Genomic DNA, 226906 nt, shown 5'->3' with positions numbered 1-226906 from the left:
CCGATCACCGACATCGTCGATGCCAAGCCGCTGGCGATCCTCGGCGATTCGGTCACCACCGATCACATCTCGCCCGCCGGTTCGATCAAGGAAGACAGCCCGGGCGGCAAGTTCCTGATGGCCAACCAGGTCGCCAAGAAGGACTTCAACTCCTACGGCTCGCGCCGCGGCCACCACGAAGTGATGATGCGCGGCACCTTTGCCAACATCCGCATCAAGAACGAGATGGTGCCGGGCGTCGAAGGCGGCTTCTCGACCTATGGCGGCGAAACCATGGCGATCTACGATGCTGCCATGCGCCACAAGGAAGACGGCACCCCGCTGGTGGTGATCGGCGGCAAGGAATACGGCACCGGCTCGTCGCGCGACTGGGCGGCAAAGGGCACGATCCTGCTCGGCGTGCGCATGGTGATCGTCGAAAGCTTCGAGCGCATCCACCGCTCGAACCTCGTCGGGATGGGCGTGCTGCCGCTGCAGTTCAAGGAAGGCGACACCCGCCAGACCCTTGGCCTTACGGCAGACGACACCTTCTCGATCCGTGGCCTCGCTGAACTGACCCCCGGTCAGGACGTCACTGTCGAAGTGACCCGCGCCGACGGCAGCAGCTTCAGCTTCACCGCCCTGTGTCGCATAGATACCGCAAATGAAATGGAATATTACCGCCACGGCGGGATTCTCCATTACGTTCTGCGCAAGCTTGCGGCATAAGGAGAGGCATGACGCCGAACCGCCTCGCCCTGCTGCTGCCCCCGGCTCTGCCGCTCGCGCCGCTGTTGCTGGCGCTGGCGGCTTGCGGGGAGACGCAGGACGCAGGCGGCAAACGCGATGCACCTTCTGCCCCGCTCGGCTTCGAACTCGCGATGGCGGGTGCAGGGGCAGTGGGTGGCGAAGCAGCCGGAACCACCAGCGCCGCAACGCTGGTGGAACTCACGCCGGAACAACTCGCGGAGCAGATCAAGGCGGGCAATGTCCGACTGATCGACGTGCGCACGGCCGAAGAAGTGGCGCAGGGCGCTATTGCGGGCGCTGAGAACATCCCGCTCGACCAGTTCGATCCGGCCAAGCTCGGTCCCTCCGATGGCCGCAAGGTCGTGCTCTATTGCCGTTCGGGCAAGCGCTCGGCGATCGCGGGCGAAAAACTCGCCGCCGCCACGGGCGAACCGGTCGATGTGCTGGCCGGCGGGATCCTCGCCTGGGAAGCCGCGGGGCAGGCGGTCGAAAAGCGCTGACCAGCCGTTAACCGCTGCCTGCTTTGGCAGGCGGCATGACGGCGCAGGCGACAACGTCCTTCGATCCCAATGCCGATCCGCGCAAGCTCGCGTGGTTCGGTGAAATCGTGCGCCGCCGGTTGATCGCCCATCCGGCGGTCGAGCAAGTGTGCAGCGAAGGGGCCGAAATCTTCCTCGTGAAGGGCTTTCTGAAGCGCCGCGACTGCAAGGATCTGGTCGAAGCCATCAACCGGCAGGCTGCCCCCTCGACGCTCTATATCGGGACCGAGCGCGAGAACTTCCGCACCAGCTACACCCATCACTTCGCCAATGACGATCCGCTGCCGAAAAGCTGCGAGCAGTATATCGCCGACCTGCTGGGGATCGATCCGATCTATTCCGAAAGGATGCAGGGCTAGCGCTACACGGCGGGGCAGGAATTCAAGCACCACTTCGACTATATGGAGACGGGCACCCGCTACTGGGACCAGGAAGGCCCGCGTGGCGGCCAGCGCACCTGGACGGCGATGGTGTGCCTCAACCAGCCGACTGAGGGCGGCGAGACCGATTTCTGCGAACTGGGACTGCGCTTCCGCCTGCCGACCGGCGCGATGCTGGTGTGGAACAACATGACCCCCGTGGGCCATCCAAACCTGCTCACCCGCCACGCCGGACTGCCTGTCCGGCGGGGGGGTGAAGCATGTCATCACCAAGTGGTTCCGGCAGGAGCCCTGCCGCTTGTTGTTCTAACCCGCGCTCAGTCCGCCTGAGCCGCAGCCTTCCGGCGGCGGGTGAGGATCGCCGCAGCCGCAAGGCCGAACAGCGCCATCATCGGCGGTGCGGGGACATCATGGCCGCCGCTGGTGCTCGAGGACGAACCCGAGGACGAGGACGACGACGAGGACGAAGAGCTGCTGCTGCTGCTCGAGCTCGACGAACCCGAGGAACCCGAGGACGAACCGCTGCTGCCCGACGAGCCGCTCGATCCGGTCGACGTGCCGGTCGAGGAGGAGCTCGACGAGGACGAGGAGCTCGACGAAGACGAAGACGAGCTGCTGGTGCTGCTGGTCATGTCGCCCGAGGTGCTGCCGCCGCTGGTCGCGCCGCCCGATGAGGAGGACGAGGACGAACTGCCGCTCGACGAGGAGGACGACGAACTGCCGCCCGACGAACCGCCCGAGGTGGTGGTGCCGGGGTGGCCGCTCGATCCGCCGCTGCCGCCCGAGGAGCTCGAAGACGAGCTACTGGAGCTGGACGAGGACGAGGAAGAACTGCTCGACGAACTCGAGGACGAAGAACTCGAGACATTCCCGCTCGACGAACTGACATTGCCCGACGAGCTTGAGACGTTGCCCGAGCTGCTCGACACGTTACCCGAAGAGCTGGACACATTGCCGGAGCTACTGGAGACATTGCCGGAGCTGCTGGAGACATTGCCCGAGGAACTCGACACCGAACCGGTCGAGCTGGACACTGCACCGGTCGAGCTCGAAACAGAACCGGTGGAGCTGGAGACCGCGCCGGTGCTGCTCGAAACCGCGCCCGTGGACGAGGACACGTTGCCCGAGGTGCTGGTGCTCGACACCGCGCCGGTCGAAGAGGACACGGCCCCGGTCGAGGTCGAAGTCGATACCTGACCGGTCGAGGAACTGATCTGACCCGAAGACGAAGTGGTAGTGGAGGTGATCGTCCCTGAGGAAGAGGTGGTCGACGTCGAGTTGTCGATATCAATGTCGATCACGATCCCGCTGGAGCCCGAGGTCGAGCCGCCCGAGGACGTCGAGGAACTGACATCACCAGACGACGAACCACCGCTGGTCGACGTCGTGGTAGAGACCGAAACATCGCCCGACGACGAGCCGCCGCCACCGAAGAAGCCGCCGAAGAAGCCGCCACCAAAGCCCATGCCACCGCCAAAGCCGCCGCCGAAGCCACCGCCCCAGCCGCCGCCCATGCCGCCGCCGCCCGAAACCGGCGGAAGCGGGGGAAGCGGCGCGGGCATATAGGCCACCTGCGCCAGCGGCGGGCATTCCGCATCATTGACATAGGTCTGCACCGCGCCGGCCGGCATCGAGGCGCCCACCGGCTGGCACTCGATCGTGCGCTCGACAATGCGGCGGCGACGCTCTTCCGGAATGATCCGCTCGGCGCCCTTGATGTAGCGCATGCCGGTTTCCGGATCGACTGCGATGAGCTTGCCGTCGATATTGGTCGAGAAATCCGGAGCGGCGGTGTTGAGCGGTTCGGCCACACGCACCGCGCCGCCCTGCAACAACGCCACCCCTGCGGCAGCGGCAGAAAGCTTCGCGATGGCCAGTTTGAGCGACATAGTCGTTAACCCTGTTTGCCTGTGGCAACTCCCGCGGACTGTCCGCAGGCGTCACCTGATCCAGTCAACCTTTTGATGGGTGGAAGGCCGAAGGGGCAATCGGGTTAACCGTCGATCAGCCCCGCGCAGCGCCGGAATCGCCCGGATTCCGCTTGATTTGAAAGGCGCTGTCCCGAACTGGCACCGAAAAAGGGGCGCCGGTTAGCCCAAAGGTTAACGATCATCCTCAAACAGGCCGGCCTGACGCAAGAGAGAATCGGGCGACTCATTCTGGGGCGGCGTCATTTCCATATGCGCCCAGCCGGCATCATTCAGCACGCGCCCGCGCGCGGTGCGGGCCACCAGACCCAATTGGATGAGGAAGGGTTCGACCACTTCTTCGATCGTGTCACGCGGCTCGGCAAGGCCCGCCGCGAGCGTCTCGATCCCCACCGGGCCGCCCTTGTAGGTGGTGGCAATCATGGCGAGGTAGCGGCGGTCCATCAGGTCAAGCCCGAGCCGGTCGATCTCCAGCCGGGTGAGCGCCTGGTCCGCCACCGCGCGGGTGACGGTGGCCGCGCCCGCGACATCGGCAAAGTCGCGCACGCGGCGCAGCAGGCGCCCCGCCACACGCGGCGTCCCGCGCGATCGCCGCGCGATCTCGCGCGCGCCCTCGGGATCGATAGCGAGGCCGAGCAGCCCCGCCGCGCGGGTCACCACGCGGTCAAGCTCGTCATGGGTGTAGAAATTGAGCCGCACCGGAATGCCGAAGCGGTCGCGCAAAGGCGTGGTCAGCAGGCCCTGCCGCGTGGTCGCGCCGATCAGGGTGAAGGGCGGCAGGTCGATGCGGACCGAGCGCGCCGAAGGCCCCTCGCCAATGATGAGATCGAGCGCGCGGTCTTCCATCGCAGGATAGAGCACCTCTTCCACCATCGGCGAGAGGCGGTGGATCTCGTCGATGAACAGCACATCATGCGGTTCGAGATTGGTGAGCAGCGCGGCGAGATCACCCGCCTTGGCGATCACCGGGCCGGAAGTGGCGCGAAACCCCACGCCCAGCTCGCCCGCAATGATCTGCGCCAGCGTGGTCTTGCCGAGGCCCGGGGGGCCGAAGAACAGCGTATGGTCCATCGCCTCGCCCCGCGCGCGGGCGGCCGCGATGAAGACCGCAAGGTTCCCCTTGGCCGCCTCCTGCCCGACGAATTCGGCCAAGCGGCGCGGGCGCAGGGCTGCGTCCGGGTCGCCGGGCTGGCGGGTGGGGGTGTGGAGGGGGGTGTCGTCAGTCACGCCGCATCACCCAGCCGCCTTCTTCAGCGCCACGCGGATCAGGTCGCCCTCGCTCGCGCCCTCGCCCAGTTCTTCCAGCGCCCGCGCGACGGCCTGTGCGGCGACGGCAGGCTTGAAGCCGAGGTTCTCCAAAGCGCTCGCCGCATCCGCGCCCTTGCTGCCTGCGGGGGCGGAAGCGGCGCTCACCGCAAACCCGCCCGAGCCGCCCGGCATCGCGCCGGCCTTGTCCTTCAGCTCGTTGACGATCCGGCCCGCCAGCTTCGGTCCCACGCCCTGCGCGCGGGCCACCATCGCCGCGTCGCCCTTCCCGCAGGCGTCGCGCAACTCTCCGGTCGAGAGCGCGGAGAGGATCGCGAGGCCGACCTTGCTCCCCACGCCCTGCACGCCGGTCAGCAGGCGGAACCAGTCGCGCTCGGCCTGCTCGGCGAACCCGAGGAGGCGCATGTCGTTCTCGCTCACCTGCAATTCGGTGTGGACGGTGCAGCCCTCGCCCACCTCGCCCAAGGCGGCGAGCGTGCGGCTGGAGCAGTGGACGAGGTAGCCCACCCCGCCGACATCGACGATCGCCCAGTCCTCGCCGGTCGCATCAAGCCTGCCTGAGAGCTTTGCAATCATGGTTTGTTCTTGCCTCACTCGGGCTCGCTTGGCCAGAGCGAACCCGTCCACAATCCCCGTTCGCCTCGAGCGCAGTCGAGAGGCAAGGGCGCAGGTGTCTCGACTACGCTCGACACGAACGGGAGTTTGGGTAAAGGAACGGCCCCATGAGCTGGAACACCTTCGGGCGCGTGCTGCGCTTTACCACCTGGGGAGAGAGCCACGGGCCCGCACTGGGCGCGGTCGTTGACGGGTGCCCGCCGGGGCTCGCCATCAGCGAGGAGTTCATCCAGCCCTTCATGGACGCGCGCAAGCCCGGGACCAGCCGCTTCACAACCCAGCGGCGCGAGGATGATCTGGTGCGGATCCTGTCCGGCACCTTCGAGGGCAAGACCACCGGCACGCCGATCAGCCTGATGATCGAGAACACCGATCAGCGGTCTAAGGACTATAGCGCCATCGCCCAGCAATATCGGCCGGGCCATGCCGACTACGCCTACGACGCGAAATACGGCGTCCGCGACTATCGCGGCGGCGGGCGCTCCTCGGCCCGCGAGACAGCGGCGCGGGTGGCAGCGGGCGCCGTGGCGCGGCTGGTGATCCCGGAAGTCACCATCACCGCCTATGTCTGCGAGCTGGGCGGCGACAAGATCGATCCGGCGAACATCGACTATGCCGAGATCGCCAAGAACCCCTTCTTCTGCCCCGACCCCGAAGCCGCCAAGCGCTGGGAAGAAAAGGTCGATGCCGCGCGCAAGGCGGGATCATCACTCGGCGCGATTGTCGAATGTGTCGCGACCGGCGTCCCCGCAGGCTGGGGCGCGCCGATCTATGCGAAGCTCGACAGCGATCTCGCGAGCGCGATGATGAGCATCAACGCGGTCAAGGGCGTCGAGATCGGCGACGGGTTCGAGGCCGCGCGCCTCTCGGGCGAAGAGAATGCCGACCGGATGCGCCCCGGCGCGGATGGCTCGCCCGAATTCCTCGCCAACCACGCAGGCGGCACGGCAGGCGGCATTTCGACCGGACAGCCGGTGGTGTGCCGCGTGGCGTTCAAGCCGACCTCCTCGATCCTCACCCCGGTGGAATCGATCAACAGCGCGGGCGAGGCGGTGGAAGTCGTCACCAAGGGCCGCCACGACCCTTGTGTGGGCATCCGCGGCACGCCTGTCGTGGAAGCGATGATGGCGCTGGTGCTGGCGGACCACAAGCTGCTGCATCGCGGGCAGGTGGGATGAGGTTCAATCCTCCTCGCCAAGCGCTGCCGCATAGGCCGGCGTCATCCACGCCTTGGCAATATTGGTGATCTGAACCATCAGCCCGAGGATAAACACCCCCGCGGCCTGCCATTCCTCCGAGCGGTCTGGATACCACATCCCCTGATCGGCGAAAGAGCCCAGCAGCATCGCCCAGAGTCCCACAAGCACACAAGACACAAAGGCGCCGATCGCCATCGCCTTCCAGAAGACAGCCCACTCGCGCTCGTCGCGCGGGGCCATGCCGCGCTGCTGGTATTCGAGGACCCCCGAATAACTGCCCGCAGCGACCATGGCGACGAACACCAGCCAAAAGCCGTTCTGTCCTTGTACGGTGAGGACGAGGCCTGCGAGGCCGGCCGCGATGAACAGCAGGTTGGCTAGGATCGAAACGCGCCGGGCCATTCCAGTCCCGGCATCCTGGCCCGTCACCACAATCGCGATCCGATCCATCCGCGTGATCACTCCGTTCTTCCTATAATCCATCATTCGCGTCCCTTCTGCAAAGCCTGCGAGAGTGAGGGGAACGGCTGGAACGAAAACAGCAACTCCACCGACACGCCGAACACCTCGGCAATCGACAGCGCCAGTTCCAGGCTCGGCTTGTAGTCACCGCGTTCGAGGAAGCCGATGGTCTGGGGGTTAACCCCGACGGCATCGGCCAGCTCGCGGCGGGTCAATCCCGCATCAGCCCGGAACATGGCGATTCGATTGTGAATTTCCCTCGTCATGCGATCCTGATACGCGATTCGTTGTGTTAACGCAACAATTATTGCAAATTACCAATGGAGGACAGGCCGAAGCCGGGCACCACCAGACGGCCAGCGGGCCACCGCATCCCGTCTTCCAACAACAAATCCGATTGGTTCCCGCCTCTACGATTGGAAAAAGCGATTTGTGCAATCGCAACAATCAACTTTTGTGCAGCGCAATAATCCCTATTTGGGCAGCACAAGTTTCCACCCTCTCCCCCTCAACCCAACATAAGGACAAACTCCCATGGGTATCATCGGTTCGACCATCCAGCCTTTCACCGCCACCGCCTTCCAGAAGGGCAAGGACTTCTTCACCGTCACCGACGCGGACCTCGCTGGCAAGTGGTCGGTGTTCTTCTTCTACCCGGCCGACTTCACCTTCGTGTGCCCGACCGAGCTGGAAGACATGGGCGAGAAGTACGCCACCCTCCAGTCGATGGGCGTCGAAGTCTACGCCGTCTCGACCGACACGCACTTCAGCCACAAGGCCTGGAGCGACACCTCGGACAAGATCGGCAAGCTGACCTTCCCGTTCCTGGGCGACCAGAACCACGTGCTGTCGAACAACTTCGGCGTGCTGCGCGAAGGCGTGGGCCTCGCTGACCGTGCGACCTTCGTGGTCGATCCGGAGGGCGTGATCCAGATCATGGAAATCACCTGCGAAGGCGTCGGCCGCAATGCCAACGAACTGACCCGCAAGATCAAGGCCGCGCAGTATGTGCGCGCCAACCCCGGTCAGGTCTGCCCGGCAGCGTGGGAAGAAGGCAGCGACACGCTGGCCCCCTCGCTCGATCTCGTCGGCAAGATCTAACCCGACCGGCGGGCGCGCCGCCCTCCCCCCCCAAGGCGCGCCCGCTGTAAAATCCCGAGAGCACCAAGCCCTCGGGTCGTAGCCGGGACCGGATGTCCCTGCCCCTTGCCCACTCCCCCCCCCTTTGTGGGGCGAGCGGCGGGCGGCGTCCGGTCCCGCGTTACCCTTCCCCAGATTTGACCCAGCGCTCACCCGCGCCCGGAGGACACCCATGCTCGACGCCGCCATGCAGGCCCAGCTCAAGACCTATCTCGGCAACCTTCGCGAAGGCATCGAACTGGTCGCCTCGCTGGATGACAGCGAGAAGTCGCGCCAGACGCGTGCATTGATCGAACAGATCGCAGGCCTGCATGATCTCGTCACCGCGCGGTTCGACGGCACGGACGCCCGCAAGCCCAGCTTCGTGATCCGCCGCGCGTCTGACGCGAACAAGTGGGTGCGCTTTGCCGGCCTGCCGATGGGCCACGAATTCACCTCGCTGGTGCTCGCGCTGCTGTGGGCCGGTGGCCACCCGCCCAAGGTTGACGCCGACCTGATCGAGCAGGTCCGCGCGCTGGAGGGCGACTACAATTTCGAGATGTTCTTCTCGCTCTCGTGCCACAACTGCCCCGACGTCGTGCAGGCGCTGACGCTGATGGCGCTGGAGAACCCGCGCATCCACGCGACCCTGATCGAGGGCGGCACCTTCCAGAGCGAAGTCGAAGCGCGCGACATCATGGCCGTGCCCGCGACCTTCCTCAACGGCGAGCCCTTCTACAACGGCAAGATGGAGCTGGCGGAAATCCTGTCGAAGCTCGACAAGAACGCCGACGCCAAGCAGGCCGAGAAGCTCGCCGCCAAGGCGCCGTTCGAGGTGCTGGTGGTCGGTGGCGGTCCGGCGGGCGCTGCGGCGGCGGTCTATACCGCGCGCAAGGGCTTCCGCACCGGCATCGCGGCCGAGCGCTTCGGCGGGCAGTTGATGGACACCCTCGGGATCGAGAACCTCCCCGGCACGCCCTACACCGAAGGGCCGAAGCTCACTGACAGCCTCAAAAAGCACGTCGGCGAATACGAGATCGACCTGATGGACCTCGCCCGCGCGGTGGAACTGCGCGCGGCCAAGGACGTGGGCGGCTATCACGAGGTGGTGATGGCCAACGGCGCGACCCTCAAGGCGCGCTCGCTGATCCTTTCGACCGGCGCGCGCTGGCGCAATCTCGGCGTGCCGGGCGAGGCGGAGTATCGCAACAAGGGCGTTGCCTACTGCCCGCACTGCGACGGCCCGCTGTTCAAGGGCAAGCGCATCGCAGTGATCGGCGGCGGCAATTCGGGCGTCGAAGCCGCGATCGACCTTGCCATGATCGTCGGCCACGTCACGCTGATCGAGTTCGACACCAAGCTGCGCGCCGACGAGGTGCTCCAGCGCAAGCTGCGCTCGATGGCCAATGTCGAGATCATCACCAACGGCCAGACCACCGAGGTGCTGGGTGACGGCACCCGTGTGAACGGCCTCGTGGTCAAGGACCGCGCCAGCGGTGACGAGCGCCGCATCGACCTCGAAGGCGTGTTCGTGCAGATCGGCCTCGTCCCCAACACCGAATGGCTGCGGGACATCGGTCTGGAACTCAGCAAGTTCGGCGAGATCGTGATCGACGATCACGGCGCGACCAGCATCCCCGGCATCTATGCCGCGGGCGATTGCACCACCGTGCCGCACAAGCAGATCGTCGTCGCCATGGGCGAAGGCGCGAAGGCAGGTCTGGGCGCGTTCGACTTCCTGATCCGCAACGAGCCGGTGGAGACCATCGCGCAGGCGGCGTGATTTCTTGGGGCGCGCGCGCCTCCGCGAGCGCGCTTCCTCGCTCATGCGACCTGAAGGTCGGGTGGCTCGCCTTTGGCGATCCAGCTTCGCTTCCGCTGCGGGCGGCCGCCAGTTTCATTTGGCGCCCTTGCGGGCTCCCATTCTGGGAGCCCGTTTTCGTTTGCGGTCCGAGCGGCCCGGATTAATCGCCCCACTCAATCAAAACGCGCGCATTAATCGATTGGACGCGCCATCCTGAAAGCGTAATCTTCTTCTCATAGCCTCCCCATCAAGGGCGAGTCTGACACAAGCACACGCGAGGAGAGAGAAACATGGACGCGAAAACCGGAGAGATGAGCGGCGGCTGTCCGTTCCACGGATCGAGCGAAATGCGCAATCTGCTGGGCCGCACCAACCGCGACTGGTGGCCCGAGGCGCTGCAGCTCGACATCCTGACCGAAGGCGGCCGGAGCGCGAACCCCTATGGCGAGGAGTTCGACTATGCCGAGGCGTTCAACACGCTCGATTACGCCGCATTGAAGGCCGATCTCACGGCGCTGATGACCGACGATCAGCCGTGGTGGCCGGCGGATTATGGCCATTACGGCCCCTTCTTCATCCGCATGGCGTGGCACGCGGCAGGCACCTATCGCACCGGTGACGGGCGCGGCGGGGCGAACTCCGGCCAGCAGCGGTTCGCTCCGCTCAATTCCTGGCCCGATAACGGCAACCTCGACAAGGCGCGCCGCCTGCTGTGGCCGATCAAGCAGAAGTACGGGAAGAACATCAGCTGGGCGGACCTGTTCATCCTCGCCGGCAATGTCGCGATTGAATCGATGGGCGGGCCGGTGTTCGGCTTCGGCGGCGGCCGCGCGGACGTCTATGAGCCCGAAAGCGTCTACTGGGGCACCGAAGAGCAGTGGGTCAACGAAGGCGTTGCCACCCGCATCCGTCCCACAGACAATGCCGCGCTCGAAAACCCGCTCGCTGCGATCCAGATGGGCCTCATCTACGTCAACCCCGAAGGCCCACAGGGCAACCCGCATGATCCCGAGGGCATGGCCCGCGACATGCGCGAAACCTTCGGCCGCATGGCGATGAACGACGAGGAAACCGTGGCGCTGGTCGCCGGCGGCCACGCTTTCGGCAAGGCCCATGGCGCGGCCCCGTCGGACACCTTCGGCGGTTCGCCCGAAAGCGAGGAACTGCACCTGCAGGGCTTCGGCTGGCTGGTCGATCAGGACGAGATCACCACCGGCAACATCACCACTTCGGGGATCGAGGGAGCGTGGTCGAACAACCCGACCCAGTGGGGCGGCGACTATTTCCGCATCCTGTTCAAGTACGATTTCCAGCTGGTGCAGTCGCCCGCAGGCGCGAACCAGTGGACGCCGATCAACCCCGATCCGGCCGACATGGCGCCCGACGCGCGTGACCCCAACAAGCGCGTTCCGACGATGATGACCACCGCCGACATGGCGCTCAAGAACGATCCGGAATATCGCAAGATCTCCGAGAAGTTCCTGAACGATCAGGCGGCACTGGACGATGCCTTCGCCCGCGCGTGGTTCAAGCTGTGCCACCGCGACATAGGTCCGCGCGTGCGTTACCTCGGGCCGGAAGTCCCGTCCGAAACCCTGATCTGGCAGGATCCGGTGCCCGCCGGCACCACCCCTGCCGATGCCGAAGTCGCCCGCTTCAAGGCAGCGATCCTCGGCTCGGGCCTCTCGGTCTCCGAACTGGTGAAGGCAGCGTGGGCCTCGGCTTCGACCTACCGCAATTCGGACCATCGCGGCGGCGCCAATGGCGCGCGTGTGCGACTGGCTCCGCAGAGCGGCTGGGCGGTGAACGATCCGGAGGAACTGTCCAAGGTGCTGGGTGTGCTCGAAGCCCATCGCGGCAGCCTCTCCATGGCCGATGCGATCGTGCTGGCCGGTAGTGCGGCGGTCGAGAAGGCAGCCAAGGATGCCGGTTTCGACGTCACCGTGCCCTTCACCGGCGGGCGCGGCGATGCCTCGGCCGAACAGACCGATGCGGCCAGCTTCGAGCCGATGGAGCCCTTTGCCGATGGCTTCCGCAACTACCTCAAGACCAAGTCGGTCGTACGCACCGAGGAAATGCTGATCGACAAGGCGCATCTCCTCGGCCTGTCGATCCCCGAGATGGCGGTGCTGGTGGCGGGCATGCGTGTGCTCGGCGCGAACAGCGGCAACACCTCGCACGGGGTGTTCACCGACAGCGTCGGCACGCTCACCCCGGACTTCTTCCGCAACCTGCTCGACATGAACACCAAGTGGGCACCGGTCGAAGGTTCGGGCGACGAGGAATATGTCGGCACCTGCCGCAAGACGGGGGCGGAGAAGTATCGCGCCACCCGCGCTGATCTCGTGTTCGGCTCGAACTCGATGTTGCGCGCTCAGGCAGAGGTCTATGCCGAAGCCGGAAACGAGGGCAAGTTCGTGTGCGACTTCATCTCGGCGTGGAACAAGGTGATGAACGCCGATCGCTTCGATGTGACCTGGGCCAAATATCACGCCTGAGCCGCAGCGACGCGCTGACAGACAAGAGGCCTCCGGTGGCGACACCGGGGGCCTTTTTTGTGCTTGATCAAATCCGCTTGACGGCGCTGCGATCTGATATAAATATGATATCATAATTATATCGCAAATGGAGATTCGTCATGTCCTCTTCTGAACCGATTGCCCTCAATCGCAGCCGCGAAGTCGCGGCGACGACGCAGAGCGGTTATGTGATGCTTCTGGTCAGCCTCGCACTGGTCGCGGCGGCCGCATGGCTGTTTCTCGGGGCGATTGCGCCTGATCCCCAGGTGGATGGAACCCTGATGATCGGCGCGATCATCACGGGCTTCATCGGCCTGTTCATCCTCACCGGGTTCTACATGATCAACCCCAACGAAGCCGCAGCGATCCAGCTGTTCGGCGCTTACAAGGGCACCGATCGCAACGAGGGCCTGCGCTGGGTGCTGCCGTGGCTCGGCCGCAAGAAGATCGCGGTGCGCGCCAACAACGTCATTTCGCAGACCATCAAGGTTAATGACGCGCGCGGCAACCCGATCGAGATGGCCGCGCAGGTGGTGTGGCGCGTGACCGACACCGCCCAGGCGCTGTTCGACGTCGATGACTACCGCGAATTCGTCACCGCCCAGATCGAGGCGGCGGTGCGTTCGATCGGCTCGCGCTACCCCTATGACGACATCGAGCACCTCGAAGTCACCTTGCGCGGCAACCACGAGGAAGTCGGCGTGGAGCTGCGCGCGGCGCTGATCGAGCGGTTGGCGGTGGCGGGGATCACGGTCGACGAATGCGGCCTTACCCACCTTGCCTATGCCCCCGAAATCGCCGGCGCGATGCTGCGCCGCCAGCAGGCCGAGGCGGTCATCTCGGCGCGCAAGAAGCTGGTCGAAGGCGCGGTGACGATGGTCGAGATGGCGCTCACCCAGCTCAGCGAGAAGGACGTCGTCCACCTCGACGATGAACGCAAGGCGGCGATGGTCTCGAACCTGATGGTGGTGCTGTGCGGCGAGCGCGACACCCAGCCGGTGGTCAATGCAGGGTCGCTCTACTGACGAACCTGTGATGAGTACCAAGAAAGCCTTTCCCCTGCGCCTCGATCCGGCGCTTCACGATGCGGTCCAGCGGCTCGCCGATGCCGAGCTGCGCAGCGTGAACGCCGAGATCGAGGTGCTGCTGCGCGAAGCACTGACGCGGCGCGGGGTGAAAGCGGCGGTCAGCAAGGCCGCCAAGCGCGGTCGCCCGGCGGGCGGATCGCAGGAAGGAGCCGAGGATGCGTGACGAAGACAAGCCCTTTATCCTGACCCGTTACGGCCGGTGGAGCTTCAAGATCGCCCCGCGCAATGCCAAGGGGTGGCGCCAGACGCTGATCTGGATGGCGCTGCTGGCGCCGATCACCGGCGGCTTTGTCTGGTTTGCTTCCAATACGCCCGAAGGCCCGGCCTTCAACCTCCGCCTTGCGCTCTATCTGGTGGCGATGGTGGCGTGGGGCACGGGCGGCACCATGTGGATGAAGGCCCGCGCCGAAATCGTCGACATCGAGGAACTGCTGAAGCTCAAGCGCGAGGCCGACGCCAAGCGCCGCGGGGGACGCTAGGCGCGGGTGATCGCGTAGCTGCGGCGCGGGCGGTGGCCTTCGTCGCCCTCCACCATCCGGCAGGTGCAATCGTCTGCCACCAGCTGGCTGTAGAGCCGGGTGAAGACCGCCGCGTACCATAGGAACAGGCTGTCAGGCGGCACCATCGGATCGCCCGCCTTGCTGCGATCAATTGCGAAGCGCCATGCGCCGTCCGGCACAAACACCCCCGCCCCGATGAAGGTCCAGGCATGCTTCCCGATCGCTGCCATCAGCAGCGGCGCGGCAAGCATCGCGGGCAGGCGGCGCAACAGCCATGCGGCAGCGCGCGGGATGCGGTTGGCGATGATGTAATCCGCCGTCCGCGCGCCTGCTTCCTCGGCGATGTGGAGACAGCCCATCGGCTCGTGCAGCGCCAGCCAGCGGTGGAGCCGCAGCGCCTGCACCTCCGGGATCATCGCCTCCCCCGAAGGCAGGGCGTGGATCTGCGCATCGAGCAGGATCGCGCGCGTCTCGGCAGCCCCCAGCAGGTCTTCCATCACCGCCACGGCCTGCAACACCGCATTGGGCCCGATCAGCGCGCCTGATCTGCGGCGCGGGAGGATGCGCGCCTCAGTCGACATCGATCCGGTCTCGCCGGCGATCTTCACCCCGCTGCTTCATCTGCTCGCGCACGGCCTCGCGGCGCTCGGCAGCCTGCGCGGCGCGGTCAGCCGCGGTTTCCCAGTCGCTCGCCGCATCGATCGCGGCGGCGCGGCTCTCGTCGAAGTGGAACTCCACTTTCTTGGCGGTCTGCGGACCCCAGTAGCCCGCCTTGCCGAGATCGTAGAAGGTGCGCTTGAAGCCCGCGCGCAGGAAGGCCCACAGGCACCCCAGCAGATAGCGCCGCCGGAAGCCGGTGCCGCGCCACGGATAGTGGAACAGCGCCTTCCTCATGTAGAACCGCCGGTAGTTCTTCATCACCCCGTTGAGCAGCTCCCCGCGCTCCATCGCGGCGGGTTTCATGATCGGCGTGACGAAGTTGTACTTGCTGAAATCGTGGACCTCGACCTGGTCCTTCAGCGTCTCGAACAGCGGAGTGTAGGGCCAGGGCGTGTACATCGCCCAGTTGGCCAGATCGGGCTGCCAGTCCCACGCCATCTGGAAGGTATCCTCCAGCGTCTCGGGGGTTTCGTTGTCGAGCCCGACGATGAACTGCGCCTCGACGAAGATGTCGGCATCGCGCAGCAGCTTGATCGCCTGCTTGTTCTCCTCGACCTTGGTTTCCTTGTTGAACCGGTCGAGCTTCATCTGCGCCGCCGCTTCGGTGCCGAGGCTCACATGGACGAGGCCGGCCTTGCGGTAGAAGGGCAGCAATTCCTTGTCGCGGTAGATATCGGTGACGCGGGTGTTGATCCCCCACTTCACCTTGTCGGGCAGGCCGCGATCAATCAGCTCCTGACAGAACTTGATGAAGGTCTTGCGGTTGATGGTCGGTTCCTCGTCCGCAAGGATGAAGAAGCCGACGCCGTGCTTCTCGTGCAGCTCCTCGATCTCGTCGACCACGTCCTTGGGATCGCGCACGCGGTAATCGCGCCAGAACTTCCATTGCGAGCAGAAGGAACAGGTGAAGGGGCAGCCGCGCGCGAGATTGGGGATGGCAACGCGGGTGCCAAGCGGGATGTAGGTGTACTGGTTCCAGTCGAGCACGTCCCAGTCGGGCTTGATCGATGCCATGTCCTTGATCGTGTCGGCGGCCTCGGTGGCGACCACCGTTTCGCCCTCGCGGAAGGCGAGGCCCTTGATCGCGCGGGCTTCGGCGGGGAAGCGGCCCTCGCTGATGGCCGTGAACAGCTCGACTGCGATCTCCTCGCCCTCGCCGCGCACGATCACGTCGATATGCGGGGCTTCGGCCAGCACCTGAGCATACATGAAGGTCGCATGGATCCCGCCCAGCACCCGCACCGCGCGCGGCACGGTCAGCGCGGCGACTTCCAGCACGCGCTCGGCAGCGTAGATCGACGGGGTGATGGCCGTGGTGCCGACCACATCGGGCTGGAGCGCGGCCATCCGCTCGGCCAGTTCCTCGTCCGACAGCCCCTCGGTCATCGCGTCGATGAAGGTGATGTCGGTAAAGCCCGCGCGCTTCAGCGGCCCGGAGAGATAGGCGACCCATGCGGGCGGCCATGTCCCGGCAATCTCGGCCCCGCCGGAACGGTAATTGGGATGAACGAACAGAATGCGCATGGGCCGACTCCCCCTCTTGGATGGCCCAAGGTGGGGGAGTCGCGCCTCAGGCGCTTTGCGTCAGATCAAAAAGCCGGCCTCAAGCCTTGGCCGCGTGTTCTGCCCGCGCAATCTCGTGCAGCCAATCGGCATGACGCGGGGCGGTTTTGGTCTGCGACCATTCCTCCAGCATCACCGGGGCGACGCGGGCAAGCTCGGCATATTGATCGGGCGTGCCGATATCGGCGGCCAGTTCCACGCGGTGGCCATTGGGATCGAAGAAGTAGATCGACTTGAAGATGCCGTGATGCGTCGGGCCGAGCACGTCGATGCCTTGCGCCTCGATATGCGCCTTGGCCGCCAGCAGCGCCTCCTCGGAGGGCACCTTCAGCGCGAGGTGCTGCACCCATGCGGGGGTGTTGGGATCCTTGCCCATCTCCGGCTGGTTCGGCAGCTCGAAGAAGGCAAGGATGTTGCCGTTCCCCGCGTCGAGGAAGATGTGCATGTAGGGATCATACTCGCCCGTCGAGGGCACGTGATCCTCGGCAAAGGCGGTGGTGTAGGTCATGCCCAGCACGCGGGCGTACCATTCCACCGTCTCCTTGGCGTCCTTGCAGCGGTAGGCGGCGTGGTGGATTCCGGACAGGGATACGGGGTGGGTCATTGTGCCGGTTCCTCGACATTGAGCACACCGCGGATGATCTGGTCGCGCTCCATGCTTTCGAACAGGGCCTTGAAGTTGCCCTCGCCAAAGCCCTCGTCACCCTTGCGCTGGATGAATTCGAAGAACACCGGGCCGACCTGCGCCTGCGCGAAGATCTGGAGCAGGAGGCGGGGGCTGCCGCCCTCCGTCGTCCCGTCCAGCAGGATGCCGCGCATCTTGAGGCTGTCCACATCCTCGCCGTGGCCGGGCAGGCGATCCGCCAGCATCTCGTAATAGGTCGCGGGCGGCGCGGTCATGAAGGGCACGCCGAGCTTCTGGAGGCGGTCCCAGCAGGCCACCAGATCATCGCAGATCAGCGCGATGTGCTGGATGCCCTCGCCGTTGAAGGCGCGCAGGAATTCCTCGATCTGGCCCTTGCCGCCCTCGCCTTCTTCATTGAGCGGGATGCGGATCTTGCCGTCGGGCGCGGTCAGCGCCTTCGACGTCAGCCCGGTGTACTCGCCCTTGATGTCGAAGAAGCGGATCTCGCGGAAGTTGAACAGCGTCTCGTAATAGTCCGCCCAGTACTTCATGCGGCCGGTGTAGACGTTGTGGGTGAGGTGATCGATCGTGTGGAAGCCCGCGCCCACCGGGTGCTTGTCGACGCCGGGCAGATATTCGAAATCGATGTCGTAGATGGTGAGGCCGTTCGCCTTGTCCGCGCCTTCGTAGCGATCGACCAGATAGAGGATCGCCCCGCCGATCCCGCGGATCGCGGGGATGCGCAGTTCCATGACGCCGGTCTGCACCGCGACTGGCTCTGCGCCCTTGGCGATGAGGTGGTCATAGGCCTTGGCCGCATCGCGCACGCGGAAGGCCATGCCGCAGGCCGATGCGCCATGCTCGCGCGCGAAGTACCACGCGGCCGAACGCGGCTCGTAATTGGCGATGAGGTTGATGCCGCCCTGCCGCCACAGGTGCACATCCTTCGAGCGGTGCTGCGCCACGCGGGTGAAGCCCATCGCTTCGAACACGGGTTCGAGCATGCCCTTCTCGGGCGCGCAGAACTCGACGAATTCGAACCCGTCGAGGCCGACAGGGTTGTCGAAGAGGTCTTTGGTAGGCGCGTTCATGGCGGATAATCCCCTCGGCATTCGAGATAGTTTCAATTGAAACCATCTAGCCGAAATCGCCGATTCGCGCAAGCAATTGCCAGCGCCGCGCGATCAGGGCAGGTTCCTGCGCGAGAGGGAGAGAGGCGATGATACGCACGACAGGGATCAACCATATCGCGCTGGTGTGCCGCGACATGGCCGAAACGACGCGGTTCTATACCGAGGTGCTGGGCATGCCGCTGTTCAAGACCGTGCAGCTGCCCGATGGCGGCCAGCACTTCTTCTTCGATTGCGGCGGGGGCAATGCGGTGGCCTTTTTCTGGTGGAAGGACGCGCCGCCCGCCGCGCCGGGGATCGCGTCGGTGAAGAAGTTCCCCTTCGACGCCAAGACCGCCGTCGGCTCGATGAACCACCTCGCCTTCAACATGGAGGAGAGCGAGCTGGAGGCGGCGCTGGACCGGCTGCAAGCGGCAGGCGTGCCGCACACCCACATGGTGTTCAACCACGATGACAGCCCCGCAGGGTACGCGAAGGAAACCCACGAGGGCGTGTTTGTGCGCTCGGTCTATTTCACCGATCCCAACGGCATCATGCTCGAATTCGCCGCGACCACCCGCGCCTTCACCCCCGAGGATGTGCGCCACGTACCTGCATCGCTGGCGGAGGACGCCTGATGCCGCGCCTCAGGCAAGTGCCGCGCGGCGAGGCGGACGAGACCGTCGCCCTGCCGCTCTACAACCAGCTATTCGGCAGCCGCGATCCGGTCACCGAACCCGGCACCGCCACCGGCACCCGCGGCGACTGGTGGAGCGTGTTCGCCAATTCGCCCGATACGCTCAAGCACGCCGCGCAGGGCTTTGCCTATTACCGCTCGCCGAAGCGCAAGCTCGATCCGGTGCTGCGCGAGTTGGGGCAGACCTGGGCGGGTTGGGCCACCGGCAGCCAGTTCGTCTTCTCGCAGCATTGCAAGAGCCTGCGGGGGCTGGGCGTGAGCGAGGCCAAGATCGCGGCCCTGCCCGTGTGGCAGACGGCAGACGTCTTCGACGCGAAGGAGCGGCTCGTCCTCGCCTATGCCGACCGGCTCGTGTGCCACGCAGGCCGTGTGCCCGATGCGCTATTTGCCGAGCTGAAGGCGCAGTTCTCCGACGAGGAAATCCTCGAGCTGACCTACATCACCTGCCTCTATCACATGCACGCCATCATGAGCCGCGCGCTGCGCACGGAGTTCGATGATCGCGACGATCCGATTGTAGAGGTCGCCGCGCCCGAGGGCTTCGACGCGCTCGATTTTATGGGCGGGGCTAGGCGCTAGGCCACCCGCCCCAAAGTCCGCCCGCGCTCGTCCTGCGTCAGCGTCAGGCGCTTGCCGAAGGGCTCGCCGCTCTCGAAGGCCTCGGCAGTGGCGGGATCAGTGAGGTCGGCATTGCCCACCACGCGCTCGCCCGCGTCCGAACGCCCGATGAAGATCGCCTCGGCGCCCTTGGGGCCGCGGTTGATGGTGTAGGTTTCGACCGTCGCGGCCTCCACCGGTTCGCGCGCGACGGGCACCTTGTCGGTTGCCTTGGGCAGGACGGCGAAGCGGTCATTGCCGCTCCAGTCGGCCGGATCGGTCGAGTAGATGCCGGTCGCGTATTTGCTCATCCACCCGCCATTCGCGCCGACGAGGGCATAGCTCCCGCGATCCCCCCGCACGCGCTGCACGGCTTCCGCGATGGCGTGGGCCGAGTAGTTGTTCCCCGCCCCGCCGAAGAACGGCAGGCCACCCGTCAGCGTCAGCCCGCGCGGATCATCGACGCTGAGGCCGAAATGGTCGCACTGGTTGAACACGGGGATCGCGAAGCAGGAATAGAAGTCGATGTAGCGCATCGCATCGATGCCCTTGCCTGCCCGCGCCAGCGCCGCGTCGACAGAGCCAAGCGAGGCCGGGTTGCCCGCCAGATCAGGCCGCTGCGAGAGCTTCAGCTCGGTCGCGGCGGTGACGGCGTGGATGTGGACCCACTTGTCCTCAGGCACGCCCAATGCGCGCGCGAGGCCCGCCGAGGCGACGATCACCGCCGCCGCCTGGTTCACCTGATCGCGGGCAACCGTCATACGCGGATAGGGTTCGGCGACGATGCGGTTGCGATCGGTGACTGTCGCCAGTTCCTCCGCGCTGCGCTCAACCGGCGCGGCCGAATGGGGGTTCGCCGCCGCAACCCGCGTGAAGGGCGCGAACAGCTTGCCGATTTCGAGCCGGTATTCCTCCAGCCCCATGCCCAGCCTGTGCCGCCGCGCGTTCTCCGCCAGCGCATAAAGCGGGATCGCCCCGCTCGCGCCGTGCATGAACAGCACCGGCTCCATCAGTTCCTCGACCCCGAAGCCCTGATCCTCGAAATCGCCTTCGATTGCCTCCGACCAGTCGGGGATCTCGCCCTTGCCGGTGAGGGCCAGCACGGTCGAGATCGCCTCGGAGCCGACGATCACCGCGCAACTGCTATCGCCCGCCGCAATGGCCGACGCGAACTCGCCCACCAGCTGCTGGTTGGTCTGCCCGCCGGTGGTGGTGAGGATCGCGCGGGCGGGGTTCGCCCCCACCCGCTGCGCAATCGCGCGCGGCACATTGCTTGCCGCACCAAAAGGCGGCTTGCGGTCCGGCCGCGACATTTCAAAGGCGCGGATCGCGGCGAGGGTGTCGATCGCGCCCGCGACCGACCCCGAAGCCCCGCTATCCGCAATCGCCGCCCCCAGCGCCCGTCCGGCGAGGTCCATATAGGACAGCGCTTCGTAGCCGGGCTCTCCGACCCGTTCCGAATACTGCCCGACCCCGATGATGACGGGCGTGTTGTCAGCGATCATGCGTGGCTGCTCCTCAGTCGACGAAGCCGTCAACGCGCTCGACGATGATCGCCGGGGCCATGCCGCCCGCCGCGCACATCGTCACGAGGCCATAGCGCCCGCCGCGACGCTCGAGCTCGTCGACCACGGTGCCGATCAGGATCGAACCGGTCGCACCGATCGGGTGGCCCAGCGCAATCGAGCCGCCGTTGACGTTGACCCGGTCCCAATCCAGCCCGAGATCGCGCATGAACTTGGCCGTGACCACCGCGAAGGCCTCGTTGATCTCGAACAGATCAATGTCATCGAGCGTCAGCCCCGCCTTCTCCAGCACCTTCCTGGCCGCAGGCACAGGCGCGTTGAGCATCAAGGTCGGGCAATCGCCCATATTCGCGGTGGCGACGATCCGCGCGCGCGGCTTCAACCCGTTGGCCTCGGCATATTCGCGTGAGCACACCAGCACCGCTGCCGCGCCATCGACCACGCCCGAGGAATTGCCCGGCCCGTGGAAGTGCTTGATATCGACATCGGGATATTTCTGATTGACCATCTGGCGGAAGGTCGGCTGGCCTTCGCCCAGCGACAGGTCAGCCAGCTTCTCGAACGACGCCGGCAGCGAGCCGAGCACCTCCATGGTGGTGCCGGGCTTCGGGAATTCTTCCTTGTCGAGCACGACATTGCCGGCATCATCGAGCACCGGGATGACCGACTTGTCGAACCGGCCTTCGGCAATCGCCTGGGCGGCGTTTTTCTGGCTCATGAAGGCAACCATGTCGAGCTCTTCGCGGGTGAAGCCCTCGATCGTCGCGATCGCATCGCCGCAGACGCCCTGCTGCGATTGCGGGTGGACCTTGGCGAGGCGTTCGTTGTGGCTGCCCATGATGCGCGGCGGCAGGCCATGCTGCGCGCGCTCCTTCGCCATTTCGGCGGTCAGGCTCATCATCTCGGTCCCGCCGGCCACGACGCAGTCCTCCATCCCGCTCATCACCAGCGCCGCTGCAAGATTGACCGCGGTGATCCCGCCGCCGCAGAACCGGTCCAGCGTCATGCCGCTCGACCGCACGTCATAGCCCGCATCCAGCGCCGCCATCCGCCCCAGATCACCGCCCTGCGCGCCTTCCTGGCTCGATGTCGACCACACCACATCGCCGACGGTGGCGGTGTCGAGATGGTTGCGCTCGGCAATCGCCTTGAGCACGGCGGCGGCGAGGTGCTGCGGATGCATGTGCGCCAGCGCGCCCTTGCCGACCTTGCCGATCCCGCGCGGGGTGCGAACTGCGTCGATGATGTAAGCTTCGGCCATGGGTTTCCTCTCCGTCTCTAGCGAAAATGCGGTTGACGCGTCCGTAAACCCACTGCACCACTCGCACAAGAATTGCGTTTCAAATCGCAATCACATTTTCGATAGGAGAGAGAGCTGTGAGCGAGACCGCTGCCCCTGAAGTGCTGACCGAAGTTGTCGATGGTGTCCTCATCGTCACCATCAACCGTCCCGATGCCAAGAACGCCATGACCCGCGCTGCGGCCGAGGGGATTGCGGCGGCGATGGACCGGCTGGATGCCGAGGACGATCTGCGCGTCGGCATCCTCACCGGCGCGGGCGGGACCTTCTGTTCGGGCATGGACCTGAAGGGCTTCCTGCGCGGCGAGCGTCCGACGGTGGAAGGCCGCGGCTTTGGCGGCGTGGTCGAAGCTCCGCCGAAGAAGCCGCTCATCGCCGCTGTCGAAGGCTATGCGCTGGCCGGCGGGCTTGAACTGATGATCGCCTGCGATCTGGTGGTCGCCCATGCGGGCGCGAAGTTCGGCATTCCGGAAGTGAAGCGCGGTCTTGTGGCGGCGGCTGGCGGCGTGATGATGCTGCCCGACCAGATCCCGCAGCGCGTGGCGATGGAACTGGCGCTGACCGGCGATTTCATCGATGCGAACCGCGCGCTCCAGCTCGGCCTCATCAACGAGGTGACCGAAGGCTCGGCGCTCGATGCAGCCAAGGCGCTGGCCGCCCGGATCGCGGCGAACGGCCCGCTCGCAGTGCGCATCTCCAAGCAGATCGTGAAGGAATCGCGCGGCTGGACGATGGATGAACGCTATGCCAAGCAGGGCCAGCTCATCGGCCCGGTCTTCGTCAGCCATGACGCCCGCGAAGGCGCGGCCGCCTTTGCCGAGAAGCGCAAGCCGAACTGGACCGGCAAGTAAGGCCCAGAAGCGCGGCAGGGCATGAAAACCTGCCGCGCATGACCCCGAGTTAGCATCCACTTGGCACCGCTTTGACCCCGACATGGCAAATGTTTCACGTGAAACATTCTGCCCCTCGGGTGGGCCGCCAGACCCTTGGAGAGAGTAAAATGTCCGTCCTCAACGTGCCGCAGCCCGCCTTCATGGAAGAAGAGGAAATCGCCATTTTCGCCGACGCGGTCGGCAAGTTCTACCAGCAGCACGCGCCCCAGAAGCGCGTCGACAAATGGCGCGAGGACGGTCAGGTCGAACGCGAATTCTGGCGCGAGGCCGGGGCCGCCGGCCTGCTCGGCGTGTCAGTCCCGGCCGAATATGGCGGCCACGGCGGCGACTTCCGCCATGACCTCGTCGTGATCGACCAGCAGTCCAAGCACGGCGTCGACGGCTTTGCCGCCTCGCTCCACAACACCGTGATCCTGCCCTACCTCGTGCGCCACGGCACCGAGGAGCAGAAGCAGAAATACCTCCCCCGCCTTGTCTCCGGCGATCTCGTCAGCGCCATCGCCATGACCGAGCCGGGCGTGGGGTCGGACCTGCAATCGATCACCACCAGTGCGATGAAGGACGGCAACGGCTATCGCATCAGCGGGGCCAAGACCTATATCTCGAGCGGCCAGATCGCCGACTTCATCATCGTCGTCGCCAAGACCGACCCCAACGAGCGGGCCAAGGGCATTTCGCTGATGCTGCTCGAAACCGAGGGTGCCGAAGGCTTCCAGCGCGGCAAGAAGCTCGACAAGATCGGGCTCGACGCGGCTGACACCTCCGAGCTGTTCTTCGATGATGTTTTCGTCCCGGCCGAGAACGTGCTGGGCGGGGTCGAAGGGCGCGGGTTCTACCAGCTGATGGGCGAGCTGCCGCAGGAACGGCTGATCATCGCTGTGGGCGCGATCAACGGGATCGAGAAGGCGCTCGAGACGACGATGGAATACGTCAAGAGCCGCAAGGCCTTCGGCCAGACGATCTGGGATTTCCAGAACACCCAGTTCGTGATGGCCGATCTCAAGGCACGCAGCACCGCAGCGCGCATTTTCGTCAATGACTGCATCGCCCGCCACCTCAAGGGCGAACTCGACGTCGCCACGGCCTGCATGGCCAAGTACTGGGTGACCGAGTTGCAGGGCGAAGTCGTCGACAAGTGCCTGCAGTTCCACGGCGGGGCCGGCTTCATCAACGACTACCCGATCGCCCGCATGTATCGCGACAGCCGCATCACCCGCATCTTCGGCGGCTCGAACGAGGTGATGAAGATGGTGATCGCAAGAGGTATGTGATTGTCCGTTCGGCCCTGCGGTCACTGACGCGACCGGGCCAGCGCGATACGAGAAAACGAAAGGCGGCTCGGGCAACCGGGCCGCTTTTTTTGTTGGGCACGCGTGCGCTCGCGGTCGATGCGCGACGGAGCCACCGCTCCCCTCCATCATGGCATTTGACGCCGATCGGCACCCGAGGGGCCGCAAGGCCGAGCGGCCGCCCGCAGCGGGTCCGTAGCGGAGCGGAGTAAACGCACCGAGGACGTGTCTGCGGAGGCAGGCACGGAAATCAAAAAAGAAAGAGGCGGCTCGCATGCCGCGAGCCGCCTCTCCTCTCCCGCTCCTGTGATCGGAGCTAACTTTTGTCGCGTGCCCTTAGAACTTGGCGCGCAGGGTGATGCCGTACTGGCGCGGCGGCAGGGTGAAGGCCGAACGCGAGTTGGCCGCGCCCGAACCGCGCAGGGTGGTGTTGAAGGTCACGCCGCGCACCACTTCGTCGGTCAGGTTGTTGACCCAGCCTTCGAGCGAGTAGGCACCGTCGCCAAAGCGCAGGCCGGCCCGCAGGTTCACGAAGGCCTTGCCGTCCTGAACGTCGGCGATGATCAGCGGTGCCGCGTCAACCGCAGCCTGCACCTGAGCGGCCGTCGAACCGGCAGCCACAGTCGGCGGCACGATCGCCTGGGTCGAGGTGCGCTGGTCGCCTTCCATGCGGACCTGGCCCGAGACGAAGAACTCCATCGAATCGTTCAGCGGCTTCTCCCACATCCCGCCGAGCAGAGCGACGACCTTGGGCGCGTTGGTCAGCGTATTGCCGCACAGCGAGGCGACCGTGACCACGGTTTCCTGACCGACATCGCAATCCTCGGGGTAGCTGGCATCGAGGATGGTCGCCCCGATGTTGAAGGTCAGCTCGTTGTTCGGACGGATCAGGCCTTCGATTTCGACGCCCTTGGTTTCGGCGACCGGAACGTTGAAGGTGGTGAAGGCCGTGCCGGTGAATTCGAGCACCTGGAAGTTGCTGAACTCTTCGTAGAACGCCGCGACATTGAGGGTCACGGCATCGTCGAGCATCTTCGCCTTCAGGCCGATTTCATAGGCATCGACCTCTTCCGAGAGGAAGCGCGGATCGGCACCGCCGACGGCTGCGGTGGTGTCGAGGTTGATCCCGCCCGCCTTGTAGCCGTGGGTGAAGCTGGCGTAGGTGTTCACCGCCGGGCTGATTTCGTAACCGAGCTTGACGGTGTAGATCAGCTCTTCGTCATCGAAATCGGACTGGAAGGTGCGCACCAGCGGCAGGGCTGCGGCCTGCGGCAGGTTGGCCGGCGCGGTGAAGCCGAAGCAGCCCAGCGCCACGAAGGTCGGCCGCAGCGCCGCGGGCACCACCGCCGGATTGCCGGCCGCCCCGATCGCATTGAGCGTCGCCGGGCAGATCTGGTTGTTGACCGCCGTCTGGCTGAACCCGCCCGACTTTTCTTCCCACGAATAGCGCGCGCCCAGCGTCAGTTCGAGACCATCGGTGATCTCGAAGCTGTTGTGGGTGAAGATGGCGTAGCTCTGGGCGCTCTGCTGGAAGCGGTTGGTGTTGGTGGTGCCGGCCGGATCGCGACCGGTGAACACGGTCAGCGGGTTGGCGCCGAGTGCCCCGGCGGTAGCCGGGAACAACAGTGCGCCGACGTTTTCGCCGTAATCCGCACCGAGAGCAAAGCTGGCCGACTGGTCGATCTGCTCGTCCGAATAGAAGCCGCCGAACATGTAGTTCAGCTTGCCGTCCATCCCTTCGCCCTGCAGCCGCAGTTCGGCAGTCCAGGTCTCGAGATCGAGGTTGAGGGCACTGACATTGAAAATGTCGAGCGCGGTGAAATCGGAATCGTAGCGCTCGAAGCTTTCATACTTGCGGTAGGAACCGATGAAGATGAGGTCGGCATTTTCCGAGATCGGGAATTCGATTTCACCGGTGACCCCGTAGTTGTCGATGTCTGCCACCGGCGCTGCGTTGAGCGAGACGGTGCGGTTGTCCATCGCGCGCTCGAAGCCGGCCTGGTCGAAGGCGGTCGTGGCAACAAACGGCTGGCCGTTGCCGCCATTGGCGCCAAGGCCGACGGCGGCATAGGCACCGGCCGTCACCAGCGGCGTCTGGTAGAGTTCGATCGCACCGCAGCAGCTCGACTTGCTCTTCGAGTAGTCGACGATGATGCGCCCGCGCATCCCGCTGTCGGTGTCCCAGCCCAGCTGGCCGCGGACCAGCCACTGGTCGGCATCATTGGTTTCGCCGATCTTGGCGCCGGTGCGGTTGACCACGTCGAGGAAGCCGTCGCGCTGGCGATAGGCACCCGTCACGCGCAGGGCGAGGTTGTCCTGCACGATCGGCACGTTGATCGCGCCCTGCAGGCTGACTTCGTTGAAGGCACCGTATTCCGCATTCACGAAACCGCCGAACTCGGTGACATCGGGACGGACGTTGGTGATGTTGAGCGCGCCGGCCGAGGTGTTGCGGCCGAACAGCGTGCCCTGCGGGCCGCGCAGCACTTCGACGCGTTCCACGTCGACGAATTCGCTTAGCGCAACGCCCGGACGCGACTGGTAGGCGCCGTCAACGAAGATGCCGACCGCGCTTTCGAAGCCGATATTGTTCGAGGTGGTGCCGATACCGCGCACGCGCAGCACGACCGAGCCCGAAGCGAGCTGCGCCTGGCTGGCGGTGAAGCTGGGCGCGAGGGCCGAGATCTGCTGGATGTTGACCACGCGCTGGGCTTCGAGCTGCTGCGGGGCGATCGCGGTCACCGCGAGCGGAATATCCTGCACGTCCTGTGCGCGACGGGTCGCGGTCACGATGATGACGCTGTCATCGCGTGCGGCGGGCGCATCGCTTTCAGCATCCTGGGCATAGGCGGGGGCGGTAAGCGCGCTGCAGGCCATCAGGCCGCAAGCAAAAGCTGCGAACTTGCGAGTCATGTTTTGCCTCTCTCAACAATCCAGCCGGCTTCAGGCCGATCTTGGTGTGGGCGGGAACCTATCAGGGCTTCGCGGCCTAACAAGAGTCATAGTCAAGTTCTGGCTGACAGTAGCAAAAATGCCACATTTCATGCTGCGGCGCAGCATGTTGCTGTCCGCATCGGAGTTCGGGCAAGATTGTTTCGCGGCGGGTGCTGGGGCCTCCCACCGGCTCAGAAACCGACCCTTACCCCCAGCCACAATGTGCGCGGTACGCCGAGATCGATCGATCCGGCCTGATTGCGGGTGATGATCGTCTCGCCGCTGAGATTCTCGCCCCGCAGCACCAGCGACAGCGTGCCGGCGAGCGGCGCTGCGAGGAAGGCGTCGAGCGTGGTGGCAGGGGCCAGCCGGTCGGTCTCAAGATCATCCTCGAACTGCGCGGACACATGGCGCAGCGTGGCGGCAAGGTGCCAGCCCTCGGCCGGCTTCCAGCCGAGCGTTAGCGTGCCGGCAAAGGCCGGGGTCTGCGCCGGACGCTTGCCATCGAGCGCCAGCGAAGGCCCGCGCCCGCGCACCTCGGCATCGGTCCAGGCGAGCGCGCCGTCCAAACTGACTTCGCCCAGCTTCACCGCCAGATTGGCCTCGATCCCCTGCGCGGCAATCGCCGGCAGGTTCTGGCGCTCGCGCAGATTAGGGGCGATGGTGACATTGGCGATGGCATTCTCGACCCGGTTGTCAAAGGCGGTCACAGCCAGCACCACTTCATTGACCGGCTGCCAGTCGAAGCCGAGTTCGAAGCCCTCCAACCGCTCGTTTTCGAGGCCCGCATTGGCCTGCGTCACCACCGGGAACACCACGAAGGGGCGGTAGAGCTCGTTGAGGGTCGGCAGGCGCAGCCCGGTATAGGCCGCTGCGCGCAGGCCCAGACGGCGGGTCGCGTTGAACGAAGCCCCCGCCCGCCAGCTGACCGACCAGTCGCTGCGATCGGGCGCGATGAGGGTGCTGACCGGCGCGCCGGCCGCATTGACCGCGCGGTAGAACCCGCCGGTGATGCTGGAGCGGTCCGCACGCAACCCGCCATTGATGACGAGCGGGCCGATTTGCCAGTCATCCTCGATGAACAGGCCGAGATTGCCGGTCACCCCGCCCGCGCGGCGACGCTCGGTGATCGCGCCGGTCACAGCGTTCAGCGCCTCTTCCTGCAATTCCCCGTCGGCGCGGCGATAATCGGCGCCGATACGGATATCGTGCCCCTCGGCAATCGGGGGGCGCAGTTCGAACTTGCCGCCGATGCCGGTGGACGGCGTGCGCCGCTGGTCGAGCGTCGGAGTGAAGCGGGTGGCGCTGATGACGATGTTCGAGAAATCGCGGGTCTGGACATAGGCCAGCAGATCGAACTGCCAGCGCCCGCGCCCGACAAGGCGGATCGAGGCATCCTCGCCCTCGCTGGTCGAATCCGCACCCCGGAACCGGAGCGTGCGCGCATCGCGGAAGGCGCCGACGCGGGCCTGCAATTCGATGCTGTCGGTGAGCGGGGCGACGGCGCGCAGGGCGGCGTTCCAGCTGTCGAAGGCGGCGCGGGCAGAGGCGGGCACCCGTTGGCTGTCAGGCGTGGTGAAGAACCCCTGCCCCCGGTCCCACCGCCCGCTGGCCACGGCAAAACCGCGCCCGAGCCGCGCGGTCAGCACGCCGCTTGCCTCGGTTTCGGCGCGGTTGTTGATCGCGGCGCTGCCCATGAACGGGTTGCTTGCGGAGGGATCGGCGCTGTCGAGTTCAATCGTCCCCGCCAGCGCCCCTGCGCCGAACGGCCCCGAACCGCCGCCGCGGGTCACGCGGATCTCGCCCAGCGTCTCGGGCGCGATGGCCGAGAGCGGGATATAGCCGAAGAACGGGTCAGCCAGCGGCACCCCGTCTAGCAGCACGAGCGCGCGGCTCGTCGCATTGCCGCCCAGCGCGCGCAGCGTCACGCCTTGGGCGCTGGGGTTGGACGAGCGGCTGTCCGAGCGGCGGAACTGCTGGAACCCCGCAACGCCCCGCAGCACATCCTCGATCCGGCCCGATGGGCTCGCCACGATCGTCTCGCGATCGAGAGTGGTGGTGGCATAGATCCCGGTCGAGAGCGCGGGTTCGAGGCCGCGCCCGGTGACGATGATTTCCTCTGCCAGCGCATCCTCGTCCACCACTTCGCTGTCATCCTGCGCGGCCAGCGGCGCGGCAAGAGGCAGGAGCAAAACGCAGGCGAGCAGGCGGGCACGAAGTCTCATGGGAGCGGGCCATAAAGCGCGGACCACGCCGCGTCACCTCAAAGTCAGTTGCAGATTGCTATTCAAGACTCGCTTTTGCGCAAAGGCTGTGGTTACATCCGTGTCAACAAGGGAGAGAGAGGCCCCGTCATGCTTGCCACACCGCCTGATTTCGACGTGCTGATCGTGGGTGCCGGGATTTCCGGCATCGGCATGGCCGCGCACATGGAAATGAAAGCGCCGCACCACAGCTATGCCATCGTCGAGCGCCGCGACAACCTCGGCGGGACGTGGGATCTGTTCCGCTATCCCGGCATCCGCTCGGACAGCGACATGCACACCCTCGGCTTCGATTTCGAGCCGTGGCGGCATGAAAAGTCGATCGCCGATGCGCCTGCGATCCTCGAATATCTCGACCGTATCGTCGACGAGCGCGGCATCCGCCAGCACATCCGCTTCGGCCACAAGGTGATCAGCGCCGACTTCCACCATGATGACGCGCGCTGGCATGTCGAGATGGAGAAGGCCGATGGCAGCCGCACCCACCTCACCGCCAACTTCGTCTATCTCGGCGCAGGCTATTACGATTACGACGAGCCTTATGACGCCGGGTTCGACTTCGGTGAATTCGACGGACAGGTGCTCCACCCGCAGTTCTGGCCCGAAAACCTCGATTACAAGGGCAAGAATGTCGTCGTGATCGGCTCGGGCGCGACTGCGGTGACGATCGTTCCGTCGATGGCGCGCGAGGCGGCGCATGTGACGATGCTCCAGCGCACCCCCACATGGATGTTCACCCGCCCCGCCAAGGACGCGATTGCCAATTTCCTGCGCAAGGTGCTGCCGGAAAAGCTCGCCTACCGGATCACCCGGTTCAAGAACATCAAGATGCAGGACTTCAGCTTCAAGCTGGCGCGCGACAATCCGCAAAAGGTGAAGGACGCGCTCTACAAGAAGATCGAGAAGGCGCTGGGGCCGGATTACGACAAGGACGCCTTCACCCCGCCTTACAACCCTTGGGAACAGCGCTTGTGCCTGGTGCCCGACGAGGATCTGTTCACCGCGATGAAGGCGGGCAAAGCCGATGTCGTTACGGGCCATATCGCCAAGTTCGAAAAGGGCGGCGTGCGCCTCGCCGACGGGACGTTCCTCGCCGCCGATATCGTGGTGACGGCCACCGGCCTCAAGCTGGCGGTTGCCGGCAAGATCGACGTGCGCGTCGAAGGCCAGCCGGTGAAGTTCAACGAACGCTTCTACTACAAGGGCTGCATGTTCTCGAACCTGCCCAACCTTGCGGTGGTGTTCGGCTACCTCAATGCCAGCTGGACGCTGCGGGCCGACATCAATTCCGACTATGTGTGCCGCGTGCTCGAACATATGCGCGCCACAGGCACGACCATCGCCACCCCGGTGCTGACCGCGGCGGAAGAGGCGAAGATCGTCGAGGACGACGTGTTCGATTTCTCCTCGGGCTACATCCAGCGCGGAAAGCACATCATGCCGCGCAATTCGGTGAGCTATCCGTGGCGGCTCAATCAGGAATATGTGATCGACCGCAAGCGGATGAAGGAAGACGCGCTGACCGACGGCTTCCTGACCTTTACCCGCGCTGGAGCCAATGCGCGCGGTGCTGAGGAACAGCTCGAAGCCGCTGAATAAGGCCACCCTTGTCACCCCTGCGAGGGCAGGGGTCCATTCACCCTCTCGCGTGATCGCAAGGGCAGATGGATCCCCGCCTGCGCGGGGATGACGAAAGGGGCTTGGGATCGGAAGATTTCTCTCCTAACCAATCCCCCATGACCTCTCCCGAAAAGATCTGGACCGCCGGACTCATCGTCATCGGCGACGAAATCCTCTCCGGCCGCACGCAGGATAAGAACATCGCGCAGGTCGCCTCGTGGCTACAGGTGCAGGGCATCCGCCTGGCCGAGGTGCGGGTGGTGCCGGACGTGGAAAGCCGCATCGTCGAGGCGGTCAACGCGCTGATGGCGGATTATGACTATCTCTTCACCACCGGCGGGATCGGGCCGACCCATGACGACATCACGGTCGATGCGGTCGCCAAGGCGCTGGGCGTGCCGGTGGTCATCCACCCCGATGCACGCGCGCTGCTGGAACGCTATTACGAAACCCGCGGGGGGCTCAACGAAGGGCGGCTGCGCATGGCGCGCGTGCCCGAAGGCTCCGAACTGATCCCCAACCGCATGTCGGGCGCGCCCGGTATCCGGCGCGGCAACCTGTTCGTGATGGCGGGCGTGCCGCATATCACCGCCGGGATGCTCGACGCGCTCACCGGCCAGCTTGAAGGCGGCGCGCCGCTGTTGTCGGAAACCATCGGCTGCTGGTGCGCCGAGAGCGAGGTGGCCGAGCTGCTGCGGAGCGTCGAGGCCGCCCACGAGACCTGCCAGATCGGCTCCTACCCCTTCTTCCGCGAAGGCCGGGTGGGTGCCAATTTCGTGGTCCGTTCCACCAGCGCCGATGATCTGGCGCAGTGCAGCGCCGCGCTGGTCGAAGGGCTGGCGGGGCTCGGCTACCCCACCACGGCGGGCGGAATCTGAACCCTCCGGCAGGGGACGACAGCGTCCTCACGCCGTCTTAACCCTCGCGCGCTATCACGGGGGTCATGATGACCCGCGTGTTCATCACGATCGACACCGAGTATTCCTCGGGCCTCTATACCGGGCCGCATGCGGCTGACCGGGCGGAGAACTTTACCCGCTCGATCGCCTGCATCACCCCGCAAGGTCCGGCAGGCATCGGTCACAAGCTCGAAATGCTGGCGCGATACGGGCAAAAGGCGGCGTTCTTCGTCGATCCCATGCCCGCGCTGGTGTGGGGCCTTGCCGCGATCGAGGACATTGTCGCACCCATCGTCGCCGCCGGACAGGATGTGCAGCTGCATTGCCATACCGAATGGCTGGAGCACGCCGGCAGCGCCAATCCGCTCGCATCGGGCCGCACAGGGCGCAACCTTGCGGACTTCCCGCTGGAAGACCAGTGCGAACTCCTTGCCTACGCCCGCGACACGCTGATGGCCGCCGGTGCGCCTGCGCCGGTCGCTTTCCGCGCAGGCAATTACGGCGCGAATGACGATACGCTGCGGGCGCTGGCGATGCTGGGCATTGCCTATGATTCAAGCCATTGCCCGGCGCTCACAGGCGGCGCCTGCCGCATCAGCCTTGGCGCGGATGTGCGCGATCCGGTGCACCACCTTGGCGTGATCGAGGTGCCCGCGGGCAGCATCGGCACGCTCGGCGGCGGGCAGCGCCATGCCCAGATCACCGCGCTCTCGCTTGGCGAGATGCTCGCCGCGATTGCCCATGCGCGCGATTGCGAGCGCGAGAGCTTCACGCTCGTCAGCCATTCCTTCGAGCTCATCAACCGCCGCAAGCTGGCGATGAACCCGATCGTGCGGGGGCGCTTTGCCGGGCTGTTGCAGGCGCTGGCCAGGATGCCGGGGGTGGAAACGGGCAATTACCGCGACACCCCGCCGATGATCCGCGCCTACGGGTCCGCGAACGAGCCTCTGCCCGCGAGCGCGATCCGCACCGGACGGCGGCTGGCCGAGCAGTTCGTCTCCAACACTGTCTATGGCGCGCTTTAAGGCCATGGCGAGTTCTCCGGCACACGCCATTCCGGTCGACTTCACCATCGGCGCGCGCCGCCTCTGGGCCGTGCCGCGCCAGCTCACCACATGGAGCTTCTCGCTCGAACAGGTGCTGGGCGGGGCCTTGCCCGATGCGCCCGAGGCCGGCCCCGATGGCCTGCGCATCCTGTCTGCCCCCGCCAGCCGGATGGCCGCCATCGCAGGCCGCTATCCCGGCTTTGTCGCGGGCGGGCGGCAGGATTATCCACGCCACTACATCGATATGGCGGACGGCTTCGATGCCTATATGGCGCGCTTCTCGGGCAAGACCCGCTCGACCTTGCGGCGCAAGGCCAAGAAGCTGGCGGAGGAGACCGGCGGCTTCACCGTCACCGAACACCGCACCCCGGGCGAGATCGAAGCCTTTCTCGCCGCCGCCCTGCCGCTCTCGGCGCGCACCTATCAGGCGCGGCTGCTCGATGCCGGCCTGCCCGACAGCCCGGAGGCGCACCGGACGATGCTGGAAGCGGCCGAGGACGACCGGATGCGCGGCTTCCTGCTGCATGCGGGGGAGCAGGCGATTGCCTATCTCTCGCTACCGGTGGTCGGGGCCACGCTGGTCTATGCCCATCTCGGCTATGATCCCGATCATGCGCGGCTGTCGCCCGGCACGGTGTTGCAGATGGAGGCGCTGGAGCGCCTGTTTGCCGAAGAGCGCTATCGCTGGTTCGATTTCACCGAGGGTGACGGGGCACACAAGGCGATGTTCGGCACCCATAGCGCGTCCTGTGCCAGCGTGATGCTGCTGCGGCCGACGCTGGCGAACCGCGCTCTGCTGGGCGCGCGCGGGGCATTCGATAGCGGGGTGGCGCAGGCCAAGGCGCTGGCCCAGCGATCCGGTGCGCTGGCGCGGATTCGGTCAGGCCTACGCGCCTGAGCGGTCTTCGCGCTGGCGTTCCGCCTCGCGGCGATTGCTGAGCTGCTGGCGGAACCGGTCTAGCACCCGGCGGCGATAGGTCGGCCGGTCATCCCCCACCAGATTGAGGCGCAGGGCGAGATAGAGCCACACGGCCCCGAAGGTGCCCAGCACCGCGCCCGCAGCAAGGCCGAGGCGCAGATCGTAATTGATGATGAGCGCAAAGGCGATAAGCGCAAAGCCGATCACGAACCAGCGGGGGTGGACGAACATCACGTCTTCGGGGGGAGCGGGCATCGCCTGTTCTTGAACCTCTTGCGGCGCGCCCGGCGGGGAGAGGGGGTGGGCGGCCAAGCTCATAAGTGGCGATACGGAGCGCGAAATCAAGATACTATCAGGCAAGCCGGCACAAGAAAGGGCCGGATCGCCCTGCGGCGTCCGGCCCCTTTTGTTTCTGCGAGAAAGGGCAGGCGCGGATGCGCCCGCCCTCTCACAAATTACGCGCCTTCGACTTCCGAGAGGTCGACCTTGAGGCCCGGGCCCATCGACGAGGTCATGGTGACCTTGCGGACGTACTTGCCCTTGGCACCCGAGGGCTTCGACTTCACCACGGCTTCGGTCAGCGCCTTGAAGTTGGCCTTCAGCGCGTCATCGGAGAAGCTCAGCTTGCCGATGCCCGAGTGGATGATGCCCTGCTTTTCGACGCGGAACTCGACCTGCCCTGCCTTGGCGTCAGCCACGGCCTGGGCCACGTTCGGGGTCACGGTGCCGAGCTTCGGGTTCGGCATCAGGCCCTTGGGGCCGAGCACCTTGCCGAGACGACCCACCACACCCATCATGTCGGGCGAGGCGATCACGCGGTCATAGTCGAGGTTGCCGGCCATCATGTCTTCCATGAGGTCTTCGGCGCCCACCTTGTCAGCGCCGGCAGCCAGCGCCTTGTCGGCGTTGTCACCACGGGCGAACACAGCGACGCGCACGTCCTTGCCGGTGCCCGAGGGCAGCGACACCATGCCGCGCACCATCTGGTCGGCGTGACGCGGATCAACGCCGAGGTTCATGGCGACTTCGACGGTCTCGTCGAACTTGCCCTTGAACTGGCGCAGCGTGGCCAGAGCCTCTTCGACCGAATAGAGCTTCTCGCGATCAAGCGCGGTGAGCACCTTTGCCTTCTTGGTAATCTTGGTCATCGGATCAGCCCTCCACCACTTCAAGGCCCATCGAACGGGCCGAGCCCTCGATGATGCGCATCGCCATGTCGATGTCATTGGCGTTGAGATCGGCCATCTTGGCCTCGGCGATTTCCTTGATCTGGCTCTGGGTCACCTTGCCGGCGACGACCTTGCCCGGCTCCTTCGAGCCGCCCGAAAGCTTGGCAGCCTTCTTGAGGAAGTAGGACGCCGGCGGGGTCTTGGTAATGAAGGTGAACGAGCGATCCGCGTAGACCGTGATCACGGTCGGGATCGGCATGCCCTTTTCCATCTCCTGCGTGGCGGCATTGAACGCCTTGCAGAATTCCATGATGTTGACGCCGCGCTGACCCAGCGCCGGGCCGATCGGCGGCGACGGCGTGGCAGAGCCCGCGGGCACCTGCAGCTTGATATAGCCTTCAATCTTCTTGGCCATGTGGCCGTACTCCTATCGCACTGTCGCCATGCTCTTTCGAACAAGGCTCATGTTAAGCGGTCAAACGCTCAGGCCACGTGCACGGCCCGGGCTCCCGCATGGAATCGCTTGCCCGAGGGCGGAGCGAAGGCGCGCGCATAGGCGCAGGCGGCACCAAAATCAACCCAAACCGCGAGGGGGACGCAGGCCCTTGGTGCGGCTGGTGAGGTGGTAGCTGTGACAAAGCGCGCATTTGTAAGTGCGCAAGGTCACATCCGCCGCCAACGCCGCCGCATCCGCCGCCTCGCGCGTGGCGAAGCGGCGCTTCTTCTGACAGATGCCGGGGCTGGTTTTCATGGACCGGTCACCCCCTATCGGCTTGGCGATGATCCGGCTTCGCCAGAAGCCGCAATGGCCTCAAGTAGCGAAGCGGTAGGCCAACAAGGACGCACCGAGGACGAGCCCGCGGAGGCGGGCACGCACACAATGATTCTTACTTCGCCAGTTCGACCTGTTCGAAGTCGAGCTCGACCGGAGTCGCGCGGCCGAAGATGGAGACGCTGACCTTGACCTTGGCCTTGTCGAAATCGAGCTCTTCCACCACGCCGTTGAAGCTGGCGAAGGGGCCGTCGAGCACCTTGACCGAATCGCCGATCTCGTAATCGACGCTGATGTCGCGCTTCGGGGTCGCCTGGGCTTCGGCCACGCCGCCGAAGTAGCGCGCGGCTTCCTTTTCGGAGATCGGCTGCGGCTTGTTGCCCGAGCCGAGGAAGCCGGTCACCTTCGGGGTGTTCTTGACGAGGTGGTAGACATCGTCGGTCATGTTGAGCTTGGCGAGCACGTAGCCGGGCATGAACTTGCGTTCGACCTGCACCTTCTTGCCGCGCTTCACTTCGGTCACGGTTTCGGTCGGGACCTGAACTTCCTCGACCCCGTCGCTGAGGCCGAGGCGCTCGGCCTCGGAAATGATCGCGTCACGGACCTTGTTCTCGAAACCGGAATAAGCGTGGATGATGTACCAGCGAGCCATAGGAAATCCTTGAAAAATGCGTCTGACAGGCAGCCCCGCGTGCGGGGCCGGGCCTTACTGCAGAAATTCGATCGCGGTGCGCACGATGACGCCGAACAGGCTGTCGATCCCGAGGAAGAAGATCGAGAGGATCAGCATGAAGATGAACACGAAGATCGACGTGCGGACGGTTTCCTCGCGGGTCGGCCAGACGATCTTGGCCGTTTCGGCGCGCACCTGATTGACGAATTCGCCGACCGAGGTCTTGCGCTTCTTCTCTTCTGCGATCTGCTTCTGCTCGGCCATGATAGCCCGTTCCTTCGCGTAATGCCTTCGGGTCTTGCCCCGAGTCTTTCCCAAGCCGGCTTTCAGGTAGGGGTCCGCGCCGCCCGGGACAAGGTCGCCGGAGGGGCTGGATGATTACCGATGTCGGGAAGACGAGGCTCCCTTACGCCGGAGCGGCTAGGATTGCAAGGCGCTGTGCGGGTGCAGACACCTGAGGTGCGACACACGAAGGGCAGGGTCTTTAGGCGTCAATGAAGTTCAGAACATCCACCACAGAACGCCTATGCCAATCGGGATCAGCCACCAGACCTCTTTCAGAGTTGCGATCGCCTCTTCTCGCTTAGCAGCTTTGATCAACGCTTTGGCATCGTCACCAGTCAGCACTTCAACCTCGAAGCCTTCATATCCATCCCGGCGCAGTTTGAGTTGATGGATGCGGGCGACGATCGGAACGGGCGTTTCGACCCTAATGTTGCCTTCCATGGTCGATCGATAGGCTACTTGCTTGAGCCACGCGATGTCCTCGACATCGTCGATCTGACCATATCCCATGATTGTTGGACGATCGTCTTCAAAGCTTCGACTGGATAGCCCGACGAGATAGCTGGGCTGCTGGATGGCAACATCGCCCGACCATCGATCGACGAACACTTTGTCCTTGCAGTCGATCTCAACCCTTCGATCGATCCACAAAGCGGTCTCCCTGTCTGGGTAAAAGCGAGTGTTTTTCGCGTAGACGATCCTGCGAGCCATACTTCTGCCTCTATGCTGCCAGTGCTCGGTAGACCAATGCCCGACCGATATTCATGGTCTTGGCGATGTCGGTAGGACGCATGAGCGGCGTGCCCCTGGCATTCAGGCCATAACAGCGATCTCTCGGCTTGGCGGATCGGATCATTGCATCGGTCAAATTGCTCATACTGCCCCTTGTAGCAGCGGCAAATATCTCAGCACATTATTGGCCGTCGTGCACATTTCGGGCACCTAGAGGGGGCTGAAGTCACCGATTCTGACCAAGCCTCGCCAGCGGAAAGTGCACAAATGTGCACGGCGAGGGATACACCGATGGTTCAGCGCGCCCAAGCGATATCCGCTAAACTACTTGATACTAAGGTGGAAATGGCAGGGGTGACAGGATTCGAACCCGTGGCCCTCGGTTTTGGAGACCGATGCTCTACCAGCTGAGCTACACCCCTGCACTCGCTGAGGGGCGCCACTTAACGAAGCGATGCGCGATAGGCAATCCTCTTTGCCACGACCCTTGCGCCCCTGTATGCTGCACCGCAACCATGCACGCGCCGCAACGCCCTCCGATCCCGGTCGAGACCCTGCTTCTCGCCTATCGCAGCGGGATCTTCCCGATGGCGGACCGGCGGGACGATGCCGAGGTGTTCTGGGTCGAGCCGCGCGAGCGGGCAATCCTGCCGCTGGACGGCCTGCATATCTCCAAAAGCTTGCGGAAGGTGCTGCGCGCCGATCGCTTCACCGTGACGGTCGATCGCGATTTCGAACAGGTGATCCGCGCCTGTGCCGATCCGCGCCCCGATCATCCCGAGACGTGGATCAGCGAGCGGATCGTCGCCAGCTACATCGCGCTGCACCGCGCCGGGCACGCCCATTCGGTGGAATGCTGGGAGGAAAGGCCGGACGGCGCGCCGCTGCTGGTCGGCGGGCTTTACGGCGTGTCGTTCGACAAGGTGTTCTGCGGCGAGAGCATGTTCTCGCGCCGCGACAATGCCAGCAAGGTGGCGCTGGCGTGGCTGGTGGCGCTGTTGCGGCACGCGGGCTTCGTGCTGCTCGACTGCCAGTTCATGACCGAGCATCTGCGCTCGATGGGCGCGCGCGAGTTGCCGCAGCGCGAATATCGCCGGCTGGTGGATGCGGCCCACGGCCCGGCGCGCAGCAGCCTTGGCGCGGCGTGGCGAGCCTTTGCGAAGGCGAGCGGTTACGCTGCGGGCGAAGCGGCAGGCGCAGGTGCCGGGGCCGCCGCCGGACTCGCCGAGGCCGCAGGCGCAGGTGTGCCGGAAGGGGCTCCCGAAGGCTTGGCAGCAGGGCTCGCCGAATCCGCATCGCCCGGCCAGCGCATCGCGCAATTCTTGACCCAGACATCATAGACCGGGTGTTCGACCACATTGAGGCTGGGCGATTCGCGGAACAGCCAGCCCGAGAACACGCGGGCGTGCTGCTGCTGGCCGCGCTCGCGGATATCGACCTGCACGAAGGCGCCGGTCTCTTGCGGCATCTCCCAGGGTGCGGTGCGCTCGCACGCCGAAAGCCGGATGATCACCGGCCCGATCTCGCGCATCTCGCCGGGTTTGAGGACGATATCCTGCGAGACATTGTTGCGCTTGTTGAGCAGGCCGATCGTCGCCACGCGCTGCGCCATCGGGGTCGCCCCGCTGCTGGCCGCATCGGCGGCTGCGACAGTGGCGGAGGCGGCAGGCGCGGGATTATCGAGCGGGACGCGCTGCGTTTCAGGCGCACCCGCATAGTCGCAGGCGGCAAGACCCGAAGCGCAGATCAGCAGCGCGGCAAGGCGGGAGAGCCGCATCGCGCTGATCAGGCCTCGGTGCTGCCCGGAGTCCACGCCTCGTAATCGCCCACAGCGCGGGCGCGCGTGCCCCCGCGCTCCAGTGCGCCTTGCGGGAGATAGGCCTGCGCCGTGCCGGTGGCATTGGGGGTGTAGTCAACCTCCCACACCTTGGCAGGCGGCAGATGGCTTTCGGGCACATCGTCATAGGTGCCGTGCAGCCAGCCGTGCCATTCGGCCGGCACGCGGCTGGCATCATTGGCGCCGTTGTAGATGACCCAGCGCTTTTCGCGCTGCGTGTAGGAGCCGTTGTTGGCCCCGCCCGCCTTGGCGCGCGCCCGGTAATATTTGTTGCCGGCCGCATCGGTGCCGACATGCTCGCCGCCCGCGCGGCTGGCCCAGAGGTGGGTGCCGATGGTCGCACCATCCCACCACGTGAAGATTTTGCCGAGGATTCCCATGGCCCGAGCGCCTAGCGGAAATGGATTAGAGCGCCAAGAAGGAAGATGCGCGCAATCTCCGGATCAGGCGTTGCACCGGCCCGCCAAAGGACGGGGCCGCGAGCGCACGGCGCGAGCCGCAGGTGCCCGTACCCCGGGCTTGACCCGGAGGAAGGAACAGCACCGAGGATGTGCCCGCGGAGGCGGGCACACAATCAAGGCACCTTGTAACTCACCCGATCACCCGGCACGATCCCGAGCGCCGCCGCGCGGCCGGCGCGCAGTTCCAGCACGCCGCTGGCATCGCCCTTGGAGCTCACCGAATCGAGCGAATAGGGCACGGTGTTCGCGGCGATATTGGCGATCCGGCCATCGGGGCCGATGAAGATGATATCGAGCGAGAGCGGCGTGTTCTTCATCCAGAAGCTGCGCGGCCCGGGTTGGGCAGAGGGGAAGATCATCCCCTCGTTATCGCCCAGCCGGTCACGGAACATCAGACCGCGTGCCTGGGCCTCGGGGCTGTCGGCCAGCTCGACCTTGAAGCGCAGGGCCTTGCCGCCGCGATCCACCACCAGATCGATCACCTTGAGGCCCGAGACCGGATGCCGCACCTCGACCGAGCCCTGCGCTGCCGGGGCCTGCGCCCGCGCAGTCGCGCCTTCGCCGGGCGAACACGCCGCCAGCATTGCAACCCCGGCCATGCCGGCCACCAGCCAGTTTTTCACCACGTGCCTTGTATCCCTTCCTGTTCGGCTGCCTCGTCCAGCCACTCCGCGATCCGCTCCTCGTCTGTCGCAGCGAGGATGAACCGCACGTGTTCGTAATCGTGGCCCGCGCGCAGCATTGCTGCAACGGCTTTTTCGTGGGCCTTGCGGCGCGCCAGCGGATCGGCAGCCTCTTCGCGTCCACCGCCAAAGGGGCCAAGCCGCCGCTTCTGCGCCATCAGCACGGCGGCATGGCGGCGCGCCGCTTCGCCGGGAGCGGTCTCGGCGCGGATGCCTTCATCGACGCCCGCCGCCCACAGCGCCTGCTCCACCCGCCTTGCGCCATAGCCGCGCGCGCCCAGATCGCGCGCCCGCATCCGGGCATAGGCGGCATCATCGACATAGCCGAGCTCGACCAGCCGGGCGACCAGCGCGGGCACATCGATCGCCGCCGAACGTCCGTCCGCCCCCTCTGCCACGCCCCGTTCGCGCAATTTGCGCAACAGATAGGCCTCCAGCCGCGCGCCGGTGCTTGCAAAACGCGCCACATAGGACAGCGCCAGATCGCGCAAAGCGATCTCGTCGAGCGGGGGTTTGACCCGCTTCTCCCCCCGTTTCCGGCGGGGCTCTTCGCACGGGTCTTCACGACCGCGGGATGACGAATTCGCTTTACCTGAAACCATTTCGCCTTATTCGTGCCACTTTCCTTATCAAATGCGGAAAACTGGAGAGAGCCGGGTTATGCCCGGTGCAACGGGGTTATGCCAGTGCGCGCCCGATCAGTTTGATAGCCGCGCCGCAACTAACGGGTATCGCTATATAATATGACCGACGCCGTTTTGACGCCGACGCCGAATGATTGCGACCTGCCGCGAATCCGTGCGCAGTTTGCAACCTTCAACGACGCGATCGAATACGCAGCGCAGAGCCGCAAGGGGCTCAACTTCCACGACATGCGCGGCGAGCTGGCGCACGTCTATCCCTATTCGCAGATGCGCGACGACGCGATCATCATGGCCCGCCGGCTGATCGCGGCCGGGATCGGCAAGGAAGATCGCGTCGCCCTGATCGCGGAAACCGGCGCCGATTTCGCCGCGCTGTTCTGCGCCTGCATCTATGCCGGTGCCTGGCCGGTGCCGCTGCCGCTACCCACCACCTTCGGCGGCAAGGACAATTTCATCGACCAGCTGGCGATCCAGCTGATGAGCTCGGACCCCAAGCTCCTGCTATACCCCGAAGAGATCACCGAAATGGCCGAGGCTGCGGCCGCGCGTCAGGGCTGCGCGGCGGAGAGCTGGCAGTCCTTCGGCCAGCGGCCCGCGCCCGAGTGCCAGCTGCCCGAAGCCGATCCCGACGATATCTGCTACCTGCAATATTCCTCGGGCTCGACCCGCTTCCCCACCGGCGTCGCTGTCACCCACCGCGCACTGCTGCACAATCTCTACGGCCATTCGACCACGATGGAGCTGGGCGAGAATGACCGCTGCATCAGCTGGCTGCCGTGGTATCACGACATGGGCCTGGTCGGCTGCCTCTTGTCGCTGATCGCCAATCAGGTTTCGGGCGATTACCTCAAGCCCGATGCCTTCGCGCGCCGTCCGCTGGCGTGGCTCGACATGATCAGCCGCAACAAGGGCAACTCGATGTCCTATTCGCCGACCTTCGGCTACGACATCTGCGCGCGCCGCATCTCCAGCCAGTCGAGCGTGGCGGAGCGCTTCGATCTGTCACGCTGGCGGATTGCGGGCAATGGCGCGGACATGATCCGTCCGGACGTGATGCAGAACTTCGTCAACGCCTTTGCCGAAGCGGGCTTCAAGGCCTCGTCGTTCACCCCCTCCTATGGCCTGGCCGAGGCGGTGCTGGCGGTGACGGTGATGCCGCCGGGCGAAGGGATCCGGGTGGAACTGGTCGAGGAAGAGCGCCTCTCGGGCGCCCCGCGCGATCTCTCGCGTCCGGCCCGCTACCGCGCGATCGTCAATTGCGGCAAGCCGCTGCCCGACATGGAAGTCGCGATCCGCGGCGAAAATGGCGAGGCCCGCGCCGATCACCAGATCGGCAAGGTGTGGTGCCGTGGCCCCAGCGTGATGCACTCCTATTTCCGCAACCCCGAGGCGACCAGCGACTGTCTCGTCGATGGCTGGCTCGACACCGGAGACATGGGCTACACCGCCAATGGCTACCTGTTCATCGTCGGCCGGGCGAAGGACATGATCATCATCAACGGCAAGAACCACTGGCCGCAGGATATCGAGTGGGCGGTGGAACAGCTCCCCGGCTTCAACCACGGCGACATCGCGGCCTTCTCCATCGAGATGGAGAACGGCGAGGAAGCGCCCGCCGTGCTGGTCCACTGCAAAGTGTCCGACCCCGAAGAGCGCGTGAAACTGCGTGATCAGATCGCCGACAAGGTGCGCTCGGTCACCGGCATGAGCTGCATCGTCGAGCTGGTGCCCCCGCGCACGCTGCCGCGCACCAGCTCGGGCAAGCTGAGCCGCGCCAAGGCGAAGAAGCTCTACCTCGCCGGCGAGATCGTTCCGATCGATCTGGCGGCGTAAGGTCCAAGCCTTCCAACGCACTGTGCTTTACGCGCCGCCTGTTTCAGGCGATGCTGTCCTTCGACCGCTTGAAAGCCGTGTCTTAGATTACTAATACAGTGGGGAGCCTGCGCGCGCCTGCCTTCCTGGGGGCGCCGGGCGAAAGGGAGCACGAGAAGGCATGAGCACCGAGACGCAGACCGCCACCGCGACGGAATTCACCCTCACCCCGCCCGATCCGGTGCCCGTTGTCGCGCCCGAAAAGGCTGCGGGTCTGGTGCCAGTCACCACCGAGCAGAAGTCCAAGCTCGACACCAAGGTCGATGCCTTTGTCGACGAGCTGGTGGCGACCGATGCCAAGTCGCCGCAGTTCGGCGAGAAGGTCGATCAGATCACCCGCATGGGGCAGGAGCAGATCCGCGCCGCCGCCGCGATGTCGAACCGCTTCCTCGATCGCCCGGTGCGCGCGATGGATGCCGATGGCTCGGTGGGCAAGGATCTGGCCGAACTGCGCCGCACGGTGGAAGAGCTCGATCCCGGCAAGCAGGGCAAGCTGTCCGGCCCGCGCAAGATCCTCGGGATCATTCCCTTCGGCAACAAGATCAAGAACTACTTCGACAGCTACACCTCGGCGCAGGGGCACATCTCCTCGATCCTCACGCGGCTCGAAAGCGGCAAGAAGGAGCTGCACCTCGATAATGCCGCGATCGATACCGAGCGCCAGAAGCTGTGGGCGGCGATGGGGGAGCTGGAGCAGATGATCCACATCGCCAAGACGCTGGACGAACGGCTGGAGGCCAAGGCGCTCGAACTCGACAGCTCCGATCCCGAAAAGGCCAAGGCGCTGCGCGAATCGGCGCTGTTCTATGTCCGCCAGCGGACGCAGGACCTGCTGACCCAGATGGCAGTCAGCGTGCAGGGCTATCTGGCGCTCGATCTGGTCAAGAAGAACAATGTCGAGCTGGTGAAGGGCGTTGACCGCGCCAGCACCACCACCGTCGGCGCGCTGCGCACCGCCGTGACTGTGGCGCAAGCGATGACCAACCAGCGGCTTGTGCTCGGCCAGATCACGGCCTTGAACAAGACCACCAGCGACATCATCGATTCGACCAGCACGCTGCTGCGCGAACAGACCGCGCAGATCCACGAGCAGGCTGCGGCCAGCACGATCCCGCTGGAGACGCTCCAGCGCGCCTTCCAGAACATCTATGACACGATGGACGAGGTCGACGCCTTCAAGGTGCGCGCGCTCGATTCGATGAAGCAGACGGTCAACGTGCTGACCAGCGAGGTCGAACGCTCCAAGGGCTATATCGCGCGCGCCGAAGGGCAGGCGCAAGCCCAGGCCAAGGTCGCCTCGCAAACCCCGTCGCTGCTCGCGCTGGACAAGTAGATGGCAGACAGCACCCGCGAATCTGACCGCATCCTGCGCGAGGCGAAAACCAGCCTCGCCGTGCAGCGTGACGGCGGCACCCACCGCCCCGCGCCGCGCGGGAGCATCGGGCGCGGGTCGGCCCAGCTGAAGATGAAGAGCCTCTTGAAACGGGTGCGCAACGTCGCGCTCGCGGTGGTGACGATCTGGGTCGGCGCAGGGATTTTCAGCGCGATCGTCGGCCCGCTGCTGTTCTGGGGCCTGATGGCAACGTTGCTGGCCACCGTGGTCGCGGTCGGGGTGTTCGGGGTGCTGCCCAAGGTCAAGGTGCCCAAGCGCGCCGAGTTGAAGCAGGGCAACCCCGCGCAGATGGTCGCGCGCACCGAGTTGTGGCTTGAAGCCCAGCGCTCCGCCCTGCCGCCGCCGGCGCAGGTGATCGTGGGCCAGCTGGGCGTGCAGCTCGATGCGCTGGGGCTGCAACTGAAGGGCCTCGGCGACAACGAACCGGCAATGGCCGAAGTGCGCGAGCTGGTGGGCGAATATATCCCGGAGACGATCGACAATTACCGCAAGATCCCCGCGCACCTGCGCTCCGAGGAATATGCCGGCAAGACCGCCGACGAGCGCCTCACCGAAAGCCTCACCAAGCTTTCGGGAGAGATCGACCGGGTGACGCGGCGGCTGGCGGAAGGCGCGCTCGATGACCTGGCGATCAAGAGCCGCTATCTCGAATACCGCTATGGCGGGGCCGAGGCACTGGAGGACATGACGGGGATGCCGGACACCGGCGTGCCGCTGCCCGATCTTGCGCCCGCACCCGTCAGGCAGGAGCGCTAGGCCATGCGCGTCACCCTGCCGCATGATCTGCCCAAGGACGAGGTCCGCCGCCGGATGCGCCAGCATGCCGACGAGATCGCGGGCTTCTTCCCGCCCGGCCTCGCACGGGTCACCACCAGCTGGAGCCATGACGACCGGATGGACATCGCTGCCGAGGTGATGGGCCACACCATCCCCGGCCGGGTCGATGTGGGAGATGATGCGGTGGTAATCGCGATGGACCTGCCGATGATCCTGATGGTGATGCGCGGACCGCTGGAAAAGGCGGTCAAGAAGGAAGCCGCACGCCTCCTCGCTCCCTGAGCGCTGCCCCGAACCCCTGCGCGCGCCCTGCACGACCCCTGTCCGTCCAAGCGTGATTGCCAATGCCCTTTTGATCTGTCACAATTATTGGACAAAAGAATCTGCCTAACTTGCCTTACGGGACGGGCAACCAGGCGTGCCGGCAAGGCAGTCCGGAAGCGGACGGGGAAGGACGGGTCAGATGGCGGGAAGCAAGCGACAGGCGCGCGCGGATGGCGGCTTGCGTGCACATCTGCGCGCTGCGACCATGGCGGCGCACGACTTGCTCGACGCCTCGATGCAGGCCGCCAGCGGGTGGCAGCAACGCGCCGACTATGCCCGCTTCCTCGAATTGCAGCATTCCGCCCGCGCCCCGCTCGAAGACTGGCTTGAGGCCAATGCCCCGGCCGCCCTGCGCCCGCCACGCCAGACGGCGCTGATCGCGCGCGATCTTGCCGCGCTTGGCCATGCGGTGCCCGACCCCGCAGCCGCCTTTGCCCACCCCCGCTCGGAACGCGGCGACGCGCTTGGCGCGGCCTGGGTGCTGGCCGGATCGGCGCTCGGCAATCGCAGTATCGCGCGCCAGGTTGATCGTATCGGCGGCGGGGTCTGGCCGGTCGCCTTCCTTGGCGACGGCGCGATGCTGGAATTCTGGCAGGCCCTGCGCGAAAGGATCGAACGCCGCGCTGACCCTGCCGAGGCCGCCGGCGCCACCCGCGCGGCAACCGCCGTGTTCGCGCACTTCCTATCGGTCAGCAACGCCGCGAGCCGCGTCGCCGAGCGTGCGGACATGGCGCCGTGAATCTCCACCAGCGCGAGGATTCGCTCACCGAGTGTGATCGCGAGGCGATCCACCACATCGCTGCGGTCCAGCCTTTCGGCGGCCTGCTGGCGGCCACGGCTGACGGCACTCTCGCCCATGCCTCGGCCAATTGCGCCGCGCTGCTGGGCCTTGCCGATCTGCCCGCCCCCGGCACGCCGCTGGCCGATATCCTTGCCGCTCCGTCCTTGGCCGTCATCGACAACGCGCTCGCCAGCCTTGCGGGTATCGACGTGCCAGAGCGCCGCTTCGGGCTCGACCTCGCCGGCACCGGCACGCTGTTCGATTGCGCGGTGCACCGCAGCTGCGGGCTCTCGGTGATCGAGTTCGAGCCTCATGCGCGCCACGATTTCGCCGATCACGTCGCCATGATCGTGCCGGTGATCGCGCGGCTGGAGGCGCTCCATGATCCGCAGGCCCTGTGCGAGACCGCCGCACAGCTGGTGCGCCAGATGCTCGGCTATGACCGGGTGATGATCTACCGCTTCCACCCCGATGAAAGCGGCGAGGTGGTGGCCGAGGAACTGGCCGAGGGCATGGAGCCCTATCTCGGCCTGCGCTATCCCGCCGCCGACATTCCGCAACAGGCGCGCGAGCTGTTCCGCCGCAACCGTTTCCGCATGATCGCCGATATGAACGCCGAAGCCGTGCCGATCATCCCCGCGCTGGGGCCGGAGGACACGCCGCTCGATCTGTCGATGAGCATGCTGCGCGCCCATTCCAAGATGCACCTGGCCTACATGCAGAACATGGGGGTCGGCGCCAGCCTCGCCATCGCGATTGTCCGGCATGACCGGTTGTGGGGCATGATCGCCTGCCACCACCGCACCCCGCGCCTGCCGCCCTTTTCGCTGCGCACCGTGGCCGAATTGCTGAGCCAGACCTTCTCGCTGATGCTCGACCGGATTCTGGTAGCCCGCTCCGAGGAACTGCGCGACCGCGCGCGCGACCTCAACGACCGGCTGCTGCTGCGCCTCACCGGAGGTCTGGCGCTGGCGGACAGCCTGCCGCTGATTGCCGAGGTGCTGGGCCGCGCCGTGCCGCATGACGGGCTCTCGCTGCTGGTCGAGGGCGAATATCGCGCCAGCGGCGCCGCGCCCGATGAAGCCGCCTTTCGTGCAATTGCCCCGCTGCTGGCGAGCACCTTGGGCGGGGGCGTATATGCCTCGACGCGCCTCGCGGATCAGATCACCGAAGCGGCCAGCTTTGCCGATATTGCCGCAGGCGCGCTGGTGCTGCCGCTGTCGCGCGCGAGCCGCGATTGTCTGGTCCTGTGGCGGCGCCCGCTCGATCGCACCATCACCTGGGCGGGCGATCCCGCCAAGGCGAAGGCCGCACCCGGCGAGATGCTCCAGCCCCGCGCCAGCTTTGCCGCATGGACCGAGACCGTGCGCGGACGCAGCGCCGAATGGGACGTCGAGGAATGCGAGATCGCCGCGCGCCTGCGCCGCACGCTGATCGAAGTCGTGCTGCGCATGAACGAGGACATGGCCCGCGAACGCGCGCGGGTGGCCGAGCAGCAGGACCTCGTCATCGCCGAGCTCAACCACCGCGTGCGCAACATCCTCGGCCTGATCCGCGCGCTGGTGTCGCAATCCCAGCGCGAGGCGCTGTCGGTGCCCGGCTTTGCCGCGATACTCGGCGGGCGCATTGCCGCGCTCGCAGCGGCGCATGACAATCTTACCCGCAAGAACTGGGGCCCGGCCTCGCTCGTCGGGCTGCTGGAAACCGAGCTGGCGCCCTATGGCGGCACCGATCGCGGGCGCTTGCGGCTGGTGGGCGAGGATGTGCTGCTCGGCCCGGAAAGCTTCACGGTGCTCGCGCTGGTGGTGCATGAACTCGCTACCAATTCGGCCAAGTATGGCAGCCTCTCCGCGCCTGCCGGAACACTGGAGGTTCGCCTCGCGCGCACCGCCTTTGGCGATCTGGCGCTCGGCTGGCGCGAAGCAGGCGGCCCGCCCGTGAGCGCGCCGACGCGCCACGGCTTCGGCTCCACCATCATCCGCCGCTCGATCCCGCATGATCTGGGCGGCGAGGCGGACCTGCGTTACCGGCTCGAAGGGCTGGAGGCCGAATTCCTGATCCCGCGCCGCCATCTGGCCGAGGCCGAGAGCGACCGCCCCTTCACTCCCGCACCCGCGCACACAGCAGCAACGCCGGCTGCGCCGCCCGAAATTCCGGGCCGCCCGCGTCCGGGGCGGGTGTTGGTGGTGGAGGATTCGATCATCATCGCGCTCGATACCGAGGAGAACCTCAAGCGCATCGGGATTGCCGATGTGCGGGTGGAAAGCTCGGTCGCCGGTGCCCTGGCCGCGATTGCCGAAAGCCCGCCGGACTTCGCGCTGATCGACTTCAACCTCAATGGCGAATCCTCGGAGCCGATTGCCGTTGCCCTGCGCGCGGCGGGCGTGCGCTTCGTGCTGGCGACAGGCTATGCCGATACCAGCGGCGCGCTCGACCGGCTGGGCGCAGCCGCGGTGCTGCGCAAGCCCTATGGCAAGGGTGAGATCGAAGCGCTGATCGGGGAGTAGCGGCTACCCCGCTCGCACCAGCAGGGTGATGCCCGCGCCGCCGAAATCGAGCGCATCGATCCCCGGCGCATAGAGACATTCGCCAGCCCCGGCCCGCGCTCCGCTGTCCTTCGCGGTGACTTCGCCCTCAAGCGGCAGGGCCAGCAGCGCGCCGGTGAACGCGGCCTGCGTCGCCGCATCGGGCGCGCCTGCAATCCGGTCGAGCCGGAAATGCGGGCCATCGACCAGCACCGCACCATCTTCGATCCGGCGGTGATGCTCGGCCCCGTAGGGCGCGCCAATCGCCACCGCCAGCCCGCGTTCCAGATGCAATTCACGCGGGCGGCCATAGTCATAGAGGCGGAAGGTGGTGTCGCTCGACTGCTGCACCTCGACCAGCGCAAGGCCCGGGCCGATCGCATGGACCGTGCCTGCGGGCAGATAGAACAGATCGCCCGGTTTGGCCGGATGCCAGACGAGCAGCTCCTCGATCGTGCCATCCTGCGCGGCCGCGGCGATCTCTTCCGAAGTCACATCGCGCACAAAGCCGATCGCGAGCCGCGCATCAGGCTCGGCATCGAGCACCAGCCAGCATTCCTCCTTCCCCGCTTCTCCGGCAAGCGCCTGTGCATCGGAGGGGTGGACCTGCACCGAGAGCTTTTCCGAGGTGAACAGGTATTTCACCAGCACCTGCGGCAATTCGGGCGGGGGTTCGAACCAGATCTCCCCGATCCGCTCGCCTGCGGGCGCCACGAAGGGCGCGGGCAGGACATCGCGGCCCCAGACCTTGTCGACCATGCGGGTGGGCAACTGGCGGACCGCGCTCATGGGGTGGAGGCTCCCGGCAGCTTGCCAACCCGTTGCGCGCCTTCGCGGCTTGTCACCAGAACCTCGCTCCCCGAAATGATGATGCACACATCCTTGAGGCCAACCGCCGAAATGCGCGGGCCATCGGTGAGTGCAAAAACACCCTCGCACCCGTCAAGATCGACAGCGCCCGCCCCGCTCGTGCGGCAGATATTACCCGCCGCATCGGCGGTGTCTGCCAGCGCTTCGGCGAGCGATGCCCAGGTGCCGATATCGGACCAGCCCATATCGGCTGGCACCATCGCTGCGCGCGCAGTCTTTTCCATCACGGCATAGTCGATGGAATCGCCGGTGATCGCGGCGAAGGGCGCGGGCGCGGGATGGAACTGCCGCCCCTCTGCCTGTCCTGCCGCCACCGCTTCACGCACGGCCCGGGCCATCTCGGGGCGATGCGCGGCGAGCTCTGCCAGCAGGTGACCTGCGCGAAAGGCGAAGATCCCGCCGTTCCAGCTATACTCCCCGCTCGCCAGATAGGCCTCGGCCCGGGCAAGATCGGGCTTTTCCACGAATTGCTGGATCGCAAAGCCGCCGGGCAGCGGCTCCCCGCGCATGAGGTAGCCATAGCCGGTCTCGGGGCGGTTTGCCGCGATCCCGAAAGAGACGAGATAATCCTCGCGCGCCAGCGCCGCGGCGGCGAGCGCAGCGGCGCGGAAGGCAGCCGGATCGGCGATGTGATGATCGCTCGGGCAGACCAGCATCACCGCATCTTCCGGCAGCAGCGCAGCCGCGAGCGCAATCGCGGGGGCAGTGTTCTTCGCCGCCGGTTCGATCACCAGCCGCGCGCCCGGCGTATCGCCCAACTGGGCTTCGATCAGGCCGACATGCGCCGCGCCCGCCACCACTATCGGCGGGGCAAAGCGATCATCCCCCGCCACGCGGGCGACCGCCTGCTGGAACAGTGTCTGCTCGCTCACCAGCGGCAGGAACGGCTTGGGCAGCGCCGTCCGGCTCAGCGGCCACAGCCGCGTCCCGCTGCCGCCGCACAGGATCACCGGATGGATTTGCGTCACGCCCTTGGTCCCTTTCGTCTGCCTTCGTCCGCTATCCGATTTGCCACAGCGAGGCCAGTGGTGCAGCCGGAATAGACCCGGGATGGAGGCATCAGAACCACCGCTGCCGCCAATAGAACGGTGCGGCCACCGGGCGGCCTTCGGCGTCCATCGCGGGGCGGAAGCCGAGCCGGCTTTCCACCAGCTTGCAGGTGATCCGGTCGGCCTCGGGATCGGGGCTGGGGCGATAGATCGTGCAATCGCGCGCGCGGCCCTGAGGTGTGACGATGACGCGCACGATCACCTCGGTGCCGGCCCGCGCCGCGCGGCCGCCGGGGGGCACGGGAAAGTCGCGGGCATTGTCGATCGAGCCCGAGATATGCACCGGCTTGCTCACCGCCACGCCGCCGCGCCCGCCGCCGCCATTGCCGCTGCCCGTGCCAAGCCCGGCGCCTGCCGCCCCCGTGCCATCGCCTGCCGCGGCCGCGCCCGACTGGCTGGCGGTGCCGGTGGAGGAGGCGCGCGGACGCGGGGTCTCTTCGCGCAGATCGCGCGGCGGCTTTGGCTGGGTGACGGACTGTGGCACAGCATCCTTGCCGGGATCGCCTTGCGCGCCCTCGTCGGGCTCGGGCCGGTATTCAGGCGTAGGCGGAGGCGTGGTGACAGTCACCATGAAGGCCGAGACCACGCCCTCCTCGACCTGCGCCGTCAGATCCGGCGCCAGCGCGCGGGCGAGGCCATAGAGCGCGAGGATGTGCAGCACGACGATCCCCGCCAGCAAGGGCAGGCGCGGACGGCGGCGCTGATGCTGGCGCTGGAAACCCCCGCCACCCTTCATTGCCCGCCACTCCCGCTCAAAATTCCCTCCATTCTGGTTGCAGTTCCCCCGGAAAGCCGCGCGGGATTCCTATAGCACAGCCCCGGATATTGGCGATGGAGTGCAAGGGGAGCGCAAAGGATCAACCCCGCTGGTCACCGTTTCGGCGCTGCCGGGCGTCAAACCCCGGACGGCATCAACGACACCGCCCTGCGGATTGGCGGGAGCATGCTTGCGCCCGGCGGCCCGCCGCGCGTGGCCGGTGCGCCGCTTTCCGTGTCGCCCGCTCCCGCTCTGCCCGCTTCCCTGCCGGCGCGCATCGCGGGGCTGCTCAGGATCGCCTCCGGCCCGCTTGATGGGCGCACGCTGATCGTCTCGCTGCTGGGCGCAGGGCTTTATCTGCTGTCCGGCTGGGCCAGCCTGCTGCTCGCCCTGGCGGGTGACGGGATCACTCCGGTGTGGCTGCCCAATGCGCTCGCGGTGCTGCTGCTGCTGCGCGCGCGGCTGAGGCATGAATGGCTGTTCCTCGGGCTTGCATTCTGCGCCAGCCTCGGCGCGAACGCGGTGGCGCAGCAGCCGTGGCCGGTCGCCTGCCTGTTCAGCCTCGCCAATCTGGCCGAGATCATGGTGGTGCTGGCGCTCACCCGCCGTGCCGATGGCGGCGAGGGAGACATGACGCGACTGGTGCAGCTGGCGCGTTTCGTATGGGCGGGCGGGCTGGTCGGCCCGCTGGTCTCGGGCCTGCTGGTCGCGCCGGTGCTGGGGCAGGACTGGGACGCCCTGCGCGTGGGGCTGGTGACATGGTTCCTGACCGACAGCATGGCGATGCTGCTGGTGGTGCCCGCAGGGCTGCTGCTGATTGACCGGTTGCGCGGTACGCTCCCGCAGGCGCCCGCGCGCGGGGCGGAGAGCTCGGCGCTGCTGATCGGCGGGATGACCTGCGCGCTGCTCGTCTTCAATCAGGCGCAATATCCGCTGATCTTCCTGATCCAGCCGATCACGCTGCTGCACGCCTTCCGGCTCGGCAGCCTCGGCACGGCGATGCATGTGACGGGCGTAGCGCTGGTGGCGGGCGCGATGACCTGGGCCGGGCTTGGCCCGATTGCCGCAGTCTCGGCCGGAGGGATCGCGCAATCGCACCTGTTGCAGGCCTTCATCGCCGCCAATTTCCTCACCGGGCTTCCGGTCGCCGCGATCCTTGCCGGACGCGACCGGATGGTGGCCCGGCTCGAAGCGGGCAAGCGGCAGGTCGACCTCCTCGCCGACAACATCACCGATGCGGTGCTGCGCTACGGCCTTGATGGCAGCTGCACCTATGCCTCGCCCTCGGTGCGCGAGGTGCTGGGGGTGCCGCCCGAAACCTTCGTGGGCAAGCCGGTGACGGCCCGCCTTCACCCTGAAACGCGCGACCGCGCAGTGCTGGCGCTGGGCCGCCTGCTCGACGGCATTTCCGACAAGGAGCGCGTCACCTATCGCCGCTTCAAGGACAATCCCGATGGCACGCCGGTGTTTCTGGAGGCCGACTGCGCGATCATCCGCAATCCCGATACGGGCGCGCGCGAAGGCGTGGTGGTGGCCGCTCGCGATGTGACCGAGCGGGTCGAGCTCGAACTCCTGCTCACCCGCGCCCGCCGCCATGCCGAGAACGCGGCGCAGGCCAAGTCCGAATTCCTCGCCAATATGAGCCACGAGATCCGCACACCGATGAACGGCGTGCTGGGCTTTGCCGAGCTGCTGCTTCAGGGCGAGCTTGATCCGCAGCAGCAGCGCTATGCCGAGATGATCGTCCAGTCGGGGCGCTCGATGATGATGCTGCTCAATGATGTGCTTGATCTCTCCAAGATCGAAAGCGGGCAGTTCTCGATCGATGAGGCCCCGGTCGATCTCGACGCGACCCTTGCCGAATGTGCCGCGCTCCACCGGCAGGCGGCCGAGAAGAAGGGGCTGTCGCTGGCCTTTGACGGCGATCCGGACGCGGCAGGCCTGTGGCTGCTCACCGACGGGCTGCGGCTGCGCCAGATCGTGCTCAATGCGGTGAAGTTCACCGAGGCCGGCACCATCCGGCTGAGCTGGCGGCGCCATGGCAAGGAGGTGCGCATCGGAATCGCGGACAGCGGCATCGGCATCAGCGCCGGGCGGCTGGAGACGATCTTCGAGCCCTTCGTCCAGGGCGAAAGCGATATTGCCCGGCGCTTCGGTGGCACCGGCCTTGGCCTGTCGATCAGCCGCCAGCTCGCCAACCTGCTCGGCGGGCGGATCGAGGTGGAGAGCACACCGGGAGAAGGCTCGCGCTTCACCTTGCTGCTGCCCGCGCGCATCGCCGCGCCGCCTGCGGCCGAGCCGGATGACATCATGCCCGGCCCGCTCTCGCTGCGCAGCCCGGCGGGCGACGATCCCGCGCCCGATCTCCCCCGTGCCTCGCGCATCCTGCTGGTCGAGGATCACGACATCAACCGCACGCTGGTAACCGAGATGCTCGAGCGCTGCGGGCAGGAGGTCGCGATCGCGCATGACGGGAACGAGGCGATTGCGATGGTGATCGATTCAATCCTGCGCGGGCAGCTCTATGATCTGGTGTTGATGGATGTGCAGATGCCGGGCTGTGACGGCTATGCCGCGACCCGCGCGATCCGGGCCGAGGGGATCGGGCCGGATGTGCTGCCGGTGGTGGCGCTCACCGCCAATGCCTACCCAGAGGATATCGCCGCCGCCCGCGCCGCCGGGATGCAGGCGCACCTCGCCAAGCCGATTGCCCTCGCCCAGCTGGTCCGCGCGCTCCAGCGCTGGCTGCCGACCACGATTGTCGAGGACCCGCCGGTCGAACAGGCCCGCACCGCTGCGGCGGCCGCAGCGGCATCGCTATCGCCGCGTCTGGTCGCCCGCTGGGAGGCGCGGCGGCACGAGGCGGTGGAGGCGGTGCGCGGTGCCCTGCGCGATGGCACGCTCGCCGCACCGCAAGCCCAGCCCCACGCGGCCGAGCGGCTCGCTCTGCTGCTCCACAAGGTCGCAGGCACCGCCGGAATGTTCGGTGAGGCGGCGCTGGGCGAGGCGGCGGCGGCGCTGGAACGGGCGCTCGGGCCGGAGAGTATGGGCGAGCAGGCTGGCGAGACCTGCGTCACCCTCGCGCGGGAATGGCTGGCGCTGGCCGATCGCCCCTCCGACACCGAACCCCGCTCCGCCAGCCGCGCCGCTGGATAGAACCAACGAAAAAGGGCGGCCCGTTGCCGGACCGCCCCCGTTTCGTTTGGCAGGATGCCTGTGCGATCAGAAGCGCACGCGGACACCGAAACGCACGCCCCACAGCGAACCATTGAGCTGGGTCGCTTCGTTCGGTGCACGGAAGTTCGAGTAACGATACTGCGCGCAAGGCTGAGCCGGGGTGGTGGCCGCCGTGGTGCCGCCCGCAGCGGTAATGCACTGCACGTTCACAACCGCTGCGGTGTAGGGGAAGCCGACCTGCTGGATGGTGCCCCAGTCGCTGTTGATCAGGTTCAGCACGTTCTCGACGTCGGCCATCAGTTCCAGCTTGCCGCCGAACACGAACGGCACTTCCTGACGCAGCGAGAAGTCCAGCTTGTGCACCCAGGGGGTCTTGCCGATGTTCTTTTCGGCAATCTCGCCCTGATAATCGCTGAGTTCCGAATTCAGCACGAAGTTCTGGAACGCGGCGAAGGTTGCGGCCGAGTCATAGACCACTCGCGCATCGGCAGTCTGGCTGCTGACGTCCGGCACGTAGAGCAGACCGCGGCTACCGCGACCGTTCACACCGAACACCGCCGAACGGCCGTTGGTGGTGTCCTGGAAGGTGTGGCTGTAACGCTGGCCCGAACGCAGGTTGTAGAACAGCTCGACGCGGGTGTTGTTGTCACCGAACAGTTCGGCGTCATAGCCCGCGACGAGGCGGAACTGGTGATCGCGCTGGTAGTTGGCGATACCCTGTGCCGCGAAGTTCGGATCGGTGAAGGCGGTGTTGGTGTAGTTCGAGAACGCCACCGACGAGGTGCCGGGGTTCTGGTCTTCCACGTCCTGGAAGGTGTAGGCACCGTTCAGGAAGAAGCCCGAGCTCCAGCGCTTGTTGAAGCGGGCCACCACGTTCCAGCTGTCACCGAAGTCGGTGTTGGTGAGCAGCATGTCGGTGTTCTCGCCAGCCGCGGCAGGCAGCACATTGTAGCGCGGACGGCCATCGGGCAGCGTGCCGGCCTGTTCGACCGAGCGCAGGTCGGTCCACTCGAGCGCGTTGTTCACCTTCGAATAGACCACATCGACGCCGAAGTTCCAGCCATCGCCGAGGAAGCCGAGGTTGGCTTCGTAATCGACCGAGCCGGAGAAACGCCACTGCGAAGGCGCTTCGAAGTTCGGGTCAAGCGCGTTGGTCGGCGAACCGGCGAAGCCAGCGCGCTGAACCGCGGTGATCAGCGCCTGCGGCACGCCCGGTCCACCGCTGACGTTGTTCAGGGTGGCCGCACCGAGGGTCTGCACCTGATCGTTGGTCAGGCCGAGAACAGCCTGCTCGGGGATCGTGAAGGTGCCGTTGGAGTTACGACGCACGCGCACCTGCTGGAGCGTCGGCCCGGGGTTCGAGAAGTTGTTCGAAATCCACACCAGCGGGTTGCCGCCGCCGAACAGGCCGGCCGAACCGCGCACCTGGAGGCGATCGGTCGGCTTCCAGTTCAGGCCGAAGCGCGGCTGGAACAGGTCACGCCCGTTGAGCGTCGCGGTGTTCGCGAAGCCAAAGCGGTTGAGGAAGAATTCGTTGAAGAACGGACGGTCCGGCGAATCGAACAGATCGTACCGCACGCCCGCCACAACGGTGAGGGTATCGGTCACGTCGATCGTGTCCATGATGCCGAAGGTCCAGCTGTTGTTCTGGAATTCAGCCGTCACGGTGTCGATCCCGCCGCGCAGCGGCACAGCGTAGTCGAGTTCGTTGGCACGACGCGCCTGGAAATCGGCGATGCTGTCGAAAAGCCACGCACCCGAAACGCGCTGGGCGAACAGGTTGCGCACATCCTGACGACGACGCTCGGCGATCACCTTGACGGTGTGGTTGTTGAGCTTGAGCGCAGCCTGGAATTCGATGTTCAGGCTCTGGCTGTCGAGCTCGTTGGCCTGACGGCTGATGTCGGGGCCGAAGTTGATGCGCTGCTGGCCGGGCGAACAGACCTGCGGGGCCGAGCCGTTGGCAGGCGCGCCCGCCGCCGGAGCAGCCGGGTTCACCGGATCGAGACAGACCTGGAACTGGCCGAATTCACGGCCGCCGAACGGAACCTGCAGACGCACGTAATCCGCATAGGAAACGCGCAGCTGGGTCGAGAAGCTGTCCGACCACTGGTTGTTCGACTGGATGATCCCGAAGTGGTTCTTCGCACCCTGGTTGTAGTTGTTCGACAGCAGGTTGAAGGTCGGGTTGCCGTTGCCGATGTTGGCGATCTGGCCGACACCGGTCTGGCCCGCGAGCTGCGCGCTCTCGTTCCAGATGTAGGTCGCGCTCAGACGGTGGCCGTCGGCGACGTTCCAGTCGAGCTTGGTGACCAGCTTGTCGTCGCTTTCAACGATGTCGCTGGCGACGCCGAGCGTGTCGTAGTTGTAGACGCTCTGGGCAGTGGTGTTGATCAGGTCGATCTCGGCATCGGTAATGCCCAGCTGGCTCGGATCGACGTCGGCCGGGACAGTGTCACGGGTGCGTTCATAGGTGACCGCGAAGAACAGCTTGTCCTTGATGATCGGGCCGGTGACCTGCGCCACGTAAACCTGCGAATCGAAGGCGCCGATGCGGGTCAGGTTGTCTGCACGATCACCGCGCAGATCGTCGTTCTGGTAATAGGCCGCGCCAAGGAAGCTGAAGCTGTTGCCGCCCGACTTGAGCTGGGTGTTGATCGCACCGCCCTGGAAGAAGCCCTGCTGGATGTCCACCGGAGCGACTTCGACCGAGAATTCGCCGATCGCATCCAGCGGCACCGGGCCGCGCGACGAGACAAGACCGCCGGATTCGAGACCGAAGGGGTCACCGAAGGCCACACCGTCAACGGTGAAGCGGTTGAAGCGGTTGTTCTGTCCGGCGATGCTGATCGCGCCGTTGTTGGTGGCATCAAGCGTCACCAGCGGATCGCGTGCGGCAAGGTTGCGGATGTCGCGGTTGATGTTGGCCACGCCCGCGATGTCGCGCGCGGTCAGCACGGTGGCAGCACCGGTGCCGAGCGTGATCGCCGAACGCTGACGCGCGCCCGAGACGATAATGGTCTTGCCGGCATCGGCCAGCGACACAGCGATACGCTGGGCCTGACCGGCGGCGAGGAAGCCGATTTCCTGCTCGGCGGTTTCGTAGCCGTCGGCGGTGACGCTGACGGTGAAGGGGCCGCCCAGACGCAGGCCGGTGGCGTTGAAGCCGCCCGCAGCATCGGTCGTCTGGGTCGAGGTGGTGCCCGAGGGGACGTGGGTCACGGTGACCGTCGCACCCGCGATCGGGGCGCCGGACTGGTCGAGCACTTCACCGCGCACGGCCGAGGTGGTTTCCTGCGCGAAGGCCGGGGTGGCAACGAAGGTGGTGGTGGCGGCAAGGGTGACGACGCTTGCTGCAAGAAGATACTTAAGCTTCATGAAAGTAGCCCCTGATGACGAAATGGAGAGAGAGGAAAACTGGTGGTCAGCTCATAAGACCGCGTGACTGCGGCAAAGCGACTGTTCTGTGACAGTTTGATGAAAACTGCCGCGCCCATAACGTGATTCCTCGGGGAGCGTGACGTTGGCTGCGCAAAATGGCCTGCAAAAATGCGGTTTCTGCGCGCAGGTGTGGCTTTGCTGCAACGCAATATCGGCTGCTGTGGCGGATCGGCAGCCCCCGAGCGGGAGTGGCCGGCCGGAATCAGGCGAGATTGATCTCGCGCAGGCGCTGCATCAGGAAATCATGCGCGGTGATCGGCGGCATCGGCGGGGCCGAGTCGCTGGTATCGACGCATTCCGGCAGGGCCTCGATCAGGAAGTCTGGCCGGAAGTGCAGGAAGAACGGCATCGAATAGCGCGAACGCCGCGCCGCATCCCCGCGCGGGTTGACGACGCGGTGCGTGGTCGAACGCAGGCGGCCATTGGTCTGGCGATCGAGCATGTCCCCGACATTGATCACCAGCGCGCCCTCGGCCGCGGGGATCGGCAGCCAGGTGCCGTCGCGGGTCAGCAGTTCGAGCCCGGCTTCCTCGGCTCCGAGGAGCAGGGTGATGGTGTTGATGTCCTCGTGCGCGGCGGCGCGGATCGCGCCTTCCGGCGCGCCTTCGCCCAGCGGCGGATAGTGCAGCAGGCGCATCACCGAATTGCCGTCCTCAACGCTCGCGGCAAAGAAATCGCGCGGGCGGCCAAGGTGGAGCGCAATCGCTTCGAGCACCCTCGCACCCGCCGTCTCGAAGGCGGTGAACAGCGCGCTCATGGTGGCCTTGAAGCCCTCGACCTCGTCGGGCCAGACATTGGGGGCCATGAATTCGGCGAGCGGGTGGCCGGGCGGCAGGGTGCGGCCGACGTGCCAGAATTCCTTGAGGTCCATCACCTCGGCATCCTTGGCCTTTTCGGTGCCGAACGGCGTGTAGCCACGCGCCCCGCCGCCGCCTTCGATCTTGTAGGCGCGCTTGACGCTATCTGGCAGGGCGAAGAACGCCTTGGAGACCGCCTCGGCCTCGTTGATCAGGCTTTGCGGAATGCCGTGATCGCGCACCACGGCAAAGCCGTATTCGGCAAAGGAGCGGCCCAGTTCGTCAGCGATGGTCTCAAGCGGCTGGGCGAGCGAAACGGAAGCGATGTCAGTCATGGCCGAGCCTTTACACCCGCGCGCGCGGGCCTGCCAAGCGTTTCGCGAGCCTGAGCTAGACCGGCAAAAACAGCCCCGCCAGCGCCGCGCTCATCAGGTTGGCAAGACTGCCCGCCGCCAGCGCTTTCAGCCCCAGCCTCGCGATCACCGGACGCTGGTTGGGGGCGAGCCCGCCCGTCACCGCCATCTGGATCGCGATCGAGGAGAAGTTGGCAAAGCCGCACAGCGCAAAGGTGATGATCGCGCGGCTGCGCTCGGTCAGCGCCTCGCCCTGCATCGCTCCCAGATCAATGAAGGCGACGAATTCGTTGAGGACGATCTTGGTGCCGAACAGCCCGCCTGCAATCTGCGCCTGCTGCCAGTCGGCAATCCCGATCAGGAACATCACCGGCGCGAAGATATAGCCGAGCAGCTTCTGGAAACTGATCCCGGCAAACCACGCAGCCGTTTCCGGCGACATCGGCGCGCCGATCCCGGCGGCAAGGCTGACGATCCCGCTGCCGACGCCGGCCAGCATGCCATTGGCAAGCGCCACCAGCGCGACGAACACCATCACCATCGCCCCCACGGCGACCGCGAGTTTCACGCCGGTCTGGGTGCCCTGTGCGGCAGCTTCGATGATATTGGCGGGGCGCTGGCCTTCCTCGAAGGTTTCCGCAGCGCTCACTTCGTCGGCCTTGGCGCCGCCTTCGACCAGCGAGGCCGGGCCGACCGCGCTGATGCGCGCCTGCGGCAGTTCGATCTCCTGCCCGTTCTCGTCATACATGACGACGCGGGTGGCTTCGGTGAGGGCATTGGCCTTGCCGCGCGCGCGCTGGACAGCGGCGCTGGCGATCCCGAAGTCCTGACCGGGGGCGTTGAAGGGCGCCTCGTCCGGCATGATGATCTTGGCCATCAGGATCCCGCCCGGGGCCGACATGAAGGCCGCCGCCAGCAGGAAGGGCACCGCCTCCTCGCCGATGAAGCTGGCATAGGCGGCAAGGATCGTCCCCGCCACGCCTGCCATGCCGACGCTCATGAGGGTGAACAGGCCCGCAGGCGATAGCGCCGCGAGATAGGGCCGCACCACCAGCGGGCTTTCCGACTGGCCGACGAAGATATTCGCCGCAGCGCCCAGCGCCTCGACCTTGGAGATGCCCGTGACAAAGCCGATCGCCCCGCCCACCCAGCGCACCAGCCGCTGCATGATGCCGAGGTGATAGAGGATCGAGACGATTGCCGCGAAGAACACGATCACCGGCAGCGCGCCGATGACGAAGGTGTTGGCGAAGGGATTGCTCTCCATCGGCCCGAACACCGAGGTGATGCCCACCTTGGAGAAATCGAGCAGCGCGATCACCCCGCGCGACAGCCCGCCGATTACCGCCACACCCGCATCGGTGCGCAGCACGATCAGCGCGGTGAAGGCCTGCAGCGCAAAGGCCGATCCGACCACCCGCAGGTTGATCTTGCGCCGCGCCGAGGACAGCGCGAAGGCGATACCGAGGATGGCGATGACACCTGCAAGGCTCAGCAGGATAGGCGTGATACCTTCGTTCACGGCAGCGAATTGCCCTCTTTGCGCTGGTAAGCGATGTGACCCCTGACGTTGCGCAGCGGTGTTGGCCGTGCGCGCCGCCCGTGGCGTGGCAGTTTGCGCGAGGTGTTGCAAGCATCGATGCGCGGTGCATGGCAGGCGCTTGGTGACAGGCGCGGGGCTCGCGCTTTTCTTTTGCCCTGCCGCTGGCTACGCCTAGCCCCATGAACGACACGCCCGCCGCTCCGGCCGCCGCCCCTTTCGCCGCAACCACGCCCTCCGGCATTGCGATGCCGCTCGGCATGTTTGTCTTCACGCTGCTCTATGGCGGGATGACGGTGCTGGCAGGGGTGCTGGCCTACAAGCAGGTGCAGCTGTGGCCGACGAGCCTTGCGGTGGAAAGCGGGATCTTCCCCTTCCTGCTGCTGGTGGTGATTTCGAGCACGCTGTCGCAGCAATACGGGCGCGATGCGGCCAAGCGGATCGTGTGGTGGGGCTTCCTGCCATTGGGCCTGTCGGCGCTGCTGATGCAGCTGGTGCTGGCCCTGCCCGCCTCTTCCGAAATGATCGCCTTCCGCCCCGATGATCTCGCTGCCTTCGAGCGCGTCCACGCCTCGACCTGGCGCGTGTGGATGGCAGGCCCGGCCTCCTACATCACCTCGCTGCTGCTCAACATCTGGATCTTCGACCGGCTGCGCGGGAGCGGCGATGGCGAGAGCACGCTCGGCCTGATGGTGCGCGGCGCCATCGCCTCGGCCCTGTCACAGGCGGTCGATTCGGTGATCTTCATCACGCTCGCCTTCTACGGCGAGTTCGACATCACCGATCTGATGATCGGGCAAGTGCTGGCCAAGGTGTTCCTCAGCCTCGTGCTGGTGCCGTTCCTCATCACCTTCGGGGTGCGGGCTGCAAAGTGGCTGGATGGGCGGGCCTCTAACTAAACCCCCGCCGCCAACCTCTTCCGCCTATTGCGCTGGATGATATTCAGCAGCTCCACCCCGACCGAGAAGCCCATCGCCGCGTAGATGTAGCCCTTGGGCACGTGGAAGCCGAAGCCGTCGGCGATCAGCACCAGGCCGATCATCACGAGGAAGGCGAGTGCCAGCATCACCAGCGTCGGGTTTGTCTCGATGAAACGCGACAGCGGGGTCGCGGCGAACAGCATGATGCCGACGGTGATGACGACGGCGGCGACCATGATCGGCACGTCATCCGTCATGCCCACCGCGGTGAGGATCGAATCCACCGAGAAGACCAGGTCGATGGCGATGATCTGCACGATCACCGCGCCGAAGCTGGCAGTGGCGGCAGCGGCCACACCCGGGGTCTTGTCGAGCAGATCGCCCGAAGCGTCCTCGGGCTCCATCGCGTGGTGGATCTCCTTGGTCGCCTTCCACAGCAGGAACAACCCGCCCGCCAGCAGGATCAGATCGCGGCCCGAAAAGGCGGTCTCGAAGCTGGCCTTGTTGGTGCCCTCCATCGGCGGGCCGACAATGCCGAGATCGAACAGCGGGTTCTGGAGCGTGACAATCCAGCCGATCAGCATGAGCAGGCCAATGCGCATCCCCAGCGCCAGCATCAGCCCGAGCTTGCGGGCGCGCTCCTGCTGATGCTCGGGCAGCTTGTTCGAGAGGATGGCGATGAAGATGAGGTTGTCGACCCCCAGCACCACCTCGAGCGCAATCAGAGTGAGCAGCGCCAGCCAGGCAGCCGGATCGGACAGAAGTGCGATGAGTTCCATGGCGGTGCAATGCGATACATTGTCTCGCGGTGCAAGCGGGTGAGGCCGTGGACCGCGCGTCGCACCGACATCACGCCATTTGCAGAACTTGCGGCGACATGACCGGCTGGCCGCAGTTTAAGCTAATCGGTCGCGAACCGCGAATTGCGGAACACAGCGCGTTCAATTTCCGCTCGCTTCATTTTGACGACAAGGCGACCGAGCTGATAATTGATCCGGAAGCGATAGGCATCGTACCTGAAGGTGGTCTTGTAGAGATAGCCGGCCCGCGCGAAATTCATCGAGACGCAATCAGGCCCCTTATCGATCAGGCGCTTCAGGTTGTCCTCCGGCGTGCCGAGACTGGGCGGCCGCTTGAGCACACGAACACCTTCCTGAAACACGCCATTCTCGTCCCAGCATCCCACATCATTCGCTGCATAATAGGCAAGCTCCGGCATGTCTTTCAGCAGGGGGCCGTGCTCGGCCGGATCAAAACCGGCGGCCGAGGAGAAGTCCAGAAGGATGCGCGCATCGAAACCGGCCGCCGCAAAGGCAGGGCCCCGGATACGATCGAATGTAGCGTTCTGGTTCGGAAAGCTCGAAGCCTTGGCGATGGAGACGACATGGCCGTCCTCGCGCTTGCTCGCGGGCATTGATTGGAATTCCTCGCCATCAGCGCTGTCGATCATGATCACCGTCGCTGGCACCTGCGCTATGCGTGCGTGATCGGCCAGCGCGACTTCGATCATCGTCTTGTAGCCCAGATTGTCGTAGAGCCCCCCGTCGAGGATCTGCAACGTATCCCTTCGCGTCTTCTCGCCAAAGCAATAGCTGGGCTGTGGCGCGGACTGGCACAGCCCGGTCTCGGCGAAAGCGCTGGTGAAACCGGGCACAGCGCTGCTGGCCGTGGCCGCATAGCCAATCGGCACCTGCGCGAGATCGGGCGCACCAAGCGCGACACGTCGGGGCAAGGCCGGATCGCCGAGCGTCTTGACCTTGTAGTGTTTCAGATAGGCGGGTGTGAACACGAAGGGCGAGTGCGACGGGAAAAGCGATGCATTGAAATAGGCGAAGGGCAGCGGGCGGGCCGCTGATGCGGGATAGATGTCACCAAAGGTCGCGCCTTTGCCATCCGTCTCCTCGTCGGTGACGGCGGGGATGAATTCATTGGCCCAATGCCTGACCTTTGCGTCAGATAACTTGCCAAACCGCGCTTCGATGCCGGGATAGGCCTTCGAAAGAGGGGTGTCACGGTCACGGCTGCGTGCATAGAGCATGGACGCGACCGCCCACGATCCGCCCGACACCGAACTGAGCATATCGACCTGTTCGAGCGCGGATAGCCCCTCTCCCGCGCCGCGCATATCGTCGAGTTCTGCCATGACGCCGAGTGTAAATGCAGCCGCCCGCATGCCGCCGCCCGATGCGGTGAGGGCGACGACCCGCGCATCGGCAAAGGGATCCTTTACGGCAAGTTCCGGGCCCGGATCGCCGATAGCGGCAGGACCGCCCTCCTTGAGAAACCGCAAGGCCGGTTCGTTGTGAATATCGACGTTTGTGAAGATCGGCAGGGAGTAGAGGTTGGGACTGCAGCCTGCGAGAACAAAGGCACTGGCAAAACTCACCGGGTGCAAAAGCATTCGCCGCCGCCCGCGCGCCAGAACACCGGACCCCGCATGCGTGCGATTGCTCGAATTGTTGGACATCTCTCATCTCCCCCCAGAAGGAAGATTTCACCGCGACCAAAAATTGTTAACCAGATCAAAAACCTGGCTGCCCGAATTGGTTGTTGCTGAAGCGATAGGGTAGGACGAAAAACCATCCCAAGCAGCGCAGCGGTAGGACGCAAAAATGGTGAGCCCGACAGGATTCGAACCTGTGACCCGCTGATTAAAAGTCAGCTGCTCTACCTACTGAGCTACGGGCCCACACATGTGCCGCGAGGGTGCGGCAGGCGCGCTCACCTAGGCAGGGGGCGCGGGCGGGTCAAGCGGGCATGGAGATGGGCCAGCCGCAAGCCGCTCACCGGATCGCGCCAGTCGCGCGCTATGCCGAGGGCGGGGATGAGCACGAAGGCGCGGCTTCTGAAGGCGGGATGCGGGATGGTGAGGCCGGAACTCGCCCACACTCCCCCGCTCCACAGGATGATGTCGGCATCGAGCACGCGGTCGCCCCAGCGCTGGCCGCGTCGCCTGCCGAATTCGCGCTCCATCCGCTTGCACGCGGAGAGCAAGGATGGCGGATCAAGCTCGCTTGCCAGCACCAGCGCGGCATTGGCGAAGCGGCGCGATGCAGCGCCCATTGGCGCACTGGCGATAATGCGCGAGCGGGCGAGGACGGTGCCGAGCGATGCCATTTCCTCCATCGCCGCCGCCACCACGCCTTCGGGCGCGCCATAGGCGACATGGCGCCGGTTGCTCCCCAGCGCGACGAGATAGCGGCTGCTCATGCGGATCAGATGTCTTGCGCGATCCGGCCGTAAAGCTGCGGGCGGCGGTCGCGGAAGAAGCCCATGCCCGCCCGGTGCGTCGCCGCACGCGCGAGATCGAGCCGGGCGACCAGCACTCCGGTCTCGCCCGCGCCGTAATCGGCGACGAGATCGCCCCATTCGTCGCAGATGAAGGAGTGGCCGTAGAAGCTCTGCCCGCTCTCGCTGCCGATGCGGTTGGCCGCGGCCACCGGCATGCAGTTCGACACCGCGTGGCCGATCATCGCGCGCCGCCACATGCGGCTGGTGTCGAGGCCTGCGTCATAGGGTTCCGAGCCGATCGCGGTGGGATAGAGCAGCAGCTCCGCGCCCAGCAGCGCCATCACCCGCGCACATTCGGGATACCACTGGTCCCAGCAGATGCCGACGCCGACCTTTACCAGCGCGCCATCCTCGCCCGGCACGTCCCACACCTTGAAGCCGTCATTGCCCGGGCGGAAATAGTACTTTTCCTCGTAGCCCGGCCCGTCGGGTATGTGGCTCTTGCGATAGGTGCCCATGATCTCGCCATCGGGGCCGATCATGGCGAGGGTGTTGTAGTAGTGGTGCCCGTCGCGCTCGAAGAAGCTGGTGGGGATCGTCACCTTGAGCTTCGCCGCGAGGCTGCGCATCGCGATAACGCTGGGGTGTTCGGCGGTGGGGCGGGCCAGGGCGAACAGCGCCTCGTCCTCCTCGCGGCAGAAATAGGGGCCGGAGAACAGCTCGGGCGGCAGGATCAGCTGCGCGCCCTGCGACGCGGCCTCCTCCACCAGCGCCGAGACGGCGGCGATATTGGCGGCTTCGTCATCCGAGCCGAGGGCAAGCTGAAGGGCGGCGAGCGTGATCTGAGTCATGCCGCCGCCCCTACTGCATTACTTCGCCTTCTTGAAGAGCAGCGTCATCCGGTCGCTTTCGCCCAGGCCCTTCAAATCCTCGCGCTTGGTGGCGAGCGTCGGGGGCATTTCCCACACGCCTTCCTTGTGATCGGCGGTGTCCTTGGGGTTGGCGAGGATCTCGCTCGATGCGACCAGTTCGAAGCCGTTGATGCGCATGATGTCGATCACGTCTTCCTGCCGCAGATAGCCCTTGGTGCCATTGGCGTAGGACCACGGTGCATCGGCCCGTGCGCGGTGCTGTTCGATGCCGATGAGGCCATCATCCTTGAGCAACTCGCGCATGGCGCGCAGCTCGGTATCGAGAATGCCCATGCGCAGCGGATTGTGCAGCGCGCGCATCAGGAGGATGCGGTCGAAGGTGCCCTTCTGACCTTCGAGATTGTCGAGCGTGATGCCGCTGAAATGCTCCGCCGGAAGCCCGGTATAGCCTGCGACTTCCTTGCCGAAACCCGCCGCCGCATCGCGCACGCGCTGCTGGCGCGCGGGGTCGGACGAAGCGCTCACCGGATTGACGAAGATGCCGACCAGCTTGCCCTCAGCCCCCAGATAGTGGCCGAGCAGGCGGGTGTACCAGCCGCCGCCGGGCGAATATTCGCCCACCTTCATGTGCGGGCCGACATGGAAGAAGGCGAGGGTTTCAGCCGGGCGGCGATAGGCGTCACGCAGTCGGTCTTCAGCGCGGGTGGGGTGGTTGATCGCCGCGGCGACCTGCTCGCCGTGATGCTTCATGAAATTGGCGGTGTCGCGGATATGGGCGTCGGTTTCGGCGCCGTGATCGGCGTGGGCGGCGTGCCCGGCATGTTGCGCCATCAGCGGCGCGGCAAAGGCAAGACCGCTCGCGGCGGCGGCAAGGATCAGCTTGTTCATCGGGTCTCTCTCCGAGCAATGGAAAATTTGGCGTGCCATCCATGGCAATTGCGCGTTGCTAGCCTATCTGTGCGCAAAGCCAACGGAGAATTCGATGAGCAACTTGGAGACAGCGATCATTGCCGGCGGGTGCTTCTGGTGCACCGAGGCAGTGTTCCGCGATGTGGTGGGCGTTTCGGGGGTGGAGAGCGGCTATATCGGCGGCACCAAAGCGAACCCGACCTACAAGGAAGTCTGCACCGGCGACACCGGCCATGCAGAAGGCATCCGCGTGACCTTTGATCCCCACGCGATCAGCCTTGCCGAAGTCTACGACGTGTTCCTCGGCACCCATGATCCGACGCAGCTGAACCGGCAGGGGGGCGACATCGGGACGCAGTATCGCAGCGCGATCTTCCCGCTGTCGGACGCGCAAGGAGCGGAGGCAGAAGCCGCGATTGCCCGCTGGAATGCGGAGAACGGCAAGGTGGCTGTGACCACGATCGAGGGCCTGTCGGGCGGCGCGCAGGTGGCCGAGTGGTATCCGGCCGAGGACTACCACCAGGAATACTGGGACGGCGAAGGCCAGCGCAACCCCTACTGCCTCGCGGTGATCCCGCCCAAGCTGATGAAGCTGCGCAAGTCGTTTCAGAAATATGTGAAGGATTGAGCGGAACCCAAGATATCGTCGCCCCGTGCCCGACACGGGGCTAGGCTTTTCTTCGGCGGAATGAGCAGAAAGAAGCCAGGCCCCGTGTCGGGCACGGGGCGACGTGGGTGTTAGCTATTGACCCACCGCGCGACGAAGAACCCGTCGAGCCCGCCTGCGTCCGCCAGCATCCCCGGATGGGTGCGCAAGGCACCATCGGGGGTGGGGGTGAGACCTGCGGGGAGTTCCTCAGGCGTGATCGGCTCGCGGGTGAGGCCAAGCTCGGCGTCGATCCACGCGGCCTGCTCCTCGCCCTCCTCAGCCTCCAGCGAGCACACGGCATAGACCAGCACCCCGCCCGGGTTCAGCCATTCGGCAGCCTTGGCGGCGAGCGCGCGTTGCAGCTCCACCATCTCGGCCACCTGGCCCTTGCCGATGCGGTGCAGCACATCGGGGTGGCGGCGGCAGGTGCCGGTCGCGGTGCAGGGCGCGTCGATCAGGATCGCGTCGAAGCGGTGCTTGGGCTCCCATGTAAGGGCATCGGCGCGCACCGGCGAGGCCTTTAATCCGGTGCGCTTCAGGTTGTCCTTGAGGAGGTCAAGCCGCCGCTTCGACATATCGAGCGCGGTGACTTTCCAGCCATTGGCGGCCAGCTGCATCGTCTTGCCGCCCGGCGCAGCACACAGGTCGAGTGCGCTCCGGCCCTCCCCCGCGCCCAGCAATCGCGCCGGAATCTGCGCCGCGAGATCCTGCACCCACCAGTCGCCCGCCTTGAAATCGGCAAGGCTCTCCACCGCAGCGCCCCGCGGCAGGCGGATATGCGCGGGCGCGAGGCTGATCCCGCCCATCGCCACGGCGCGGGTCTGGGTTTCGGCCGCGTCCTTCAGGGAAAGGTCAAGCTCGGGCGGGAAGGCGAGGCCGGGGGCAATCTCGGCGGATTTGTCCGCGCCCCAGCGGGCAGCGACGGCGGCGGGGAGCGTGGGCACTTCGGGCAGGGCCGCGCCCTGCTTGACCAGCGCCGAGAACACCCCGTGCGCCAGCCTGCGCGGGCCTCCGGCGAGCAGCGGCAGGCCGGTGGCGATCACCGCGTGGGGCGGTGTCTCCAGCCGCAGCGCCTGTGCCAGCATCAGCCGCAGCACCATGCGCGCCTTGGCATCATGGGGCAGGGCCTGCTTGGTCGCGGAATCGATCAGCGCATCGAGATCGGTCAGCCAGCGCAGCGTCTCGCCCGCGATCGCCTTGGCGAGCGCGCGGTCGGGGGCCTTGCGGATGTCGGCGAGGCCTGCGCCTTCGGCCTGCTCCAGCGTCTCGCCCCGGCGGAACACCGCATCGAGCAGACGAAGCGCAGCGCGGCGCACGGGAAGTCCGGGAGGTAATGCCATCGCGGCGCTCCTATCCTTCCTTGAAACAAAGCGCCAGCGCGGGCATTTGGAGCCGCATGACCAAAGAGAAGTCCGACGCCGCCAAGGCCTTCAAGAAGCCCGCCCACTGGACCAATGATCCGGTGCCCGCGCCCAAACCGGTGGTGAATGACGAGAAGCTCTCCCCCACCCGCTATGGCGACTGGGAACGCGGCGACGGGATCGCGGTCGATTTCTGACGCGAGGCCTGTCCTACAGCAGCCCTTCCGGGCTATGCGGGGACGGCTTTTCGGGAAAACGGCGATTTTTCCGCGCCAAAATCGCCGGTTTTTGGCTCTAGTTGTTGAAAATCATCATGTTACCGAAAGAGGGTGCCGGCTTTAGACCCCCTCTAGCCTCGATTTGACCCCCAGTTGGCCCCGAGTTGGCAGTCTGATGACCCCTCCGACACTTGCCATGCCCAAGTCCCTCCCCGTTCCAAAGGAATGGGGAGGTGGGCAAGGCCGCAGGCCTTGGTCGGAGGGGTAGCGAAGCGGGGATTTACCCCTCCGTCACCGCTGCGCGGCGACACCTCCCCATCCCTTCGGGACGGGGAGGAACAGACAGGATTCAGAGCTTCGTAAACGTCACTTTCAGCCCGTCCTTGGGCTGCGGGATCGGCCAGTCCTGCCATTCGGGATTGTAGCCCGCGGGCGCCTCGATCCGGTAGCGCTGGAGCAGCTGGGCGAGCAGGATCTTCACCTGCATGTAGGCAAAGTGCAGGCCGAGGCACATATGCGCGCCCCCGCCGAACGGCACCCATGCATATTTGTGACGCGCCCGCACCTTGTCGGGCGTGAAGCGCAGCGGATCGAAGGTGAAGGGGTTCTCCCAATATTCCTCCGAATGGTGGGTCCAGTAGATGTTGATTCCCACCATCGCGCCCGCCGGAATCCGGTAGCCGCCATATTCGAATTCGCGCAGTGCGCGGCGCGGCATCGAGGGCACCGGCGGGATCATCCGCAGCGATTCCTTGAACGCCATTTCGGTGAGATCGAGCTTGGCCAGATCGTCGTAATCGAGGGGGCGCGGATTGCCGTCGCCATCCGGCCCGCCGGTGACCGCGAAAATCTCCTCGCGCACCTTTTCCTGCCATTCGGGATTGGTGGCGAGATGATAGATCAGCGAGGTCGCCGAGGAGGTGATGGTGTCATGCGCGGCCATCATCAGGAAGTTCATGTGATCGACCACCTCATCGACCGGCAGCAGGCTTCCGTCCTCGCGGGTGGCGGTGGCGAACTGGCTGAACATGTCCTGCCCGCCCCCTTCCGCGCGGCGGCGCAGGGTCTCGCGGGTGAAGTAGTCGACGAGGAAGGCGCGGCCATCCACACCCTTCTTCATCTTGGTGAAGGGGAGCGGCTTCCTCACCGGCGCGACCGAGGCCTGCACCATGTCGACGAAGGCCTCGTTGATCTTGTCGGCTTCCGGCCCCCAGGGCAGGCCGATGAAGCTGTCCGCGGCGAGATCGAGGGTGAGCTTCTTGATCGCGGGGTAGAATTCCTTGGGCCCCGTCCAGGTCGCGACCTCGCGGGCGATGCCGCGATTGAGCGCGCCGGAATAGTGACGCATCGGCTCGGGCTTGAAAGCGATCGAGAGCGCGCGGCGATCGATGCGGTGATGGTCGAAATCCATCAGCATCAGCCCGCGCGGGAAAAGCTGGTCGAGCACCGGGCCCCAGCCCTGTTCGCTCGAGAAGATCTTGTCCTTGTTGAACAAGAGCAGCTCGTTCGCCTCGGCCCCGATCAGCGCGATCTGCCAGCCGCCGAAAGCACGGTTCTTGTAGACCTTGCCGTGGGCCGCGATCATGCGGTCGGCAAAGGCGTGGGGATTGGCCAGCATGGTGAAGGTGTTGCCGACCAGCGGCCAGCCCGCGTCGCCCGGAATATGGGCGAGTTCGGCCTCGGTCATGCGCCGCTCGCTCCAGTGGCGCGGCGCGCCAGCGGGGGCGGCTCCGCCAGAGGTCTCGTTGTCCTGCGGGGCGTCTGCAAGGGTGGCCATCGGTATCCTGATGCTCCGTTTAAGGTTCGGATTCGCAACTGACCTTGGTGTAAATAATCCGCGCGGTCAAATCCAGCCGGAAAGCTCGCGCCGCAGCATCGCATCGATCATGGCAAGGCCATCATCCGAGGTGTTGAGGCAATCGAGCACGGCGTAATCAGTGCCCCCAGCCTCGAGGAATTCGTCGCGCCCTTCGAGCGCCAGTTCCTCCAGCGTCTCGACGCAGTCCGCCGCAAAGCCGGGGGCGGCGACCACCAGCCGCTTGGTCCCCTTGCCGCCCTCGGCAATCAGGGTCGCATCGGTTGAGGGTTCGAGCCAACTGGCCGGGCCAAAGCGCGACTGGAAGGTCGTCTCGAACCGCACGCCCGCAAACTCGGGCCGGGTCGCCAATTCCTCGCGCAAGAGCCGCGCGGTCTTCATGCAGTGGCAGTAATAGGGATCGCCCTTTTCGAGCGTCTGCTGCGGCATCCCGTGGAAGCTCAGCAGCATCACCTCAGGCGCAAAGGCAAGGCCGCGCACCTGACGGGTGAGATCATCTGCCAGCGCGGCGATAAAGCCCGGATCGTCGTGATAGGGCGGCACGAAGCGCAGCGCCGGCTGCCAGCGCATCTTGCCCAGCACCCGCGCGATCTCGTCGAACACCGTAGCCGTGGTGGCCGCGCAATATTGCGGATACATCGGCGCGATCAGGATGCGGTCGCAGCCGTCGGCCATCAGCGCCGTGAGGCGGCTCTCGATCGAGGGGTTGCCGTAACGCATCGCGTAATCGACCGTCACCTTCTCGCCGAACCTGCCGACCATCGCCTCGGCCTGCCGCCCGGTGATGTCTGCAAGCGGCGAGCCGCGCTCGGTCCAGATCTTGGAATAGGCGCGCGAGCTTTTCTGCGGGCGGGTGTTGAGGATGATGCCGCGCAGGATCAACTGCCAGATGATCGGCGGGATCTCCACCACGCGCTTGTCCGAGAGGAACTGCTTCAGATAGCGTCGCACCGAATCCGGGTCCGGCCCGTCGGGCGTGCCGAGGTTGATCAGCAAGACGCCGATCTTGCCGCTCGCTACAGGAGGATGGTCGCCCGGAAGGCGCTGGGTCTGCCAGGTCATAGCCCGCCCAACGGTTGGCGGACGTTTCGTTTCCGGCTGCGATCAAAAGCCCGGATGGAAATGTGCAGGTGGGTCGAGGTCATATGCCATCCGAAAGCAGCGGCAGGCGCCGCAGCCGCAGGCCTGTAGCCGAAAACAGCGCATTGGCAATCGCGGGCGGCGCGACCACCGCGCCAAGCTCGCCCGGATCGGCGGGGGCGGCGTTGCTGGCGATGAATTCGATGCGGATCTCGGGGCAATCGGCGAGCGTCGGCAGGCCGAGCCCTTCGTAATCGAGCACCTCGGGCACGCCGCTGCGCAGTTCCACCGGATTGCCGAGCGCGATGCCGATGCCGAACACGAGCCCCCCCTCGATCTGCTGGCGGGCGATATCATGATTGACGATGCGCCCGATATCGACGGCCGCCGAAAGCTGGATCACCCGCACCCCGCCCTCGCCCTGCCGCGCGGTGGCGACACAGGCGATGCGCGGGGCATCATCCCCCTCGCCGAGCCGCGCGACCGCAAGGCCCTGCCCGCTCTGATCGACCCCGCCATCCCATCCGGCGAGCTGTGCGGCGCGCTGGAGGCAGGCGGCCAGCCGCACATCCCCGCCCAGCATCGCCATGCGGAAGGACAGCGGCTCGCGCTTGGTCTTGGCGGCAATCTCGTCAACGAAGCTTTCGATCGCGAAGATCGTCGGCCCGTATGCATTGCCGCGCACCCGGCCGACCGGCAGGCCGATATCGACCGGGATATGCTCCACCATCACCGCAGGCAGCTGATAGGGCGGCACCGCGCCTTCGCAGACCATCGGGTCAGGCTCGCCCGTGGTTTCGCGGATCGCGGCGGCAGGGGTGAGATTGCCGAACAGCCGGTGGCCGAATTCGCGCGCGGCAGAAGGCGCGGCGATGCGCATGCGGAAGGCCTCGATCGCGCCGTCCTGCACCCGCGAGAGCTGCGCGCCGAGCAGCAGATAGGCGGGCGCGCGGGGGCGGGCGCGGATCATCTCGTCGCGGCGCGGCCAGGTGAGCTGCACCGGCACGCCCAGTTCCTGCGCGATCAGCGCGATTTCGATCGCGTGATCATGCTCCAGCCGTGCATCGAAGCTGCCGCCGGCGGGCATGGGGTAGAGCGCCACGTCTTCGGTGGAAATGCCGATCGCGCGGGCGGCGGCGATGCGGGTCTGCTCGGGTGCCTGGGTGGCGATCCACAGATCGAGCCGCCCGTCGGCATAGCGCGCCGCCGCGCTCGCGGTTTCGACCGGCGCGGCATAGGCCGGTTCGACCTCGTAGCGCCGCCCGATATCGACCCGCTGGAGCGCGGTGCCGCCCTGCCCGGTCTCGGCGATCACATGCGCCTCCCCGCCATCGAGCAGGGTGTCGAGCTTGGCCGCGATTTCATTGCTGCTGATCGGGTTGGCGACGGTCCAGCGCGGCTTCATCGCATCGAGCGCGGCCTGCGCGCTCCACCACGTATCGGCGGCGACCGCGAGCCAGCGCTTGCTCTCGACAATGCCCTTCAATCCGCGAATGCCCGCCGCGCCATCAACATTGAACCCGGCGAGCATCGAGCCTTCGGTCGGCCCGTGGCGGATCGCGGCGAAGACCATGCCGGGCAGGCGCACGTCCCCGGCAAAGCGGTAGGAGCCATCGACCTTGGAGGGCAGGTCAAGCCGCGGGAAGGCCGGTTCGCCCTCGGCATCGGCAGGCAGCGGCTTTTCGCGCGGCGGCTCGGGGCGCAGCGGCGGGGGATCGGGCGGGGTATACTCCGCCGCCGCCTCGGCCAGCTCGCCAAAGCTCGCGCGGTTCTTGCCGTGGGTGACGAAGCCGCCCTCGACCTCGCATTCCTCCCATGTCACGCCCCAGCGCGATGCGGCCTCCTGCGCCAGCATCGCCCGCGCGGCGGCGGCGGCCATGCGGCAGGGCATTTCATAGGCGGCAAGCGACATGCCATCGGCGGTCGCGTTGAAGCGTTGGGCTCCGGCAAAGCGCTCGGCCATCAGCGTGTCGGTGCGGGCCGAGAGCCCGGCAAAGCTCGGGTCCCACAGTGCGATCCACTTCTTGGCGAGCGGGATATTGGCATAGGCGCCCGATACCGGCGCAGGCTCGACCGCGATCTGGCGCCAGTCGGCCCCCAGTTCATAGGCGACGATCTGCGGCAGCAGGGTGGTGATCCCCTGCCCCATCTCAAGCTGCGGCACGGCGACAGTCACCACGCCGTCATTGGCGATCTTGAGCCACGCGCCGAACACCTGCTCGCCCTTGGCCGCCACAAGGGGCGTGCGGTAGCTGCGCGGCATCAGCCACCATGCCACTAGCAGGCCCCCGCCCGCCGCCGCTCCGGCCAGCAATCCGCGGCGGGAGATCGCCATCGCCTAGATCGCTCCGGTTTCGAGCCAGTGATCGAGCCGCATCGCCACCGCGGTGAAGGGCAGGGCGTCCGGCCCGTCTCCGGCAGCTGGCGGCGTTCCGGCATCGCCGCTGATACGGGTATTGAGCGTCAGCGGAATGCGCCCCAGAAACGGCAGTTCGAGCGCGGCGGCGAAGCGTTCCACGCCCCCCTGCCCGAAAGGATCGCTCACCTCGCCGCAATGCGGACATGCATAGCCCGCCATGTTCTCGACGAGGCCGATGATCGGGACATTGCCCTGTTCGAACAATTGCCCCGCGCGCGCGGCGTCGATCAGCGCGAGGTCCTGCGGGGTCGAGACCAGCACCACGCCGTCGGGGCGATGTTCGGACAGCATCGAAAGCTGGACGTCGCCCGTGCCCGGCGGCAGGTCGATCAGCAGGATCTCGGTATCGCCCCAGGCGGCATCGATCAGCTGGCTGAGCGCCTTGCCGGTCATCGGCCCGCGCCACGCCAGCGCCTTGCCCGGCGCGACGATGTGGCCGATCGAGAGCACCTTGACGCCGTGGGGGCTTTCGAGCGGCACCAGCTTCTCGCCCTCGACCATCGGCTTCTGGCCTTCGGTGGCGAGCAGTTTGGGCTGCGAGGGGCCGTAGATGTCGCCGTCCACAACGCCCACCTTGCGCCCCAGCCGCGCCAGCGCGACCGCGAGATTGGTGGTGACCGTCGACTTGCCGACCCCGCCCTTGCCCGATCCGACCGCGATCAGGCGGATGCGGCGGCGTTCACCGGTGAGCGCGACGCGCACGTCCTTGACGCCCTCCAGCCCTTCGAGCGCGGCCTTGAATTCGGCTTCGAGCGCGGGGCGATCTTCGGTGGCGACATCGCCCGCCTCGGCCACAATCACCGCCCGTCCGGAGATGATCCGCGCCGATTGCACCCGCGCATCGAGCGCGGGCGGCAGGTGCCGGCGGATCAGCTCGGCCTGGCGGGCGCGTTCAGCTGCGCGGTGTTCCGGATCGCTTGTCATGTGTCCTCGCCTTGAGCGGGCCATCCCTAGCCATGAAATTAGCGAAGCCAACCCCTGTTTTTCCCCGCAAGCCATGCCTATAACGGACTGATGCAGAGAATGGACGGTTGGAAAGAACGTCTTGGCGGGGCCGCAAGGGGCCTTGCCATGGCTGGCAAAAATCCCTGGGGTGGCTCCGGCAAGAGCGGCGACGGCAGCGACGGGCCCGGCGATGACGGCGTTGGCTCCAGCGGGGGCGAGAGTGCGGGCGAAGGCACCGGAGGCGGCGATGGTTCGGGCGACAGCGGCGGACCGCGCAATCCGTGGCTGCCCGGCGTAAGCGAACCCGGCAAGCGGCGCTCGGCCAGCATCGAGGACATCTTCAAGGGCCGCAGCCCCGAAGGTCAGCGCCGCAGCGGCGGCGGCGGCGGTTCGCGCGGGCCGACCTTCCGTCTGCCCGAACGCCCCGGCGGCAAGAGCTGGGCTCCGGTGATCATCGGCGGCGTCGCGCTGGCGTGGGTGGCGATCACCAGCGTGCACTTCGTCCAGCCGGGCGAACAGGCGGTCGTCACCTGGCTCGGCGGCAAATATTCGCACTCGCTCGACAGCGGCACCAACTTCACCGCGCCCTTCCCGCTGCAGATGGTGGAGAAGGAAAACGTCACCAAGGTGCGGCTTGAGAAGGTGCCGGACGGCAATGCCGAAAAGCTGATCCTGACGGGCGACCAGAACCTCGTCGATCTGTCCTATCTGATCCGCTGGAACATCTCCGATCTGGCGCTCTACAAGTACCAGCTCGGCGATCCGCGCAATGCGCTGCTGGAAATCGGCGAGGCCGCGATGCGCGCCGCCGTGGCCCGCCAGAAGCTTGACGAGGTGCTGACCGGCGAAGGCCGCGCCGAAGTCGAACAGGATGTGCGCGCCGCGATGCAGGCGCGTCTCGATGCCTATCGCTCGGGCATTTCGGTGCAGGGGATCGAAATCAACAAGGTCGATCCGCCGAGCCGCGTCGAAGAGGCCTTCAAGGACGTCTCCTCGGCCCAGCAGGATGCCGACGCCGCGATCAACCGGTCGCGCGCAGTGGCCCAGCAGCTGCTCGCCCGCGCGCAGGGCGACGCATCCGAGTTCAACGACATCTACGAGGAATACAAGCTCGCCCCCGAAGTCACCCGGCGGCGGCTCTATTACGAGACCATGGAATCGATCCTGTCCAAGACCGACAAGACCATTGTCCAGTCGGGCAATGTCGTTCCCTACCTGCCGCTGCCCGAGGTGAAAGCCCGAAGCAAGGCACAGCCGCCGCGGCCGCAGGGAGAATAAGGCGATGAACAGCGTGTTCCAGAACTACAAGGCCATCGTCATCGCCGTCATCGCCCTCGTGGTGGCGCTGCTTGCGAGCGTGGTGATCGTGCCCGAAACCCATCAGGCCGTGGTGATACGCACCGGTCAGCCGGTCCGCATCTTCAACCTGTTCCGTCCCGATCAGCCCTATGGCCAGACCGGCGCGGGGCTGCAGCTGCGCATTCCCTTCGTGGAGCAGGTGCAGATGATCGACCGCCGCGTGCTCGATCTCGACATGGAGCGCACGCAGGTGCTCTCCAATGATCAGCAGCGCCTCCAGGTCGATGCCTATGCGCGCTATCGCATCATCGATCCGGTCAAGCTGGTCGAACGGGCGGGCAATGAACGCCAGCTCGAAGCGCAGCTGCTGCCGATCCTCACCTCGGTGGTGCGGCAGGAACTGGGGCGGCGGCCGTTCTCGGCGCTGATCAATGCCGAACGCGGGACCGCGATGGCCAACATCACCCGGACGCTCGATGTGCAGGCGCGCAATTACGGCGCGCAGGTGCTCGACGTGCGGATCAAGGCGGCCGACCTGCCTGAAGGCCGCCCGCTCGACGCCGCCTTCACCCGAATGGAAACCGACCGTCAGGAAGAAGCCGCCACGATCCGCGCCGCCGGCCAGCGCGACGCGCAGATCATCCAGGCCTCGGCCTCGGCGGAAGCTGCACGTATCTATGCCGATGCCTATAACAAGGACCCGGAGTTCTACGACTTCTACCGTGCCATGCAGTCCTATCGCCAGACCTTCCTGGCGGGCGAGGGGCAGAGCACCATGGTCTTGTCGGAAGACAGCGAATATTTCCGCCAGTTCCGGGGCAAGCGCTAGCCGCCGTCGTTCGACCAGCGGCTGACTGAGCCCGCCGAATGGAGCAGGCGTTCAATTGGCGTTCAGGGCCGGAAGGCTCAATTCACACGCGCATCCGGGACCTGCCGGGCCGCGCCAACATGGGTTTGAAGGAACGCGGCGGGCCTCCCACGCATTCCTGACACGAGAACAAGGATCAAGAGGACGTGAACAAAGTGCGCTATGTGTATGGTCTCTCGAGCGCGCTGCTGGTGGGCGGCGCGGCGGTCTCGCTGATCACCGGAACGCCGCTTGGCGCGCAGGTGGCCCAGAATGATGGTGCGGTGATGGACCGCGTGGTGCCGGTCGCCGGCGCTCCGGCCAGCTTCGCCGATCTCACCGAACAGCTGCAGCCCGCAGTGGTCAACATCGCCACCCGCCAGCGGGTCGAGGTGCAGAACAATCCCTTCGCCGGCACGCCCTTTGCCGAGCTGTTCAACCGCCGTCAGGGCGGCGGCGAAGCGCAGCCCCAGACCCGCGAAGCGCAGTCGCTGGGTTCGGGCTTTATCATCTCGGCTGATGGCTATGTCGTCACCAATAATCACGTCATCAACCCGCCCGACAGCCGCGCCAAGCTGGAATCGATCACCGTCACCCTGCCCGACGGCACCGAATACGAAGCCGATCTGGTCGGCGCGGACGCTGCCTCGGACCTCGCGGTGCTCAAGATCCGCGCGGCCCGCACCTTCCCCTTCGTCAAGTTCGGGGATTCGAGCGCGGCGCGCGTGGGCGACTGGGTGGTGGCGATCGGCAACCCCTTCGGCCTCGGCGGCACGGTGACCAGCGGGATTATCTCGGCGGTCTATCGCAACACCGGACAGGGCGGCGCCTATGACCGCTATCTCCAGACCGACGCGAGCATCAACCGCGGCAATTCGGGCGGCCCGCTGTTCGACATGCGCGGCAATGTGATCGGCATCAACAACGCGATCTTCTCGCCCTCGGGTGGCAGCGTCGGCATCGGCTTTGCCATCCCGGCGGAAATCGCCGCGCCGATCGTCGAGAAGCTGCGTTCGGGTCAGGAAATCCAGCGCGGTTATCTCGGCGTGGGCCTTGCGCCGATCAACGAGGATTTCTCCGCTGCCCTGGGCCTGCCCAAGAACCGCGGCGAGCTGGTGCAGACGGTGCAGGACGACAGCCCCGCATCGCGCGCCGGCCTCAAGCCGGGCGACATCATCACCAAGGTCAACGGCAAGGACGTGACCTCGGACCAGACCGTCTCCTTCCTCGTCGCCAACCTCACGCCGGGCACGCAGGTGCCGGTGGAGCTGCTGCGCGACGGCAAGCGGATGGCGCTCAATGTCACGCTCGGCAAGCGTCCGACCGAACAGGAACTGCAGGCCCAGACCCAGACCTTCGATCCGGATTCGGAAGAGCCGATGGCACCGGGCAGCTCGGACGGCACGATCGAGCAGAAGCTCGGGATGCAGGTGCTGCCGATGAGCGCGGCCATCGCCCGCTCGCTCGGCGTGCCGCTGGAAACCAAGGGCGTGGTGATCGGCGCGGTCGATCCCAATTCGGACGCTGCACGGCGCGGCCTGCGCAAGGGCGACATCATCCTGTCGGCCAATTATCAGGACGTCCCCACGGTCGAGGCGCTGCTGGCGCAGGTCAATGCCGCGGTGGCCGAGAAGCGCGAGGCGATCCTGCTGCGCATCCAGCGCCGCACCACGCCGCCCGCCTTCATCCCTGTCCGCCTGCGCTAAGCCGGACGCCGCACCAAGCAAAAGGGGCGCCAGGATCATCTCCCGGCGCCCTTTTTTGTGCCTGAAAGCCTGATGCCTATTCGTCCGGCGGCGGACGGGTAGCCTGCGGCTGGGGCATCCGGCGCGGTTCGCGCTGCGGACGCGGGATCTGGCCGCCGGTGGCCTGTTCGAGGAAATCCTCGCTCGCGGCAGGGCGCGCGCCTTCCGGCCCGTCCCCGTCCTGCGCAGGATCGCGGCGGCCCGGCTCCACCAGATTGCCCTGCTCGTCGATGTAGTAATAATCCTCAGGGCTGCCGTACATGGCTTCCTCGTCCGGCTCCTGCTGCCATTCGGGCAGTTCGACCGTGGTCTCGAATTCCTCGACCGCGCGGTCCTTGACGGCATAGCGCATATAGGCGGCAAACGCCTGCGCCGGAGCGCGGCCGCCCTGCAGGCCGGGGACCGCCTTGGCATCATCGCGCCCCATCCACACGCCGGTGGTGACGCCAGATGAGAAGCCGATGAACCAGCCGTCCTTGTTCGACGAGGTGGTGCCAGTCTTGCCCGCCACCGGCCGCCCGATCTGCGCGGCGCGGCCCGTGCCGGTCTGCACTGCGGCCTGAAGCAGGTCGGTCATGCCCGCCACGACGTAATCGGGCACCAGCCCGCGCTCGCGCTTGTCCTGATGGCGATAGAGCAGCTCGCCGGTCGAAGTGGTGACCTTGGCGATGCCATAGGGCTCGACGCCGGTGCCCTTGGCCGAGATCGCGGCGAAGGCCTGCGTCATCTCGATCAGCCGCACTTCCGAAGAGCCGAGCACCATCGAGGGGAAGGTGGCGACATTCGAGGTGATCCCGAAACGCTTGGCCATCGAGGCGACCGTGCCGAAGCCGACTTCGTTGCCAAGCTGGGCTGCGACTGTGTTGATCGACAGGGCAAAGGCGGTGCGCACGTCGGTCTCGCCGATGTTCTTGCCGGTCGAATTGCGCGGGCTCCAGCCATCGATGGTGACGGGTTCGTCGGTGACCACATCCTCGGGGGTGTAGCCTGCTTCCAGCGCGGCGAGGTAGACGAACAGCTTCCACGCCGAGCCCGGCTGGCGCACTGCGGCGGTGGCGCGGTTGTAGTTGCTCTCGACATAGTCCGTGCCGCCGACCATCGCGAGGATCGCCCCGTCACGATCAAGGCTGACCAGCGCGCCCTGCGCATTGCCCGGCGTGTTGGCCTCGATCGAGGCTGTCGCCGCGCGCTGCATCCCGATATCGAGCGTGGTCCACACCTCGATCGGCTCGAAGGTCTCGGGCAGGACGATGTCGAGCTGCGGCAGCACCCAGTCGGTGAAGTAGCGCGCAGAGTTCTGCGCGGCCTGCTCCTTGAGCTGCACCTCGCTGACATCGACGCTGGCCTGATCGGGGGTGATGTAGCCCTGCTCGCGCATCAGCCGCAGCACCACCTTGGCGCGGTCAACCGCGGCCTGGGTGTCGGCGGTGGGGGAATAACGGCTCGGCGCCTTCACCAGCCCTGCAATGATCGCCGCCTCGCCCACCGACAATTCGTTCGCCGGGTGGCTGAAGAATTTGCGGCTGGCGGAATCGATCCCGTAGGCGCCGCCGCCGAAATAGACCTTGTTCAAGTAAAGCTCGAGGATCTCCTCCTTGGAGAACTTCCATTCGAGCGCCAGCGCCAGCACCGCCTCGCGCGCCTTGCGGTCCAGCGAGCGGTTGTTGTTGAGGAACAGGTTGCGGGCGAGCTGCTGGGTGATGGTGGAGGTGCCGCCCAGCCGCGCGCGCGACCCCGTCACCCCTTCGACCAGCGCGCCCGTCAGGCGGATCGGATCAATCCCGAGGTGCGAATGGAAACGCTTGTCCTCCACCGCCACCATGGCGTTGCGCATGTTGACCGGAATGTCGTCGTAATCGATCCAGTCGCCGAAGCTGGGGCCAAGTTCGACCAGCTCGCGCCCGTCACGCGCGCGCACCACGATGGTCTGGCCGGGCTGGGTCGCCTTGAGCGCGTCGTAGGTGGGGATCGAGCTTGCCGCAAAGCCGATGGCAAAGGCGAGGAAAACGAGGCCCAGCACCGCAAGGCCGCCGCCCCATACGAAAATGCGCCGCGCCCACAGCTTCATGCGCGAAGGCTCGCCGCCGCCGCCGCTGCCACCGCCAGCCGGCTTGCTGCGGGGCGCGGGCGCGGCATTGCGCTCGGTCGCGGCCCGGCGGCTGCCACGTGCGCCCTTGTTCTGCAAACGCTCACCCCTTTTGGACATGGCCCTATCGTTCTACCCGTTTCGATCATGCGCCCATAGCGCCGCGCGCGGCCATGCATAGGCGAGTTGTAACCGTCGGTGAACCGGGCTTACGCAATCGTCCAGCGCCTTTGCGGCACGGACTATCCGTCCGAGGGCGTGAAGACCAGCGCAGCCGAGTTGATGCAGTAGCGCAAGCCCCCCTGCTCGGGCGGGCCATCGGGGAAGACATGGCCCAGATGCCCGCCGCACTTGCCGCAGCGCACTTCGGTGCGGATCATGCCGTAGCTGACGTCGCGGTGCTCATCGATCACCTCTTCGTCCGCCGGACGGGTGAAGGCCGGCCAGCCGCAGCCCGAATTGTACTTGGCGGTCGAGTAGAACAGCTGGGTGCCGCAGGCAGCGCAAGTGTATTCGCCCTCGTCGTAGAACTTGTCGTATTCGCCGGTGAAAGCACGCTCGGTGCCGGCCTCGCGCAGGATGTGATACTGCATCGGCGTCAGGCGCTCGCGCCACTCGGCCTCGCTCAGTTCCAGCTTTTCGGACATCGCCATCTCCCCGGCTCTCCTTGTCTGCGGCCCGGCCGGCATATGGTTGCTTGATGGCGCGGCGCAAGTCTGACAGGTTGATAGCGTGCTGCAGAAGGAAGCGAAATCATAATGCTGGATCCGGCCGGACAAATCATCCTTCTGCGGACCTTCAGCATCATGCTGTATCTGATCGCGCTCGGGATGATCGGCGCGCGGATATTCGGCGGGATCGACCTGTCTCAGGTGGTGCCGCTCAGCCTGATGACGATCGCGACCGCCAATATGGTGATCGCCCAGACCCTCAGCAACAAACAGAACAAGCCCGACTAGGGCCAGCCGGGGCGCGTATTCAGCCGTCCACCAGCGCGTAGTGCGCAGGCGGCTGGATCATGTCCATCCGCTCGGTCAGAAGCGGGCGGAAGCTCGGGCGGCTCTTGAACACGGCATACCAGCCGCGCGACTGTTCGTGCCCGCTCCAGTCGATCCCACCGAGATAGTCCGCCACCGAAATCTGCGCCGCCGCGGCCAGATCGGCGAGGCTCATGGTCGATCCCGCCACCCACGGGCGGTTGTCGATCAGCCAGTCGAGATAGTCGAGGTGGCCGTGGGCGAGCTTCATCGCATTGCGCAGCGCGCCGCTATCGGGCGGCTGGCGCAGGATGCGCTTCTGCATCCGCTCGGACAGCAGGGGTGCGGTGACATCGGCGAAGAAGTTCTCGTCGAACAGTGCCACCAACCGGCGAATCTCGGCGCGCTGGGTGGCGGTGCCGTTGATCATCGGCGAGCGCTCGACCGTCTCTTCGAAATACTCCGCAATCGCGCGGCTATCGGCGAGCGTGATGCCCTTGTCGCGATTGGTGATCACCGGCGTGCGCCCGGCCGGATTGAGGTTGAAGAACATGTCCGAGGCCGCCCACGGGTCCTCGCGCAGCAGTTCGAAGGGGATGTTCTTTTCGCTCAGCAGCAGCCGGATCTTGCGGCTGAACGGGCAGAGCGGGAATTGATGGAGTTGCCACATGGTGGCCCATCCCATGCCTCAACTGGCGGGGCAAATCCAGCAGTCCGCGGGGCCGGTGCGGGGATATTTGGCCGGTTTACAATCCGGCGGCGGATTTCATCATCTGGCAGGCCGGCATCATCGCCTTGATGCGTGCCTCGCCTGCGGGATTGTCGGTGGCTTCGACCTCGCGGAAGGTCAGCTGGACAATCCCGTCGCGGGTCCATCCGGCGCTGTCCATCAGCTGCGCCATGGTGCGCACGAAGAACTCGCGCCCGCCGACCGCCTCCATGTCGGGATAGGCCGTCCCGCGCGCATCGCCCGACTTCTGCCAGCGGCTGACGATCGCAAAGGCCATCGCGCAGCGCGCCGACGCCGCCTGATCGATCGGCAGATCATCCAGAGAGATAGCCTCGGCGGACGTGGACGGTGCGGCAGGCTCCGGCGGAGCAGCCTGAAGCGCAAGCGCGGCGGCAAAAAGCATGGTCATCATGGGGTCACCCTATGCCCTGTCACATGAACCTCGCGCTACCGGAAAAGCACATTGCCGGAGGCGCCGATCCGTCCTAATCCGCAACCCACCTTACGAGAGGAGACGGAATTCCATGTTCAGTCACATCATGCTTGGCACCAGCGATTTCGACCGCGCCAAAGCCTTTTACGATGCCGTGCTTGCTACGCTCGGTGCAAAACCGGGGATGATCAACGTCGCCGCCACCGGCCACAAGCGCGCCTTCTGGATGCACAATGGCGGGATGTTCTCGATCAGCGAGCCGATCAATGATGAACCGGCCAACGCCGCGAACGGCTCGACCGTCGGCTTTGCCTGCGACAGTCTGGAGCAGGTGCAGGCGTTCCACGATGCAGCCGTAGCGGCTGGCGGCACCTCGATCGAAGACGCACCGGGGCCGCGCGTCGGCGCGATGGGGACGCTGAACCTCGGCTATGTGCGTGATCTCGACGGCCACAAGCTGTGCATGCTGCACCGGGTGTGATGTGAAGGGGTCACTGGCGTGACCCCTCTTTCACCTGCTTAACTCAAACACCGCGAATTCGGCGCGCCAGTTAGCCCCTGTCGCGCCGATTTCCGTTTCATCGGCGAAGAACCACGCCCGCTCGATCACCGCGCCCTTGGCACGGGCGAGATCGCGGAAATCCTCGACTGTGACGTGGTGGATGTTCTGCGTTTCATACCAGCTTACCGGCAGAGCGCGGGTCACCGGCATCCGCCCGCCGAACATAAGCGCCGCCCGTGTGCGCCAGTGGGCGAAGTTGGGGAACGAGACAAACGCGCGCCGCCCCACCCGCAGCAACTCGTCGAGCATCCGGTCGGGCCGGGTCGCGGTCTGCAAGGTCTGGCTGAGGATCGCGTAATCGAAAGCCTTGTCGGGGTAGTTCGCCAGATCGAGATTGGCATCGCCCTGCACCACGCTGAGGCCCCGCGACACGCAGCGTTCGACCAGCTCGCCGTCCAGCTCCATGCCCCGCGCATCGCAACCGCTCGCGCTTTCCAGCTCGGCCATCAGCGCGCCGTCCCCGCAGCCGATATCGAGCACCCGGCTCCCCGGTGCGACATGGGCGGCGATGGCGGCGAGGTCAGGACGCAAGCTCACTCGACGAACCCCTTCACCACGCGGTCAAGCTGGTCGTGCTCCAGCAGGAAGCTGTCATGCCCGTGCGGGGCGGAGAGTTCGACGAAGCTCACCTTCGCGCCCGCCGCGTTCAGCGCGTGGACCACGTGGCGGCTTTCGGCGGTGGGATAGAGCCAGTCGGTATCGAAGCTGACGATGCAGAACCGCGCCTCGGTCCCCGCAAAGGCGTTGGCGAGCTTGCCGCCGTGCTCTTCCGCGATGTCGAAGTAATCCATCGCGCGGGTGATGTAGAGGTAGGAGTTCGCGTCAAACCGACGGGTGAAGCCGCTACCCTGATAGCGCAGGTAGCTCTCCACCTGGAACTCGGCGTCGAAGCCGAAGCCCTTGGCATCCCGGTCCTGCAAGCGGCGGCCGAACTTCTCGGTCAGCCCGGCTTCGGAGAGGTAGGTGATATGCGCCGCCATGCGCGCCACGGCGAGGCCGTTGTCGGGTTTGGCGTCCGCCGCATAGTAATCGCCCTCGGCCCAGGCGGGATCGGCCATGATCGCCTGCCGCCCGACTTCGTGGAAGGCGATGTTCTGGGCCGAGTGGCGCGCGGTGGACGCAATCACCAGCACGCGCGCGGCGCGCTCCGGCCAGTTGGCGGCGAGGCTCAGCGCCTGCATCCCGCCCATCGACCCGCCGACCACGGCGTGCAGCCGCTCGATCCCCAACCCATCAAGCAGAGCCACCAGCCCGCGCACCATGTCGCGGATGGTGATGACAGGAAAGCGCATCGCGTAAGGCTGGCCGTCGGGCGCGAGACTGGCAGGCCCGCTCGATCCCATGCAGCTGCCGATGACATTGGCGCAGATCACGAAATGGCGGTTGGTGTCGATCGGCTTGCCCGGCCCGACCATCCGCTCCCACCAACCCGGCTTGCCGGTGATCGGGTGGGGGCTGGCGAGATACTGGTCTCCGGTGAGCGCATGGCACACCAGCACCGCGTTGCTCTTGTCCGGGCTGAGTGTGCCGTATGTCTCGTATGCGATCTCGCACGCCTCAAGCGCCTGCCCGCTGTCGAGCGGCAGGGGATCGGGGAGGCGATAGACCGGGGATGAGCCAGTGGGTGACATTGCGGGAATGCGCAAAGCGGAAAAACAGCCCTTCGACAAGCTCAGGGCGAAGGGTTAGGGAGATTTTTCGAAAATCCGTTCGGCTCACGCTTGCCGAAGCACTGTCTTTTCTTCAAGCGGGCCATCACGATGACCATCGCAAAACCAAACCCGCGCCCTGTGGCCAAACCCTGGATCGACGCGATCCACGCCTATGTGCCGGGCAAGTCCAAGTCGGCTTCCGGCAAGCCGCTGGTGAAACTCTCGGCCAACGAGAACCCGCTGGGCGCGAGCCCCGCGGCGCTCGCGGCTTTGGGGGAAAGGCACAATCCGGCCGACTATCCCGATCCCGATGCTCGGGCGCTGCGCGAGAAGATCGCCGAGGTGCACGGGCTCGATCCGGCGCTGATCGTGTGCGGCACGGGCTCGGGCGAGCTGCTGCACTGCGCGGTGCAGGCGCTGTGCGGGCCGGGCGATGAGGTCGTGGCCTCGCGCTATTCCTTCTCGCTCTATCCGCTGCTCGCGCAGAAGGTGGGTGCGGTGCCGGTGCTGGCCGAGGACGACAATTTCGGCGCGAATGTCGACAGTCTGCTCGCCGCGGTGACGGAGCGGACCAAGGTCGTGCTGCTCGACAATCCGAACAATCCGGTCGGCACCTTCCTGCCGCCGTCCGAAGTCGCGCGCCTCCACGCTGGCCTGCCTTCCGACGTGCTGCTGGTGGTGGACGAGGCTTACGGCGAATATGTCGATCCGGCGTTCCAGAGCGCGGCCTTCGAACTCGCCAAGCGCCACGAGAACGTGCTGGTCAGCCGCACCTTTTCCAAGGCCTATGGCCTCGCGGCCGAGCGGGTCGGCTGGGTGACCGGCTCGGCGCACCTCATCGATCTGGTCAACCGGATGCGCGGGGCCTTCAACGTCTCGGTCAGCGCACAGAAGGCCGCCCTCGCCGCGCTGGGCGATCAGGCCTTCGTCGACGCATCCCGCGAGCACAATGCCGCCGAGCGCGCGCGATTTGTCGAAGCCATCGCGGCATTGGGCAACCACGGCATCACTGCCTGCCCGTCCGAGGCGAATTTCGTGCTGGTGCGCTTTACCGGAAGCGTCAGCGCCGCGCAGGCGCTCGAGGCGCTGGGCGAAGCGGGATATGCCGTGCGGCACCTGCCTTCGCAGGGGCTACCGGACGCGCTGCGCATCACCATCGGCAAGACCGGCGACATGACCCGCGTCATCGCGACCTTGCGCGCCCTGTGCGGGGAAGCGGCATGACGATCACCCGCGTCGCGATCATCGGCCTCGGCCTCTTGGGCGGCTCGATCGGGCTGGCGGTCAAGGCGCGCGGCCTCGGCATCGCCACCACCGGCTGGGACCGCGATGCTTCGGTGCGCGAGCGCGCGGCAGCGCGCGGGCTGGTCGGAGAGGTGTGCGACACGGCCGAAGCTGCCGTGGCGAACGCCGATCTGGTGATCCTGTGCGTGCCGGTCGGCGCGATGGGCGATGCTGCAAGCGCGATTGCCCCGGGCCTCGCCCCGCACGCCATTGTCAGCGATGTGGGTTCCTCCAAGGCCGCCGTGGCCGAGGCGCTCGCCGCTGCGCTGCCGGGTGCAACCATCATCCCTGCCCACCCCGTGGCCGGGACCGAGCAGAGCGGGCCGGAGGCAGGCTTTGCCACGCTCTTTGCGGGCCGCTGGTGCATCATCACGCCGCCCGACGGCGTCGATCCGGCCGCGCTTCAGGCGCTCTCAGACTTCTGGACGGCGCTCGGCTCCAAGGTCGAGCTGATGGATGCCGCCCACCACGATCTGGTGCTCGCCGTCACCAGCCACATCCCGCACCTCATCGCCTACACCATCGTCGGCACGGCGAGCGATCTGGAGGATGTGACCCAGAGCGAGGTGATCAAATATTCCGCCGGGGGCTTCCGCGACTTCACCCGCATCGCCGCTTCCGATCCCGTCATGTGGCGCGACGTATTCCTGACCAACCGACAGGCCGTGCTGGAAATGCTCGGGCGCTTTTCGGAGGACCTCACCGCGCTGCAACGCGCGATCCGCTCGGGCGACGGGGACACCCTGTTCGATCTCTTCACCCGCACCCGCGCCATCCGCCGCGCGGTGATCGAGCAGGGTCAGGATGACGAGCGCCCCGATTTCGGGCGCCAGCATTCCGATTAACTGAGCAAAAACAGCCCCGAGACGAGGATCATCACCGCCGTTGCCGCCCAGCCGCCGAACTTCAGCAGCGGGGGCAAGGTGAGGCGGCCCATCACCTTGGGATTGCTCGCCGCCAGCATGGTCATCACCATCAGCGGCGGGGCCAGCAAGCCGTTGATCACCGCCGTCCAGTAAAGCGCCTGCATCGGATCAATGCCGATCAGGTTGAGCGCCACCCCACCCAGCACCGCGACAGCAATTGCGCCATAGAAAGCCTTGGCCTCGTGCGGCTTGTGGTCCAGCCCCTCGGTCCAGCCGAAAGTCTCGGACAGGGCATAGGCCGCCGAGCCCGCCAGCACCGGCACGGCGAGCAGGCCGATGCCGATGATCCCCACCGCAAACAGCAGAAAGCTCAAATCCCCCGCAATCGGGCGCAGCGCGCTGGCGGCGGCATCGGCGGAGGTGATTTCGGTTATCCCGTTGGCGTGCAGCGTCGAGGCTGTGGCGATGACGATGAACAGCGCGGTGACGCTCGTGACCCCCATGCCGACCAGCGTATCGGTCCGGATCCGCTTGAGCCCCGGCCCAGCCGCGCGCGGACGGGCACCCAATGGACGGGTGTGCAGACGGTGCTGCTCCTCCACTTCCTGCCCCGCCTGCCAGAAAAACAGGTAAGGACTGATCGTCGTGCCGAGCGCTGCGATCACCGCCATCGCGGTGGGCCGGTCAAAGCTCAGCTCGGGCACCAGCACCCCGCGCAGCACCTCTTGCGGGGAAATGTCAGCGACGAAGGGCACGAGAATATAGGCCAGCAGCGACAACGCCGACCACTTGAGAATGCGGGTGTAGAGCGCATAGGCGACGAACACCTCCAGCAGCACCGAAACGCCGCCGAACAGCACGACATAGAGCATCGTCGGCCCAGGCAGCAGCAGATCGAGCGCGGCCGCCATCGCGCCGAGATCGGCACCCAGATTGATGGTGTTGGCGATCAGCAGCAGCGTCACCGCAAACCACAGCACCGGGCGCGGATAGTGGCGCTTCAGGTTATGGGCGATGCCATGCCCCGTCACCGCGCCGATGCGCGCGCAGATCAGCTGGGTGGAGACCAGCAGCGGGTAGCTGAACACCATGATCCACGCGAGGCTGAAGCCGAATTGCGCGCCGACCTGGCTGTAGGTGCCGATGCCGCTGGGATCATCATCCGCCGCGCCGGTGATCAGTCCGGGGCCAAGCACCTCGCCCAGGGAGCGTGGATCGGGCTCGTCGTGCCGGTCCACCGGGTGCTGGCCCGCCTCGGTCACGAACTGGGAGGTCCGGGATCGGGCGCAGCCGCGTTCAGCGCGTTGATCGCCGCGTGCACCCGTGCCTCGATTTCCTCGCGCGGCAGGCCTGCGGGAATTCTTGCGCCGATCCTGTAGGTGATCTGCCCCGGCCGCTTCACCACACGGTTATAGAGCCGCCCGCTATCCACCGCGATCGGCACCACCGGCAGGGCGAGCAGCTTGTAAAGCCCGGCAAAGCCCGCCTGCAATGGCGGCTGCGTGCCGAATGCCACCCGCGTGCCTTCGGGGAAGATCACCAGCGGGCGGCCCTCGTCCCGCCGCTGCTTCGCCAGAGCCAGCATTGCGCGCAAGGCCTTTGCGCCCTTGTCGCGCGCCACCGGGATCAGGCCATAGGTGAGCGCCGAAAAACCCCATCCGGGGATCCGGAACAGCTCCTGCTTGGCGAACACGGCCGGATGGTCGAACAGGCGCGGCGTATCGATCGCCTCGAAAAAGGCTTCGTGCTTGACCGCAAACAGCGCGGGGCCATCGGGCAATTCGCCCTCCAAAACCACCGCGATGCCGAGCAGATTGCGGGTGCACCACAGGTGCCACCGGCCCCATGTGCCGACAATCGGCGCCAGCCAGCCCGGCCGTGCGGCAACCGCCACCACCGAGCCGATCACCAGACCCGCGCTGCCCAGATAGAACAGCACGTAGAACACAAGCGAGCGCAGTGCGGCCAGAAGCGTGCTCAAAGGTCGGCCAGCCCGGCAGCGCGGCTCGCCAGCAGCTTGTGATATTCGAGGAACAGCGTGCCGAGATCGGGCTTGGAGGGCACGGCGTCGCGGATCACGGTGACATGATCGGGCAGCTTGCGCGCCAGCTCGCCCGCGGTCCGCCGCATATGCCAGTCGGTGGTGACCAGCCGCAGCGAGCGGACATCGTTCTGCGCCACCCACTTGGCCGTTTCCGAGGCATTGGAGCGGGTGTCGACCGCATCATGGCCGAGCGTGATGCAGCAGGCCATCTGGCCAGGCGCAACGCCGAACTGGGCGGCGAATTCGCCCGGCTTCACCTCGGGATCGACCCCGCTGACCAGCAGCTTTTCCGCCAAACCCTTGTCCAGCACCTCAAGCCCCCGCGCGATCCGCCCGGCACCGCCGGTGGGCACAATCACCGCATCGGTCTTGATGCTGTCCTCGGCCGGACGCGGCAGGGCGACCACGAACCACAGGAACCCGATCGCCCAGGCGAGGAACAACAGCGAGATCAGGCGGCGGATCATGACGGCCCGCCTAAAGCATGTCGCGCAGGGCAAGCGCAATGGTCATGCGCGCAGTCATCAGCGCCAGCAGGACGCCGGCCAGCGGGACAGCGGCAATCACCAGCCAGTCGACGCTCGCAAACCCGCCGCCGCTCGTCATCCCGCTGTCGAGCGCGGCGAATTGCTGGCCGAGCAGCAAGACCGCGCCAAGCCCTGCAGCCGTGCCGACAAGCGCGCCGAAGGCCGCCTCGCGCAGCACCGTGCCAAGGAAAATGCGGGTGATCTGCCGGTCGGTCCCGCCCAGCAGATGGATGATCTCCACTGTCTCGCGGTGGCTCGCCAGCGCATTGCGCGAGGCCAGCCACACCGCCGCCGCGGTCGCCAGCGCGACAAGGCCGATCAGGCCGAGGGCAAGCCATTGCAGCGCGGAGAGCGCGGAATAGACCGGCCGCAGCCAGTCGCTCTGCGCATCGACCCGCGCACCGGGGACCTTGCGCTCCAGCGCAGCGGTCAGCGTCTCTAGATCGGCGGGCGAGGCGCGGCGCACCAGCTCGACATCGACCAGCACCGGGATCGGCACATCCCCGCTGGTCGCCGCCGGGCCGAGCCAGGGTTCGAGCAGCGCAGCAAGCTCTTCGGGCGGCACCAGCCGGACCGAGCGCACCAGCGTCATGCCTTGCAGCAGTTTGACGGTCTCAGCCCCGCGCGCAGCCCGCAGATCGGGGTTGGGTTCGATCACCTGCACCGTCACCGCCGAAGCGAGATCGGCGCGGGCGCTCTCCGCCAGATTGCGAAGGCCAAGGCCGCCTGCGGCCGCGATCACCACCAGCGCGATCAGGATCGCGATCACCCAGGGCATCAGCCCGCCCATGCGCGGCTGCGGCAGCAGCCGGGCGGCACGCGGCTGGCGGCGCTTGCCCGCAGGCGCGGCGGGCGCGGTAGCCTCCTCGGGCACCTCGGGCAGTGGCGGCACGCTCATGCGCCGCTCCCCGCGGGACGCGGCGGATAGCGCAGCGCGCCGGTGGGATCGGACAGCTGGCCCTTGTTCAATCGCATGATCAGCGAATCCGGCACCTTCTTGAGCAGGTGCACATCGTGGGTCGCCACCACCACCGTGGTGCCCACGCGGTTATTCAGGGCCTCGAACAGGCGGAGCAGCTTCAATGCCATATCGGGATCGACGTTGCCGGTCGGCTCGTCGGCGATCAGCATCTTGGGCCGTGCAATCACCGCGCGCGCAATCGCGACGCGCTGCTGCTCCCCGCCCGACAGCGTCGCCGGGATCGCCTGGGCGCGGTGCGACAGGCCGACCCAGTCGAGCATGTCCGAGACCGCCTTGATCACCCGCCCCTCGTCCGCGCCCGCCAGCCGCAGAGGCAGGGCGACATTGTCGAAGGCGGTCAGATGCGGCACCAGCCGGAAGTTCTGGAACACCACGCCCAATCGCCGGCGCAGGTCCGGCAGACGCTCGCGCGGCATCGTCATCAGATCCTGCCCGAACATCCGGATCGCCCCGCGCGACGGCCGCTGGGCGAGGTAGAGCAGCTTGAGCAGAGAGGTCTTGCCCGCGCCGCTCGCCCCGGTGAGGAAGTAGAACGATCCGGGGTAGAGCGTGAAGCTGAGATTGCTCAGCACCTCGGGATCGGTGCCGTAGCGCAGCCCGACATTGTCGAATTTCACATGGCCGTCGAGGCGATCAGTCATGCCCCGCACCTATCAGCGCAGCCGGAGGGGGAAAAGTCGAACATCGCATTCAGCCCCCGATACGCGCGCCCCAATGTGGAAAACAACGGGTAAATGACTGGCTTTGCCGCGCTTGCTCTTGTGCGGCGGGGCGCGGGGACTATTGCAGAAGGCAGGATGATCATCGCCTGTCCAGCCTGCGGCACCCGCTACGCCGTGCCGGATTCTGCCATCGGCAGCGAAGGCCGCACCGTGCGTTGCGCCAAGTGCAAGCACAGCTGGTTCCAGGAACCGCCCGCGCTGGAACTGGGCGAGACGGTGGAACAAGAGGCTCCCGCACCCGCTCCGCCGCCTCCCGCCCCGCCGCCAGCACCGCCGCCGCCGGTTGCAGAGCCTGCGCCCGTGGCGGAACAGGCTGCGCCGGTGCCCGAGCCTGCGGCGCCCTCGATCAATCACTGGCGCACCGCCGATGCGGCCCCCGCTGCAACTGAGGAAGAGCAGGCGACCCTTGCCGTGCGTGCCCTGCGCCGCGGACTGTCCCAGCAGGCGCGCGCGGAAGAGCCTGCACCGCCTCCCCCCCCTGCGCCGCCGCCCGCTCCGCCGCCGATCACCGAAGCGGCAAATTACGGCAGCGACGAGCCCGAGCCTCCGTTCGATGACGAGCCTGGCGACGCGGATGACGGCTCGCAGTTCGATTACCGCGCGCCCTTCACCCGCCGGCGCAACACGCTCAAGATGTGGACCATCGCGGCGGCGATCTTCGCCGTGCTGGCGACCGGCACGGTGGTCGCGGTCAATTACTCCGGCCTGCCGCTGCCCGAATGGCTGCCGCTCCAGCGCCCCACCTTCGGGATCGGCCAGCCCGGTCTCGAGCTCAATTTCCCGCGCGCCGAACAGCGCAGCGAGACGCTGCCCAACGGCGACAAGATCTTCCGCGTGCGCGGCACGGTCAGCAACACCGCGCGCGAGACGCTGGCGGTGCCGAACCTGCTGGTGGTGTTCAGCGACACGCGCGAGCGGCCGGTGGGCGACTGGGTGGTGGTTACGGCCAAGCGCGAACTGGCTCCGGGCGAAAGCGTCAATGTGACCGAAGCGATCGCCAATATTCCGCCCGGCGCGGTGGTCGCCGATCTGGGCTGGGCTCCCAACTGATCCACCCGGATTTTTCGCAGCCACCCCTGCGGCGCGCGTCAAATGCGCTTGCGCGGGTGCAAACCCCTTGCTAGGGGCGCGCTCCTACCGCGGGGACGGCTTCTGGCCACCCCGGAAAACCCGAGTGCGGTCGTGGCGGAATTGGTAGACGCGCAACGTTGAGGTCGTTGTGGGCGAAAGCCCGTGGAAGTTCGAGTCTTCTCGACCGCACCAAACATTTTCTCCCGAAAATCAGAAATCGCCTTCGGGCAGGCGAGCACTCTCAAGTGGCGCGTAAGTCTGCACGCACGCACTTGCCAAGGCTCTTTCCGGCGGCCAACAGTCTCGCTGTGGGGAGGGCCGGATGGCTATATCGAAAATGGGCACTTGGGGCGGGTTGCTGGCGGCGTGTGCGGCTATCATTCTGCCGACAGCGCCCCTCGCAGCACAGAGCGGCCCGGTCGAGAAAGGCGCCAAGATCCTGTCGCGTCCCGTCAGCGGGAAAGTCGGCAAAGGCAGCGCGGAGACCTCCTACCGCCCGCTGGTCGAACGGCTTGAAGCGGCAAGGGACGCAGGCAACACCGATATGGTCGCCACGCTGCTGCCGATCGTCGGGGCGCTGGTGCTGGGAACGGACGACGCCTCGCAAGAGGATCAGGATTATGCCCTGCCGGTGCTGCAGAGCGCCCATGCGCTGATCGGCGATTTCGCGGGGGAACGCAGGATCATTGATCGCAGGGCCGCCATCGCTGCAAAGCGCGAGGGGCCGAAGAGCTATGCGGCGGCGATCCTTGCCGTCGACATAGCCGATCTCCTGCGCCGTGAAGGCCGCCCGGCCGAGGGGGAAGCGCATTTGCGCCGCGCGGTGTCCGCCAACACCGATCCGGTCATCACAATCAGCCTTCAGTCGGCCCTCGCGAGCTACCTCGACGACGCCCAGCATCTCGCCGATGCGATCGATGCCTACCGGGTGCTGCTCGATCTGCAGGTTCGGCAGGAGGGACCGGATTCCGACGATGTGTTCGAGACCGTCGAACGCCTGAGCTGGGATCTCGGCCAGACGGGCCGCCATGCCGAGGCGCTGGCGCTGCTGGAGACCACCATTCCGCGTGCAGAGGCCGCATGGCGGGCCACCGGCGCAACCGAGACCTACAACGGCACGATGGAAAGCCTGACGACCGGCCTGCGCTATGCCAATCTGCTCGAACGGCAGGCCGATCACCTTGGCGCGCAGAGCAAAATCACGCAGTCCGATTTCTATTTCGAAGCCGCCAACAAGCTGCGCACGCGCTACTTCTCCAGGCCGACCCCCGTCGTCGCGCGCACCTACAACAACATGGCCTTCCGCCAGAACTTCCAGGGCCGCTTTGCCTTGGCGGAAAAGAATGCGCGCACCGCGCTGGATATCTTCGAGGGCTTCTTCAGCCGGACGGATGTGTCGGCCAGCATCACTTACGCGAAGTACAAGTATAATCTGGCCGCAGCGCTGCTGGGACAGGGCCGGGCGCAGGAGGCCTTGCCGCTGCTGCGCTTCGGCGTGCCGATCCAGCGCGAGCTTGCCCCCGATCATCCCGACCTCGTGATCCTGCTGACCACGCTTTCGCGCGCCATCGTGGCCGCCGATGGCGATCTCGACGAGGCGCTCTCGATGTCGCGGGAGGCGGCCGCGATTGCCGGGGATTCGACCACCCATGATCCCATGTCGATGGCCTATGGCGCGCTGATGGAGGCAACGGCGGCGGGGATGGATGTCGCTGGCCGGACCGATGCCGATGTCCTGCGCAACGAGATGTTCATCGCGGCGCAGGATCTTGAACAATCGACCGCCGGACAGGCCATGGCCCAGGCCGCCGCGCGGGCGATGGCGGGCGAGGGGCCGCTTGGCGCGCTCATCACCCGCAAGCAGCAACTCGCCGATCGCGCCCGCGCGCTCAACCTGGCCGTCACGGCCAGTGTGCTGGCGAGCGAAAACTACGGGCTTGAAGAAAATCGCGCCGCGCTCGCGCAGGTGGTGCAGGAGCTCGCCGCCGCCGACGCGCAGCTGAAGAAAGACTTCCCCGAATTCGACGACCTCGTCTCGCCTGCCGCGCTCTCGCTGAGCGATGTCAGGGCGCGTCTCGCCGCCGACGAGGCGCTGATCCTGATCGTCCCCAACGGCGCGGACTATTATCTGTTTGCGACCTCGCCCGATCAGGAACAGATCACGGTTCTGGTCAAGGCTTCTGAGCCGATTGCCCGGCTGGTCGCGCGGCTGCGCTGCCGCATGGGTGAAGCCAGCTGCGTCTCTGACGCGGACATGGACCCGACATCGGACCAGCCCGGCGCGCTGCAAGGGATCGACGCCTTTTTCCCGCGCTTCGATCGCGGTGCGGCACACCGGCTCTACACCACGGTGTTCGCGCCGCTCGAACCCGCGCTCGGCAAGGCCAAGCGCATCTTCGTCACCGTCGCCGGGCCGCTGGGCGGCTTGCCGCTGCCGGTGCTGGTGACCGCCTTCGATCCGGCCAAGGACAAGGCAGAGGCGGGCGATGCCGAGGCCCTGAAGCAATCCGCGTGGCTGGGTGACAAATATGCCTTCATCACCCTTCCGGCGGTCTCGGCGCTGAGGATCGCACGTCCCTTGCCCAAAACGGGTGGTGGTGCTGCGCGAGAATTCCTCGGCTATGGCGCCCCGAGCCTTCTGGGCCGCACGGGCGCGGCGCGCTCTGTCGAACAGGGCGGACGCCGCCTGATGCGCGGCGCGATGCAGGGGATCGCGGTCGCATCGCCCGATGCGCTGCGGAAGCTTTCACCGCTGCCCGGCACCGAAATCGAACTCAAGAGCATGGCCGCCGCGCTCAATGCTCCGCCCAGCGGGCTGCGGCTCGGGCCCGCGGCGACAGAGGCCGCGCTCAAGCAGGATGCCGGCCTTGCCAGCGCAGGCATCATCGCCTTTGCCACCCACGGCTTGCTGCCGAAGGAATTTGGCCGCGCGGCCGAGCCCGGGCTGGTCTTCACCCCGCCTCAAACGGCCAGCGCGCAGGACGACGGGTTGCTCACGGCCAGCGAGGCATCACGGCTATCGCTCACCGCCGAATGGCTGATCCTGTCGGCCTGCAACACGGCTTCCTCCGACGGCACCCCGGGATCGCAAAGCTTGTCCGGCCTTGCCCGCGCCTTCCTGCATGCCGGGGCCAAGGCGTTGCTGGCGAGCCACTGGCGGGTCTCGGATGAAGTCACCGCGGTGCTGACAGTCGAGACCATGCGCTTCTCGCGCAGCGGCCTGCCCAAGGCCGAAGCTCTGCGGCAGGCGATGATCGCAGTGCGCACGGGCAAGCGGGCCGACGGATCGGCGGTGCCCGGCTGGAAGGAGTTCTGGGCGCACCCGGCGGCCTGGAGCCCGTTCGTGCTGGTGGCCGCCGACGGCAGCTGAAGACTGGCGCTGGCCTTAGCGCGCAGGCTCGCCGAGGAGGCCGAGCTGGGCGGCGCGGAACACGGATTGCGCGCGATTGACCGCGCCCAGCTTGGTGCAGGCGCGGGTGACGTGATAGCGCACCCCGGCATGGCTGCAGCCGAGGATGATGCCGATTTCGAAGTCGGTCTTGCCGTGCGCGATCCAGTTCAGGCACTCGACTTCGCGGCTGGTGAGCAGGCAGTCATCGGGCAGGTAGCGCTCGTCACGGCTGACCATGACATAGCCGCGCACGAAGCGCTCGGCCGCCGGCGCTAGCGCCGCGACGGCATCGGCAAAGATGTCCGCAAGATCATCGGCCAGCCCGTCAATGCTGGTGAGGATCGCTGCGCCGACCTGGCCGAACGGCAGGTGGACGGGAATGGCTATGGCGGCCGTCATGCCCGCCTGCCCCTCGAAATCATTGAGCCCGATCTGCGCCACAAGGCGGTTGGGCCAGCGGGTGTGGATGCCATTGCGGCTGGCCCGGAAGGGTGCACTTTCGACCCGGCAGGCGCGCAGCAGCGGCGATCCGAGCATCCGGTCGCGGCATTGCCACGGGGCCAGCTCCTCGGTGCTCCAGCCGAACACCCCGGCATTGAGCGGCGCGCCGTCTGCATCGCGCATCGCTTCGAGCGAGGCGAGATCGTGCCACACCATGATCCGCAGGCCCAGCGCGTGCGCCGCGTGCCCCAGCAGCGCCGCTGCGGCGGCGATATCGGCGCGGCTGGTGACCGAGACGCGCTCGGCCAGAGCGGCGGGGCTGCCTGCCGGATTGTAGCGGCGAAGTTCCAGAACATTGGTGGCCATGCGGGTTCTCCCGAGACTGTCCCCTCGATGACTTGCGCAAGGGCGCAGTGCAGTCCAATGTTAATTTGCAAATTTGCAAAGCCGAAATTTGCAAACTGGAGGTCTCCCATGGGAAAGCGGCACAGGATCTTCGCAGGACGGGAGCTGCGCGCCCTGCGCGAACGGCGGGGGCTGAGGCAGGCGGAACTGGCGCAGCAGCTGTCGATCAGCCCGTCCTATCTCAGCCAGCTCGAGCATGACGACCGCCCGCTCACGCCGCGCCTGATCGAACAGGTGGCGAGTCTCTTCCCGCTCGACTGGCAGGACTTCCCCGGCGAGGATGCCGAGCAGCTCTCGCTTTCCCTGCGCGAGGCAGCGAATGATCCGCTGTTCGATTCGCCCCTGCCGCCCGATGCGATTGCCCGGCTGGCCGAACAGCAGCCCGCCTTCGCGCGGCGGTTTGTCGAGCTGCACGCCGCCTTCCGCCGCACCAGCCAGCGGCTCGAAATGGTCGACGAGGCGCTGGCGGTCGATGCCGGAGAAGGTGCGCGCCTGCCGTGGGAGGAGGTGCGCGACTGGTTCCACCTGTCGAACAATTACGTCGATCCGATCGACCGCGCGGCCGAGCGGCTCGCTCGCCTTATCGCGGGGCCGGATGCCTTGCCGAGCGCCGAGGCCCTGCAGCAGCACCTCGCACAGGTGCACGGGATCGCCGTGGAGATGCGCCCGGCCGAAGTGCTGCGCAGCTTCGATGCCGCCAGCAAGGTGCTGCACATCGATTCGGGCCAGCCCGCTGCCAGCATCCGCTTCCAGATCGCCTATCATGTCGCCGCGACATCGCTCGGCCCGGCGATCCGCCGGATTGCCGATGCGGCGCGGCTGCGCAGCGAGGTCTCGCGCGAGCTGCTGACCATCGGGCTCGCCAACTATGCCGCCGGCGCCGTGCTGATGCCCTATGGCAGCTTCCGGGCGATGGCCCGCGCCTTCCGCCATGACGTCGACCGGCTGGCACTGCATTACCAGACCAGCTTCGAGCAGACCTGCCACCGCCTCTCGACCATGCAGCGCGAGGGCGAGCGCGGCCTGCCGATCTTCTTCTGCCGCGTCGACATGGCCGGCAACATCACCAAGCGGCACAGCGCCACGCGGCTCCAGTTCGCGCGCTTCGGCGGGGCCTGCCCCTTGTGGGTCGTGCACGAGGCCGCCGCCATTCCCGATCGCATCCTCGTCCAGCTCGCCGAAACGCCCGACGGGGTGCGCTATGTCTCGATCGCCAAGGGGCTGGTGAAGACCGCCGGGCGGTTCGACCGCAACCCGCGCCGCTTTGCCGTGGCGCTGGGGTGCGAGGCGCAGCACGCGGGCGATTTCATTTATGCCGACGGGATTGATCTCGCCTCTGCCCGGGCGGTGACCCCGATCGGCGTGTCGTGCCGCATCTGCCCGCGCACCGATTGCGAACAGCGCGCCTACCCGCCGAGCGACCAGACCATCGGCGTCGACCTGTTCCGGCGCGGCGTGGTGCCTTACGAAATGAAGACCTGACGCCGCAGAGCCAAGGCGCATCAAGGCGATAGGCCTCCTGCGCCGTTGACAGGCGCACGCGCGGGCAATATGCAATGTGATAACGTTTCATTCATGGGCTGAAAAGGCGCAGACCCTTCAGCGCAGAGTGAACATCCTCCCTCTTCTGATCCGGAACCATCATGACCCGCCAACGCGCCCTGCTTGCTGCCTCGATGTCCAGCATCTCGCTCTTCGCGATCTCCGCTCCGCTCGCTGCCGAGGAAATCGCAGAGACAGCCGAGGCCGAAACCGCGCCGGCCGGGGAGATCGTCATCACCGGCACCCGGCCTGCCTATCGCGGCGCGTTCGAGGAACTGGAAATCCCGCAGGCCGAACAGGTGATCGGCCCGCAGCAGCTGCGCGACATCAACGCGCTCGATCTCAATTCGGCGCTCGACCTGTCGGCATCGGTCGCGCGGCAGAACAATTTCGGCGGGCTGTGGAACGCCTTTGCGGTGCGCGGCTTCGTGGGCGATGAAAACCTGCCGAGCAATTACCTCGTCAACGGCTTCAACGCCGGGCGCGGCTTTGCCGGACCGCGCGATCTGTCGGGGATCGAGGCGGTCGAAATCCTCAAGGGCCCGCGCGCGGCGCTGTTCGGGCGCGGCGAGCCGGGCGGGACCGTTAACCTCGTCACCAAGCGGCCCAAGTTCGAAAGCGCGGGCGAAGTGCGGCTGCTGGCCGGCTCCTTCGATACCTGGCGCGCCGATGCCGATGTGCAGACCACGCTGGGCGATGCCATCGGCGTGCGCTTCGTCGGCTTCTACGAGGATGCAGGCTCGTTCCGCGACACGGTGGAGAGCAAGCGCTACGGCTTCATGCCCTCGGTTGCGGTCAAGCTCGGCGAGGCGACCCGCGTCGTCTACGAGCTCGAATATGCCCGTCAGGAAATCCCCTTCGATCGCGGCGTAGTGGCGGTGAACGGCGAGCTTGGCGTGATCCCGCGCAGCCGCTTCCTCGGCGAACCGGGCGAGGGGCCGAACATTGCCGAGGTGCTCGGCCACCAGATCGAATTGCAGCACGATTTCTCCGACAGCTGGAGCGCGCTCGTCGGGGTGAATTACCGCGACACCTCGCTGCTGGGCACCTCGACCGAGGCTGAGCTGACCGGCAGCCGCCAGCGCTTGCTGCGCGATGGCCGCACGCTGACCCGCCAGCGCCGGTTGCGCGATTATGATGCGACCTATTTCGTCGCGCGGGCCGAACTGGCGGGCAATTTCACCACCGGCGATGTCACCCACCGCGTGCTGATCGGCGCGGATACCGATCGCTTCGAGAATGATCAGGTGTTCCTGCGCGCGCGCGCACCCAGCCTTGCCAGCAACCCGACCGAGCAGCAGCTGCAAGCGATCGACATCTTCAATCCGGTCTATGGCCGCTTCCCGCTGCCCGCGCCCACACCGCTGACCAACCGGGTCGAGGTGCAGAAGGCGACCGGCATCTATGCCCAGTATCAGATCAGCCTGGCAGAGACTGTCGAGCTGCGCGTCGGCGGGCGGTATGACGATTACGACCAGCGCCTCACTGATCGCGCCGCCGCCGGACGGGTGACCCGCACTGGCGAGAACCGCTTCAGCCCGCAGGTCGGCGCGGTGTGGCACGCAACGCCGGAACTGTCGGTCTATGCCACTTATGGCGAGAACTTCCGTCCGCTTTCAGGCGCGGATTTCGCCGGCAATGCCTTCGACCCCAACCAGTCCGAAAGCATCGAAGGCGGGATCAAATTTGCCACCGCCAATGGCCGCCTGACCGCCACCGCGAGCGTGTTCAGCATCAGCCAAGGCAACATCCTCGTCGGCGATCCTGTCAATGCCGGCTTCACCATCGCGGGCGGCGAAGCGCGCAGCCGCGGGTTCGAATTCGATCTTCAGGGCGAGATCGCGGACGGCCTCGATCTGTGGGTGTCCTACGCCTATGTCGATGCCGAAAACCGCGACAATGTCGCCGATCCCGATTTCGGCAAGCTGATCCGCGCCGGAGACCGGCTGCTCAACATCCCCGAGCACACCCTCAACGTGCAGCTCGCCTATGCGACGAAGATCGCGGACCGCGATGTGCGCCTCGGCGGCGGGGTGCTCCATGTCGGCGAGCGGCTGGGCGAAGTCGGCACCACCTTCGAACTGCCCGACTACACCCTCGCCCGCCTGTTTGCCGAAACCGAGGTGACCGAGGGCGTGCGCCTGCGGCTGGATATCGACAACCTGTTCGACACCACCTGGTACAGCAATTCCTTCTCGCAGCTGTGGATCCAGCCCGGCACCCCGCGCAATCTGCGCGTGACCGGCAGCTTCGCGTTCTGACCATCGTGGAGCCCCGGAACATGACCCCCGCGCTCGAAGCCCGTTCGCTGTCGCTGGTGCGCGATGGCGCGGTGGTGCTGAACGACGTCTCCTTCACTGTCGCACAGGGCGAGATCTACGCGCTGCTGGGCGGCAATGGGGCGGGCAAGTCGACGACGCTTTTGACCTTCCTCGGCTTCCTTGCGCCCTCGGGCGGGAGCGTGCTGGTGAGCGGGCGCGAGGTGGCGAGCGATGTCGAGGCAGCGCGCGGCGCTATCGCCTATCTGCCCGAAGCCGCCTCGCTCTACGGCCATCTCGATGCCTATGAGAACCTCGGCTATTTCCTCGATCTGGCCGGGCGCAAGGTCTCCGCCGAGGCAATGGACGCAGCGCTCGATCAGGTGGCTCTGCCCCGCGAGGCGAGGGCGCGGCGGATGCAGGCCTATTCCAAGGGCATGCGCCAGAAGACCGCGATCGCGCTGGCGCTGCTGCGCGATACGCCGATCCTGCTGCTCGACGAGCCGACCTCGGGTCTCGATCCGGCCGCCATCGACGAATTCCACGACATGGTGAAGGCGCTCGCAGGTGCCGGGCGCAGCGTGCTGATGGTGACGCATGACGTCTATGGCGCGTGCCAGGTTGCGGACCGCGTCGGCCTGCTGCGCGGAGGGCGGCTGGTCGGCAGCTTCGAGGCGGCCAGCGATGGCGCGCGGATCGACACCGAAGCCGTCCACGCCGCCTTCGCCGCCCGCGAGACCGCATGAGCGCGATGCTGCGCATTGCCCGCGAGGAATGGCGGCTGTGGGCACGCTCGCGCGTGGTGCTGCTGTCGGGCCTGATCCTTGCCGTGCTGGTGGTGGTGACCAGCGCGCTCACCGCTGTGCGCGTGAGCGAGGAGGGGGCCAACCGCGCCGCGCGCCAGCAGAGCGCCGAGGAGACCTTCCTTGCCCAGCCGGATCGCCACCCGCACCGGATGGTCCATTACGGCCACTACGCCTTCCGCACCCCGCCCCCGCTCGCCGCCTTCGATCCGGGGGTGGACGCGGTGACGGGCCAGTCGATCTTCCTCGAAGGGCACCGCCAGAACACCGCGATGTTCGCCGATACCCGCGCGGGCGCCGACATGGGCGGGTTCGCAGGCCTGACCCCGGCGAATATATACCAGCTGCTTCTGCCGCTGCTGCTGATCATCATCGGCCACGGCGTGCTGCTGCGCGAACGCGAGAGCGGGACGCTGGCGGTGCTGCTGGCGCAGGGGCAATCGGGCCTGGCGCTGGCGGCAGGCAAGGCACTGGCGCTGGCCGGTATCGGCGCTGCGTTCCTGCTGCCCATCGCGGTGCTCGCCGCGCACGGCATCGCCGCCGGAGAGCCGGTGCTGACCGCCGCCCTCATGGTGGCAGGCTACGCGCTCTACCTTGCCGTGTGGGCCGCGCTGGTCCTCGCGGTCTCGCTGTGGGTGCGCCAGCGCAGCGTGGCGCTGGGCGTGCTCGTCTTCATCTGGCTGCTGGTCGCGCTGGTGGTGCCGCGCATCGGGATCAACGCCGGCAGCGCCGCGATCGATGCGCCGGGCAAGATCGAAAGCGACCTCGTGATGCTGAGCCAGCAGCGAGCGCTGGGCGACGGGCACAATGCCGCCGACCCGGCCTTTGCCGCGCTGCAGAAGCAGGTGCTGGAGCAATATGGCGCAGACAGCGTCGAGCAGTTGCCGATCAACTGGCGCGGCGTGGTGGCAGGCTATTCCGAGGCCAAGCTCACCCGGCTGATGAACGATTTCGCCGAGAACCGCATGGCGCAGGAGGCGGCGCAGTCGCGGATCGTCACGCTGTTCGGCCTCGCCTCGCCGACGCTGGCGGTGGGCGCGGCATCGCGCACGCTGGCGGGCAGCGATCTGGCGACGCACCACCGCTTCCTGCGCGAGAGCGAGGCGCTCCGGTTCGATTTCGTGCAGGGCCTGAATGATCTCCACGCCAACCGGCTGACCTATGCCGATGACGCTGCGCGCAGCTCCGACCCCGAGGCCGAGATGCGCACCCGGGTCAATGCGGCGGCGTGGCGTCTGCTGGACGACTTCCGCTTCGCCCCCGATCCCGCCCCCGCCCGCGCCGCCCGCGCAGCCCTGCCGCTGGCAATGCTGCTCGGCTGGCTTGTGGTGCTCTGCGGCGTGATCGCGGCTGGCGCCCGGACGCTGCGCCCATGAGCCCGCTCCTGCGCGAGGCGCGCTTCATGCTGCGGGATCGCGGTGCGGTCTTGTGGATCGTGCTTGCCTTCCTGCTTTCGGCAGCGGCGACCGGCTTCGGGATTGCCGAAGTGCGCGATCAGCGCGCGACCATCGCCGTGCTGCTGGAAGAGGACGCGAAGGACCGCGCGAATGCGATTTCCAAATATGACGCCTGGGGCGATGCGGCTTACGACGCCTTCCACCTGACCTATGCCCCGCCGTCACGGCTCGCCTTCGCGGCGCTCGGCCAGCGCGATACCGCGCCGTGGCTGCACCGCGTGCGGATGCTGTCACTGGAAGGGCAGATCCACGAAGCCGACACGAAGAATGCCGATTTCGGCCTGATCGGGCGTTTCGATTTCGCCTTCCTCGCCGCGAGCGTAGCGCCGCTGCTGCTGATCCTGCTGCTGCATGATCTGCGCGCGGGCGAGCGGGTGGGCGGCCGCCATGATCTGCTGGTGGCAACCGCCGGGCGGTCCGGACTGCTGTGGCTGCCGCGCGCCCTCGTGCGCTTTGCCGGACTGGCGCTGGCGCTGCTGGTGCCGTTCTGGGGCGGAGCGCTGATCGAGGCTGCGCCCTTGGCCGCAGTGCTCGCCGCCAGCGCGCTCGTGCTGGGGGCGCTCGCCGTGTGGTGGCTGATTGTCGAGGCTGTGGGCCGCCGCCCGGGCAGCCCGGCAGCATTGCTGGCCGCGCTGGTCGGCATCTGGCTGGCGCTTGCGCTGATCTTTCCCGCTGTCGCCAAGGCGGCAATCGAGTCCACGCATCCCGTGCCCGATGGCGCGGAGATCCTGATGCTCCAGCGCGAGGCGGTGAACGATGCGTGGGACAAGCCCAAGGCTGCGACGATGGAGCCCTTCCTTGCCCGCCACCCCGAATGGCGCGCCTTCGGCACGGTCGACAAGCCCTTTGCATGGAAGTGGTACTTCGCCTTCCAGCAGGTGGGCGACATGCAGGCCGAACCGATCGTCAGGGTCTATCGCGCAGGCCGGATGGCGCGTGACGCAGCGGCGGAGGCGGCGGCATGGTTCTCGCCCGCCGCGCTGGTCGAGCGCGAGTTCGAGCGGCTGGCCGGCACCGATACCCGCGCCATGATCGCCTACGAGGACAGCGTGCGCGCGTTCCATGCGCAATTGCGCGCCTTCCACTATCCGCTGCTGTTCCGCGAACCAGCCTATGACCCGCTGGTCTTCGACAAGCTCCCGCGTTACCAGCCGCCGCGATGACCCTGCTCCGCCTGCTTCTTGCCGCCCTGCTCTTGCTGACCGGTCAGGCGCTCGCCGCTGCCGGGGCCGAGCCCTTTGCCATTGCCGGCCAGAGCGTCGCCCCAGGAACCCGCGCCGATCTCCGCATCGCGGTAGCCGCGGGCGTTGACGGGGAGACTTTCATCCCCGTGAGCGTGATCCACGGCGACGAGCCCGGCCCGGTGCTGGCGATGGTCGCAGGCGTGCACGGCTTCGAATTCGCCTCGATCCTCGCCGCCGAAAGTCTGGCCGAGCGGGTCGATCCGGCGCAGCTCAAGGGCACGCTGGTGATCGTGCGCATCGCCAATATCCCGGGTTTCGAGGGCCGCTCGCCCAACGTCAATCCGGTTGATCGCAAGAACCTGAACCGCGTCTTTCCCGGCGATCCCGCCGGCACCCAGACCCAGCGCATCGCCGATCTGATCGCCCGCGAAGTGGTCGCGCGCAGCACCTTCCTGATGGACGTGCACAGCGGCGACGGGGCGGAGTTTCTGGAGGCCTTCGTCGGCGCCTATGGCGGGCCGCTCGCGACCGATTTCCCGCTCGCGCTGGCCGTGGCACGGGGCTTCGGCTTCCCCAATATCGTGCGCTATTCGATGGAAACGCAGGCCCAGATCGACAGCGGGCGCTCATTGAACCGGCAGGGCGTCGCGATGGGCAAGCCTACCATCCTGGTCGAAATCGGCCAGAACGGCAGCCGCGAGGAGGCCCATGTCGCAGGCATCGTCGCCGGGGTCGAGAATGCGCTGGTGATCCTCGGGATGGCCGATGACCCGCTGCCCGAAGTGGCCGCGCCCGCGCGCCTGTTCGAAGGCACCGCCTCGGTCTCCGCCAGCCATGACGGCGTCTACCATCCGGTCGATGCTCGGCCGCGCCGGATCATGAAGGGCGAAGTGCTTGGCATCATCCGCGACTATGCCGGGCGCGAGGTCGAGCGACTGGTCTCGCCGGTCGATGGCTATGCGCTCTACGGCATCACCGGCCCGCCGGTGGAAGCGGGCGATGCGGTGGTGACCATCGCGATCCCCACCAAGGGTTTCTGAAGCGTCAGCGTCCCAAGAGAGCGAGGATCGCGAAGCTCGCCAGCCAGTGCTCGCCCATGTAATCGCCCGCAACATGGGGCATGGCCGCTTCGAGATGCGCCTCGGCAAGGGCCTGCATCGCAGTCGCGGTGGCCGCATCGCCCACCAGCGGTGCCATCGCGCGAAGACACCATGCGCGGCTGAGGTTCAACCCGTCGAGATGGGCGATCTTGCCGTCGCTGCGGTCTGACACGCGCACCGGGCGACATTCCCGCTCCAGCCAGCCGTTGGCCACCACCAGCGCATCGAACCACGGCGCAAAGGCGAGGTGCGGGCTGACCTCGGCCATCAGCAGCGCGGCGGTGAGCACGGGGGAGAGGAATTCGTCGCCCCCCGGCTCCCACCCCGCATAGTCGCTGCGGTGGGCAAAGGCGCGGTTGGCCCAGTCGTCGATCAGAACCACAAGATCGGGATCGCGCTCCGCCGCCCAGCGCCGCGCGAGGATCAGCGCGAAAGCCGTGTTGAAGTGGGTGCCGACCGTGATCGGATAGGTGAGGATGCGAAGATAATCCTTGAGCCGCGCCGCGAAGGCCAGCGCCAGCGGTTCGAGCCGCGCGGCCCACTCGCGATCATCGTGCCGCGCCGCCTCGTCATGCAGGTAGAGCAGCCAGCCCCAGCCATAGGGCCGCTCGAACCCGCGCGACAGCGGCCGCTCGAGATAGGCCAGCTCCACGGCCAGCTTCTCGGGCGTGAAGGTTGCCTCGGCCAATTCGGTGATGGCAGCGGCCTCGGGCATGGCCCGATAGAGCCGCCGCAAAGTCAGCAGGCTCCACCAGCCGTGGACGCAGGAATGCCAGTCGAAGCTGCCGAAGAACACCGGATGGGCTTCTTGCGGCGCGCGCACATCGGCGGCGCTGCCGAAGACGTGATCGTCCTTGTAGGGGTAGGCCCGCGCCACATGGCCCAGCGCGATGCGGGCGAAATTGCGGGCGATGTCCTCGCTCAGTTCCACAGCCAGAAGGCCCCCCAATAGATGATCGCGATGTTGCACAAGAGCAGCGGCACCGCCGTGCCCACCTGCTGGCGGATCACCCCGTTCTGGTCTTTGAGTTCCAGCAGCGCGGCGGGCACGATGTTGAAGTTCGCCGCCATCGGGGTGAGCAGCGTGCCGCAGAAACCCGCCAGCATCCCGACCGCGCCGATCACCGCCGGATCGCCGCCATATTGCTCCACCAGCAGCGGAATGCCGATCGCGGCTGCCATCACCGGGAAGGCGGCAAAGGCATTGCCCATGATCATGGTGAAGCCCGCCATGCCCAGCGCAAACACCACCACGGTGAGGAACACGCTCCCCTCGGGGATCACCGCGCCCGCCAAGCCGCCGATGATCTCGCCCACGCCCGCAGCGGCGAAGACCGCGCCCAATGCCGCCAGCATCTGCGGCAGGATCGCTGCCCAGCCGATGGAGTCGAGCAACCGCCGCCCTTCCTCGGCAGGGGCGAGCAGCGGCGGGCGTAGCCAGACACAAGCGCCTGCCAGCGCTGCCACGACGCCGATGGCGAACAGGATCAGCGTCTCGCGCCGCGCCTCGAACAGGCCGGTCTCGCCCAGCGGGGTGTAGTTATAGACCAGCGTGCCGATCACCGCCGTCAGCGGCACCACCAGCGCGGGCACGAACAAGCGGTTGCCGAGCCGCGCGGACAGCACCCGCCGCTCCTCGGCCGAAGTGGTCGGCGGATCGCTGCGCGCAAGGCCGCCAAAGCCTGCAATCGCCACCATCGCCAGCACGATCAGCCCGTTGACGAGATCGGAGACATGGCTGCCGAGGAAGAAACTCGCCGAAAGCAGCGCCCAGAAGGCGGCATTGCCCCAACGCCTGTCGCGCAAACTCAGCGCCGACCACACAGCAAAAGCCAGCCCCGCCAGCGCATAGAGCCATTCATAGGTGATCATTTGCGGCCCCTCCCCAGTCGGCGGTCGAAGGCGAGGATGCGGGCCCCATGGATCAGGAAGGCGGCAATCGCGGTGGGGATCGCCCAGACCGACAGCTCGAGCGGGGTGAGCGGATAGCCCGCGGCCTCGAACACGCCCTGAATCAGCAGGATCGAGGCGATGGCGAAGAAGATGTCCTCGCCGAAGAACAGCCCGACATTATCGGTCGCCGCCGCCATGGCTTTCACCTCGTCGCGCGCGTCATCGCTGAGGTCGCCATGGGTCTTGACCGCCGCCGCCTCGGCCATCGGCGCGACCAGCGGGCGCACGGCTTGCGGATGGCCGCCGATATCCTTCATCCCCAGCGCCGAGGCGAGCTGGCGGAAGGCGAGGTAGGCGACCAGCAGCTTGCCCATGGTCGCCCCGCGCATCCCCTCGATCAGGCTGCGCGCGCGCTGCTGCAAGCCATGGCGTTCGAGCAAGCCGATCACCGGCAGGATGATCCACGTGACCGAGATGTAGCGGTTGTCGGCAAAGGCCTTGCCCAGGGCCTCGATCACCGAAACGAGATCGAAGCCCGCGAGCACGCCGGTCGCCAGCGCGGCGCTCACCACCACCAGCAGCGGATTGAAGCGCAGGGCAAAGCCGACAACGACGATGGCGATGCCAAGGAGCGGCCAATAGTTCATTCGCTCTTTCCTCCGAACCCACCGCCGCCGGGCGTCAGGATCACGAAACTGTCGCCCGCCCGCATTTCGGCAGAGCCGGCCGCGCCCAGTTCCTCGATGCTGCCGTCTGCGCGTTCGACCCAGTTCTTGCCCGGCAGCGCGTCACCCCCGCCAGCCAGCCCGCATGGGGCCACTATGCGGCGGTTCGCCAGCATATTGGCGCGCATCGGTTCGAGGAAGGTGATGGCGCGCTCCACCCCGTCACCCCCGCGATGCTGCCCCTTGCCTCCCGAACCGCGCCGGATGGCAAAGCGCTCCAGCCGCACCGGCAGGCGGGTTTCGAGGATTTCGGGATCGGTGAGGCGGCTGTTGGTCATATGGGTCTGCACCGCGCTGGTGCCTTCATGATCCGGCCCCGCGCCCGATCCCCCGCAGATCGTCTCGTAATACTGGTGCCGCTCATTGCCGAAGGTGAAGTTGTTCATCGTGCCTTGGGCAGGCGCGAGGCGGCCTGTGGCGGCGAACAGCGCGTCGGTGACCACCTGCGAGGTCTCGACATTGCCCGCCACCACCGCAGCACCCGGACGCGGGTTCAGCATCGAGCCTTCGGGCACGATCAGCTCCACCGGACGCAGGCACCCGTCATTCATCGGGATCGCATCGTCGATCAGCGTGCGCAGGACATAGAGCGCCGCCGCCCGCGTGATCGATCGCGGGGCGTTGAAATTGTCGTCCAGCTGGTCACTGGTGCCGGTGAAGTCGAACACCGCCGAGCGGCTCTCCCGGTCGATCCGGATCGCGACCTTGACGCAGGCGCCATTGTCCATCGCGTAGGCAAAGTTGCCGTCCTCCAGCCCGCCCAGCAGGCGCCGCACACTTTCCTCGGCATTGGCGATGACGTGGTCCATATAGGCGGCGAGCACTTGCGATCCATGCTCGCGCGCGGCGCCTGCCAGCAGCTCCGCCCCGCGGGTGCAGGCGGCAAGTTGCGCGCGCAGGTCCGACAGGTTGCGGTCCAGATTGCGCGCCGGGAAGGGGCCGGAGCCGAGCAATTCGCGCATCGCCGCCTCGCAGAGCTGGCCCGCATCCACCAGCAGCGCATTGTCGATCAGCACGCCTTCCTCGGCGATGCTGCGGCTTTCGGGCGGCATGGAGCCCGGCGCGATCCCGCCGATATCGGCATGGTGCCCGCGTGCGGCGACGAAGGCATCCGGCTCGCCCGATCCTTCGCCATGGAACACCGGCACGATCACCGTGATATCGGGCAGGTGGGTGCCGCCGCGATAGGGATCGTTGAGCACATAGGCATCCCCGCGCCGGAAGCCCCGCCCGTCACGCGCGCCCCCACGCACCTCGATCACCCGCGCGATGGAATCGCCCATGCTGCCCAGATGCACCGGAATATGCGGCGCATTGGCGATCAGCGCGCCCGCCCGATCAAACAGCGTGCAGGAGAAATCGAGCCGCTCCTTGATGTTGACCGAGGTTGCGGTGGATTGCAGCACCACCCCCATTTCCTCGGCAATCGCCATGAACAGGTTGTTGAAGATTTCGAGCCGCACGGGATCAGCCGCCGTCCCCGCCGCTCGCTTGCGCTGCAAGGGAACGGCGCGGGTGAGGATCAGGCTGCCTTCCTCGGCAAGGCTTGCCTGCCAGCCGTCCTCGATCACGGTGGTGGAGCCGGGATCGATCACCAGCAGCGGCCCTGCGACACCCTCGCCCACCCGCAAGGCGCGGCGCGCCATCACCGGCCATGCGCCGGGCAATATGCCGTTTGCTGCGGGCAGGGTCTCGGGCAAGGCAGCCGCAGCCGCCAGCCCGCCGACATCGCCGCTCGCCTCGACACTCAGCGCCTCGACCATGATCGCGGCCTCGGCGTCGGAATAGCCGTAGCGCTGGCGGTGCAGGGCGCGGAAGGCCGCGTCCATGGTGGCGGGATCATTGCAGGGAACCGCGATCAGGCTGTCGCTTCCGGCAAAGCGCAGGCGCGCGTGCGCCGCGATGCGGATGGCAGGTTCGGGGATGCCCTGCGCCAGCAAATCCCGCCGCGCCTGTTCGGTCAGCACGGCGAGTTCGCCTGCGAAACTTTCCCCCAGCGCCCGCACGCAGCTGACTTCGCGGATCGCCTTTACCGGAGCCAAGCCGATGCCATAGGCCGAAAGCATCCCCGCCAGCGGGTGCACCAGCACGGTCTCCATCCCCAGCGCATCGGCGACCTTGCAGGCATGTTGTCCGCCCGCCCCACCGAAGCAGGCAAGCGCATAGGCCGTCACATCATGGCCGCGCGCGACCGAGATCTTGCGGATCGCATTGGCCATGTTGTCGACCGCGATGGCGAGGAAGCCCTCGGCAATCGCCTCGATGGGTGCAGGTTCGGGCAGCTGCGCGGCGACCTCTTCCAGCCGCGCCCGCGCTGCCTCGGGATCGAGCGGGGCATTGCCCTCCGGCCCGAACACGGCGGGGAAGAAGGCCGGATCAATGCGCCCCAGCACGAGGTTGCAATCGGTCACCGTCAGCGGCCCGCACTTGCGGTAGCAGGCCGGGCCGGGATCGGCGCCCGCGCTTTCCGGACCGACGCGGAAGCGCGACCCGTCAAACCGGCAGATCGACCCGCCGCCCGCCGCCACGGTGTAGATCGTCATCATCGGCGCGGCCACCCGCACACCCGCCACCACGCTATCCCCGGTCAGTTCATATTCGCCCGCGTAATGCGCCACATCGGTGCTGGTGCCGCCCATGTCGAAGCCGATCAGCCTTGTGTGGCCGAGCGGCGCGCTGGCCGCCACCATGCCCACCACGCCTCCTGCGGGTCCGGACAGGATCGCATCCTTGCCCCGAAACGCGCCGACCTCTGCTAGCCCCCCGTTCGACTGCATGAAGCGCAAGGCCCCCGCAGGCGGCAGGCTGGCGGCGAGTGTGTCGGTGTAGCGCCGCAGCACCGGCGAGAGATAGGCGTCGACCACTGTCGTATCCCCGCGCGGCACCAGCCGGATCAGCGGGGCGACCTCGTGGCTGACGCTGACCTGCGCAAAGCCCAGCTCGCGGGCGATGACGGCGAGGCGCGCTTCGTGGGTCCGGTGCTGCCAGCCGTGCATCAGGATGATCGCGAGGGCATCGAAGCCCTCGGCGCGCAGGGCCGCGAGCGCAGCGCGGGCCGCGCTCTCGCCAAGCGGGCGCAGCACCGTGCCATCGATCGATACGCGCTCGTCGATCTCGATGACCTTTGCGGGCAATTGTTCGGGCAGGACGATATGGCGCGCAAAGATTTCGGGCCGCGCCTGCGTGCCGATCCGCAGGGCATCGCCAAAGCCGCGGGTGATGGCGAGCGCCAGCCGCTCGCCCTTGCGCTCCAGCAAGGCATTGGTGGCGACCGTAGTGCCGATCCGCAGTTCGGCAATCGGGCCTTCGCCGTGCCGCGCCATCAGCCGCCGCACCGCCTCGCTCGCGGCATCGGCATAGAGGCCGGGGTTCTCCGACAGCAGCTTTTCGGTCACCAGCGCGCCTGCGGGCGTGACGGCAACCACATCGGTAAACGTGCCGCCCCGATCGACTGCAAAGCGCCACGCCGTCATTGTGCCAAGTGTCCGTCCCGCATGGCGACAGACCTAGGCAGGTGGCAACGTTCCTGTCCAGTCTTGCGCCGGTATCAGGGGGCAGGACATCACGCGAAGCCTTACCTATCGCGCCCGCTTCGGTTTGTTAATCGTGCCAAGGCCAATTGGCCACGTGAACCCGACCGAACGCCTTGAAGCCATTCGCAATCTCGGCCTTGAGGCAAACGCGGACCGCGCGCTGTTTTCGCGCATCACCGTGCTGGCGAGCACCATGCTCGGCAGCCCTACAGCGCTGCTCTCGATTGTCGAGGACGAGCGCCAGTGGTTCCTCGGCCGCACCGGTTTCGATTGCCACGAGACCCCGCGCGACACTTCGTTCTGCGCGGTGTGCATCGCCGGCGAAGGGCCGCTGCTGGTGAGCGATGCGCGCGCCGACCTCAGGTTCCGCAACAATCCGCTGGTGACGGGCGCGCCCTTCATCCGCTCCTATCTCGGCGTGCCGATCCGCGGCGAGGGCGATGTGCTGCTGGGCGCGTTGTGCGCGATCTCGCCCGAACCCCACGCCTTCTGCTCCGATCAGATCGCCCCGCTTTCGGTGCTGGCCGAACTCGCCGAACAGTCGATCGCGCTCAATGTCCGCACCCGCGCATTGAGCAGCGCCAATGCCGCGCTCAAGCAGACCTCGCAGATCTTCCGCCAGGCGGAGCGCGCAGCCAATGTCGGTTCGTGGCGCGTCGATATCGCCACCAATCAGCTGTTCTGGTCTGATCAGGTCTACATCATCAACGGTGTCGAGCCGAATAGCACCCCCAACGTCGACGAAGCCATTGCGCTGTATGATCCGCAGGATCAGGCCATGGTCGTCGCCAAGATGGAGCAGGCGCTGGACGACGGCAAAACCTTCACCTTCGAAACCAGCATCCGTCGCCGCGACGGGGAGCGTCGGCGCATCCGTGTGGTCGGCGAGCGGGTCGATGTCGACGGGCGGCCCGATAGCGTCGCAGGGATCATCCAGGACTGCACCGACGAGCATCTGCGCAACGCCGCGCTCAAGCGTGCGGCCGAGCATGACCGCCTGACCGGCCTGTTCAACCGCGCCTCCTTCGATCGCAAGCTCGCCGCCGCCATCCGCCGCGCCGACCGCGAGGCTGCGATGGTCGCCCTGATCGATCTCGACGGGTTCAAGGACGTCAACGACACGCTCGGCCATCTGGTGGGCGACCGCGTGCTGGTGGCGATTGCCGAACATCTCCACCAGCGCATCCGCAGGGGCATGTTCCTCGCGCGCTGGGGCGGGGACGAATTCGCGCTGCTGTTCCCGCCGTCAATGTCGCTGGATGATGCCACGGCCTTCCTCCACGAGTTGATCGGCGAACTTGACGATGTCGTGGCGCTGGGCCGCAGCGCGCTCGCCATCGGGGCGACCTGCGGGCTGGCACGGATGGACCAGCCGGGCAGCGGCGAGGAGATCATGCGCCGCGCCGATCTCGCGCTCTATCGCGGCAAGGAGCAGGGGCGCGGCGGCGTGGTGTGCTGGGACGAGCAGATCGAGGCCCGCCAGTGCGAACGCCAGCGCGCCATCACCCGCCTGCGCGATGCGCTCAATCAGGGCCGCGCGGTGGCCGCCTATCAGCCGATCGTCGAACTGAATTCAGGCCGGATCACCTCGCTCGAAGCGCTTCTGCGCCTCAAGGACGAAGACGGCAGCCTGATCACGGCGAGCGAGATCTTTTCCGCCCTGCTCGATCCCGAACTCTCGCGGCGCGTGTCGCGGGTGATGCTCGATGCGGTGATCAAGGACGGGCCGGCGATCCTGGCGCTGCTCGGCCCGGAGACCCGCATCGGGCTCAACCTCTCCGAAGCGGACCTGCGCAAGGACGATTTCGTGCGCCACCTGATCGACGTGGTGGACGACAGCCCGATGAGCCCGGCCAACTTCACCATCGAAGTGACCGAGACGATGCTGCTCGACGCCTCGGGCCAGCTCCACGCCTCGCTGGCGATGCTGGATCGCTGCGGCTTCACCATCTGTCTCGACGATTTCGGGACGGGCTTCTCCTCGCTCACCCACCTGCGCCAGTTCCCGATCCAGAAGGTCAAGATCGAGCGCGATTTCATCGCCGCGATCCGCGAGGATCACCAGTCGCGCCTGATCATCCAGGCGATCGTGGAGATGGGCCACAGCCTGGGCCTCAGGGTCGTGGTCGAAGGGGTGGAGACCGAGGAGCAGGAAACCTTTCTGCGCGGCATCGGCTGCCGCCATGTGCAGGGCTATCGCTATGGCCGCCCGATGCTGATGGACGACCTGTGCGAGGAGCTGGGCGGCACGCAGGCCGAGCGCAGATCGCGCCGCCGCGCCTGATTATCCGGGCAACACCGCGTCCTGCGCGCCCGTGCCGGCGGTGAAGATCAGCGTCGTCACCCCCGCTCCAGTGCCGATGTTGACGCGGTTCATCTGGCTCGCCCACATATCGGTGAGGATCTGCGAATTGACCGTGATAGGCGTGCCCGGCGCAGGCAGGGGCAGTTCCTGATAGACCCACAGACTGCCGCCCGCGATCTCGCTGCCGACATAGTCCGGACTGGCCACCTTGCCATCCACCGCCAGCAAAAAGCGGCGTGCGACATAGGTTGCAAAGGCCTCGCGGCTGGCTTCGCTCCCGATGATATCCGGACTTTGCGCGCCCTGCGCCCGCAGCGCGTGCTCGGCATCATGCACCGGCACCTGATGCATGATCTCGAGCTTGCCCGAGCGCGCATTGCCCGCAATCGTGCTGATCGCGCGCTTCTGCTGGTGCGCTGCTGCCGGAGCCGCAAGCGCAGCCCCCAGCATCAGCGCCCCCGTCAGAGCCGCGCCCAAAGCCGCGCGGCGCGTGATCACTTCTTGCCGCCGTCCACCGGTTCGGCCCCAGCGGCCTCGCCCATCAGATCGCGGCTGACCCGCGACTTGGCGGCTTCGTCCTTGAAGGCCTCGATCCGGCTCGGGATGATACGGCGCGGATAGTGGTTGTTCTCAAGGTCAGCGTCGCCGGTTTCCCAATCGGGATCGACCATCACCTGCACCAGTTCCTTGCCCTTGGGGAAGACCAGCAGCTTGGCGACTTCGCGCGCATTGCGCCGCCAGATTTCAGCCGGGATGTTGATCTTCTGGGTCGAGCCATCCTTGAAGGTCAGGCCCAGGATCACCGGCATCACCAGCCCGCCCTTGTTGGAGAAGTTGAGCACGTAGTAATTGGCGTTTTCCTTCACCGCGCGCTCGAACACCTGACGTTCCCACGGGTCGAGCCCGGCGAGGAAATCGGCGTATTTCTTGCGATCCTTGGGCGTGACGGTGAATTCGTCATTGCTGTCGTAGAAATCGCGCACGCCCGGGTTTTCCAGCACCCAGATCGGCAGTTTCTGATCGCGGTTCAGGCCGATGCCGACCAGTTCCGGCTCCTCGGCACGCTCGGCGCGGCGGCGCGGCAGATCGATGTCGGGATCATTGGTGTCGACTTGCAGGCGGTAGATCGAATCCAGCGAAATATCGACGTGATCGGTGGTGTAGAACCAGCCGCGCCAGAACCAGTCGAGATCGGTGCCGCTGGCTTCCTCCATGGTGCGGAAGAAATCGGCGGGGGTGGGCCGCTTGAACTTCCAGCGGCGCGCATATTCCCTGAGCGCGAAGTCGAAGCGTTCGCGCCCGATGATCGTGTCGCGCAGCAGGTGATAGGCGGCGGACGGCTTGCCATAGGCGTTGGAGCCCAGATTGGTGACCGAATCCGACTGGGTCATGATCGGTTCCTGCTGGTTCGAGACCATGTAGCTCACCAGATCGCGCGCGACCGAGCGGGTCCACGGCATGTTCGGGTCCCATTCGTAACCGGCGACCGAATCGAGGAAGGAGTTGAGGCCTTCGTCCATCCAGGTCCACTGGCGCTCGTCCGAGTTCACCGTCATCGGGAAGTAGATGTGCCCGATCTCGTGGATCACCACGCCGACGAGGAACATCTTCTCGGCCAGCGAATAGGTGCGCGTGCCATCCTTGTTGAGGGTGGTGCGCGGGCCGTTGAAGGTGATCATCGGATATTCCATCCCGCCAACCGGCCCGTTGACGGACTGGGCGGTGGGATAGGGATAATCGAAGCTGAAGCGCGAATAGACCTTCAGCGTGTGGACCACGGCGGCGGTGGAATACTTCTTCCACAGATCGCCGCCTTCCTTGGGCCAGAAGCTCATGGCGAGGACGGTTTCATGCTCCGCGCCCGGCTGCTTCACGCCTTGCGCGTCCCACAGAAACTTGCGGCTGGAGGCCCAGGCGAAATCGCGCACGTTCTTGGCGGCAAAGCGCCAGGTCTTGGTGCCCTTGGGATTGCCGGCTTCGGCAGCGGCGGCTTCCTGCGGCGTCACGATGAACACCGGCGCAGCGGCGGTCTTGGCGGTTTCGAGCCGCTGGCGCTGGGCAGCGGTGAGCACCACGTCAGGGTTCTGGATCGTGCCGGTGGCGGCAATTATGTGGTCAGACGGCACCGTCAGATCGACCTCGTAATCGCCGAATTCGAGCGTGAACTCGCCGCGGCCGAGGAACTCCTTGTTGTGCCAGCCTTCGTAGTCCGAATAGACCACCATCCGCGGGAACCACTGGGCGAGGAGGAAGATGTCGTTCCCGCCCTTGCGCGGATCATCGGGGAAGTGCTCGTAGCCCGAACGCGCATTGATCGCGTCTTCCTCGACGATATTGAAGGCCCATTCGATCGCGAATTCGGTGGTGGCGCCGGGTGCCAGCGGCTCGGGCAGATCGACCCGCATCAGCGTGCCGACGATGGTGTGCGGCAGGGCCGCGCCGGTCATCGTGGTCACCGCGCTGATGTCATAGCCATAGTCGTTGTCGGCCATCGCCTGCTGGCGGCGCAGCTCGTCCATCGACAGCTTGGTCGGCTCGGAGGCGGAGCCAAGGCTCACCTTCGGCCCGCGCCGGCCGGGGCCGCCGAAAGCATCGGTCAGCTCGGCCATGGAATCGCGCTTGAAGATGTTCTGGTCGAGCTGCATCCACAGCCACGGCAGGGCGTCGGGCGAATTGTTGGTGTAGCGGATGGTGGCCTTGGCGGTCAGCCGGCGCTTGGTCTCGTCGAGGGTCGCGGTGATCTTGTAGTCGACCTTCTGCTGCCAGTATTCATGCCCCGGCGCGCCGCTCGCGTTGCGGGTGGTGCTGGGATCGGGCAGCACCTCGTCAAGCTGGCGGAACTTGTCTTCGAAACTGCCCTTGGTCTGCTGGATTCCCTGAGCGCCAAGCGGTGCATAGGCGGGGATGGCGAACAGCAACGCGGCGACAAACAGCACGAAACGCAAGGGCGCTCTCCGAAAGGGGATGTGACAGGAAAAGGAAGCGCGGTCACAGCCCAAAAGTTCCGCCCGCGCAAGGCGGAAATTGTCATCGGGGCGCGCTCCGCCTATCGGGGGCGCCATGACCCAGCCATCATGGCACGCCCTGCACGAAGCCGCCTGCGCGCGCGGGGAGAGCACTTATCGCGATCCCGAGACGGGCTACACCGTGTTCACGCGGGTGGCGCATCTGGCGCGCGGCAAGTGCTGCGGCTCGGCCTGCCGCCATTGCCCTTACGATCACGAAGCCGTACCCAGCCGCCGCTGACTACCCGAGGAAAACATCCATGAAGACCCGCGCCGCCGTTGCCTTTGCCGCCAAGCAGCCGCTCGAAATCGTCGAGCTCGATCTCGAAGGCCCCAAGGCCGGCGAAGTGCTGGTGGAGATCATGGCGACCGGCATCTGCCACACCGATGCCTACACATTGGACGGGTTCGATAGCGAGGGCATCTTCCCCTCCGTGCTCGGCCACGAGGGCGCAGGCATCGTGCGCGAAGTGGGCGCGGGTGTCACCAGCGTGAAGCCGGGCGATCACGTGATCCCGCTCTACACCCCCGAATGTCGCCAGTGTAAGTCGTGCCTCAGCGGCAAGACCAACCTGTGCACCGCGATCCGCGCGACGCAGGGCAAGGGGCTGATGCCCGACGGCACCACGCGCTTTTCCTACAAGGGCCAGCCGATCTTCCACTACATGGGCTGCTCGACCTTCTCGAACTTCACTGTCCTGCCTGAAATCGCGGTCGCAAAGATCCGCGAGGACGCGCCGTTCCAGAGCGCCTGCTACATCGGCTGCGGGGTGACCACCGGCGTCGGCGCGGTGACCAACACCGCCAAGGTGCAGGTGGGCGACAATGTCGTGGTGTTCGGCCTCGGCGGGATCGGCCTCAATGTCATCCAGGGCGCGCGGCTGGCAGGCGCGAACCTGATCGTCGGCGTCGATATCAATCCCGCGCGCGAGGAATGGGGCCGCCGGTTCGGCATGACCCACTTCCTCAACTCGGCAGGCATGAGCCGCGAGGACGTCGTCGCCAGAATCGTCGAAATGACCGATGGCGGCGCGGATTACACCTTCGATGCCACCGGCAACACCGAAGTGATGCGCACCGCTCTTGAAGCCTGCCACCGCGGCTGGGGCACCAGCATCATCATCGGGGTGGCCGAAGCGGGCAAGGAAATCGCCACCCGCCCGTTCCAGCTCGTCACCGGGCGCAACTGGCGCGGCACGGCTTTCGGCGGGGCCAAGGGCCGCACCGATGTGCCCAAGATCGTCGACATGTACATGACCGGCAAAATCGAGATCGACCCGATGATCACCCACGTAATGGGCCTCGATGAGATCAACACCGCCTTCGATCTGATGCACGAAGGCAAGTCGATCCGCAGCGTCGTCGTCTTCTGACGCCCGAACCCCCGCCCGCTGGTTAACCGAGTGGTTACACGCGCGCGCTATGGCCATTGCCGCCACTTTCCCCTCGTGGCGTGCAATGGTGACCGATGTACGAGAGCAGGATTGCAGCCGAAAAGCTGACCGTGGCGTCAGTCGCGGGTTTCCCGGAGGCAATTGACGCGCTTGCGGCGTGCAACCTCGCGGGCCACGGCTTCCTGCGTGCGGCGTGGTATGCGGCGCGCACGGTGCAATTGCCCGGCACCGCGCCAAGCGGGCGCACGCTGCTGATCCGGCGCGCTTCGGGCGAGGTGATCGCCGCCATCCCCACCATCGCCTTCGGACCGCTGGTCGGCCGGGCGCGCAAGGTGCCCGGCTCCTACTGGCCGCTGCGCTCGGCGCTGCTCGCGCCCGATTGCGATGTCGTCGAACTGGCGCAGGGGCTCGATCGCGGCGCGCGCAGCCTTGGCCCGGTATGGCGCATCGGCCCGGTGCCGACATCTGATCCGGCCAACCAGCTGATGATCAAGGCCGCGCTACTGGCCAACTGGAGCGTGCTGTCGCGCCCGGCCGGCACCGCATGGACCATCGATCTTGATGCCGCCCGCGCCGAGGGCTGGCCGCGCCCCTCCACCGCCAAGCGCCTCGCCAAGGCCGAACGCCGCCTCGCGCAGCTCGGCACGGTGGAATGGCGCTATGTCCGGGGGAGCGACTGGAATCCGGGCGTGCTCGATCAGCTCGCCAAGGTCGAACAGGCCAGCTGGATTGCCACCACCACCGACGGCAGCGGCGCCAAGTTCATGAGCCACGGCCAGCGCGCCCTGTGGCGCACGGTGCTGGCCGATCCGGTGCTCGCCGAAAAGCTCTGCGCAACGATCCTGATGATCGACAACGCCCCCGCCGCCTTCAGCTTCGATCTGTACGACGGCGCGGTGCAATATGGGATCGCCGGCAGCTATGTCAGCGCGCTTGCGAAGTACGAGGTCGGCAAGATCGTCAACGCCCGCGCGATCAGCGATGCCATGGCCGCCGGGTGCAGCGTCACCGATCTCGGGGCCGGCGATAGCGGCTACAAGCAATATCTCGGCGCAGCGCCTGCCTATGACATGGAAGACCTGCTGTTCGTGCGCAGCCGCACGGCCGCCCGGATGCTCGCCAATGTCTGGGGTGCCGAGCGCAATCCGGCACAGCCCGTCGCCCCGCGCGCCAAGGTGGTTGTAATGCATGGCTGAGGGCTCCTCCTCGTCCAAGCTGGCGGCACAGGTTCGCAATGCGGTGATCTGGCGCTCGGGCAGCCAGATCGGCACGCAGATCGTGTCCTGGGCCTCGACCCTGATTGTGATCCGCCTGCTGGCGCCGGACGATTATGGCCTGTTCGCCATGGCGCAGGTGATGCTGATGCTACTCAGCACCATGAACGGCTGGGGCCTCGCATCCGCGCTGATCCGCGAGGATGATGTCAGCGAGGAACGCCTGCGCCAGACGCTGGGGATGCTGATCCTCCTGAATTGCGGCTTGGCGCTTATCCAGTTCATCGCCGCGCCGTTGGTGGCGGCATGGTTTGAACAGCCGATGGTGACCGATCTGCTGCGGGTGCAATCGCTGCTCTATCTCGCGGTGCCCTTCTGCGCTTTGCCCCACGCGATCCTTAGCCGCCGGATGGATTTCCGCCGCCCGGCGCAGGTGCGGCTGGCCTCTGCACTGGCAGGGGCGGTGACCGCGCTCACGGGCGCGCTGTCGGGCTGGGGGGTGTGGACGCTCGTCTCCGCGCCGATGGTGATGCTGCTGACCGAGGCCGTGGGGATGACCTGGGCCGCGCGCGCACCGATCCGCCCGAGCTTCCGCTTTGCCGGTGCCGGACATATTGCCGGCTTTGGCGGGGTGATGACAGCGACGCAGATCTTCTGGTTCATCCAGAGCCAGGCCGACGTGATGATCGCGGGCCGCGTACTCGATACCCACACCTTGGGCGTCTACACGACGGGCCTGTTCCTCGCGCAATTGCTGGCCGCCAAGTTCGTGCCGCCGATCAACGAAGTCGCCTATGCCGCCTATTCGCGCCAGGGCAATGTCGGCGCGGCGCCGCTGCTGGCGACGATCCGGCTGGTGCTGCTGGTGGCGCTGCCCGCCTATGCCGGGCTGGCCGTGGTCGCCCCGGTGCTGGTGCCGGTGCTGCTCGGCGAAAAGTGGATCGGCATCGTCCCGCTGCTGCCGGTGCTGGCGATCGCCATGGCGATGCTGACCCTGCAAATCCTGTTCGCGCCCGCCACCAATGCGCGCGGCTTTCCCGGAATTGCCCTGCGCGTGACCATCTCGGGCGCGGTTGTGATGCCGCTTGCCTTCCTTATCGGGTCGCGTTGGGGCGTGATGGGCTTCGCATGGGGCTGGGTTGGCGGCATGGCGGTGCTGACGGCGACCACGGTCGCGCTGTCGCAGCGCGTGCTCGATCTAAGGCTCGGCGATCTGCTGGTGGCGATTGCCCCGCCGCTCGCCGCTGCGCTGGTGATGGCGGCGGGCGTGGCGCTGGCGCTGGCCGTGCTTCCGGCGATGCTGCCCATTGCCGCGCTGGCGCTGATGGTGGCGCTGGGCGTGGCGCTCTATGGCGGCGCGCTGAAGCTGATCGCGCCTGACCGGATCGCCGAGGCCCTGCGCTTTGCCCGCACCCGCGGCGAAAGCGAGGACAGCGAAGGCGAGACCGCCCCCCTTCCGGCCGAGTAGCCCCTACCAAAAGCACGCGATTGACTTGGGATAGCCGATGCTCTTGGGCAGGGGCATGACTGCGACCCGCCCTGCCCCCGTCACCCGTCTCTATCCTGTCGGCGACATTGATCTGGCCGTCCACGAATGGGCGCCTGCTGCCGGCCACACGCCTGCCGTGCCGCTGGTGTTCGCCCATGCGACCGGCTTTCACGGACGGGTGTTCGACGCCATTATCGAGCAGTTTCCGGCCCACCCCGCCTATGCCATCGACCTGCGCGGACACGGGCAATCGGGCGGCGGGCCGATCAGCGACTGGAAGGTGGTTGCGCGCGATGTCGCCACCTTCCTCGATGCGGCGGGCCTGACGCAGGCGGTCGGCATCGGCCATTCGATGGGGGCGCATACGCTGGTGCAGGTCGCCGCCGATCACCCTGAGGCTTTTGCGCGGCTGGTGCTGTTCGATCCGGTGATCCTCGCGCCCGAATTCTACGCGCCGGGAGAGCCGCTCTACACCGCAGACAACCCCCACCCCGCGATCCGCCGCAAGCGCGATTTCGCGAGTGCCGAGGAGATGATGGAGCGGTTCCGGACACGCGATCCCTACATCCTGTTCGCCCCGCGCGTGTTCGAGGATTACTGCCGCTACGGCCTCGTCCCGGCCCCGGCTGGAGAGGGCATGGAACTCGCCTGCGCGCCCGAGATGGAGGCGAGCGTCTATGCCTCCAGCCGCAGCAATGGCGCGGTGCTCGAAGCGGCGACGCGGGTGACGGTACCTGTGCTGGTGGTGCGGGCGCAGATGACCAGCCTCAACGACTTCAAAAGCTCGCCCACTTGGCCCGAGTTAGCACGCCGTTTGCCCCTCGGTAGCGACCTTTACCGGCCCGATCGCACCCACTTCCACCCCTTTGAAGACCCGCTTGATGCAGCTCAAATCATTGATTCATTTATGAAAACCTGATTTTTGCCTGTAGGATAATGTTTCACGTGAAACATTTTGTGCAAGCTTACGCCGCAGCCGCCAGCAGATCATTCAGATCGCCGCGCACCTGCCCGATTTCCGCCGGACTCGGCTTGCGCAGGTTCGCGGAAATCTGGCTCGCCAGTCCGCCATAGAAGGTGACAAGACTGGCATGGAGCGGATGCTCCGGCGCAACCGAGCGGGCCAGCCAGACCGTGATCGATTGCGCCCGCGCCAGCGGATCGCGCGGGACGGCGGCCGGGTCCTTGCCCAGCGCGAGGAGCGCCTGCCCGAGGGCGGCGACCGCCTCCTCCAGACAGATGCGGGTCAGCTCCCCCGCGCTCGATGCCTCGATCCGCGCATCGAGTTCGACCCGGCGATAGGCGGCGGCAGGATTGCGGGCGAGCATCATCATCGACCCTCCTCCTAACTGTCCCCCGTCAGCACCAATGGCACAGATTTGAGGTTGTGATTTAAGGAGGGTTGGGGCTTCGTCGTAGTGACGAAGGAACGAAGATGAAGACCCAATCCTCCTTGAAAAAATCGGCACCCAAAAAGCCCCCCGCTGAGCGGGTTGTGAAGGACATCCGGCGGCAGACCCGTCGTCATTTCTCGGCTGAAGACAAGATCCGGATCGTGCTCGATGGGCTACGCGGTGAAGACAGCATCGCCGAGCTCTGCCGCAAGGAAGGCATCGCCCAGAGCTTGTATTACACCTGGTCGAAGGAGTTCATGGAAGCGGGCAAGCGCCGACTTGCCGGTGATACTGCTCGTGCCGCAACCACCGGCGAAGTGCAGGATCTGCGCCGCGAGGCCCGTGCCCTCAAAGAATGCGTTGCGGACCTGACGCTCGAAAACCGTCTGCTGAAAAAAAGCATGATCGCGGATGGGGAGGGCGAAGAATGAGGTATCCCGCATCCGAGAAGCTTGAGATCATCAGGGTCGTCGAGCAGTCCCACCTGCCCGCCAAGCGGACGCTCGACAAGCTGGGCATCGCCCGTCGGACCTTCTACCGCTGGTATGACCGCTATCTCGAGGGCGGGCCGGAGGCGCTGGAAGATCGCCCTCCGCGCCGAGCCGGGTGTGGAACCGCATCGCGCCTGAGGTGCAGGATCAGATCGTCGGACTCGCGCTGGATTACAGCGAGCTGTCCCCACGCGAACTGGCCGTGCGATTTACCGATGAACGCCAATACTTTGTGTCCGAAGCCACGGTTTACCGCCTGCTGAAAGCACACGACCTAATCACCAGCCCGGCCTATGTCGTGGTGAAAGCGGCTGATGCGTTCCATACCAAGACCACCCGGCCAAACGAGATGTGGCAGACCGATTTTACCTACTTCAAGATCATCGGGTGGGGCTGGATGTATCTCTCCACCGTGCTCGACGACTTCTCGCGCTATATCATCGCCTGGAAGCTGTGCACCAACATGCGGGCCGAGGATGTGACCGACACGCTGGACCTCGCCCTGGCAGCTTCCGGCTGCGACAGCGCCACGGTGCTGCACAAGCCAAGGCTGCTCAGCGATAATGGTCCCAGTTACATCGCGGGAGAACTGGCGGAATACATCGAGGCCAACAAGATGAGCCACGTGCGCGGCGCCCCGATGCACCCGCAAACCCAGGGCAAGATCGAGCGCTGGCACCAGACCCTGAAAAACCGCATCCTGCTGGAGAACTACTTCCTGCCCGGCGACCTCGAGGCCCAGATCGAGGCCTTCGTCGAGCACTATAACCACCAGCGTTATCACGAAGCGCTGTCCAACGTGACACCCGCCGACGCCTACTTCGGCAGGGCCCCAGCCATCATCAAACAGCGTGAAAGGATCAAGCGACAGACCATCGAACATCGGCGCTTGCAAAACCGCAACCTCGCCGCGTAACATCAACCCCCGGACGAGGCCCGCACTCCGCTAATTTACGCCCCGTGTTGTGCCGAATGTTCTGACGACGGACACTTCGATTGTCCGGCGCTGTGGATCGCCCCAGCCGCGCGCGATCACGCTGTGGCCGAGGGCTTTCTGGTGGTCGATCCCGCGACGGTCATCGCCACCCACGCCAATCAGGCGCTGCTGGCCGAAGCGCACCAACTGCTCGGCCCGGATGAAGTTCGCGAATGGGTCGAGGGCCTCAAGGCCCGCGCGCCTGCGCTGGTAGAGGCGGTGACCCCCGATCCGCTCACCCTGCCCGCACTCACGCGCACCCTGCGCGCACTGGTGGCCGACGGGATCGGGCTCGCCCACCCCCAGCCGCTGTTCACCTCGCTCGCGCTGGCCTTGCAGAAGACCGGTGATTTCGACGCGGTGATCGATGCCGTACGCGCCGATCTGGGCGGTCGCCTGATCGCGCGCATCGCCGCGCCGGGCGAGCCGCTGAAGGTCATCACGCTCGATGCCGGACTGGAGGCCGCGATCCTCGGTGGAATGGTTGACCCTGCCAGCGGCCAGCCACTCATCGAGCCCGATTGCGGCAGCATGATCGCGCGCGGGATCAATGCGCTGGCCGATGCCGAGAAAGGCGCGCTCGCCCTGATCGTCCAGCCGCCCGCGCGCCGCGCGCTCGCCGCCCTGCTGCGCCAGCGCAGCCCCCGCTGTCTGGTGCTGTCGATTGCAGAACTGCCGCCGACCCAGCCGATTGCGGTGGTGGGCGTGATCGGTGAGCCGGCCCCGGCAGAACCACCCGCGCTGGAGCATGCGCGATGAAGCACGATCACACGTCATTCGCCGTCGCCAGCCCCTATGCGCCCTCGCGCACCGAAGTGGCCGACCGCGTGCGCCGCTTTCTCCCACTGGTGCGCCGCGCCGCGTGGCACATCCATGGCAGCGGGCGGGAGGGCCTTGAGGTCGAGGATCTGGTGCAGGCCGGCATCCTTGCGCTCACCGAATGCGCCCAGCGCCATACAGGCCCGACCGAGGACGGCTTTGCCGCCTATGCCAAGATCCGCGTGCGGGGTGCGATGCTCGACGAGGTGCGCCGCGCCGCCCACGACACCCGCACCGCGCGCCGCAAACGCGCCGCCTATGAACGCGCCGCCGAGACCCTGCGAGGGCAGCTAGGACGCGAGCCGAGCCGCGCCGAGCTCGCCCGCCTGCTGGAGGTGGACGATGCCGAACTGCTCGCCATCGAAAGCACCGGCGTGACAATCACCCCGATCACCGAGGAATATGACGAGACCTCGACCGCCTTCGTCAGCGACGATCCCGATCCCTTCGAGGCCCTGTGCGCAGCCGAGGACCGCGAGCGGCTGCTCAAGGCGATGATCGCACTGCCCGACCGGCTGAAACTGGTGCTGCAACTGTTCTTCGTCGAGGAGCTGAACCTCACCGAAATCGCCGCCGTGCTCGATGTCAGCGTGCCGCGCGTCCACCAGCTGCGCGCCAAGGCCCTGAAGGACCTGCGCGCGCTGCTGGAGGGATAGTTACAGCCAACCCGTCACCCCGCGTCCCCGTCGGCATGGCCGCGTCCGGCAGCGGTGGCTTCCGCCGAGCCGCCTGCGCCCTTGCCACCCGCGGCTTCCCACCAATAGGGATGGCGTGCCGCCGTGCCGGTGCCGGTCTCGTTCATGGTCTTTGCATCATAGAGCCGCCCGCCGAGCATCACCTGTTCGATGTTGTCGGAATTGGCGATGTCCTTTGACGGATCGGCCGACAGGATCACGAGATCGGCCAGCTTGCCCGCCTCGATGCTGCCGATATCCTTGGCCATGCCGAGCGATTGCGCGGAGGTGATCGTGCCCGCCTTCAATGCCTCGACCGAGCTCATCCCGCCGCGCGCGAAGCTCCACAGCTCCCAATGCGCGCCGATACCGGCCTGCTGGCCGTGAGCCCCGATGCTGACCTTGACCCCGCGCTGGGCCAGCTTGCGCGCCTCGCGTGCGTTGTTGTCGTCAACGAAGGCCCAGTCGGGCGCCGTGGTGCGTCGTCCGGTATCGGCCAGCAGCATCTTGGGCGGGGTGTGCACCATCAGCGGGTTTTCCCAGACATTGGTCGCCTGCCGCCAATAGGGATCGCCCGCAAGGCCGCCATAGGTGACCACCAGCGTCGGCGTGTAATTGGTGTTCGCCTGCCCGAAGAACTGCAGCACATCGTTGTAGAACACATCGACCGGAACATTATGCTCGAGCGTCGAATTGCCATCGGCAACGATGTTCATGTCCATCCCGAACAGCGAACCGCCCTCTGCGACGACCAGCATGTTCTCGGCCGCCGCGGCGCGCACCACCATCTGGCGCTGTTCGCGGCGCGGCTGGTTGTAGTTCTTCACCGAGATGCCGCCCTGCGCCTTGATCCGGCGCACGTGCGCGAGCGCATCCTCGTAGCTGTCGATCCGCGCGTAAACATCCGGAGCCTTGGCGCCGTAGATGATCTCCCCGGTCGAGAAGATGCGCGGCCCGGTGGTGAGGCCGGCGCGCTGGCGTTCGGCGGCGGCGAAGACGGTGCTCGCCTGCGAGGACGGATTGTGCACCGTCGTCACGCCGAGCGCGAGGTCCTGCAACAGCGTCCAGTTCTGCTGCGGGATGAGATCGCCCACCCCGTAGGCACCATGGGCATGGGCATCGACGAGGCCGGGCATGATGGTCTTGCCGCTGGCATCGATGAAGCGGGTGCCTTCCGGGAAGGCGATCTTGACCGTGGTAGCATCGTGGACGCCGGTGATCCGGTCGCCTTCGATCACGATCATGCCGTTCTCGATCACGCCGGCATCATCCGCCGCAAGGCCTGCGCGCATGGTCAGCACCCGCGCGCCGGTGATGACGGTGGTGCCGGTGGGCTTGGCCTTCTGCACCGTCACGCCCAGAGGAATGCCGGTGGTGGGCGGGGTGTAGGCGGCTGTCTTGTCACCCTCGGCTTTGGGCGCATTGGCGAAGAGTTCGCTGACATTGGCGCTCTGCAAGGACGGGCCGATCGACCAGAAAAGCGTTTCGCCCCCGCGCGCCCAGCCGAGATAGTCCGCACCCCCGGTGCTGACCTTGGTGACGGGCAGCGATCCGCCGCTTTCGCTGACATCGACCGGCTTGCCGCCGGGCACCAGCGGCATCGCGAAGACCTCGTAATTCTGGCGGAAGGCGATGGTGCGGCCATCGGGCGCGATGCGCAGATCATTGGCAAGATCGCCCTTGGCATGGACGCGCTTTGCCTCGCCATTGAGGTCGGTCGAGACCAGCGCCAGCCCGCCATCTTCGCGGCCCAGCATGAACAGGCGATCGGACGCAGCGCCCCATTGCGGGTTGGCTCCGTCACGGGTGACCAGCCGCGGCTCTCCCCCGGCGACAGGCATGACATAGACGCCCGGGTCTTGCGAGAAATCGGGCGAGGTCAGGTATCCGCCCTCGCGCTTTTCGAAGGCGATCATCGCCCCGTCGGGCGAGAAGGCGAGATTGCCGTAATGCCCCGGGCCGACGAGCACGCGGCGGTTCTGCCCCTGCGCATCGGCCAGCACGATTTCGCCGAGCTTGTCATCGCTCCAGCGGACATAGGCGAGCGCGCCGCCATCGCGGCTGAAGGCGGGGAAGGCTTCGATCACATCGGCGCTGTCACCGGTCAGCGGGCGCGGCAGGTCCTTGCCTCTGGCCGATTTGGTGTGGAGTTTGCCGAGCGTTTCGAACACGACGCTGGCCCCGTCGGGCGAGAGCATCGCAAAGCGCGGCATGGTGGTGGTGAAAGTCTCGGGCGCAACCTCGATCACCGGATGCGGCGCATTGGCGACGGCGCGGGTGTCGTTGACCTTGAAGGGGATCACCGCATGGCCGGTGCCGTCGCGGTTCACGCGGTTCAATTTGCCGCCCGCCCAGAAGATGATGGCGCTGCTATCGGGCAGCCAGTCGATATTGGGATAGACCCCGGTGACCGCCCAGGTCTCCTGTACATCAAGATCAAGCTTCCCGAAGACCATCGCCTCGCGTCCGCTGGCGAGGTCCTTCACCCATAGCTGGGTCTGGTCCTTGTCGCGCCGGACAAAGGCGATCTGCTTGCCATCGGGCGAAGGCGCGGGGCGCACCGCGCCACCATAGCCGGAGACCGCGGTGGTCACCTCACCGGTCGCCAGATCCTTGCGCTCGATCGCGAAGATGCCCGCGTTCGAATCCTGCGCATAATCGAATACGTTCCCGCCAGTGGTGTTGCGGGTGTAGTAGATCGCCGAGCCGTCGGGCGCGAAAACGGGTTCGCCCAGCTCCTTCTGCAGCCGCTCGTTGGCGCGCTCGACCACCTGCACCCCGCCGCCGCCGCTGACGTGGTAGAGCCAGATCTCGCCCGTGCCGGCGCTACGCTCGGTGGTAAAGTGCTTCTTGGCCGCGATGTAGCGCCCGTCGGGCGACCAGGCCGGCTGGTTCAGAAGGCGGAAGTCCTCCTTGGTCACCTGCCGCTTGTCCGAGCCGTCACGGTTCATCACCCAGATATTGTCCCCGCCGCCGCGGTCGCTGGTGAAGGCGATGCGGGTGCCATCGGGCGAAAAGCGCGGCTGCACATCCCAGGAAAGGCCTTCGGAAATGCGGGTCGGCGTACCGCCGGTAATCGGCATGGTGTAGATATCGCCGAGCAGGGTGAAGGCGAGCGTCTGGCCGTCGGGCGAGACATCGACATCCATCCAGGTGCCTTCTTCCGTGCTGATCGGCACCTGCTTGATCACCGCACCCTTGGGTGCCTCGACGCTCCAGCTCTCGTCCGCCTTGGCATCCTTGCCCTTCGGCGCAGCGGCAACGGGCGAGGCCATGACGGCGGCCCCGGCAAGCAGGGTGGCGGCAAGATAACGCATGAAAAGTCTCCCTCTGTCGGCGCGGGAGACTAGCGGGGCGAGGTGATATTGCTAGGGGGTGAAGCGTCGTTGGTCGATTAGGGTCGGCACCCCAAGGGAAGGCGCGCCATGCTGAACAGGATCACGAACAATTTCGCAGGTCTGACGATCGCGGGCGTCGCGCTTGCGTGGTTTTTTCCGTCCGCCTTTACCTGGATGACCGACGGGCGGATTTCGGTCGCGGGCCAGTCGCTCCTGAGCCTTGCGCTCGGCGTGATCATGCTGGCGATGGGCCTCACCCTGACCTTCGAGGATTATCGCGGCCTCGCGAAAATGCCGCGCGCGCTGCTGGCCGGGGTGGCGCTGCAATTCACCATCATGCCGCTGTCGGGCTTTGCGGTCGCCAAAATGCTGGGGCTGGAGCCGGGGCTGGCGGTAGGGCTTATTCTAGTGGCCTGCTGCCCGGGCGGCACCGCGTCGAACATCGTCACCTATATCGCGCGCGGGCATGTGGCGCTGTCGGTGGCGATGACCATGGCCTCGACCCTCGCGGCGGTGGTGCTGACCCCGCTGCTGACGGGGTGGCTGGCTGGGGCTTACGTGGAGATCGACCGGCTCAATCTGCTCCTCAACATGATCGCGGTGGTGCTCGTGCCGGTGGTGCTGGGGACGCTGCTGAACCGCCTGTTCCCGCGCGCCGCAGAACGGGTGAGCGCGGTGCTGCCGCTGGTGGCGATCGTGCTCGTCATCCTGATTGTTGGCGGGATTGTCGGCGGAGCCAAGGCGCAGATTGCGGAGCATGCTGGCGTGCTGCTGCTGGCGACCTTCCTGCTCCACGCGCTCGGCTTTGCGCTCGGCTACGGCCTAGCGCGGGTGCTGGGGCTGGGCGAGATCGAGGCGCGGACGATCAGCATCGAGGTCGGGATGCAGAACTCCGGCCTCGGCTCAGGGCTGGCCAAGACTCCCGCCTTCGCCGCACAATTCGCCAGCGTGCAACAGGCCGCGCTCGCTCCGGTACCGGCGGCGATCTCGGCAGTGTGGCACGTGTTGATCGGGAGCCTGCTCGCGGGGTGGTGGCGGCGGCGGGGTTAAATCACCCGTACATCCCCCGCTTCGGCCCGAGATAGCCGAACAGATAGGCTCCCACCTTGCGCATCTGGATCTCCTCCGAGCCTTCCGTGATCCGGTAGCGGCGGTGGTGGCGGTAGATGTGCTCGAAAGGCTTGTGGCGCGAATAGCCGATGCCGCCGTGGACCTGCATCGCCCTATCGGCCGCCTCGCACACCAGCCGGTTCGCCCAGTAATTGCACATCGAGACCTTGTCCGAGATGGTCTTCTCGATCGCCTCGTGGGGCATGTTGTCCATCTCCCACGCGGTCTTGAAGATCAGGAGCCGGAGCATTTCTGCCTGCGTCGCGAGTTCCACCAGCGGGAACTGGATCGCCTGATTGCGCGCCAGCTCCTCGCCGAAGGGCTTGCGCTCGCGGGCGTATTTCACGCTCTCGTCGATGCAATAGAGCGCCGCGCCGCAGCTGCTCGCCGCCTGCCGGATGCGGTTCTGGTGGACGAAGCTCTGGGCGAGCGCGAGGCCGCGGCCTTCCACGCCGAGGATCGCGCTGTCCGGTACCCAGACGTTGGTGACGCTGAGGCGCGGGTGATCGGTGGGCATGTTGAACGTCCACATCCACTCCTCGATTGTGAGGCCCTCGGTGGGGTTGGGGACGAGGAAACAGGTGATGCCGCTCGCGTCCCCCGCCTTGCCCGCCGTGCGCGCGAACATCGCGCAGTGGGTGGCGACGTGCATCCCGGTGATCCACATCTTCTCGCCATCGATCCGCCAGCCGTCGACGCCGTCACGAGTCTCTCTGACCGCGACGGTTTCCATGTGGGTGGCGTCCGATCCGTGGTGCGGTTCGGTGAGACCGAAGGCGACGCGCCGGGTGCGCTCGAACCCGCCGAGGATGAATTCATGCTTCTGCTCCTCGGTCCCCCACTGGTCGAACATGGCGACGAAGGGGAAGTTGCCGACGATGGAGTGTTCGTTCTGCAAATCATTGTGCAGGCCAAGGCCTTTGCGCGCAAAGTGCTCGCGGATCACCGCCATCCAGAGGTTCGCGCCATCCTTCCCGCCATAGCGCTTGGGGGCGGAGAAGCGCCAATGGCCCGCCTTGTCAGCACGGCGGGTGGCTTCCTTGAGCAGCTCCTCCCACTCGTGCCGGGGCAAGCCGCCCGCTTCGAAGTCCGTGCGCGCATACTCGCGGCGGTGGTCGAAGAAGCGGATGTTGTCGTCCTGTTGCTCCAGCGGCTTGATCTCGGCGGCGATGAAGGCGTCGAGTTCGTCGAGGTAAGCCTGAAGGTCGGCGGGGATGGCGAAGTCCATGAGTTATTCCTCTCCGGTCCATTTTTTGCGCGCCACGGCGAGCGCAGGATATTTGGGACTGTCCACCGCAGCCTGGGCCAGCGCATCGACCCTTAGCTGTGCGTGAAAGGCTGGATCATGCAAGCCGGCCTCTCCGCGCAGGATCAGGTCGCTGTCCCCCATCCCGTCCAGATAGGCGAAATTGCCATGCTCGCGCGCCAGAATGCCCAGCGCATTGCGGGCAACGGCCAGTTGAAACCGGTCATGCCCGGAAAGCTTGTCCTTGATCGTGCCCAGCCATTCGGACACCGCGACAGCCAGTTCGTCGATTTGCGCAACACCTTGCGGCGAGAGAAGGCGCGGGATTTTCTTCAGAGGCAAAACCCGCGCACCATGACCGGACTCATCCTCCAGCAGCATCAGCAGATCGAGCTCCTGCTCGCTGGTCCGGCGCGAGATCACCACGCGTTCGAGCATCCGGTCCGCGCCGGAGCGCCATTGCGCCGCCATCTTGAGGCACCCCATCGCCCACCACACGGTGCGGTAGATCGTCCAGAAGCGGAAGCGCGCAGGGTCGATTTTTACGCCCGCCTCGGCCTCATAGGCGGCGATGTAGTCTTCGATTGAGCCCAGCCCCAGCGCGGGCCGGTCGTAGCGGGCAAAGCGCCACACCGCCATGCAGCCGAAGGCGAGGTCTTCGTGGCGGTCGCCGAAATGGGCGATCTCCCAATCGAGCACGCCGGTCAGGCCTGAGCCCTCAACCAGCAGATTGCCCATCCGGTAATCGCCGTGGTTGAGGACGGGCTCGACCTCAGGCGGGCAATTGTCCTCCAGCCACTTCAGCCCAAGCGCGATGATCGGGCGATCCCCGCCCGCGTCGATGAACTGCGCTTTGAGATCGGCGATGGCGGCGAGGTAGTCCATCACCGGCACGCCCTCGGGCACATCGGCCTGCCGCAGCGAATGGATGCGCGCCAAGTCCCGCGCCGCCTGCTTGAGCAGTCCCGCCGGATCGTCGCACGCCAGAATGACCTTGGGGTCCGCCGTCCCCGGCAGGGCGCGCATGATGAAGCCCGAGCCAAGCCCGTCCGCTTCTTCGAGCACCGCCACCACTTGCGGAGCCGTCACCTCCTTGGCGCGCGCGGCCTCGATCAGCGCCGCTTCGGTGGAGTGCGAATAGGGCCGCCCCTCCATGAAGGCGAGGCTGGGGGCACGGCGCAGGACGAAGGTCTCGTCACCGCAGGCAAATCGCCAGCTTTCCATCACCGCCCCGCCCGTCAGACGCTGCGGTGCCAACGACAAAGCGCCGAGGCCGACGCGGGCACAGACCCGCGCCAGCCCGGCGCTCAGTTCGTCAACCGAAATGCCCACGCAGTCTTACGCGAGCACGCTGTCCTTCTTCACGGTGATCACCTGCGGATAGGTGAACTCCTTGAGGCCTTCCTTGCCATATTCGGCGCCGAAGCCCGACTGCTTGTGCCCGCCGAACGGCGCGAAGGGCGAGAGGTGGAGGTATTCGTTCACCCACACCGTGCCTGTTTCGAGCTGTTCGGCGATTTCGACGCCCTTCTCCGGATTGCCGGTCCACACCGCACCCGCAAGGCCGTATTCCGAGTTGTTGGCGCGCGCGATAACCTCTTCCTCGGTCGAGAACTTCATCAGCGGCATGACCGGGCCGAACTGCTCTTCGGCCACGATGCGCGCGTCTTCGGGCGGGTTGTCGAGGATGGTCAGCGGCACGAAGTAGCCGGTGCCCGAAGGATCGGCATTGCCGCCCAGCAGGAACTTGTAGCCGTTGTCCTTGGCATCCTCGATCAGCTCGAGCACGCGCTCGTACTGCTTCTTGTTCTGGATCGGGCCGACCCCGGTGCCCTGCTCGCTGCCATCGCCGACCTTCACGGTCTTGGCATATTCGACGATCGCGGCCGACAGCTCGTCATAGATGTCCTCGTGGATGTAGACGCGCTTGGCCGCCACGCAGATCTGCCCCGCGTTGGAGAAGCTCGACCAGAACAGCTGTTCGGCGACCTTCTTGGGATCGGCATCGGGCAGCACGATCGAGGCGTCGTTGCCACCGAGTTCGAGGGTGATGCGCTTCAGGTCAGCCGAAGCGCCTTCCATGATCTTCTTGCCCGTCGCGGTCGATCCGGTGAAGGTGATCTTGTCGATATCGGGGTGCGAGGTGATCATCGGGCCGAGGTCGTCCTCGCCGGTGATGATGTTGACGACGCCGGCGGGCACCACGTCCGCAATCAGCTCGGCGATGCGCAGGGTGGTGAGCGGGGTGAAGGGCGAGGGCTTCAATACGATGGTGCAGCCCGAAAGCATGGCCGGCACGATCTTCTGGATCGCCATCATCACCGGGAAGTTCCACGGCACGATACCGCCGACCACGCCCACCGGCACGCGGCGGGTGCGCGAGAGGCGGGTGTCCGAATCCTCGTTGATCTCGTCTTCGAGGCTGAGGGTCGATTGCGCTGCGCTCATCCCGGCCGCGCCATAGATTTCGCCCCGGGCCTGATCATGCGGCTTGCCCTGTTCGCTGGTGAGCAGGCGGTAGAGCTCCTCGGCATTGGCCTTGATCGCGCCCGAAATCGCCATGATGGCGGCGCGGCGTTCCTCGATCGGGGTGTTCTTCCAGGTCTTGAACGCGGCGCGCGCTGCGGCGACCGCCTGGTCAAGCTCGGCCTTGCCGCAGGCGGGGACCTGGCCGATCACCTGCTCGTTGGCGGGGTTCACGACGTCGAGCCAGCGGTCGGTGCCGACCATCTTGCCGCCGATAAGGTTCTTGTACTGGGTGACCATGATGTATCCTCTCTCAGAAGGGGGGGAGTCGTCTCTCTCCCGCGCAAACTGGCGCGTTGCATTCAAAAACGCAATCGCTGCTGTGCCCCAATATGTAAGCGGCGCGGTCCATGTCTTCGCCTAGCGATTGCGCTATTGCCGCGCGGGCTTAAGGAAGCCGCAAGCCCTATCGCCCAAGAGGTTCGAGCATGACTGATTCCCGCCCCGATCTGGTAATCTATGGCAGCCCGGTGTCGCCCTTCGTGCGCAAGGTCGCCGGCCTGTGCATCGCCAAGGACGTCGCTTACGAGATCGAGGCGATCAACGTCTTCGCCCCGCCTCCATGGTTTGCCGAAATCTCCCCGATGAAGCGCATCCCGGTGCTGCGTGATCGTTCGGTGGCAGAAGAGGGCATGGCGGGGACCATCGCCGACAGCTCGGCGATCTGCGCTTTCATCGAGAAGAAGCACCCCGCCCCGGCGCTCTATCCCGAAGACCCGATGGCGCTAGGAGAGGCGCTGTTCATCGAGGAATATGCCGACACCGCACTCGCCATGGCGGGCGGACTCGGCATCTTCCGCCCGATCTTCTTTGCCATCACCAAGGGCGAGGCGCCCGATCTGGCCAAGGCGCGCGAGACCTGGGCCAGCCAGCTGCCGCCGATCTTCGACGTGCTCGAAGCGCGGCTCGGCGGGCGCGCGTTCTTCGCCGGCGATGCCCTGTCGATTGCCGACATCACCGTGGCCTGCGTGCTGATGCAGGTATCGCTGGTGGCCGAGACCCCGCTCGACCGCTGGCCCGGCCTTGCCGCGCAGTTTTCTGCCATGCAGGCCCTCCCCGCCGTCGCCCAGCCCTTTGCGGCGGCCGAGCGGATTGTGCGCAAGGCCTTGCCCACCCCCTTCGACCTGACCTAATCCTCACCCCACCACGAGCAAAGGACAAAGAGCGGCGCATGGCCAGCGAATGGTGCATCGGGATCATCGGCGGATCGGGCCTCTATGCCATGGACGGCATCGAGGACGCGCAGTGGATTGCGATCGACACGCCCTGGGGTGATCCCTCGGACGAGATCCTCTGCGGCCGCATCGGCGAGGTGAAGGTGCGCTTTCTCCCGCGCCATGGCCGGGGCCACCCGATCTCTCCTACCGAGCTCAATTCGCGCGCCAATATCGATGCGCTGAAGCGCGCCGGGTGCACCGATATCCTCGCGATCTCGGCGGTCGGCTCCCTGCGCGAGGAGCTGGAGCCGGGGCGTTTTGCCGTGGTCGAGCAGTTCATCGATCGCACCGTCCACCGCCCCAGCACCTTCTTCACCAGCGGCTTTGTCACCCATGTCTCGATGGCCGATCCGGTGTGCCCGCGCCTGTCGGACATGGCGGCCAAGGCCGTCAGCAAGGCCAAGGGCAAGGTCGCCGTCGGTGCGACCTATCTCGCCATGGAAGGCCCGCAATTCTCAACCCGCGCCGAAAGCCGGATGTATCGGCAATGGGGCGCGGACGTGATCGGCATGACCGCCATGCCCGAAGCCAAGCTCGCGCGCGAGGCAGAGCTGCCCTACGCCCTCGTCGGCATGGTCACCGATTACGATTGCTGGCGGGACGGCGAAGCGGTGGACGTGGCCGAGGTCATCACCCAGATGCAGGCCAATGGCGCGCTCGCCCGGGCGATGGTCGCCAACTTCATCGCCGGCCTGCCCAAGACCCGCGCCCCTTCCCCGATCGACAACGCATTGGACGATGCCGTGATCACCGCGCCCGACGAGCACGACCCCGCCGTGATGGCGAGGCTCGATGCGGTCGCCCGCCGCCTGCTCGGATAGGCCTCTCCCCCCGCGGCTTCGCGATCAGGCGATTCGATGATAGCCTTCCGAAGGTGGGACGAATCGCTGTGCGGCCTTGCCGGAACACAGCGCCTTGGGAGGGGATGGACATGCCGAACTACACACTCAAATGTGCTGTGGCCTCGATCGCGGTTGCAGCAATGGCGGCTGCGCCGATTGCGGCGAAGAAGGCGGACAGCCTGCGCGATCTGATCGGAGCCTCGGGTGCCGGCGCAGAAACCCAGCTCGCCAATCGCGGGTTCGAATTCATCTCCGGCGACAAGACCAACAACACCAGCAACACCTACTGGTGGCACCAGAGCGACAAGGACTGCATCCGCGTCAGTGTCACCCAAGGCCGGGTCGCCGCGATCAACGATGCCAAAGCCTCGGACTGCGGCAAGAAATCGGGCAACGACGGCGCGATTGCCGCGGCGGCGATCGGCGCGGTCGCAATCGGCGCGCTGCTCTTCGCCGGCAAGGACAAGGACCGGCACCGCGACCAGTATAATCAGGACTGGCAGCAGGTCGAAGTCCGCAACACCCAGTCGGGCTTCCTGCGCATCTTCCGCGACCCGGACAAGAATTCGCGGGTACGCGGCGAATTCCGTGAAGGCACGCTCCTGCGCAACTATGGCTGCGACCGCTATAACGGCGAGGTCTGGTGCGATGTTACCACGCTCGACAACCGCACCCGCGGCTGGGCGCGCGACCGCTACCTGCGCGTCACCGACTGGCAGACCTATCCGCAGCGCCCCGGTGGGGGCTCGGGCGGTGGCTGGGGCGGCTCGGGCGGTTCGTGGGCGGATTTTGCCGATCTCAACGGCTCGCGCGCACCGGGCGCTCAGAACACGCTGCGCCAGCGCGGGTTCCGCAATGTCGACGGCTTCCGTTCGGGGTCGACCGCCTACACCATCTGGTTCCGCGAAAGCTCGCGCCAGTGCATCCAGATGGCCGTCGCCGATGGCCGGGTGGACAGCATCGTCGACATTCACAACCATCCGCGCTGCCGCTGAACGGCTGCGCGCGAAAACGGACGAAACGGCGCAGAATGTGATATTGTCCTCCCACCTTGGGGAGGGAGAATCACGATGCGCCTTTCTGTTTCGGGTCTTGTGCTGATCGGCGGGCTTGGCTCCGCCGCAGCGCTGCTTTCCGCCACCGCCCTGTCGCAAGGCTCTGCGCCCGGGCCGGTGCGCTACGCCATGGACGCGGCCACCATGAGCGGTTTCGGCGCCATGATGGGCGGCGGCGGCGGCTTGGGCGCGATGATGGGGATGATGGGCGGCGGCGCTCCCAAACCGGTGCGCACGCTCGAACTGCATCACGGCGCCGGGACGCCGCCCCCCGCCAAGCCCGAAGCCAACCATTTCATGCCCAAGGGCGCCGGGCTCGGCGCTTCGGTCAAACTGCTGCCCCCGCCGACGGGCGAGACCGGAGGCGAGACGACATTCGAACGGCCGAGCGGACGGCTGCTGCTCTATTGGGGCTGCGGCGAACGCGCGCCCAAGGGCCAGCCGGTGGTGATCGACTTCGCCAAGGTCGCGCGCGGCGAGATTCCGCCGGGATTGTTCACGGCCGGGGTCGATCTGCCCGAGGACTGGCAGGTGCGCCTCGCCAACAGCCGCACCTACACCAACTGGCCCAATGGCAGCGACAAGAAGACAGTCCCGGCCACCAGTTCGCTGCTGGGCGCGCACCGGATCGCGGCAAACTACTCCAAGGAAATCGCCTTCACCCTTGGCGAGGATTTCATGCCGCCGCTCCAGGCCAGCACCAGCAACACGCCCGCAGGCGGCAGCAAGCTGGCATGGGCAGGGCTGGAGAAGGCGACCGGCTACTACGCTTGGGCGATGGGCGCGAAAGACACCGGACGCGGCGGCGCGCCGACCGAGATGGTATGGTGGGCCTCGTCGAAGCAACAGGCCTTCGGCGGCCCGCTGTGGGACTGGATCTCGCCCGCAGGTGTGCGCAAGCTGATTGCCGCCGGCACGGTGATGCCGCCTGAACAGCGCGACTGCATTGTCCCTGCCGAAGTCATCAAGGCCAGCGGCGAGGGGTTGATGGTGAGCCTGCAAGCCTATGGTCCGCAAGCCGATTTCGCCTACCCGCCGCGGCCGGCCGATACCCGCAAGCCGTGGAACCCGGAGTGGATCGCGCGGGTGCGGTTCCGTTCCTCCACCATGCTGATGCCGGGGATGGAAGGCATGGGCGGCATGGGAAGCGGCGGCACCACGCAACCGGCCGAAGAGGCCAAGCCGCGCAAGCCCAAGTGCAAGGGCCTCAAGGGCATTGCCGAGCGGGCTGCGGGGCTGTGCGAGTAGGGCCTAGGCCCAATCGCCCAGCAGCGGCGAGAACTCGTCCACCCGGATCGACTGCCACACGCCCCCGGTGAGATAGGGATCGGGCGCGAGGATTTCGCGCGCCTGCGCCTCGTCCGCGGCCTTCACGATCAGCAGCGAGCCGATGATCAGGCCATCGGCGCGCTTCAGCGGGCCGACGATCACGAAATGATCGGCATTGGCGTGGATGAAATCGAGATGGGCCGGGCGATGGATCGCGCGCAGGCGTCCGCCATCCTCTCCGTCGCGGCAGTGGAAGCAGAACATGCGCATGGTGTTGCAGGGCCCCTTTTGATCGCGCACCAAGGCTACCCGCACGCCGATGCACGGGTCAAGGACGGCGGTTGCAAAGAGCGCGCTTGAAGCGCAGCCTCATGGGGTTCAGAGGGCCGGATATTCCTTCGAATCGTATCAGGTGAAACCAGTTATGGCTGATGCCGCCCCGCCTCCCGCTATCGACCGCACCGAGCTGCGCCGCGCCTATGCCCAGAACGAGGAAGCCTGCATCGCCGAACGCTTGGAACAGGCGGCTCCTGCGGCGAGGGTGCACGCAGCGGCAGCGCAGCTCGCGATCGATCTGATCGAAGGCGCACGCGGCAAGAAAGCCAGCGGGATCGACGCTTTCCTCCAGCAATATGGCCTCGACACCGAGGAAGGCATCGCGCTGATGTGCCTTGCCGAAGCGCTGCTGCGCGTGCCCGATGCGGCCACGGCTGGTGCGCTGATCAAGGACAAGATCGGCCAGATCGACTGGGGCGAGCACTTGGGCGAGAGCACTTCGACCTTCGTCAACGCCGCGACCTTCTCGCTGATGCTGACCGGGGAAGTGCTCGATCCGCCCGATGCGCGGCAGAAGGGGCTCGGGAGCGCCTTCAAGCGCGCGATGAACCGGCTGGGCGAACCGGTGATCCGCACAGCCACGGCGCAGGCGATGAAGATCCTCGGCGGGCAGTTCGTGTTCGGCCGGACCATCGACGAGGCGCTGAAGCGCGCCGCACCTGAGCGGGCGCGAGGCATTACCCATAGCTTCGACATGCTGGGCGAGGCAGCGATGACCTTCGCCGATGCCGAGAAATACCGGCAGTCATACGAAAGTGCGCTCATCAGGCTGGCGCGTGAAGCCGGCGCAGGGGTCGCAGGCTCACCGGGCATCTCGGTCAAGCTCTCGGCGCTCCACCCCAAGTACAATATCTTCCACGCCGACGAAGCCAGAGCGGCGATGGTGCCGGTGATCCGCGATCTCGCGGTCCGTGCGCGCGATGCCGATATCCACTTCACCATCGACGCCGAAGAGGCCGAGCGACTGGAACTGAGCCTCGACATCATCGAGGAACTGGTCGCCGATGATGATCTTTTCCGCCGCCCCGACGGCACCCGCTGGGAGGGTTTCGGACTCGCGATCCAGGCCTACCAGAAGCGCGGGCTGTGGGTGTGCGACTGGGCAGGCAAGCTGGCGCGGCGGCACGGGCGCAAGCTGTTCGTGCGGCTGGTGAAGGGCGCCTATTGGGACAGCGAGGTGAAGCTCGCGCAGGTGGGTGGCTACACCGACTACCCGGTCTTCACCCGCAAGGTCGCAACCGATGTCAGCTACCTCGCCTGCGCCGCGCGGCTGTTCGAGCACGCCGATGTGATCCGCCCGGCCTTTGCCACGCACAACGCCTACACAATCGGCGCGATCAAGCATCTCAGCGAAGGCAAACCCTTCGAATTTCAACGCCTCCACGGCATGGGCGAAGAAGTCTACGACGCGCTCCACGCGCTCGAAGGCAACCAGCGCACGCCGGTGCGGATCTACGCGCCGGTGGGCGGGCACAAGGAACTGCTCGCCTATCTGGTGCGCCGCCTGCTCGAGAACGGGGCCAATACCAGCTTTGTGAACCGCATGGGCGATGCCGACATTCCGGCCGAAGATCTGGTCGGCGATCCGGTGGCAGAACTTGCCGCGCTGGAACCGCGCCGCAATCCGGCGATCCCGCTGCCGGATGCAATCTTCGGCGCAAGGGACAACAGCGCAGGGATCAATCTGGCTGATCCTCTGGTGCGTGTGCCATTGCTGCAACAGCTCGCAGCGCTCGAAACCCGCCAGTGGGCCGCCGCGCCCAGTCTTGCCGCCACCCCCCAAGGCCCCGCCACGGCGATCACCGCGCCGCATGACCGCAAGCAGACAGTCGGCACAGTGCACGAAGCCACCGCCGCAGAGATTACGGACGCCTTTGACGCAGCCGCAGCGATCCAGCGCGGCTGGGACGCCTTGGGCGGCGAAGCGCGCGCGCTGCTGCTCGAAGAAGCGGCCAACCTGTTCGAAGCGCACACGGCCGAGTTCCTCAGCCTGTGCCAGCGCGAGGCGGGGAAAACCCTGCTCGATTCCGTGCTCGAACTGCGCGAGGCGGTCGATTTCCTGCGCTACTACGCAGCCGAGGCACGGCGGCAGTTTGCAGCGCCCCTCACCCTGCCCGGGCCGACGGGCGAGGAGAATACGCTATCGCTCCACGGGCGCGGGGTGTTCGTCACCATTGCGCCGTGGAACTTCCCGCTGGCGATCTTCATCGGCATGGCCTCGGCAGCGCTGGCTGCGGGCAACACCGTGCTCGCCAAGCCCGCCCCGCAGACCCCGCTGATCGCCGCGCTGGCGGTGAAGCTGTGTCACGAGGCAGGCATTCCGCCCGAAGCGCTGCAACTGATCCCCGGCGGCAGCGCGGTGGGCGCCTTGCTGACCGCCGACCCGCGCCTTGCAGGCGTTGCCTTCACCGGATCGACCGCCACCGCACGCGCCATCAACCGTTCGCTCGCAATGCGCGACGGTCCGATCGCCACACTGATCGCCGAAACCGGCGGGCAGAATGCGATGATCGTCGACAGCTCGGCCCTGCCCGAACAGGTGGTGCGCGATGTCGTGGCGAGCGCCTTCCAGAGCGCCGGGCAGCGCTGCTCGGCCTTGCGCGTCCTCTACCTGCAGGAAGACGTGGCCGACACCATGCTGGAGATGATCCGCGGCGGGTTCGAGGCGCTCACTCTGGGCGATCCGTCCGATCTTTCCACCGATGTCGGCCCGGTGATCGACGAGGCCGCGCGCGCCCGGCTTGAAGCCCATGTCGCCGAATGCGCGGCCAGGGGCTGGCCCGTCACCCGCCTGCCGTTGCCCGAGAACCACGAGGCGGGCTGCTTCGTCGCGCCCACAATCATCGAAGTGCCCTCGATCCTTGCATTGCAGGACGAGAACTTCGGCCCGGTGCTCCATGTCGCACGCTTCAGCGCGGGTGCGCTGCCGCAGGTGGTCGCCGACATCAACGCCACAGGCTTCGGCCTGACGCTCGGCCTCCACAGCCGTATCGCGGAAACGCGGCGCTTCGTGCAGGCCAACGCGCGGGTCGGCAATTTCTACGTCAATCGCAACCAGATCGGCGCGGTGGTGGAAAGCCAGCCCTTCGGCGGCGAGGGCCTGTCTGGCACCGGACCGAAAGCGGGCGGGCCGCACTATCTGGCGCGTTTTGCAACCGAGCGGGTGATGACGATCGACACCACGGCGGCGGGCGGCAATGCCAGCCTGCTCGCGGCGGGGTAAGCGCGCGTTCAGACAGAGAGGCGCATCACCGCGCAGATCAACTGGAGCCGGATGATGAAGCCTGCGATGATTGGTGCGCTATTGGCCGGAGTGATGTTCGCAGGCGCGCCCGGCGCGGCGCAGAGCGTCGGGGTTCCGGTGGTGCGCGCAAGCCCCACCCCGGCACCCGCCCCGTCCGGCACGTCGATCATCCCGGTTGCGCCGGGGCAGGAGCGGCTGGCCCGCGCCATCGCCAATCTCGAAGCGCTGCGGCAGGGCCGCCGGTTCACCAGCGACCTTTCGCCCGAGGAATTGCAGGACGTGCTCGAACTCGATCGCACCGCGCGCAGCGGGACGCTGGGCGATAACCGCTCCTTCGTCCAGCAATGCATCGATGATGAAGTGCGCCGCAACGGCGGGCGGCCATCGCGGCTGGCATGGGGGGTGATCCGGCTCAAGTGCCAATAGGCACTGCGGACTTGCACGCAGGCCGCGTTGCTGGAAAAAGACGCGGCGCATGATCTTGCTCCTCTCCCGCCTCGCCGCGCATGTGCTGGCAATTGCTGCTCTCTTGTGGAGCCCGGCCGCCTTTGCCGAGGTGCAGATCCACTTCCATTCGTTCAACGGATCGGTGCTGTGGGGGCGCTATCCGCACGCCTTCGTCGTAATCGACGGCACCCTGAAGGCCAACGGCAAGGCCGTGAACGAGACTTACGGCTTCACCCCCAAATCCGTTGCCGCAGCCGCGACCCAAGACTGGGTCGAACACATGGTGGAGGGCGAGGACGAGAAATATGTGCGCTCTACCAACCGCCATTTCTCGATCACTCTGACCGACGAGCAATATTACGATGTCATCCGCGAAGTGCGCAAATGGAGCATGGAGCCGGGCAAGCGCTACAGCCTGAGCGAGCGCAACTGCATCCACTTTGTCGGGAGGATGGCGAGCATCCTGGGCGTGAGGGTGGATTACCCCGAAGACATGATGCGCCGCCCGAAGAAGTGGCTCAATCACATTGTCGCGATGAACCCGCAATTGCGCGCGAAGCAGCTGTGACAAAATAGGGGGAGGAAAACGCCTGCGCGCTTGCCATGCCGCGGCCTGTGTTCAATCACTCCTCCCATGGCGATTCTCTCCGATAAATGGATCCGCACCCAGGCGCTCGAACATGGCATGATCGAGCCTTTCGTCGAAGCCCAGCGACGCGACGGGGTGATCTCCTATGGGCTCTCGTCCTACGGCTATGACGCGCGGGTCGCGCCCGAGTTCAAGATCTTCACCAATGTCGACAGCTCGGTGGTTGATCCCAAGCAGTTCGATCCGAAGAGCTTCGTCGATCGCGAGACCGATGTCTGCATCATCCCGCCCAATTCCTTCGCGCTCGCCCGCACGGTGGAGTATTTCCGCGTGCCGGAAGACGTGCTGGTGATCTGCCTCGGCAAATCGACCTACGCGCGCTGCGGGATCATCGTGAACGTCACGCCCTTGGAGCCGGGCTGGGAAGGCCATGTGACGCTGGAGTTCTCGAACACCACGCCGCTGCCTGCGAAAATCTACGCCAACGAGGGTGCGTGCCAGTTCCTGTTCCTCAAGGGCAATGAACGCTGCGAGACGAGCTACAAGGACCGCGCGGGCAAATATATGGGCCAGCGCGGCGTGACGCTGCCCAGATTATAGGCCCTTGCGCCCGAAGCCCGTCGCACCCCGCAATGCCGGACGCATGACCGGCGCAGGCCGCACGGCAACGGGAGACTGATACACAGGCACAGGCGCAGGCGCAGCAGCTTCGACCGGGGCTGGCGGCGGTTCGGAAACCCGCGCATCCCCCTGCGGCCCGAGCTCTGCCAAGCTGCGCTGCAGCCGTTCCTCGAAGGTGCCCTGATCGGCTCTACGGTTACGCCGACGCTGGTCCTCCTCTTCGTCGTCGTCACCACCTTCATAGGTGATCCAGCCGTCGGTCAGGTATTCGACAACGGATGAGACGGCCTCGTCCTTGGCCTCGTCCTTCACGAATTCGGTGAGGTTTTGGAGGAACGTCGGCTTGGGCTCGCGCTCGCGATCGTTGCTCTCGTCATCCTGCGCCTTGCGCGACGTCCAGAAATCCATCAGCCCGTGCTCCTGCGTGGCCTTTCGCGTCGCTGCACGTTAAAGCCGAGAAGTTGCCAAGCCGCTAAGCGGTGCAAACCGACCGAAACCAGAAGAGAGCATTGCGATGACCACACCCCGCGAATTCGACATCATCGTCTATGGCGCCACCGGCTACACCGGCCGCCTTGTCGCCGAATATCTCGCTAGCCACTATGGCAACCGCGCGGACGGGCCGAAGTGGGCGATGGCGGGCCGCAGCCTCGCCAAGCTGGAAGAGGTGCGCGACCTGATCGGTGCGCCGGCCTCCACGCCGCTGGTGGTAGCAAATGCCGATGAGGACGCTGACCTCGAGGCCATGTGCGCGCGCACCCGGGTCGTCCTCACCACCGTCGGGCCGTACCAGCTCTATGGCGACAAGCTGGTCGCCGCCTGCGTCAAGACCGGCACCGACTATGCCGACCTGTGCGGCGAGCCGGCATGGATGGCAGAGAAGATCGCCGAGCATCAGGCCGCCGCAGAAGCTTCGGGCGCGCGCATCTGTTTCTCGTCGGGGTTTGATTCGATCCCCTTCGATCTCGGCGTGATGATGACCCAGAAGGCCTGCGTCGCAAAGTTCGGCAAGCCCGCCCCGCGCATCCGTGGCCGGGTCCGCGCCATGCAGGGCACCTTCTCGGGCGGCACCGCGGCGAGCCTCGGCGCGACGATGAAGGCGGCGGCGAAGGACATTTCCATCATCAACGTGCTGCGCAATCCCTTCGCGCTTTGCCCCGGTTTCGACGGGCCGGACCAGCCTTCGGGCATGATCCCCTCGTACGAGGACGATCTCGGCAAATGGTCCGCGCCCTTCGTGATGGCACCGATCAACACCAAGAACGTGCACCGCACCAACTTCCTGCTCGGCCACCCCTATGGTGCCGATTTCCAGTATGACGAGATGATGCTGACCAGCCCCGGCGAAGCGGGCAAGGCGGCGGCCAATGCGGCGCTGGAATTCATGAAAAACCCGTTCGGTGCCAAGCCGCCCAAGCCCGGCGAAGGCCCGACCAAGGAAGAACGTGACAACGGCTTCTACGATGTCGTCTTCGTCGCCGACATGGCCGATGGCCAGCGCCTGCAATATGGCGTGAAGGGCCGCTATGATCCGGGTTACGGTTCGACCAGCCGGATGCTCTCGGAAACCGGGATTGCGCTGCTGTCCTGCACCAGGCCGGGCGGTGTCGGCACCCCGGGCGCTTTCCTCGGCGAAGATCTTGTGGCGCGGCTCGAAGAGCACGCCGAGCTGACTTTCGCGGCCGAGGACTGATCATCCGGGCATAAAAAAAGGGGCAGCAGGGATCCCGTCCCGCTGCCCCTTTCTCTGCGACCCTGCCCTGCGACCCGGAGCAGGGGTGTCCAAGTGGTTTCGCGTCAGAAGCTCAGACGCACGCTTGCGCGGAAATTGCGGCCCATCAGCGGCACGAAATCCTTGGTGAAGCTGGCGTGGCGGCGGCCGTTCACGTCGAGGATGTTGTCGGCCGCGATCTGCAGCGTGATGTTGCGGTTGCCTTCCAGCGGACGCCACGCGACCAGCGCGTTGACCATCGTGAAGCCCTCGGTCGGGGTTTCGAAGGCGGTCACGCGGTCCTGATCGTCGAACCACTGGACTTCGCCGCGCACGTCGAAGGCGTCGGTCTGGGCTTCCAGCGCGCCGAGCAGGCTCAGCGGCGGGATGCGCGGCACGGCGGTGCCATCGGCCAACTCGGCCTCGACATAGGAGGCGCTGAGGTCGGTCAGCAGGCGGAAGCCGTCGGTGTCGATCAGCGGGTAGCTGAACTCGGCTTCGATCCCGAAGAAGTCGGCATCCTGCTGGAGATATTCGAACACCGGCAGGTCATCGAGCTCGAACCCGGCTTCCTCGAGGAAGATGTAGTTGTCGAACCACTGGCGATAGACGGTGAGGTTGAAGGTGCCTGCCCCCAGCTGGCCGCGGGCATAGGCTTCAACGCCCCAGGCGCGTTCGACGGTGAGATCGGGGTCACCGATCTCGTAGGCTTGCGTTGCGATGTGCGGGCCGTCCGAGAACAGGTCCTCGGCGCTCGGCGCACGCTCTACGCGCGAGCCGTTGAGGCCGATGCGCACGCCCTCGATCCCTTCATAGACCACGCCGAGCGCGCCCGAGAAGGTGTTGTAGTCGTTCTCTATCCCCAGCGTCTGGGCCTTGACCGTGGTGAATTCGGCGCGCGCTGCCGCTTCAAGCTGGAACGGGCCGGCGCCAAGTTCCTGCAGGGTGAAGATCGCGAACTGATCGGTCAGGTTCGGCGGGACATAGGCTTCCGCGCCGACGGCGAAGAAATCGCGGTGGAGATACTGGATGCCGGTCGAACCGCGCAGCGTCCCGCTCTCGCTCTGCACCAGCTCGGCGCGCGCTTCGATGCTCGTGGAATCGAAGGTGGTGCCGATTTCGTCGCCTTCGAACTCGGTGTGGGTGTAGTCGGAGAAACCGGCCCGCAACTTGAGCCGCTGGAAGGCGCCTTCACCCAGATAGATGTCGCCCTTGAAGTCGGCGCGCAGCTGCTCAAGGCCGATCGTGACCAGCTCCTCGCCCTCTTCCTCGCCCGCGGCAGCCGCGCCTTCCTCGCCATGGTGGTGGCCAGCGCCCGGACGGGTCGGCACGCCGTAGCGCGAATCGTAATAGCCAAGCGATGCCCCGAAGGTGCTCTGGCCGAGGATCAGGCCAAGACCGCCATTGATGGTCCAGTTTTGCGCCCCGCTGTTGGGCACGGTGCCGCGCACACCGGCAGCCTCGCGCAGTTCTTCGGCCTCCTCGAGCTCGCCTTCGGCCTGCTCTTCGGCGGCATCGGCCAGCAGATCGGCGCGCAAGGCCGGTGCGACCTGGAACCCGGCGATCGAGATATCGTCGCTCTTGCGCCACGAACCATCGAGGTGAAGTACAAGGCTCTCGCCCACGCCGACATCAATCGAGGCCGCGCCGGTGCGCATGTTGCTGGCGCTGTCGACCCCGGCAAAGGCATCGAGGTGGAAGCTTTCATCGGGCATGCGCACCGGGATGCGCTTGTCGATCACATTGACTGCGCCGCCGATCGCCTGGCTGCCGTAGAGCAGCACCGCGGGGCCGCGCAGAACCTCGATCCGCTCGACCGTGATCGGATCGATCGTGGTGGCATGGTCAACCGAGGTGTTCGAGACGTCCGAGGTGCCCACCCCGTCCACCAGCACGCGCACACGCTCGCCCTGCTGGCCGCGCAGGATCGGACGGGAGGAGCCGGGGGCGAAGCTGGTGGCGGACACGCCGGGCAGCTTCGCCAGCAATTCGCCGATCTGGCCGGTCACCGCCTGCCGCTGCACGTCGCGCGCTTCGAGCACGCTGGTGCCGGCCAGCACGTCGAGTTCCTTGAGGCCCGCGGCGCTGACGATGATGTTGCCGGTATCGTCGGCTTGGCGGTTGTGCAGATCATCCTCGACCTGCGCTTTCTCGTCAGCCGGTGCAGGCTGGGCTTCGGCGGCATCATCGGCAAGCGCGGGGCTGGCAGTGACCGCAAGGCCAAGCGCAGCGGCCAGCGCGAGACGCGAGGGAGCGAGAGAGGGAATGCGACGCATCGTGGGTATTCCATTTTTATGTGATAACGTATCGTGCAGCTAGCAAGCGCGCCGTCAATTGCAAGCCGGAATCCGTCGAAACGTGCCCTGCGGCCTGACCGGACGCAAAACGGCCCGGACGCTTTCACGCCCGGGCCGTCAGGTCTGTCGTGTCCGGCCGATCAGAAGGTGAAGCGGATACCGCCCGAATAGCGGCGGCCGAAGCGCTCCCACTCGATCGTCAGGTTGTCGGTGAACGGCGTCGGAGTTCCCGAAGCAGTCAGCAGGTTACCCGGTTCGGTAAAGCGACGACCGGGATTGTCGAGCAGGTTCGAGGCGTCGAAATAGACCTCGAAATTCGGCGTGATCGCATAGCGCGCCGAGAAGTCGAGCTCGTCATCTGCCGCCCAGTAGGTATCGCCCGCGTCGGCAAGGTCATTAGATATCCCGTCCAGCCAGGCACTGCGGCGCTGGTACTGGAGGCGGGCCGAGAAGCCGTACTTCTCGTAATAGCCGCCGATATTGTAGACCGTGTCCGACGTGCCCGGCAGGGGCACCTTGCGCGCGGGGATATTCGACGCGGCAAAGGCAGGCTTGGTCACCTCGCTATCGTTGAGCGTCAGGTTGGCGCTGATGCCGAAGCCGCCCATCCATTCGGGCAGACCAAGATCGTCGGTCCAGGGTTCAAGCTGGAGCTGCGCCGCCATTTCCACCCCGTAGATCCGCCCGCTGCCGGCATTGGCGATGCCGGTGAAGATGTAGTCCGAACGGTCCACCCCGCCGATGTTGAGCGCATCGGAATTGAAGGTTCGGCGATCCGTGTAGAGCACGTCGCGCACATCGCGGTAGAAGGCGCCGATCGACAGGAAGCCCTGCGGCACGATGTACCATTCGAGATAGCTGTCGAGGCCCCACGAACGCTCGGGCTTCACCGCCGGGTTGCCGCCCGAGATGGTGAGGTTGGCATCGTTGATCACGACGTTCGGACGCAGCTGGTCATAATCCGCCCGCGCCGCGCCGCTGGTGTAGCCGAAGCGCAGCTTGCCGTTGTCCGAGACGTTGTAATTGAGGTGCAGGCTCGGGAAGAACAGCGTGCGGCTGCTGCCGGCGGTCACCGTCTGATTGGCCGCGCCGATCGTGGCGAGCGCGGTGCCGGTGTTCTCGAGCTTCTCCATGCGCACACCGCCAAGGATGCTGCCCCAGTCATAGCGCAGCGTGCCCATCACGAAACCGGCATAGACACTCTCGCGCACCTTGAAGTTGTCGCCGGTCAGCGGCGCAAAGGCAAAGTTGGCCCGCGCCGCTGCCGCGACCTCGGCCATCCGCTCGGTGTTGAAGTAGCGGAAGGTATAGCCAAGCGGGATCTCGCCCTGGAACGGCAGGTCGATCGCGAAATCATTGTAGTTGGTCGACAGGCCGATCTGCGTGAACTGCGCTGCGGTGTTGAGCAGGATCTGGTTGTTGACCGATTCCTTGGTGCGCTGATCATACTGGAAGCCAGCCTTGAAGGTCGCATCCCCGCCAAGGAAGCCGGTGTCATAAGCGACAATCGCGCGCGCGGTGTAAGCGTCGGTATCGTCCACCGCATCAAGCACGCGCAGCGAGCTGAGCGGCTTGGTGAAGGTGTCGATCGCGGTCACGCCGGTGCCGGCCTGGAAACGGGTCGGGCTGGCGAGTTGCAGCGTGTTGAACAGCTGCACGCGGGCCAGCTGCGGATTGGTGAAGTCATAGGCCACCGTCGGGCGCAGGGTGCGGGTCGAGGGGCTGTTCCACCGCGCTTCGCCGACCACCGAACGATCATCGCGCGAACGGGTGTAATTGCCAAGCCATTCGAACCGGAAGCCGCTGTCGCCGAAGGTGTGCTTGCCTTCGAGCGTCGTGGTGAAGATCGACTGCTCGAACGCGCGCAAGGTCGAACGCTGGTTGATGTCGACGCCGTAGACCGTGCCGGCCAGCGGGGTGTTGCCGATACACACGTCAGCATAGCCGGTGGTGGTCGGCGTGGAGTTGATCGCGGTCGGGCAGGCCGCGGTGTTGGCCACCAGATCGCCCTGACGATCGTCCATGTCGAAGATATAGTTGTCGCGCGCCTCGTCGTCGGTGAAGATCGTGTAGATCGACCGCAGCGAAATCTCGTTGTCGGCATCCGGACGCCAGTCGAGACGGCCCGATACCGACCAGTTCTTGCGGGTCAGGCGGTAGAGCTTGTTCTCGGTCTCGCGCGCCCAGAAGCGGGTGACGCTATCGGGACGCTGATCCTGCGAAACGCGCTCCCAGTCGATCTCGAAATTGTCGGTGACCATGTTGCGTTCGAAATAGCTGCCCGACACGAGCAGGCCGATCTCGCCCAGCCCGCCGACGTCCCAGCGGTCCGAAGCCACAAGGTTGGCTTCATATTCCTTGCGATCGCCCAGTTCGGCCAAGCCGTAACCGGCCTTGCCCAGTACGCGAAGGCCCGAATAGTCGAAGGCCGAACGGGTGACGATGTTGACGTTGCCCGCCACGGTCTCGCCCGGCATGTCCGGCGTCACCGCCTTGCTGACGATGATCATCGAGGCGATCGCGGAAGGGATCGAATCGAAGCGCGCATCGCGGCCTTCGGGGCTGACGATGTTGATCCCGTCGAAGCTCAGCGTGGTCCAGTAGTTGGGCGCGCCGCGCAGGCTGATGTAGCGGGCCTGGCCCTGGTCACGCTCGACCGCGAGACCCGGCAGGCGGCCAGCGGCCTGGGCGATGTTCTGATCGGGCAGGCGGCCGACCGAGTCCGCCGCCGCAACCGTGACGAGATTGTCCGACAGACGCTGGACGCGCAGTGCCGCCGCTTCGGATTCGGCGATCGGACGCTCGCCCGAAACGACAATCTCCTGCGCTTCTTCCGGCTTTTCCTCGGCCGGCGTCTGGCTCTGGGCAAAGGCAGCGTGCGGTACGGCAGCGACGGCAGCGAGCATGAGAGCCTTGTGCGAAATGCGCAGGCGCAGCGATCCGGTGGTGGTCAATGGTTTCCCCTGTGTCTGGATGAATTGCCGCGCCGCTATTGGTGGTGCGTGACACTTTGTTGACGACCGGGGGTTCTGGCGACCTTTCACAAAAAGGTAATAATCGGATTTATCAGCAGATATTTCTGCAATACTGCGGAATCGCGCCAGAAATGGCGTGGGGCTTCGGCGATTGTTTCAGAACGATTACTTGGCGCGCCGGCAATTATTGGGGATGGTGTTGCTGCACAGCATCACCTTTATCGCGCTCGCAGCAAACAGCGCAAAGCCCGCACACGCGGGGCCGCGTGCCGGACAACATGGTTCTGTGGTCTGGAAAATGGAGCGGGCGAAGGGATTCGAACCCTCGACCCCAACCTTGGCAAGGTTGTGCTCTACCCCTGAGCTACGCCCGCTCACTGGCGCTGACAGAAACTTGCGAAAGCGCAGGTTCTGCCGGAGAGGCGGCGCGATTAGCAGCGCCTTGCGCACCCTGCAAGCGCAAATTTGGGGCTGATGGGACTTGATTGCAGCGCCCCTTGCCGCCAGCACAAATGCGCGCTTCACATCCGCCGAAGATGCCCCACATTGGGGCGGCAGACAGAGCCGCGCAGCACAGACAGGAGCAGACCTTGGCCAGCATGGGATTGAGCATCGACGAACAGAAGGCGGTGGAACGCTTCCGCAAGACGGTGGTGGAGCCGTCACAGACGAGCCTCGTCATCCTCGATTTCTGGGCCGAATGGTGCGGGCCGTGCAAGGCGCTCGCTCCGGTGCTGGAGAAGGTCGCGGCCGAATATGCCGACAAGGGCGTGGTGCTGGCCAAGATCAATGTCGACGAGGAACAGTTCATCGCCGCGCAGTTCCAGGTGCGCTCGATCCCGACGGTCTATGCCATGTTCCAGGGCCAGCCGGTCGCCGATCTCACCAATGCCCGCAGCGAATCGCAGTTGAAGGCGACGCTCGACCAGCTGCTCGCCCAGCTGCCGGTGCAGGCCGGCGGCGGCGCTGCGGACGGCGCGCCGCAAGGCCCCTCGCCCGAGGAACTCGCGCAGTTCGTGAAGATGGGCGAGGATGCGCTCGGGGCAGGCGATGCCCAGCGTGCGGCGGGGATCTTTGCCCAGATCACCGAATTCGCGCCCGAGAACGCGCCTGCCCATGCCGGCCTCGTGCGCGCGCTGGTGATGCTGGGCGAAGTCGATCAGGCCCGCCAGGTGATGGAGGTGATCGATTCCGATCCCCGCCTCGCCACCGATGCCGCGATTGCCCCCGCCCGCTCCGCGCTGGAGCTTGCCGGCACCCGCGTCGATGACGGCGAGCTGGCCGCCCTGCGCGCTGCTGCCACCGCCGCACCGGAAAACATGGACGCGCAGTTCGCCTTTGCCGAGGCTGCCTTCGCCGCCGGAGAGCGCGACACCGCCGCCGACACCCTCCTCGCCATGATCGCGGCCGACCGCGAATGGAACGAAGGTGCCGCGCGCGCCAAGCTGCTCAAGATTTTCGAGGCCACAGGGCTCGAGGATGAATGGGTGGTCGGCGTCCGTCGCCGCCTGTCGCGCGTATTGTTCGGATGACGAAACGCCTTTCCATCTTTCCCCTGACCGGCGCGGTGCTGTTTCCCGGGATGCAGCTGCCGCTTCACATCTTCGAGCCGCGTTACCGCGCGCTGGTCGGCGATGCGCTGATTCGCGACCGCCAGATCGCCATGATCCAGCCGCAGCGCCCGCAAGAGGGCGCGCCGCTCTACCGCGTCGGCTGCGTCGGCAAAATCGGCGAGGTGCAGGCGATGGATGACGGGCGCTACAACCTCATCCTTGAAGGCACCACGCGCTTCCGGATGGTGCGCGAGCTGGAGGTGACCACTGCCTTCCGCCAGATCGAGGCCGAGATCATGGACGAGGACGAGGACGAAACCCTCTCCCACGCCCAGCGCGGCGGGTTCGAGCGCGAGGCGCGCCGCTTTGCTGACCGGCAGGGCTATTCGGTCGACTGGGATTCGGTCGCGCGGCTCGATGATCGCTCGCTGATCAACGGCGTCTCGCAGATCGCGCCCTTCGATCCAGCGAGCAAGCAGGCCCTGCTCGAAGCGGAAAACCTCACTGTGCGGTGCGAATTGCTGGTGCAGTTGATGCAGTTCTTCGGCCGCACCGATGGCGACGAGGACATCGTCACGCTGCAATAGGGGCGCGGGGTCTGCGGTTCGCGCCAGCGAACCTTGGTATTACAGCGAGAAGCTGCCCTTCAGCCCGTCGATCACATATTGCGCCGCCAGCGCGGACAGCAGCACGCCCAGCAGGCGGGTGATGACCGCCTCCACCTTGTCGCCCAGCACCCGGATCAGCGGTCCGGCGGCGACCAGCGATGCCGCGGTGATCGCCAGCACCGCCGCCAGCGCGGCCAGCACCTCGATCGATTCCGTCAGCCCATCGGCCTCGTTCATCAGCAGCATGATCGCCGCGATCGCGCCCGGCCCGGCGAGCATCGGCATCGCCATCGGGAACACCGAGACGTCCTCGATCTCGGGTGTCGCCGCGATCTTCTCTGCGCGGCTTTCGCGTCGCTGGGTGCGCTTTTCAAACACCATGTCGAAGGCGATGAAGAACAGCATCAGCCCGCCCGCGATGCGGAACGAGTTGAGCTCGATATGCAGCGCGCTCAGCAATTCCTGCCCGAACAGCGCGAAGATCAGCAGGATGATCGAGGCGATCATGGTCGCGCGCAGAGCCATGGAGCGGGCCTGCGCGGCGCTCGCCCCCTTGGTCAGCCCGGCATAGATCGGCGCACAGCCGGGCGGGTCGATCACCACGAACAGGGTGACAAAGGCGGACAGGAAGAGTTCGGTGAAGATCATGGCAGGCAGTGCTTACTCGGCGGGCGCGGGCGCGGGGACGGGCTTGATGCTTTGCTCGAAAGCGGTGAGCCAGCGGCCCTCGTAGAAGTATTCGGCCGCCGCAAAGCGCGTGCCGTCAGCGCGGTGTTCCCAGCGCCAGCGCAGGGTGCCATCGCGCGACAGGCGGGCATCGGTCTTGCCGTCCTCGCCCACCGGGATCGGCGGCGGCGGCAGAATCTCGCCCCCCCCGCGCGGACAGGAGGCGACCATGCCGAGCACCGCATCCATCGCGGTGACGACGATCCCGCCCTCGGCCTCGACCGGCTTCTTCTTCGGCGGCTGGGGCACGTCGGGGCCGCCCGCGTCGAAGACATAGCGATACTGGCCGTCGCCCTGCCGTTCCCACACTGTGAGGAAATTGCCGACCGTCCCGTCAGGCTCGATCGAGCGCCCCTGGCTGACCGCCAGCGCCCCGTCGCAGCTGACGACGACCGCGCGCGGCTCCCACTGCACCGCCTGGGGCGGATCACTCTGCGTGGCGAGCCAGGGCTCGATAGCGAAGGGGCCGTTGCCGCCGTGGAGCAGCGCGCCGGGGGCGGCGAACATCCGGAAAGCGGTCCACTGCCCCTGCTCGCGCGCGGCGCGGGCAAAGGCGATTTCGGCAGCGACGATCTTGCTCGGCTGGCCAGCCCCGGGCGCGCCGGTCAGCACCCGGTTGATCACGGCCGGCGGCGGACCCTTGGGGCGCGGACTGGCGCAGGCGGAAAGCACGCAGGCGAGCGTTGCGAGCGCCAGCAGACCGCGGGCGCGGGTCACAGCCCCTCCGGCGCAGGCATTCCGGCATGATGGTGGGCGGCGACCAGCGTGTTGCGCAGCAGCACCGCGATGGTCATCGGCCCGACCCCGCCCGGCACCGGCGTGATCGCGCCTGCGACCTCGCGCACTTCGGCCGTGGCGACATCGCCGACGAGCTTGCCCTTTGGACTTTCCTCGGAGGGCGGCAGGCGGTTGATACCGACATCGATCACGGTCGCGCCCGGCTTGATCCAGTCAGCCCGCACCATCTCCGGACGGCCCACCGCGGCCACCACGATATCGGCGCGGCGCACCACTTCGGGCAGGTTCTTCGTGCGGCTATGCGCGATGGTCACCGTGGCGTTGGCATCGACCAGCAGCTGCGCCATCGGCTTGCCGACAATGTTCGAGCGGCCGATCACCACCGCATCCAGCCCCGACAGATCGCCCAGACGATCCTTCAGCAGCATGATGCATCCCAGCGGAGTGCAGGGCACGAAGCCCGTCTGCCCGACGCTCAGCCTACCGGCGTTGATGACGTGGAAGCCGTCTACGTCCTTGTCCGGATTGATCGCGGCGATGATCGCCTGTTCGTGCAGATGGGCGGGGAGCGGCAGCTGGACGAGGATCCCGTCCACCCCTTCGTCCTGATTGAGCCGCTCGATCAGCGAGAGCAGCGCGGCCTCGCTCGTGTCGGCGGGGAGGCGGTGCTCGAAGCTCGCCATGCCGGCCGCCTCGCAGGCCTTGCCCTTGGCGCCGACATAGACCTGGCTTGCCGCGTCCTCACCCACCAGCACCACCGCAAGGCCCGGACGCCGGCCGGCCTGATGCGCGAAAGCCGCCGCGGCCTCGCCCACGCGGGCACGCAGACCCTCGGCAAAGGCCTTACCGTCGATGGTCGCCGCCTGGCTCATCAATAGGCTCCCGCCAGCCCCATCATCACCCGGGTGAGGATCTGCAGGCCAAGGATCAGCACCAGCGGCGAGAAATCGATCGCGCCGGTATTGGGCATGATGTTGCGGATCGGCCGCAGCACCGGTTCGAGCAGGCGGTTGATCGATTCATAGACCTGCCGCAGGAATTCGTTGCCCGGGCTCACCACGTTGAAGGCGAAAAGCAGCCCGATCACGAATTGCACGATGATCAGCATCACCAGCACATTGGTGAGCATCACCAGAATATCGACGAGTACAGCCAATCCTTGCATTGCGATCCGTATCCTGTGCCGGGCGCAGCGCACTGGGGCGCGGCCCTGATGAGGTCCCTGTTGGGCGTATTAGCCTGTTAATACGCCTCGCGCCAGAGAGGAGTTCCCCGCAGGCGGCAGATCAGGCCCGCACCAGCGTGCCCGCACCCCTTGCGGTGAAGAATTCGAGCAGCATCGCGTGGCCCACCCGCCCGTCGAGCACCACCGCTGCCTCGCAGCCCGATTGCACCGCGGTGACGCAGGTTTCGAGCTTGGGCACCATGCCGCCGCGCACCACGCCGTCTTCGCGCAGCTTGGCAATCGCCGCAGGGGTGAGATCGGTGAGGAGCTCCCCATTGGTGCCTAGCACGCCCGGCACGTCAGTCAGCAGGAACAGCCGCGCCGCGCCCAGGGCCGCCGCGATGGCGCCAGCCATGGTATCGGCGTTGATATTGTAGGTCTGCCCGTCCGCGCCCGGGGCGATGGGGGCAATCACCGGGATCATGCCTGCGGCCACCATCGTGTCGATCACCGTGGTATCGACTTCGGCCGGCTCGCCCACGAAGCCCAGATCCACCACCTGTTCGATATTGCTGTCAGGATCGCGGGTGGTGCGGCTGACCTTTTGCGCCGTCACCAGCCCGCCGTCCTTGCCGGAGATGCCGATCGCCTTGCCGCCCGCACCCGCGATCCAGCCGACCAGTTCCTTGTTGATCGCGCCCGACAGCACCATTTCGGCGACCTTGGCGGTGGCCGCATCGGTGACGCGCAACCCGTCGACAAAGGTGCTCTCCACCCCCAGCTTCGCCAGCATCTCGCCGATCTGCGGGCCGCCGCCATGGACCACCACCGGGTTGATGCCGACCGCCTTCAGCAGCACGATATCCTCGGCGAAGTCGCGCGCCGCAGCCGGATCGCCCATCGCGTGACCGCCATATTTCACCACGAAGGTGCGCCCTGCATAGCGCTGGAAATAGGGCAGCGCCTCGATCAGCACTTCTGCTTTCGAGAGATCGGGAAGGCTCCCTGCTGCGGTGCCGGATGTCGTATCAGTCACAGGCGTATCGTGTCCTCGGGCCATCGGCGGCGATGCGCCGCATCCCGCGTGCCCTAGCGCCTTCGCCGCGCAGTGCAAGACGGCGCGGGGCAGCCCGGGCAGCGCCTGCATCAAAGCCCTATGGTTTACAGCCGCTTGATGTTACGCTGTCTGCAGACGAGGTGAGCATGGCGAACGACAACTCCGACACCACCCCCACCGGCGACGACCGTCGCAAGGATGACCGGCGCAAGGCGCAGGAGCCGATGGAGGGCGCAGACCGCCGCAAGGGCCAGCGCCGTTCAGGCGAGGACCGCCGGACGACACCGCGCAGTTTGCGCTTGTTTCTCAAGGGGGGAGCGGACGGCGCATCGCCTCATGCGCCGCCCGCCCAAGCCTGTTCAGGCGGGCGCGGGGTTGCCTTCCTCGGCCTCGATCATCGCCGCGATTTCATCCAGCAGGTGGAGCCTTTCGCGCTTCAGACCTTCCAGCCGCTCGTCGCTGGCGGCGTCGATTTCGGCGGCGATGCGGTGGATTTCGCGGTTCACCGCATGATGCCGGTCGGCCAGCTGGACGAAGTGGGGATTGCCGATCTTCAAGCGGTGAAGCACCTCGGCATCCTGCGGAAACTCGTCGTGCAATTCGTGCGGCGTATGTGCGGACATGGTGATCTCCCGTGGTTTCGAGGGAGAGCCTAGGAGTTGTTGCCAAGCGGGTATTTGAGCGAGGTCAAATCGCACCCATCAGGGGGTCAAACCGGGGCTAGAGGGGGTCTAGCGGGGGTCTGGAAGGGGCCTGAAACCGGCTGTTTTTGAGGTAAGCTACTGATTTTACACAAACCGGCCATGTTTCACGCGGAAAAAACATCGCGCAGGGCGGTTTTGCTGCTCTCTCGTAGTCCCCCGACCTGCGGTAGGAAAGCCGCGCAGCGCTCCCTCAGGCCGGATCGAGCGCCGCGGCAAGGCTCGCGAAATCCGCGTGCCCCGTCACCGGAGCGATCCGCTCGGCCCACATGGCGTCGATCTTTTCGGCAATCACGGGCGGCACCGCGCCCGCATCGCTGGCGACCGCCTGCACCTTGCTCGAATCGCTCGCCGCCGGAACCCCGATCCGCTCCTCCAGCACCTTGCAGAACATCGCATCGTCGAAGCGGTCCTTGTGCGCGTGCATGAAATCGCGCGAAGTCATGTCGAGCACGATCGCCGCCTGTTCCGGCGTCAGCGACAGGCCGAGGAACTCCGTCATGCGCGCGATCATCGCCGCGCGGTTCTTCGCGGCCCAGCGATAGGTGGCGAGCAGCGTATCGGGCGCGTCGGCCCGCGCATACCAGCTCAGCAAATGGGTTGCATAATCGCACCCGCCCGGCCCGCCGCCCAGCCACATGGGGTAGAAGTCCTCGATCGGGATGCTGCCCGGCTCGATATGCCAGCCATCAAGGAAGCGATAATAGGAGACGAAGGTCTCCTTGGGATCGCGCAGGGTGACGATGAAGCGGGCGCCCGAGGGCAGGCGCTCGTATTCGCGGTGCGACTTGAAGCCGCGGGGCTGCGCACGCTGGGCGACATTCATGTCGAAATCGAGCGGGAGCGCGGTGTCTTCCCACGGGGTCATGCGGGAGATATCGTCGAAGTCCATGTCCCCCGCGCCGGTTGCCGCCACCATGCGGATCTGGTGGAACATCTGCTGCATCAGCGTGGTGCCGCTCTTGGCCCAGGAGGTGATGTAGACATCGCCGGGCTGCGTTACGAGCGGCCGGAAGTGGACCTGCGGCGCGCCAGCATAGAGCGCCCCCATGTTGAGCGCGGCTTCCTCAAGCGTACGCGCGCGGCGATTGAGTGGCCCCGGCATGATGTGTCTCCCCCCAGTGCGCGTAGGCTTGCGCGCCTGCGCTCCTGCTCCCCGCGGGGGAGTGTGGCATGTGTTGGGGAGTTTGCCCACCCTCGGGGTTTATTGGCGCTGATATCCCCCCTCCCGCTTGCGGGAGGGGTTAGGGGTGGGCCCTTCTTGATCTCCCGCACCCATAGGCATAAGCTTTTGAAATGCCGACCTGGAAGCCCCGCAATACGATCCGCGCCCGGTCGCTCCGGCATGCGGTGACACCGGCCGAGTGGGCCTTGTGGGCCTACCTGTCGCGCAGCCAGCTCGGCGCTAAGTTCAGCCGCCAGATGCCACTCGGCCCGTTCTTCGCGGACTTTCTATGCCGGGAATTGTCGCTGGTGATCGAACTTGACGGGTTCAGCCACGATGTCGCGCCGGAACGCGATGTGGCGCGCAACGCATGGATGGCAGAGCATAGCTACACCGTGCTGCGTATCGCCAATGCCGATGTTCACGCGAATATCGAGGGCGTGGTCACGATGATCAGGGCGGAGGTGGAGCGGCTGCGGGCGTCAAGGTAAAGTGCCCACCCCTAGCCCCTCCCGCAAGCGGGAGGGGGGTAATTGGGCCAACCTACTCCGCAGCCTCAGCCCCGAACAGCCCGGCTTCGGCCACCACGGCCTCGTCCTCGTTGACCGCCTTCGCCTTCTGGCGCTTGTCAAACGACGACCACACGGTGTTCCAGTCGCCGCGGGTGGCGCCCTTCGAGTACTCGGTCGCGCGGGTTTCGAAGAAGTTTGCGTGCTCCACGCCGTTCAGCAGCGGGGCGAGCCAGGGCAAGGGGTGGTCCTCGATCATGTAGATCTCTTGCAGGCCCAGCTGCTTCAGGCGCCAGTCGGCGATGTAGCGGATGTAGCGCTTGATTTCCTTGGCGCTCATGCCGTTCACCGGGCCCATTTCGAAGGCGAGATCGATGAAGTTGTCCTCCAGACGCACGGTCTTCTGGCAGATGTCGATCAGGTCTTCCTTCACCGCCTTGGTGAGGCACTGGCGCTCCTCGCAGAAGGTGTGGAACAGCTTGATGATGCCTTCGCAGTGCAGCGATTCATCGCGCACCGACCAGCTGACGATCTGGCCCATGCCCTTCATCTTGTTGAAGCGCGGGAAGTTCATCAGCATCGCGAAGGAGGCGAACAGCTGGAGCCCTTCGGTAAAGCCGCCAAAGGCTGCGAGCGTGCGGGCGATATCCTCGTCCGTGTCGACCCCGAACTGGTTCAGGAAGTCGTGCTTGTCCTTCATTTCCTCATATTCGAGGAAGGCCGAATATTCCGCCTCGGGCATGCCGATGGTGTCGAGCAGGTGCGAGTAGGCCGCGATGTGCACCGTCTCCATGTTGGAGAAGGCGGCGAGCATCATCTTCACTTCGGTGGGCTTGAACACCCGGCCGTAGTTTTCGTGATAGCAGTTCTGCACCTCGACATCGGCCTGGGTGAAGAAGCGGAAGATTTGCGTCAGCAGGTTGCGCTCGTTCTCCGAGATCTTCTGCGCCCAGTCGCGGCAATCCTCGCCCAGCGGCACTTCTTCCGGCATCCAGTGGATCTGCTGCTGGCGCTTCCAGAAGTCATAGGCCCAAGGGTACTGGAAGGGCTTGTAGGTGGAGCGGGCTTCGAGCAGCGACATCGGCGGTTTCCTTCAATTGGATGTCTTCAGGGCCAATATAGGCATTTGTCAGTTACGGTGCGAGCCGCGCGATGGATTCACGCGCGGGCCGCGAAATTGGTCAGGGCGCGTAGGCGATCAGCACGTAGAGGCAGAAAGGCGCGAACATGGTGATCAGCGCGATGTGGATCATCGCGGCGTTGTGGGCGTGACCGGGGACATCGCGGCGCAGTTCGCGCACGGCGTTGAAGCCGAACACGGCGCAGACCAGAAGTCCGAAAATCCCCAATCCGAACGGCAAACTCATGCGCGGCACCCCCCTTTGCGCGTATTCCCGAGGCGGCGGAGGCTGACGCGTCTGCCGCGCCGCGCCCCCGCGCCTGCTCCGCCTACTGGCAGCTCAGGCATTCCTCGTAATCGGTTTCGGCGCTCAGTTCGATCTTGGGCGCTTCGGGCGTGTTGTCCGCCTCCACCCCGCCGACGAAGCCGGCGCGCTGCACAGACTTGGAGCGCAGGTAGTAGAGCGACTTGATGCCCTTTTCCCACGCCTGGTAGTGCAGCATCATCAGATCCCACTTGTCGACATCGGCGGGGATGAACAGGTTCAGCGACTGGGCCTGATCGATGAAGGGCGTGCGGTCGGCCGCGAATTCGAGCAGCCAGCGCTGGTCGATCTCGAAGCTGGTCTTGTAGACCGCCTTTTCCTCCGGCGTCAGGAAGTCGAGGTGCTGCACCGAACCGCCGCGTTCGAGGATCGAGTTCCACACGTTGGTCGAGTTCTTGGCCTTCTTCTCGAGCAGCTTTTCCAGATACGGATTGCGCACGATGAAGCTGCCCGAGAGGGTCTTGTGGGTGTAGATGTTGGCCGGGATCGGCTCGATGCAGGCCGAGGTGCCGCCGCAGATGATCGAGATCGACGCGGTCGGCGCGATCGCCATCTTGCAGCTGAACCGCTCCATCGCGCCCATGTCAGCGGCATCGGGGCACGGCCCGCGCTCCTGCGCCAGCAGCATCGAGGCTTCCGATGCCTTGGCGTGGATATGCTTGAACATCTTGAGGTTCACAGCCTTGGCCATCGCGCTTTCCATCGCGATGGCCTTCTGCTGCAAGTAGGAGTGGAAGCCCATCACCCCGAGGCCGACCGAACGCTCGCGCGCGGCAGAATACTTGGCGCGGGCCATCTCGTCCGGCGCGCGGTCGATATAGTCCTGCAGCACGTTGTCGAGGAAGCGCATCACGTCCTCGATGAACTGCTTGTCGCCGTTCCACTCGTCCCAGGTTTCGAGGTTGAGCGAGGAGAGGCAGCACACCGCGGTGCGATCATTGCCGAGGTGGTCGATCCCGGTCGGCAGGGTGATTTCCGAGCACAGGTTCGAGGTCGAGACCTTGAGGCCGAGATCGCGGTGATGCTTGGGCATCATGCGGTTTACGGTGTCGTTGAAGACGATGTAGGGCTCACCCGTGGCAAGGCGGGTTTCGACCAGCTTCTGGAACAGCGAGCGGGCATCCACCGTGCCGCGCACCGAGCCGTCCTTGGGGCTCTTCAGTTCGAACTCGGCGCCTTCGCGCACGGCTTCCATGAACTCGTCGGTGACGAGCACGCCGTGGTGCAGGTTCAGCGCCTTGCGGTTGAAGTCGCCGCTCGGCTTGCGGATTTCGAGGAACTCCTCGATCTCCGGGTGCGAGATGTCGAGATAGCACGCGGCCGAACCGCGGCGCAGCGAGCCCTGCGAGATCGCCAGCGTGAGGCTGTCCATCACGCGCACGAAGGGAATGATGCCGCTGGTCTTGCCGTTGAGGCCGACCGGCTCGCCGATGCCGCGGACATTGCCCCAATAGGTGCCGATGCCGCCGCCCTTCGAGGCCAGCCACACGTTCTCGTTCCAGGTGCCGACGATGCCTTCGAGGCTGTCCGACACCGAATTGAGGTAGCACGAGATCGGCAGGCCGCGATTGGTGCCGCCGTTCGAGAGCACCGGGGTCGCCGGCATGAACCACAGGTTCGAGATGTAGTCGTAGAGCCGCTGGGCGTGATCCTGATCGTCGGCATAGGCATCGGCCACGCGGGCGAAGAGGTCCTGATAGACCTCGCCGGGCAGCAGGTAGCGATCGGTCAGGGTGTCCTTGCCGAATTCGGTCAGGCGATCATCGCGGCTCGCATCGGTGACGATGGTAAAGCGGCGATCATTGACCTTCTTGCTGTCGGTCCCAGAGGCATTGGCGGCCGCTTCCTTGGCCGCCTCGACCATCGCGCCGGCCAGCGCCTCGGTCGCCTTGGCGGCGATCAGCGCGTCCGAACCTGCATCACTCGTCTTCATGGTCACGGCTTTCTTTTCCTTCACCGGCGCTGTCACGCCCGTCCCTGTCACGGCATCATTGAGCACTTCGTCTGTCACGCCGTCGCCTGCCTTGAATTCCATCGCTTGCCCCACTTGTGTCCCCCGAATCACAACCCGGCACAAGGCCAATGTTCCGATTCTGTTCTATACAGGACGATCCACAGACTGGCCAACAGGATGTCCCCAAGGGGGTCCACAGGCTGCGCTGCTTTCGCCTCCCGACGCGCCCCGGATAAGCCCCCCGATCCGGCGACTCTTCCCCCGAGGCCCCGGTTGAGGGGAGAGGGAAAATCACCAAGGCTTGGGGGTCCGATTTGCGCCGAACCACTAGATGATGAATCAGGCCGCAGGTCCCGTCAACGGGGGATTAATCACCTAGTTACCATTCCGGGGCCGTCATCACCCCGTCACAAACCCGCGACGCGTGGACAAAGCTTGAGTCGCGGACCCTGCAAGCCCCAAATTGAATCTGTGAAGAAAAATATGGGGAGTGAATCATTCGAATCCACCCGTGAATCTTTTGCATGCGCGGCCGCATGATTGTTGCGTCCGGCAGGGGTCTGCTGCGTCAGTGCGCTGCCAGCGCGGCGATCACGTCATCGGTCGGATGATCGGCAAGATCCTTGTCGATTTCCGCCACCAGCCTTGCCCTGACCGCGCGGCCATAGGCCTTGCGCATCTCGCCCAGCGTGTGCGGCGCGGCGACGACCACGATTCCCGCATCGGGCCGGGCGACCGCCGCATCTTCGAGAACCGCCGCGGCGTGGTGCGCAAAGGCATCCTCGGCCAGCCGGTGCCTGTCGGTTTCCTCGTAACTGCTGCGCGCCGCGCCGGTGCTGGCGAAGCTGCGGCCGGGGGCATCCGTGCCCTGTTCATGCGCCGGGGGATTGTCCTGCCGTTCGGACAGGAGGGTTTCAAGGACGGGGTATGTCGCATCCCCTTCGTTGCGGAAGAGGAGCAGTTTCGCTCCGTCCGCAACCATCACCAGCGTGCCGTGTTCGACCTTCATCTGCCTGTCCTTCCAGACTTGCCGACCCGGTTGTGCGACGCCTTTCTCCCGGTTCGGGAGACAGGCTCCATCATAGCAGAAATCCGGCCGCGAATAAGCCTTTTGCGGCGTCCACCCGATGATCGCCAAGGCGCCCAAAAGCTTGCGCTTTTCCTAAAGCGCGCTCGCGGATGCCGCCTAGGCCGGGGTGGCGAAGCGTTAGACCGCCCTGCCCTATGCGTCTCGCCCCGAACGAGAACCGCACCGGACGCCCATGAATATCCAGCAGATCAGCCGTAAAGCCGGGATCGCCCTTGTCGCCCTGCTTGCCGTCGTCATCGCGCTCAGCGGTTTCGGCATCAACCAGATCCGCTTCGGCGGCGAGATGCACCGCGTGAACCAGCAGCTCAACGATTTCAACGCGGATATCCTGCCGCCGCCGTCCTATCTGGTCGAATCCTACATGATCGCCAATCTCCTCGTGCGCGCGCCGGGCAAGGCTGATGCCTATGCCGAAAAGCTCGCCGCGCTGAAGGCCGACTGGCGCAAACGGGCCGATCACTGGGCCGCCTCGGATCTCGATGCGAATCTCAAGCAAGGCCTGGCGCTCACGGTGTCGCAGGACGGCGAGGCCTTCTGGCAGATCGCCGAGCAGCGCCTGATCCCCGCCGCGCGCGCGGGCGACGGGGCCGCCCAGCAGCAGGCGATGGCCGAACTCGACACGGTCTACGAACGGCACCGCGAGCGGATCGACGCGCTGGTCACCGGCGCGGCGCGGCACCAGAGCGATCTCGCCCAGAGCGCCGAATGGACCCTCACCACCATCGCCGGCTTCCTCTCGCTGGCGGTGCTGATCGTGTTTGCCGGAGTGGCGGCGGCGATCACGCTGCTGCGCCGCAAGGTGATCGAACCGCTGGTCAGCACCGCCGATACGATGGAGCGCATGGCCGGCGGCGATCTCGACGCGGGCCGCCGGATCGAGCACGACAACAACGAGATCGGCACCATGACCCGCGCGATCGAGACCTTCCGCAAGAGCGCGATTGCAGCGCGCGAGGCCGATCAGGAGCGCCGCCGCGTGGTGGGGGTGCTGCGCGATCGGCTGACGGCGATGGCTTCGGGCGATCTCGATCACCCGATCCAGGAATATTTCGCGGAAGACTACAAGGGCATCCGCATGGACTTCAACCAGGCCCAGGCCGCGCTCAAGGAGCTGATTCTCTCCGTGGTCGGCTCGGCGCAGGAAATCCATCACAGCGCGGGCGATGTGAACGAGGCCGCCGCCGACCTGTCGGAGCGCACCGCGCGGCAGGCGGCGACGCTGGAAGAATCGGCGGCCGCCTTGCAGCAGACCAACCAGACCATCCAGTCGAGCTCGGAACTGGCGCAGCAGACCAATGCTGAAGTCGCGCTGGCGCGTCAGAACGCAGCGCGCAACCGCGAGATCGTGGAGTCGGCGGGCGAGGCCATGGCGCAGATCCAGGCCTCCTTCACCGAAGTCGGCAACATCACCAACATGATCCAGAACATCGCCTTCCAGACCAATATCCTCGCGCTCAATGCCGGGGTGGAGGCGACCCGCGCGGGCGAGGCGGGCAAGGGCTTCGGCGTGGTCGCCACGGAAGTGCGCGCGCTGGCGCAGCGGTCCTCTGAAGCGGTGACCGCGATCCAGCAGCTGATGGCCAAGAGCGCCGAGAGCATCGCCAATGGCTCGCAGCAGGTCGCCTCATCGGGCAATGCCTTGCGCGACATGGTGGAGATCATCGACCGCGTCGGCCAACGGGTGGAACAGCTGGCCGAGGCCTCGCAGGCGCAGGCGAGCAGCCTCAACGAGGTGGACGCGGCGATCTCGAGCCTCGAACACGCCACCCAGCAGAACGCCGCCATGGCCGAGGAATCGAGCGCGGCGAGCGAAATGCTCAAGCAGGAAGTGGACCGCCTGACCGAACGCACATCGCTGTTCACCGGCGTAGGCCGCAGCGGGAGCGGCGGGAGCGGCGGGAGCGCGGCGACCCCCGTCGATCTCAGGCTCTACGGCTAGAGCGCTTTAAATCCCGCGGGCGTGAGCGGTGATCTCGCCTGCAACGCGGGGGATCAGGGGCAGCGGAATATCGTGGCCCCAGCCGGGGATCGTCACCAGCCGCGCGCCCGAGATGTGCCGCGCTGTGTCCTCGCCCGCCTCCAGCTTCACCAGCGGATCGGCCTCGCCGTGGAGCACCAGCGTCGGCGTGGTAACGCTGGCAAGGCGCGCGCGGCGGCAGCCATCATCTATGATCGCGGCCAGCTGGCGCGGCAGGCCTGCGGGATAGACCGAACGGCGCATGTTCTTCAGCACCCGCTCACGCTGGGCCTCGGCGTCGAAGGGAAAGGCCTCGCTCTCGGGGCTGCCGATATTGCGCGCAATGTTGAGGCCGTGGGCCACCAGCGTCTCCTCGTCCATGCCCTTCAGCGGCGCGATCAGGGCCTCCATCGCGTGCTTTTCGGCCTGGGGCAGCTTTCCGTTGCCGGTGGTCGACATGATCGAGGTCATGCTCATCAGCCGGTGGCCGTGGTGCACCGCCATCAGCTGGACGATCATCCCGCCCATCGACGCGCCGACCACATGGGCGCTTTCGATCCCCAGCGCGTCCATCACCCCGATGCCGTCATCGGCCATGTCCTTGAGGGTGTAGGGCACGCGGGCCGGGAAGCCGATCTTCTTGCGCAGCAGCTGGATCGGCAGATTGGGCGCGCGCGCGCCTTCAAACTTCTGGCTGAGGCCGATGTCGCGGTTGTCATAGCGGATCACGCGGAAGCCCTCGCCCACCAGCGTTTCCACCAGCTCGTCCGGCCACAGGGTCAACTGCGCGCCGAGGCCCATCACCAGCAGGATCACCTGGTGCGAAGGGTCCCCGTGATCCTCGTAGAAAATCTCGATACCGGTGTTGGGCGTGGTGATGGTGGGCATTGCGGCTGTGATCCTCTCAGGCCCGCGCGGCTATTTCCACGCGGGTCCGGCTATATCGAAGCCGCGCAGCGCCAATTGGTCAAGCACCCCGCCGCTTTCCGCCAACACCCGCAAGGGCACAACCGCGAGCGTGGTGCCTTTCGCGGTGCTGGCCTCGGCCAGCCTCTCGACCCAGATGGTCCTGAGTTCACTGCCCAAAGTCTCGTCCGCCCAGGGCCAGCAGCGGCCCAATGCGGTCTCCAGCGGGTTCGCCATGACGGCGGGAATATCATAGCGCCGCCAGTCCGCGCCGCGCTGTTCGACGATATCGGGGCCAGCCTCCAGCGCATCCATCGCCGCGCCGAGGCAGGGGATATGCGCCTGCGGCTCGGCCTCGGCGAGGTTGTCGATGATGTCCTCGCCGCGCAAGGTGGCGGCGCGATCGATGGGGACATTGGCCTTCTCCGCGGCGTCCTTGACAACATCGGACGCATCGCGCGCGGTATCGCGGTTGAAGCGCAGTTCCTTCCGGAGCAGCTGGAACGAGGTGAGCAGGAAGGACTGGCGCGAATAGTCCTCTTCCTGCGCCTTGCCGAGCGCTTCGAGCCGCGCCCATTGCGCCGGCGCGAGATAGTCGGAGGCGAGCTTGTCATCGGGCAGCTTGGTGAACTTGTCGCCGGAGAACATCAGCCGGAACACATCGCCGGGAGAAACCTTGGGCCGCGCACCGAGGATGACGCGGTTGGCCTGCCCGGTCGCATCCTCCAGCCGCTCGGGCTGCCACGGCGTGGTCTTGGGGATCGCCCGGATCTCGCCGACGAGGATGATCGTGCCCGAGGGCGTATCAATCGTCCACATCGGCGCGCCCGAGCGCTGGGCGGTGACGACGATCGCGTTGGCGGGGGTCTCGGGCTCTTGCGCGGCGAGGGGGGCAGCGATCAGCGCGGCAAGGCAGAGGAAAGACAAAGGCTTCTTCATCATAGCGACCCTTCGAGACATATCACGCGCGCCTAAAACCAGACACATGAACCGCGACCGAACCTCCCCGTCCCTAAGGCACCAGCACCGTATCCTTCGCCTCTGCCGCAAGCGCGGGGTAATCGAGCGTGTAGTGCAGCCCGCGGCTCTCCTTGCGGCGCAGGGCCGACTGGACGATCAGCTCGGCCGATTGCAGCAGGTTGCGCAGTTCAATGAGGTCGGTCGTCACGCGGAAGGCGCCGTAATAGTCCTCGACCTCGCGCTTCAGCAGTTCGATGCGGCTTGCGGCGCGCTCCAGCCGCTTGGTGGTGCGCACGATGCCGACATAGTTCCACATGAAGCGGCGGATTTCGGTCCAGTTCTGCTTGATGACGACCTCTTCGTCCGAATCGGTCACGCGGCTTTCATCCCACGGCAGGATCGCAGGCGGAGCCTCCAGCGTGCCCCAGCGCGCCAGAATGTCGCGCGCTGCCGCCTCGCCGAAGACGAAACATTCGAGCAGGGAATTGGACGCCAGCCGGTTCGCGCCGTGGAGGCCGCTTTCGGTGCACTCGCCCGCCGCCCACAGCCCCGGCACATCGGTACGCGCATCAAGGCCGACGACCACGCCGCCGCAGGTGTAGTGCTGCGCGGGGACGACCGGGATCGGCTGGCTCGTCATGTCGATGCCGAGCCCCATCAGCTTCTCGTAGATCGTGGGGAAATGCCCCTTCACGAAATCGGCGGGCTGGTGGCTGATATCGAGGTGCACGTAATCAAGGCCGAAGCGCTTGATCTGGTCGTCAATCGCGCGGGCGACCACATCGCGCGGCGCCAGCTCCATCCGCTCGGGGTCGTAATCGACCATGAAGCGCCGCCCGGTTTCGGGGTGGAGCAGATGCCCGCCCTCGCCGCGCACGGCCTCGGTGATGAGGAAGTTCTTGACCTCGAGATTGTAGAGGCAGGTCGGGTGGAACTGCATCATCTCCATGTTGGAGACGCGCGCACCCGCCCGCCATGCCATGGCAATCCCGTCGCCGGTCGCACCGCGCGGGGCGGTGGAGAACTGGTAGACGCGCCCCGCCCCGCCGCTCGCGAGGATGGTGGCGCGCCCGACATGACGCTCGACCCGCCCGGTGGCCTCGTCGAGCGCATAGACTCCCCACACGCGGCCAGCAGCAGAGAACTGCTCGCGGTGGCGATCGGTGATGAGATCGATGCAGGTGCGGCCCGGCAGCAGGGTGATGTTGGGGTGCGCCTCGGCCGCGCGCACCAGCGCCTGCTGCACCGCCCAGCCGGTGGCGTCGTCGACATGGACGATGCGGCGGTGCGAATGGCCGCCCTCGCGGGTCAGATGGAGCGAATCGGCGTCGCGGTTGAACGGCACGCCCAGTTCGCACAGCCGATCGATCGAAGCGGGGGCGCGTTCGATCACGAATTCCACGGTCGCAAGGTCGTTGAGGCCTGCGCCCGCCACCATCGTGTCGCGGATATGATCCTCGAAAGTGTCGCCCGCATCGAGCACGGCGGCGATCCCGCCCTGCGCCCAGGCGGTCGATCCGCCGGTGAGCGAGCCCTTGGCCAGCACCAGCACGCGGGCATGCTGCGCCAGAGCCAGCGCCGCCGTCAGCCCCGCCGCGCCCGAGCCGATGACGACTACGTCATGCACGGGGCCGTTTGCATCCTCACTCGCCATGCCCGAGCCATGCCGCGCAATGCCTTGTGCCGCAAGCGCTATGCGCGGTCATAATCGATTGACGATTACCCCCTATCGGGAAGAAAGCGGGCGTTAAGCATAACCCCGCCGCGAAGTTACGGGGCGAAAATCTATGTCTTTCATGTCGTTTATCGGGTGCAGCATGGACCGTCACGAACCGGTGCGCAGCGATGTGAAGTGGGGCGGGCTGACCTATGTCGGCCATTGCAAGCACTGCCACGAACCGATCGAGCGGCTGGCCCATCGCAAGTGGCGCAAGCGCCCCGAACAGGCCTGATTAGGCCTCTGCCGCAGCGCCTGCGGTCAGCTGCACGAAGACATCTTCCAGATCCGCCTCGCGGGTGGTGACATCCTCGATTGTCAGGCCCTGTTCCTGCAGGATGCCGAGCACCTGGCCTGCGCTCATGCGGTCCTTGTCGTAAGTCACCTCGACCTTGCGCGCCCCGTCCCATTCGACCCGGGCGAAGGCATCATGCGCCGGCGCAGCGGTGCAATCATCCGCGAGGGTGACGGCGACCACCTTTTCGCGCGCCATATCCACCAGTTCGCGGGTCGGCTTGTTGGCGATCAGCTGGCCGTGGTTGATGATCGCGATCTGGTCGCACAGCTCCTCGGCCTCTTCGAGATAGTGGGTGGTGAGCACCACCGTCACGCCCTCGCGGTTGAGTTCGCTCACCAGCTCCCACAATTGGCGGCGCAGATCGACATCGACCCCGGCGGTGGGTTCATCGAGCACCAGAATCGGCGGGCTATGGACCATCGCCTTGGCCACCAGCAGCCGCCGCTTCATCCCGCCCGAGAGCGTGCGGGCATAGGCATTGCGCTTGTCCGACAGGCGCACGGCGGCGAGCAGTTCCTCGCTGCGGCGCAGGGCCTTGGCAATGCCGTAGAACCCGGCCTGATTCTCCAGCACCTCGAAGGGGGTGAAGAAGGGATCGAACACGATTTCCTGCGGCACGATGCCGATCGAACGGCTGGCGTTGCGACGGTCGCGGTCAATATCGAAGCCCCAGATCTCGGCCGTGCCCGAGGTCTTGTTGACCAGCCCTGCAAGGATGTTGATCAGCGTCGACTTGCCCGCGCCATTGGGGCCGAGCAGGCCGAAGATCGATCCTTCGGGCACATCGAAGCTCACCCCGCCCAGCGCCAGCTTGCCTTCGGTGACGGTGCCATTGGCGCCCTTCGCCGGAGCGTAGCGTTTGACGAGATTGTCGATGCGGATGGCGGGAGCGGCGGACATAGGGCCAGCCCTAGGCAAGCGGGACGGCAAAGGCAATTGCACTGGCGCGGCTGGCGCGTTATCGGCGTGGGCCATGAGCATTGCCCCTCCCGAAGTCCTGCTGGTCGATACCGCGCGCGTGAGCTGCGACGGGGCCAGCGCCATCCGCGGCGGCGCGGGCTATCGTCCGGCCGCGCTTGGTCACCCGCGCGTCTATCTCCAGATCGACGAGCACGGCTATGTCGATTGCGGCTATTGCGACCGGCGCTTCGTGCTGAAGGGCGGCCCGGCCGATGGCGCGGATCAGGCGAGCCTGCCTGATATTGCCGCAGGCGCCAGCTGATCGGTCCGCTCAGCGGCGGTTAAGGCTGGGCGGCGTAACGCTCAGGGCCATAACTCCAGCGGAGAAACGCATCATGTCCCGTTTGACTGCCCTGTCCCGCCCGCTTGCCGCCGGTGTTGCGGCTGCGCTTGCCTGCGCGATTGCCCTGCCTGCCGCAGCGCAGGATGACACCAAGCCCGCCTCGCCTGCGCAAACCAAGGGCGAGGCGCGCCTTGCCAAGATGCTCGAAGGCCGCGTGGCGGGCGAGCCGGTGCGCTGCATCCGCGACCAGCGCAACGTGCCGATGCAGACGATCGACAAGACCGCCTATGTCTATGGCCGCGGCAACACGATCTGGGTCCAGCGCACCGCCAATCCCGACAATATCGACAGCAATGATGCTCTGGTGACGATCCGCTTCGGCGCGAGCGAGCTGTGCAAGCTCGACCAGATGAACACGGTCGACCGCGTGCTCGGCTTCATGACCGGCGTGGTCTTCTTCGAGGATTTCGTCCCCTATACCCGCGTCAAGGACGCAGGCTCGGCCGATAGCTGAGCCGCGCCGCAGCTGGCGCAGGCGAGGGGCGCAGGGCAGGTCGGCTGCCCGCTGAGCCCGAGATAGCGGCAATCCCCAAGGCTATGCCGGCCCGCCAGAGCGAGCAGCGCGGCACCCGCCCCGTCCTGCGCGAAGATCCGCGCATCGCGGCGGATGGCGGCGGCTTCGGCGTGCAGATCGACGAGTGAGACCGGTGCCGCATGCAGCGCGCGGCGCTCCTCGAAGGCGCGCTGGCGGCACACGGGCGCGGGTTCAGGTTCGGGATCGCGCAAAGGCGGCGGTGCAGCGGGGGCGCTGTGCGGAGCTTGCGGTGCCTGCAGCGCGGCATCACGGGCCTCGCGCCGCCCGCCCTGCATTCTTCCCACGGCCCAACTGGCCAGAGCGATCAGACCGGCCAGCCCCCCCAAGGCTGCCGGATCAAGGTCCAGTCCCATCATGTCCTCCGCCTGCAACGCAGCCGGACAGCCTCCCGTAGCCGAACAGCAGCATTGCGAATCGTCACACCAGAACTCCCGAGGGTGCGACCTGTGGCATCATGCCGCAGGAGCGCCCCCGGGGGTATGCGGGGCTATACCTAGGTGCGTGCGAAGTTCGGGCGCGGGTTAAGCGCGGGCCATGGCCTGCATGCGGGCGATGATCTCCTCGGCCTGGAGCATGATGCGGTCGATCAGCTCCTTGCAGGTCGGGATGTCGTGGATCAGGCCTGCCACCATGCCGCAGCTCCACGCGCCCGCGTCCATCGTGCCCTCGGTCATGATCTTGGGGTAGACGCCGGCGACTTCGGGCAGGATGTCCTGAATGGTGATGGCATCGCCCAGATCCTTCTCCTTCTGGATCAGGCGCTCGACGGCGGCATTGTTGAGCACGCGCTCGGTGTTGCGCAGCGGGCGCATGACAAGGCGCGTGTCGAGTTCGCTGGCGGCAAGGATCGCCTGCTTCACGTTCTCGTGGACGGGCGCTTCCTTGGTGGCGATGAAGCGCGTCCCCATGTTCATCCCCTGCGCGCCCATGGCAAGGCTGGCGACGAGGCTGCGTCCGTCGGCCATGCCGCCGCTGGAGACGAAGGGGATGTCGAGCTCGTCCGCAGCGCGCGGTAGCAGGATGAAGTTGGGCACGTCATCCTCGCCCGGGTGGCCGCCGCATTCGAACCCGTCAACGCTCACCGCGTCGCAGCCGATGTCCTGCGCCTTCAGCGAGTGGCGCACCGAGGTGCACTTGTGGATCACCTTGATCCCCGCATCCTTCAGCGGCGGCAGCAGGTCGACCGGATTGCGCCCGGCGGTCTCCACCACCTTCACCCCGCCGTCGATGATCGCCTTCACGAGGCCGGGATAATCGGGCGGCGTGAGGGTCGGCAGGATGGTGAGATTCACGCCGAAGGGCTTGTCGGTCATGTCCTTGCAGCGTGCGATTTCATTGGCGAGCTTTTCGGGCGTGCCCTGCGTCAGGCCGGTGATGATGCCGAGCCCGCCCGCATTGGAGACGGCGGCGGCCATCTCGGCGAACCCGACATAATGCATGCCGCCCTGGATGATGGGGTGCTCGATGCCGAACATTTCGGTGATCGCGGTCTTCATGGCGTATGGTCTCCCGTCCAATGCTGTGTTTGGACACGACACAAGCCTGTTTGCGAGGCCCTTTCAAGCCCGCTTTTGGGGAGGCATGGCGGCCTCCACGCATGCCGTAGCGTCAGTTCGGGAGGGGTGGCCGGGCGGACGGGAGGCGGTGGGATCGGTTCGCTCCCTGCCCGTCCGGCACGCCTTATCTGCCCCGCCACGCGGGCGGGCGCTTTGATCCGGCTCAAACGGCCTGAAAAATCAGTTAGCTGCGGGTGAAGGACAGCGAGAAGGTTACCGGGACCGCCGGGGTGATCGAGGGCAGCTGCGCCAGCGCGCGCAATTCGCCGAGTTCGTCGGTCAGGCCGAACATGTCGGTCGAGATGATGACCGGCGCGGTCGGCACCACGGTGACGCGGTCGGCACCGACGCGGGTGACCAGCACCTCGGTATCGATATCGGCCGATGCGCCCTTGATCGTCACGCTCGCCTTGAGCGGGCGGGTGAGCGACTGGCCCACGGCAAGGCCCGCAAAGCCGGCCGGATCGAGCTTGGCGGTGATGGTGGCCTTGGGGTTCTCGGCCACGGCGAAGAAGATTTCGCGCATCCGCTCGTTGCGGATATCGACCCCGGTATTGACCGAGGCGAGATCGATATCGAGGCTCGCCGTGCCATCGGCGGCGACGGTGCCGGAGAGCTTCTCGAAGCGGTTGGCCTCGGCAATCTCGCCCGCCTTGATGCTGACATAGGACAGGCGCGATCCTGCCGGATCGAGCGTCCATGCGCCTTCCGTTACCGGAGCAGCCTCGGCCACATCATCCTTGGGCGCCTCGGCCTCCTTCCCGGCACAGGCCGCAAGGCCAAGCGCAAGAGCGGCAGCGAGGGGAGCAAGGAGGCGCAGGTTCGTCACAGGCAATACCTTTGGGCGGAAATGTCAGGGCGCAGAGATATGCGATTTGCTGCCGCGCGCAATGGGGCGTTGCAGCTTACTCCCACTCAATCGTGCCGGGCGGCTTCGACGTATAGTCGTAGACCACGCGGTTGATGCCCTTCACCTCGTTGACGATGCGGGTGGCGACGCGGGTGAGGAAACCGGCGTCATAGGGGAAGACGTCGGCGGTCATCCCGTCGGTCGAGGTCACGGCGCGCAGGGCGCAAACCGAATCGTAAGTGCGCCCGTCGCCCATCACGCCAACCGTCTTGACCGGCAGCAGCACCGCGAAGGCCTGCCAGATCGCATCATAGAGGCCCGCATTGCGGATCTCCTCAAGGTAGACAGCATCGGCCTTCCTCAGGATGTCGCAGCGTTCCTTGGTCACCTCGCCGGGGATACGGATTGCAAGGCCCGGGCCGGGGAAGGGGTGGCGGCCGACAAAGGCATCGGGCAGGCCCAGCTCGCGGCCGAGGTCGCGCACCTCGTCCTTGAACAGCTCGCGCAGCGGCTCGACCAGCGACATGTTCATGCGCTCGGGCAGGCCGCCGACATTGTGGTGGCTCTTGATCGTGACGCTCGGCCCGCCGGTGAAGGAGACAGACTCGATAACATCGGGATAGAGCGTCCCTTGCGCGAGGAACTCCGCCCCGCCGATCTTCTTGGCCTCGGCCTCGAACACGTCGATGAAGGTCTTGCCGATGAACTTGCGCTTGGCTTCCGGATCGGTGAGCCCCGCAAGGCCGCCGAGGAACAGCTCTTCGGCCTCCACGTGAACCAGCGGGATGTTGTAATGGTCGCGGAACAGGGTGACGACCTGTTCGGCCTCGTTCATGCGCATGAGGCCGTGGTCGACGAAGACGCAGGTCAGCTGGTCGCCGATCGCCTCGTGGATCAGCACCGCGGCAACCGCCGAATCGACCCCGCCCGAGAGGCCGCAAATGACCCGCTTGTCGCCCACCTGTTCGCGGATTTCCGCGATCTTGGTCTTGCGGAATTCGGCCATGGTCCAGTCGCCCGCAAGGCCGCAGACATGGCGCACGAAATTGGCGATCAGCTTGCCGCCATCCGGGGTGTGGACCACCTCGGGATGGAACTGGGTGCCGTAGAAGCGCCGCGCCTCGTCCGCGATCACCGCGAAGGGCGCGCCGTCGGAGGTGGCGACGATTTCGAAACCGGGGGCAAACTGCGTGACCTTGTCGCCGTGGCTCATCCACACCTGATGGCGCTCGCCCACGGCCCACAGGCCGTTGAACAGCGCGCATTCGGCGGTGACGGTGAGAAACGCGCGGCCGAATTCGCCGCCTTCACCGGTTTCATGCCCGGGCTTCACCTCGCCGCCCAGCTGGTGGCTCATCACCTGCTGGCCATAGCAGATGCCAAGGATCGGAACGCCCGCCTCGAACAGGGCTTGGGGCGCGCGCGGAGAGCCGTCGTCGGGCACGCTCGCGGGAGAGCCTGACAGGATGATGCCCTTGGGCTTCATCCTCCGGAACGCGGCTTCGGCCTGGGTGAAAGGCGCGATTTCCGAGTAGACCCCCGCCTCGCGCACGCGGCGCGCGATCAGCTGGGTCACCTGGCTGCCGAAATCGACGATCAGGATCGATTCGGGGACGCTCTGGGAAGCGGGGGAATCGCCCGCAGCGGGGCTGGAGGGGTGCGCGCTCATGGCGGCGGATTACGGAGCGCGCCGAGCGAAGTCCAGCATCGCAACACAGCGATCCGTATTTTTGCGGTGCAGCAATTTTTTCCTTCATAATTTCTGATGGTTCCCGAGAAAATATCGGTTTCACGTTGCAATCTTTGGAACCATTCTCGCGCATTTCGCATTTGCACAGTTCTCTTGTGCACTGCACCAGAGTTTCAAACAGCAACTGAATGCCGGCCAACGGCATCGATCCTTTCTGACACCCTCTCAAATCCGGAGTTTTCTCATGCGTTTCATCCTCCCCCTGATCGCTCTCGCCGCCGTCGCCGCTCCGGCTGCTGCGGAAACCGTGACCGTGCGCATCGCCTATGGTGATGTCGACGTGACCAGCGCCGAAGGCCGCGCCGCGCTCGAAACGCGCATCAACGCGCAGCTGCGCAAGGCCTGCACCACCGAGGCGGCTGGCCGCTTTGCCTTCGGCCGCACCGTGGTCGACAGCAAGTGCGTCGCCGAAGCCCGCACCGTGGCGCTGGCCGAAGTCGAGCGCGTCGCCGCCGCGGAAGCCCGCAACGGCCGTGCGGTCGCTGCCAACTAAGCGACAAGCCTCTGAAAACACGAGCGGCCGTCGGAGCGATCCGGCGGCCGTTTGCGTTTGGCCCGGCGTATTATGTTGCGTTTCATGCAACTAAAATTGGTCTTTTCGCATTTGCAATATAATCGCCCTGTCACCAGATAGCGCTCACGCGATGGGCGCCGGGCTCCTCTCTCTCCACCCGGCATTTCCTCTGGACCATCGCATGGTGGAAGAAGGCCGAAGACGGCTGCTCCGCCAGCCTGCCAGATCCGGCGTTGACGGCCTCTCCCCCCTCGGCCGTTGGGATCCGCCGGATGCCCTGCCATCCCCCCGGCCGGGCAAGCAGCACGCGAGACGCGGTCGCCAGTCCTCCCCCCCTAACATTGGTGACCGCGTCTCCAGCGGCTGCACGCGCCCCTGTGTCGCACACCCCGCCACGCGCATTTCTGCCCCACTACGCAACAACCTCTAGTTGCGGGGGTAAAACATTTTTATTCGCGATAGGGTTTGAATATTACGCGTGCATTCCCATATGATGCACGGGCCCGGGCGGCGAGACCTCTCCCCCCCTCTCCCTTGCTGACCCGGGCCGCCCAAACAAAAACCAGAACAAGGGAAACCAGAACCATGACCATGATCAGCGAAAAGGCTTTCGCCCTGCTGCTCGCCGTTGCTATCAGCGGCACCGCGTTCAACACGTTTATCGTGTAACGCGCAGGCAGGCCAAAGCCTCATGCGGCCCGGTTCCTCACCAGAGGAGCCGGGCCGTGCTGCATCCGGTGCCTAGTCGATCCCGCCGAGCCGCTCGGCTTCCTCGCGCAGCTCGGTCTTGAGCAGCTTGCCGATATGGCTGCGCGGCATCTCCGCGATCACGTGGAGTGCGGCAAGCCGCTGGGTCTTGCCCAGCCGTACATTCACCGCCGCCATGATCGCTGCCGGTTCGCCATTGCCCTTCAGCACCACGAAGCCGACCGGGGTCTCGCCCCAGGCACGCGAAGGCACACCGACCACCGCCGCCTCGGCCACGCCCGCCTCCTTCAGCAATTCGGCCTCGAGATCGCTGGGATAGATGTTGAACCCGCCCGAGATGATCATGTCCTTGGCACGGCCGACCAGTTCGACAAATCCTTCCGCGTCGACCCGCCCGATATCGCCCATGCGCATCCACGCCTCGCCCGTCGCCGGGTCGATCCACTGGGCCTCGGCGGTTTTGTCAGGGCGGTTCTTGTAGCCGCTCATCATGGTGAGGCTGCGGCCGATCATGTTGCCGGGGGTGCCGGGCGGCACTTCGCGGTCTTCATCATCCACCACCTTCAACTCGCTGCCCGGCGCAGGGCGGCCGACGGTGTGGAGCTTGTCGGGGAATTCGTGGCACGCAAGCAGGCAGACCACCCCGCCCTCGGTCATCGAATAGATCTCGATCAGGCCGCCGGGCATCCGGCGCAGCACCTCGCGCTTCAACTCGGCAGAGAAGGGCGCGGAGGTGCAATATTTGAGCTTGAGGCTGGAGAGGTCGAAATCGTCAAAGCCCGCGAAGTCCATCAGCCGCTGGTATTGCACCGGCACCAGCATGGTGATGGTCGTCCGGTCAGCCTGCGCGTGGGTGAGCCACTTGGCGCAATCGAACTTGCCCATCACCCGCACGCAGCCGCCTGCCAGCAGCACCGGCAGGAAGGCGACCATGGTGGTGTTGGAATAGAGCGGGGTCGAGGCGAGCGAGCGCACCTCCAGCCCTGCCCCCAGATAGGACAGCGCCGTCGCCGCAAACTGCCGCCAGCGCATCTGGTGCGAATGGACGATGCCCTTGGGGATGCCCGTCGTCCCGCTGGAATAGATGATGTTGAACGGGTCTTTCGGCCCGGGCACGAAGTCCGGAGCCCGCGTCCCCGGAGGGGCCATCCACTGGTCGACGCTTTCGAGCGGCACGCGGATCAGGTCCGCCATGAAATCCGGCCCCAGCTCAGCCGCCTTGGCCGCGTCGATGAACAGATGGATCGCGCCCGAATCCTTTGCCATGCCTTCGAGCTGCTCAGGGCTTGCGCTGGTGGTGAGCGGCGCGGCGACCCCGCCTGCCCGCACCGCCGCCAGAAACACCAGCGCATATTCGACTGTGGAGGTCCCGAGGATCGCCACCGACTGCCCGCGCTGGAGCCCCGTCTCCACCAGCCGCGCCGCCAGCCGCTCGACCAGCCCGACCAGCTCGGCCCAATAGACCTCGCGGCGTTCGTCGCGCAGCGCCAGTTCGTCACCGCGCAGGCGCGACCACTCCATCAGGATGTCGGGGAAGCTGCCGAAAGGCTCGGCAAGGCGGCTCATCATCATCTCTTGGCTCATGACGGCCATGCATAATCGGCGGGGTCACAGGCGCAAAGGATTTGCGCAGACGCTCGCGAAAGTGGCAGGATGCCCATGAGGAGAGGGACACGAGATGATCAGCAAGGCAGGCATGATCGCGCTGGCCGCATTGGCGCTGACGGGAGCGCAGGCCGGCGCGCAGGAGCAGGCGGCGGAGCCCTTGCAGGTGACAGTGGTGCTCGCCCATCCCGATGACGAGCTGTTCATGGCCCCTGCGCTGGCGGCGCTGGCGCGGCAGGGAGCGCGGGTCCAGATCGCCTATGCCACGCAGGGCGATGCCGGGCCGGGCGTATCGGACCTCAAGCCGGGCAAGGCGCTGGGCGAGGTGCGGCTGAAGGAGGCTTTCTGCGCCGCCGAAGCGCTCGGCGCGGCCTCGGTGGCGAGCCTCAATCGCGGCGACGGGACGCTTGGGCTCAATGCCCACCACGAAGGCAGCACGGCGGGCAAGCTGCTGGTCGATCTCGATTCATGGCTGGCCGAAACCGACATGATCCTCACCTGGGGGCCGGACGGGGGCTATGGTCATGCCGATCACCGCATGGTGAGCGCGATCGTCACCCAGATCGCGCAGGCCCGCCCTCCGGGCCAGCGCCCGAAGCTGCTCTATGTCGGCATCCCCGCAGGCAGCCTCCCGCCGGTGCCCGAGATGGCGGACTGGGCCACCACCGATCCCGCGCTGCTGACCGAGACCATCGCCTACACCCCCGCCGATCTCGCCGCCGCCAAGGCCGCCGCGATGTGCCATGTCACCCAGTTTCCCGAAGCCTCCCGCCAAGGCATGATGGGGCTGTTCGATGCCACCATGTGGCGCGGGAAGGTGCATTTCCGCCCCGCCTTCTAGCCCCTTCGACGAAGCGCCCTCGTCACCCGTGGAAAAGCGCCTCCAAGGGGCCTCCCGCAGTTGGGTTTCCCGTCTTCAGCGCCTATATGATGGGCCATGGACGACAACACCAATCAACCCCCCGCAAAGCTGCCCAACGCCAATGAATATGGCGCGGATTCGATCAAGGTTCTGAAGGGCCTCGATGCCGTGCGCAAACGGCCCGGCATGTATATCGGCGACACCGATGACGGTTCGGGCCTGCACCACATGGTGTTCGAAGTCTCGGACAACGCGATTGACGAGGCGCTGGCGGGGCATTGCGACCTCGTGCTGATCGAACTGAACCCCGATGGCTCTGTCAGCGTCGAGGATAACGGGCGCGGCATTCCCACCGGCATGCACCCTGAAGAGGGCGTCTCGGCGGCCGAAGTGATCATGACCCAGCTGCACGCGGGCGGGAAGTTCGAGAACACCTCGGACGACAATGCCTACAAGGTTTCCGGCGGCCTGCACGGCGTGGGCGTATCGGTGGTGAACGCTCTGTCCGAATGGCTCGAACTCACCATCTGGCGCGAGGGCCAGGAACACTGGATGCGCTTCGAGCTTGGCGATGCGGTCGGCCCGCTCAAGGTGGTGGGCGATGCACCCAAGGTTGACGGCAATTCTGACGCCAACGGCTTCAAGAAGGGCACCCGCGTCACCTTCAAGGCGAGCCACGAGACCTTCAAGAACGTCACCGAATTCGATTTCGACAAGCTCGAACACCGCTACCGCGAGCTTGCCTTCCTCAACTCCGGCGTGCGCATCAAGCTGCGCGACAAGCGCCACGAAGAGGTGCTGGAGCATGACCTGTTCTACGAGGGCGGGATTGCGGCCTTCGTCAAATATCTCGACCGCAACAAGCAGCCGCTGATCCCCGAGCCTATCGCTGTCTCGGCTGAGAAGGACGGGATCGGCATCGACGTCGCGCTCGAATGGAACGATTCCTATTACGAGAACGTCCTCGCCTTCACCAACAACATCCCCCAGCGCGACGGCGGCACTCACCTTGCTGCCTTCCGCGCCGCGTTGACCCGCACGCTCAACAATTATGCCGAGCGTTCGGGGATGCTGAAGAAGGAGAAGGTCAGCCTGTCGGGCGAGGATATGCGCGAAGGCCTCACCGCCATCGTCAGCGTCAAGCTGCCTGACCCCAAGTTCTCCAGCCAGACCAAGGACAAGCTGGTCAGCTCCGAAGTGCGCTCGCCATTGGAAACCCTGATGGGCGAGAAGATGACCGAGTGGCTGGAAGAAAACCCCAATGATGCGCGCTCGATCATCCAGAAGATCATCGATGCCGCCGCCGCCCGTGAAGCCGCCCGCCGCGCCCGCGAAATGAGCCGCAAGGGCGCGATGAGCGTCGCCAGCCTGCCCGGCAAGCTCGCCGATTGCCAGGAACGCGATCCCGCCAAGTCCGAGCTGTTCCTCGTCGAAGGGGACTCCGCAGGCGGATCGGCCAAGCAGGGTCGTGACCGCAAGACGCAGGCGATCCTGCCGCTGAAGGGCAAGATCCTCAACGTCGAGCGCGCGCGGTTTGACCGGATCATTTCCTCCAAGGAAGTCGGCACCCTCATTCAGGCGATGGGCACCGGCATCCGCGACGAGTTCAACCTCGAAAAGCTGCGCTACCACAAGATCGTCATCATGACCGACGCGGACGTGGACGGCGCGCATATCCGCACGCTGTTGCTCACCTTCTTCCACCGCCAGATGCCCGAGATCATCAAGGCCGGGCACCTGTTCATCGCCCAGCCGCCGCTGTTCAAGGTGTCGAAGGGGCGCAGCGAGGTCTACCTCAAGGATCAGGCCGCACTTGATCGCTATCTGGTCGATGCCGGATTGCAGGGCCGGGTGCTGGAAACGCAGGGCGGCGCGCGGTCCGGGCCCGATCTGCGCGCGATTGTCGATGGTGCGCTACGGCTCAAGAACCTGCTCGGCTTCGTGCCGCGCCGCTATGATCTCGGCATTGTCGAACAGATGGCGCTGACCGGTGCGCTCGAACCCGGGCTGTCGGGCGATGCGCTTGCTGCGGCGCTCGAACGCGCTGCCGGACGGCTTGGCGCGGGCGACCGCGAGGCGCGCTGGAGCGCATCGCAGCGCGAAGACGGCACGGTGGTGTTCGAACGCCTGTGGCGCGGGGTGACCGACGTGCACGAGATCGACGCACGCTTCCTCACCAGCACCGAAGGGCACAAGCTCCACGGCCTCGCCGCCGCCCAGGCCGAGACCTATGCCACCCCCGTCAGCCTCGTTCGCGGCGATGCCGCACCCGAGGAGCCGGAAGCCGAACCCGTCGCCGCCGATCCGCTCGCTGGCGAGGCGGAGGAACCGGTGGCCGCACCGGCGATCACGCTGGACGGCACGATCAGCCGCCCGACCCAGCTGCTCGACGCGATCTTCGCCGCCGGGCGCAAGGGCCTGTCGATCGCCCGCTACAAGGGCCTTGGCGAAATGAACGCCGAACAGCTCTGGGAAACCACCCTCGATCCCGAGGCGCGGGTGCTGCTGCAGGTCAAGGTCGAGGATGCCGACGTCACCGACGAGATCTTCACCCGCCTGATGGGCGACGTGGTCGAACCGCGCCGCGAGTTCATTCAGGATAACGCGCTCAACGTGGCAAATCTCGACGTATAGGCCAGCAAGCAATGTCCCATCAGCTCCACCGCACCGACGAATTGCAGCACGCGAGTTTCCTGCTGGTTCTGGCGGTGGTGAGCCTGCTGATGGCGGTGATCGTGTGGCCCTTTGCCCAACCGCTGCTGTGGGCTGCGCTGGCCGCGATCATGTTCCAGCCGCTCTACCGCTGGATGCTGCGCAAGATGGGCGGGCACCGCAATCCGGCGGCGATTTCTTCGCTGGGGGTGATTTTCTTTGCGGTGCTGGTGCCCGCGCTGTGGCTGGCGACGCTGGTGGTGCAGGAGGCGCTGGTGCTGGTCGCCACCTTGCAGGCCCAGCCGCTCGACCTCGCGACCAGCTTTGACCGCGCCTATGGCATGCTGCCGGAAGTCGCGCAGCAAGCGGTCGACCGTTCGGGCTGGGCCGACATGGCCAATGTGCAGACCAAGCTCGAAGGCCTGCTGGCCGAAAGCGCCGGGATGATCGCGTCCCAAGCGGTCTCGATCGGCAGCGGAGCGCTGGGCTTCCTGTTGGCCTTCAGCGTCGGGCTTTACGTGATGTTCTTCCTGCTGCGCGACGGCGAGCGGATCGGGCGCACGGTGCTGCGCACCATTCCGGTGGAACGCTCGATTTCCGAGCGGCTGGCGCAGCGGTTCCTCGGCATCGTGCGCGCGACGATCAAGGGATCGGGGGTCGTCGGGCTGGTGCAGGGCGTGCTGGCGGGGATCAGCTTCTTTATCGTCGGGCTGGAATCCGCACTGCTGTTCGGCGTGCTGACCACGGTCTTCGCGCTGGTGCCGGTGATCGGCGCGGGGGCAGTCTATGTGCCGGTCGGCCTGTGGCTGCTGATCGCGGGCGAGGCGTGGCAGGGCATCTTTGTGCTGGTGTTCGGCTTTGCGGTGATCTCCTCCTCCGACAACGTGCTGCGCCCGATTCTGGTGGGCCGCGACACGGGCATCCCGGACTGGATCATTCTGGTGACCACCCTGGGCGGGATCAGCTTCCTCGGCTTTTCCGGCATCGTGCTGGGGCCGCTGGTGGCGGGGCTGTTCCTTGCCAGCTGGTCGATCCTGCAGGAACAGCGGGACGAGGATGCGCGCGCGACGGAGGACGAGATCGATCCGATCACGGTCGACGCCTCGGGCCGCGCCGCCGCTTCGGCCGAGTGAGGCCGCGATGCGATCGCTGACCCGCCCAGGCAGTCAGGCCGAAGCCGCAGGGCGCCTGCTGCTCGCGGGCCTTGTGGTGGTGATGCTGCCCGCCCTGCCTCTGGGCAATTACCTGATCTACCCCTTCGTGATCCTCACCACCTGGTTCCACGAGATGGGCCACGGCCTCACCGCGCTGGCCACCGGACAGGATTTCGAGCGGCTGATGATCTTCGCCAGCGGATCGGGCGTCGCCGAAAGCCGCATCGCCGGTGATGCCGCGCCCTGGGTGCCCGCCGCGATTGCCGCAGGCGGCCCGCTCGCACCGTGCCTTGTGGGCGCGCTGCTGATTTTCGCGAGCGCCTGGCGCAAGGCGTGGCGGCCGGTGCTGTGGCTGACCGCAGCGGCGATCATCGCCAGCGTGGTGATCTGGGTGCGCTCTCCGGTCGGCTATGCCGTGCTGCCGCTGGTGGCGGCGTGCCTTGCGCTGGTCGCATGGCGCGCCGGGCCGACCTTCACGCGCTTCACGCTCCAGTTCCTCGGCATCCTTGCCGCGATGAGCATGCTGCGGGACTTCCACTATCTCTTCACCCGCGAGGCGGTGATCGAAGGGCGCGCGGTTCTCTCCGACACCGGCCAGATCGGCGCTGTCACCGGCCTGCCGCACTGGGTGTGGGCGGCGGCGATCCTGCTGGTCTCGGGCGCGATGGTGGGGGCTGCGCTCAAGTTCGCGCTGGCCGAAAAGCGGCTCAACCCGCCGCGCCCGCTGCCGGCGAATGTGCTCCAGTTCCGGCGGGACTAACCGGCAGCCCGGTTTGACGCTTGTGTCAGTGGGGTGGCTTGTCCGCCTGCGGTAAACTCGGCTCCATGGACATCACCGAAGTCGCCGACCGGCTCGCGATAGCCGAAACCCTTGCGCTCTATTGCCGCGGGATCGACCGCTGCGACGCGGAGCGGCTTGCCGCAGTCTTCACCCCCGATGCGCAGATCGACTATGGCGACGGGGCAAAGCCGATTGCCGAGACCATTCCCGGGCTGATGGCGGGTCTGGGCTCGATGCGGCTGACCCAGCACAACATCTCCAACACCGTGATGCGCCTGTCAGGCGAGACCGCGCGGGCCGAGACCAATTGCGTCGCGCTGCACATCATCCCGACGCCCGATGGCGAGATCGAGCTGGTGGTCGGCGGCCGCTATCTCGATCGGCTGGTGAAGCTGGAGGGCCGCTGGCGGATTGCCGAGCGGCTCTATGTGATGGACTGGAACCGCACCTCCCCCGCCACGATGCAGCTGGCGGGCGGATTGTTCGACGGCTTGCAGCGCCGCGGCGCGCGGGTGCCGGAGGATCCGTCCGTGGCGTGGTGGGAAGAAGGTTAGAACGCCACTTTCAGCGTGTTCACACCCGAGGCATCGGTCCCAGCCTCGCCCGACAGGCCGATGAACATCGTGTCGACGATCCGCGCGAGCTTCTGCTCGGTCAGCTTGTCACCCAGATAGATCAGCGCATCGGGCAGGGTGTAGTTGCTGATCATCTGGTTGATCAGCGACAGCGCCTCGTCAATCTCCAGCCCGGCAAAGAAGCCTTCGGCCTGGGCTTCGGCGATCAACTCGCACAGGTAGTGGTCGGCGAGATCGACATAGGAGCGCACCCGCTCGAAATTGGCCGCGCCCATCTCGCACAGGATGGTGAAATGCTCCGGATCATCGCGGAAACGGCCCTGCGAGATGATGAAGCGGCGGCGGAAGAACTCGTACATCTTGCGCTGCGGCGGGAGGTGCGAGGCCACCACTTCCTCCATCACCGCCATATGCGGGGCGAGCCACGTCTGTGCAACGGCATCGAACAGATCGTCATAATCGTCGAACAGCGCCTCGAACCGCGCGCGGGTGAGGCCGCTTTCGGCCATCGCCACGGTCCACGCAATCTCGGACCCGCGTTCCTTCACGAGATCGAGCACGTGGCGGGCGACGCGTTCGCGTTCCTGATCGCGCAAGGTCGGGTTCAAAGCCATGGGTCCGCGCGTCTCCTTGATCTGGCGCAACATAGGCCAGACAGACGCAAGCTTAAAGGGTCAGCCCAAGATTTTTGTGCGGCGCAGCAATGCCGTTCGTCGATTAGCGCGCCTTTTGGCCCGTCACACCACCGGCGGCATGGGGAAGAAGGTCGAGGTCTTGCGCATATAGACCGCGTATTTGTTGCCCTTGGTCTTGTGGAGGTTCTTCTCCAGCAAGGTCACGCCCGACCAGCGCATCAGGGTAAAACTGAGGAACAGCGGGCCGATCACCGTGGCGGCGGCATATTCCCAGCCGGCCGCGGCGCAGGTCAGCCAGATGCCCCACCAGGCGCAGAAATCGCCGAAATAATTGGGGTGGCGGGTGTAGCGCCACAGTCCGGTGTCGAGCACATAGCCCTTGTTGCTCGGGTCCGCCCGGAAACGCGACAGCTGCCAGTCACCGACCCATTCGAAGAACACGCCAAGGCACCACAGGGCAAAGCCGCCCCAGGCCAGCGGGGTGATCGGGGCAGGCGCGGGGCTGGCGAGGATGCCGACCTGCGCCGGGCTGGAGACCAGCAGCAGCAGCCCCGCCTGCATCAGCCACACACGGGTGAGCGTCGCTTGCGCAAACCGGCCCTGTTCGCGCGCGCCCTTGAGCATGTGGCGATAGCGCCAGTCCTCGCCCTCGCGCCGCCAGCGGCGGAACAGGTAGACGCCGAGGCGCAGGCCCCAGGCCACCGTCATTCCCATGATCAGCGTGCCGAGATCGCCCGGCCCGCCCGGCACGTGCAGCCAGCTCATGAAGGCCACAAGCGCCATCCCCGCGCCCCAGAAGGCGTCGATGAAGCTCACATCATCGATCTTCACGCTGATGCGCCACTGGATCAGCACCAGCACGAGCACCACGGCGGCATTCAGAGCGAGCGCCTCAAACATCGTTCTTCCCCGCGATAATGTCGCGCGCCTGCTGTTCGAGCACCTTGAACCTTTCGTAATCGGGAAGCTTGGAGCGGAACCACTCGGCAATCTTGAGCAGGTCCTCGCCGTAATTGCCGGTCGGCATCATCGGCGGGCCGAAGCTGACGATCCGGGTGGCGTGATCGGCGAAGGCTGGAACGATCGGCACGCTGGCGGCGCGGGCGATGTGGTAGAAGCCGGACTTCCACTTGCCGTCGCTCTTGCGGGTGCCCTCGCAGGCGATGACCAGCGCGAGCTCGTCCCGCGCGGCGAATTCGGCGGCGACCTGTTCGGTGGCGTTGAGGCGGCTGCGGCGATCGACCGGAATCCCGCCCATGTCGAACATGAAGTTCCTCATCACCCCCTGAAACAGCGTGTGCTTGCCCATGAAATTGGGCTTCACGCCCTCTTCATGCGTGGCGCCGGTAAAGAACACGAAATCCCAGTTGGAAGTATGCGGCGCGCCCGCCAGCACATATTTCTTGAGATGCTTGGGCAGCGGATCGACGACTTTCCAGCCCTGTGCGTACCAGAACGCAAGGATGATCCGGCGCACGAGGCGCGACAGCAGCGTCGGCTTGCGGTGGTGGTTATACGGCAACGGCTAATCTCTCCCCACGCGTGTCTGCCCGCATTATAAGGCGTTACGCAAGGGGGCGAGGTGGGGTTTCAGACAGGCTGTTTACATCCGGAACACGCCGAAGGCCGGTCGTTCGGCAATCGGTGCCTCCAGACACGCCGAAAGCGCCAGCCCCAGCACATCGCGGGTCTGCACCGGATCGACCACGCCGTCGTCCCACAAACGCGCGGTGGCGTAATAGGGGTTGCCCTCGTCCTCATACTTCTGGCGGATCGGGGCCTTGAAGGCCTCGGCCTCGCGCTCGTCCCACTTGTCGGCGTCGCGGTGGACGGTGGCGAGGACGGATGCGGCCTGCTCTCCGCCCATCACGCTGATGCGGGCATTGGGCCAGGTGAACATGAAGCGGGGCGAGTAGGCGCGGCCGCACATCCCGTAATTGCCCGCACCAAAGCTGCCGCCGATCACCACGGTGACCTTCGGCACGGTCGCGGTGGCGACGGCGGTGACGAGCTTTGCGCCATGCTTGGCGATGCCCTCCGCCTCGTATTTCCCGCCGACCATGAAGCCCGAGATGTTCTGGAGGAACAGCAGCGGAATGCGCCGCTGGCAGGCCAGCTCGATGAAATGCGCGCCCTTCTGCGCGCTCTCGGAGAACAGCACGCCGTTATTGGCGAGGATCGCGACCGGCATCCCCCAGATATGGGCAAAGCCGCAGACCAGCGTGGCGCCATAATGCGCCTTGAACTCGTGGAACTCGCTGCCGTCGACCAGCCGCGCGATCACTTCCTTCACGTCATAGGGCGCGCGCACATCCTCGGGGATGAGGGCGTAGAGGTCTTCGGCGTCGAACTTCGGCGGGCGCGGGTCTTTCAGTGCCATATCGACCGCCGCGCCGGTATTCGCGCCAAGGTGGCTGACGATATCACGCACGATGGTGAGCGCGTGCTCGTCGTTCTCGGCCAGATGATCGACCACGCCGGACTTCTTGGCGTGCAAGTCACCGCCGCCCAAGTCTTCGGCGCTGATTTCCTCGCCCGTCGCGGCCTTCACCAGCGGGGGACCGGCGAGGAAGATAGTGCCCTGATTGCGCACGATCACGCTCTCGTCCGACATGGCGGGCACATAAGCGCCGCCCGCAGTGCAGCTCCCCATCACACAAGCGATCTGCGGGATGCCGAGCGCCGACATGTTGGCCTGATTGAAGAAGATGCGCCCGAAGTGGTCGCGGTCGGGGAAGACCTCGGCCTGATGCGGCAGGTTCGCCCCGCCGCTATCGACGAGGTAGATGCACGGCAGGCGGTTCTCCTGCGCGATCTCCTGCGCGCGCAGGTGCTTCTTGACCGTCATCGGGTAGTAGGTGCCGCCCTTCACAGTCGCATCATTGCACACGATCATGCACTGGCGGCCCGAAACGCGGCCCACGCCGGTGATGATCGAGGCGCCATTGACGTCGCCCTCGTACATCCCGTTCGCCGCAAGCTGGCCCACTTCAAGGAAGGGCGAGCCCGGATCGAGCAGCCGCTCCACGCGCTCGCGGGGGAGCAGTTTCCCGCGCGACACGTGCCGCTCGCGATGCTTCTCCGGCCCGCCGAGCGCGGCCTCGGCCACGGCGGCGCGGAGTTGCTGCGCCAGCGCGTGGTTATGCGCAAAGCGGGCCTTGGCCTCGGGGCTTTCGCGGTCGAGCTTGGTGGTGAGGGTGGGGGCGGTCATAGTGTCGTCCTTAGCGTTTCCGCACAAACTCGGCGCGCAGCACAAGGCCTTTGATGCCGGGGTATTTGCAGTCGATCTCCTGCGCGTCGCCGGTCAGGCGGATCGACTTGATCAGCGTGCCCTGCTTCAGCGTCTGGCCAGCGCCCTTGACCTCGAGGTCCTTGATCAGCGTCACCGCATCGCCATCAGCGAGGATGTTGCCGACCGCGTCGCGCACTTCGACCGCATCCTCCGCCGCCTGCTTGGCCGCGAGCTCGGACGCGGGGAGCCACTCGCCGCTCGCCTCGTCATAGACGTAGTCTTCTTCGGTGTTCATCGCGCTTCACTCCCATACCGCGAGTTTGGGGTCTTGGCATTCACACGACTTGTCCTGTCAAGATAAGCACGCCGACTGCGGAAAGCAGATAGCCGCCGGGATGCTTTGCCCTCGCCATAATCAAATTGACGATGCCCAGAGCAAACCACAGGCAACCGGTTGCCCATATCAACGTATCGGGGCTGTCAGGCAGAACTATGATCAGGGCGGTCAGCAAAAAGAACCCGCTTGATGCATGCCAGCCGAAGCGGGTGATCACCTGAGTCATAGGGGCCTGAATGAATTCATCCCTCACCGCCAACATGGGCGTGATCAGTTTTTTCTCTCCCAGCAACGAGTGAAACACCGCTGCGAAGACAATTAGCGCCGCCGCGAGATAGCGCAGCTCGCTCACCCAGCCGCCCCGATCAATTCGCGCCCGATCAGCATCCGGCGGATCTCGTTCGTCCCTGCGCCGATGTCGAGCAGCTTGGCGTCCCGCATATACCGCTCCACCGGCCAGTCGGTGGTGTAGCCCGCACCGCCCAGCGCCTGCACGCTCTCGGCGGCGACCTTGAAGGCGTTCTCGGAAGCCAGCAAAATCACCCCCGCCGCATCGAAGCGCGTCGTCTGCCCTGCGTCGCAGGCCTTGGCGACCGCATAGGTGTAGGCGCGGGCGGATTGCAGGGCGACATACATGTCGGCGACCTTGGCCTGCATCAGCTGGAAGGAGCCAATCGGCTTCCCGAACTGCTTGCGATCGCGCAGGTAGGGAATCACCGTGTCGAGGCACGCCTGCATGATCCCGAGCTGCAATCCGGCGAGCACCACGCGCTCGTAATCGAGCCCGCTCATCAGCACGCCGACCCCGCCGTTCAATGGCCCCATGATGCGGTCTTCGGGCACGAAGCAGTCGGTGAAGACCAGCTCGGCAGTGGGGGAGCCCTTCATGCCGACCTTGGAAATCTTCTGGCCGATGGCAAAGCCCTCGTCGCCCTTCTCGATCAGGAAGGCGGTGATGCCGCGCGACCCGGCGTGGCCATCGGTCTTGGCATAGACCACCAGCGTATCGGCCTCGGGCGCATTGGTGATCCAGAACTTGGTGCCGTTGAGGACGTATCCGCCCTGAACCGCGTCGGCCTTGAGCTTCATCGAGACCACGTCGCTGCCCGCGCCAGCCTCGGACATGGCCAGCGAGCCAACGTGTTCGCCAGAGATCAGCTTGGGCAGATATTTCGCCTTCTGCTCGTCATTCCCCCAGCGGCGGATCTGGTTGAGGCAGAGGTTGGAGTGCGCGCCGTAGGAAAGGCCGATGCTGGCGCTCGCGCGGCTGACTTCTTCGACCGCGATCACGTGTTCGAGATAGCCGAGCCCCAGCCCGCCCCATTCCTCTTCCACGGTGATGCCGTGGAGACCCAGCGCGCCCATCGGCTCCCACAGCTCGCGCGGAAAACGATCATCGCGGTCGGTGCGGTCAGCCAGCGGCATGATCTGCTCGTCGGCGAAGCGCGCGGCGCTGTCGCGGATCATCTCGGCTGCCTCGCCAAGCTGGAAGTCGAAATCGGGGGTGGCGCGCATTTTATGTCCTGCGAGTGTAATGATGTTCTGCGCACCCGCATAGCAAGCCGCCGGCGAAAGGCCAATCGCCTGCGCTGGCGCATTGCAATCTTCGAAGCTAGGGATGCCAGAGATGACCGCCATTCCACCCCTGCTGGTGTTCGAGCACGCCGCGCGCGCCTATGGCGACAGCGTGGCGGTGGCGGGCGTTTCCTGCGCCATCGCGGCGGGCAGCTTTGTCGCGCTGGTGGGCGCCTCGGGTTCGGGCAAGTCGACGCTGCTCAAGATGGTCAACACCCTCGTCACGCCCACCGGCGGGCGCGTGCTGTTCGGCGGAGAGGATGTGACGGCGCTGAGCCCCTCCCGCCTGCGCCGCCGGGTGGGCTATGTGTTTCAGGGCATCGGGCTGTTCCCGCATTTCTCGGTCGCGGAGAATATCGCCATCGGCCCGCGCCTCACCGGCGAGAAACTGCCGCCCGTCCGCATTGCCGAGCTGCTCGCGCTGGTCGAACTCGATCCCGCGCTCGCCAGCCGCATGCCCGATGAGCTTTCCGGCGGGCAGCGCCAGCGGGTCGGCGTGGCGCGCGCGCTGGCGGGCGAGCCCGAACTTCTCATCATGGACGAGCCCTTCGGCGCGCTCGATCCGGTCACCCGCGACGCGCTGGGCCGCAAGGTGCGCGAGCTGCACGTGGCGCTTGGCCTCACCACGGTGATGGTCACCCACGACATGGCCGAGGCGCTGCTGCTGGCCGACCGGGTGCTGGTGATGGACAAGGGCGAGCTGGTGGCGGACGAGACCCCGCGCGCCTTGCTGGCAGGCGCTGGCGGCGAGGTCGCCCAGCGGCTGGTCGCCGTGCCGCGTCATCAGGCCGAGGCGCTGGCACTGATGGAGCGGGACGCCTGATGGGCGATATCTGGGACATCCTGCCCGGCCTGACCGACAAGCTCGCAGCCCACGTGGTGCTGTCGGCCAGCGCGATCGGGCTCGCCATGCTCATTGCGCTGCCGATGGCGGTGTGGGCGAGCCGCTCGGCGATTGTTGCGCGCCTGTCCCTCAGCCTTGCGAGCCTCGTGCAGACTATTCCTGCCCTCGCCCTCTTGGCATTGTTCTTCCCGCTGCTCCTGTCTCTTAGAGCGGTGTTCGGCGAGGGGCTGCCGACATTGGGCTTTCTCCCGGCGCTGATGGCGCTCACGCTCTATGCCCTGCTGCCGATCCTGAGGAACGCGGTGACGGCGCAGGCCAACCTCGATGAAGGCGTGCTCGAAGCCGCCGACGGCGTCGGCATGACCAAGTGGCAAAAGCTCTATCTGGTCGAAGCCCCGCTTGCCGCGCCCTTCATCATGGCGGGTATCCGCACCGCATCGGTGTGGACCATCGGCGCGGCAACGCTCGCCACCACCATCGGCCAGCCGAGCCTTGGCGATCCGATCTTCGCAGGGCTGCAAACCCAGAACTGGGCGCTGGTGCTGGCGGGATGTCTTGTGAGCGCGGGGCTGGCGCTGGTGGCCGACTGGCTGCTGTGGTGGGTCGAGCGCGGGATTGACGAGCGCAAGCGCTGGAAATGGGCTTCGTCGCTGCTGGCGGTGGCGGCGGGGGTCACCGCCGCGCTGCTGTCGCAAGCGGGCCACGAGGAGCGCCGCATCGTCATCGCCTCCAAGCAGTTCTCCGAGCAATATATCCTCGCCCAATTGATCGGCGCGCGGCTGGAGGCGGCGGGATACGCGGTCGAATATCGCGACGGGCTGGGCAGCGCGGTGGTGCATTCCGCCGTGGCCTCGTCGAGCATCGACATCTCGGTCGACTATACCGGGACGATCTGGACCAATTACCTGAAGCGCAGCGACAATCCCGGGCGCGAGGCGATGTACACCACGATCCGCGACTGGGAAGCGCGCGAGAACAAGGTGAAGGTGCTGGGACGGCTGGGGTTCGAGAACGCCTATGCCTTCGCCATGCGGGCGGACCGGACGAAGGCGCTCGGGGTCACCAGCCTTGCCGATCTCGTCACTGTCGCCCCGCAGCTGACGGTGGGCGGCGATCCCGAATTTTTCGAGCGGCCCGAATGGATCGCGGTGAAGGACGCCTATGGCCTCAGCTTCGGCAAGAGCCGCAATTTCGCGCCGACCTTCATGTATAATGCGCTGCAATCGGGCGAGGCGGACGTGATCAGCGCCTATACCTCCGACGGGCGGATCGCAGCGGACAAGCTGGTGGTGCTGGCCGATCCCGAGGGCGCGCTGCCAAGCTATGACGCGATGATCATGCTCTCGCCGCGGATTGCCGACGACGACGGCGTGATCGCCGCCCTCACCCCGCTGGTGGGCGCGATCAGCGTCGAGGCGATGCGCGAGGCGAACCTCGCGGTCGACCGCGAGGATGCGAAGAAAGTGACGCCCAAACAGGCGGCCGAGGGGTTGGCGCAATCTCTCCGTCGTCCCGGACTTGATCCGGGATGACGGCCTTTTCTTAAGACGCCTTCTTCCACACCTGCGTCTGACAGATCGGGCCGAAGCAGCCCTTCACTTCCAGCGCGCCGTCGCCCTTGCGGCGGACTTCGGAGGTGTAGGTGCGGCCGGTCTTGGGATCATAGACCTGCCCGCGCCAGGCATCGCCATCATTGTTGAGACCGGTGAGGATCGCCGTGCCGATGAGCTTGCGCTGGCGCTTGGCCGGATCGGAATTGTTGATGTCGCGCTGGTCATTGCCGCCCTTGGGGGCGATCAGGAACCGCTCGATCGTGCCGCACAGCGATTTGCCGCATTTGCGGATCGCGATCACCGCGTCCTTTTCCGCCGTCACCCAGCGCCCCGCGATCGGATCGGCGGCCTGCGCCGGGCTCACCGCCGCCAGCATCGCCGCCACGCCTGCGCCTGCAATCATCCATCGTGCCATCATCGCGCCCTTTCTTTTCATCTGCCCGTTCAGGCGAAACCAACACCGAACGGCCAGCGCCGTCCGCACACCCCGAGCACCTTGAACAGCGTGCCCATCTGGCTGTCGTCCACCAGCCGGTCACGCTGGCGCTTCAGCTTGTCCTTTTCGCCCGGATTGCGTCGCTGCAACGCTTCGGTGCGCGTGTCGATCCCCATCTGGCGCAGCCATTCGCCCTGGAATTGCAACCCCATCACCTCGGCCCCGTTCTGCGCCGCGACGTGGCTGAGCAATTCGAAATCGACATGGGCGGTGATATCGGCCTCGCCCGGATGGTCGAACACATCGACCTTCTTGTGCGCTTTCAAGGCCTGCAAGGTGGTGCCCGCGCGCAGCTCCATGTGGCCATAATCGATGATCAGCGCCGCCCCGCCCTGATCGCGCAGGCGCTGGGCAATCTCGGTCATCACCGCGACCGCCGCAGGGCTGGTCTCGATCGTCGCCCCCTGCGAGGCCTTGAGCCAGCTGGACGGGACGATGTGATCCATCCGTTCCTTGCCCGCGACATAGGCGAATTTCTTGCCCTCGATCCCCACCATCCGTTCAAACCAGCCATCGGCCGAGCGCACCAGCTGGTGGATCGGCAGGGCATCGAAGAACTCGTTGGCGACGATCAGCAGCGGGGCATCATCGGGCAGGGTCGAAAGATCATGGTGGTGGTGGCAACCGGGGAACAGCTCGCGCTGCATCTGCCGCAAGGTCGGCGAGGTTTCGACGAAGTGAACCTCGGGCGCGAATTCATAGCGGGACGCCGCCGCCAGCGCATCCCTGGCCAGTGTCCCGCGACCGGGGCCGAGCTCGACATAATGGATCCGCTTGCGGCTGCCCATGCGCACCCACAGGTCCGCCAGCCACAGCCCGATCAGCTCGCCGAACATCTGGCTCACCTCGGGCGCGGTGATGAAGTCGCCCTGATCGCCCAAGGGATCGCGGCTGGCATAATAGCGTGCGTTGCTTTCGGCCATGTAGTGGGCAAGGCTCATCGGCCCGGTCTCGCGGATCAGCCGGCGGAAGCTCTTGTTCAGATCGATCTTGGCGCGGGCGGCGGCCTTGGCTTCCGCCTTGGCTCGCTTTTCGGCTTCGGCGGCAGCGGCGGCCTCGGCCTTGAGGCGCGCTTCCTCTTCCGCCTTGAGCCGCGCCGCTTCCTCGGCTGCGATCCGCGCCTTCTCCTCGGCTTCGGCCTTGAGCCGGGCTTCCTCGGCTTCGCGGCGGGCCTGCTCTTCGGCCTCGGCTTTCAGACGCGCGGCTTCACGGGCTTCGGCTTCGGCGCGCGCCTTTTCCTCGGCCCTGAGGCGCTCGGCCTCGCGGGCTTCGGCCTCGCGGCGTTCGCGCTCTTCGGCAAGGGCGCGCTCCTTGGCTTCCTTGCGGGCCTGGGCTTCGGCCTCCTTGCGGGCCTTTTCCTCGGCGGCGAGACGCGCGCGTTCGGCAACTTCGGCCTCCCGCCGGGCGCGGGCTTCGGCGGCGGCTTTCTCGCGGGCTTCGCGTTCGGCCGCGGCGCGGGCGAGGCTTTCGGCCTTGGCGCGCTCGCGCTCCTCGCGCATCAGGCGGGCGCGTTCCTCGGCTTCGGCCTTGGCCCGGGCAAGCGCTTCCGCCTTGGCGCGGGCTTCGGCTTCGGCGCGGGCGCGGGCCTCGTTCTTGGCCTCCTCGCGCGCCGCAGCGCGGGCGGCAGCCTCGGCCTCGGCCGCCGCAGCAACAGCCGCCTTGGCCGCTGCCTTGGCGGCGACGATATCATCCTCGGGATCGATCAGACGCAGCGTGCTGCGCCAGACCCCGTTTACGCCGGAGCTGTCGTCCCCGCGCCCAGCGGCTTGTTCCGCAGCGCGTAGATCACGACAATCAATCCAGTCAGGATAAGCGGTATGGTCAGCCATTGCCCCATCGATAGTCCGGTTCGTGCCGCGAAGTCAGCCAGCTGTGCGTCCGGCTCGCGGAAAAATTCGTTAACGAAGCGCGAAATGCCCATGCCGAGCGTGAACACGCCCGCCAGCAAGCCCGGGCGATAGCGCGCGCGGGTGGTCCAGAACAGCAGCATCATGATGACGAGCAGCGCCAGCCCTTCGAGCCCCGCCTGATAGAGCTGGCTGGGGTGGCGCGGCAGATCGTCGGCGGCGGGGAAGACCATCGCCCAGGGCACATCGGTGACGCGCCCCCACAGCTCGCCATTGACGAAATTCGCCAGCCGCCCGAGCAGCATCCCCATCGGCACGCCGACTGCAACGTAATCGACCACACGGATGAAGTTGAGCCGATCGCGCCAGGCGACATAGGCCATCGCCACCGTCACCCCCATCAGCCCGCCGTGGAACGCCATCCCGCCTTCCCACATCCGCAGCAGCTTCCACGAGACAAAGCCGTCGCCGGAGAAATCGGTGAAGGCGCTGGGGATGCCGGTGTCTCCGCCGGTGTAGAACAGCGCATAGCCCAGCCGTCCGCCGAAGATCACGCCCAGCGTGCAGTAGAAGAACAGATCATCGGCATGGCGCTGGGCCATCGGCGCGCCGGGCTGCTTCAGCATCTTCGAGGTGTGCCAATAGGCGAAGATCACCCCGATCAGATAAGCCAGCGAGTAATAGCGCAGCGTGAAAAAGCCCAGTTCGATGCCCGGACGCAGGCCGAGCTCCGCCCATTGGATCGGATCGGCAGCGCCGCTTGCGGCAAGTAGTGACAGCACGGAGCGAACCCCTTATTGACAATGATATGCCGTATCGGCGGGCCTGATTTGGCCGTGTTGCGAAGGTGCTTCTGGCACAGCGCGCAAGGCAGGGGAAGGGGCGCAGGACGCCGGGACGGAATGGGACAGGCAATTCGGCACGCTATGCGGCACATGGGGTCGCACCCGGCCGACGCGCCGCAACAAGAGAGAGGAACATAACCGCATGCCCACCCAGCTGGACAATGCGCTCGAAGCGATCATCACCGGCCTTACCGCCGAGGGAATGCCCTTCGCCACCGTGCCCTTCACCCGCGACGGGATCACCATGCCCGCCTTCGCCGGTGCCCCGCCGAGCCTTGCGCATTACTTCGCGCATTTCTGCAACGAGCACCGCGATCTGCCCTTTCTGGTCGACGGCGATATCCGGCTGACCTTCGCCGAGGCCTACAGTGCGGCGACCTGCGTAGCGGAAAGCCTGGTGCAGGCACACGGCATCGAAAAGGGCGACCGGATCGGGCTTGCCGCCCGCAATTCGGCCAACTGGATGATCGCCTATATGGGCATCATCATGGCCGGCGGCTGCGCCACGCTGCTCAACGGTTTCTCGAGCGGAGAGGAACTGGCTTACGGGCTCGAACTGGCGGAATGCAAAGTGCTGCTCGCCGATGATGGACGCGCCGCCCGCCTCGAAGGCCATGCCCATCCGGCCAAGGTGGTGCTGTTCGGCCATGGCAATGCGCCCTCGGAAGGCCTCGCCAATGTCTGGGCGCTGCCGCAAGGCACCAGCACGGCGATGGCGATGCTGGGCCAGATCGGTCCGGACGATATTGCCACCATCCTCTACACCTCGGGTTCGACCGGCAAGTCCAAGGGCGCATGGTCGGATCACCGCGGCGTCATCCACGGCGTGATGAACTACATCGCCCAGAGCGCGATGGCCAAGGTCCATGTCGAGAGCACTGGCGAAGTCCTCAGCGATCAGCCCTGCGCGCTGGTGGCCGTGCCGCTGTTCCACGTCACCGGCGAAGTGCCGCTGTTCCTCCAGAGCTTCGCTATCGCGCGCAAGCTGGTGCTGATGCCCAAGTGGGACGCCGGCCTCGCGATCCGGCTGATGGCGGAAGAGAAGGTGACCTATTTCGTCGGCGTGCCGCTGATGAGCTATGAAATCGCCAACCATCCCGAGCGCGCGAACTACGACCTTTCGGCGTGCAAGAGCTTTGCCGCAGGCGGCGCGCCGCGTCCGGTGGAGCACGTCACCCGCATCAAGGAAGCCTTCCCCGGCGGCTTCCCGCTGCTGGGCTATGGCCTCACCGAAACCAACGCGGTGGGCTGCGGCAATTTTAACGAGAACTACCTCGCCAAGCCCGGCTCGACGGGCCGGCCATCCAAGCCGATGGTCGATCTCGCGATCCTCGACGATGCCGGAAACCCGCTGGCCAATGGCCAGGTGGGCGAAGTCTGCATCCGCTCGGTCGCCAATTTCCGCGGCTACTGGAAGAACGAGGAAGCGACCAAGGCCGCCTTCACCGCCAGCGGCTATTTCCGCACCGGCGATCTCGGCTATCTCGACGAGGACGAATACCTCTTCATCGTCGATCGCAAGAAGGACATCATCATCCGCGGCGGCGAGAACATCTCCTGCATCGAGGTGGAAGACGCGATCTATGCGCATGACGATGTCGGCGAATGTTCGGTCTTCGGCTTGGCCGACGAGCGTTTCGGCGAGGTGCCGGCGGCGGTCTACCGCATGAAGGACGGCCACCCGGCGATCACCCCGGGCGAGCTGCGCGCCTTCCTGCTGGAGCGGATCGCGCCGTTCAAGGTGCCGCTCGAACACCAGATCTGGATCACCGAGGAGGCCCTGCCGCGCCTCGGCACCCAGAAGATCGACAAGCGCACCGTCAAGGCGCGTTACACCAGCGAGGCTGTCGCGGCGTGAGCCACACGTGAGTCCCCGCCGCGTCCCCGGCCAGCGGGCGATCATCGACCGGCGCGCGCTGGCCGATGAGGTCGCTGGCCTGCACGCGTCCGGGGGCGCGGGCGCGCGGGCGGAGATCGTCAAGGCTCTGCGCGCCGCGCTCGACATAGGGCGCGCAGAGCTGGCCCGGCGGCTGGCCGAAGCGCCGTCCGCCGGGCACGATGTGACGGGGGGCTATTCCTTCCTCACCGATCAATTGCTGCGGGTGATCCACGATCACGTCACCACCCACCTCTACCCCGTGCCCAACCGCACGCAGGCAGAACGCCTCGCGATCCTTGCGGTGGGCGGATACGGGCGCGCCGAGATGGCGCCCCATTCGGACATCGACATCGCCTTCATCACCCCGATGCGCCGCTCGCCGTGGTGCGAACAGGTGATCGAGGCGATGCTCTACATTCTGTGGGATCTGGGCCTCAAGGTCGGCCATTCGAGCCGCACCGTGTCCGACACGATGCGCATGGCGAAGGAGGATCTCACCATCCGCACCGCCCTGCTCGAAAGCCGTCTGGTGTGGGGTGACCAGCCGCTTTACGAGGAATTGCGCCAGCGCTTCTGGAGCGATGTCGCCAAGGGGAGCGAGCGGCAGTTCCTCACCCTCAAGCTCGCCGAACGCGATGCGCGGCACAAGCGCATGGGCGACAGCCGCTATGTCGTCGAACCCAACGTCAAGGATGGCAAGGGCGGCCTGCGCGATCTCCAGACGCTCTACTGGATCGGCAAATATGTCCACCGCGTCGGCTCTGCGGCAGAGCTGGTCGATGTCGGCCTGCTGACCGCAGGGGAATATCGCAACTTCCGCCGCGCCGAGGGCTTTCTGCTGGCGGTGCGCTGCCACATGCACATTCTCACCGATCGCGCCGAGGACCGGCTGACCTTCGACCTTCAGCGCCGCGTGGCCGAGCGGATGCAATTCGCCGACCGCCCGGGCAAGAGCGCGGTCGAGCGGTTCATGCAGTACTATTTCCTTCAGGCGAAACGCGTCGGCAGCCTGACCGGCGTGTTCCTTGCGCACCTCGACGAGGAATTCGCCCGCAAGCGCACCCGCAGCGGCTTCTTTGCCGGATGGACCCAGCGTCCGCGCGTGTTCAAGGGCTACATGGTCGAAGGCGGAAAGCTGCGCGCGCCCGGTGATGACTGGTTCCGCACCGATCCCGTGCGCCTTGTCGAAGTGTTCCAGCTGGCCGAGGCCGAGGGGCTGGAAATCCACCCCGAAACCATGCGGCAGGCGGGGCGCGATGCGAAGCTGATCGACGCCGCCGTGCGCCGCGACAAGCGCGCCAACGCCCTGTTCCTCGACCTTCTGGGCGGGCGCAAGGACCCGGAGAACGCGCTGCGTTGGATGAACGAGGCCGGCGTGTTCGGCCGCTTCGTGCCCGATTTCGGCCGGGTCAACGCGCAGATGCAGTTTGACATGTATCATCACTACACGGTCGACGAACACACCATCCGCGCCATCGGCCTGCTCTCGCAGATCGAGCGCGGGTTGCTGGCCGCCGATCACCCGCGCGGCACCCGCGAGATTTCCAAGGTCGCCTCGCGCCGCGCGCTCTATGTCGCGGTGCTGCTGCACGATATCGCCAAGGGCCGCGGGGGCGATCATTCGGAACTCGGCGCGGAGGTGGCGCATCGCCTGTGCCCGCGTTTCGGGCTGGACGAGAAGGAGACCGATCTCGTCGCCTGGCTGGTGCTCCACCATCTCCTGATGAGCCGCACCGCGCAGAAGCGCGATCTCACCGATCCCAAGACGATCGAGGATTTCGCAGGCGAGGTGCAGAGCCTTGAACGCCTGCGCAATCTCGCCATCCTCACCGCGGTCGATATCCGTGCCGTGGGGCCGGGGACGTGGAACAGCTGGAAGGGCCAGCTGCTGGGCGAGCTTTACGACGCGACGCAGGAGCGCCTGCGGTTGGGCCACAGCGGCCACGGGCGCAAGCAGCGGGTCGCGGCCAAGAAGGATGCGGTCGCGCGGCTGCTGGGCGAGCAGGAGGATCTGGTCGATTCCATCGGCGCGCAGCTGGCCGACGCCTACTGGATCGCCGAGCCCGAGGACATCATCGTCGGCAACCTCAGGCAGTATGACGCCGCGCGCGCAGGCAGCGAGCAACTGTCGATCCAGTGCGAGCCCGACGAGACCCGCGGCGCCACCCGCGTCAGCGTGATCGCGGCGGACCACCCCGGACTGTTCTACCGCATGGCGGGCGGCATCCACCTTGCCGGCGCGAACATCATCGACGCGCGCATCCACACCGCGCGCAGCGGCTATGCCGTCGACAATTTCCTCGTGCAGGACCAGCACGGCCAGCCCTTCCGCGAAGAGGCTCAGATCGCGCGGATCCAGAAGGGCATCCGCGACGCGCTGCTCGCCAAGGTCGAACTGGTGCCCAAGCTGGCCGCGCGCCCGCTCGCCCATTCGCGCGCCAAGGCCTTCGATGTCGCCCCGCGGGTCGGCTTCGACAATGACGCCTCGAACAACTTCACCGTGATCGAGGTGACTGCGCGCGATCGCCCCGCGCTGCTCAACCGGCTGGCGCACGCGCTCTACAAGGCCAACCTGATCGTCCATTCCGCCCATATCACCGCCTATGGCGAGGCGGCGGCGGATACCTTCTACGTCACCGATCTGACGGGGGCGAAGATCAAGGGCACGGATCGTCTGGCCGAGATCGAAGCCCGGCTGCTGGAGGCCGCAAGCGACCGCCGCCAGCAACAGCTGGAAAAAGCGTAATTGCAATTACCTGAAGATTCAGGATTTTAGCAGGATCCGCCAAACCTGCCGCGATAGGTTGCAATTGCGGGACGTATTGCTATTGGGGCGGCCCTCAACTCAGGGAGAGTTATAACATGACCACCGCAACCCCCCTGCGGAGCCCCCTCCGGCTCGGCAAAATCGCGCTGCTGCTCGGCACCGCTGCACTGACCCCTGTCGCCGCCTACGCGCAGGACAGCGAAGCCCCCGGCGCCGAAGAGCGCACCAGCACGCTGGACGCGATCAACGAGATCCTCGTCACCGGCACCAAGACCCGCGATGCCGAAAACGTGCAGGATGTGCCGCTGGCCGTCACCGCGTTCAACTCGGGCACGCTCGAAGCCTTCAAGATCCGCGACATCCAGGGCCTCTCGTTCCAGGCTCCGACTGTCAGCCTCGATCAGGTCGGCACCAGCCGCGGCACCGCCAACTTCACCGTGCGCGGCCTCGGCATCAACTCGTCGATCCCCTCGATCGACCCCACCGTCGGCGTCTTCGTTGACGGCGTCTACCTCGGCATCAACGGCGGCGTCGTGTTCGACCTGTTCGACCTCGACTCTGTCGAAATCCTGCGCGGCCCGCAGGGCGTGCTGTTCGGCCGCAACGTGACCGGCGGCGCCGTGGTGCTCAACACCGGCAACCCGACCGAAGACTTCCGCGGCAAGTTCCGCGCGGCAGTTGACGGCCCGGCATTGGATGGCGGCCGCGGCGGCCCCAACTACACCGTCAGCGGCGTGATCTCCGGCCCGATCGTCGAAGACGTGCTGCTGTTCAAGGTCGGCGCCTATTACAACAAGGACGAAGGTTACTTCACCAACCTGTTCGACGGTTCGAACCATGGCGGTGCGGAAACCAAGATCCTGCGCGGCGCGCTCGAAGCGCGTCTGGGCGGCCTGACCCTGCTCGGTAAGCTCGACTACTTCGAGAGCGACGGCGATGGCCCCTCGGCCCAGAACCGCGGCTTCTTCGATCGCAACTCCTATGACTTCGCGATCGACGAGCCGGGCTTCTACGCCAACGAAATCTGGACCGGCTCGCTCACCGCGACGCTCGACATCGGCCCGGGTACCCTGACCAACGTGTTCGGCTATCGCGACTATCAGGCCACCACCCGTGGCGACATCGACGCGACCCGCCTGTTCCTGTTCCACTCCTCGACCGAGACCCAGCAGGACCAGATCTCGAACGAACTGCGCTATGCCATGTCGTTCGACAGCCTCGAGCTGACCGTCGGCGGCTTCTACTTCCAGCAGGGCCTCGCCTATGACGAGAGCCGCGAGCTGCGCCGCGACCTGCCGGTGAACCTGCGTCCGCCGGTGTTCTTCGGCGGTGGCCGTCAGGATCACGAAGTGCTCGGCGTGTTCGCCAACGCCCAGTGGGAAATCGTCGACAGCCTCTCGCTGATCGCCGGTATCCGCTGGAACCAGGAAACCAAGGACGCCGCGGTGACCTACATCACCCCGCGTGCGCCCTGTTCGGTGATCGCGGGCACCTGCCCGACCGGCACCCGTCCGTTCAACCCGGCGACCGAGACCGGCGGCTTCACCGACAAGGTGCGCTTCCGCAACGTCTCGCCCAAGCTTGGCCTGCAGTACGAATTCGCTGACAGCCAGGTCTACGGCCACTGGAGCCGCGGCTTCCGTTCGGGCGGTTACAACTTCCGCATCACCAACGTGCCGGTGTTCGGCCGCGCCTTCGCCGCCACCGGCGAACTGGGCTTCGACGAAGAGCAGGTCGACAATTACGAAATCGGCGGCAAGTTCCAGACGGCTGATGGCTCGTTCACGCTCAACGTGGCCGGCTATGTCACCAAGGTCGGCAACATGCAGCGCGAAGTGAACCTGGCTGATCCGGGCGCGGGCGTGGTGCAGAACATCCTCAACACCGCCGATGCGACGATCCTCGGCTTCGAAGCCGAAGCGCGCATGCGCGTGTCGGATGCCCTGGCCTTCACCGCCAACCTCGGCCTGATCGACGCGCAGTACGACCGCGTGCTGTTCGACATCTCGGGCGATGGCCGCATCACCGATGCGGACCTCGACCTGAGCCTGCCGCGCGTTCCCCCGATCACGGTGGGCGTGGGCATGATCCACGAATGGGATCTGGGCAGCAGCAACATCCTGACCCGCGTGAACTACCAGTACCGCGACCGCGCAGCCTATACCGACGACAACTTCGGCTGGCTGAACGAGCTGCAGAACCTGGAAGCGAACATCACCTGGAACACGCCGATCGAAGGCTTCTCGCTGTCGATCTACGGCCGCAACCTGCTCGATCAGGTGCAGGAAGGCGGCGACACCCAGGTGCCCTTCGCGGGCCCGCTGTCCGACGGCGTGCAGACCCCGTTCCAGCAGCGTCCGGGTGCCGGCACCTTCTCGCCGCTGATGCGCGGCCGGAACGTCGGCATCGAGGCGATGTTCGAATTCTAAGTGAAACGTCCCTCCCCGTCCCGCAAGGGATGGGGAGGTGGCAGCCCGCAGGGCTGACGGAGGGGTCGGGCGGCAACGTCCGCCCCTCTTTTCTTTTGGGTATCTTACCCGCGCCCGCCGAACAGCGCGGTGCCCACGCGCACATGGGTCGCGCCCAGCATCACTGCGGTCTCGTAATCGCCGCTCATCCCCATGCTGAGGCCGGTGAGGCCATTGTCAGCCGCAAGCTTGGCCAGCAGCGCAAAGAACGGCGCGGCTTCGGTGTCGGCCGGGGGAATGCACATCAGCCCGGCAAGCGGCACATCGGCGGCGCGCACGGCTTCGAGGAAGGCGGGCAAATCGGCGATGCCGCAGCCGCCCTTCTGCGGCTCGTCCCCGATATTCACCTGCACAAAGCACGGCACCCGCTTGCCCGCCTTGTCCATCGCCTTGGCCAGCGCCGTCAGCAGACTTGGCCGGTCAAGAGAGTGGATGCAGTCGAACAGCGCCACGGCCTCGTCCGCCTTGTTCGATTGCAACTGGCCGATGAGGTGGAGTTCGATATCGGGATATTGCGCCTTCAGGGCCGGCCACTTGCCCTCGGCCTCCTGCACCCGGTTCTCCCCGAACACGCGCTGGCCCGCAGCGATCAGCGGCAGGATCGCGGGCGCATCATGGGTCTTGCTGACCGCGATCAGCGTGACCGAGGAGGCCTCGCGGCGGGCAGGCTTGCAGACGCGGGCGATGTTGGCGTGCACTTCGGCAAGGCGGGTTGCTGCATTTTCCATGGCCGCGCTCTATAGCGGGGTTGTGACGCGCGCCAGTCCCCTCCCAGCCCTGTGGCTGATCTCCGACGCCCGCAATGATGCGGCGCTGGAAGGGGCGCTCGCCCGCCTGCCACGCGGATCGGGGTTCATCTATCGCCACTACCACCTGCCCGATCCCGAGCGTTATCTGCGGTTCCGCCAGCTGCGCCGCATCGCGAAGACGCGCGGCCATGTGGTGATCCTTGCCGATAGCGCGCTGACCGCCCGGGAATGGGGAGCGGACGGGATCTATGGCAGCCCGCGCAGCCTCGCGCCGCGCCGCGCCGGCCTGATCCACCTCGCCACTGCCCACGGGGCGGGCGAATTGGCGCTCGCGGCACGGCTGGGCGCGGATGCGGTGCTGCTCTCGCCGGTGTTCGTCACACGGACCCATCCGGGCGGCGGAACGCTGGGCGCGGTGCGCTTCGGCCTGCTGGCGCGGCAATCGCGGCTGCCGGTGATTGCGCTGGGCGGGATGACGGGCCAGCGCGCCCGGATGCTCGGCTGGCCCCGCTGGGCCGCGATCGACGGGTTGAGCCGATGAACCACCGCGACGACGACGACCTCTACCGGCGCGCCTGCGAATACATCGCGCAAGGTGGCAGCCCCCGCACCTCGCATCTCATGCTCCAGTTCAAGGTCGGCTATCTGCAAGCCTCGCGCTGGATCGAGCGGATGCTGGAGAACGGCATCCTTACCCCGCCGCGCGACACGTTCCATTGAGCCTCGCTTCGCCGCACTTCGCTTGACCGGAGTCCTCCGAGGATTCATGGTGTGTTCCGCTCAGGAGACCGCCCCATGGCCAGCCGCGCCGTTCCGCCCAGAACCAAGCCCCCCGTCAGCAAGAGCGACGCCGAATGGCGCGCGGGGCTGCGGCGTGGTCTGAGGCGGCTGGCGCAGATGACCGGCGCGGGGCTGCTGCTCGGCGCAACCATCTTCCTCGCGCTCGCGCTGGTCAGCTACACCCAGACCGACCCCAGCGGATCGACCGCGGCTGACACCGCCGCAGTCGCCAACTGGATGGGCCTTTCCGGCGCATGGGTGGCGGACAAGGTGCTGCTGATCTTCGGCCTGCCCGGCGCGCTGCTGCTGCCGCTGCTCTATGTCTCGGCGCGCAAGCTGTGGCGCGATGTCGAGAACGGCGACGAGGCGGAAACCTCGCCCTGGTGGCTGCCCACCGGGCTCTTGCTGATCGCCATGACCTTGCTCGCGACCGTGCTCGCACTCGCCTTTCAGGGCCCCGGCGGCACGCTCCCCGCGCAGGCCGGGGGCCTTGCCGGCCTGCTCGGCGCAGGCGCGATCGAGGCGCTGGCGGCACGGATTGCCGGCGATGCGCAGGGCTGGGTGATCCTCGGCGCGGCGCTGGTGTGCCTTGCGACGGGCGTGGGCCTGCTCACCCGCATCTTCGCGATCGATTGGCGCGCGCTGATGAGCCTGCCCGAGTTCCTTGGCGGCGGCACGCTCGCCGGCCTGCTGCGCGCCCTCCCGCTGCCGGGGCGCAAACCCGCCGAGGCGCTGGCCTTTGCGGGTGACGAGGAAGACGAACTCGCCATCCCCGCCCGCCCGCGCCGCCCGGCCAAGGGTGCCGATGCCGCCCCTGTCACCATCGACGAGCCCCAGCGCCGCCCGCCCGAAATCAGCGATCCCTCCGCCCCGCCCAAGCGCGCCGTCCAGCCCGCCAAGGCCGCGCAGGGCGACATGTTCGCCGCCTTCAAGCTGCCGAGCCTCGATCTGCTCGCCGAACCGCCGGTCGACAAGGCGCCCAAGCTCGACAAGGTCGCCCTCGAACGCAACGCCCGCCTGCTCGAAAACGTGCTCGACGACTTCAATGTGAAGGGCGAAATCACCGCGGTGCGCACCGGCCCGGTGGTGACGATGTACGAGCTCGAACCCGCGCCCGGCATCAAGGCCAGCCGCGTGGTCGGCCTTGCCGAGGATATCGCCCGCAACATGAGCGCGATTTCCGCGCGCGTCTCGCCCATCCCGGGGCGCACGGTGATGGGGATCGAACTGCCCAATCAGGATCGCCAGATGGTGGCCCTGAAGGAACTCGCCGCCTGCGCCGCCTTTGCCGATGCCAAGGGCAACCTGCCGATCATCCTCGGCAAGGATATCGCGGGCGAGCCGATCATCGCCGATCTTGCCGCCATGCCCCACCTGCTGGTGGCCGGGACCACCGGCAGCGGTAAATCGGTCGGCCTCAACGTCATCCTGCTCTCGCTGCTCTATCGCTTCACGCCGTCCGAGCTGCGCCTGATCCTGATCGATCCCAAGGTGCTGGAGCTCAAGACCTACGACGATATCCCGCACCTGCTCTCGCCCGTCGTCACCGAGCCGCACAAATCGGTGCGCGCCTTGAAGTGGGCGGTCGAGGAGATGGAGCGCCGCTACCGCATGATGAGCGCGATTTCCTCGCGCAACATCAACTCCTTCAACGAGAAGGTCTCCGCCGCCATCGCCAAGGGCAAGCCCTTGGGCCGCCGCGTGCAGACCGGCTTCGACCCCGAGACCGGCGAGCAATTGTTCGAGGAAGAACAGCTCGATTACGAACCCCTGCCGCAGATCGTGCTGATCGTCGACGAACTCGCGGACCTGATGGTGACGGTGGGCAAGGAAATCGAAGTCCTGATCCAGCGCCTCAGCCAGAAGAGCCGCGCGGCGGGCATCCACCTGATCATGGCGACGCAGCGCCCCTCGGTCGACGTCATCACCGGCGTCATCAAGGCCAACCTGCCGACCCGCATCAGCTTCAAGGTGACCAGCCGGATCGACAGCCGCACCATCCTTGGCGAACAGGGCGCCGAACAGCTGCTGGGCAAGGGCGACATGCTCTACAAGCCCAACACCGGCGCGATGGTGCGCGTCCACGGGCCCTTCGTTTCGGACGAGGAAGTGGAAGCGGTCGCCACCTTCTGGCGCGGACAGGGCGCGCCCGAATATGTCGATGCCGTCACCGAGGAGCCGGAAGACGGCGGCTTCGGCTTCGAGGACGAGTTCACCGGATCGGACAACCCCGAAGAGCGCAAGTATCGCCAGGCCTGCCAGATTGTGATCGAGAACCAGAAGGCGAGCGGCAGCTGGCTCCAGCGCCAGATGGGCGTGGGCTACAACACCGCCGCCAAGTGGATCGAACGGATGGAGGAAGACGGCCTCGTCGGCCCCGCCAACCATGTCGGCCGACGGGTGATCTACCGGGACAGGGACGGGAATCCGTTGTGATCTTGGCCACCTGACGGTGGCGCAGACCTCCCGCCCCACCTCCCCACCCGGCCACCAATGATACCATCAGGCTATGGTGGCCGGGTGGGGAGGCGGGGCGGGAGGTCTGCATCGCGCGCAAGCGCGATCGAAAGCAAAGATGCACAAAGGCAACGCCTTGAAACTGTAAATCAGGCGTAATTCAGCCTTCACGCATCCGACGCGGCAGCGTCACCATCGCGTGCGACGGGCAGGGCCTCTCTCCAATAACAGGGAAGCCTTTCATGATCCGTCACACCCATGCGCGCGCCTCGCTGATCGCGCTCTCCGCCATGCTTGCCGCTGCGCCGCAGGCCGCCTTTGCGCAGGACACCGCCGCAGAAGAGCCCGAAGCCCCCGCCTCCGGGAACCAGATCATCGTCACCGCGCAGAAGGTCGAGCAGCGCCTTCAAGACGTGCCGATCACCATCACTGCCACCACCGGTGAACGCATCCGCGAACTGGGCGTGGGCGATCTCGACGAGCTGTCCTACTACGTCCCCGGCCTCCTGATTCAGGAGCAGAGCGCCAACAACCCCGGCGTCGTGATCCGCGGCATCACCTCGGATAGCGGCTCGGCGCAGCAGGGCCCGCGCGTCACGCTCTATTACAACGGCGTCGACATCTCGCGTTCGCGCGGTTCCTATCAGGCGATCTACGATCTGGAGCGCGTCGAGGTGATCAAGGGGCCTCAAGCCACCCTGTTCGGCACCGCCAGCGCAGTGGGCGCGATCAGCCTCGTCTCGGCTCGTCCGCGCGAAGGCGTCTCGGGCGAAGTGCGCGGCGGCTATGGCAACTTCAACCAGACCCTGATCGGCGGCTTCGTCAATATCGGCAATGACACCATCGCCGCGCGCATCGCGGGCGAATGGCGCTCGCGCGATGGCTATGTCGAGAACCTCTCGCCCAACCAGCGCGAAGATCTTTATGCGCAGGATCAGCTGGGCCTGCGCGCCTCGCTGCGCTGGACGCCGACCAGCGATCTGACGGTGGATCTGGTGGGCACCTATGACCAGCAGCGCAATGGCGGCACGCCCTTCGTCTCGGGCCGTTTCCCGGCCTTCACCGGCGCGCCGGGCGGGGCGGCCAATGCCTTCGGCAACGCCAATCTCGGCGGCAATCCGGCGGGCGCCGCGGCGCTGGGCGACGATCAGCTCGGCCTCAACCGCGAGGTCTATGATCTCAACCTGACGCTCGAACACACCTTTGCCGACGGCTGGACCTTCACCACGGTGAACGGCTACCGCAAGTTCGATAGCCGCGAGGTGTTCGACGCCGATGGTTCGGCTGCGCCCTTCCTCGAATTCGCCGAAATCGCCGATGGCTGGCAGGTCAGCCACGAGGGCCGCTTCAGCTACGCCGGCAAGTCGCTGCGGGCGAGCGCGGGGTGGAACGTGTTCATCGAGGACGGCCGCCAGAACGTGCCCTTCGCCACCGAGGAAGGCACCTTGCTCCAGTGCCTCACCTCGCTGTTCGGCGCGCCGCTGATCCCCGGCATTGCCTGCGTCGCGCCCAATGGCTCCGTGCCCGCGAGCGGCGTGACGGCGATTGCCACCGGCGGGGCCTTGACCGCGATCCCCTATTCCTCGGTGTTCGAGAACCAGGGGCACAACGAGGCCTATTCGCTGTTCGCCGACGCCACCTGGCTGGTGAGCGACGCCTTCGAAGTGACCGCGGGCGTGCGCTACATTCACGAATATCGCGAATCCGGCTTCTTTGCGCGGGTGCCCAATTCGGTGCTGAGCCGCGCGGCGCTGATCCCCGGGCAGATCGATACACGCGGGCGCACCTTCTCGGCCAATGACCGCTTCAACGCGGTGCTGCCGCGCCTCAATGCGCTGTTCCGCATCAGCGATGATGTGAACGTCTTCGCCACCGTCTCCAAGGGCCGCCGCTCGCCGGTGGTGCAGGTGGCAGCGCGCCGCAGCGGCACCGATGTGCTGCCCAATGTCAGCACCATCGCGCAGGAGACCGTGTGGAACTACGAGGGCGGGCTGAAGCTCGCCAGCGGCGCGGTCTCGGGCTCGCTCGGGGTCTATTATCAGGTCTATAACGACTTCCAGGTCTCGGTCGCGCAGCTTGATGCCAACGGCAATCCGACCGGCGCCTTCGTCACCCAGAGCGCCGGCAAGGCCAGCAACCTCGGGTTCGAGGCGGAGCTTTCGGTGGAGCTAGCCGACTGGCTGCGGGTGTTCGGCAATGCCGGTTACATCGACGGCGGGATCGACAAGAACGGCGCCTTCTCGCCCGCCTTCTCGGGTGCGCGCTTCCGGCTCCAGCCTGAGGTGCAGGCCTCGGGCGGGTTTACGGTGGACTATGAATTCGGGAACGGGATGCGCTTCTTCGCCACGCCGAGCGTGACCTATCGCAGCCAGATCTTCTTCGAGGTGCCGAACAATCCGCTGATTTCGCAGGACGCGGTGACGCTGGTGAATGCCCGCGCGGGCCTCAGCTTTGCCGACGAGCGGTACACCATCGCCGGCTTCATCCGCAACGCGACCGACGAGAACTATCTGCTCGATGCCGGCAACACCGGCTGGGCCTTCACCATCCCGACCTTCATCCCCGCCGAGCCGCGCTTCTACGGGGTGGAGCTGACCGCAAAGTTCTGACGCGGGCGGCCTATTGCACCATGATCGGGGGCGGGGGGCGCAGGTCTCCCGCCCCTTCGTTTTGGGCGTCGCGCAGCGCGATTTCGTCTGCGGTGAGCGGACGGAAGCGGATGGAGATCGCAGTGAAGCTGCCGTCCTCGCGCTGGCGCAGGGTCACGATCCCGCGCAGGTCGGGCTTTTGCAATTCGCGCTGCATCGCGCCCGCGCGGTCCTGATCGAGATAGAGCCGCCCGCGGGTCAGGCCCTCCCAGCCATAGACGCCGGTGGTGTCGGCCCGCACCGGATGGGCGCAAGGCTCGCCCTCCATAAGCGGGGTTACGCGGGCGAGCGCCGGAGCCCTGCCCTCGAGGCACAGCATCTGCGGCGGGGCATCGCGGAACTCCTCGACCCCGGGCCAGTCATAGGTGAACTCGACATAGTGCCCGCGCAGGAAATCGCGCGGGTCAAAGCCGGCGATCGGCACCTCCCATTCGGTGCCCTGCCGGAAGGTGTGGTCGCTCATCGCCCACAGCCCGCCAAGACCGGCGAGCGGGAGCAGCAGGACGGCGAGTTTCAGCGCGCGGTTCATGCGGCGTCCTCCGCATCATCGGCAGGCGGGGCGAAGGCCTTCGACACCCGCACGGCCACCCATGCCACGCCGAGGATCAGCAGCCCCGAGAGGATCAGCCCGAAGCCCGACAGCAGCAGATCGCTTGCCAGTTCGAAGCTGAGGATAATGAGCCTCAGCGCAATCGCGGCAACCGCCAGCTGGAACACCCCGCGCCAATGCGCTGCCAGCGCAGCGGCGGCGATGCCTGCCCACAGCGCCATGAACAGCAGCGCGGCGGGCATGGTGAACCCGTCCGCAAGATAGGCCAGCGGCGGGATCAGCCCCGCCCCTGCCATGATCGCGCCCGACATCCGGCCGGAGATGCCCGGGCGCAATGCGATGGTCGCCAAGCCTGCCGCCAGTGCGACCGCACCGCTGGTCGCCATGCTGGCCCATTCGGTGGCGAGCCGCTCCTCCCCGAACGCGCCCGACGCGGCAAACGCGGTCGCCAGCGAAGCCCCCGCCACGCCATAGGCGAGCGCAATCTGTTCGAGCCGCCGCCAGAAATCGGGGCGCAGACTGCGGGCGCGCAAGGCAGCGGCAATCGGCGCGAAGGCAACGGGCAGCGCGGTGAGAAAGGCGGTCCACACCAGCAAGGACAGCGAGGGATCGGGCGCGCCGTAGCCGGTAAGGGCAGCGGCATAGTCCCACGCGCACCACACCGCGCCGCCGAGCACCGCCAGCGCACTCGGCCAGCTGCGCCCGGTCAGCAGCAGCAGCGGCACGAACAGCGCCAGCCATGCGGCCAGCGGCTTCCACAGGGGCGATGAGGTCTGGTAGACCTGCCCCAGATGGCCGAAGAAGGTTAGGCCAAGCGCTGCGGTGACAAACACCAGCGCCTCCACCGCCCAGGGCGAATCTGCGGCGAATTGCTCTTCGCGCAGGAACAACACGGCGAGCCCGGCAGCAATCAGTGCAAGATGGACCCCGAGGCGCAGCTGGCCGGGAATATCCTCCCAGTTGGCCGCGATCACCGAGACAATGCCAAGGCCGATGGCGAGCGCCCCGATACCGAAAACCGCCCACAGCGCGAGCGGTCGCGCGTGGGCGGTTTCATAAGCCAGGATCGCATCGCGCGTGTCGGCGTCGATCAGTCCGGCGGCATGCCAGGCGGCAATCTTGCGGGTGCTCATGACGGGCAGGCTAACCCGTCATGGCTCCGGCGGCAATTGCGCGCTTGATTCTACTTCTTGGCGACGAGTTCCTCGCGGGTCAGCACGGTCTGCTCGCGCACCTTGGCGGCGCTGGCGGCCATCACGTCAGCCGGCATGGCGACCATGCCGATCTTGGCGAGCGGGCCGTCCTTGCCCCAGCTCTTCACCCACTCGTCGAGATAGGCGGCAAGGCCGGGGATCGCGCGCATGTGCTGCTTCTTGATGTAGACATAAAGCGGGCGCGCGCCGGGATAGGCGAAGCTGGCGATGTTCTCGTAGGTCGGGGCAACGCCGTTCATCGGCAGGCCCTGCACCTTGTCGGTGTTTTCCTCGAGATAGGAATAGCCGAAGATGCCGACCGAGCGCGGATTGCTCTCGATCTTCTGGACGATCAGGTTGTCCTGCTCGCCCTGATCGACATAGGCGCCGTCGTCGCGCACTTCGGTGCAGATCTGCTTGTACTTGTTCTCGTCGCTGTCCTTGAGCGCCTTGATCGCCGGATCGGCCTTGCAGCCGACTTCGAGGACCAGCTCCTTCAGCGCATCGCGGGTGCCCGAGGTGCTCGGCGGGCCGTAGACGAGGATCGGATCGGCCGGCAGCGCGGGATCGACATCCTTCCAGGTCTTGGCGGTCTGCGGCTTGCCATAGGGCTGCGCGGCGAGCGCCTTGTAGATCGTCTCGGGCGAGAGGTTCAGCATGATGCCGCCCTTGGCCGAGGCGAAGGCGATGCCGTCGAGGCCGACCTGAAGCTCGATGATCTCGTCGACCTTGTTGGCCTTGCAGCTGTCGAACTCGCTGTCCTTCAGCCGGCGCGAGGCGTTGACCATGTCCGGCGTATTGGCGCCAAGGCCCTTGCAGAACAGCTGGATGCCGTTGCCCGTGCCGGTGGATTCGATCAGCGGCGAGCGGAAATCGGTGTTCGAGCGGGCAAAGTTCTCGGCCACCAGCTTGGCGAAGGGATAGACCGTCGAGGAGCCCACCGCGTGGACCGAATTGCGCGAGCCGCCGCTGCTGTCACCCGTGCCGCCGCAAGCGGTGAGGGAGAGGGCAGCCAGCGCGAGCGCGGCGAGAGTGCGGGTGGGAGCGGTGTTCTTCATGTTCATCACAAGGTCCGGATACTGTTGTCTGCCTGCGCGCTAGTCCGCTTGTATGACAACAAAATGACAAATCCGCACGCCCCGCCCGCAGCAGCTCCGGTGCGGCGCGGCAGGGATGGGCCGGCGGCTGGCAGATCAGGCTTTGCATTGCTGCACACGCGCCGCGCCGCCCTGCGAATATCCCCATGAAAACGGATGATTTTTCCTCCGAAACGGAGTTAACGGGCTTAACAGCATATTAGGGGATTTGCTGCTAGTTCCCCGCCATGTTCGCCCCCCGCCACATTTTCAGGCTCTGGATTGCTGCAGTGCTGCTGGCACTGGGGCTGGCCGTGCCGGCTGCGGCGGACGAGCATCACGGCACTGTCGCAACTCCCGTCTGCCACGCCGCAACCGATGCCGCGCGCACCGTCGAAGCCATGATCCCGAAGGATGCCTGGAACTGCACCGGCGAAGGCTGGACCGCGCGCGAACCGCTCGGCTGGCTGCGTTTCGATGCGGCGAGCTGGCAGGGCGAGGTCGTGCCGCGGCACTTCTTCACCCGCACCGCGCGGTTCGAGGCGATCACGCTTTATGCGCTCGATCGTGACGGCAGTTTGCGCGGGGTGCGCTACACCGAAAGCGAAGGCAAATCCTTCCCCGGCGGCCCGGTATTCCAGCTCGCTCTGCCCGAAATCACCCCTGACACCACCGCCGTGCTGGCGCGGATCGAGCGCCCCCATTCGATCCCGCTGCTGACCGAGGCGGGGCTGGTCCGCCATACCGAGGATGCCGCGCGCACGCTGGAAGAGATGATGCTGCTCGCGCTGGTGCTGGGGATGCTGGTGCTGCCGCTGATGTTCGATGTCAGCTTCTACCTCGTCCTGCGCGAAAGCTTCGTGCTGTTCCACGCGCTGATGGTCGTCGCGATGATGGGCTATGTGCTGTTTGCCGGCGGGGTGATCTCGGTGGTGGCAAGCCTGCCGGTGGCCTTCCTCGCGATCATGGCGCCGCTGTGCTGGGCGGTGGGCTGCGGGGCGGCGCTATTGTTCCTCAGCCGCTTCCTCGAACGCGGCGCCCTGTCGCGCGGGATGCGGCGGCTGACTTTCTGGGCCGGGTGCTGGACGATTGCCGTGCCCGGCTTCTTTGCGATCCAGTTCCACGCCACCCAGGCATTCGACGACACCGGCTACTTCCTCACCATCACCCCTGCGGCGGTGATTGTCAGCGTGGCGCTGATCCATGCGATCCTGCGCGGCAGCCGTTCGGCCAAGTGGGTCGCGGCGGCGTGGTTCCCGCTGATCCTCACCTCGATCGAACGCCTTACCCGGGGTCTGGGCGTCTATGCGGGGCCTGCCAGCCTCGATCTGATGATGTTCATGGCGACCGGGATCGAAGTGGTGGTGATCAGCCTCGCGATTGCCGACCGCTTCTTCGCGATCCGTGAAGAACGCGATGCAGCGCTGACCGAGGCGCGGATGCTGGAACAGATCTCGACGCGGGATTCGCTCACCGGCCTGATGAACCGCCGCGCGATCGAGGCGCGCTTCGACGAGCTGCTGACGCAGGGCTTCAACACCTTCGCGCTGATCGATCTCGACCGCTTCAAGGCGATCAACGACCTCCACGGCCACCAGGTGGGCGATGCGGCCCTGATCGCCTGCGCCAACGCGATCCGCACCACCGGCGAGCGGGATTCGATTGCGGTGCGTCTGGGGGGCGAGGAATTCGTGGTGCTGCTGCGCGGCGATCGCACGCTGGAACGTGCCGAGGCGCTGCGGCAGGCGATCCCGATCCGCATCGCGCAGGATGTGCCGGGTCTCGATCTGCCGGTGACCGCGAGCATGGGGGTGATCACCCTCGCCCAGGCGGCGCGGCGCAGCATGGCCTTTGCCGAATTCTACGCCCGCGCCGATGCGCTGATGTACGAAGCCAAGGCAAGCGGCCGCAACCGCCTCGCCTATGAACGCCTCACCGTCTTCGCCGAAAGACCCGCCCCGCGCAAACGCGAGGAAGCGGCGTAGCTTGCTTGCGGTCGCGCTCACGCGCGACACAGACCTCCCGCCCCGACTCCCCGCTCGGCCATCAATAGTACCACTATGTTATGGTGGCCGGGCGGGGAGGCGAGGCGGGTGGTCTGAACCTTCACATAAAAGGCTCCAGCACCTCGGGCCGCACACGGGCGAGCCTGCCAGTGGCCCGATCAAGCATCGCCCATGTGGTCGCGGCACTGACGAGCCGCTTGCCGCTCGCGTCGGTGAACTCCACCCGCCGCAGCGATTTTGCGCCCTGCGCCGGGCCTTCGATCCATGTCTCGGCGGTGACAGTCTCGCCCTCGGAGACATTGCCGCGATAGTCGATCTCGTGCCGCACCACGACCCAGAAGAACGCCGTCCGGTCCTCAGGGCGCGCGACCGCGTCCCAATGGGCGGTGGCCATGTCCTGAATCCACTGCACCCACACGGTGTTGTTGACGTGGCCGAGCTCGTCGATGTGCGTAGGCAGCGCGGTGAAGCTGCGGGTGAAGCGGTCAGCCATGCATCCACTCCGCCCACGGCAGGAACGGCGCGGCATAGAAGGGGAGCAGGAGGATGAACCACGCACGCCACCCGACAATTCCGGCCACGCTCCAGCTCGCGGCGCCCACGAAGGACGCAGGCGCGGCGAGCGCCGCATAGGAATAGTCCTTGAGCGCCGCCAGCCACAGCGCAATCACGGCGGCGCTCGCCACCATTACGACGAGCGACAGGCGGTAGATGATCGTGCCGGGGCTGGTCACTTACCCTCGCTCTTCGGGGCCATGCCCATCTGCCACAGGATGAAGGCGTATTCCTCCGCCGTCTCCTTGAGGCTGTTCCAGCGGCCCGACTGCCCGCCGTGGCCTGCGCCCATGTTGGTCTTCATCAGCAGCAGGTTGTCGTCGGTCTTCACCTCGCGCAGCTTGGCGACCCACTTGGCCGGCTCCCAATAGGTGACGCGCGGATCGTTGAGGCCGGCGGTCACCAGCATCGGCGGGTAGGCCTTGGCCACCACCTGGTCATAGGGCGAATAGGACAAGATATAGGCAAAGGCCTCCTTGCTCTCGATCGGGTTGCCCCATTCCTGCCACTCGCCCGGGGTGAGCGGCAGCTTCTCGTTGAGCATCGTGCCCAGCACATCGACAAAGGGCACATGGGCGACAATCGCGCCATATTGCGACGGGTCCTGATTGATGATCGCGCCCATCAGCTCGCCGCCAGCCGAACCGCCGCTCGCGGTCACCTTGCCTTCCGCGGTATAGCCCTTGGCGATCAGGCCCCGGCCTGCATCGACGAAATCGTTGAAGGTGTTGGTCCGCTCGAACATCTTGCCCTGCAAGTACCAGCGCCGCCCGAGATCATCCCCGCCGCGAATATGGGCGATGGCATAGGCGAACCCGCGATCCACGAGGGAGAGGCGCGTTGTCGAAAAGCCCGGCGGGATGGCATAGCCATAGGCGCCATAGGCATAGAGGTGGAGCGGCCCCGGCCCTTCGATCCCGGCCTGCTTGAGGATTTCCGCGCGGTCCTTGCGCATCATCACGCTGACCGGCACCTGCGTCCCGTCGCGCGCGGTGATCGTCACCCGCTCGGCGACATAGAGGCTCGCATCATATCCGCTCGGGATGACCTGCGTCTTCAGCGTCGTCAGCTTGCCCGTCTTCACGTCATAGTCATAGACCGTGCTCGGCGTGACCATCGACTGATAGGCCAGCCGCAGCTTGCTCACATCATATTCGGGGTTGTTGGAAAGGCCCGCCGTGTAGCTCGCTTCCGGGAAGGTGATCGGCGTGATCTTCGCGGGATCGGCATATTGGCGCAGCTGGATCTGATCGAGGCCGTCCAGCCGCCCTTCGGTGACGAAGAAGTCCTTGTAGAGCTCGAATCCGGTCAGATAGAAATCATCCGATCCGGCAATCACCGTCTGCCAGTCGCTTGGGCTTTCCAGCTTCGCCTTGGCGAGGCGGAAGTTGATGTGATCATCATTGGTCCACACCCACAATTCGCCGTCGCGCATGTCGACAGAATATTCCACGCCCTTGCTGCGCGGCTTCACCAGAATGGGCGTGGCGGTGGGGTTGGCGGCGGGGACGAGGCGGACTTCGCTCGTCTCGTTGTCACCCGTGGCGATGATCAGCCAGTCTTCCTGCGAGGAAAGGCCGGTGCCGACGCCGAAGGACTGGTCTTCCTCCTTGTAGAGCGTCACATCCGCGCTCACCGGCGTGCCGATCACGTGGAGCTTGGCCTCCAGCGTGCGCCACTCCTCGGTCGATGGGCCGTAGACCAGCGCGGTGTCATTCGCGACCCACACCAGATCGCCGCGCAGGTTCTCGATCACATCGGGCAGGTGCTCGCCGGTCTGCAAATCCTTGATCCGCGCGATGTAGCGTTCCGAGCCGTTGGTGTCGGTCGAATAGGCGAGGAAGCGCCCGTTCTGGCTGATCGAGGCCGCGCCGAGGCTGAAATATTCGTGGCCCTCGGCAAGCGCGTTCTCGTCGATCAGCAGTTCGGCCTTGGCTGCATCGGCCATGTCTCCGACAGCCGGCGCGCGGTAGTGCTTGCGATACTGCGCGCCTTCCTCGAACTCGCTCCAGTAGAAGTAGTCGCCATCCTTCTGGGGCACGGTCGAATCGTCCTCCTTGATGCGCGCGCGCATCTCGGTGAACAGGGCTTCGGTGAAGGGAGCCTGCGCGCCCATCTTGGCCTCGAAATAGGCGTTTTCCGCCTTGATGTGATCGAGCACCGCCTTGTCGTCCACGGTGGGATAGGACTTGTCGTAAAGCCAGTCATAGGGGTCTTCGATGGTGATCCCGTGATGCGTGTAGCTGTGCGGCTTCTTGGCGGCGACGGGCGGCTTGATCTCGCCACTATGATCTTGGGCGGCGGAAGACGGGGTGGTCACGCGGGGCTGTTCCTCTCGGGTGGTGTTCGCGGCGGCAGGGGCAAAGGTGGTGGCGGCAAGCGCGCAGGCAAGGGCAAGGCGGCTGATGCGGTCGTTCATGGATCGCTCGGGTCCCGTTGTCGTCTGGGTGGAAAGGGCGGCTCTTTGGGCCTATGTTCGCGGTTGTAACAACACATTGATGGGCGACAAGTGCCCGCGCCCGAGGATCGACGACATGCTGATGCAAACCCATGAAGCCCGCCTTGCCGCCCTGCGCGAGGAATTGAAGCGGCGCGGCCTCACCGGCTTCATCATCCCCATCTCCGATGAACACATGAGCGAATATGTCGGCGACTATGCCCAACGCCTGAACTGGCTGACGGGCTTCGGCGGATCGGCGGGCTTTGCCGCCGTCACCCTCACCCATGCCGCGATCTTCGTCGACGGGCGCTACACCGTGCAGGTGCGTGAACAGGTCGACGGCAATCTGTTCGAATACAAGAGCGTGCCCGCCGATACGCTCGCGGGCTGGCTCGCCGAGGTGGCGGGCGAGGGCGCGAAGATCGCCTATGATCCCTGGCTCCACACCTTCGGCTGGACGCAGGCGCTGGAAAAGGCGCTCGTGCCCAAGGGCATCGCGCTGGTCGCGGCGCAGGGCAATCCGCTGGACGCGGTGTGGGCCGATCAGCCCGCGCCCTCGCCCGCACCCGCGCAGGCCTATGACGAGGCGCTGGCAGGCCGTTCCTCGGCTGACAAGCGCGCCGCGGTAGCCGACTGGCTCGCGCGCGAGGGGCATGACGCGGTGGTGATCCCCGCGCTCGATTCGATTGCATGGCTGCTCAACATCCGCGGGACAGATGTGTCGCACACGCCCGTTGCCCTGTCCTATGTCATCGCCCGCAAGGATGGCAGCGCCGAGCTGTTCATCGCGCCCGAGAAGGTCACGCCCGAGCTGACCCGCCACCTCGGCAATGCCGTGACCATCCGTGATCGCGCCGCTTTCGAAGGCGCGCTGACAGGCGAGTTCGCCGGACAGAATGTCGCGCTCGATCCCGATTTCGCCGTGGTCGGCATTGCGCAGGGGCTGAAGGCGGGCGGCGCCGAGGTCGCCTTCAAGCAGGACCCGACGATCCTTGCCAAGGCGATCAAGAACGCCGCCGAACAGCAGGGCCACCGCGACGCGCAGGCGCGTGACGGCGCTGCGGTGACCAGGTTCCTGCGCTGGCTGGAAGTGGAAGGCCCCAAGGGGGGGGTCGATGAACTCGCGGCCGCCGCCCGCCTCGCCGCCTTCCGCGCCGAGGATGCAGGGCTGCGCGATCTCTCCTTCGACACCATCTCCGCCGCTGCCGGCCACGCCGCGCTGCCGCATTACAAGGTGGACGAGGACAGCAATATCCCGATCCCGCCGGGTTCGATCTATCTGGTGGACTCGGGCGGGCAGTATCCGGGCGGCACGACCGATATCACCCGCACCGTGTGGGTCGGTCCGGGTGAACCCTCGGCGGAAATGCGCGATCGCAACACCCGCGTGCTGAAAGGCCATATCCAGATTGACCGTGCGGTGTTCCCCCAAGGCACGGCGGGCGGCCAGCTCGATGTGCTGGCGCGGCAATATCTGTGGGAAGCCGGCGTCGATTACGCCCATGGCACGGGCCACGGGGTGGGCAGCTTCCTCGGCGTGCACGAAGGCCCGCAGCGCATCGCCAAGCCTTCGGGCGGGCAGGCCGGCACGGGTCAGGAACTGTTTGCGGGCATGATCCTCTCGAACGAGCCGGGCTATTACAAGCAGGGCCACTACGGCATCCGGATCGAGAACCTCGTGCTGGTGGAAGAGCGTGAGATTGCCGGGCAGGAAGGCCGCTATCTCGGCTTCGAGACGCTGACCTTCGTGCCGCTGGACCGCAAGCTGATCGAAAAGAGCCTGCTGACGGCGGATGAAGTGGCATGGGTCGACGCCTATCACGCCAAGGTGCGCAGCCTGCTAGCGCCGCAGCTGGCAGGCGATGATCTGGCGTGGCTGGAGCGCGAGACCGCGGCGCTTTGAGGAGGGCGCCCCGTGCTCGACACGGGGCTTGGCTTCTTTGGTTGCGAACGCGCCTCCGCGCGTTCGTCCTCGGCGAGCTTCCGTCGCTTCGCGCCGGATCGCCTGCGGCTCGCGCGCGTGCGCTCGCGGCCCGTCCGTTGGCGGGCCGATAGCTTGCCACCATCATAGCTTGTGACCGCCTCTATGTTCCTGTAATGTTCCTACATACCGAGTCGCGGTAAGGGAGGAACACAGATGATCGGCTACGTTACCCTTGGCACCAATGATCTGCCGCGCGCGGCGGCGTTCTATGATGCGATTGCCACGCATTTTGGCGTGGGGCGGATGATGGATACGGAAGCCTTCATCGCCTGGGGCGAATGGGGCGGCGCGCCCGGCATCGCGGCGACGGTGCCGTTCGACGGCCAGCCCGCGACCGTGGGCAACGGCGTGATGGTCGCGCTCGAGGTGAAGGCGCCCGATGATGTCCACGCGGTCTATGACATCGCCATGGCCCACGGCGGCAGCGATGAAGGCGCGCCCGGCCCGCGCGGGGATGACGGCTTTTATGCGGGCTATTTCCGCGATCCGGACGGCAACAAGCTCAACGTGTTCTGCATGGTGCAGCCGGCCGAATCTTGAGGCGGGCGGGGCGATTCTGGCCGATTCCGGGCGATTCTTCTCAATCCAGGCCCGGTTTGACCCCCAGTTGACCCCGAGATGACCCCCAGATGGCACCCCGATACCCGATGTTTCACGTGAAACATTGGGGGGTTCGGGGGCCTTTGCGGCGGGATTTCAGCGCATCAGCCCGCCCAGCAGGTTCCTGACAAAGGCGGTTGCGCCGGTGCGCAGCGGGTCAGCGCTCGACTTCTTGCCGAGCACCGCAGCGACCGCCATTGAGGCGAGCGAGCCGCCCGCTGCCGTCATCGCGCTCTTGCCCGCCTTCTCCCACATGGAAGGCCTTTTGCGCTCGCGCTTGCCCACTTCCTCACGGCCCTTTTCGGCCACTTCCACGGCGGTGGCGGCGGCATCGGCGGCCTTGGCGGCCAGCACTTCGGCAGCGCTCTCGCGGTCGGCGCGGGTGTCGTATTTGCCCTCCACCGGACTGACCGACTGGATGATCGCCCGCTCCTTGGGCTCCACCGGCCCGAGGCGCGAACGCGGCGGCTTGATCAGCGTGCGCTCGACAATCGTCGGCGCACCGTCCTCGTCGAGCGTCGAGACCAGCGCCTCGCCCACCTTCAGTTCGGTGATCACGCTCTCGACATCGAGCCTGGGATTGACGCGGAAGGTCTCCGCCGCCGCCTTGATCGCGCGCTGATCGCGCGGGGTGAAGGCGCGCAGGGCGTGCTGGACGCGGTTGCCCAATTGGCCCGCGACTTCCTCGGGGATATCGATCGGGTTCTGGGTGACGAAGAACACCCCCACGCCCTTGGACCGGATCAGGCGCACCACCTGTTCGATGGTGTCCTGCAAGGCCTTGGGCGCATCGTCGAACAAGAGGTGCGCCTCGTCGAAGAAGAACACCAGCTTGGGCTTTTCCGGATCGCCGACTTCGGGAAGCGATTCAAACAGTTCGGACAATAGCCACAGGAGGAAGGTGGCATAGAGCTTGGGGCTGCGCATCAGCTTGTCGGCGGCCAGCACATTCACATAGCCGCGCCCCTTCTCGTCCACCTTGAGAAAGTCGCCGATCTCCAGCGCAGGCTCGCCGAAGAAATGGTCCGCGCCCTGCGCCTCAAAGCTCAGCAGCTGGCGCTGGATCGAGCCGACCGAGGGCTTGGTGACATTGCCATAGGTGCCCGAAAGCGTCGCCGCATTCTCGTTCGCCCATGCCAGCAGCGCGGCGAGATCGGCGAAGTCGAGCAGCAGCAGCCCGTTCTCGTCGGCATAGCGGAAGATAATCTGCAGCACGCCTTCCTGCATCTCGTTGAGATCGAGCAGGCGCGACAGCAGCAGCGGGCCCATCTCCGACACCGTGGTGCGGATCGGGTGGCCCTGCTCGCCGTAAAGGTCCCAGAAAATCACCGGGTTGTCGGCATAGGCATAGTCGGCGATGCCCAGTTCCTTCGCCCGCGATTCAAGCTTGTCGGCGTGCTTGAAGGTGGGCGAGCCCGGCATGGCGATGCCCGACAGATCGCCCTTCACATCGGCGAGGAACACCGGCACCCCGGCGGCGGAGAAGCTTTCGGCAATGCCCTGCAAGGTCACCGTCTTGCCGGTGCCGGTCGCCCCGGCGATCAGCCCGTGGCGGTTCGAGCGGCTCAGCGCCAGCGCCTGGCGCGATCCATCCGCGCCAAGGCCGAGAAAGATGTCGCTTGCCGTGTCCGTCATTACCCGTCCCTTTGCCTTATGCCTTAATCGCTTGAGCTCGCCGTGATGTGCAGGGGGCGGGGGCTTCGGTCAAGTTCTCGACTTGGCCCGGAATTGGGCTAAGAGGACACGCGATGGGTCAGCCGCCGCCATTTGTTCTGCTTGATGATGCCCGCGCGGGAGAAGGCGCTGCCGACGCGCTGCTGTACGAAGCCCCGCGCGCGCTGTTCGTCGCTCACCGTCCGGACGAGGTCGAAGCCGTGCTCGCCGCGGCAGAGGCGGCGCGGGTGGACGAGGGCGGGGCGCTGGCGGGCTATCTCGCCTATGAGGCAGGCCTCGCGCTCGAGCCGAAGCTGGCAGCCCAAGCCGCCGCGCGCTCTGGTGCGGCCGGTCCGCTCGTATGGCTCGGGCTGTTCGATGCCCCGCGCCGGATTGCCGCCGCCGATGTCCCAGTCTGGCTCGCCGATCGGGCCGAGGGCACCGGCACGATCGGCCCGATGGAGCCGCAGCTCTCCCCCGGCGGCTATGCCGAGGCCTTTGCCACCCTCAACGAAGCGATCCGCGCCGGCGACATCTATCAGGCGAACCTCACCTACCCGCTCGCCGGCTCGTTCCGCGGCGATCCGGTCGGGCTCTACGCCGCCCTGCGCGATGGGAGCCGCGCGGGATATGGCGGACTGATTTTCGACGGATCGCACTGGCTGTTGAGCTTCTCGCCCGAGCTGTTCGTCGCCCTCAATGGCGCCGAGGCGAAGGTCAAGCCGATGAAGGGCACCCGCCCCCGTGCCGCCGATCCGGCAGCGGACCGCGCGGCGGTGGAGGAGCTTGCCTCCTCGGTGAAGGACCGCGCCGAGAACCTCATGATCGTCGATCTGATGCGAAATGATCTGTCGCGCGTGGCCGAGGCGGGGAGCGTCCATGTCGATGCGCCCTTCGCGGTCGAGAGCTATCCGACGGTGCACCAGATGGTCTCGACCGTGCGTGCGCGCCTCAGCCCCGGCAAGAGCGCGATGGATCTGGTGCGGGCGCTGTTCCCCTGCGGCTCGATCACCGGCGCACCCAAGATCCGCGCGATGGAACTGCTGGCCGAGGTGGAGCGCGATGCGCGCGGGCCTTACTGCGGGGCGATTGGCCGGATCGACGCAGACGGAAACGCCGCCTTCAACGTCGCCATCCGCACCCTGCGCCTCACGCCCATCGAAAACGGCCAGGGCTCTGCCGTGCTCGGCATCGGCTCGGCGATTGTCGCGGACAGCGATGCGATGGCCGAACGGCGCGAATGCGAGGTCAAGGCGGGCTTCCTGCGCCGCGCTGCACCGAGGCTCACCGCTGCGCAGTGCGATCTGATCGAGACCATGCGCTTCGAGCCGGACAGCGGTATCGCCCTACTCGAACGCCATCTCGCGCGGATGAAGGCGAGCGCCGAAGTGCTCGGCTTTGCCTTTGATCGCCATGCCCTGAGGAACCAGATCCAGGCCCTGTGTTTCGAACTCGACGCGCCTGCCCGCGTGCGCCTGCTGGTCTCGCGCAGCGGGGCGAGCGCGCTGGAGACCGCGCCGGTGCCGCCGATGCTGGAGGAGCCGGCGAAGGTCGCAGCCCTCCCCAATCCGCTCGACCCCAGCGACTGGCGACTGGCGCACAAGACCTCCGACCGCGGCTTCTACGATGACGCCCTTGCCGCCGCCCGCAGCTATGGCGCTAGCGAAGCCGTGCTGGTGCGCGCCGATGGGTTGGTGACCGAGGGCAGCTGGACCAGCGTCTTTGTAGACGGGCCGGACGGCGTGTTGCTGACCCCGCCTGTTACCCTCGGCCTGCTGCCCGGTGTGCTGCGCGAGGAGCTGATCGCGAGCGGACGCGCGCGCGAGGCGGAATTGACACTCGATGATCTGGCGAACGGCTTCCGGATCGGCAACGCCCTGCGCGGGCTGATGAAGGCACAGCTGATATGACCCTCCCCATCCTCTACGAAGACGGCGAGGCGCTGGTGATCGACAAGCCCGCCGGGCTCCCGGTCGATCCGCCGCGCAAGGGCGGGGCGAGTCTCGCAAACCATCTCGAAGCGCTGAAACTCGGCTTCCAGCGCCCGCCCGTGGCGGTGCACCGGCTGGATACGGACACGAGCGGCTGCCTGCTGCTCGCCCGCAATCCCAAGGCGCTCGCCCGCTTCAACCGCGCCTTTGAGGACCGCCTGGTGGGCAAGACCTATCTCGCGATCCTTGCCGGACGCCCGCCGGGCACCAGCGGCACGATCGAATTGTCGCTGGCGAAGATCAGCTCGGCCGAGAAAGGCTGGCGGATGATCGCGGCCAAGAAGGGCAAGCCCGCCGTCTCGCACTGGGAACTGGTCGAGCAGCTGGGGCCGCACAGCCTGATCCGCTTCCGCCCCGAAACCGGCCGCACCCACCAGCTGCGCGTCCATGCGTTGAAGGGCCTCGGCGCCCCGTTGCTGGGCGATCCGGTCTATGGCGCAGGCGCTGTCGCAGGCGCGCGGCGCACCATGCTCCATGCCGAGAGCCTCACTGTCACGCGTGCGGGCAAGACCCCGATCGAGGCCCGCGCACCCCTCCCCGCCGATTTCGCGGCGCTCGGCGCGCGCGATGGATGAACCGGACGCGCCCGAGCCGCTGGTGAGCCGCGCGCTCAGGCTGGCGAGCGAGAGCTTTCTCGCAGGCTCCGGCCCGGGCGGACAGAATGCCAACAAGGTCGCCACCGAAGTCGAGCTGCGCGTCAATATCTACGCCCTGAGGCTCGCTCCGCTGGTGTTCGCGCGGCTGCGGGCGCTGGCGGGCGCGAAACTGGCCGGGAACGGCGATCTGATCATCACCTCCAAGGCGCACCGGACGCAGGAAGCCAACCGCCAGGACGCCCGCGCCAAGCTCGCCGCGCTGCTCGAAGACGCCGAGACCGAACCCAAGAAACGCGCCAAGACCCGCCTCAACCGCGTCGGCAAGACCGAGCGGCTGAAGGTCAAGAAAGTGCGCGGAACGGTGAAGGCCAATCGCAGCAAGCCCCGCGCCGGAGACTGGTAAGCCGCCTTGACTTTTCCCCGTGAATCGGCGAATGGCGCCGCCGTGTGCGGTGTGCCGGGCCTTCCGGGCGCGCCGCGTTTGCTTTTTTGACGCCCGGATCAGCCAGTCTGGCGGGCCAATCGATTTGACAGGAAACCGCCATGGCGAAGCCCAGCACCGTGAAGATCCGCCTCGTCTCGAGCGAAGGCACCGGCTTCTTCTACGTGACCAAGAAGAACCCGCGCAACATCACCGAGAAGATGAGCTTCCGGAAGTATGATCCCGTGGCGCGCAAGCATGTCGAATTCAAGGAAGCCAAGATCAAGTAAGATCGGCTCTCTCGCGCCTGCCCGGCGGGTGGGCGCGATAATTCATCGACAGTTCAAGCCTCCGCCCCTAGTCGCGTCGGCATGACCAGATTTTCCGACACCGCCCGCACCCTGATGCTCGGCCTTGGCGCCGGCACCCTCGCGCTCGGCCTTGTGCCGGCGCTTCCCGCCAGTCTCGCCCCTGCACCGCTCGCCGCGCAATCGGCCAGCGATCTCGATGCCGTGGTGGCCGCGCTGCGGGGCATTTCGACCATGCGCGCCGATTTCACCCAGACCGACCGCGCGGGCAATGTCGCGGCGGGCGTGATGACGCTGAAGCGGCCGGGCAAGATCCGCTTCGACTATGGCAAGGATTCGGACCTCCTCGTCATCTCCAACGGCAAGTCGCTGTTCGTGGTCGATTACGAGGTTGCGCAGGTCGAACGCTGGCCGATCGGCAATTCGCCGCTGGGCGCGCTGTTCGATCCGCAGCGCGACGTGAAGCGCTACGGCAAGCTGATCCCGACCAGCAACAAGGACGTCATCAGCGTCGAAGTGCGCGATCCCAAGAAGCCCGAATTCGGGATGATCAACCTCATCTTCGTGCGCAAGGCGGCCGCGCCCGGTGGCTGGCAGCTGGCCCAGTGGGTCGCGCTCGATGCGCAGAATCACCGCACCCGCGTGCAGCTGTCGAACCAGCGCTACGGCGTGCCGGTGGCCGACAGCACCTTCACCTTCAAAGACCCGCGCCGCACGGCCCGTCGACCGGGATGAACGGCTCCGCGCCGAACGGTTGTATGAAAGCGACAGAATTCTTGCGCCGTTCATGTCGCTGAAAGGGAGAAGCAGCTAATCATTCTCAACAAGGCGGCTGAAGGGCGGTTTCCCCCCTGTTGCCCACCCTTCGCAAGAAGCCCGCCTTGCACATAGCGTGACGAACGCTCAATGGAACCCTCGACCCATCGCCCCCGGGTCGAGGGTTTTTTGTTGTCCGGGCGGTTTATGCGGGCCTGCAAAGCGCTCCGCCCTGCGCTTCCGGTGCTCACGCACATGAAGTGCGCTCCGGTTCTCGGTCGAAGCACTTTTCGGCGACGCCTAAACCACCTGGCCGCATCGCGCCGTGAGGCGAGGCTTCGCCCGCCGATCAGCGCTCCTCCGCGTCCCGCGGCGTTACTTGTCCCAGCCCAGCGCCTTGCGGATGATCGAGTAGATCACGTTCTGCTCGATCACGCCGTGGGCACGCTCGGCGCCGGGGCCGGTGGCGAACAGGGCGACATCCTCGCCGCCGTGGGTTTCGATGCCGGTCGGCACCAGCGCCTGCTGGCGCGCGGCGATGCCGGTCTGCGGCATGGGGCGCTCGCCGCTCACCGCGCCCGGACCATTGGCATAGCCCAATGTGGTATAGGGCTTGCCGTCGGCGGCCAGCAGCGGCGAGACCCCATCGCCGCCATCCTCACCGTTGCCCTTGGGCGGCACCACCAGCCCGAGAATGTCGTTCCCGCGCTTGGGATAGCCCGCGATCGTGAAGACATGGCTGTGATCGGCGGTGACCATGATCAGCGTCTCGGCGGGATCGGTGTTCTCGACCGCATATTGCACCGCCCGCGCGAGTTCGACCGCCTCTTCGAGCGCATAGCCCGCCTGCCCCGCATGGTGGCCGTGATCGATGCGTCCGCCCTCGACCATCAGGTAGAACCCGTCAGGATCGGCCTTCAGCCGCGCGATCGCAGCAGCGGTCATGTCCGTAAGGGTCGGTTCGGACGAGTCCGGCTTGCGCTCTGCCATGAAGGTCATGTGGCTGGGGTTGAACAGGCCGAGCACCGGCTTGTTCATCGGCGCGGCAGCGAGCCCGGCGGCGTCCCTCACCACCACCCCGCCATTCTTCGCGGCCCATGCAGCGGGAAGATCAGCCGCCGCATCGGCGCGCCTGCCGCCGCCTGCCTTGCCGTAGAACATCGCGGTGCCCCCGCCGAGCGCGACGTCGAACTGCGCTTCGGCCAGTTGCAGCGCGATGTCCTTGCACCCGTGCTGCTGGTCGGCGGGGATGTTGGTGTCGCTTTCCCAGTCACGGTCAGCCGAGCGCGAATAGACGCTCGCCGGCGTGGCGTGGGTGATGCGGGTGGTGGTGACGATCCCGAGCGCAAGACCGCGCGTCTTCACCTCTTCGCCCAGCAGCGGCAGCGGGTTCGCCAGCGCATCCTTGCACACGCCTTTTTCCGCCGCCGGCCCGATGCCGAGCACCCCGATGCGGGTCTTCTGTCCGGAGTGGATCGCGGTCGCGGTGCCCGCGCTGTCGGGCACCTGCGCGTTGGTGTTGTAGGTCTTGACCAGCGCGGCATTGGGGAACTTTTCAAAGCTGAGCTGGAATTCCTCGCCGGTCTGACCCTGCTTCTGCCCGGCATAGATGCGCGCGGCGGTGATGGTGGAGATGCCCATGCCGTCGCCGATGAACAGGATCACGTTCTTCGCCTTCGGTTCGGGTGGGGGCGCGTGACGCCGCTC

At 66.2% G+C, this 226906-nt stretch carries 198 protein-coding genes, 4 tRNA genes and 3 pseudogenes (2 of these 205 running past the window's edge); 97 read left to right on the top strand and 108 right to left on the bottom strand.

The window, feature by feature from the left end; genetic code table 11:
- The 6 genes and pseudogenes from acnA to RSE14_RS11915 all read left to right on the top strand — a co-directional run.
- A protein-coding gene (gene acnA / locus RSE14_RS11940; protein WP_324073955.1) for an aconitate hydratase AcnA crosses the window boundary here: on the top strand, positions 1-708 show its 3' portion. The gene continues 1965 nt to the left of window position 1, outside the view; 708 of the gene's 2673 nt are visible here — the last part of the coding sequence; the start codon falls outside the window, past its left edge; it ends in the stop codon at positions 706-708.
- A gap of 8 nt (positions 709-716) precedes the next feature.
- Positions 717-1229, top strand: a complete 513-nt coding sequence (locus RSE14_RS11935; protein WP_324073953.1) for a rhodanese-like domain-containing protein — start codon at positions 717-719, stop codon at positions 1227-1229.
- 35 nt (positions 1230-1264) lie between these two features.
- Positions 1265-1627, top strand: coding sequence for a hypothetical protein (locus RSE14_RS11930; protein WP_324073951.1), 363 nt, complete (start codon positions 1265-1267; stop codon positions 1625-1627).
- Between the two features lie 12 nt (positions 1628-1639).
- Positions 1640-1978, top strand: a pseudogene (locus RSE14_RS11925) (2OG-Fe(II) oxygenase); the annotation flags it as partial.
- A 21-nt stretch (positions 1979-1999) separates the two neighbouring features.
- On the top strand, positions 2000-2845 hold the full coding sequence (locus RSE14_RS11920) for a hypothetical protein (protein WP_324073949.1): 846 nt from the start codon (positions 2000-2002) through the stop codon (positions 2843-2845).
- A 39-nt stretch (positions 2846-2884) separates the two neighbouring features.
- Positions 2885-3214 carry a hypothetical protein gene (locus RSE14_RS11915; RefSeq protein ID WP_324073947.1) on the top strand — a complete coding sequence of 110 codons (330 nt, stop codon included), beginning with the start codon at positions 2885-2887 and terminating at the stop codon, positions 3212-3214.
- Between the two features lie 536 nt (positions 3215-3750).
- Here the strand turns inward: RSE14_RS11915 and ruvB are convergent.
- Together ruvB and ruvA are read right to left on the bottom strand one after the other, a co-directional pair.
- Positions 3751-4803, bottom strand: coding sequence for a Holliday junction branch migration DNA helicase RuvB (gene ruvB / locus RSE14_RS11910; RefSeq protein ID WP_324073945.1), 1053 nt, complete (start codon positions 4801-4803; stop codon positions 3751-3753).
- Positions 4804-4809: 6 nt separating this feature from the next.
- Positions 4810-5418: a Holliday junction branch migration protein RuvA gene (gene ruvA / locus RSE14_RS11905; RefSeq protein WP_324073941.1), complete on the bottom strand. Its 609-nt coding sequence runs from the start codon at positions 5416-5418 to the stop codon at positions 4810-4812.
- Between the two features lie 146 nt (positions 5419-5564).
- Between ruvA and aroC the strand changes: the two genes are divergently transcribed.
- Positions 5565-6635: a chorismate synthase gene (gene aroC / locus RSE14_RS11900; RefSeq protein ID WP_324073939.1), complete on the top strand. Its 1071-nt coding sequence runs from the start codon at positions 5565-5567 to the stop codon at positions 6633-6635.
- A gap of 3 nt (positions 6636-6638) precedes the next feature.
- Here aroC and RSE14_RS11895 read toward each other — a convergent pair whose 3' ends face one another.
- Complete coding sequence (locus RSE14_RS11895) at positions 6639-7118, bottom strand: hypothetical protein (RefSeq protein ID WP_324073938.1); 480 nt, start codon at positions 7116-7118, stop codon at positions 6639-6641.
- A gap of 20 nt (positions 7119-7138) precedes the next feature.
- Positions 7139-7354 carry a helix-turn-helix transcriptional regulator gene (locus tag RSE14_RS11890; protein ID WP_324073936.1) on the bottom strand — a complete coding sequence of 72 codons (216 nt, stop codon included), beginning with the start codon at positions 7352-7354 and terminating at the stop codon, positions 7139-7141.
- Positions 7355-7652: 298 nt separating this feature from the next.
- On the opposite strand from RSE14_RS11890, the gene ahpC reads away from it, so the two are divergent.
- From ahpC to RSE14_RS11860, 6 genes are all read left to right on the top strand, one after another.
- A complete protein-coding gene (ahpC, locus tag RSE14_RS11885) occupies positions 7653-8219 on the top strand; it encodes an alkyl hydroperoxide reductase subunit C (protein WP_324073933.1) in 567 nt (188 codons plus the stop codon).
- Positions 8220-8430: 211 nt separating this feature from the next.
- A complete protein-coding gene (gene ahpF, locus RSE14_RS11880) occupies positions 8431-10020 on the top strand; it encodes an alkyl hydroperoxide reductase subunit F (protein ID WP_324073931.1) in 1590 nt (529 codons plus the stop codon).
- Positions 10021-10331: 311 nt separating this feature from the next.
- Entirely contained in the window at positions 10332-12539 is a 2208-nt protein-coding gene (gene katG, locus RSE14_RS11875; RefSeq protein WP_324073929.1) for a catalase/peroxidase HPI, read from the top strand.
- Positions 12540-12679: 140 nt separating this feature from the next.
- Positions 12680-13585: an SPFH domain-containing protein gene (locus tag RSE14_RS11870; RefSeq protein ID WP_324073927.1), complete on the top strand. Its 906-nt coding sequence runs from the start codon at positions 12680-12682 to the stop codon at positions 13583-13585.
- 10 nt (positions 13586-13595) lie between these two features.
- A complete protein-coding gene (locus RSE14_RS11865) occupies positions 13596-13811 on the top strand; it encodes a type II toxin-antitoxin system antitoxin (RefSeq protein ID WP_324073925.1) in 216 nt (71 codons plus the stop codon).
- Entirely contained in the window at positions 13804-14127 is a 324-nt protein-coding gene (locus tag RSE14_RS11860) for a hypothetical protein (protein WP_324073922.1), read from the top strand. The genes RSE14_RS11865 and RSE14_RS11860 overlap by 8 nt, the downstream gene beginning before the upstream one ends.
- On the opposite strand, the gene bchJ is transcribed toward RSE14_RS11860, so the two are convergent.
- From bchJ to hppD, 4 genes are all read right to left on the bottom strand, one after another.
- Positions 14124-14756, bottom strand: a complete 633-nt coding sequence (bchJ, locus tag RSE14_RS11855; RefSeq protein ID WP_324073920.1) for a bacteriochlorophyll 4-vinyl reductase — start codon at positions 14754-14756, stop codon at positions 14124-14126. The genes RSE14_RS11860 and bchJ overlap by 4 nt on opposite strands.
- A complete protein-coding gene (gene bchE, locus RSE14_RS11850; protein WP_324073918.1) occupies positions 14719-16332 on the bottom strand; it encodes a magnesium-protoporphyrin IX monomethyl ester anaerobic oxidative cyclase in 1614 nt (537 codons plus the stop codon). The genes bchJ and bchE overlap by 38 nt, the downstream gene beginning before the upstream one ends.
- 79 nt (positions 16333-16411) lie before the next feature.
- A complete protein-coding gene (locus tag RSE14_RS11845) occupies positions 16412-16975 on the bottom strand; it encodes a VOC family protein (RefSeq protein ID WP_324073916.1) in 564 nt (187 codons plus the stop codon).
- Positions 16972-18087, bottom strand: a complete 1116-nt coding sequence (gene hppD / locus RSE14_RS11840) for a 4-hydroxyphenylpyruvate dioxygenase (RefSeq protein WP_324073914.1) — start codon at positions 18085-18087, stop codon at positions 16972-16974. The genes RSE14_RS11845 and hppD overlap by 4 nt, the downstream gene beginning before the upstream one ends.
- 128 nt (positions 18088-18215) lie before the next feature.
- Between hppD and RSE14_RS11835 the strand changes: the two genes are divergently transcribed.
- Together RSE14_RS11835 and RSE14_RS11830 are read left to right on the top strand one after the other, a co-directional pair.
- Positions 18216-18743 (top strand): VOC family protein, encoded by a 528-nt coding sequence (locus tag RSE14_RS11835; protein WP_324073912.1) that lies wholly within the window; start codon positions 18216-18218, stop codon positions 18741-18743.
- The gene (locus RSE14_RS11830; RefSeq protein WP_324073910.1) at positions 18743-19381 is read left to right on the top strand and encodes a carboxymuconolactone decarboxylase family protein; all 639 of its coding nucleotides are present in this window, start codon (positions 18743-18745) and stop codon (positions 19379-19381) included. Before RSE14_RS11835 ends, RSE14_RS11830 begins: the two co-directional genes overlap by 1 nt.
- On the opposite strand, the gene RSE14_RS11825 is transcribed toward RSE14_RS11830, so the two are convergent.
- Both RSE14_RS11825 and RSE14_RS11820 read right to left on the bottom strand, forming a co-directional pair.
- The gene (locus tag RSE14_RS11825; protein WP_324073908.1) at positions 19378-20904 is read right to left on the bottom strand and encodes a TLP1 C-terminal extension domain-containing protein; all 1527 of its coding nucleotides are present in this window, start codon (positions 20902-20904) and stop codon (positions 19378-19380) included. The genes RSE14_RS11830 and RSE14_RS11825 overlap by 4 nt on opposite strands.
- Positions 20905-20917: 13 nt before the next feature.
- Entirely contained in the window at positions 20918-22186 is a 1269-nt protein-coding gene (locus tag RSE14_RS11820; protein ID WP_324073906.1) for an acetyl-CoA C-acetyltransferase, read from the bottom strand.
- Positions 22187-22302: 116 nt separating this feature from the next.
- On the opposite strand from RSE14_RS11820, the gene RSE14_RS11815 reads away from it, so the two are divergent.
- Positions 22303-23076, top strand: coding sequence for a crotonase/enoyl-CoA hydratase family protein (locus RSE14_RS11815; RefSeq protein ID WP_324073904.1), 774 nt, complete (start codon positions 22303-22305; stop codon positions 23074-23076).
- A 149-nt stretch (positions 23077-23225) separates the two neighbouring features.
- The gene (locus RSE14_RS11810; protein WP_324073902.1) at positions 23226-24389 is read left to right on the top strand and encodes an acyl-CoA dehydrogenase family protein; all 1164 of its coding nucleotides are present in this window, start codon (positions 23226-23228) and stop codon (positions 24387-24389) included.
- A 354-nt stretch (positions 24390-24743) separates the two neighbouring features.
- Here the strand turns inward: RSE14_RS11810 and RSE14_RS11805 are convergent, their stop codons facing one another.
- Both RSE14_RS11805 and RSE14_RS11800 read right to left on the bottom strand, forming a co-directional pair.
- Entirely contained in the window at positions 24744-27320 is a 2577-nt protein-coding gene (locus tag RSE14_RS11805; RefSeq protein ID WP_324073900.1) for a TonB-dependent receptor, read from the bottom strand.
- Between the two features lie 212 nt (positions 27321-27532).
- Positions 27533-29566, bottom strand: a complete 2034-nt coding sequence (locus RSE14_RS11800) for a TonB-dependent receptor plug domain-containing protein (protein ID WP_324073898.1) — start codon at positions 29564-29566, stop codon at positions 27533-27535.
- Between the two features lie 129 nt (positions 29567-29695).
- Between RSE14_RS11800 and RSE14_RS11795 the strand changes: the two genes are divergently transcribed.
- From RSE14_RS11795 to RSE14_RS11780, 4 genes are all read left to right on the top strand, one after another.
- Positions 29696-31204 (top strand): flavin-containing monooxygenase, encoded by a 1509-nt coding sequence (locus RSE14_RS11795; protein ID WP_324073895.1) that lies wholly within the window; start codon positions 29696-29698, stop codon positions 31202-31204.
- Between the two features lie 137 nt (positions 31205-31341).
- Complete coding sequence (locus RSE14_RS11790) at positions 31342-32103, top strand: competence/damage-inducible protein A (RefSeq protein WP_324073893.1); 762 nt, start codon at positions 31342-31344, stop codon at positions 32101-32103.
- A gap of 65 nt (positions 32104-32168) precedes the next feature.
- The gene (locus RSE14_RS11785; RefSeq protein WP_324073891.1) at positions 32169-33149 is read left to right on the top strand and encodes a polysaccharide deacetylase family protein; all 981 of its coding nucleotides are present in this window, start codon (positions 32169-32171) and stop codon (positions 33147-33149) included.
- Between the two features lie 4 nt (positions 33150-33153).
- Positions 33154-34068 (top strand): GNAT family N-acetyltransferase, encoded by a 915-nt coding sequence (locus RSE14_RS11780; protein WP_324073889.1) that lies wholly within the window; start codon positions 33154-33156, stop codon positions 34066-34068.
- On the opposite strand, the gene RSE14_RS11775 is transcribed toward RSE14_RS11780, so the two are convergent.
- From RSE14_RS11775 to RSE14_RS11740, 8 genes are all read right to left on the bottom strand, one after another.
- On the bottom strand, positions 34057-34344 hold the full coding sequence (locus tag RSE14_RS11775) for a hypothetical protein (RefSeq protein ID WP_324073887.1): 288 nt from the start codon (positions 34342-34344) through the stop codon (positions 34057-34059). The two genes, RSE14_RS11780 and RSE14_RS11775, sit on opposite strands and share 12 nt — an antisense overlap.
- 200 nt (positions 34345-34544) lie before the next feature.
- Entirely contained in the window at positions 34545-35237 is a 693-nt protein-coding gene (gene rplA, locus RSE14_RS11770; protein ID WP_324073885.1) for a 50S ribosomal protein L1, read from the bottom strand.
- A 4-nt stretch (positions 35238-35241) separates the two neighbouring features.
- Positions 35242-35673: a 50S ribosomal protein L11 gene (gene rplK, locus RSE14_RS11765; RefSeq protein ID WP_324073884.1), complete on the bottom strand. Its 432-nt coding sequence runs from the start codon at positions 35671-35673 to the stop codon at positions 35242-35244.
- 159 nt (positions 35674-35832) lie between these two features.
- Positions 35833-36009, bottom strand: coding sequence for a hypothetical protein (locus RSE14_RS11760; RefSeq protein ID WP_324073882.1), 177 nt, complete (start codon positions 36007-36009; stop codon positions 35833-35835).
- A gap of 136 nt (positions 36010-36145) precedes the next feature.
- Complete coding sequence (gene nusG, locus RSE14_RS11755; RefSeq protein ID WP_324073880.1) at positions 36146-36682, bottom strand: transcription termination/antitermination protein NusG; 537 nt, start codon at positions 36680-36682, stop codon at positions 36146-36148.
- 54 nt (positions 36683-36736) lie between these two features.
- A complete protein-coding gene (secE, locus tag RSE14_RS11750; protein WP_324073878.1) occupies positions 36737-36967 on the bottom strand; it encodes a preprotein translocase subunit SecE in 231 nt (76 codons plus the stop codon).
- Between the two features lie 237 nt (positions 36968-37204).
- The gene (locus RSE14_RS11745) at positions 37205-37699 is read right to left on the bottom strand and encodes a hypothetical protein (RefSeq protein WP_324073876.1); all 495 of its coding nucleotides are present in this window, start codon (positions 37697-37699) and stop codon (positions 37205-37207) included.
- Positions 37700-38066: 367 nt separating this feature from the next.
- A tRNA-Trp gene (locus RSE14_RS11740) sits at positions 38067-38142 on the bottom strand.
- Between RSE14_RS11740 and aat the strand changes: the two are divergent.
- Positions 38116-38823: pseudogene (gene aat, locus RSE14_RS11735) on the top strand (leucyl/phenylalanyl-tRNA--protein transferase); the annotation flags it as partial. The gene RSE14_RS11740 and the pseudogene aat sit on opposite strands and share 27 nt — an antisense overlap.
- A 68-nt stretch (positions 38824-38891) precedes the next feature.
- Here aat and RSE14_RS11730 read toward each other — a convergent pair.
- The 4 genes from RSE14_RS11730 to RSE14_RS11715 form a co-directional block, all read right to left on the bottom strand.
- The gene (locus tag RSE14_RS11730; RefSeq protein WP_324073875.1) at positions 38892-39497 is read right to left on the bottom strand and encodes a DUF2155 domain-containing protein; all 606 of its coding nucleotides are present in this window, start codon (positions 39495-39497) and stop codon (positions 38892-38894) included.
- Between the two features lie 8 nt (positions 39498-39505).
- Positions 39506-39937: an NADH:ubiquinone oxidoreductase subunit NDUFA12 gene (locus RSE14_RS11725; RefSeq protein ID WP_324073874.1), complete on the bottom strand. Its 432-nt coding sequence runs from the start codon at positions 39935-39937 to the stop codon at positions 39506-39508.
- Between the two features lie 194 nt (positions 39938-40131).
- Complete coding sequence (locus RSE14_RS11720) at positions 40132-40641, bottom strand: DUF192 domain-containing protein (protein ID WP_324073873.1); 510 nt, start codon at positions 40639-40641, stop codon at positions 40132-40134.
- Entirely contained in the window at positions 40638-41192 is a 555-nt protein-coding gene (locus RSE14_RS11715) for a regulatory protein RecX (protein WP_324073871.1), read from the bottom strand. Before RSE14_RS11715 ends, RSE14_RS11720 begins: the two co-directional genes overlap by 4 nt.
- Before the next feature lie 252 nt (positions 41193-41444).
- On the opposite strand from RSE14_RS11715, the gene RSE14_RS11710 reads away from it, so the two are divergent.
- From RSE14_RS11710 to RSE14_RS11685, 6 genes are all read left to right on the top strand, one after another.
- On the top strand, positions 41445-43178 hold the full coding sequence (locus RSE14_RS11710; RefSeq protein ID WP_324073870.1) for a fatty acyl-AMP ligase: 1734 nt from the start codon (positions 41445-41447) through the stop codon (positions 43176-43178).
- Positions 43179-43338: 160 nt separating this feature from the next.
- Positions 43339-44550, top strand: coding sequence for a toxic anion resistance protein (locus RSE14_RS11705; protein WP_324073868.1), 1212 nt, complete (start codon positions 43339-43341; stop codon positions 44548-44550).
- The gene (locus RSE14_RS11700) at positions 44551-45366 is read left to right on the top strand and encodes a hypothetical protein (RefSeq protein ID WP_324073866.1); all 816 of its coding nucleotides are present in this window, start codon (positions 44551-44553) and stop codon (positions 45364-45366) included.
- A gap of 3 nt (positions 45367-45369) precedes the next feature.
- Positions 45370-45669 (top strand): polyhydroxyalkanoic acid system family protein, encoded by a 300-nt coding sequence (locus RSE14_RS11695; protein ID WP_324073865.1) that lies wholly within the window; start codon positions 45370-45372, stop codon positions 45667-45669.
- 181 nt (positions 45670-45850) lie between these two features.
- On the top strand, positions 45851-46450 hold the full coding sequence (locus RSE14_RS11690; protein ID WP_324073863.1) for a biliverdin-producing heme oxygenase: 600 nt from the start codon (positions 45851-45853) through the stop codon (positions 46448-46450).
- A complete protein-coding gene (locus tag RSE14_RS11685; protein WP_324073861.1) occupies positions 46447-48999 on the top strand; it encodes an HWE histidine kinase domain-containing protein in 2553 nt (850 codons plus the stop codon). Before RSE14_RS11690 ends, RSE14_RS11685 begins: the two co-directional genes overlap by 4 nt.
- 3 nt (positions 49000-49002) lie before the next feature.
- Here the strand turns inward: RSE14_RS11685 and RSE14_RS11680 are convergent, their stop codons facing one another.
- The 3 genes from RSE14_RS11680 to RSE14_RS11670 all read right to left on the bottom strand — a co-directional run bounded on the left by RSE14_RS11680 (position 49003) and on the right by RSE14_RS11670 (position 51672).
- Complete coding sequence (locus tag RSE14_RS11680) at positions 49003-49806, bottom strand: class I mannose-6-phosphate isomerase (protein ID WP_324073860.1); 804 nt, start codon at positions 49804-49806, stop codon at positions 49003-49005.
- Entirely contained in the window at positions 49803-50855 is a 1053-nt protein-coding gene (locus tag RSE14_RS11675; protein ID WP_324073859.1) for a mannose-1-phosphate guanylyltransferase, read from the bottom strand. The genes RSE14_RS11680 and RSE14_RS11675 overlap by 4 nt, the downstream gene beginning before the upstream one ends.
- A gap of 91 nt (positions 50856-50946) precedes the next feature.
- Positions 50947-51672, bottom strand: a complete 726-nt coding sequence (locus tag RSE14_RS11670; protein WP_324073858.1) for a TonB family protein — start codon at positions 51670-51672, stop codon at positions 50947-50949.
- A gap of 207 nt (positions 51673-51879) precedes the next feature.
- On the opposite strand from RSE14_RS11670, the gene RSE14_RS11665 reads away from it, so the two are divergent.
- The gene (locus RSE14_RS11665; RefSeq protein ID WP_324073857.1) at positions 51880-54849 is read left to right on the top strand and encodes an ATP-binding protein; all 2970 of its coding nucleotides are present in this window, start codon (positions 51880-51882) and stop codon (positions 54847-54849) included.
- Positions 54850-54915: 66 nt separating this feature from the next.
- On the opposite strand, the gene RSE14_RS11660 is transcribed toward RSE14_RS11665, so the two are convergent.
- From RSE14_RS11660 to RSE14_RS11650, 3 genes are all read right to left on the bottom strand, one after another.
- Entirely contained in the window at positions 54916-58248 is a 3333-nt protein-coding gene (locus RSE14_RS11660; protein ID WP_324073855.1) for a TonB-dependent receptor, read from the bottom strand.
- A gap of 265 nt (positions 58249-58513) precedes the next feature.
- Complete coding sequence (locus tag RSE14_RS11655) at positions 58514-59443, bottom strand: isopenicillin N synthase family dioxygenase (protein ID WP_324073854.1); 930 nt, start codon at positions 59441-59443, stop codon at positions 58514-58516.
- A gap of 55 nt (positions 59444-59498) precedes the next feature.
- Entirely contained in the window at positions 59499-60983 is a 1485-nt protein-coding gene (locus tag RSE14_RS11650) for a NupC/NupG family nucleoside CNT transporter (RefSeq protein WP_324073852.1), read from the bottom strand.
- Between the two features lie 200 nt (positions 60984-61183).
- Here RSE14_RS11650 and RSE14_RS11645 point away from each other — a divergent pair, with 200 nt between their 5' ends.
- Entirely contained in the window at positions 61184-61900 is a 717-nt protein-coding gene (locus RSE14_RS11645; RefSeq protein ID WP_324073851.1) for a queuosine precursor transporter, read from the top strand.
- On the opposite strand, the gene RSE14_RS11640 is transcribed toward RSE14_RS11645, so the two are convergent.
- The 6 genes from RSE14_RS11640 to RSE14_RS11615 all read right to left on the bottom strand — a co-directional run bounded on the left by RSE14_RS11640 (position 61897) and on the right by RSE14_RS11615 (position 66912).
- The gene (locus RSE14_RS11640) at positions 61897-62700 is read right to left on the bottom strand and encodes a TerC family protein (RefSeq protein WP_324073848.1); all 804 of its coding nucleotides are present in this window, start codon (positions 62698-62700) and stop codon (positions 61897-61899) included. The genes RSE14_RS11645 and RSE14_RS11640 overlap by 4 nt on opposite strands.
- A 122-nt stretch (positions 62701-62822) precedes the next feature.
- The gene (locus tag RSE14_RS11635; RefSeq protein WP_324073847.1) at positions 62823-64388 is read right to left on the bottom strand and encodes a patatin-like phospholipase family protein; all 1566 of its coding nucleotides are present in this window, start codon (positions 64386-64388) and stop codon (positions 62823-62825) included.
- 146 nt (positions 64389-64534) lie between these two features.
- Positions 64535-64610 (bottom strand) — tRNA-Lys (locus RSE14_RS11630).
- 32 nt (positions 64611-64642) lie between these two features.
- Positions 64643-65131 (bottom strand): 2-amino-4-hydroxy-6-hydroxymethyldihydropteridine diphosphokinase, encoded by a 489-nt coding sequence (gene folK / locus RSE14_RS11625; protein WP_324073845.1) that lies wholly within the window; start codon positions 65129-65131, stop codon positions 64643-64645.
- A 5-nt stretch (positions 65132-65136) separates the two neighbouring features.
- Positions 65137-66003 carry an N-carbamoylputrescine amidase gene (gene aguB, locus RSE14_RS11620; RefSeq protein WP_324073843.1) on the bottom strand — a complete coding sequence of 289 codons (867 nt, stop codon included), beginning with the start codon at positions 66001-66003 and terminating at the stop codon, positions 65137-65139.
- Positions 66004-66021: 18 nt separating this feature from the next.
- Complete coding sequence (locus tag RSE14_RS11615) at positions 66022-66912, bottom strand: class I SAM-dependent methyltransferase (protein ID WP_324073841.1); 891 nt, start codon at positions 66910-66912, stop codon at positions 66022-66024.
- A 94-nt stretch (positions 66913-67006) separates the two neighbouring features.
- Between RSE14_RS11615 and msrA the strand changes: the two genes are divergently transcribed.
- Entirely contained in the window at positions 67007-67561 is a 555-nt protein-coding gene (gene msrA, locus RSE14_RS11610; RefSeq protein WP_324073839.1) for a peptide-methionine (S)-S-oxide reductase MsrA, read from the top strand.
- A 110-nt stretch (positions 67562-67671) separates the two neighbouring features.
- Here the strand turns inward: msrA and RSE14_RS11605 are convergent, their stop codons facing one another.
- A complete protein-coding gene (locus RSE14_RS11605) occupies positions 67672-68922 on the bottom strand; it encodes an RsmB/NOP family class I SAM-dependent RNA methyltransferase (protein WP_324073837.1) in 1251 nt (416 codons plus the stop codon).
- A gap of 56 nt (positions 68923-68978) precedes the next feature.
- Here RSE14_RS11605 and RSE14_RS11600 point away from each other — a divergent pair, with 56 nt between their 5' ends.
- Complete coding sequence (locus RSE14_RS11600; protein WP_324073834.1) at positions 68979-69140, top strand: DUF1674 domain-containing protein; 162 nt, start codon at positions 68979-68981, stop codon at positions 69138-69140.
- Between the two features lie 370 nt (positions 69141-69510).
- Here RSE14_RS11600 and RSE14_RS11595 read toward each other — a convergent pair whose 3' ends face one another.
- The 4 genes from RSE14_RS11595 to RSE14_RS11580 all read right to left on the bottom strand — a co-directional run bounded on the left by RSE14_RS11595 (position 69511) and on the right by RSE14_RS11580 (position 75400).
- Positions 69511-70938 carry a cytochrome P450 gene (locus tag RSE14_RS11595; RefSeq protein WP_416379348.1) on the bottom strand — a complete coding sequence of 476 codons (1428 nt, stop codon included), beginning with the start codon at positions 70936-70938 and terminating at the stop codon, positions 69511-69513.
- Between the two features lie 66 nt (positions 70939-71004).
- Positions 71005-72039: a ferrochelatase gene (hemH, locus tag RSE14_RS11590; protein ID WP_324073832.1), complete on the bottom strand. Its 1035-nt coding sequence runs from the start codon at positions 72037-72039 to the stop codon at positions 71005-71007.
- Between the two features lie 79 nt (positions 72040-72118).
- Positions 72119-74392 carry a molybdopterin cofactor-binding domain-containing protein gene (locus RSE14_RS11585; protein ID WP_324073830.1) on the bottom strand — a complete coding sequence of 758 codons (2274 nt, stop codon included), beginning with the start codon at positions 74390-74392 and terminating at the stop codon, positions 72119-72121.
- 3 nt (positions 74393-74395) lie between these two features.
- Positions 74396-75400 (bottom strand): Mrp/NBP35 family ATP-binding protein, encoded by a 1005-nt coding sequence (locus RSE14_RS11580; RefSeq protein WP_324073828.1) that lies wholly within the window; start codon positions 75398-75400, stop codon positions 74396-74398.
- Positions 75401-75547: 147 nt separating this feature from the next.
- Between RSE14_RS11580 and RSE14_RS11575 the strand changes: the two genes are divergently transcribed.
- The 3 genes from RSE14_RS11575 to RSE14_RS11565 all read left to right on the top strand — a co-directional run bounded on the left by RSE14_RS11575 (position 75548) and on the right by RSE14_RS11565 (position 79273).
- Positions 75548-76699 carry a protease modulator HflK gene (locus RSE14_RS11575; protein ID WP_324073824.1) on the top strand — a complete coding sequence of 384 codons (1152 nt, stop codon included), beginning with the start codon at positions 75548-75550 and terminating at the stop codon, positions 76697-76699.
- A gap of 4 nt (positions 76700-76703) precedes the next feature.
- Positions 76704-77549 carry a protease modulator HflC gene (locus RSE14_RS11570; RefSeq protein ID WP_324073823.1) on the top strand — a complete coding sequence of 282 codons (846 nt, stop codon included), beginning with the start codon at positions 76704-76706 and terminating at the stop codon, positions 77547-77549.
- Positions 77550-77734: 185 nt separating this feature from the next.
- Positions 77735-79273, top strand: coding sequence for a Do family serine endopeptidase (locus RSE14_RS11565; RefSeq protein ID WP_324073820.1), 1539 nt, complete (start codon positions 77735-77737; stop codon positions 79271-79273).
- A gap of 76 nt (positions 79274-79349) precedes the next feature.
- Here RSE14_RS11565 and RSE14_RS11560 read toward each other — a convergent pair whose 3' ends face one another.
- Together RSE14_RS11560 and msrB are read right to left on the bottom strand one after the other, a co-directional pair.
- Positions 79350-81518 carry a transglycosylase domain-containing protein gene (locus RSE14_RS11560; RefSeq protein ID WP_416379347.1) on the bottom strand — a complete coding sequence of 723 codons (2169 nt, stop codon included), beginning with the start codon at positions 81516-81518 and terminating at the stop codon, positions 79350-79352.
- A gap of 122 nt (positions 81519-81640) precedes the next feature.
- Positions 81641-82045, bottom strand: coding sequence for a peptide-methionine (R)-S-oxide reductase MsrB (gene msrB, locus RSE14_RS11555; protein ID WP_324076910.1), 405 nt, complete (start codon positions 82043-82045; stop codon positions 81641-81643).
- Between the two features lie 111 nt (positions 82046-82156).
- Between msrB and RSE14_RS11550 the strand changes: the two genes are divergently transcribed.
- The gene (locus RSE14_RS11550) at positions 82157-82357 is read left to right on the top strand and encodes a hypothetical protein (RefSeq protein ID WP_324073818.1); all 201 of its coding nucleotides are present in this window, start codon (positions 82157-82159) and stop codon (positions 82355-82357) included.
- Positions 82358-82376: 19 nt separating this feature from the next.
- Here the strand turns inward: RSE14_RS11550 and RSE14_RS11545 are convergent, their stop codons facing one another.
- Both RSE14_RS11545 and RSE14_RS11540 read right to left on the bottom strand, forming a co-directional pair.
- On the bottom strand, positions 82377-83045 hold the full coding sequence (locus RSE14_RS11545; RefSeq protein WP_324073817.1) for a glutathione S-transferase family protein: 669 nt from the start codon (positions 83043-83045) through the stop codon (positions 82377-82379).
- Positions 83046-83121: 76 nt separating this feature from the next.
- Positions 83122-83517: a hypothetical protein gene (locus RSE14_RS11540; RefSeq protein WP_324073815.1), complete on the bottom strand. Its 396-nt coding sequence runs from the start codon at positions 83515-83517 to the stop codon at positions 83122-83124.
- A 112-nt stretch (positions 83518-83629) separates the two neighbouring features.
- Here RSE14_RS11540 and RSE14_RS11535 point away from each other — a divergent pair, with 112 nt between their 5' ends.
- Positions 83630-84019 carry a VOC family protein gene (locus RSE14_RS11535; RefSeq protein ID WP_324073814.1) on the top strand — a complete coding sequence of 130 codons (390 nt, stop codon included), beginning with the start codon at positions 83630-83632 and terminating at the stop codon, positions 84017-84019.
- 30 nt (positions 84020-84049) lie between these two features.
- Here RSE14_RS11535 and metW read toward each other — a convergent pair whose 3' ends face one another.
- Complete coding sequence (metW, locus tag RSE14_RS11530) at positions 84050-84637, bottom strand: methionine biosynthesis protein MetW (RefSeq protein WP_324073813.1); 588 nt, start codon at positions 84635-84637, stop codon at positions 84050-84052.
- Positions 84634-85731, bottom strand: a complete 1098-nt coding sequence (gene metX, locus RSE14_RS11525; protein WP_324073811.1) for a homoserine O-acetyltransferase MetX — start codon at positions 85729-85731, stop codon at positions 84634-84636. Before metX ends, metW begins: the two co-directional genes overlap by 4 nt.
- A 129-nt stretch (positions 85732-85860) precedes the next feature.
- On the opposite strand from metX, the gene hisC reads away from it, so the two are divergent.
- A complete protein-coding gene (gene hisC, locus RSE14_RS11520; RefSeq protein WP_324073809.1) occupies positions 85861-86976 on the top strand; it encodes a histidinol-phosphate transaminase in 1116 nt (371 codons plus the stop codon).
- Complete coding sequence (locus RSE14_RS11515; RefSeq protein WP_324073808.1) at positions 86973-87881, top strand: prephenate/arogenate dehydrogenase family protein; 909 nt, start codon at positions 86973-86975, stop codon at positions 87879-87881. Before hisC ends, RSE14_RS11515 begins: the two co-directional genes overlap by 4 nt.
- Here the strand turns inward: RSE14_RS11515 and RSE14_RS11510 are convergent.
- Genes RSE14_RS11510 through ftsE form a run of 5 tightly spaced genes read right to left on the bottom strand, consistent with a single transcriptional unit; the run spans position 87878 to position 92096 of the window.
- Positions 87878-89164, bottom strand: coding sequence for an NRAMP family divalent metal transporter (locus tag RSE14_RS11510; protein ID WP_324073806.1), 1287 nt, complete (start codon positions 89162-89164; stop codon positions 87878-87880). The two genes, RSE14_RS11515 and RSE14_RS11510, sit on opposite strands and share 4 nt — an antisense overlap.
- Positions 89161-89883, bottom strand: coding sequence for a lysophospholipid acyltransferase family protein (locus tag RSE14_RS11505; protein WP_324073804.1), 723 nt, complete (start codon positions 89881-89883; stop codon positions 89161-89163). The genes RSE14_RS11510 and RSE14_RS11505 overlap by 4 nt, the downstream gene beginning before the upstream one ends.
- Entirely contained in the window at positions 89880-90413 is a 534-nt protein-coding gene (locus RSE14_RS11500; protein WP_324073802.1) for a YdcF family protein, read from the bottom strand. Before RSE14_RS11500 ends, RSE14_RS11505 begins: the two co-directional genes overlap by 4 nt.
- A 10-nt stretch (positions 90414-90423) precedes the next feature.
- On the bottom strand, positions 90424-91371 hold the full coding sequence (locus tag RSE14_RS11495; RefSeq protein WP_324073801.1) for a cell division protein FtsX: 948 nt from the start codon (positions 91369-91371) through the stop codon (positions 90424-90426).
- A complete protein-coding gene (ftsE, locus tag RSE14_RS11490) occupies positions 91368-92096 on the bottom strand; it encodes a cell division ATP-binding protein FtsE (protein WP_324073799.1) in 729 nt (242 codons plus the stop codon). Before ftsE ends, RSE14_RS11495 begins: the two co-directional genes overlap by 4 nt.
- A 156-nt stretch (positions 92097-92252) precedes the next feature.
- On the opposite strand from ftsE, the gene RSE14_RS11485 reads away from it, so the two are divergent.
- From RSE14_RS11485 to RSE14_RS11475, 3 genes are all read left to right on the top strand, one after another.
- Entirely contained in the window at positions 92253-93227 is a 975-nt protein-coding gene (locus RSE14_RS11485; RefSeq protein WP_324073797.1) for an MJ0042-type zinc finger domain-containing protein, read from the top strand.
- A gap of 126 nt (positions 93228-93353) precedes the next feature.
- Positions 93354-93440 (top strand) — tRNA-Leu (locus RSE14_RS11480).
- Positions 93441-93570: 130 nt separating this feature from the next.
- Entirely contained in the window at positions 93571-96618 is a 3048-nt protein-coding gene (locus tag RSE14_RS11475) for a CHAT domain-containing protein (protein WP_324073795.1), read from the top strand.
- 15 nt (positions 96619-96633) lie between these two features.
- Here RSE14_RS11475 and RSE14_RS11470 read toward each other — a convergent pair whose 3' ends face one another.
- Positions 96634-97446 carry a helix-turn-helix transcriptional regulator gene (locus RSE14_RS11470; protein ID WP_324073793.1) on the bottom strand — a complete coding sequence of 271 codons (813 nt, stop codon included), beginning with the start codon at positions 97444-97446 and terminating at the stop codon, positions 96634-96636.
- 108 nt (positions 97447-97554) lie between these two features.
- Between RSE14_RS11470 and RSE14_RS11465 the strand changes: the two genes are divergently transcribed.
- The 6 genes from RSE14_RS11465 (at position 97555) to RSE14_RS11440 (ending at position 105769) form a co-directional block, all read left to right on the top strand.
- Positions 97555-98967, top strand: coding sequence for a helix-turn-helix domain-containing protein (locus tag RSE14_RS11465; RefSeq protein WP_324073790.1), 1413 nt, complete (start codon positions 97555-97557; stop codon positions 98965-98967).
- 161 nt (positions 98968-99128) lie between these two features.
- A complete protein-coding gene (locus RSE14_RS11460) occupies positions 99129-101288 on the top strand; it encodes a TonB-dependent siderophore receptor (protein WP_324073789.1) in 2160 nt (719 codons plus the stop codon).
- A 20-nt stretch (positions 101289-101308) separates the two neighbouring features.
- On the top strand, positions 101309-102031 hold the full coding sequence (locus tag RSE14_RS11455) for an ABC transporter ATP-binding protein (protein ID WP_324073787.1): 723 nt from the start codon (positions 101309-101311) through the stop codon (positions 102029-102031).
- A complete protein-coding gene (locus RSE14_RS11450) occupies positions 102028-103464 on the top strand; it encodes a DUF2705 family protein (RefSeq protein ID WP_324073785.1) in 1437 nt (478 codons plus the stop codon). Before RSE14_RS11455 ends, RSE14_RS11450 begins: the two co-directional genes overlap by 4 nt.
- Positions 103461-104708, top strand: a complete 1248-nt coding sequence (locus tag RSE14_RS11445; protein ID WP_324073784.1) for a DUF3526 domain-containing protein — start codon at positions 103461-103463, stop codon at positions 104706-104708. The genes RSE14_RS11450 and RSE14_RS11445 overlap by 4 nt, the downstream gene beginning before the upstream one ends.
- Entirely contained in the window at positions 104705-105769 is a 1065-nt protein-coding gene (locus tag RSE14_RS11440; protein WP_324073782.1) for a M14 family metallopeptidase, read from the top strand. The genes RSE14_RS11445 and RSE14_RS11440 overlap by 4 nt, the downstream gene beginning before the upstream one ends.
- Positions 105770-105773: 4 nt before the next feature.
- Here RSE14_RS11440 and RSE14_RS11435 read toward each other — a convergent pair whose 3' ends face one another.
- Genes RSE14_RS11435 through RSE14_RS11420 form a run of 4 tightly spaced genes read right to left on the bottom strand, consistent with a single transcriptional unit; the run spans position 105774 to position 111920 of the window.
- Positions 105774-106760, bottom strand: a complete 987-nt coding sequence (locus tag RSE14_RS11435; protein WP_324073779.1) for a DUF2891 domain-containing protein — start codon at positions 106758-106760, stop codon at positions 105774-105776.
- Positions 106751-107701, bottom strand: a complete 951-nt coding sequence (locus tag RSE14_RS11430) for a DUF979 domain-containing protein (RefSeq protein WP_324073777.1) — start codon at positions 107699-107701, stop codon at positions 106751-106753. Before RSE14_RS11430 ends, RSE14_RS11435 begins: the two co-directional genes overlap by 10 nt.
- A complete protein-coding gene (locus RSE14_RS11425; protein WP_324073775.1) occupies positions 107698-108369 on the bottom strand; it encodes a DUF969 domain-containing protein in 672 nt (223 codons plus the stop codon). Before RSE14_RS11425 ends, RSE14_RS11430 begins: the two co-directional genes overlap by 4 nt.
- A complete protein-coding gene (locus RSE14_RS11420) occupies positions 108366-111920 on the bottom strand; it encodes a hydantoinase B/oxoprolinase family protein (protein ID WP_324073773.1) in 3555 nt (1184 codons plus the stop codon). The genes RSE14_RS11425 and RSE14_RS11420 overlap by 4 nt, the downstream gene beginning before the upstream one ends.
- Before the next feature lie 154 nt (positions 111921-112074).
- On the opposite strand from RSE14_RS11420, the gene RSE14_RS11415 reads away from it, so the two are divergent.
- Positions 112075-114264 carry a putative bifunctional diguanylate cyclase/phosphodiesterase gene (locus RSE14_RS11415; RefSeq protein WP_324073771.1) on the top strand — a complete coding sequence of 730 codons (2190 nt, stop codon included), beginning with the start codon at positions 112075-112077 and terminating at the stop codon, positions 114262-114264.
- Here RSE14_RS11415 and RSE14_RS11410 read toward each other — a convergent pair whose 3' ends face one another.
- Together RSE14_RS11410 and RSE14_RS11405 are read right to left on the bottom strand one after the other, a co-directional pair.
- The gene (locus RSE14_RS11410; RefSeq protein WP_324073769.1) at positions 114265-114783 is read right to left on the bottom strand and encodes a DUF6702 family protein; all 519 of its coding nucleotides are present in this window, start codon (positions 114781-114783) and stop codon (positions 114265-114267) included.
- A complete protein-coding gene (locus tag RSE14_RS11405; RefSeq protein WP_324076908.1) occupies positions 114780-117221 on the bottom strand; it encodes a M1 family metallopeptidase in 2442 nt (813 codons plus the stop codon). The genes RSE14_RS11410 and RSE14_RS11405 overlap by 4 nt, the downstream gene beginning before the upstream one ends.
- Before the next feature lie 124 nt (positions 117222-117345).
- Between RSE14_RS11405 and RSE14_RS11400 the strand changes: the two genes are divergently transcribed.
- The 5 genes from RSE14_RS11400 to RSE14_RS11380 all read left to right on the top strand — a co-directional run bounded on the left by RSE14_RS11400 (position 117346) and on the right by RSE14_RS11380 (position 122306).
- Entirely contained in the window at positions 117346-117531 is a 186-nt protein-coding gene (locus RSE14_RS11400; RefSeq protein ID WP_324073767.1) for a C1orf53 family protein, read from the top strand.
- A 19-nt stretch (positions 117532-117550) separates the two neighbouring features.
- Positions 117551-118663: an S-(hydroxymethyl)glutathione dehydrogenase/class III alcohol dehydrogenase gene (locus RSE14_RS11395; RefSeq protein WP_324073765.1), complete on the top strand. Its 1113-nt coding sequence runs from the start codon at positions 117551-117553 to the stop codon at positions 118661-118663.
- 95 nt (positions 118664-118758) lie between these two features.
- The gene (locus RSE14_RS11390) at positions 118759-119880 is read left to right on the top strand and encodes a GNAT family N-acetyltransferase (protein WP_324073762.1); all 1122 of its coding nucleotides are present in this window, start codon (positions 118759-118761) and stop codon (positions 119878-119880) included.
- Complete coding sequence (locus tag RSE14_RS11385) at positions 119873-121366, top strand: lipopolysaccharide biosynthesis protein (RefSeq protein ID WP_324073760.1); 1494 nt, start codon at positions 119873-119875, stop codon at positions 121364-121366. Before RSE14_RS11390 ends, RSE14_RS11385 begins: the two co-directional genes overlap by 8 nt.
- Before the next feature lie 55 nt (positions 121367-121421).
- A complete protein-coding gene (locus tag RSE14_RS11380) occupies positions 121422-122306 on the top strand; it encodes an alpha/beta hydrolase (protein ID WP_324073757.1) in 885 nt (294 codons plus the stop codon).
- A 46-nt stretch (positions 122307-122352) separates the two neighbouring features.
- Here the strand turns inward: RSE14_RS11380 and RSE14_RS11375 are convergent, their stop codons facing one another.
- Entirely contained in the window at positions 122353-122721 is a 369-nt protein-coding gene (locus RSE14_RS11375; protein WP_324073755.1) for a hypothetical protein, read from the bottom strand.
- A 101-nt stretch (positions 122722-122822) separates the two neighbouring features.
- On the opposite strand from RSE14_RS11375, the pseudogene RSE14_RS11370 reads away from it, so the two are divergent.
- The 3 genes and pseudogenes from RSE14_RS11370 to RSE14_RS11360 all read left to right on the top strand — a co-directional run bounded on the left by RSE14_RS11370 (position 122823) and on the right by RSE14_RS11360 (position 125723).
- Positions 122823-124188 (top strand): annotated as a pseudogene (locus RSE14_RS11370) (IS3 family transposase).
- Between the two features lie 33 nt (positions 124189-124221).
- Positions 124222-125007 (top strand): FHIPEP family type III secretion protein, encoded by a 786-nt coding sequence (locus RSE14_RS11365; protein WP_324076907.1) that lies wholly within the window; start codon positions 124222-124224, stop codon positions 125005-125007.
- Positions 125004-125723, top strand: coding sequence for a sigma-70 family RNA polymerase sigma factor (locus RSE14_RS11360; RefSeq protein WP_324073753.1), 720 nt, complete (start codon positions 125004-125006; stop codon positions 125721-125723). Before RSE14_RS11365 ends, RSE14_RS11360 begins: the two co-directional genes overlap by 4 nt.
- Positions 125724-125737: 14 nt before the next feature.
- Here RSE14_RS11360 and RSE14_RS11355 read toward each other — a convergent pair whose 3' ends face one another.
- Positions 125738-129058: an amidohydrolase family protein gene (locus RSE14_RS11355; RefSeq protein WP_324073750.1), complete on the bottom strand. Its 3321-nt coding sequence runs from the start codon at positions 129056-129058 to the stop codon at positions 125738-125740.
- Between the two features lie 108 nt (positions 129059-129166).
- Here RSE14_RS11355 and RSE14_RS11350 point away from each other — a divergent pair, with 108 nt between their 5' ends.
- Positions 129167-130129, top strand: coding sequence for a bile acid:sodium symporter family protein (locus tag RSE14_RS11350; RefSeq protein WP_324073748.1), 963 nt, complete (start codon positions 129167-129169; stop codon positions 130127-130129).
- Between the two features lies 1 nt (position 130130).
- Here RSE14_RS11350 and RSE14_RS11345 read toward each other — a convergent pair whose 3' ends face one another.
- The 3 genes from RSE14_RS11345 to RSE14_RS11335 are packed head-to-tail and all read right to left on the bottom strand — an operon-like array spanning position 130131 to position 134201.
- Positions 130131-131417, bottom strand: a complete 1287-nt coding sequence (locus RSE14_RS11345; protein WP_324073746.1) for an acyl-CoA dehydrogenase family protein — start codon at positions 131415-131417, stop codon at positions 130131-130133.
- A 3-nt stretch (positions 131418-131420) separates the two neighbouring features.
- Complete coding sequence (locus tag RSE14_RS11340) at positions 131421-132767, bottom strand: phosphotransferase (RefSeq protein WP_324073744.1); 1347 nt, start codon at positions 132765-132767, stop codon at positions 131421-131423.
- Positions 132768-132773: 6 nt separating this feature from the next.
- On the bottom strand, positions 132774-134201 hold the full coding sequence (locus RSE14_RS11335) for an aldehyde dehydrogenase family protein (protein ID WP_324073742.1): 1428 nt from the start codon (positions 134199-134201) through the stop codon (positions 132774-132776).
- Positions 134202-134389: 188 nt separating this feature from the next.
- On the opposite strand from RSE14_RS11335, the gene RSE14_RS11330 reads away from it, so the two are divergent.
- From RSE14_RS11330 to RSE14_RS11315, 4 genes are all read left to right on the top strand, one after another.
- The gene (locus RSE14_RS11330) at positions 134390-135094 is read left to right on the top strand and encodes a glutathione S-transferase family protein (RefSeq protein WP_324073740.1); all 705 of its coding nucleotides are present in this window, start codon (positions 134390-134392) and stop codon (positions 135092-135094) included.
- Between the two features lie 38 nt (positions 135095-135132).
- A complete protein-coding gene (gene mtnP / locus RSE14_RS11325; protein ID WP_324073738.1) occupies positions 135133-135999 on the top strand; it encodes an S-methyl-5'-thioadenosine phosphorylase in 867 nt (288 codons plus the stop codon).
- A 110-nt stretch (positions 136000-136109) separates the two neighbouring features.
- Complete coding sequence (locus RSE14_RS11320) at positions 136110-137015, top strand: SH3 domain-containing protein (RefSeq protein ID WP_324073737.1); 906 nt, start codon at positions 136110-136112, stop codon at positions 137013-137015.
- A 75-nt stretch (positions 137016-137090) separates the two neighbouring features.
- The gene (locus RSE14_RS11315; RefSeq protein WP_324073734.1) at positions 137091-138323 is read left to right on the top strand and encodes a hypothetical protein; all 1233 of its coding nucleotides are present in this window, start codon (positions 137091-137093) and stop codon (positions 138321-138323) included.
- 3 nt (positions 138324-138326) lie between these two features.
- Here RSE14_RS11315 and RSE14_RS11310 read toward each other — a convergent pair whose 3' ends face one another.
- Positions 138327-138614 (bottom strand): YciI family protein, encoded by a 288-nt coding sequence (locus RSE14_RS11310; RefSeq protein ID WP_324073733.1) that lies wholly within the window; start codon positions 138612-138614, stop codon positions 138327-138329.
- Positions 138615-138768: 154 nt separating this feature from the next.
- Here RSE14_RS11310 and putA point away from each other — a divergent pair, with 154 nt between their 5' ends.
- The 4 genes from putA to dcd all read left to right on the top strand — a co-directional run bounded on the left by putA (position 138769) and on the right by dcd (position 143560).
- Complete coding sequence (gene putA, locus RSE14_RS11305; RefSeq protein WP_324073731.1) at positions 138769-141903, top strand: bifunctional proline dehydrogenase/L-glutamate gamma-semialdehyde dehydrogenase PutA; 3135 nt, start codon at positions 138769-138771, stop codon at positions 141901-141903.
- Between the two features lie 51 nt (positions 141904-141954).
- Complete coding sequence (locus tag RSE14_RS11300) at positions 141955-142350, top strand: hypothetical protein (RefSeq protein WP_324073728.1); 396 nt, start codon at positions 141955-141957, stop codon at positions 142348-142350.
- A 49-nt stretch (positions 142351-142399) separates the two neighbouring features.
- Positions 142400-142939: a hypothetical protein gene (locus RSE14_RS11295; protein WP_324073725.1), complete on the top strand. Its 540-nt coding sequence runs from the start codon at positions 142400-142402 to the stop codon at positions 142937-142939.
- A 66-nt stretch (positions 142940-143005) separates the two neighbouring features.
- Complete coding sequence (dcd, locus tag RSE14_RS11290) at positions 143006-143560, top strand: dCTP deaminase (protein ID WP_324073722.1); 555 nt, start codon at positions 143006-143008, stop codon at positions 143558-143560.
- Here dcd and RSE14_RS11285 read toward each other — a convergent pair.
- Positions 143555-143989 carry a hypothetical protein gene (locus tag RSE14_RS11285; RefSeq protein ID WP_324073720.1) on the bottom strand — a complete coding sequence of 145 codons (435 nt, stop codon included), beginning with the start codon at positions 143987-143989 and terminating at the stop codon, positions 143555-143557. The two genes, dcd and RSE14_RS11285, sit on opposite strands and share 6 nt — an antisense overlap.
- A 106-nt stretch (positions 143990-144095) precedes the next feature.
- On the opposite strand from RSE14_RS11285, the gene RSE14_RS11280 reads away from it, so the two are divergent.
- Positions 144096-145274, top strand: coding sequence for a saccharopine dehydrogenase family protein (locus tag RSE14_RS11280; protein ID WP_324073717.1), 1179 nt, complete (start codon positions 144096-144098; stop codon positions 145272-145274).
- 104 nt (positions 145275-145378) lie between these two features.
- On the opposite strand, the gene RSE14_RS11275 is transcribed toward RSE14_RS11280, so the two are convergent.
- The 3 genes from RSE14_RS11275 to RSE14_RS11265 form a co-directional block, all read right to left on the bottom strand.
- Entirely contained in the window at positions 145379-147568 is a 2190-nt protein-coding gene (locus tag RSE14_RS11275) for a TonB-dependent receptor (protein WP_324073716.1), read from the bottom strand.
- Between the two features lie 161 nt (positions 147569-147729).
- Entirely contained in the window at positions 147730-150543 is a 2814-nt protein-coding gene (locus RSE14_RS11270; RefSeq protein WP_324073714.1) for a TonB-dependent receptor, read from the bottom strand.
- A gap of 320 nt (positions 150544-150863) precedes the next feature.
- Positions 150864-150938 (bottom strand) — tRNA-Gly (locus RSE14_RS11265).
- A 225-nt stretch (positions 150939-151163) separates the two neighbouring features.
- Here RSE14_RS11265 and RSE14_RS11260 point away from each other — a divergent pair.
- Positions 151164-152096 carry a tetratricopeptide repeat protein gene (locus RSE14_RS11260; RefSeq protein WP_324073713.1) on the top strand — a complete coding sequence of 311 codons (933 nt, stop codon included), beginning with the start codon at positions 151164-151166 and terminating at the stop codon, positions 152094-152096.
- The gene (locus RSE14_RS11255) at positions 152093-152704 is read left to right on the top strand and encodes an LON peptidase substrate-binding domain-containing protein (RefSeq protein ID WP_324073712.1); all 612 of its coding nucleotides are present in this window, start codon (positions 152093-152095) and stop codon (positions 152702-152704) included. Before RSE14_RS11260 ends, RSE14_RS11255 begins: the two co-directional genes overlap by 4 nt.
- Before the next feature lie 39 nt (positions 152705-152743).
- Here RSE14_RS11255 and RSE14_RS11250 read toward each other — a convergent pair whose 3' ends face one another.
- The 7 genes from RSE14_RS11250 to RSE14_RS11220 form a co-directional block, all read right to left on the bottom strand.
- Positions 152744-153373 (bottom strand): MarC family protein, encoded by a 630-nt coding sequence (locus tag RSE14_RS11250; RefSeq protein WP_324073711.1) that lies wholly within the window; start codon positions 153371-153373, stop codon positions 152744-152746.
- Positions 153374-153385: 12 nt separating this feature from the next.
- Positions 153386-154168: a Cif family virulence factor gene (locus RSE14_RS11245; RefSeq protein ID WP_324073709.1), complete on the bottom strand. Its 783-nt coding sequence runs from the start codon at positions 154166-154168 to the stop codon at positions 153386-153388.
- On the bottom strand, positions 154165-155061 hold the full coding sequence (gene folD, locus RSE14_RS11240) for a bifunctional methylenetetrahydrofolate dehydrogenase/methenyltetrahydrofolate cyclohydrolase FolD (RefSeq protein ID WP_324073707.1): 897 nt from the start codon (positions 155059-155061) through the stop codon (positions 154165-154167). Before folD ends, RSE14_RS11245 begins: the two co-directional genes overlap by 4 nt.
- Positions 155061-155354, bottom strand: a complete 294-nt coding sequence (locus tag RSE14_RS11235) for a YggT family protein (protein ID WP_324073705.1) — start codon at positions 155352-155354, stop codon at positions 155061-155063. Before RSE14_RS11235 ends, folD begins: the two co-directional genes overlap by 1 nt.
- A 121-nt stretch (positions 155355-155475) precedes the next feature.
- Positions 155476-156390, bottom strand: a complete 915-nt coding sequence (argB, locus tag RSE14_RS11230) for an acetylglutamate kinase (protein ID WP_324073704.1) — start codon at positions 156388-156390, stop codon at positions 155476-155478.
- Positions 156391-156770: 380 nt separating this feature from the next.
- Positions 156771-157034, bottom strand: coding sequence for an HP1242/YdcH family protein (locus tag RSE14_RS11225; RefSeq protein ID WP_324073702.1), 264 nt, complete (start codon positions 157032-157034; stop codon positions 156771-156773).
- A 271-nt stretch (positions 157035-157305) separates the two neighbouring features.
- Entirely contained in the window at positions 157306-158217 is a 912-nt protein-coding gene (locus RSE14_RS11220) for a sulfotransferase domain-containing protein (RefSeq protein WP_324073700.1), read from the bottom strand.
- A gap of 191 nt (positions 158218-158408) precedes the next feature.
- On the opposite strand from RSE14_RS11220, the gene RSE14_RS11215 reads away from it, so the two are divergent.
- A complete protein-coding gene (locus tag RSE14_RS11215; RefSeq protein WP_324073699.1) occupies positions 158409-158768 on the top strand; it encodes an endonuclease domain-containing protein in 360 nt (119 codons plus the stop codon).
- Between the two features lie 52 nt (positions 158769-158820).
- Here RSE14_RS11215 and RSE14_RS11210 read toward each other — a convergent pair whose 3' ends face one another.
- The 4 genes from RSE14_RS11210 to RSE14_RS11195 all read right to left on the bottom strand — a co-directional run bounded on the left by RSE14_RS11210 (position 158821) and on the right by RSE14_RS11195 (position 163194).
- On the bottom strand, positions 158821-159867 hold the full coding sequence (locus RSE14_RS11210; protein WP_324073696.1) for a ribonucleotide-diphosphate reductase subunit beta: 1047 nt from the start codon (positions 159865-159867) through the stop codon (positions 158821-158823).
- 100 nt (positions 159868-159967) lie between these two features.
- On the bottom strand, positions 159968-160153 hold the full coding sequence (locus RSE14_RS11205; protein WP_324073695.1) for a hypothetical protein: 186 nt from the start codon (positions 160151-160153) through the stop codon (positions 159968-159970).
- A gap of 82 nt (positions 160154-160235) precedes the next feature.
- Positions 160236-162266 (bottom strand): ribonucleoside-diphosphate reductase subunit alpha, encoded by a 2031-nt coding sequence (locus RSE14_RS11200; protein WP_324073693.1) that lies wholly within the window; start codon positions 162264-162266, stop codon positions 160236-160238.
- Positions 162267-162753: 487 nt separating this feature from the next.
- A complete protein-coding gene (locus tag RSE14_RS11195; protein ID WP_324073691.1) occupies positions 162754-163194 on the bottom strand; it encodes a baeRF12 domain-containing protein in 441 nt (146 codons plus the stop codon).
- 253 nt (positions 163195-163447) lie between these two features.
- Between RSE14_RS11195 and RSE14_RS11190 the strand changes: the two genes are divergently transcribed.
- On the top strand, positions 163448-165214 hold the full coding sequence (locus RSE14_RS11190; RefSeq protein ID WP_324073689.1) for a methyl-accepting chemotaxis protein: 1767 nt from the start codon (positions 163448-163450) through the stop codon (positions 165212-165214).
- Between the two features lie 6 nt (positions 165215-165220).
- Here RSE14_RS11190 and RSE14_RS11185 read toward each other — a convergent pair whose 3' ends face one another.
- The 3 genes from RSE14_RS11185 to nadB all read right to left on the bottom strand — a co-directional run bounded on the left by RSE14_RS11185 (position 165221) and on the right by nadB (position 168752).
- Positions 165221-166120 (bottom strand): alpha/beta fold hydrolase, encoded by a 900-nt coding sequence (locus tag RSE14_RS11185; protein ID WP_324073687.1) that lies wholly within the window; start codon positions 166118-166120, stop codon positions 165221-165223.
- A gap of 30 nt (positions 166121-166150) precedes the next feature.
- Positions 166151-167080 (bottom strand): TraB/GumN family protein, encoded by a 930-nt coding sequence (locus RSE14_RS11180; RefSeq protein ID WP_324073685.1) that lies wholly within the window; start codon positions 167078-167080, stop codon positions 166151-166153.
- Between the two features lie 70 nt (positions 167081-167150).
- Positions 167151-168752, bottom strand: a complete 1602-nt coding sequence (gene nadB / locus RSE14_RS11175; protein ID WP_324073683.1) for an L-aspartate oxidase — start codon at positions 168750-168752, stop codon at positions 167151-167153.
- A 163-nt stretch (positions 168753-168915) separates the two neighbouring features.
- Between nadB and RSE14_RS11170 the strand changes: the two genes are divergently transcribed.
- On the top strand, positions 168916-169050 hold the full coding sequence (locus RSE14_RS11170) for a hypothetical protein (protein ID WP_324073680.1): 135 nt from the start codon (positions 168916-168918) through the stop codon (positions 169048-169050).
- Here the strand turns inward: RSE14_RS11170 and RSE14_RS11165 are convergent, their stop codons facing one another.
- Positions 169051-170013 carry an ABC transporter ATP-binding protein gene (locus RSE14_RS11165; RefSeq protein ID WP_324073678.1) on the bottom strand — a complete coding sequence of 321 codons (963 nt, stop codon included), beginning with the start codon at positions 170011-170013 and terminating at the stop codon, positions 169051-169053.
- A gap of 73 nt (positions 170014-170086) precedes the next feature.
- On the opposite strand from RSE14_RS11165, the gene RSE14_RS11160 reads away from it, so the two are divergent.
- Positions 170087-170335 carry a zinc-finger domain-containing protein gene (locus RSE14_RS11160; protein ID WP_324073676.1) on the top strand — a complete coding sequence of 83 codons (249 nt, stop codon included), beginning with the start codon at positions 170087-170089 and terminating at the stop codon, positions 170333-170335.
- Positions 170336-170408: 73 nt separating this feature from the next.
- Positions 170409-170870 carry a hypothetical protein gene (locus RSE14_RS11155; protein WP_324073674.1) on the top strand — a complete coding sequence of 154 codons (462 nt, stop codon included), beginning with the start codon at positions 170409-170411 and terminating at the stop codon, positions 170868-170870.
- Here the strand turns inward: RSE14_RS11155 and RSE14_RS11150 are convergent.
- From RSE14_RS11150 to guaA, 4 genes are all read right to left on the bottom strand, one after another.
- Positions 170831-171307 (bottom strand): hypothetical protein, encoded by a 477-nt coding sequence (locus RSE14_RS11150; protein WP_324073672.1) that lies wholly within the window; start codon positions 171305-171307, stop codon positions 170831-170833. The genes RSE14_RS11155 and RSE14_RS11150 overlap by 40 nt on opposite strands.
- Positions 171308-171472: 165 nt before the next feature.
- Complete coding sequence (locus RSE14_RS11145; RefSeq protein ID WP_324073670.1) at positions 171473-172447, bottom strand: NAD(P)H-dependent flavin oxidoreductase; 975 nt, start codon at positions 172445-172447, stop codon at positions 171473-171475.
- A 244-nt stretch (positions 172448-172691) separates the two neighbouring features.
- Positions 172692-173336 (bottom strand): YceI family protein, encoded by a 645-nt coding sequence (locus RSE14_RS11140; RefSeq protein ID WP_324073668.1) that lies wholly within the window; start codon positions 173334-173336, stop codon positions 172692-172694.
- Positions 173337-173412: 76 nt separating this feature from the next.
- On the bottom strand, positions 173413-175026 hold the full coding sequence (gene guaA / locus RSE14_RS11135) for a glutamine-hydrolyzing GMP synthase (protein WP_324073666.1): 1614 nt from the start codon (positions 175024-175026) through the stop codon (positions 173413-173415).
- Positions 175027-175291: 265 nt separating this feature from the next.
- On the opposite strand from guaA, the gene RSE14_RS11130 reads away from it, so the two are divergent.
- A complete protein-coding gene (locus tag RSE14_RS11130) occupies positions 175292-175600 on the top strand; it encodes a UrcA family protein (protein WP_324073664.1) in 309 nt (102 codons plus the stop codon).
- A 762-nt stretch (positions 175601-176362) separates the two neighbouring features.
- Here the strand turns inward: RSE14_RS11130 and RSE14_RS11125 are convergent.
- Positions 176363-177922, bottom strand: coding sequence for a class I adenylate-forming enzyme family protein (locus RSE14_RS11125; RefSeq protein ID WP_416379346.1), 1560 nt, complete (start codon positions 177920-177922; stop codon positions 176363-176365).
- An 85-nt stretch (positions 177923-178007) separates the two neighbouring features.
- Here RSE14_RS11125 and RSE14_RS11120 point away from each other — a divergent pair, with 85 nt between their 5' ends.
- From RSE14_RS11120 to RSE14_RS11100, 5 genes are all read left to right on the top strand, one after another.
- The gene (locus tag RSE14_RS11120; protein WP_324073659.1) at positions 178008-178775 is read left to right on the top strand and encodes a PIG-L family deacetylase; all 768 of its coding nucleotides are present in this window, start codon (positions 178008-178010) and stop codon (positions 178773-178775) included.
- A 96-nt stretch (positions 178776-178871) separates the two neighbouring features.
- On the top strand, positions 178872-181430 hold the full coding sequence (gene gyrB, locus RSE14_RS11115) for a DNA topoisomerase (ATP-hydrolyzing) subunit B (RefSeq protein WP_324073658.1): 2559 nt from the start codon (positions 178872-178874) through the stop codon (positions 181428-181430).
- 11 nt (positions 181431-181441) lie between these two features.
- On the top strand, positions 181442-182581 hold the full coding sequence (locus RSE14_RS11110) for an AI-2E family transporter (RefSeq protein ID WP_324073656.1): 1140 nt from the start codon (positions 181442-181444) through the stop codon (positions 182579-182581).
- Between the two features lie 7 nt (positions 182582-182588).
- Complete coding sequence (locus RSE14_RS11105) at positions 182589-183362, top strand: M50 family metallopeptidase (protein WP_324073654.1); 774 nt, start codon at positions 182589-182591, stop codon at positions 183360-183362.
- A 65-nt stretch (positions 183363-183427) separates the two neighbouring features.
- Positions 183428-183937, top strand: coding sequence for a nuclear transport factor 2 family protein (locus RSE14_RS11100; RefSeq protein WP_324073653.1), 510 nt, complete (start codon positions 183428-183430; stop codon positions 183935-183937).
- On the opposite strand, the gene RSE14_RS11095 is transcribed toward RSE14_RS11100, so the two are convergent.
- The 7 genes from RSE14_RS11095 to RSE14_RS11065 all read right to left on the bottom strand — a co-directional run bounded on the left by RSE14_RS11095 (position 183934) and on the right by RSE14_RS11065 (position 189677).
- Positions 183934-184572: a hypothetical protein gene (locus RSE14_RS11095; RefSeq protein WP_324073651.1), complete on the bottom strand. Its 639-nt coding sequence runs from the start codon at positions 184570-184572 to the stop codon at positions 183934-183936. The genes RSE14_RS11100 and RSE14_RS11095 overlap by 4 nt on opposite strands.
- Before the next feature lie 123 nt (positions 184573-184695).
- A complete protein-coding gene (locus tag RSE14_RS11090; RefSeq protein ID WP_324073650.1) occupies positions 184696-185493 on the bottom strand; it encodes a DUF1295 domain-containing protein in 798 nt (265 codons plus the stop codon).
- The gene (locus tag RSE14_RS11085; RefSeq protein ID WP_324073649.1) at positions 185486-186115 is read right to left on the bottom strand and encodes a 1-acyl-sn-glycerol-3-phosphate acyltransferase; all 630 of its coding nucleotides are present in this window, start codon (positions 186113-186115) and stop codon (positions 185486-185488) included. The genes RSE14_RS11090 and RSE14_RS11085 overlap by 8 nt, the downstream gene beginning before the upstream one ends.
- An 81-nt stretch (positions 186116-186196) precedes the next feature.
- The gene (locus tag RSE14_RS11080) at positions 186197-187804 is read right to left on the bottom strand and encodes a carboxyl transferase domain-containing protein (RefSeq protein WP_324073648.1); all 1608 of its coding nucleotides are present in this window, start codon (positions 187802-187804) and stop codon (positions 186197-186199) included.
- Positions 187805-187814: 10 nt separating this feature from the next.
- Positions 187815-188120 (bottom strand): alkylphosphonate utilization protein, encoded by a 306-nt coding sequence (locus RSE14_RS11075; RefSeq protein WP_324073647.1) that lies wholly within the window; start codon positions 188118-188120, stop codon positions 187815-187817.
- Between the two features lie 40 nt (positions 188121-188160).
- Positions 188161-188514 carry a hypothetical protein gene (locus tag RSE14_RS11070; RefSeq protein WP_324073646.1) on the bottom strand — a complete coding sequence of 118 codons (354 nt, stop codon included), beginning with the start codon at positions 188512-188514 and terminating at the stop codon, positions 188161-188163.
- Positions 188511-189677 carry an isovaleryl-CoA dehydrogenase gene (locus RSE14_RS11065; protein WP_324073645.1) on the bottom strand — a complete coding sequence of 389 codons (1167 nt, stop codon included), beginning with the start codon at positions 189675-189677 and terminating at the stop codon, positions 188511-188513. Before RSE14_RS11065 ends, RSE14_RS11070 begins: the two co-directional genes overlap by 4 nt.
- A gap of 112 nt (positions 189678-189789) precedes the next feature.
- Between RSE14_RS11065 and RSE14_RS11060 the strand changes: the two genes are divergently transcribed.
- Entirely contained in the window at positions 189790-190560 is a 771-nt protein-coding gene (locus RSE14_RS11060) for an ATP-binding cassette domain-containing protein (RefSeq protein ID WP_324073644.1), read from the top strand.
- Positions 190560-192113 (top strand): ABC transporter permease/substrate-binding protein, encoded by a 1554-nt coding sequence (locus tag RSE14_RS11055; protein WP_324073643.1) that lies wholly within the window; start codon positions 190560-190562, stop codon positions 192111-192113. The genes RSE14_RS11060 and RSE14_RS11055 overlap by 1 nt, the downstream gene beginning before the upstream one ends.
- 10 nt (positions 192114-192123) lie before the next feature.
- Here the strand turns inward: RSE14_RS11055 and RSE14_RS11050 are convergent, their stop codons facing one another.
- The 3 genes from RSE14_RS11050 to lgt are packed head-to-tail and all read right to left on the bottom strand — an operon-like array spanning position 192124 to position 195259.
- Positions 192124-192552 (bottom strand): DUF2147 domain-containing protein, encoded by a 429-nt coding sequence (locus RSE14_RS11050; RefSeq protein ID WP_324073642.1) that lies wholly within the window; start codon positions 192550-192552, stop codon positions 192124-192126.
- A gap of 26 nt (positions 192553-192578) precedes the next feature.
- The gene (locus RSE14_RS11045; protein ID WP_324073641.1) at positions 192579-194459 is read right to left on the bottom strand and encodes a class I SAM-dependent methyltransferase; all 1881 of its coding nucleotides are present in this window, start codon (positions 194457-194459) and stop codon (positions 192579-192581) included.
- On the bottom strand, positions 194363-195259 hold the full coding sequence (gene lgt / locus RSE14_RS11040) for a prolipoprotein diacylglyceryl transferase (RefSeq protein ID WP_324073640.1): 897 nt from the start codon (positions 195257-195259) through the stop codon (positions 194363-194365). Before lgt ends, RSE14_RS11045 begins: the two co-directional genes overlap by 97 nt.
- Before the next feature lie 205 nt (positions 195260-195464).
- On the opposite strand from lgt, the gene RSE14_RS11035 reads away from it, so the two are divergent.
- The 3 genes from RSE14_RS11035 (at position 195465) to RSE14_RS11025 (ending at position 202397) form a co-directional block, all read left to right on the top strand.
- On the top strand, positions 195465-197180 hold the full coding sequence (locus RSE14_RS11035) for a class I adenylate-forming enzyme family protein (protein WP_324073638.1): 1716 nt from the start codon (positions 195465-195467) through the stop codon (positions 197178-197180).
- Positions 197181-197187: 7 nt separating this feature from the next.
- Positions 197188-199947, top strand: a complete 2760-nt coding sequence (locus RSE14_RS11030; protein WP_324073636.1) for a [protein-PII] uridylyltransferase — start codon at positions 197188-197190, stop codon at positions 199945-199947.
- 116 nt (positions 199948-200063) lie between these two features.
- A complete protein-coding gene (locus tag RSE14_RS11025; RefSeq protein ID WP_324073634.1) occupies positions 200064-202397 on the top strand; it encodes a TonB-dependent receptor in 2334 nt (777 codons plus the stop codon).
- A gap of 104 nt (positions 202398-202501) precedes the next feature.
- On the opposite strand, the gene RSE14_RS11020 is transcribed toward RSE14_RS11025, so the two are convergent.
- Positions 202502-203164 carry a YggS family pyridoxal phosphate-dependent enzyme gene (locus RSE14_RS11020; RefSeq protein ID WP_324073631.1) on the bottom strand — a complete coding sequence of 221 codons (663 nt, stop codon included), beginning with the start codon at positions 203162-203164 and terminating at the stop codon, positions 202502-202504.
- Between RSE14_RS11020 and RSE14_RS11015 the strand changes: the two genes are divergently transcribed.
- The 4 genes from RSE14_RS11015 to RSE14_RS11000 all read left to right on the top strand — a co-directional run bounded on the left by RSE14_RS11015 (position 203163) and on the right by RSE14_RS11000 (position 209031).
- Complete coding sequence (locus RSE14_RS11015; RefSeq protein ID WP_324073628.1) at positions 203163-203726, top strand: thiamine phosphate synthase; 564 nt, start codon at positions 203163-203165, stop codon at positions 203724-203726. The genes RSE14_RS11020 and RSE14_RS11015 overlap by 2 nt on opposite strands.
- Complete coding sequence (locus tag RSE14_RS11010; RefSeq protein ID WP_324073626.1) at positions 203723-203905, top strand: DNA translocase FtsK; 183 nt, start codon at positions 203723-203725, stop codon at positions 203903-203905. The genes RSE14_RS11015 and RSE14_RS11010 overlap by 4 nt, the downstream gene beginning before the upstream one ends.
- A gap of 75 nt (positions 203906-203980) precedes the next feature.
- Positions 203981-206401: an FtsK/SpoIIIE family DNA translocase gene (locus RSE14_RS11005; protein ID WP_324073625.1), complete on the top strand. Its 2421-nt coding sequence runs from the start codon at positions 203981-203983 to the stop codon at positions 206399-206401.
- Positions 206402-206664: 263 nt separating this feature from the next.
- Positions 206665-209031 (top strand): TonB-dependent receptor, encoded by a 2367-nt coding sequence (locus RSE14_RS11000; protein WP_324073622.1) that lies wholly within the window; start codon positions 206665-206667, stop codon positions 209029-209031.
- A 10-nt stretch (positions 209032-209041) separates the two neighbouring features.
- Here RSE14_RS11000 and RSE14_RS10995 read toward each other — a convergent pair whose 3' ends face one another.
- From RSE14_RS10995 to RSE14_RS10985, 3 genes are read right to left on the bottom strand one after another with little or no spacing between them, the layout of a single operon-like run.
- On the bottom strand, positions 209042-209599 hold the full coding sequence (locus RSE14_RS10995) for a GDYXXLXY domain-containing protein (RefSeq protein ID WP_324073620.1): 558 nt from the start codon (positions 209597-209599) through the stop codon (positions 209042-209044).
- A complete protein-coding gene (locus RSE14_RS10990; RefSeq protein ID WP_324073617.1) occupies positions 209596-210753 on the bottom strand; it encodes a DUF2157 domain-containing protein in 1158 nt (385 codons plus the stop codon). The genes RSE14_RS10995 and RSE14_RS10990 overlap by 4 nt, the downstream gene beginning before the upstream one ends.
- Before the next feature lie 50 nt (positions 210754-210803).
- A complete protein-coding gene (locus RSE14_RS10985) occupies positions 210804-211877 on the bottom strand; it encodes a substrate-binding domain-containing protein (protein WP_324073614.1) in 1074 nt (357 codons plus the stop codon).
- Positions 211878-212179: 302 nt separating this feature from the next.
- Between RSE14_RS10985 and RSE14_RS10980 the strand changes: the two genes are divergently transcribed.
- Positions 212180-213874 carry a sensor domain-containing diguanylate cyclase gene (locus tag RSE14_RS10980; RefSeq protein ID WP_324073613.1) on the top strand — a complete coding sequence of 565 codons (1695 nt, stop codon included), beginning with the start codon at positions 212180-212182 and terminating at the stop codon, positions 213872-213874.
- Positions 213875-213995: 121 nt separating this feature from the next.
- Here the strand turns inward: RSE14_RS10980 and RSE14_RS10975 are convergent, their stop codons facing one another.
- The 3 genes from RSE14_RS10975 to RSE14_RS10965 are packed head-to-tail and all read right to left on the bottom strand — an operon-like array spanning position 213996 to position 216869.
- A complete protein-coding gene (locus RSE14_RS10975; protein WP_324073610.1) occupies positions 213996-214388 on the bottom strand; it encodes an acyl-CoA thioesterase in 393 nt (130 codons plus the stop codon).
- Positions 214381-214629 carry a hypothetical protein gene (locus RSE14_RS10970; protein WP_324073608.1) on the bottom strand — a complete coding sequence of 83 codons (249 nt, stop codon included), beginning with the start codon at positions 214627-214629 and terminating at the stop codon, positions 214381-214383. Before RSE14_RS10970 ends, RSE14_RS10975 begins: the two co-directional genes overlap by 8 nt.
- Entirely contained in the window at positions 214626-216869 is a 2244-nt protein-coding gene (locus RSE14_RS10965; protein ID WP_324073606.1) for a S9 family peptidase, read from the bottom strand. Before RSE14_RS10965 ends, RSE14_RS10970 begins: the two co-directional genes overlap by 4 nt.
- Positions 216870-216984: 115 nt before the next feature.
- Between RSE14_RS10965 and RSE14_RS10960 the strand changes: the two genes are divergently transcribed.
- Together RSE14_RS10960 and RSE14_RS10955 are read left to right on the top strand one after the other, a co-directional pair.
- Positions 216985-218793 carry an aminopeptidase P family protein gene (locus RSE14_RS10960; RefSeq protein WP_324073604.1) on the top strand — a complete coding sequence of 603 codons (1809 nt, stop codon included), beginning with the start codon at positions 216985-216987 and terminating at the stop codon, positions 218791-218793.
- Positions 218794-219027: 234 nt separating this feature from the next.
- Complete coding sequence (locus tag RSE14_RS10955) at positions 219028-219414, top strand: VOC family protein (protein WP_324073602.1); 387 nt, start codon at positions 219028-219030, stop codon at positions 219412-219414.
- 156 nt (positions 219415-219570) lie between these two features.
- Here the strand turns inward: RSE14_RS10955 and RSE14_RS10950 are convergent, their stop codons facing one another.
- A complete protein-coding gene (locus RSE14_RS10950; RefSeq protein WP_324073600.1) occupies positions 219571-221109 on the bottom strand; it encodes a helicase HerA-like domain-containing protein in 1539 nt (512 codons plus the stop codon).
- Between the two features lie 113 nt (positions 221110-221222).
- Between RSE14_RS10950 and pabB the strand changes: the two genes are divergently transcribed.
- The 5 genes from pabB (at position 221223) to RSE14_RS10925 (ending at position 225178) form a co-directional block, all read left to right on the top strand.
- The gene (gene pabB, locus RSE14_RS10945; RefSeq protein WP_324073598.1) at positions 221223-223037 is read left to right on the top strand and encodes an aminodeoxychorismate synthase component I; all 1815 of its coding nucleotides are present in this window, start codon (positions 221223-221225) and stop codon (positions 223035-223037) included.
- Positions 223034-223693, top strand: a complete 660-nt coding sequence (locus tag RSE14_RS10940; RefSeq protein WP_324073596.1) for an RluA family pseudouridine synthase — start codon at positions 223034-223036, stop codon at positions 223691-223693. The genes pabB and RSE14_RS10940 overlap by 4 nt, the downstream gene beginning before the upstream one ends.
- Entirely contained in the window at positions 223686-224117 is a 432-nt protein-coding gene (arfB, locus tag RSE14_RS10935; RefSeq protein ID WP_324073593.1) for an alternative ribosome rescue aminoacyl-tRNA hydrolase ArfB, read from the top strand. Before RSE14_RS10940 ends, arfB begins: the two co-directional genes overlap by 8 nt.
- A gap of 140 nt (positions 224118-224257) precedes the next feature.
- The gene (gene rpmG / locus RSE14_RS10930; protein ID WP_324073591.1) at positions 224258-224425 is read left to right on the top strand and encodes a 50S ribosomal protein L33; all 168 of its coding nucleotides are present in this window, start codon (positions 224258-224260) and stop codon (positions 224423-224425) included.
- 81 nt (positions 224426-224506) lie between these two features.
- Positions 224507-225178 carry a LolA family protein gene (locus tag RSE14_RS10925; protein ID WP_324073589.1) on the top strand — a complete coding sequence of 224 codons (672 nt, stop codon included), beginning with the start codon at positions 224507-224509 and terminating at the stop codon, positions 225176-225178.
- 396 nt (positions 225179-225574) lie between these two features.
- Here the strand turns inward: RSE14_RS10925 and RSE14_RS10920 are convergent, their stop codons facing one another.
- Positions 225575-226906: the 3' portion of an alkaline phosphatase gene (locus RSE14_RS10920; protein WP_324073587.1), read on the bottom strand. It continues 66 nt past the right edge of the window; 1332 of the gene's 1398 nt are visible here — the last part of the coding sequence; its start codon lies beyond the right edge, outside the window; the stop codon is at positions 225575-225577.

This window comes from Erythrobacter sp., from assembly GCF_035194505.1.
In the GTDB taxonomy this organism is placed as follows: domain Bacteria; phylum Pseudomonadota; class Alphaproteobacteria; order Sphingomonadales; family Sphingomonadaceae; genus Erythrobacter.
Note: the sequence above shows the minus strand (reverse complement) of the source record. Positions and strands in the feature narration are given on the sequence as shown.

What these genes read in the sequence shown, in the direction of transcription:
- RSE14_RS11595 (WP_416379348.1), bottom strand. Translation starts at nt 70,938, where the DNA reads ATGGCCACCCTTGCAGACGCCCCGCAGGACAACGAGACCTCTGGCGGA.
- RSE14_RS10940 (WP_324073596.1), top strand. Translation starts at nt 223,034, where the DNA reads ATGACCCTCCCCATCCTCTACGAAGACGGCGAGGCGCTGGTGATCGAC.
- RSE14_RS11640 (WP_324073848.1), bottom strand. Translation starts at nt 62,700, where the DNA reads ATGGAACTCATCGCACTTCTGTCCGATCCGGCTGCCTGGCTGGCGCTG.
- RSE14_RS11745 (WP_324073876.1), bottom strand. Translation starts at nt 37,699, where the DNA reads ATGGCTCGCAGGATCGTCTACGCGAAAAACACTCGCTTTTACCCAGAC.
- RSE14_RS11260 (WP_324073713.1), top strand. Translation starts at nt 151,164, where the DNA reads ATGGGATTGAGCATCGACGAACAGAAGGCGGTGGAACGCTTCCGCAAG.
- RSE14_RS11360 (WP_324073753.1), top strand. Translation starts at nt 125,004, where the DNA reads ATGAAGCACGATCACACGTCATTCGCCGTCGCCAGCCCCTATGCGCCC.
- RSE14_RS11010 (WP_324073626.1), top strand. Translation starts at nt 203,723, where the DNA reads ATGAACCACCGCGACGACGACGACCTCTACCGGCGCGCCTGCGAATAC.
- ruvA (WP_324073941.1), bottom strand. Translation starts at nt 5,418, where the DNA reads ATGATTGCAAAGCTCTCAGGCAGGCTTGATGCGACCGGCGAGGACTGG.
- RSE14_RS11235 (WP_324073705.1), bottom strand. Translation starts at nt 155,354, where the DNA reads ATGCAAGGATTGGCTGTACTCGTCGATATTCTGGTGATGCTCACCAAT.
- RSE14_RS11760 (WP_324073882.1), bottom strand. Translation starts at nt 36,009, where the DNA reads ATGAAAACCAGCCCCGGCATCTGTCAGAAGAAGCGCCGCTTCGCCACG.
- RSE14_RS11150 (WP_324073672.1), bottom strand. Translation starts at nt 171,307, where the DNA reads ATGATGGGACTGGACCTTGATCCGGCAGCCTTGGGGGGGCTGGCCGGT.
- RSE14_RS11810 (WP_324073902.1), top strand. Translation starts at nt 23,226, where the DNA reads ATGTCCGTCCTCAACGTGCCGCAGCCCGCCTTCATGGAAGAAGAGGAA.
- RSE14_RS11890 (WP_324073936.1), bottom strand. Translation starts at nt 7,354, where the DNA reads ATGTTCCGGGCTGATGCGGGATTGACCCGCCGCGAGCTGGCCGATGCC.
- RSE14_RS11870 (WP_324073927.1), top strand. Translation starts at nt 12,680, where the DNA reads ATGTCCTCTTCTGAACCGATTGCCCTCAATCGCAGCCGCGAAGTCGCG.
- RSE14_RS11015 (WP_324073628.1), top strand. Translation starts at nt 203,163, where the DNA reads ATGGCCGCGCTCTATAGCGGGGTTGTGACGCGCGCCAGTCCCCTCCCA.
- aguB (WP_324073843.1), bottom strand. Translation starts at nt 66,003, where the DNA reads ATGACTCAGATCACGCTCGCCGCCCTTCAGCTTGCCCTCGGCTCGGAT.
- mtnP (WP_324073738.1), top strand. Translation starts at nt 135,133, where the DNA reads ATGGCCAGCGAATGGTGCATCGGGATCATCGGCGGATCGGGCCTCTAT.
- RSE14_RS11025 (WP_324073634.1), top strand. Translation starts at nt 200,064, where the DNA reads ATGACCACCGCAACCCCCCTGCGGAGCCCCCTCCGGCTCGGCAAAATC.
- RSE14_RS11795 (WP_324073895.1), top strand. Translation starts at nt 29,696, where the DNA reads ATGCTTGCCACACCGCCTGATTTCGACGTGCTGATCGTGGGTGCCGGG.
- RSE14_RS11005 (WP_324073625.1), top strand. Translation starts at nt 203,981, where the DNA reads ATGGCCAGCCGCGCCGTTCCGCCCAGAACCAAGCCCCCCGTCAGCAAG.
- RSE14_RS11275 (WP_324073716.1), bottom strand. Translation starts at nt 147,568, where the DNA reads ATGCGTCGCATTCCCTCTCTCGCTCCCTCGCGTCTCGCGCTGGCCGCT.
- RSE14_RS11060 (WP_324073644.1), top strand. Translation starts at nt 189,790, where the DNA reads ATGACCGCCATTCCACCCCTGCTGGTGTTCGAGCACGCCGCGCGCGCC.
- RSE14_RS11790 (WP_324073893.1), top strand. Translation starts at nt 31,342, where the DNA reads ATGACCTCTCCCGAAAAGATCTGGACCGCCGGACTCATCGTCATCGGC.
- RSE14_RS10990 (WP_324073617.1), bottom strand. Translation starts at nt 210,753, where the DNA reads ATGAGCACCCGCAAGATTGCCGCCTGGCATGCCGCCGGACTGATCGAC.
- RSE14_RS11155 (WP_324073674.1), top strand. Translation starts at nt 170,409, where the DNA reads ATGTCCCGTTTGACTGCCCTGTCCCGCCCGCTTGCCGCCGGTGTTGCG.
- RSE14_RS11570 (WP_324073823.1), top strand. Translation starts at nt 76,704, where the DNA reads ATGAACAGCGTGTTCCAGAACTACAAGGCCATCGTCATCGCCGTCATC.
- RSE14_RS10955 (WP_324073602.1), top strand. Translation starts at nt 219,028, where the DNA reads ATGATCGGCTACGTTACCCTTGGCACCAATGATCTGCCGCGCGCGGCG.
- putA (WP_324073731.1), top strand. Translation starts at nt 138,769, where the DNA reads ATGGCTGATGCCGCCCCGCCTCCCGCTATCGACCGCACCGAGCTGCGC.
- RSE14_RS10985 (WP_324073614.1), bottom strand. Translation starts at nt 211,877, where the DNA reads ATGAACATGAAGAACACCGCTCCCACCCGCACTCTCGCCGCGCTCGCG.
- RSE14_RS11440 (WP_324073782.1), top strand. Translation starts at nt 104,705, where the DNA reads ATGACCCTGCTCCGCCTGCTTCTTGCCGCCCTGCTCTTGCTGACCGGT.
- RSE14_RS11445 (WP_324073784.1), top strand. Translation starts at nt 103,461, where the DNA reads ATGAGCCCGCTCCTGCGCGAGGCGCGCTTCATGCTGCGGGATCGCGGT.
- RSE14_RS11400 (WP_324073767.1), top strand. Translation starts at nt 117,346, where the DNA reads ATGACCCAGCCATCATGGCACGCCCTGCACGAAGCCGCCTGCGCGCGC.
- RSE14_RS11580 (WP_324073828.1), bottom strand. Translation starts at nt 75,400, where the DNA reads ATGACAAGCGATCCGGAACACCGCGCAGCTGAACGCGCCCGCCAGGCC.
- RSE14_RS11535 (WP_324073814.1), top strand. Translation starts at nt 83,630, where the DNA reads ATGTTCAGTCACATCATGCTTGGCACCAGCGATTTCGACCGCGCCAAA.
- RSE14_RS11450 (WP_324073785.1), top strand. Translation starts at nt 102,028, where the DNA reads ATGAGCGCGATGCTGCGCATTGCCCGCGAGGAATGGCGGCTGTGGGCA.
- RSE14_RS11165 (WP_324073678.1), bottom strand. Translation starts at nt 170,013, where the DNA reads ATGTCCGCCGCTCCCGCCATCCGCATCGACAATCTCGTCAAACGCTAC.
- RSE14_RS10995 (WP_324073620.1), bottom strand. Translation starts at nt 209,599, where the DNA reads ATGAACCGCGCGCTGAAACTCGCCGTCCTGCTGCTCCCGCTCGCCGGT.
- RSE14_RS11725 (WP_324073874.1), bottom strand. Translation starts at nt 39,937, where the DNA reads ATGGGAATCCTCGGCAAAATCTTCACGTGGTGGGATGGTGCGACCATC.
- RSE14_RS11780 (WP_324073889.1), top strand. Translation starts at nt 33,154, where the DNA reads ATGGCGAGTTCTCCGGCACACGCCATTCCGGTCGACTTCACCATCGGC.
- RSE14_RS11185 (WP_324073687.1), bottom strand. Translation starts at nt 166,120, where the DNA reads ATGCCCACCATCACCACGCCCAACACCGGTATCGAGATTTTCTACGAG.
- RSE14_RS11695 (WP_324073865.1), top strand. Translation starts at nt 45,370, where the DNA reads ATGCGCGTCACCCTGCCGCATGATCTGCCCAAGGACGAGGTCCGCCGC.
- RSE14_RS11045 (WP_324073641.1), bottom strand. Translation starts at nt 194,459, where the DNA reads ATGGCTGACCATACCGCTTATCCTGACTGGATTGATTGTCGTGATCTA.
- RSE14_RS11220 (WP_324073700.1), bottom strand. Translation starts at nt 158,217, where the DNA reads ATGCCGGGGCCACTCAATCGCCGCGCGCGTACGCTTGAGGAAGCCGCG.
- RSE14_RS11095 (WP_324073651.1), bottom strand. Translation starts at nt 184,572, where the DNA reads ATGGCTTTGAACCCGACCTTGCGCGATCAGGAACGCGAACGCGTCGCC.
- RSE14_RS11710 (WP_324073870.1), top strand. Translation starts at nt 41,445, where the DNA reads ATGACCGACGCCGTTTTGACGCCGACGCCGAATGATTGCGACCTGCCG.
- RSE14_RS11455 (WP_324073787.1), top strand. Translation starts at nt 101,309, where the DNA reads ATGACCCCCGCGCTCGAAGCCCGTTCGCTGTCGCTGGTGCGCGATGGC.
- RSE14_RS11020 (WP_324073631.1), bottom strand. Translation starts at nt 203,164, where the DNA reads ATGGAAAATGCAGCAACCCGCCTTGCCGAAGTGCACGCCAACATCGCC.
- RSE14_RS10960 (WP_324073604.1), top strand. Translation starts at nt 216,985, where the DNA reads ATGCTGATGCAAACCCATGAAGCCCGCCTTGCCGCCCTGCGCGAGGAA.
- RSE14_RS11545 (WP_324073817.1), bottom strand. Translation starts at nt 83,045, where the DNA reads ATGTGGCAACTCCATCAATTCCCGCTCTGCCCGTTCAGCCGCAAGATC.
- RSE14_RS11065 (WP_324073645.1), bottom strand. Translation starts at nt 189,677, where the DNA reads ATGCGCGCCACCCCCGATTTCGACTTCCAGCTTGGCGAGGCAGCCGAG.
- RSE14_RS11615 (WP_324073841.1), bottom strand. Translation starts at nt 66,912, where the DNA reads ATGAACAAGCTGATCCTTGCCGCCGCCGCGAGCGGTCTTGCCTTTGCC.
- RSE14_RS11860 (WP_324073922.1), top strand. Translation starts at nt 13,804, where the DNA reads ATGCGTGACGAAGACAAGCCCTTTATCCTGACCCGTTACGGCCGGTGG.
- RSE14_RS11395 (WP_324073765.1), top strand. Translation starts at nt 117,551, where the DNA reads ATGAAGACCCGCGCCGCCGTTGCCTTTGCCGCCAAGCAGCCGCTCGAA.
- RSE14_RS11390 (WP_324073762.1), top strand. Translation starts at nt 118,759, where the DNA reads ATGTACGAGAGCAGGATTGCAGCCGAAAAGCTGACCGTGGCGTCAGTC.
- hemH (WP_324073832.1), bottom strand. Translation starts at nt 72,039, where the DNA reads ATGACCTGGCAGACCCAGCGCCTTCCGGGCGACCATCCTCCTGTAGCG.
- RSE14_RS11100 (WP_324073653.1), top strand. Translation starts at nt 183,428, where the DNA reads ATGGACATCACCGAAGTCGCCGACCGGCTCGCGATAGCCGAAACCCTT.
- RSE14_RS11375 (WP_324073755.1), bottom strand. Translation starts at nt 122,721, where the DNA reads ATGATGATGCTCGCCCGCAATCCTGCCGCCGCCTATCGCCGGGTCGAA.
- RSE14_RS11835 (WP_324073912.1), top strand. Translation starts at nt 18,216, where the DNA reads ATGATACGCACGACAGGGATCAACCATATCGCGCTGGTGTGCCGCGAC.
- RSE14_RS11420 (WP_324073773.1), bottom strand. Translation starts at nt 111,920, where the DNA reads ATGACGGCGTGGCGCTTTGCAGTCGATCGGGGCGGCACGTTTACCGAT.
- RSE14_RS11215 (WP_324073699.1), top strand. Translation starts at nt 158,409, where the DNA reads ATGCCGACCTGGAAGCCCCGCAATACGATCCGCGCCCGGTCGCTCCGG.
- RSE14_RS11315 (WP_324073734.1), top strand. Translation starts at nt 137,091, where the DNA reads ATGCGCCTTTCTGTTTCGGGTCTTGTGCTGATCGGCGGGCTTGGCTCC.
- katG (WP_324073929.1), top strand. Translation starts at nt 10,332, where the DNA reads ATGGACGCGAAAACCGGAGAGATGAGCGGCGGCTGTCCGTTCCACGGA.
- nadB (WP_324073683.1), bottom strand. Translation starts at nt 168,752, where the DNA reads ATGGCGAGTGAGGATGCAAACGGCCCCGTGCATGACGTAGTCGTCATC.
- RSE14_RS11160 (WP_324073676.1), top strand. Translation starts at nt 170,087, where the DNA reads ATGAGCATTGCCCCTCCCGAAGTCCTGCTGGTCGATACCGCGCGCGTG.
- RSE14_RS11930 (WP_324073951.1), top strand. Translation starts at nt 1,265, where the DNA reads ATGACGGCGCAGGCGACAACGTCCTTCGATCCCAATGCCGATCCGCGC.
- nusG (WP_324073880.1), bottom strand. Translation starts at nt 36,682, where the DNA reads ATGGCTCGCTGGTACATCATCCACGCTTATTCCGGTTTCGAGAACAAG.
- RSE14_RS11130 (WP_324073664.1), top strand. Translation starts at nt 175,292, where the DNA reads ATGCGTTTCATCCTCCCCCTGATCGCTCTCGCCGCCGTCGCCGCTCCG.
- ahpF (WP_324073931.1), top strand. Translation starts at nt 8,431, where the DNA reads ATGCTCGACGCCGCCATGCAGGCCCAGCTCAAGACCTATCTCGGCAAC.
- RSE14_RS11645 (WP_324073851.1), top strand. Translation starts at nt 61,184, where the DNA reads ATGAACGACACGCCCGCCGCTCCGGCCGCCGCCCCTTTCGCCGCAACC.
- RSE14_RS11205 (WP_324073695.1), bottom strand. Translation starts at nt 160,153, where the DNA reads ATGAGTTTGCCGTTCGGATTGGGGATTTTCGGACTTCTGGTCTGCGCC.
- gyrB (WP_324073658.1), top strand. Translation starts at nt 178,872, where the DNA reads ATGGACGACAACACCAATCAACCCCCCGCAAAGCTGCCCAACGCCAAT.
- RSE14_RS11105 (WP_324073654.1), top strand. Translation starts at nt 182,589, where the DNA reads ATGCGATCGCTGACCCGCCCAGGCAGTCAGGCCGAAGCCGCAGGGCGC.
- RSE14_RS11635 (WP_324073847.1), bottom strand. Translation starts at nt 64,388, where the DNA reads ATGTCCAACAATTCGAGCAATCGCACGCATGCGGGGTCCGGTGTTCTG.
- RSE14_RS11330 (WP_324073740.1), top strand. Translation starts at nt 134,390, where the DNA reads ATGACTGATTCCCGCCCCGATCTGGTAATCTATGGCAGCCCGGTGTCG.
- rplK (WP_324073884.1), bottom strand. Translation starts at nt 35,673, where the DNA reads ATGGCCAAGAAGATTGAAGGCTATATCAAGCTGCAGGTGCCCGCGGGC.
- RSE14_RS11705 (WP_324073868.1), top strand. Translation starts at nt 43,339, where the DNA reads ATGAGCACCGAGACGCAGACCGCCACCGCGACGGAATTCACCCTCACC.
- pabB (WP_324073598.1), top strand. Translation starts at nt 221,223, where the DNA reads ATGGGTCAGCCGCCGCCATTTGTTCTGCTTGATGATGCCCGCGCGGGA.
- RSE14_RS11430 (WP_324073777.1), bottom strand. Translation starts at nt 107,701, where the DNA reads ATGATCACCTATGAATGGCTCTATGCGCTGGCGGGGCTGGCTTTTGCT.
- RSE14_RS11820 (WP_324073906.1), bottom strand. Translation starts at nt 22,186, where the DNA reads ATGGCCGAAGCTTACATCATCGACGCAGTTCGCACCCCGCGCGGGATC.
- RSE14_RS11000 (WP_324073622.1), top strand. Translation starts at nt 206,665, where the DNA reads ATGATCCGTCACACCCATGCGCGCGCCTCGCTGATCGCGCTCTCCGCC.
- RSE14_RS11800 (WP_324073898.1), bottom strand. Translation starts at nt 29,566, where the DNA reads ATGAGACTTCGTGCCCGCCTGCTCGCCTGCGTTTTGCTCCTGCCTCTT.
- RSE14_RS11285 (WP_324073720.1), bottom strand. Translation starts at nt 143,989, where the DNA reads ATGGATTTCTGGACGTCGCGCAAGGCGCAGGATGACGAGAGCAACGAT.
- RSE14_RS11210 (WP_324073696.1), bottom strand. Translation starts at nt 159,867, where the DNA reads ATGTCGCTGCTCGAAGCCCGCTCCACCTACAAGCCCTTCCAGTACCCT.
- RSE14_RS11225 (WP_324073702.1), bottom strand. Translation starts at nt 157,034, where the DNA reads ATGTCCGCACATACGCCGCACGAATTGCACGACGAGTTTCCGCAGGAT.
- RSE14_RS11110 (WP_324073656.1), top strand. Translation starts at nt 181,442, where the DNA reads ATGTCCCATCAGCTCCACCGCACCGACGAATTGCAGCACGCGAGTTTC.
- RSE14_RS11805 (WP_324073900.1), bottom strand. Translation starts at nt 27,320, where the DNA reads ATGACTCGCAAGTTCGCAGCTTTTGCTTGCGGCCTGATGGCCTGCAGC.
- RSE14_RS11605 (WP_324073837.1), bottom strand. Translation starts at nt 68,922, where the DNA reads ATGGCATTACCTCCCGGACTTCCCGTGCGCCGCGCTGCGCTTCGTCTG.
- RSE14_RS11660 (WP_324073855.1), bottom strand. Translation starts at nt 58,248, where the DNA reads ATGAAGCTTAAGTATCTTCTTGCAGCAAGCGTCGTCACCCTTGCCGCC.
- RSE14_RS11485 (WP_324073797.1), top strand. Translation starts at nt 92,253, where the DNA reads ATGATCATCGCCTGTCCAGCCTGCGGCACCCGCTACGCCGTGCCGGAT.
- RSE14_RS11335 (WP_324073742.1), bottom strand. Translation starts at nt 134,201, where the DNA reads ATGGTCACCCAGTACAAGAACCTTATCGGCGGCAAGATGGTCGGCACC.
- RSE14_RS11170 (WP_324073680.1), top strand. Translation starts at nt 168,916, where the DNA reads ATGGACCGTCACGAACCGGTGCGCAGCGATGTGAAGTGGGGCGGGCTG.
- arfB (WP_324073593.1), top strand. Translation starts at nt 223,686, where the DNA reads ATGGATGAACCGGACGCGCCCGAGCCGCTGGTGAGCCGCGCGCTCAGG.
- RSE14_RS10950 (WP_324073600.1), bottom strand. Translation starts at nt 221,109, where the DNA reads ATGACGGACACGGCAAGCGACATCTTTCTCGGCCTTGGCGCGGATGGA.
- RSE14_RS11120 (WP_324073659.1), top strand. Translation starts at nt 178,008, where the DNA reads ATGATCAGCAAGGCAGGCATGATCGCGCTGGCCGCATTGGCGCTGACG.
- RSE14_RS11495 (WP_324073801.1), bottom strand. Translation starts at nt 91,371, where the DNA reads ATGAGCGTGCCGCCACTGCCCGAGGTGCCCGAGGAGGCTACCGCGCCC.
- RSE14_RS11540 (WP_324073815.1), bottom strand. Translation starts at nt 83,517, where the DNA reads ATGATGACCATGCTTTTTGCCGCCGCGCTTGCGCTTCAGGCTGCTCCG.
- RSE14_RS11280 (WP_324073717.1), top strand. Translation starts at nt 144,096, where the DNA reads ATGACCACACCCCGCGAATTCGACATCATCGTCTATGGCGCCACCGGC.
- RSE14_RS11585 (WP_324073830.1), bottom strand. Translation starts at nt 74,392, where the DNA reads ATGGCGATCTCCCGCCGCGGATTGCTGGCCGGAGCGGCGGCGGGCGGG.
- RSE14_RS11655 (WP_324073854.1), bottom strand. Translation starts at nt 59,443, where the DNA reads ATGACTGACATCGCTTCCGTTTCGCTCGCCCAGCCGCTTGAGACCATC.
- RSE14_RS11125 (WP_416379346.1), bottom strand. Translation starts at nt 177,922, where the DNA reads ATGGCCGTCATGAGCCAAGAGATGATGATGAGCCGCCTTGCCGAGCCT.
- RSE14_RS11345 (WP_324073746.1), bottom strand. Translation starts at nt 131,417, where the DNA reads ATGGACTTCGCCATCCCCGCCGACCTTCAGGCTTACCTCGACGAACTC.
- metX (WP_324073811.1), bottom strand. Translation starts at nt 85,731, where the DNA reads ATGTCACCCACTGGCTCATCCCCGGTCTATCGCCTCCCCGATCCCCTG.
- RSE14_RS11190 (WP_324073689.1), top strand. Translation starts at nt 163,448, where the DNA reads ATGAATATCCAGCAGATCAGCCGTAAAGCCGGGATCGCCCTTGTCGCC.
- RSE14_RS11200 (WP_324073693.1), bottom strand. Translation starts at nt 162,266, where the DNA reads ATGGAATTCAAGGCAGGCGACGGCGTGACAGACGAAGTGCTCAATGAT.
- RSE14_RS11380 (WP_324073757.1), top strand. Translation starts at nt 121,422, where the DNA reads ATGACTGCGACCCGCCCTGCCCCCGTCACCCGTCTCTATCCTGTCGGC.
- RSE14_RS11250 (WP_324073711.1), bottom strand. Translation starts at nt 153,373, where the DNA reads ATGATCTTCACCGAACTCTTCCTGTCCGCCTTTGTCACCCTGTTCGTG.
- RSE14_RS11355 (WP_324073750.1), bottom strand. Translation starts at nt 129,058, where the DNA reads ATGCGTTATCTTGCCGCCACCCTGCTTGCCGGGGCCGCCGTCATGGCC.
- RSE14_RS11090 (WP_324073650.1), bottom strand. Translation starts at nt 185,493, where the DNA reads ATGTTTGAGGCGCTCGCTCTGAATGCCGCCGTGGTGCTCGTGCTGGTG.
- RSE14_RS11300 (WP_324073728.1), top strand. Translation starts at nt 141,955, where the DNA reads ATGATGAAGCCTGCGATGATTGGTGCGCTATTGGCCGGAGTGATGTTC.
- RSE14_RS11785 (WP_324073891.1), top strand. Translation starts at nt 32,169, where the DNA reads ATGATGACCCGCGTGTTCATCACGATCGACACCGAGTATTCCTCGGGC.
- RSE14_RS11600 (WP_324073834.1), top strand. Translation starts at nt 68,979, where the DNA reads ATGACCAAAGAGAAGTCCGACGCCGCCAAGGCCTTCAAGAAGCCCGCC.
- RSE14_RS11775 (WP_324073887.1), bottom strand. Translation starts at nt 34,344, where the DNA reads ATGCCCGCTCCCCCCGAAGACGTGATGTTCGTCCACCCCCGCTGGTTC.
- folK (WP_324073845.1), bottom strand. Translation starts at nt 65,131, where the DNA reads ATGAGCAGCCGCTATCTCGTCGCGCTGGGGAGCAACCGGCGCCATGTC.
- RSE14_RS11425 (WP_324073775.1), bottom strand. Translation starts at nt 108,369, where the DNA reads ATGAACTATTGGCCGCTCCTTGGCATCGCCATCGTCGTTGTCGGCTTT.
- RSE14_RS10925 (WP_324073589.1), top strand. Translation starts at nt 224,507, where the DNA reads ATGACCAGATTTTCCGACACCGCCCGCACCCTGATGCTCGGCCTTGGC.
- RSE14_RS11310 (WP_324073733.1), bottom strand. Translation starts at nt 138,614, where the DNA reads ATGCGCATGTTCTGCTTCCACTGCCGCGACGGAGAGGATGGCGGACGC.
- hppD (WP_324073914.1), bottom strand. Translation starts at nt 18,087, where the DNA reads ATGAACGCGCCTACCAAAGACCTCTTCGACAACCCTGTCGGCCTCGAC.
- RSE14_RS11470 (WP_324073793.1), bottom strand. Translation starts at nt 97,446, where the DNA reads ATGGCCACCAATGTTCTGGAACTTCGCCGCTACAATCCGGCAGGCAGC.
- rplA (WP_324073885.1), bottom strand. Translation starts at nt 35,237, where the DNA reads ATGACCAAGATTACCAAGAAGGCAAAGGTGCTCACCGCGCTTGATCGC.
- RSE14_RS11550 (WP_324073818.1), top strand. Translation starts at nt 82,157, where the DNA reads ATGCTGGATCCGGCCGGACAAATCATCCTTCTGCGGACCTTCAGCATC.
- RSE14_RS11700 (WP_324073866.1), top strand. Translation starts at nt 44,551, where the DNA reads ATGGCAGACAGCACCCGCGAATCTGACCGCATCCTGCGCGAGGCGAAA.
- aroC (WP_324073939.1), top strand. Translation starts at nt 5,565, where the DNA reads ATGAGCTGGAACACCTTCGGGCGCGTGCTGCGCTTTACCACCTGGGGA.
- folD (WP_324073707.1), bottom strand. Translation starts at nt 155,061, where the DNA reads ATGAGCCAGGCGGCGACCATCGACGGTAAGGCCTTTGCCGAGGGTCTG.
- RSE14_RS10965 (WP_324073606.1), bottom strand. Translation starts at nt 216,869, where the DNA reads ATGAACGACCGCATCAGCCGCCTTGCCCTTGCCTGCGCGCTTGCCGCC.
- RSE14_RS11295 (WP_324073725.1), top strand. Translation starts at nt 142,400, where the DNA reads ATGATCTTGCTCCTCTCCCGCCTCGCCGCGCATGTGCTGGCAATTGCT.
- RSE14_RS11320 (WP_324073737.1), top strand. Translation starts at nt 136,110, where the DNA reads ATGCCGAACTACACACTCAAATGTGCTGTGGCCTCGATCGCGGTTGCA.
- RSE14_RS11500 (WP_324073802.1), bottom strand. Translation starts at nt 90,413, where the DNA reads ATGATCCGCCGCCTGATCTCGCTGTTGTTCCTCGCCTGGGCGATCGGG.
- RSE14_RS11560 (WP_416379347.1), bottom strand. Translation starts at nt 81,518, where the DNA reads ATGTCCAAAAGGGGTGAGCGTTTGCAGAACAAGGGCGCACGTGGCAGC.
- RSE14_RS11195 (WP_324073691.1), bottom strand. Translation starts at nt 163,194, where the DNA reads ATGAAGGTCGAACACGGCACGCTGGTGATGGTTGCGGACGGAGCGAAA.
- msrA (WP_324073839.1), top strand. Translation starts at nt 67,007, where the DNA reads ATGAGCAACTTGGAGACAGCGATCATTGCCGGCGGGTGCTTCTGGTGC.
- RSE14_RS11680 (WP_324073860.1), bottom strand. Translation starts at nt 49,806, where the DNA reads ATGAGCGCGGTCCGCCAGTTGCCCACCCGCATGGTCGACAAGGTCTGG.
- dcd (WP_324073722.1), top strand. Translation starts at nt 143,006, where the DNA reads ATGGCGATTCTCTCCGATAAATGGATCCGCACCCAGGCGCTCGAACAT.
- ahpC (WP_324073933.1), top strand. Translation starts at nt 7,653, where the DNA reads ATGGGTATCATCGGTTCGACCATCCAGCCTTTCACCGCCACCGCCTTC.
- RSE14_RS11665 (WP_324073857.1), top strand. Translation starts at nt 51,880, where the DNA reads ATGCTTGCGCCCGGCGGCCCGCCGCGCGTGGCCGGTGCGCCGCTTTCC.
- RSE14_RS11465 (WP_324073790.1), top strand. Translation starts at nt 97,555, where the DNA reads ATGGGAAAGCGGCACAGGATCTTCGCAGGACGGGAGCTGCGCGCCCTG.
- RSE14_RS11670 (WP_324073858.1), bottom strand. Translation starts at nt 51,672, where the DNA reads ATGAAGGGTGGCGGGGGTTTCCAGCGCCAGCATCAGCGCCGCCGTCCG.
- RSE14_RS11690 (WP_324073863.1), top strand. Translation starts at nt 45,851, where the DNA reads ATGGCGGGAAGCAAGCGACAGGCGCGCGCGGATGGCGGCTTGCGTGCA.
- RSE14_RS11075 (WP_324073647.1), bottom strand. Translation starts at nt 188,120, where the DNA reads ATGAACACCGAAGAAGACTACGTCTATGACGAGGCGAGCGGCGAGTGG.
- secE (WP_324073878.1), bottom strand. Translation starts at nt 36,967, where the DNA reads ATGGCCGAGCAGAAGCAGATCGCAGAAGAGAAGAAGCGCAAGACCTCG.
- RSE14_RS11830 (WP_324073910.1), top strand. Translation starts at nt 18,743, where the DNA reads ATGCCGCGCCTCAGGCAAGTGCCGCGCGGCGAGGCGGACGAGACCGTC.
- guaA (WP_324073666.1), bottom strand. Translation starts at nt 175,026, where the DNA reads ATGAGCGCGCACCCCTCCAGCCCCGCTGCGGGCGATTCCCCCGCTTCC.
- RSE14_RS11575 (WP_324073824.1), top strand. Translation starts at nt 75,548, where the DNA reads ATGGCTGGCAAAAATCCCTGGGGTGGCTCCGGCAAGAGCGGCGACGGC.
- rpmG (WP_324073591.1), top strand. Translation starts at nt 224,258, where the DNA reads ATGGCGAAGCCCAGCACCGTGAAGATCCGCCTCGTCTCGAGCGAAGGC.
- RSE14_RS11145 (WP_324073670.1), bottom strand. Translation starts at nt 172,447, where the DNA reads ATGAAGACCGCGATCACCGAAATGTTCGGCATCGAGCACCCCATCATC.
- msrB (WP_324076910.1), bottom strand. Translation starts at nt 82,045, where the DNA reads ATGTCCGAAAAGCTGGAACTGAGCGAGGCCGAGTGGCGCGAGCGCCTG.
- RSE14_RS11865 (WP_324073925.1), top strand. Translation starts at nt 13,596, where the DNA reads ATGAGTACCAAGAAAGCCTTTCCCCTGCGCCTCGATCCGGCGCTTCAC.
- RSE14_RS11080 (WP_324073648.1), bottom strand. Translation starts at nt 187,804, where the DNA reads ATGACCGCCCCCACCCTCACCACCAAGCTCGACCGCGAAAGCCCCGAG.
- RSE14_RS11180 (WP_324073685.1), bottom strand. Translation starts at nt 167,080, where the DNA reads ATGATGAAGAAGCCTTTGTCTTTCCTCTGCCTTGCCGCGCTGATCGCT.
- RSE14_RS11825 (WP_324073908.1), bottom strand. Translation starts at nt 20,904, where the DNA reads ATGATCGCTGACAACACGCCCGTCATCATCGGGGTCGGGCAGTATTCG.
- RSE14_RS11460 (WP_324073789.1), top strand. Translation starts at nt 99,129, where the DNA reads ATGACCCGCCAACGCGCCCTGCTTGCTGCCTCGATGTCCAGCATCTCG.
- RSE14_RS11515 (WP_324073808.1), top strand. Translation starts at nt 86,973, where the DNA reads ATGACGATCACCCGCGTCGCGATCATCGGCCTCGGCCTCTTGGGCGGC.
- RSE14_RS11255 (WP_324073712.1), top strand. Translation starts at nt 152,093, where the DNA reads ATGACGAAACGCCTTTCCATCTTTCCCCTGACCGGCGCGGTGCTGTTT.
- RSE14_RS11845 (WP_324073916.1), bottom strand. Translation starts at nt 16,975, where the DNA reads ATGACCCACCCCGTATCCCTGTCCGGAATCCACCACGCCGCCTACCGC.
- ftsE (WP_324073799.1), bottom strand. Translation starts at nt 92,096, where the DNA reads ATGACTGATCGCCTCGACGGCCATGTGAAATTCGACAATGTCGGGCTG.
- RSE14_RS11385 (WP_324073760.1), top strand. Translation starts at nt 119,873, where the DNA reads ATGGCTGAGGGCTCCTCCTCGTCCAAGCTGGCGGCACAGGTTCGCAAT.
- RSE14_RS11055 (WP_324073643.1), top strand. Translation starts at nt 190,560, where the DNA reads ATGGGCGATATCTGGGACATCCTGCCCGGCCTGACCGACAAGCTCGCA.
- hisC (WP_324073809.1), top strand. Translation starts at nt 85,861, where the DNA reads ATGACCATCGCAAAACCAAACCCGCGCCCTGTGGCCAAACCCTGGATC.
- RSE14_RS11035 (WP_324073638.1), top strand. Translation starts at nt 195,465, where the DNA reads ATGCCCACCCAGCTGGACAATGCGCTCGAAGCGATCATCACCGGCCTT.
- RSE14_RS11935 (WP_324073953.1), top strand. Translation starts at nt 717, where the DNA reads ATGACGCCGAACCGCCTCGCCCTGCTGCTGCCCCCGGCTCTGCCGCTC.
- RSE14_RS11730 (WP_324073875.1), bottom strand. Translation starts at nt 39,497, where the DNA reads ATGCGGCTCTCCCGCCTTGCCGCGCTGCTGATCTGCGCTTCGGGTCTT.
- RSE14_RS11050 (WP_324073642.1), bottom strand. Translation starts at nt 192,552, where the DNA reads ATGATGGCACGATGGATGATTGCAGGCGCAGGCGTGGCGGCGATGCTG.
- bchE (WP_324073918.1), bottom strand. Translation starts at nt 16,332, where the DNA reads ATGCGCATTCTGTTCGTTCATCCCAATTACCGTTCCGGCGGGGCCGAG.
- RSE14_RS11475 (WP_324073795.1), top strand. Translation starts at nt 93,571, where the DNA reads ATGGCTATATCGAAAATGGGCACTTGGGGCGGGTTGCTGGCGGCGTGT.
- RSE14_RS10975 (WP_324073610.1), bottom strand. Translation starts at nt 214,388, where the DNA reads ATGGCTGACCGCTTCACCCGCAGCTTCACCGCGCTGCCTACGCACATC.
- RSE14_RS11350 (WP_324073748.1), top strand. Translation starts at nt 129,167, where the DNA reads ATGCTGAACAGGATCACGAACAATTTCGCAGGTCTGACGATCGCGGGC.